The sequence below is a fragment of the Neorhizobium galegae bv. orientalis str. HAMBI 540 genome, from assembly GCF_000731315.1.
In the GTDB taxonomy this organism is placed as follows: Bacteria; Pseudomonadota; Alphaproteobacteria; order Rhizobiales; family Rhizobiaceae; genus Neorhizobium; species Neorhizobium galegae.
Window position 1 is genome coordinate 110,544 of the sequence record NZ_HG938354.1, and the last position, 223,988, is coordinate 334,531.

General features: G+C 62.0%; 225 protein-coding genes, 1 tRNA gene and 1 riboswitch (2 of these 227 cut by a window edge). Of the genes, 112 read left to right on the forward strand and 114 right to left on the reverse strand.

The annotated features are described in order from the left end of the window. On the forward strand, positions 1–114 hold the end of the coding sequence (recX, locus tag RG540_RS23055) for a recombination regulator RecX (protein WP_041363859.1). Its footprint begins 441 nt before the window's first position; the window shows 114 of its 555 coding nt (coding positions 442–555); its start codon lies beyond the left edge, outside the window; its stop codon occupies positions 112–114. 21 nt (positions 115–135) lie between these two features. Here recX and RG540_RS23060 read toward each other — a convergent pair whose 3' ends face one another. After that, positions 136–603, reverse strand: coding sequence for a group III truncated hemoglobin (locus RG540_RS23060; protein ID WP_041363860.1), 468 nt, complete (start codon positions 601–603; stop codon positions 136–138). Positions 604–803: 200 nt separating this feature from the next. On the opposite strand from RG540_RS23060, the gene RG540_RS23065 reads away from it, so the two are divergent. Next, positions 804–1,883: a DUF7256 domain-containing protein gene (locus RG540_RS23065; protein ID WP_244446745.1), complete on the forward strand. Its 1,080-nt coding sequence runs from the start codon at positions 804–806 to the stop codon at positions 1,881–1,883. A 95-nt stretch (positions 1,884–1,978) separates the two neighbouring features. Here the strand turns inward: RG540_RS23065 and pcaF are convergent, their stop codons facing one another. Genes pcaF through RG540_RS23080 form a run of 3 tightly spaced genes read right to left on the reverse strand, consistent with a single transcriptional unit; the run spans position 1,979 to position 4,604 of the window. Next, positions 1,979–3,184 (reverse strand): 3-oxoadipyl-CoA thiolase, encoded by a 1,206-nt coding sequence (gene pcaF, locus RG540_RS23070; protein WP_041363861.1) that lies wholly within the window; start codon positions 3,182–3,184, stop codon positions 1,979–1,981. A gap of 11 nt (positions 3,185–3,195) precedes the next feature. Further along, positions 3,196–3,885, reverse strand: a complete 690-nt coding sequence (locus RG540_RS23075) for a CoA transferase subunit B (RefSeq protein ID WP_041363862.1) — start codon at positions 3,883–3,885, stop codon at positions 3,196–3,198. Continuing rightward, on the reverse strand, positions 3,882–4,604 hold the full coding sequence (locus tag RG540_RS23080) for a 3-oxoacid CoA-transferase subunit A (protein WP_041363863.1): 723 nt from the start codon (positions 4,602–4,604) through the stop codon (positions 3,882–3,884). Before RG540_RS23080 ends, RG540_RS23075 begins: the two co-directional genes overlap by 4 nt. Before the next feature lie 210 nt (positions 4,605–4,814). Here RG540_RS23080 and RG540_RS23085 point away from each other — a divergent pair, with 210 nt between their 5' ends. Both RG540_RS23085 and RG540_RS23090 read left to right on the forward strand, forming a co-directional pair. Continuing rightward, positions 4,815–5,570: an IclR family transcriptional regulator gene (locus tag RG540_RS23085; RefSeq protein WP_041363865.1), complete on the forward strand. Its 756-nt coding sequence runs from the start codon at positions 4,815–4,817 to the stop codon at positions 5,568–5,570. An 85-nt stretch (positions 5,571–5,655) separates the two neighbouring features. Then, positions 5,656–5,904: a WGR domain-containing protein gene (locus tag RG540_RS23090; RefSeq protein ID WP_041363868.1), complete on the forward strand. Its 249-nt coding sequence runs from the start codon at positions 5,656–5,658 to the stop codon at positions 5,902–5,904. Between the two features lie 24 nt (positions 5,905–5,928). On the opposite strand, the gene RG540_RS23095 is transcribed toward RG540_RS23090, so the two are convergent. Beyond that, complete coding sequence (locus tag RG540_RS23095) at positions 5,929–6,192, reverse strand: sunset domain-containing protein (RefSeq protein WP_041363870.1); 264 nt, start codon at positions 6,190–6,192, stop codon at positions 5,929–5,931. 238 nt (positions 6,193–6,430) lie between these two features. Between RG540_RS23095 and RG540_RS23100 the strand changes: the two genes are divergently transcribed. The 4 genes from RG540_RS23100 (at position 6,431) to RG540_RS23115 (ending at position 11,605) form a co-directional block, all read left to right on the forward strand. Next, positions 6,431–7,186 (forward strand): CPBP family intramembrane glutamic endopeptidase, encoded by a 756-nt coding sequence (locus RG540_RS23100; protein ID WP_080725056.1) that lies wholly within the window; start codon positions 6,431–6,433, stop codon positions 7,184–7,186. A gap of 497 nt (positions 7,187–7,683) precedes the next feature. After that, a complete protein-coding gene (gene repA, locus RG540_RS23105; protein WP_244446794.1) occupies positions 7,684–8,889 on the forward strand; it encodes a plasmid partitioning protein RepA in 1,206 nt (401 codons plus the stop codon). 34 nt (positions 8,890–8,923) lie between these two features. Beyond that, the gene (gene repB / locus RG540_RS23110) at positions 8,924–9,994 is read left to right on the forward strand and encodes a plasmid partitioning protein RepB (protein WP_041366234.1); all 1,071 of its coding nucleotides are present in this window, start codon (positions 8,924–8,926) and stop codon (positions 9,992–9,994) included. 441 nt (positions 9,995–10,435) lie between these two features. Then, positions 10,436–11,605, forward strand: coding sequence for an ABC transporter substrate-binding protein (locus RG540_RS23115; protein WP_041363875.1), 1,170 nt, complete (start codon positions 10,436–10,438; stop codon positions 11,603–11,605). An 86-nt stretch (positions 11,606–11,691) separates the two neighbouring features. Here RG540_RS23115 and RG540_RS23120 read toward each other — a convergent pair whose 3' ends face one another. Then, complete coding sequence (locus RG540_RS23120) at positions 11,692–12,708, reverse strand: NADP-dependent oxidoreductase (protein ID WP_041363878.1); 1,017 nt, start codon at positions 12,706–12,708, stop codon at positions 11,692–11,694. A gap of 90 nt (positions 12,709–12,798) precedes the next feature. Between RG540_RS23120 and RG540_RS23125 the strand changes: the two genes are divergently transcribed. Continuing rightward, positions 12,799–13,365, forward strand: coding sequence for a TetR/AcrR family transcriptional regulator (locus tag RG540_RS23125; RefSeq protein WP_041363880.1), 567 nt, complete (start codon positions 12,799–12,801; stop codon positions 13,363–13,365). A gap of 119 nt (positions 13,366–13,484) precedes the next feature. Here RG540_RS23125 and RG540_RS23130 read toward each other — a convergent pair whose 3' ends face one another. Next, the gene (locus RG540_RS23130) at positions 13,485–14,138 is read right to left on the reverse strand and encodes a glutathione S-transferase family protein (RefSeq protein WP_041363883.1); all 654 of its coding nucleotides are present in this window, start codon (positions 14,136–14,138) and stop codon (positions 13,485–13,487) included. A gap of 221 nt (positions 14,139–14,359) precedes the next feature. Between RG540_RS23130 and greA the strand changes: the two genes are divergently transcribed. The 8 genes from greA (at position 14,360) to RG540_RS23170 (ending at position 22,230) form a co-directional block, all read left to right on the forward strand. Further along, on the forward strand, positions 14,360–14,842 hold the full coding sequence (gene greA / locus RG540_RS23135) for a transcription elongation factor GreA (protein ID WP_041363884.1): 483 nt from the start codon (positions 14,360–14,362) through the stop codon (positions 14,840–14,842). Between the two features lie 125 nt (positions 14,843–14,967). Next, positions 14,968–15,900 (forward strand): MYG1 family protein, encoded by a 933-nt coding sequence (locus RG540_RS23140; RefSeq protein WP_041366235.1) that lies wholly within the window; start codon positions 14,968–14,970, stop codon positions 15,898–15,900. Positions 15,901–15,995: 95 nt separating this feature from the next. After that, entirely contained in the window at positions 15,996–17,219 is a 1,224-nt protein-coding gene (locus tag RG540_RS23145) for a LysR family transcriptional regulator (protein WP_041363887.1), read from the forward strand. Positions 17,220–17,517: 298 nt separating this feature from the next. Next, a complete protein-coding gene (locus RG540_RS23150) occupies positions 17,518–18,696 on the forward strand; it encodes an ABC transporter substrate-binding protein (protein WP_041363889.1) in 1,179 nt (392 codons plus the stop codon). A 177-nt stretch (positions 18,697–18,873) separates the two neighbouring features. After that, positions 18,874–19,731 (forward strand): branched-chain amino acid ABC transporter permease, encoded by an 858-nt coding sequence (locus RG540_RS23155; RefSeq protein WP_041363891.1) that lies wholly within the window; start codon positions 18,874–18,876, stop codon positions 19,729–19,731. Then, positions 19,728–20,765: a branched-chain amino acid ABC transporter permease gene (locus RG540_RS23160; RefSeq protein WP_040124002.1), complete on the forward strand. Its 1,038-nt coding sequence runs from the start codon at positions 19,728–19,730 to the stop codon at positions 20,763–20,765. Before RG540_RS23155 ends, RG540_RS23160 begins: the two co-directional genes overlap by 4 nt. Then, positions 20,765–21,514, forward strand: coding sequence for an ABC transporter ATP-binding protein (locus tag RG540_RS23165; protein ID WP_041363893.1), 750 nt, complete (start codon positions 20,765–20,767; stop codon positions 21,512–21,514). The genes RG540_RS23160 and RG540_RS23165 overlap by 1 nt, the downstream gene beginning before the upstream one ends. Continuing rightward, complete coding sequence (locus RG540_RS23170; protein ID WP_041363895.1) at positions 21,511–22,230, forward strand: ABC transporter ATP-binding protein; 720 nt, start codon at positions 21,511–21,513, stop codon at positions 22,228–22,230. Before RG540_RS23165 ends, RG540_RS23170 begins: the two co-directional genes overlap by 4 nt. 104 nt (positions 22,231–22,334) lie before the next feature. Here RG540_RS23170 and RG540_RS23175 read toward each other — a convergent pair whose 3' ends face one another. Genes RG540_RS23175 through RG540_RS23185 form a run of 3 tightly spaced genes read right to left on the reverse strand, consistent with a single transcriptional unit; the run spans position 22,335 to position 25,294 of the window. Further along, a complete protein-coding gene (locus RG540_RS23175) occupies positions 22,335–23,087 on the reverse strand; it encodes an ABC transporter ATP-binding protein (RefSeq protein WP_041363897.1) in 753 nt (250 codons plus the stop codon). Beyond that, a complete protein-coding gene (locus RG540_RS23180) occupies positions 23,081–24,151 on the reverse strand; it encodes a FecCD family ABC transporter permease (protein WP_041363900.1) in 1,071 nt (356 codons plus the stop codon). Before RG540_RS23180 ends, RG540_RS23175 begins: the two co-directional genes overlap by 7 nt. A 6-nt stretch (positions 24,152–24,157) precedes the next feature. Then, positions 24,158–25,294, reverse strand: a complete 1,137-nt coding sequence (locus tag RG540_RS23185; protein WP_041363901.1) for an ABC transporter substrate-binding protein — start codon at positions 25,292–25,294, stop codon at positions 24,158–24,160. Between the two features lie 114 nt (positions 25,295–25,408). Here RG540_RS23185 and RG540_RS23190 point away from each other — a divergent pair, with 114 nt between their 5' ends. The 8 genes from RG540_RS23190 (at position 25,409) to RG540_RS23225 (ending at position 32,606) form a co-directional block, all read left to right on the forward strand. Next, complete coding sequence (locus RG540_RS23190; protein WP_041363904.1) at positions 25,409–26,194, forward strand: class I SAM-dependent methyltransferase; 786 nt, start codon at positions 25,409–25,411, stop codon at positions 26,192–26,194. Positions 26,195–26,502: 308 nt separating this feature from the next. Further along, a complete protein-coding gene (locus RG540_RS23195) occupies positions 26,503–27,018 on the forward strand; it encodes an invasion associated locus B family protein (RefSeq protein ID WP_041366236.1) in 516 nt (171 codons plus the stop codon). Positions 27,019–27,084: 66 nt separating this feature from the next. Next, positions 27,085–27,327: a type II toxin-antitoxin system VapB family antitoxin gene (locus RG540_RS23200; RefSeq protein ID WP_041366237.1), complete on the forward strand. Its 243-nt coding sequence runs from the start codon at positions 27,085–27,087 to the stop codon at positions 27,325–27,327. Then, a complete protein-coding gene (locus tag RG540_RS23205) occupies positions 27,327–27,719 on the forward strand; it encodes a type II toxin-antitoxin system VapC family toxin (protein ID WP_041363905.1) in 393 nt (130 codons plus the stop codon). The genes RG540_RS23200 and RG540_RS23205 overlap by 1 nt, the downstream gene beginning before the upstream one ends. A 671-nt stretch (positions 27,720–28,390) precedes the next feature. Continuing rightward, positions 28,391–30,967 (forward strand): response regulator, encoded by a 2,577-nt coding sequence (locus RG540_RS23210; protein WP_369418027.1) that lies wholly within the window; start codon positions 28,391–28,393, stop codon positions 30,965–30,967. Positions 30,968–31,069: 102 nt separating this feature from the next. Beyond that, a complete protein-coding gene (locus RG540_RS23215) occupies positions 31,070–31,696 on the forward strand; it encodes a hypothetical protein (protein ID WP_051909711.1) in 627 nt (208 codons plus the stop codon). Between the two features lie 82 nt (positions 31,697–31,778). Beyond that, on the forward strand, positions 31,779–32,111 hold the full coding sequence (locus RG540_RS23220; RefSeq protein ID WP_244446746.1) for a type II toxin-antitoxin system PrlF family antitoxin: 333 nt from the start codon (positions 31,779–31,781) through the stop codon (positions 32,109–32,111). Between the two features lie 3 nt (positions 32,112–32,114). Next, positions 32,115–32,606: a type II toxin-antitoxin system YhaV family toxin gene (locus RG540_RS23225; protein WP_041363909.1), complete on the forward strand. Its 492-nt coding sequence runs from the start codon at positions 32,115–32,117 to the stop codon at positions 32,604–32,606. A gap of 8 nt (positions 32,607–32,614) precedes the next feature. Here the strand turns inward: RG540_RS23225 and thiD are convergent, their stop codons facing one another. The 3 genes from thiD to thiM are packed head-to-tail and all read right to left on the reverse strand — an operon-like array spanning position 32,615 to position 34,871. Then, the gene (gene thiD / locus RG540_RS23230; RefSeq protein WP_041363912.1) at positions 32,615–33,418 is read right to left on the reverse strand and encodes a bifunctional hydroxymethylpyrimidine kinase/phosphomethylpyrimidine kinase; all 804 of its coding nucleotides are present in this window, start codon (positions 33,416–33,418) and stop codon (positions 32,615–32,617) included. Then, positions 33,415–34,053: a thiamine phosphate synthase gene (gene thiE, locus RG540_RS23235; RefSeq protein WP_041363915.1), complete on the reverse strand. Its 639-nt coding sequence runs from the start codon at positions 34,051–34,053 to the stop codon at positions 33,415–33,417. The genes thiD and thiE overlap by 4 nt, the downstream gene beginning before the upstream one ends. Continuing rightward, positions 34,050–34,871, reverse strand: coding sequence for a hydroxyethylthiazole kinase (gene thiM, locus RG540_RS23240; RefSeq protein WP_080725057.1), 822 nt, complete (start codon positions 34,869–34,871; stop codon positions 34,050–34,052). The genes thiE and thiM overlap by 4 nt, the downstream gene beginning before the upstream one ends. Positions 34,872–34,909: 38 nt before the next feature. After that, positions 34,910–35,005, reverse strand: a riboswitch (TPP riboswitch). A gap of 113 nt (positions 35,006–35,118) precedes the next feature. Between thiM and RG540_RS23245 the strand changes: the two genes are divergently transcribed. The 3 genes from RG540_RS23245 (at position 35,119) to RG540_RS33215 (ending at position 37,939) form a co-directional block, all read left to right on the forward strand. Continuing rightward, complete coding sequence (locus RG540_RS23245; RefSeq protein ID WP_041363917.1) at positions 35,119–37,407, forward strand: heavy metal translocating P-type ATPase; 2,289 nt, start codon at positions 35,119–35,121, stop codon at positions 37,405–37,407. A 72-nt stretch (positions 37,408–37,479) separates the two neighbouring features. After that, positions 37,480–37,755, forward strand: a complete 276-nt coding sequence (locus RG540_RS23250; protein ID WP_041363919.1) for a type II toxin-antitoxin system ParD family antitoxin — start codon at positions 37,480–37,482, stop codon at positions 37,753–37,755. Further along, positions 37,718–37,939, forward strand: a complete 222-nt coding sequence (locus RG540_RS33215; RefSeq protein ID WP_244446747.1) for a type II toxin-antitoxin system RelE/ParE family toxin — start codon at positions 37,718–37,720, stop codon at positions 37,937–37,939. The genes RG540_RS23250 and RG540_RS33215 overlap by 38 nt, the downstream gene beginning before the upstream one ends. Before the next feature lie 122 nt (positions 37,940–38,061). Here the strand turns inward: RG540_RS33215 and RG540_RS23255 are convergent, their stop codons facing one another. Further along, positions 38,062–39,756, reverse strand: coding sequence for a glycoside hydrolase family 13 protein (locus tag RG540_RS23255; RefSeq protein WP_046599313.1), 1,695 nt, complete (start codon positions 39,754–39,756; stop codon positions 38,062–38,064). Between the two features lie 146 nt (positions 39,757–39,902). Here RG540_RS23255 and RG540_RS23260 point away from each other — a divergent pair, with 146 nt between their 5' ends. Both RG540_RS23260 and RG540_RS23265 read left to right on the forward strand, forming a co-directional pair. Beyond that, positions 39,903–40,085 (forward strand): hypothetical protein, encoded by a 183-nt coding sequence (locus tag RG540_RS23260; RefSeq protein WP_041363921.1) that lies wholly within the window; start codon positions 39,903–39,905, stop codon positions 40,083–40,085. 10 nt (positions 40,086–40,095) lie between these two features. Then, the gene (locus tag RG540_RS23265) at positions 40,096–40,323 is read left to right on the forward strand and encodes a hypothetical protein (protein ID WP_041363923.1); all 228 of its coding nucleotides are present in this window, start codon (positions 40,096–40,098) and stop codon (positions 40,321–40,323) included. Positions 40,324–40,401: 78 nt separating this feature from the next. On the opposite strand, the gene RG540_RS23270 is transcribed toward RG540_RS23265, so the two are convergent. The 7 genes from RG540_RS23270 to RG540_RS23300 form a co-directional block, all read right to left on the reverse strand. After that, positions 40,402–41,208, reverse strand: a complete 807-nt coding sequence (locus RG540_RS23270; RefSeq protein ID WP_041366243.1) for a class I SAM-dependent methyltransferase — start codon at positions 41,206–41,208, stop codon at positions 40,402–40,404. 207 nt (positions 41,209–41,415) lie between these two features. Next, positions 41,416–42,165 carry a DUF6683 family protein gene (locus RG540_RS23275; protein ID WP_157884671.1) on the reverse strand — a complete coding sequence of 250 codons (750 nt, stop codon included), beginning with the start codon at positions 42,163–42,165 and terminating at the stop codon, positions 41,416–41,418. Positions 42,166–42,235: 70 nt separating this feature from the next. Then, entirely contained in the window at positions 42,236–43,006 is a 771-nt protein-coding gene (locus RG540_RS23280; protein ID WP_041363928.1) for a gamma-glutamyl-gamma-aminobutyrate hydrolase family protein, read from the reverse strand. A gap of 91 nt (positions 43,007–43,097) precedes the next feature. Continuing rightward, positions 43,098–43,427, reverse strand: coding sequence for a DUF6665 family protein (locus RG540_RS23285; RefSeq protein ID WP_041363931.1), 330 nt, complete (start codon positions 43,425–43,427; stop codon positions 43,098–43,100). 429 nt (positions 43,428–43,856) lie between these two features. After that, a complete protein-coding gene (locus RG540_RS23290; protein WP_041363933.1) occupies positions 43,857–44,927 on the reverse strand; it encodes an HlyD family secretion protein in 1,071 nt (356 codons plus the stop codon). A 54-nt stretch (positions 44,928–44,981) separates the two neighbouring features. Further along, positions 44,982–46,703: an efflux MFS transporter permease gene (locus RG540_RS23295; protein ID WP_051909712.1), complete on the reverse strand. Its 1,722-nt coding sequence runs from the start codon at positions 46,701–46,703 to the stop codon at positions 44,982–44,984. Beyond that, positions 46,690–47,145: a MarR family winged helix-turn-helix transcriptional regulator gene (locus tag RG540_RS23300; protein WP_041363935.1), complete on the reverse strand. Its 456-nt coding sequence runs from the start codon at positions 47,143–47,145 to the stop codon at positions 46,690–46,692. The genes RG540_RS23295 and RG540_RS23300 overlap by 14 nt, the downstream gene beginning before the upstream one ends. A 222-nt stretch (positions 47,146–47,367) precedes the next feature. On the opposite strand from RG540_RS23300, the gene RG540_RS23305 reads away from it, so the two are divergent. After that, complete coding sequence (locus tag RG540_RS23305; protein ID WP_155414591.1) at positions 47,368–47,571, forward strand: hypothetical protein; 204 nt, start codon at positions 47,368–47,370, stop codon at positions 47,569–47,571. 222 nt (positions 47,572–47,793) lie between these two features. On the opposite strand, the gene RG540_RS23310 is transcribed toward RG540_RS23305, so the two are convergent. After that, positions 47,794–49,215, reverse strand: a complete 1,422-nt coding sequence (locus RG540_RS23310; RefSeq protein WP_041363940.1) for a DHA2 family efflux MFS transporter permease subunit — start codon at positions 49,213–49,215, stop codon at positions 47,794–47,796. 249 nt (positions 49,216–49,464) lie between these two features. On the opposite strand from RG540_RS23310, the gene RG540_RS23315 reads away from it, so the two are divergent. The 4 genes from RG540_RS23315 to RG540_RS23330 all read left to right on the forward strand — a co-directional run bounded on the left by RG540_RS23315 (position 49,465) and on the right by RG540_RS23330 (position 54,174). Then, positions 49,465–50,286: an IclR family transcriptional regulator gene (locus RG540_RS23315; protein WP_041363942.1), complete on the forward strand. Its 822-nt coding sequence runs from the start codon at positions 49,465–49,467 to the stop codon at positions 50,284–50,286. Positions 50,287–50,434: 148 nt separating this feature from the next. Continuing rightward, a complete protein-coding gene (locus tag RG540_RS23320; RefSeq protein ID WP_041363945.1) occupies positions 50,435–51,187 on the forward strand; it encodes a gluconate 2-dehydrogenase subunit 3 family protein in 753 nt (250 codons plus the stop codon). A gap of 12 nt (positions 51,188–51,199) precedes the next feature. After that, entirely contained in the window at positions 51,200–52,966 is a 1,767-nt protein-coding gene (locus RG540_RS23325; protein WP_041363948.1) for a GMC family oxidoreductase, read from the forward strand. Beyond that, positions 52,963–54,174, forward strand: a complete 1,212-nt coding sequence (locus tag RG540_RS23330; RefSeq protein WP_041363951.1) for a c-type cytochrome — start codon at positions 52,963–52,965, stop codon at positions 54,172–54,174. The genes RG540_RS23325 and RG540_RS23330 overlap by 4 nt, the downstream gene beginning before the upstream one ends. 87 nt (positions 54,175–54,261) lie before the next feature. Here the strand turns inward: RG540_RS23330 and RG540_RS23335 are convergent, their stop codons facing one another. After that, the gene (locus RG540_RS23335; protein WP_041363953.1) at positions 54,262–54,519 is read right to left on the reverse strand and encodes a hypothetical protein; all 258 of its coding nucleotides are present in this window, start codon (positions 54,517–54,519) and stop codon (positions 54,262–54,264) included. 121 nt (positions 54,520–54,640) lie between these two features. Here RG540_RS23335 and pepT point away from each other — a divergent pair, with 121 nt between their 5' ends. From pepT to RG540_RS23350, 3 genes are all read left to right on the forward strand, one after another. Next, entirely contained in the window at positions 54,641–55,876 is a 1,236-nt protein-coding gene (pepT, locus tag RG540_RS23340) for a peptidase T (protein ID WP_041363956.1), read from the forward strand. Positions 55,877–55,970: 94 nt separating this feature from the next. Beyond that, the gene (locus RG540_RS23345) at positions 55,971–57,338 is read left to right on the forward strand and encodes an MFS transporter (protein WP_041363958.1); all 1,368 of its coding nucleotides are present in this window, start codon (positions 55,971–55,973) and stop codon (positions 57,336–57,338) included. A 141-nt stretch (positions 57,339–57,479) separates the two neighbouring features. Next, the gene (locus RG540_RS23350) at positions 57,480–59,057 is read left to right on the forward strand and encodes an ABC-F family ATP-binding cassette domain-containing protein (protein WP_041363961.1); all 1,578 of its coding nucleotides are present in this window, start codon (positions 57,480–57,482) and stop codon (positions 59,055–59,057) included. 6 nt (positions 59,058–59,063) lie between these two features. Here the strand turns inward: RG540_RS23350 and RG540_RS23355 are convergent, their stop codons facing one another. From RG540_RS23355 to mazE, 7 genes are all read right to left on the reverse strand, one after another. Beyond that, complete coding sequence (locus RG540_RS23355; protein ID WP_041366245.1) at positions 59,064–59,621, reverse strand: isochorismatase family protein; 558 nt, start codon at positions 59,619–59,621, stop codon at positions 59,064–59,066. Between the two features lie 223 nt (positions 59,622–59,844). After that, positions 59,845–60,078, reverse strand: coding sequence for a hypothetical protein (locus RG540_RS23360; RefSeq protein WP_041363963.1), 234 nt, complete (start codon positions 60,076–60,078; stop codon positions 59,845–59,847). A 159-nt stretch (positions 60,079–60,237) separates the two neighbouring features. Continuing rightward, positions 60,238–61,020, reverse strand: coding sequence for an SDR family oxidoreductase (locus tag RG540_RS23365; protein ID WP_041363966.1), 783 nt, complete (start codon positions 61,018–61,020; stop codon positions 60,238–60,240). Between the two features lie 90 nt (positions 61,021–61,110). Beyond that, complete coding sequence (locus RG540_RS23370) at positions 61,111–61,530, reverse strand: HD domain-containing protein (protein ID WP_041363967.1); 420 nt, start codon at positions 61,528–61,530, stop codon at positions 61,111–61,113. 59 nt (positions 61,531–61,589) lie between these two features. Then, positions 61,590–61,964, reverse strand: coding sequence for a GFA family protein (locus RG540_RS23375; protein WP_041363969.1), 375 nt, complete (start codon positions 61,962–61,964; stop codon positions 61,590–61,592). 65 nt (positions 61,965–62,029) lie between these two features. Beyond that, positions 62,030–62,401, reverse strand: coding sequence for a type II toxin-antitoxin system toxin MazF (gene mazF / locus RG540_RS23380; protein WP_041363971.1), 372 nt, complete (start codon positions 62,399–62,401; stop codon positions 62,030–62,032). Further along, complete coding sequence (mazE, locus tag RG540_RS23385; RefSeq protein ID WP_041363973.1) at positions 62,401–62,664, reverse strand: type II toxin-antitoxin system antitoxin MazE; 264 nt, start codon at positions 62,662–62,664, stop codon at positions 62,401–62,403. Before mazE ends, mazF begins: the two co-directional genes overlap by 1 nt. 166 nt (positions 62,665–62,830) lie before the next feature. On the opposite strand from mazE, the gene RG540_RS23390 reads away from it, so the two are divergent. Continuing rightward, positions 62,831–63,334, forward strand: coding sequence for a hypothetical protein (locus tag RG540_RS23390; protein ID WP_041366246.1), 504 nt, complete (start codon positions 62,831–62,833; stop codon positions 63,332–63,334). A 23-nt stretch (positions 63,335–63,357) separates the two neighbouring features. Here RG540_RS23390 and RG540_RS23395 read toward each other — a convergent pair whose 3' ends face one another. The 6 genes from RG540_RS23395 to RG540_RS23420 form a co-directional block, all read right to left on the reverse strand. After that, positions 63,358–64,734: an FAD-binding oxidoreductase gene (locus RG540_RS23395; protein ID WP_041363976.1), complete on the reverse strand. Its 1,377-nt coding sequence runs from the start codon at positions 64,732–64,734 to the stop codon at positions 63,358–63,360. Beyond that, positions 64,731–66,386 carry a thiamine pyrophosphate-requiring protein gene (locus RG540_RS23400; RefSeq protein ID WP_041363978.1) on the reverse strand — a complete coding sequence of 552 codons (1,656 nt, stop codon included), beginning with the start codon at positions 66,384–66,386 and terminating at the stop codon, positions 64,731–64,733. The genes RG540_RS23395 and RG540_RS23400 overlap by 4 nt, the downstream gene beginning before the upstream one ends. Positions 66,387–66,415: 29 nt before the next feature. Then, the gene (locus RG540_RS23405) at positions 66,416–67,648 is read right to left on the reverse strand and encodes an alpha-hydroxy acid oxidase (RefSeq protein ID WP_041363981.1); all 1,233 of its coding nucleotides are present in this window, start codon (positions 67,646–67,648) and stop codon (positions 66,416–66,418) included. A 14-nt stretch (positions 67,649–67,662) separates the two neighbouring features. After that, entirely contained in the window at positions 67,663–69,363 is a 1,701-nt protein-coding gene (locus tag RG540_RS23410) for a thiamine pyrophosphate-requiring protein (RefSeq protein WP_041363984.1), read from the reverse strand. Positions 69,364–69,411: 48 nt separating this feature from the next. Further along, positions 69,412–70,875 (reverse strand): NAD-dependent succinate-semialdehyde dehydrogenase, encoded by a 1,464-nt coding sequence (locus tag RG540_RS23415; protein ID WP_046599405.1) that lies wholly within the window; start codon positions 70,873–70,875, stop codon positions 69,412–69,414. Between the two features lie 139 nt (positions 70,876–71,014). Beyond that, complete coding sequence (locus RG540_RS23420; RefSeq protein WP_041363986.1) at positions 71,015–71,806, reverse strand: SDR family NAD(P)-dependent oxidoreductase; 792 nt, start codon at positions 71,804–71,806, stop codon at positions 71,015–71,017. 225 nt (positions 71,807–72,031) lie between these two features. On the opposite strand from RG540_RS23420, the gene RG540_RS23425 reads away from it, so the two are divergent. The 4 genes from RG540_RS23425 to RG540_RS23435 all read left to right on the forward strand — a co-directional run bounded on the left by RG540_RS23425 (position 72,032) and on the right by RG540_RS23435 (position 75,348). Further along, the gene (locus RG540_RS23425; protein WP_041363987.1) at positions 72,032–72,817 is read left to right on the forward strand and encodes an alpha/beta fold hydrolase; all 786 of its coding nucleotides are present in this window, start codon (positions 72,032–72,034) and stop codon (positions 72,815–72,817) included. After that, positions 72,814–73,974, forward strand: coding sequence for an LLM class flavin-dependent oxidoreductase (locus RG540_RS23430; protein WP_041363989.1), 1,161 nt, complete (start codon positions 72,814–72,816; stop codon positions 73,972–73,974). Before RG540_RS23425 ends, RG540_RS23430 begins: the two co-directional genes overlap by 4 nt. A 406-nt stretch (positions 73,975–74,380) precedes the next feature. Beyond that, entirely contained in the window at positions 74,381–74,542 is a 162-nt protein-coding gene (locus tag RG540_RS32460) for a hypothetical protein (RefSeq protein WP_155414593.1), read from the forward strand. A 134-nt stretch (positions 74,543–74,676) separates the two neighbouring features. After that, entirely contained in the window at positions 74,677–75,348 is a 672-nt protein-coding gene (locus tag RG540_RS23435) for a spermidine synthase (RefSeq protein ID WP_041366248.1), read from the forward strand. 12 nt (positions 75,349–75,360) lie between these two features. Here RG540_RS23435 and RG540_RS23440 read toward each other — a convergent pair whose 3' ends face one another. Next, a complete protein-coding gene (locus tag RG540_RS23440; protein ID WP_041363991.1) occupies positions 75,361–76,068 on the reverse strand; it encodes a GntR family transcriptional regulator in 708 nt (235 codons plus the stop codon). A 193-nt stretch (positions 76,069–76,261) separates the two neighbouring features. Between RG540_RS23440 and RG540_RS23445 the strand changes: the two genes are divergently transcribed. The 6 genes from RG540_RS23445 (at position 76,262) to RG540_RS23470 (ending at position 83,607) form a co-directional block, all read left to right on the forward strand. After that, a complete protein-coding gene (locus RG540_RS23445) occupies positions 76,262–76,873 on the forward strand; it encodes an NADPH-dependent FMN reductase (RefSeq protein ID WP_041363994.1) in 612 nt (203 codons plus the stop codon). A 66-nt stretch (positions 76,874–76,939) separates the two neighbouring features. Beyond that, positions 76,940–78,064 carry an LLM class flavin-dependent oxidoreductase gene (locus RG540_RS23450; protein WP_041363996.1) on the forward strand — a complete coding sequence of 375 codons (1,125 nt, stop codon included), beginning with the start codon at positions 76,940–76,942 and terminating at the stop codon, positions 78,062–78,064. A 14-nt stretch (positions 78,065–78,078) separates the two neighbouring features. After that, the gene (locus tag RG540_RS23455; RefSeq protein WP_041363998.1) at positions 78,079–78,858 is read left to right on the forward strand and encodes an alpha/beta fold hydrolase; all 780 of its coding nucleotides are present in this window, start codon (positions 78,079–78,081) and stop codon (positions 78,856–78,858) included. A gap of 387 nt (positions 78,859–79,245) precedes the next feature. After that, positions 79,246–81,597: a xanthine dehydrogenase family protein molybdopterin-binding subunit gene (locus RG540_RS23460; RefSeq protein WP_041364001.1), complete on the forward strand. Its 2,352-nt coding sequence runs from the start codon at positions 79,246–79,248 to the stop codon at positions 81,595–81,597. Positions 81,598–81,607: 10 nt separating this feature from the next. Then, a complete protein-coding gene (locus RG540_RS23465) occupies positions 81,608–82,330 on the forward strand; it encodes an enoyl-CoA hydratase/isomerase family protein (RefSeq protein ID WP_051909714.1) in 723 nt (240 codons plus the stop codon). 215 nt (positions 82,331–82,545) lie between these two features. Further along, positions 82,546–83,607, forward strand: a complete 1,062-nt coding sequence (locus RG540_RS23470) for a class I SAM-dependent methyltransferase (RefSeq protein ID WP_041364002.1) — start codon at positions 82,546–82,548, stop codon at positions 83,605–83,607. A 161-nt stretch (positions 83,608–83,768) separates the two neighbouring features. On the opposite strand, the gene RG540_RS23475 is transcribed toward RG540_RS23470, so the two are convergent. The 15 genes from RG540_RS23475 to speB all read right to left on the reverse strand — a co-directional run bounded on the left by RG540_RS23475 (position 83,769) and on the right by speB (position 98,476). Next, entirely contained in the window at positions 83,769–84,755 is a 987-nt protein-coding gene (locus RG540_RS23475) for an AraC family transcriptional regulator (RefSeq protein WP_041364005.1), read from the reverse strand. A gap of 77 nt (positions 84,756–84,832) precedes the next feature. Further along, positions 84,833–85,648: an SDR family oxidoreductase gene (locus RG540_RS23480; RefSeq protein WP_041366250.1), complete on the reverse strand. Its 816-nt coding sequence runs from the start codon at positions 85,646–85,648 to the stop codon at positions 84,833–84,835. Between the two features lie 106 nt (positions 85,649–85,754). Further along, positions 85,755–86,717: an acyl-ACP thioesterase gene (locus tag RG540_RS23485; protein ID WP_051909715.1), complete on the reverse strand. Its 963-nt coding sequence runs from the start codon at positions 86,715–86,717 to the stop codon at positions 85,755–85,757. After that, a complete protein-coding gene (locus RG540_RS23490; RefSeq protein ID WP_041364008.1) occupies positions 86,714–87,772 on the reverse strand; it encodes an alcohol dehydrogenase in 1,059 nt (352 codons plus the stop codon). The genes RG540_RS23485 and RG540_RS23490 overlap by 4 nt, the downstream gene beginning before the upstream one ends. Positions 87,773–87,865: 93 nt before the next feature. Beyond that, positions 87,866–88,381, reverse strand: a complete 516-nt coding sequence (locus tag RG540_RS23495) for a MarR family winged helix-turn-helix transcriptional regulator (RefSeq protein ID WP_041364010.1) — start codon at positions 88,379–88,381, stop codon at positions 87,866–87,868. Next, positions 88,378–89,247: a fumarylacetoacetate hydrolase family protein gene (locus RG540_RS23500; protein ID WP_041364012.1), complete on the reverse strand. Its 870-nt coding sequence runs from the start codon at positions 89,245–89,247 to the stop codon at positions 88,378–88,380. The genes RG540_RS23495 and RG540_RS23500 overlap by 4 nt, the downstream gene beginning before the upstream one ends. A 25-nt stretch (positions 89,248–89,272) precedes the next feature. After that, positions 89,273–90,322 carry a gentisate 1,2-dioxygenase gene (gene gtdA / locus RG540_RS23505; protein ID WP_080725059.1) on the reverse strand — a complete coding sequence of 350 codons (1,050 nt, stop codon included), beginning with the start codon at positions 90,320–90,322 and terminating at the stop codon, positions 89,273–89,275. Positions 90,323–90,449: 127 nt separating this feature from the next. Continuing rightward, positions 90,450–91,352 carry an IclR family transcriptional regulator gene (locus RG540_RS23510; RefSeq protein ID WP_041364015.1) on the reverse strand — a complete coding sequence of 301 codons (903 nt, stop codon included), beginning with the start codon at positions 91,350–91,352 and terminating at the stop codon, positions 90,450–90,452. A gap of 59 nt (positions 91,353–91,411) precedes the next feature. Continuing rightward, the gene (locus RG540_RS23515) at positions 91,412–92,491 is read right to left on the reverse strand and encodes an iron-containing alcohol dehydrogenase (protein ID WP_051909716.1); all 1,080 of its coding nucleotides are present in this window, start codon (positions 92,489–92,491) and stop codon (positions 91,412–91,414) included. 112 nt (positions 92,492–92,603) lie between these two features. Beyond that, entirely contained in the window at positions 92,604–93,374 is a 771-nt protein-coding gene (locus RG540_RS23520; RefSeq protein ID WP_041364017.1) for a carbon-nitrogen hydrolase family protein, read from the reverse strand. A gap of 12 nt (positions 93,375–93,386) precedes the next feature. After that, positions 93,387–94,181, reverse strand: coding sequence for an ABC transporter permease (locus tag RG540_RS23525; protein ID WP_041364019.1), 795 nt, complete (start codon positions 94,179–94,181; stop codon positions 93,387–93,389). Next, positions 94,178–95,032, reverse strand: a complete 855-nt coding sequence (locus RG540_RS23530; RefSeq protein WP_041364022.1) for an ABC transporter permease — start codon at positions 95,030–95,032, stop codon at positions 94,178–94,180. The genes RG540_RS23525 and RG540_RS23530 overlap by 4 nt, the downstream gene beginning before the upstream one ends. Further along, a complete protein-coding gene (locus RG540_RS23535; protein ID WP_041364023.1) occupies positions 95,029–96,066 on the reverse strand; it encodes an ABC transporter ATP-binding protein in 1,038 nt (345 codons plus the stop codon). The genes RG540_RS23530 and RG540_RS23535 overlap by 4 nt, the downstream gene beginning before the upstream one ends. Before the next feature lie 188 nt (positions 96,067–96,254). Then, positions 96,255–97,343 (reverse strand): ABC transporter substrate-binding protein, encoded by a 1,089-nt coding sequence (locus RG540_RS23540; RefSeq protein ID WP_041364026.1) that lies wholly within the window; start codon positions 97,341–97,343, stop codon positions 96,255–96,257. A 74-nt stretch (positions 97,344–97,417) separates the two neighbouring features. Further along, entirely contained in the window at positions 97,418–98,476 is a 1,059-nt protein-coding gene (speB, locus tag RG540_RS23545; protein WP_041366254.1) for an agmatinase, read from the reverse strand. A gap of 171 nt (positions 98,477–98,647) precedes the next feature. Here speB and RG540_RS23550 point away from each other — a divergent pair, with 171 nt between their 5' ends. The 3 genes from RG540_RS23550 (at position 98,648) to RG540_RS23560 (ending at position 102,157) form a co-directional block, all read left to right on the forward strand. Next, positions 98,648–99,589, forward strand: a complete 942-nt coding sequence (locus RG540_RS23550) for a LysR substrate-binding domain-containing protein (RefSeq protein WP_041364027.1) — start codon at positions 98,648–98,650, stop codon at positions 99,587–99,589. Between the two features lie 123 nt (positions 99,590–99,712). Continuing rightward, positions 99,713–101,431, forward strand: a complete 1,719-nt coding sequence (locus RG540_RS23555; RefSeq protein WP_041364029.1) for an ABC transporter ATP-binding protein — start codon at positions 99,713–99,715, stop codon at positions 101,429–101,431. Positions 101,432–101,467: 36 nt separating this feature from the next. Then, positions 101,468–102,157, forward strand: coding sequence for a DUF2161 domain-containing phosphodiesterase (locus RG540_RS23560; RefSeq protein WP_041364031.1), 690 nt, complete (start codon positions 101,468–101,470; stop codon positions 102,155–102,157). Between the two features lie 111 nt (positions 102,158–102,268). On the opposite strand, the gene RG540_RS23565 is transcribed toward RG540_RS23560, so the two are convergent. Together RG540_RS23565 and RG540_RS23570 are read right to left on the reverse strand one after the other, a co-directional pair. Continuing rightward, entirely contained in the window at positions 102,269–102,592 is a 324-nt protein-coding gene (locus tag RG540_RS23565; RefSeq protein ID WP_041364034.1) for a hypothetical protein, read from the reverse strand. A gap of 88 nt (positions 102,593–102,680) precedes the next feature. Next, the gene (locus RG540_RS23570) at positions 102,681–103,544 is read right to left on the reverse strand and encodes a DMT family transporter (RefSeq protein ID WP_041364037.1); all 864 of its coding nucleotides are present in this window, start codon (positions 103,542–103,544) and stop codon (positions 102,681–102,683) included. Between the two features lie 215 nt (positions 103,545–103,759). Between RG540_RS23570 and RG540_RS23575 the strand changes: the two genes are divergently transcribed. Next, on the forward strand, positions 103,760–105,112 hold the full coding sequence (locus RG540_RS23575; protein ID WP_046599408.1) for an aminotransferase-like domain-containing protein: 1,353 nt from the start codon (positions 103,760–103,762) through the stop codon (positions 105,110–105,112). Positions 105,113–105,165: 53 nt separating this feature from the next. On the opposite strand, the gene RG540_RS23580 is transcribed toward RG540_RS23575, so the two are convergent. From RG540_RS23580 to RG540_RS23590, 3 genes are all read right to left on the reverse strand, one after another. Then, complete coding sequence (locus RG540_RS23580) at positions 105,166–106,236, reverse strand: glycoside hydrolase family 25 protein (RefSeq protein WP_041366255.1); 1,071 nt, start codon at positions 106,234–106,236, stop codon at positions 105,166–105,168. Between the two features lie 128 nt (positions 106,237–106,364). Next, positions 106,365–106,919 carry a sugar O-acetyltransferase gene (locus RG540_RS23585; protein WP_041364042.1) on the reverse strand — a complete coding sequence of 185 codons (555 nt, stop codon included), beginning with the start codon at positions 106,917–106,919 and terminating at the stop codon, positions 106,365–106,367. Positions 106,920–106,969: 50 nt separating this feature from the next. Then, entirely contained in the window at positions 106,970–107,455 is a 486-nt protein-coding gene (locus RG540_RS23590) for a GFA family protein (RefSeq protein WP_041364044.1), read from the reverse strand. A gap of 137 nt (positions 107,456–107,592) precedes the next feature. Here RG540_RS23590 and RG540_RS23595 point away from each other — a divergent pair, with 137 nt between their 5' ends. Then, the gene (locus tag RG540_RS23595) at positions 107,593–108,462 is read left to right on the forward strand and encodes an NAD(P)-dependent oxidoreductase (RefSeq protein ID WP_041364047.1); all 870 of its coding nucleotides are present in this window, start codon (positions 107,593–107,595) and stop codon (positions 108,460–108,462) included. A gap of 30 nt (positions 108,463–108,492) precedes the next feature. Here the strand turns inward: RG540_RS23595 and RG540_RS23600 are convergent, their stop codons facing one another. Next, entirely contained in the window at positions 108,493–108,942 is a 450-nt protein-coding gene (locus RG540_RS23600; protein ID WP_041364049.1) for a DoxX family protein, read from the reverse strand. Between the two features lie 152 nt (positions 108,943–109,094). Between RG540_RS23600 and RG540_RS23605 the strand changes: the two genes are divergently transcribed. The 4 genes from RG540_RS23605 to RG540_RS23615 all read left to right on the forward strand — a co-directional run bounded on the left by RG540_RS23605 (position 109,095) and on the right by RG540_RS23615 (position 110,773). Further along, entirely contained in the window at positions 109,095–109,397 is a 303-nt protein-coding gene (locus tag RG540_RS23605) for a SelT/SelW/SelH family protein (protein WP_041364050.1), read from the forward strand. A gap of 102 nt (positions 109,398–109,499) precedes the next feature. Continuing rightward, positions 109,500–109,586: transfer RNA gene (locus RG540_RS23610), tRNA-Leu, on the forward strand. Between the two features lie 219 nt (positions 109,587–109,805). Continuing rightward, positions 109,806–110,276, forward strand: coding sequence for a DUF6538 domain-containing protein (locus RG540_RS32465; protein ID WP_155414594.1), 471 nt, complete (start codon positions 109,806–109,808; stop codon positions 110,274–110,276). Between the two features lie 242 nt (positions 110,277–110,518). Then, positions 110,519–110,773 (forward strand): DUF6894 family protein, encoded by a 255-nt coding sequence (locus tag RG540_RS23615; protein WP_041364052.1) that lies wholly within the window; start codon positions 110,519–110,521, stop codon positions 110,771–110,773. Between the two features lie 22 nt (positions 110,774–110,795). On the opposite strand, the gene RG540_RS23620 is transcribed toward RG540_RS23615, so the two are convergent. Both RG540_RS23620 and RG540_RS23625 read right to left on the reverse strand, forming a co-directional pair. Further along, positions 110,796–111,044 (reverse strand): hypothetical protein, encoded by a 249-nt coding sequence (locus RG540_RS23620; RefSeq protein WP_155414595.1) that lies wholly within the window; start codon positions 111,042–111,044, stop codon positions 110,796–110,798. Positions 111,045–111,517: 473 nt separating this feature from the next. Further along, the gene (locus tag RG540_RS23625) at positions 111,518–111,772 is read right to left on the reverse strand and encodes a DUF982 domain-containing protein (protein WP_041364057.1); all 255 of its coding nucleotides are present in this window, start codon (positions 111,770–111,772) and stop codon (positions 111,518–111,520) included. A 530-nt stretch (positions 111,773–112,302) separates the two neighbouring features. Here RG540_RS23625 and RG540_RS33615 point away from each other — a divergent pair. Further along, the gene (locus RG540_RS33615) at positions 112,303–112,593 is read left to right on the forward strand and encodes an ABC transporter permease subunit (RefSeq protein WP_051909717.1); all 291 of its coding nucleotides are present in this window, start codon (positions 112,303–112,305) and stop codon (positions 112,591–112,593) included. Between the two features lie 93 nt (positions 112,594–112,686). Here RG540_RS33615 and RG540_RS23635 read toward each other — a convergent pair whose 3' ends face one another. From RG540_RS23635 to RG540_RS23660, 6 genes are all read right to left on the reverse strand, one after another. Beyond that, positions 112,687–113,820 (reverse strand): ABC transporter ATP-binding protein, encoded by a 1,134-nt coding sequence (locus RG540_RS23635; protein WP_046599321.1) that lies wholly within the window; start codon positions 113,818–113,820, stop codon positions 112,687–112,689. Beyond that, entirely contained in the window at positions 113,813–115,741 is a 1,929-nt protein-coding gene (locus tag RG540_RS23640) for a glycoside hydrolase family 127 protein (protein WP_041364060.1), read from the reverse strand. The genes RG540_RS23635 and RG540_RS23640 overlap by 8 nt, the downstream gene beginning before the upstream one ends. Positions 115,742–115,762: 21 nt before the next feature. Beyond that, positions 115,763–116,641: a carbohydrate ABC transporter permease gene (locus tag RG540_RS23645; RefSeq protein ID WP_041364062.1), complete on the reverse strand. Its 879-nt coding sequence runs from the start codon at positions 116,639–116,641 to the stop codon at positions 115,763–115,765. Then, positions 116,638–117,555: a carbohydrate ABC transporter permease gene (locus RG540_RS23650; RefSeq protein ID WP_041364064.1), complete on the reverse strand. Its 918-nt coding sequence runs from the start codon at positions 117,553–117,555 to the stop codon at positions 116,638–116,640. The genes RG540_RS23645 and RG540_RS23650 overlap by 4 nt, the downstream gene beginning before the upstream one ends. A 78-nt stretch (positions 117,556–117,633) precedes the next feature. Continuing rightward, entirely contained in the window at positions 117,634–118,872 is a 1,239-nt protein-coding gene (locus tag RG540_RS23655) for an ABC transporter substrate-binding protein (RefSeq protein ID WP_041364066.1), read from the reverse strand. 41 nt (positions 118,873–118,913) lie between these two features. Next, positions 118,914–119,933 (reverse strand): LacI family DNA-binding transcriptional regulator, encoded by a 1,020-nt coding sequence (locus tag RG540_RS23660; protein ID WP_065814448.1) that lies wholly within the window; start codon positions 119,931–119,933, stop codon positions 118,914–118,916. Positions 119,934–120,054: 121 nt separating this feature from the next. On the opposite strand from RG540_RS23660, the gene RG540_RS32470 reads away from it, so the two are divergent. The 8 genes from RG540_RS32470 to RG540_RS23695 all read left to right on the forward strand — a co-directional run bounded on the left by RG540_RS32470 (position 120,055) and on the right by RG540_RS23695 (position 126,378). Continuing rightward, positions 120,055–120,204, forward strand: a complete 150-nt coding sequence (locus RG540_RS32470) for a hypothetical protein (protein ID WP_157884672.1) — start codon at positions 120,055–120,057, stop codon at positions 120,202–120,204. A 175-nt stretch (positions 120,205–120,379) separates the two neighbouring features. Beyond that, positions 120,380–120,823 carry an acetyl-CoA carboxylase biotin carboxyl carrier protein gene (locus tag RG540_RS23665; RefSeq protein ID WP_041366257.1) on the forward strand — a complete coding sequence of 148 codons (444 nt, stop codon included), beginning with the start codon at positions 120,380–120,382 and terminating at the stop codon, positions 120,821–120,823. Next, entirely contained in the window at positions 120,823–122,214 is a 1,392-nt protein-coding gene (locus RG540_RS23670; RefSeq protein ID WP_041364068.1) for an acetyl-CoA carboxylase biotin carboxylase subunit, read from the forward strand. The genes RG540_RS23665 and RG540_RS23670 overlap by 1 nt, the downstream gene beginning before the upstream one ends. After that, positions 122,211–122,633 carry an acetyl-CoA carboxylase gene (locus RG540_RS23675; RefSeq protein WP_041364070.1) on the forward strand — a complete coding sequence of 141 codons (423 nt, stop codon included), beginning with the start codon at positions 122,211–122,213 and terminating at the stop codon, positions 122,631–122,633. Before RG540_RS23670 ends, RG540_RS23675 begins: the two co-directional genes overlap by 4 nt. Further along, positions 122,630–123,337 carry a 5-oxoprolinase subunit PxpB gene (gene pxpB, locus RG540_RS23680; protein ID WP_041364071.1) on the forward strand — a complete coding sequence of 236 codons (708 nt, stop codon included), beginning with the start codon at positions 122,630–122,632 and terminating at the stop codon, positions 123,335–123,337. The genes RG540_RS23675 and pxpB overlap by 4 nt, the downstream gene beginning before the upstream one ends. Beyond that, positions 123,334–124,329: a 5-oxoprolinase subunit C family protein gene (locus RG540_RS23685; RefSeq protein ID WP_041364072.1), complete on the forward strand. Its 996-nt coding sequence runs from the start codon at positions 123,334–123,336 to the stop codon at positions 124,327–124,329. Before pxpB ends, RG540_RS23685 begins: the two co-directional genes overlap by 4 nt. A gap of 28 nt (positions 124,330–124,357) precedes the next feature. Next, the gene (locus RG540_RS23690) at positions 124,358–125,125 is read left to right on the forward strand and encodes a 5-oxoprolinase subunit PxpA (RefSeq protein ID WP_041364074.1); all 768 of its coding nucleotides are present in this window, start codon (positions 124,358–124,360) and stop codon (positions 125,123–125,125) included. Between the two features lie 47 nt (positions 125,126–125,172). Continuing rightward, complete coding sequence (locus RG540_RS23695) at positions 125,173–126,378, forward strand: pyridoxal phosphate-dependent aminotransferase (RefSeq protein ID WP_041364075.1); 1,206 nt, start codon at positions 125,173–125,175, stop codon at positions 126,376–126,378. Positions 126,379–126,414: 36 nt separating this feature from the next. On the opposite strand, the gene nac is transcribed toward RG540_RS23695, so the two are convergent. Next, complete coding sequence (nac, locus tag RG540_RS23700; RefSeq protein WP_040124260.1) at positions 126,415–127,320, reverse strand: nitrogen assimilation transcriptional regulator NAC; 906 nt, start codon at positions 127,318–127,320, stop codon at positions 126,415–126,417. Positions 127,321–127,552: 232 nt separating this feature from the next. Between nac and RG540_RS23705 the strand changes: the two genes are divergently transcribed. The 9 genes from RG540_RS23705 (at position 127,553) to RG540_RS23745 (ending at position 135,208) form a co-directional block, all read left to right on the forward strand. Beyond that, positions 127,553–128,332, forward strand: coding sequence for an SDR family oxidoreductase (locus tag RG540_RS23705; protein ID WP_041364078.1), 780 nt, complete (start codon positions 127,553–127,555; stop codon positions 128,330–128,332). After that, the gene (locus tag RG540_RS23710; RefSeq protein ID WP_041364080.1) at positions 128,329–129,036 is read left to right on the forward strand and encodes an amino acid ABC transporter permease; all 708 of its coding nucleotides are present in this window, start codon (positions 128,329–128,331) and stop codon (positions 129,034–129,036) included. Before RG540_RS23705 ends, RG540_RS23710 begins: the two co-directional genes overlap by 4 nt. Further along, complete coding sequence (locus RG540_RS23715; RefSeq protein ID WP_041364082.1) at positions 129,033–129,794, forward strand: amino acid ABC transporter permease; 762 nt, start codon at positions 129,033–129,035, stop codon at positions 129,792–129,794. Before RG540_RS23710 ends, RG540_RS23715 begins: the two co-directional genes overlap by 4 nt. Further along, positions 129,791–130,558, forward strand: a complete 768-nt coding sequence (locus tag RG540_RS23720; RefSeq protein ID WP_041364083.1) for an amino acid ABC transporter ATP-binding protein — start codon at positions 129,791–129,793, stop codon at positions 130,556–130,558. The genes RG540_RS23715 and RG540_RS23720 overlap by 4 nt, the downstream gene beginning before the upstream one ends. A gap of 32 nt (positions 130,559–130,590) precedes the next feature. Then, on the forward strand, positions 130,591–131,427 hold the full coding sequence (locus RG540_RS23725) for an ABC transporter substrate-binding protein (RefSeq protein ID WP_041364086.1): 837 nt from the start codon (positions 130,591–130,593) through the stop codon (positions 131,425–131,427). A 100-nt stretch (positions 131,428–131,527) separates the two neighbouring features. Continuing rightward, on the forward strand, positions 131,528–132,202 hold the full coding sequence (locus RG540_RS23730) for a 4-carboxy-4-hydroxy-2-oxoadipate aldolase/oxaloacetate decarboxylase (RefSeq protein ID WP_040124272.1): 675 nt from the start codon (positions 131,528–131,530) through the stop codon (positions 132,200–132,202). 53 nt (positions 132,203–132,255) lie between these two features. Further along, entirely contained in the window at positions 132,256–133,023 is a 768-nt protein-coding gene (locus RG540_RS23735) for an SDR family oxidoreductase (protein ID WP_041364088.1), read from the forward strand. A 195-nt stretch (positions 133,024–133,218) separates the two neighbouring features. Then, positions 133,219–134,166: a 2-hydroxyacid dehydrogenase gene (locus RG540_RS23740; protein WP_041364091.1), complete on the forward strand. Its 948-nt coding sequence runs from the start codon at positions 133,219–133,221 to the stop codon at positions 134,164–134,166. 10 nt (positions 134,167–134,176) lie between these two features. Further along, positions 134,177–135,208: an L-idonate 5-dehydrogenase gene (locus tag RG540_RS23745; RefSeq protein WP_041364093.1), complete on the forward strand. Its 1,032-nt coding sequence runs from the start codon at positions 134,177–134,179 to the stop codon at positions 135,206–135,208. Between the two features lie 88 nt (positions 135,209–135,296). Here the strand turns inward: RG540_RS23745 and RG540_RS23750 are convergent, their stop codons facing one another. From RG540_RS23750 to RG540_RS23770, 5 genes are read right to left on the reverse strand one after another with little or no spacing between them, the layout of a single operon-like run. Then, positions 135,297–136,274: an ABC transporter ATP-binding protein gene (locus RG540_RS23750; RefSeq protein ID WP_041364096.1), complete on the reverse strand. Its 978-nt coding sequence runs from the start codon at positions 136,272–136,274 to the stop codon at positions 135,297–135,299. After that, positions 136,271–137,242, reverse strand: a complete 972-nt coding sequence (locus RG540_RS23755) for an ABC transporter ATP-binding protein (RefSeq protein ID WP_046599322.1) — start codon at positions 137,240–137,242, stop codon at positions 136,271–136,273. The genes RG540_RS23750 and RG540_RS23755 overlap by 4 nt, the downstream gene beginning before the upstream one ends. Continuing rightward, positions 137,242–138,159, reverse strand: coding sequence for an ABC transporter permease (locus tag RG540_RS23760; protein ID WP_041364099.1), 918 nt, complete (start codon positions 138,157–138,159; stop codon positions 137,242–137,244). Before RG540_RS23760 ends, RG540_RS23755 begins: the two co-directional genes overlap by 1 nt. Further along, positions 138,156–139,076, reverse strand: coding sequence for an ABC transporter permease (locus RG540_RS23765; RefSeq protein ID WP_041364102.1), 921 nt, complete (start codon positions 139,074–139,076; stop codon positions 138,156–138,158). The genes RG540_RS23760 and RG540_RS23765 overlap by 4 nt, the downstream gene beginning before the upstream one ends. A gap of 41 nt (positions 139,077–139,117) precedes the next feature. Next, on the reverse strand, positions 139,118–140,638 hold the full coding sequence (locus RG540_RS23770; protein ID WP_041364103.1) for an ABC transporter substrate-binding protein: 1,521 nt from the start codon (positions 140,636–140,638) through the stop codon (positions 139,118–139,120). Between RG540_RS23770 and RG540_RS23775 the strand changes: the two genes are divergently transcribed. Continuing rightward, positions 140,625–141,635, forward strand: a complete 1,011-nt coding sequence (locus RG540_RS23775; RefSeq protein ID WP_407668966.1) for an IclR family transcriptional regulator — start codon at positions 140,625–140,627, stop codon at positions 141,633–141,635. The two genes, RG540_RS23770 and RG540_RS23775, sit on opposite strands and share 14 nt — an antisense overlap. A 72-nt stretch (positions 141,636–141,707) precedes the next feature. Beyond that, on the forward strand, positions 141,708–142,430 hold the full coding sequence (locus RG540_RS23780) for a ribonuclease activity regulator RraA (RefSeq protein WP_041364107.1): 723 nt from the start codon (positions 141,708–141,710) through the stop codon (positions 142,428–142,430). A gap of 340 nt (positions 142,431–142,770) precedes the next feature. Here RG540_RS23780 and RG540_RS23785 read toward each other — a convergent pair whose 3' ends face one another. From RG540_RS23785 to RG540_RS23795, 3 genes are all read right to left on the reverse strand, one after another. Beyond that, entirely contained in the window at positions 142,771–143,193 is a 423-nt protein-coding gene (locus tag RG540_RS23785) for a type II toxin-antitoxin system VapC family toxin (protein WP_041364108.1), read from the reverse strand. Beyond that, positions 143,190–143,456, reverse strand: a complete 267-nt coding sequence (locus RG540_RS23790) for a type II toxin-antitoxin system Phd/YefM family antitoxin (protein ID WP_041364111.1) — start codon at positions 143,454–143,456, stop codon at positions 143,190–143,192. The genes RG540_RS23785 and RG540_RS23790 overlap by 4 nt, the downstream gene beginning before the upstream one ends. Positions 143,457–143,544: 88 nt before the next feature. Next, positions 143,545–143,985, reverse strand: a complete 441-nt coding sequence (locus RG540_RS23795; RefSeq protein ID WP_041364114.1) for an RbsD/FucU family protein — start codon at positions 143,983–143,985, stop codon at positions 143,545–143,547. Positions 143,986–144,349: 364 nt separating this feature from the next. On the opposite strand from RG540_RS23795, the gene RG540_RS23800 reads away from it, so the two are divergent. From RG540_RS23800 to RG540_RS23885, 18 genes are all read left to right on the forward strand, one after another. Then, entirely contained in the window at positions 144,350–145,411 is a 1,062-nt protein-coding gene (locus tag RG540_RS23800) for an ABC transporter ATP-binding protein (RefSeq protein ID WP_041364117.1), read from the forward strand. 76 nt (positions 145,412–145,487) lie between these two features. Beyond that, complete coding sequence (locus tag RG540_RS23805; RefSeq protein WP_041364118.1) at positions 145,488–147,149, forward strand: ABC transporter substrate-binding protein; 1,662 nt, start codon at positions 145,488–145,490, stop codon at positions 147,147–147,149. A gap of 110 nt (positions 147,150–147,259) precedes the next feature. Next, entirely contained in the window at positions 147,260–148,369 is a 1,110-nt protein-coding gene (locus RG540_RS23810) for a carbohydrate ABC transporter permease (protein ID WP_041364121.1), read from the forward strand. Positions 148,370–148,379: 10 nt separating this feature from the next. Beyond that, entirely contained in the window at positions 148,380–149,303 is a 924-nt protein-coding gene (locus RG540_RS23815; RefSeq protein ID WP_041364123.1) for a carbohydrate ABC transporter permease, read from the forward strand. A 20-nt stretch (positions 149,304–149,323) separates the two neighbouring features. Beyond that, positions 149,324–149,779 carry an RbsD/FucU family protein gene (locus RG540_RS23820; protein ID WP_041364124.1) on the forward strand — a complete coding sequence of 152 codons (456 nt, stop codon included), beginning with the start codon at positions 149,324–149,326 and terminating at the stop codon, positions 149,777–149,779. Between the two features lie 9 nt (positions 149,780–149,788). Continuing rightward, positions 149,789–150,709, forward strand: coding sequence for a ribokinase (gene rbsK, locus RG540_RS23825; protein ID WP_041364126.1), 921 nt, complete (start codon positions 149,789–149,791; stop codon positions 150,707–150,709). Positions 150,710–150,949: 240 nt separating this feature from the next. Beyond that, positions 150,950–151,930 carry a sugar phosphate isomerase/epimerase family protein gene (locus tag RG540_RS23830; protein WP_041364129.1) on the forward strand — a complete coding sequence of 327 codons (981 nt, stop codon included), beginning with the start codon at positions 150,950–150,952 and terminating at the stop codon, positions 151,928–151,930. Between the two features lie 92 nt (positions 151,931–152,022). Then, positions 152,023–153,087: a sugar ABC transporter substrate-binding protein gene (locus RG540_RS23835; RefSeq protein ID WP_041366259.1), complete on the forward strand. Its 1,065-nt coding sequence runs from the start codon at positions 152,023–152,025 to the stop codon at positions 153,085–153,087. A 63-nt stretch (positions 153,088–153,150) separates the two neighbouring features. Continuing rightward, complete coding sequence (locus tag RG540_RS23840) at positions 153,151–154,677, forward strand: sugar ABC transporter ATP-binding protein (RefSeq protein WP_041366260.1); 1,527 nt, start codon at positions 153,151–153,153, stop codon at positions 154,675–154,677. 32 nt (positions 154,678–154,709) lie between these two features. Further along, positions 154,710–155,684, forward strand: a complete 975-nt coding sequence (locus RG540_RS23845) for an ABC transporter permease (protein WP_041364132.1) — start codon at positions 154,710–154,712, stop codon at positions 155,682–155,684. After that, positions 155,681–156,556: a MurR/RpiR family transcriptional regulator gene (locus RG540_RS23850; RefSeq protein ID WP_041364133.1), complete on the forward strand. Its 876-nt coding sequence runs from the start codon at positions 155,681–155,683 to the stop codon at positions 156,554–156,556. The genes RG540_RS23845 and RG540_RS23850 overlap by 4 nt, the downstream gene beginning before the upstream one ends. Then, the gene (locus RG540_RS23855) at positions 156,553–157,443 is read left to right on the forward strand and encodes a ribokinase (protein WP_041364136.1); all 891 of its coding nucleotides are present in this window, start codon (positions 156,553–156,555) and stop codon (positions 157,441–157,443) included. The genes RG540_RS23850 and RG540_RS23855 overlap by 4 nt, the downstream gene beginning before the upstream one ends. A 427-nt stretch (positions 157,444–157,870) precedes the next feature. Then, entirely contained in the window at positions 157,871–159,229 is a 1,359-nt protein-coding gene (locus tag RG540_RS23860) for an NAD(P)H-dependent oxidoreductase (RefSeq protein WP_041364137.1), read from the forward strand. A 14-nt stretch (positions 159,230–159,243) separates the two neighbouring features. Beyond that, complete coding sequence (locus RG540_RS23865) at positions 159,244–159,549, forward strand: putative quinol monooxygenase (protein ID WP_041364140.1); 306 nt, start codon at positions 159,244–159,246, stop codon at positions 159,547–159,549. Positions 159,550–159,566: 17 nt separating this feature from the next. After that, positions 159,567–160,457 carry an NAD(P)-dependent oxidoreductase gene (locus RG540_RS23870; protein WP_041364143.1) on the forward strand — a complete coding sequence of 297 codons (891 nt, stop codon included), beginning with the start codon at positions 159,567–159,569 and terminating at the stop codon, positions 160,455–160,457. Between the two features lie 44 nt (positions 160,458–160,501). After that, positions 160,502–161,497 (forward strand): DctP family TRAP transporter solute-binding subunit, encoded by a 996-nt coding sequence (locus RG540_RS23875; protein WP_041364146.1) that lies wholly within the window; start codon positions 160,502–160,504, stop codon positions 161,495–161,497. A 96-nt stretch (positions 161,498–161,593) separates the two neighbouring features. Then, positions 161,594–162,109 carry a TRAP transporter small permease gene (locus RG540_RS23880; RefSeq protein WP_244446748.1) on the forward strand — a complete coding sequence of 172 codons (516 nt, stop codon included), beginning with the start codon at positions 161,594–161,596 and terminating at the stop codon, positions 162,107–162,109. Further along, complete coding sequence (locus RG540_RS23885) at positions 162,106–163,386, forward strand: TRAP transporter large permease (RefSeq protein ID WP_041364151.1); 1,281 nt, start codon at positions 162,106–162,108, stop codon at positions 163,384–163,386. Before RG540_RS23880 ends, RG540_RS23885 begins: the two co-directional genes overlap by 4 nt. A gap of 57 nt (positions 163,387–163,443) precedes the next feature. Here the strand turns inward: RG540_RS23885 and RG540_RS23890 are convergent, their stop codons facing one another. Then, positions 163,444–164,349 (reverse strand): LysR substrate-binding domain-containing protein, encoded by a 906-nt coding sequence (locus tag RG540_RS23890; protein ID WP_041364154.1) that lies wholly within the window; start codon positions 164,347–164,349, stop codon positions 163,444–163,446. Positions 164,350–164,573: 224 nt separating this feature from the next. Here RG540_RS23890 and RG540_RS32475 point away from each other — a divergent pair, with 224 nt between their 5' ends. Beyond that, the gene (locus tag RG540_RS32475) at positions 164,574–164,909 is read left to right on the forward strand and encodes an ATP-binding protein (RefSeq protein ID WP_155414597.1); all 336 of its coding nucleotides are present in this window, start codon (positions 164,574–164,576) and stop codon (positions 164,907–164,909) included. 16 nt (positions 164,910–164,925) lie between these two features. Here the strand turns inward: RG540_RS32475 and RG540_RS23900 are convergent, their stop codons facing one another. Beyond that, complete coding sequence (locus RG540_RS23900) at positions 164,926–165,528, reverse strand: mobile mystery protein B (RefSeq protein WP_041364160.1); 603 nt, start codon at positions 165,526–165,528, stop codon at positions 164,926–164,928. Further along, positions 165,525–165,983: a mobile mystery protein A gene (locus tag RG540_RS23905; RefSeq protein WP_041364162.1), complete on the reverse strand. Its 459-nt coding sequence runs from the start codon at positions 165,981–165,983 to the stop codon at positions 165,525–165,527. The genes RG540_RS23900 and RG540_RS23905 overlap by 4 nt, the downstream gene beginning before the upstream one ends. A gap of 846 nt (positions 165,984–166,829) precedes the next feature. Between RG540_RS23905 and RG540_RS31225 the strand changes: the two genes are divergently transcribed. The 3 genes from RG540_RS31225 to RG540_RS23925 all read left to right on the forward strand — a co-directional run bounded on the left by RG540_RS31225 (position 166,830) and on the right by RG540_RS23925 (position 168,236). Next, positions 166,830–167,375 (forward strand): GNAT family N-acetyltransferase, encoded by a 546-nt coding sequence (locus RG540_RS31225; RefSeq protein ID WP_051909719.1) that lies wholly within the window; start codon positions 166,830–166,832, stop codon positions 167,373–167,375. Between the two features lie 97 nt (positions 167,376–167,472). Next, a complete protein-coding gene (locus tag RG540_RS23920; protein ID WP_041364166.1) occupies positions 167,473–167,805 on the forward strand; it encodes a YciI family protein in 333 nt (110 codons plus the stop codon). 35 nt (positions 167,806–167,840) lie between these two features. Beyond that, a complete protein-coding gene (locus RG540_RS23925) occupies positions 167,841–168,236 on the forward strand; it encodes a YybH family protein (RefSeq protein ID WP_041364167.1) in 396 nt (131 codons plus the stop codon). A 49-nt stretch (positions 168,237–168,285) separates the two neighbouring features. Here the strand turns inward: RG540_RS23925 and RG540_RS23930 are convergent, their stop codons facing one another. From RG540_RS23930 to RG540_RS23945, 4 genes are all read right to left on the reverse strand, one after another. Continuing rightward, complete coding sequence (locus RG540_RS23930; RefSeq protein ID WP_041364170.1) at positions 168,286–168,816, reverse strand: imm11 family protein; 531 nt, start codon at positions 168,814–168,816, stop codon at positions 168,286–168,288. Positions 168,817–168,842: 26 nt separating this feature from the next. Next, a complete protein-coding gene (locus RG540_RS23935; RefSeq protein ID WP_255762286.1) occupies positions 168,843–169,841 on the reverse strand; it encodes a GlxA family transcriptional regulator in 999 nt (332 codons plus the stop codon). An 80-nt stretch (positions 169,842–169,921) separates the two neighbouring features. Continuing rightward, positions 169,922–170,596, reverse strand: a complete 675-nt coding sequence (locus tag RG540_RS23940) for a hypothetical protein (RefSeq protein WP_041364173.1) — start codon at positions 170,594–170,596, stop codon at positions 169,922–169,924. A gap of 34 nt (positions 170,597–170,630) precedes the next feature. Next, entirely contained in the window at positions 170,631–171,320 is a 690-nt protein-coding gene (locus tag RG540_RS23945) for a hypothetical protein (RefSeq protein WP_197995202.1), read from the reverse strand. Between the two features lie 163 nt (positions 171,321–171,483). Between RG540_RS23945 and RG540_RS23950 the strand changes: the two genes are divergently transcribed. Further along, positions 171,484–172,143 carry a TetR/AcrR family transcriptional regulator gene (locus RG540_RS23950; RefSeq protein WP_046599326.1) on the forward strand — a complete coding sequence of 220 codons (660 nt, stop codon included), beginning with the start codon at positions 171,484–171,486 and terminating at the stop codon, positions 172,141–172,143. Positions 172,144–172,228: 85 nt separating this feature from the next. Here the strand turns inward: RG540_RS23950 and RG540_RS23955 are convergent, their stop codons facing one another. After that, positions 172,229–173,794, reverse strand: coding sequence for a sensor domain-containing diguanylate cyclase (locus tag RG540_RS23955; RefSeq protein WP_041364174.1), 1,566 nt, complete (start codon positions 173,792–173,794; stop codon positions 172,229–172,231). Positions 173,795–174,251: 457 nt separating this feature from the next. Between RG540_RS23955 and RG540_RS31230 the strand changes: the two genes are divergently transcribed. The 7 genes from RG540_RS31230 (at position 174,252) to RG540_RS23990 (ending at position 182,078) form a co-directional block, all read left to right on the forward strand. Continuing rightward, a complete protein-coding gene (locus RG540_RS31230; protein ID WP_155414598.1) occupies positions 174,252–175,064 on the forward strand; it encodes a hypothetical protein in 813 nt (270 codons plus the stop codon). 454 nt (positions 175,065–175,518) lie between these two features. Continuing rightward, positions 175,519–176,529 carry a LacI family DNA-binding transcriptional regulator gene (locus tag RG540_RS23965; protein WP_041364177.1) on the forward strand — a complete coding sequence of 337 codons (1,011 nt, stop codon included), beginning with the start codon at positions 175,519–175,521 and terminating at the stop codon, positions 176,527–176,529. A 41-nt stretch (positions 176,530–176,570) separates the two neighbouring features. Continuing rightward, positions 176,571–177,845 carry an ABC transporter substrate-binding protein gene (locus RG540_RS23970; RefSeq protein ID WP_041364179.1) on the forward strand — a complete coding sequence of 425 codons (1,275 nt, stop codon included), beginning with the start codon at positions 176,571–176,573 and terminating at the stop codon, positions 177,843–177,845. A gap of 179 nt (positions 177,846–178,024) precedes the next feature. Continuing rightward, the gene (locus tag RG540_RS23975; protein ID WP_041364180.1) at positions 178,025–178,876 is read left to right on the forward strand and encodes a carbohydrate ABC transporter permease; all 852 of its coding nucleotides are present in this window, start codon (positions 178,025–178,027) and stop codon (positions 178,874–178,876) included. Continuing rightward, positions 178,873–179,730: a carbohydrate ABC transporter permease gene (locus RG540_RS23980; protein ID WP_041364183.1), complete on the forward strand. Its 858-nt coding sequence runs from the start codon at positions 178,873–178,875 to the stop codon at positions 179,728–179,730. Before RG540_RS23975 ends, RG540_RS23980 begins: the two co-directional genes overlap by 4 nt. A gap of 13 nt (positions 179,731–179,743) precedes the next feature. Further along, positions 179,744–180,802: an ABC transporter ATP-binding protein gene (locus RG540_RS23985; protein ID WP_041364185.1), complete on the forward strand. Its 1,059-nt coding sequence runs from the start codon at positions 179,744–179,746 to the stop codon at positions 180,800–180,802. Positions 180,803–180,821: 19 nt separating this feature from the next. Then, the gene (locus tag RG540_RS23990) at positions 180,822–182,078 is read left to right on the forward strand and encodes an MGH1-like glycoside hydrolase domain-containing protein (RefSeq protein WP_041364187.1); all 1,257 of its coding nucleotides are present in this window, start codon (positions 180,822–180,824) and stop codon (positions 182,076–182,078) included. 427 nt (positions 182,079–182,505) lie between these two features. Here the strand turns inward: RG540_RS23990 and RG540_RS24000 are convergent, their stop codons facing one another. Beyond that, positions 182,506–183,444, reverse strand: a complete 939-nt coding sequence (locus tag RG540_RS24000; protein WP_244446749.1) for an acyltransferase family protein — start codon at positions 183,442–183,444, stop codon at positions 182,506–182,508. Between the two features lie 318 nt (positions 183,445–183,762). After that, entirely contained in the window at positions 183,763–184,680 is a 918-nt protein-coding gene (locus RG540_RS24005; protein ID WP_041364192.1) for a hydrogen peroxide-inducible genes activator, read from the reverse strand. A gap of 208 nt (positions 184,681–184,888) precedes the next feature. On the opposite strand from RG540_RS24005, the gene katG reads away from it, so the two are divergent. Continuing rightward, a complete protein-coding gene (katG, locus tag RG540_RS24010) occupies positions 184,889–187,072 on the forward strand; it encodes a catalase/peroxidase HPI (RefSeq protein ID WP_041364195.1) in 2,184 nt (727 codons plus the stop codon). A 74-nt stretch (positions 187,073–187,146) separates the two neighbouring features. Here the strand turns inward: katG and RG540_RS24015 are convergent, their stop codons facing one another. The 6 genes from RG540_RS24015 to cyoA all read right to left on the reverse strand — a co-directional run bounded on the left by RG540_RS24015 (position 187,147) and on the right by cyoA (position 192,802). Continuing rightward, a complete protein-coding gene (locus RG540_RS24015; RefSeq protein WP_041364197.1) occupies positions 187,147–187,602 on the reverse strand; it encodes a hypothetical protein in 456 nt (151 codons plus the stop codon). A gap of 128 nt (positions 187,603–187,730) precedes the next feature. Further along, positions 187,731–188,402 carry an SURF1 family protein gene (locus tag RG540_RS24020; protein WP_080725157.1) on the reverse strand — a complete coding sequence of 224 codons (672 nt, stop codon included), beginning with the start codon at positions 188,400–188,402 and terminating at the stop codon, positions 187,731–187,733. 112 nt (positions 188,403–188,514) lie between these two features. Further along, a complete protein-coding gene (cyoD, locus tag RG540_RS24025; RefSeq protein ID WP_040124287.1) occupies positions 188,515–188,931 on the reverse strand; it encodes a cytochrome o ubiquinol oxidase subunit IV in 417 nt (138 codons plus the stop codon). Beyond that, positions 188,928–189,572: a cytochrome o ubiquinol oxidase subunit III gene (gene cyoC / locus RG540_RS24030; RefSeq protein WP_041364201.1), complete on the reverse strand. Its 645-nt coding sequence runs from the start codon at positions 189,570–189,572 to the stop codon at positions 188,928–188,930. Before cyoC ends, cyoD begins: the two co-directional genes overlap by 4 nt. A 4-nt stretch (positions 189,573–189,576) precedes the next feature. Next, entirely contained in the window at positions 189,577–191,580 is a 2,004-nt protein-coding gene (gene cyoB, locus RG540_RS24035) for a cytochrome o ubiquinol oxidase subunit I (RefSeq protein ID WP_041364203.1), read from the reverse strand. A gap of 31 nt (positions 191,581–191,611) precedes the next feature. Continuing rightward, the gene (gene cyoA, locus RG540_RS24040) at positions 191,612–192,802 is read right to left on the reverse strand and encodes a ubiquinol oxidase subunit II (protein ID WP_041364206.1); all 1,191 of its coding nucleotides are present in this window, start codon (positions 192,800–192,802) and stop codon (positions 191,612–191,614) included. 332 nt (positions 192,803–193,134) lie between these two features. Between cyoA and RG540_RS24045 the strand changes: the two genes are divergently transcribed. Beyond that, entirely contained in the window at positions 193,135–194,493 is a 1,359-nt protein-coding gene (locus RG540_RS24045) for an MFS transporter (protein ID WP_041364209.1), read from the forward strand. A gap of 71 nt (positions 194,494–194,564) precedes the next feature. On the opposite strand, the gene RG540_RS24050 is transcribed toward RG540_RS24045, so the two are convergent. The 12 genes from RG540_RS24050 to RG540_RS24105 all read right to left on the reverse strand — a co-directional run bounded on the left by RG540_RS24050 (position 194,565) and on the right by RG540_RS24105 (position 211,505). Beyond that, positions 194,565–195,476, reverse strand: a complete 912-nt coding sequence (locus RG540_RS24050) for a dihydrodipicolinate synthase family protein (protein WP_041364211.1) — start codon at positions 195,474–195,476, stop codon at positions 194,565–194,567. A 55-nt stretch (positions 195,477–195,531) separates the two neighbouring features. Then, positions 195,532–196,674 carry a M24 family metallopeptidase gene (locus RG540_RS24055; RefSeq protein ID WP_041364213.1) on the reverse strand — a complete coding sequence of 381 codons (1,143 nt, stop codon included), beginning with the start codon at positions 196,672–196,674 and terminating at the stop codon, positions 195,532–195,534. 104 nt (positions 196,675–196,778) lie between these two features. Further along, positions 196,779–198,029 carry an NAD(P)/FAD-dependent oxidoreductase gene (locus RG540_RS24060; RefSeq protein WP_041364215.1) on the reverse strand — a complete coding sequence of 417 codons (1,251 nt, stop codon included), beginning with the start codon at positions 198,027–198,029 and terminating at the stop codon, positions 196,779–196,781. 34 nt (positions 198,030–198,063) lie between these two features. Next, positions 198,064–198,780, reverse strand: coding sequence for a GntR family transcriptional regulator (locus tag RG540_RS24065; protein WP_041364217.1), 717 nt, complete (start codon positions 198,778–198,780; stop codon positions 198,064–198,066). Between the two features lie 141 nt (positions 198,781–198,921). Further along, the gene (locus tag RG540_RS24070) at positions 198,922–200,217 is read right to left on the reverse strand and encodes a flavin monoamine oxidase family protein (RefSeq protein WP_041364219.1); all 1,296 of its coding nucleotides are present in this window, start codon (positions 200,215–200,217) and stop codon (positions 198,922–198,924) included. A gap of 129 nt (positions 200,218–200,346) precedes the next feature. After that, complete coding sequence (locus RG540_RS24075) at positions 200,347–202,455, reverse strand: beta-galactosidase (protein WP_041364221.1); 2,109 nt, start codon at positions 202,453–202,455, stop codon at positions 200,347–200,349. Positions 202,456–202,564: 109 nt separating this feature from the next. After that, positions 202,565–203,356, reverse strand: a complete 792-nt coding sequence (gene otnI / locus RG540_RS24080) for a 2-oxo-tetronate isomerase (RefSeq protein WP_041364223.1) — start codon at positions 203,354–203,356, stop codon at positions 202,565–202,567. A 12-nt stretch (positions 203,357–203,368) separates the two neighbouring features. Continuing rightward, positions 203,369–205,075 (reverse strand): ABC transporter ATP-binding protein, encoded by a 1,707-nt coding sequence (locus RG540_RS24085; RefSeq protein WP_041364224.1) that lies wholly within the window; start codon positions 205,073–205,075, stop codon positions 203,369–203,371. A gap of 10 nt (positions 205,076–205,085) precedes the next feature. Next, entirely contained in the window at positions 205,086–206,276 is a 1,191-nt protein-coding gene (locus RG540_RS24090; RefSeq protein ID WP_041364225.1) for an ABC transporter permease, read from the reverse strand. A 10-nt stretch (positions 206,277–206,286) separates the two neighbouring features. Further along, the gene (locus RG540_RS24095) at positions 206,287–207,273 is read right to left on the reverse strand and encodes an ABC transporter permease (RefSeq protein WP_041364227.1); all 987 of its coding nucleotides are present in this window, start codon (positions 207,271–207,273) and stop codon (positions 206,287–206,289) included. Between the two features lie 109 nt (positions 207,274–207,382). Then, on the reverse strand, positions 207,383–209,491 hold the full coding sequence (locus tag RG540_RS24100) for an alpha-amylase family protein (RefSeq protein ID WP_041364230.1): 2,109 nt from the start codon (positions 209,489–209,491) through the stop codon (positions 207,383–207,385). 88 nt (positions 209,492–209,579) lie between these two features. Further along, a complete protein-coding gene (locus RG540_RS24105; protein ID WP_041364232.1) occupies positions 209,580–211,505 on the reverse strand; it encodes an ABC transporter substrate-binding protein in 1,926 nt (641 codons plus the stop codon). A gap of 171 nt (positions 211,506–211,676) precedes the next feature. On the opposite strand from RG540_RS24105, the gene RG540_RS24110 reads away from it, so the two are divergent. Beyond that, positions 211,677–212,726, forward strand: a complete 1,050-nt coding sequence (locus RG540_RS24110; RefSeq protein WP_041364233.1) for a LacI family DNA-binding transcriptional regulator — start codon at positions 211,677–211,679, stop codon at positions 212,724–212,726. Positions 212,727–212,767: 41 nt separating this feature from the next. Here RG540_RS24110 and kduI read toward each other — a convergent pair whose 3' ends face one another. From kduI to RG540_RS24155, 9 genes are all read right to left on the reverse strand, one after another. Further along, entirely contained in the window at positions 212,768–213,616 is an 849-nt protein-coding gene (gene kduI, locus RG540_RS24115) for a 5-dehydro-4-deoxy-D-glucuronate isomerase (RefSeq protein WP_041364235.1), read from the reverse strand. Positions 213,617–213,770: 154 nt separating this feature from the next. Continuing rightward, positions 213,771–214,400 carry a class I SAM-dependent methyltransferase gene (locus RG540_RS24120; protein ID WP_041364238.1) on the reverse strand — a complete coding sequence of 210 codons (630 nt, stop codon included), beginning with the start codon at positions 214,398–214,400 and terminating at the stop codon, positions 213,771–213,773. Between the two features lie 144 nt (positions 214,401–214,544). Beyond that, complete coding sequence (locus tag RG540_RS24125; protein WP_041364241.1) at positions 214,545–215,690, reverse strand: glycoside hydrolase family 88/105 protein; 1,146 nt, start codon at positions 215,688–215,690, stop codon at positions 214,545–214,547. Positions 215,691–215,696: 6 nt separating this feature from the next. Beyond that, entirely contained in the window at positions 215,697–217,211 is a 1,515-nt protein-coding gene (gene pglA, locus RG540_RS24130) for a polygalacturonase PglA (RefSeq protein ID WP_041364242.1), read from the reverse strand. A 4-nt stretch (positions 217,212–217,215) separates the two neighbouring features. After that, positions 217,216–218,472 (reverse strand): ABC transporter substrate-binding protein, encoded by a 1,257-nt coding sequence (locus RG540_RS24135; protein WP_041364245.1) that lies wholly within the window; start codon positions 218,470–218,472, stop codon positions 217,216–217,218. Positions 218,473–218,504: 32 nt separating this feature from the next. Next, positions 218,505–219,614 carry an ABC transporter ATP-binding protein gene (locus RG540_RS24140; RefSeq protein ID WP_041364247.1) on the reverse strand — a complete coding sequence of 370 codons (1,110 nt, stop codon included), beginning with the start codon at positions 219,612–219,614 and terminating at the stop codon, positions 218,505–218,507. A 4-nt stretch (positions 219,615–219,618) separates the two neighbouring features. After that, entirely contained in the window at positions 219,619–220,524 is a 906-nt protein-coding gene (locus RG540_RS24145; protein WP_041364250.1) for a carbohydrate ABC transporter permease, read from the reverse strand. 2 nt (positions 220,525–220,526) lie between these two features. Further along, positions 220,527–221,411 carry a carbohydrate ABC transporter permease gene (locus RG540_RS24150; RefSeq protein WP_041364252.1) on the reverse strand — a complete coding sequence of 295 codons (885 nt, stop codon included), beginning with the start codon at positions 221,409–221,411 and terminating at the stop codon, positions 220,527–220,529. Beyond that, complete coding sequence (locus RG540_RS24155) at positions 221,408–221,581, reverse strand: hypothetical protein (protein ID WP_157884673.1); 174 nt, start codon at positions 221,579–221,581, stop codon at positions 221,408–221,410. Before RG540_RS24155 ends, RG540_RS24150 begins: the two co-directional genes overlap by 4 nt. 165 nt (positions 221,582–221,746) lie before the next feature. Here RG540_RS24155 and RG540_RS24160 point away from each other — a divergent pair, with 165 nt between their 5' ends. After that, positions 221,747–222,655: a helix-turn-helix domain-containing protein gene (locus tag RG540_RS24160; RefSeq protein ID WP_041364256.1), complete on the forward strand. Its 909-nt coding sequence runs from the start codon at positions 221,747–221,749 to the stop codon at positions 222,653–222,655. 135 nt (positions 222,656–222,790) lie between these two features. Here RG540_RS24160 and RG540_RS24165 read toward each other — a convergent pair whose 3' ends face one another. Both RG540_RS24165 and RG540_RS24170 read right to left on the reverse strand, forming a co-directional pair. Further along, a complete protein-coding gene (locus RG540_RS24165; protein WP_046599332.1) occupies positions 222,791–223,672 on the reverse strand; it encodes an ABC transporter permease in 882 nt (293 codons plus the stop codon). 2 nt (positions 223,673–223,674) lie between these two features. Next, a protein-coding gene (locus RG540_RS24170; protein ID WP_041364260.1) for an ABC transporter permease crosses the window boundary here: on the reverse strand, positions 223,675–223,988 show its 3' end. The gene runs 628 nt beyond the window's last position; only the last 314 of its 942 coding nucleotides appear in the window; its start codon lies off the right edge, out of view; it ends in the stop codon at positions 223,675–223,677.

A 223,988-nucleotide genomic window follows, 5' to 3' on the forward strand; every position in this document is an offset into this window, starting at 1 on the left:
AAGGAGTTCTCCACCTTCGCCAGGGCAGGTTTCAGCTTCGATATCGGCAGGAGAATCTTCGAGATGTCGCTCGATGAGGCCGAGGAAGCGCTGGATGCGGGCCGCCACCTCTAGGCGCTAGGGCGCCGCCGGCCGTCAGGCCTGCTTGAGCGCCGGGTCGTCCAGCGCCGGATTGTAGAAGAGCGACAGCGTCAGGCTTTTTGCGATGCGCTCGGCCGTTGCCATGAACCAGGCTTTCGCCTCGGGGCTCGGAGCCATGTCGTCCAGCGTCGCGGCAAACAGCTCCAGCCATTTTGGGAAAAGCTCTGCCGTCATGTTGGCGACGCCTGCATGCGCCTGGACCGGCTTTCCGCCATAGGCACCGTTGCGGAAGGCGACGGAGGACCAGAAGCTCTTCATTTTCGCCATGTGCTCCGGCCAGCGTCCGGAAAGCCGCGCGTCGAATACGGGTCCCAGTTCCGGATGCGCCAGTATGCGGCCATAAAAGGTGTCGACCAGCGTGTCGATGAAGGCATCATCGACGCCGATCGCCTTCATTTCCGCTTCCGCTCGTTCCCGGATCGCCGCGATATGCGCCGCGCGCCCCTGCAATTCGTCGCTCATCTCAAAACCTTGGGTTCCACCGCATTTGCAGCCCGCCTTATATAGGCTCAGCGGATGCGGGACCCAAGGCCTGATGCCCGGTTGCGACGATGTGTCAGAGAGCGGCGTGCGGGTACTTCGAAGACGTTGAAATTCAGCCGCGCCGCAGCATATCCCTTTTGCCGCGAGCGGCTATGGGTTCATGGATGGAGACGGGGATCATGCGGAAGCGTGAATTTCTGATCGGCGGGGCTGCGCTGGCTCTGTGGGCGACAGCGGGAGGTCAAGGCATGGCGGCGTCGAGTAAACCGGTTGATGCCGCAGCGCTTGCGGCTCTACGACCTGGCATGCCGATGTCGGCCGTCGAGAAGGCGATGGGGTCTGCCTGGCGCGCGCCGCCGCCCCACAAGGGCGGCCTGATCGACATTCTCGAGAATACGTATGGCGTCATCGTGCGGATCGATCGGAAGGGACTGATCGGCAGCGTTAATTTCAACTCCCGCTTCGAGCATACGATTGCCGGCGTTCCCATGGGTATTTCGCTTGCCGATCTTCGCACCACTGTGCCCGATATGCAGATCGGCGAGGAAAGCAAGGTACGGCGCGCTACCCGTTTCGGCAGGAAGCAATTGCAGGAAGGCGAGCTTTCCGCCCGCATCACCTATGACACGGTCTACGAGATCAACATTTCCAATCCCGATGCCGAATATAGGGAGCCGACCGCACCGCCCTACCCGGCCGCAAGCGGCGATCCCGGCGCGCCTTTCTCGGATGTTAACCTGAAGCTGGCGGTGCTCTCTGCCCTTATGCGTTCCAAGGCGATTGATCTCGGCACGCCGGAAGAGCTTGCGAGCCATGTGCTGGGCCGCCCGGTCGACCTGGAAAAGGAGGGTTACGAGCGCATTCCGGAAGCGCTGGATTATCTCTCCCGCTATCCTTTGACCGACGAACTCCTGGCTTCCGTCGACTGGATCGAATTCGACGGAGGCGCTGCGATCTACCCCTATGTCTGGTATTTCTGGGGCGGCGAAGAAAACGCGTTCGATATCAAGGACCTGTCAGGTATCCGCTTCTGCCCGAACCTGAAATTCATCTCCGTGATCTCGATGATCGACAAGGTTGATATTCGCGACCTAGCGCCGCTTACGAAACTGGAACGGGTCAGCATCAACGTTCCGTCCGAAAACATCGAAGCATTGCTCGATCTGCCGTCGCTCAGACAAGCGGGCCGTTTTTCCGGGGCGCCGGCCGCACGCGGAGTTTTGGAAACGTTGAAGCAGCGCGGCGTGCAGGTAAACTAGATCTGGGACGCCCCGCCGACGTCAAACCTGCCTTCGGCCATGTTTCGGGAAAAGGGGGAACTCCCTTCCCGTTCAGGGCAGGGAGTAGCTTTGGATCACACGCGTTCCAGAGCGACCGCGATCCCCTGCCCCACGCCGATGCACATCGTCGCAAGCGCGTAACGGCCCTTGCGGAGCGACAGTTCGAGCGCTGCGGTGCCGGAAATGCGGGCGCCGGACATGCCGAGCGGGTGGCCAAGTGCGATCGCGCCGCCGTTCGGGTTAATATGTTCGGCGTCTTCCTGCAGGCCGAGTTCGCGAAGAACCGCGATGCCCTGGCTCGCAAAGGCTTCGTTGAGTTCGATCACGTCGAAATCCTTCGGCGAGATGCCGAGACGGGCGCAAAGCTTCTGGGTGGCCGGCGCCGGGCCGATGCCCATGATGCGCGGCGGAACGCCGGCGGTGGCGCCGCCCATGATGCGGGCGATCGGGGTCAAGCCGTATTTCTTCGCCGCCGCTTCCGAGGCGATGATCAGGGCCGCTGCGCCGTCGTTGACGCCCGACGCGTTGCCGGCGGTCACCGTAGCACCCTCGATCTTGTTCAACACCCTGAGCTTGGCAAGCGCTTCCATGCTGGTCGCGCGGGGATGTTCGTCCTTCGAAACGATCACCGGATCGCCCTTCCGCTGCGGGATGGTCACCGAGGTGATTTCCTTGGCGAGACGGCCGTTCTCCTGAGCTGCCGAGGCCTTCGCCTGGCTGCGGACCGCAAACGCGTCCTGGTCTTCGCGGGAAATCTTGTAATCGATCGCCACGTTGTCGCCGGTTTCCGGCATGGAATCGACGCCATACTGCTTCTTCATCAGCGGGTTGACGAAGCGCCAGCCGATCGTGGTGTCAAAGATCTCGGCATTGCGCGAGAACGCGGTATCGGCCTTGGGCATCACGAAGGGCGCTCTGGACATGCTTTCGACGCCGCCAGCGATCATCAGTTCGGCCTCGCCCGCCTTGATGGCGCGGGCGGCGGTGATGACCGCATCCATGCCCGAACCGCAGAGGCGGTTCATGGTGGTGCCGCCGAGCGAGACCGGCAGTCCGGCAAGCAGCGCCGACATGCGGGCGACGTTGCGATTGTCTTCGCCGGCCTGGTTGGCGCAGCCGTAGATGACATCGGCAACCGCTTCCCAATCGACGGAAGCGTTACGTTCCATCAACGCTTTCAGAGGGATAGCGCCAAGGTCGTCGGCACGAACGGCGGAGAGCGAGCCGCCGAAACGGCCGATCGGAGTGCGGATATAATCGCAGATATAGGCTTCGGTCATGATCTTCTCTCTCACAGTTTCGGCACGACGAGATCGGCAACCGGTCCATCGATATGGAGGCGCGCGCCGGTCATGGCCTGCAGTTCCTCGACTGTCATGCCGGCGAGCTTTTCGCGCAGGACGAAATGCTTCTCGACGATGTCGACGACGGCGTGGCTCGTATAGACCCGAGTGATACAGGCAACGCCGGTCAGCGGAAAGGTGCAAGCTTCAACTAATTTCGGGTCGCCGTTCTTGGTGACGTGTTCGGTGATGACGCAGACCTGCTTGGCGCCGTGCACGAGGTCCATGGCGCCACCGACGGCCGGCACGCCCTTTGAGCCGACCCGCCAGTTGGCGAGGTCGCCGTTCTGGGCCACCTGCAGCGCGCCCAATATGGCGACGTCGAGATGTCCGCCGCGCACCATGGCAAAGCTGTCGGCGTGGTGGAAGAAGGCAGCGCCCGGCTTCAGCGTCACGGCCTTCTTGCCGGCGTTGATCAGGTCCCAGTCCTCCTCGCCTTCGGCCGGCGCTTCGCCGAAGTTGAGGATGCCGTTTTCGGTGTGGAAGATCGCCTCGCGGCCCGGCGGCTGGTAGCGGGCGACCATTTCCGGAAAACCGATGCCGAGGTTCACATAGGCGCCGTCCTTTATGTCCTGGGCGGCGCGCCAGGCGATCTGGGCGTTGGAAAGCTTGATGTCTTCTCGGGTGTTGAGGGTCATACCTGTGCTCCTGGGGCGTAAGCCACTCCGGCGCGAATGAGGATTTCTTCCTGCTGGGGGTTGGGCACTTCGACGACGCGGTCGATGAAGATGCCGGGCGTCACGACATGCTCGGGATCGATGCCGCCTGGGGGCACGATCTTCGACACCTGCACGATCGTCTTGGCGGCGGCCATGCACATCAGCGGATTAAAGTTGCGGCCGGCCTTGTTGTAGGTGAGGTTGCCCAATGGATCGCCGAGCTGCGCCTTGACGATGGCGAAATCCGCCTTCAGCCAGCGCTCCTGGACATAATGGCGGCCGTCGAACTCGGCGATCACCTTGCCGTTGGCAAGTTCGGTTCCGTAGGCGGTCGGGGTGTAGAAGGCCGGGATGCCAGCGCCGCCGGCGCGGATACGCTCGGCAAGCGTGCCCTGGGGCACGAGTTCAAGCTCGATCTGGCCCGCGAGATAACGGTCGGTAAAGGCGCGCGGATCCGACGACTTCGGAAACGAGCAGATCATCTTCCTGACCATGCCCGCGTCGATCATCGCGGCAATTCCGATACGACCATTGCCGGCATTGTTGTTGATAACGGTTAAGTCCTTGATACCCTTGTCGATCAGGGAGTGGATCAGTTCGATCGGCGCCCCCGATCCGCCAAAACCGCCGATCATGATGGTCGCGCCATCACCGATCTCGGAGACGGCTTCCGCCGTGCTCCCGATTGTCTTGTCCATACGGGATATCTCCTTCGCTATACCCGGCGAACGTGCCCGCCGTGCCTCCGCGAAAACAGATAGATCAGCATGGGAAAGACAGCAAGAAATATGTGCGATAATTGACTTTTGTTCATATATCGCACATATTGTGCGAACTGGCGATGCGGAGCCTGCACATCCTCGCGGCTTCACATTGCGTCGACAAAGGGCGAGACACAGGGAGAAACCATGCAGGAAACGGATTTCGTCAGCGGTTTCGCGCGAGGCCTGAAGGTCATCGAGGCATTCGGTGAGACGACGCCGCGGCTGGCGATCGCCGATGTGGCGAAGGCGACCGGGCTCGACCGGGCGACGGCCCGCCGCTGCCTGCTGACCCTGGCCGAACTCGGTTATGCCGACTATGACGGAAAATTCTTCGTGCTGACGCCGAAGATCTTGCGGCTCGGCCATGCCTATCTCTCCGCCACCCCCCTGCCCCACATCGTCCAGCCTTTTCTCGACAAGCTCGCCGAGGAGGTTCACCAGAGCGCGTCCGCAAGCGTGCTCGACGGCACCGAGGTCGTTTATATCGCCCGCGCCTCGCAGAAGCGGGTGATGTCGATCAACCTGATGCCCGGCAGCCGCCTCCCCGCCTATTGCGCCTCGATGGGCCGCGTCCTGCTGGCGGCCATGCCCGACAACGAGAGCCTGGCGCTCCTGAAACAGAGCAATCTCAAATCCTTCACGCCCCGCACGCTCACCGACCCCATCCGGCTGATGGAGGAGCTTGCCCGCGTCCGCGAGCAGGGTTTTGCCGTCATCGACCAGGAACTGGAACTCGGCCTCTGTTCGATCGCGGTGCCGCTGGAAAACGATCGCGGCCGGGTGGTCGCCGCAATCAATATCGGCGCGCCGGCGGCAAGCGTCCCCGCCGCCGAAATGGCGGACCGGTATCTGGAGCCGCTGAAGAGCGTTGCAAGGCTTCTGAAATCGCTGCTGCGCTGAACCCATCAGCGCCGTGAATCGATGAGGCCGGATCGATTCAATCATGTCGTTGGACGGCAGAATCGGGACTTGCGATTCTGCCGGCATGACCAGCGGACCGCTTCCCCTCACCCGCCGCGACCCCGCCCGCAACATGGCCCGCTTCTACGTGCTTAGCGTCGAACCCGATCTTTTCGAGGGAGCGGCGCTCACCCGCAACTGGGGCCGTATCGGTACCAAGGGCCGTTTCCGCATCGATCTGTTCGGCTCGCGGCTGGAGGCGGAACGCCGGCTGGTGGCGCTTGTCCGCAGCAAGGTGAAGCGCGGTTATCGGCGACCGGCGGAGGCAGGTTGACAGCTGTCAACTCAAGTCCACCCTTTAGCGGGTAGCCTTGCGCCAGCCCGCAGACTGTGCCTCATCTTCGCTGCAGAACGATCGCTCTCCGTATTGCCTGCTGATAATAGTGGCATTGTAATCCAGCTGCCCGAGAACATGAAAGATTCGTTCCCGGGAACTGATGGAGACATTGCCTTTGATGTTGCAGGCGGGGTCGTACCACTCGCGCGGCGCAATTGCGTAGCCGCCAGTCGTGGTGAAAGCGGCGAGTGAGGCGGCGAATACCAGAAGCGGAAATTTGCTCATGGCCGAATATAGCGGCCCGGTTCTTATATCCTGTTTCCCTGGTCGCTCGAGTTTTAGCAATTGAGGGCTGAGACGTGACGTCGCATCTCGACAGACTTCCTCGAGCAACGGGCAGGTTGACAGCTGTCAACTCGATCGCGCGCATCATCCCTGGGGATGGCGGGGCGCCTCTATGGTCGTTGCAGGCGATTGATGGTCTAACCGAAGCGTCAGGCAACGCCTGTGCTGGGGAGGGATCATGAAGCGCATAACCGGTAATCGATTGGGGCTGTCGCTTTTGATCCTGCTCGGCTGGGCACTGATCGGGTGGCTTGCAGGTCCGCTTCTGGCGCTTGTCGGTGAGCCTTCCATCGATCTTGGCGGCATTTCCATTCCCAAGGCATTGCTCTTCGCGGTTATTTTCCTGATCAGCATGTCGGCTCTGTTCGACAGCCGGGAAGTCGGCCTTGCCGCGCCGAGTTCCGGGCGTTCGCTGCTGCTGGCATGGCTGCCCGGTCTTTATGCCGTCTGGTTCCTGCTGCTGGCGGTCTGGTCCGGCCTTCCGTCGATCGCGCTGGCATCCTCGCTGCTTGTCTCGACGGCGCTCGGAGCGGCCTCGCAGGAACTGATGTTCCGGGGCATCCTGTTTGCGGGGTTGCGATCCCGCTATTCGGACCTCAAGACGACGTGGATATCGAGCATTCTTGCCGGCATCGCCTGGCTTCCCGTCTGGATCTGGTACGGCGCCTGGGAACAAGGGGTTGGCGATATGATGCTCGGCTTCCTCCTGAGCATTTTGTTTTCGGCAATCCGCGTCAGAACCGGCTCGCTTTATCCCTGCATCCTGCTGCATGCCGTTTGGAGCTATTGCCTCACGCTGCTGAGGGTGAGCGGGGAGGGCGTGTTCTGGAGCCAACTGCTCTTCATCGCCCTCGTCATTCCCCTTCCGATCTACGGGCTGTTCCTGTTGCGGAAGAAGGCTCTTGTCGGCATGCCGGCCGTGGCAGCTGGTTGACGGACGGCCACAAAATATCCGAAGGCTATCGGCGGTTGACAGCTGTCAACTTGATGATGGTTGAGAACACATCCCTGATGTTATTGCCCTGGATTTTTAGAGCACGGGCGACAAAATAGTTTCATCCCCTTCCGTTTCCGGCAGGTTATGCTTGCATGCAGCAAATGCCGGGGAAAACGACTGATAGCCATGCTTAATGTCTTGTTAACCAAAAAATCCTTGACGCGAATCGCCGTGTCGCCCAGGTTGGTAACGGCAGGAGACGAAGAATTTCCGTTTTGGCGTAACCGGTCGCTCTGCCTGTTAGTACGGCAGCTTGCCGTATAAATCGGTAAAAGAATGGTGTCCGGTCAACCCGGCTTCACATCGGAGGCCTATCCTGTTTCCGGTGGTTCAAAAAGGAGCAGGGCATGGTCGGCACGAATGAGGAAGAACCCATGGCTGTATCGGCGAAAAAATCGGGTGCTCTGAGCGCGGATGTCACGGCCCAGCCGCGGATGCTCGCCGACGAGGCGATCGCCAGGGATGCGCGGGCACTGTCCGAACAGCTGAAGGCGATGCGCGAGCGGCTTTTCCCACCGGCCTCGATGAAAACGCTGAGAGCCTTTTCGTCCGGCGAGGCCGCCAAGCTGATCGGTGTCTCCGACGGTTACCTGCGCCAGCTTTCGCTGGCAGGGGAGGGGCCTCAGCCGGAAACCGGTGCCGGCGGGCGGCGCTTCTATTCGCTCGCCGACATCAACGCGCTCCGCCACTACCTCGCCGACCAGGCGCTCGCCAAAGGCAACCACGCCAAGGCGCGTTCCTACCTGCCGCATCGCGACGGCGCCCGCGGCGAACATCTGCAGGTCATCTCGGTCACCAATTTCAAGGGCGGTTCCGGCAAGACCACGTCCGCCGTGCATCTGGCGCAATATCTCGGGCTTACCGGCCACCGGGTGCTGGCGATCGATCTCGATCCGCAGGCTTCGCTCTCTGCACTGTTCGGTTATCAGCCGGAGCTGGATCTCACCGGCAACGACACGCTTTACGGCGCAATCCGCTACGATGCCGAGCAGCGGCCGCTCTCGGATATCATCCGCGGCACCTATTTCCCGGGCGTCGATATCATCCCCGGCAATATCGAGCTGCAGGAATTCGAACATGTGACGCCGCAGGCGCTGGCGCGCCGGCAGGAAGGCCAGGATGCCGGGCCGCTGTTCTTTGCCCGCATCCAGGCCGCCATCCAGACGGTCGAGGCCGATTACGACGTGGTGGTGATCGACTGCCCGCCGCAGCTCGGTTACCTGACGCTGTCGGCGCTCTGCGCCTCCACCTCGGTCGTCGTCACCGTGCATCCGCAGATGCTCGACGTCGCGTCGATGAACCAGTTCCTGTTCATGACCTCCGACCTACTGTCGGTGGTGCGCGAGGCGGGCGGCACGCTTAATTTCGATTTCCTGCGCTATCTCGTCACCCGGTTTGAACCGAACGACGGGCCGCAGGCGCAGATTGTCGGCTTCATGCGTTCGCTGTTCGGTGAGCGAGTGCTGACCGCGCCGATGCTGAAATCGACGGCGGTATCGGATGCCGGCCTCACCAAGCAGACGCTCTACGAGGTCGGCCGCGAGAACTTCACTCGCACCACTTATGACCGGGCCGTCGAAGCAATGAATGCCGTCAACGGCGAGGTCGAGGCGCTGATCCACTCCGCCTGGGGATGGTGAGGCGCAAGCAGGACATCAAGAGAAGGCGATGACGATGGCTGGAAGCCGCAAGAACGAGTTGAGGGCGCTATTTGCGGGAGGACTTGCACCGAGCGAGCCAGCCCGTGCGCCTGAAACCAAATCCATGCCCGAAGCCGAAACCGGCCCGGTTGCTGCGGGGGAGGGCGCGCCGCCGCCCCGCAGCGCATCCGGCGCTGTCAAGGCGATGGGCCTGTCGCTTGGCACCATGACCCGCGATGCGGATGAGGCGCGGGCGCTGCGCCAGGCGCTCAGTGACGGCGAACGCGTCGTCAACGTCCATCCGGAGAAGATCGATTCCTCCTTCATCGAGGATCGGCTGCGGCTCGACGATCGCGACGACGAGGATTTCGCAGCCCTGATCGACAGCATCCGCGAGAGCGGACAGCAGGTGCCGGTGCTGCTGCGCCCGCATCCGGACAAAAGCGGCCGTTACCAGACCGCCTACGGCCACCGCCGCGTGCGTGCCGCCGCTCGCCTGGGGATCGAGGTCAAGGCCATCATCCGGCCGCTGTCCGACGACGAGCTGGTGCTGGCGCAGGGCAAGGAAAATGCCGAACGCCGCAACCTCACCTTCATCGAGCGCGGATTGTTTGCCAAAAACCTCGCAAGCCGGGGTTTCGACCGCAAGGTGATCGGCGATGCGCTCGCGGTGCAGAAGAGCGAATTGTCGCGCCTGATGCAGGTGGTGGACGGCATTCCGGAAAATTTCATCCGCATCATCGGCCCGGCACCAAAGGCCGGCCGTGACCGGTGGATGAAGCTCGGCGCAATGCTGCAATCGGGCGCTGCCCAGAACGCCGCCCATGACGAGATTCATTTCCAGCGGTTCCAGTCGGCCGGCAGCGATCAGCGCTTCCAGTTCCTCTTCGACCGGCTGTTGCGCCGGATCAAACCGGAGGCGCCGAAGCCGAAAGAGCTCAAGGACAGCAGCGGCAAGGTTTTCGCCCGCATCAGGCGCGACGGCAGGGGTCGGCGTATCGAGTTTTCGCCGGATGTCGATGCCGCGTTCATCGACGAGGCGGCGGCATTGCTGGCTGAACGTTACGAACAGTTCATCGCGGATCGTTCTGCCGACAAGGCCTGACACCTCGTCACGCTAAAGGCTAATATTGACAGGCAATGTATACAGACCTATTGCTAGTATAAGGGTATGGAGGAAATAGGGCTGGCCGGCGGCTTTCCTGGCCGCACAGGGAATTCCTTTTTCAATGGGTTTTCTTTAGGCGCGCGAATTTTGATCGACGCCGGTCGATTTGAGGAGCCGTTTTCCGCGAGAAACGCTGTTAAAGGCGAAATTGTATACATGAATCCGTAAAGTAACCCTGGAATACGGCTGGAATGTCTGGCCGGGTTGTCGGTTAACGAAAACGGAAGCAAGTGGGATTTGAGGCTATCGTCACCCGTTGACTGTTGGTTCCAATGTCCCCGATATATCCCACAGGCTGTGATGGGCTGGGGGCCGCAAGGAGGACGCGGTCTGTCACGAGGAGCTTTGAGAACAGGTCGTCTTAGAGGAGGAAAGAAAATGATTACCAGAAGAACATTGATGGCTGCGGCAGGTCTCGCCATGGGCGGTCTCGTTGCCATTCCGGCATCCGCGCAGGAAACGGTCAAGATCGGCCTCATCCTGCCGATGACCGGCCCGTTCGCGTCCACCGGCCGCCAGGTCGAAGCGGGCGTCAAGGCCTATATGGCGCTGAACGGCGATACGGTCGCCGGCAAAAAGATCGAAGTCGTGCTGCGCGACGACGGCGGTGTCGCCGACCAGACCCGCCGCATCGCCCAGGAACTCGTTGTCAATGACGGCGCCAAGATGCTGATGGGTTTTGGCCTGACGCCGCTTGCCATGTCGGTCGCGCCGGTTCTCAACCAGGCGAAGATCCCGGCGATCATCACCTCGGCAACGACCTCGGCGATCATGCCGCAGTCGCAGTATTACGCCCGCACCTCGATGGGCGGCCCGCAGTCCGCCGTTCCGGTGGCCACCTGGGCGGTGCAGAACAATCTGAAGAAGGTCGTGACGCTGGTCTCCGATTACGGTCCGGGTATCGATATCGAGCAGGGTTTCACCAACCAGTTCAAGAAGGAAGGCGGCACGATCGTCGAAGCGATCCGCGTTCCGCTGGCGAACCCGGATTTCGCCCCCTTCCTGCAGCGCGTCCGTGACGCCAAGCCTGACGCGGTGTTTGCCTTCGTGCCGGCCGGCATCGGCGCGCAGTTCATGAAGCAGTATGTCGACCGCGGTCTGGCCGACGCCGGCATCAAGCTGATCGCCACCGGCGACGTCACTGACGACGACCTGCTGAACGGTATGGGTCCGGCCGCCAAGGGCGTGATCACCGGCCATTTCTACTCGACCCTGCATGACAGCCCGGAAAACAAGGCTTTCGTCGCCCAGGTGAAGAAGGCCAACAACAACATGCGCCCGAACTTCATGGGCGTCGGCGGGTATGACGCCATGACGCTCGCCTATATGGCGCTGAAGAAGACCAATGGCGATACCGACGGCACCAAGCTGATCGAAGCCATGAAGGGTGCCACCTGGATAAGCCCGCGCGGCCCGATCGCTATCGATCCGGCCACCCGCGACATCGTCCAGGACATCTACATGCGCGAAGTCAAGGAAGTGAACGGCGAACTCTACAACGTCGAATTCGCAACCTTCCCGAAGATCAAGGACCCGAACGCCAAGTAAGGCGGATTGATCTCCCTGAGACAGGAATGGCGGGCTTCGGTCCGCCATTTTCGTTTGGAATATGGGATGCGTTTACGGTTTCGCACTCACGCGCCGACCGTGAGCACGATCTTGCCCTGGATATGCCCCCTGGCGGCTCGTTCATGGGCCTTGCGAGTGTCGGCGAGCGGATAGGTGCTATCGAGGACGACGCGGATCGTCCCGTCGTCGAGCAAGCGCGCGATTTCTGCCAGCTGGGCTCCGCTCGAACGGACCTGGGTGGTCGAGACGGTGACGCCGAGCTTTTCGGCCTCCTCGGCACCCGAAAAGCCTAGTGGGTAGACCGGGAACAAGGCGCCGCCGCGCTTCAGTGTGCGCAGGAAACGGCCGGTGGTCGGCCCGCCGAGGGCGTCGACGACAAGATCGATGTCATGCGCAACCTCTTCGGGCGGCGTTTTTGTGTAATCGATGAATTCGTCGGCACCGAGTTCCCGTAACAGCGCCTCATGCTTGCCGGATGCCACGGCGATGACATGCGCACCTTTCAATCTCGCGATCTGCACCGCGAAGTGCCCGACGCCCCCTGCCGCGCCGTTGACGAGGACGGTCTTGCCTTCCAGCGGCACGGGCTGATGTTTATGCGGCTGAAGCGGGTTCGGTTCATCGTGCCCCAGCGAGATCATGAACTGCCACGCTGTCAGCAGCGACATCGGCGCTCCGGCGGCATGCGCATGATCGATGCCGGCGGGCTTGAGCGCAAGTTCCGACGCCGGCACGCTGACATATTCGGCATAGGCCCTGCTTTCCCCGACGCTGAAAAAGCGGACCATGGAGTAGACGTCGTCTCCGACGGAAAAACCCCTGACGTCATCAGCCACCGCCTCGACAACGCCGGACACATCCGTGCCCAGGATGATCGGGAAAGGCACCTGCGGCCGCCATTCCGGAGGAAGCGCCTTGTAGCCATCGCGCAGATACCAGTCGGGCGGGTTGATCCCTATGGCATGGACGCGAACGAGGACTTCCCCCGGCTTCAATTCCGGTTTCGGCGCATCCTCGTAGCGCAGCACTTCAGGGCCGCCGTATTCGTAAATCCGGATGGCTTTCATTGTTTCGGTCGACATCGCTTTCTCCGTCGCGGCAGGTGTGCTAACTAATGCGGAGCACTGTTCCGCTTTATATCCGGAGCACTGTTCCGATTGTCAAGGGGTGCGATGCGAGCCGACGCCAAAAAGAACTACGAGCAGCTACTCGCCGTCGCTCGTCACGTTGTCACGGAACAGGGCGCCGACGCGTCGTTGCGCGACGTTGCTCGCAAGGCGGGCGTAGGGCTTGGCACGCTTTATCGCCACTTCCCGACCCGGGAAGCGCTGCTTGAGGCCTTGCTTCGCACGAAGTTCGACGAGTCGGCGCAAAGGGCGAGTGAGCTTGAAACGTGGGACAATGCCGGAAACGCCCTCGTGACATGGCTGCGAGAGGCCATCGCGATGACCCACACCTATAGGGGCGCCATTGCGCCGATGGTTGCGGCAATCGTTGATGAAGGCTCCGCGCTCCACGCCTCATGCGTCAGCTTGCGCGCAGCCGGCACGCGGCTTCTTGTCCGTGCCCAGGCGGACGGCGTGGCGAGAGGCGACATGGATGGCAATGACCTGTTCGCGCTGATCAGCGCCCTGGCGTGGCTCGCCGACCAGCCTCCGCTTGTGCCGCGCGCGGATCATCTTTTCCACGTTATATCGAGCGCGATCCTGACGGATCGACAAGAGCCCGCTATTCCTTGAGAGCGAATACGCCATCGGAACGCATGAATGTGACGATGTGCGCGCGCCATCGACCAGGCCGATGCCGGGTTTCAATGGGACGCCGGCGATTGGTGCTTGCGACCGAAAGCAGCCCGTTGTCAGACGGCTGATGCTGCTTTGAACACCGCCAGCTGGGCCTCGAAAGCCCGTTTGTAGGCGGGCCGTGCTTCGGCGCGGGCGATATAGGCGGTGAGGTTTGGGTAGTCGTCCAGCATATCCGACGATGCTTTCAACCTCAGCAGCACCGTCACTATCAGGAGGTCGCCGGCGCTGAACGCACCATCGAGCCAGTCGGCGTCGCCAAGGTGGCGGGAAAGGTCGGCCAGCCGGTTCCGGATGGTGCCGTCGAGGGCGCGCAAACGCTGCTCGTACCAGGGCTCGTCACGCTCGAGGATCCGGACGAGGCTGCGGTCAAAGATCGGTGGCTCCACCGTGTTGAGCGCGGCAAACATCCATGCGATCGCCCGCGCCCGGGCATTCGCATCGTCCGGCAGCAGGCCCCCATGCCGCTCGGCGATATGGAACGCGATCGCCCCGGATTCGAACAGGACGAGATCGCCGTCTTCATAGGTCGGAATCTGCCCGAAAGGCTGAAGCGCCAGATGCGCGGGTTCCTTCATTGCCTTGAACGACAGAAGACGAACGTCGTAAGGCTGGCCCGCTTCTTCGAGCGCCCAGCGAACGCGCATGTCGCGCGCCAGCCCTTTGCCGCGATCGGGCGACTGTTCAAAGGCGGTAATGGTAATCGTCATCGGTGCTCTCCGTAGCTTGTTTGTCTTGAAGACGGTCGGCTAAACGGGATTCCGACACCCTTTGCCCAAGATAATCCTTGCAGTCGGTCCAAATACAGATCCGCAGAACATGGATCGAGTTTGGCGGTTCGTCCATTGTCGTCGTATGCATGGTTCTGACAAAGAGGTGGGCGACCGCTCATCGATCGCAGGAGGCCCTGCAAACAGACGGAGTTTTAAGATTGAGCGTTGCCTTCACCAAGGAAGAGAGTTCCGAAACCGCTTCGGAAACCCTGCTGCCGGATCGTCCGATTTCGCCGCATCCGAACCTTGTGACGGAAGCGGGGCTGAAGGCGCTGGAACTGCAGCTCGCGCAGGCACGCGAGGCCTATGGCGCGGCGAGCGCGATCGAGGACATCAATGAACGGCGGCGTCAGCAGGCAAATCCGTTGCGCGACGCGCGCTATTTTGCAGCAAGGGTGTACACGGCCCAGCTCGTCCCGGATCCGACTTCAATCGACAATGTCGCCTTTGGCAGCACCGTGACCTTCAGCCGCGACGATGGGCGCGTCCAGACCTACCGGATCGTCGGAGAGGATGAAGCGGACCCCAAGGCCGGATCGATTTCCTTCGTTTCACCGGTCGCAAGGCTGCTGATGGGCAAGGCTGTCGGAGATGTCGTCGAGGCCGGCGGTCAGGAGTTGGAGATCCTTGCAATCTCCTGAAATGCTCATATAGCCGCTGTATACGTGTTCAAACGGGCGAATGACGGGTTGAGCAGGCGTTCGGCAATGGCTATCAGGTGCTGACCGCAAACGAACCTTCCGCGAACCACAAGGCGCATCCCGGCATGACCCCAGATTTCCTCGTCACCCATTCGGGTGGCTTCCATGCCGACGAACTGCTGTCGAGCGTCGTCCTGAGCCGGCTTTTCCCAAAGGCTCGGATCGTTCGCAGCCGGGCGCCGGAATGGATCACGCCTGGTGCCGACCGCATCATCTATGACGTCGGCGGCGCCTATGACGCTGCGGCGCAGGTCTTCGATCATCACCAGCGCGGTGCGCCGTTGCGCGGGGACGGCCAGCCCTACAGCTCGTTCGGACTGGTCTGGAAACATTACGGCCGCGATTACCTCGCCGCCCTCAGCCTTCCGCAGGCCCATATCGAGGCTCTGCACGCCTCTTTCGATGCGAACTTCGTGTTGCCGATCGATCTGATGGACAATGGTGCGCTCAGCCCCTCCATTGCGGGGCCGCTGGCCGGGCTCACTCTGCCATCTCTCCTGGAAACCCTGAAACCCGTGTTCGACGAAAAAGACCCGGAAGCGGAAAACGGCAGTTTCCATGCGGCACTTGCCATTGCCCGCAGTTTCGTCGAGGCAAGGATTGCCCAGAGCGCTGCCAAACTGCGGGCCGAGGCGCTCGTGCATCAGGCCATCGTGGATACGGGCGAGGGGCGCATTCTCGAATTGCCGACGGGAATGCCGTTCCGCCCGGCGATCATCAAGGCGGGCGCAAATCATTTGTTGTTCGTCGTTCACCCGCGCGACAAGGATTGGTGCCTCACGACCATCCGCCGTGCGGATGAAGGTTTCGAGGTGCGCGCCGATCTGCCGGCAGCCTGGGCCGGCCTGACCGATCGCGATCTCGAGGCAGCCTGCGGCGTCGAGGGCGCGAGCTTTTGCCATAATGGCCGGTTTATTGCGGCTGCCAGGACCCGCGAGGCGGCGCTCGCCATGGCCGAGTTGGCGGTCCGGGAAGCCGTTTCCAACGGGGCCAGCTAAGGGCGACAAGGGACGGGCGGCAGCCGAGGAAGCTCCCTCGAGGGAGGGCGGGCTTCCGCTTCCGGCATCAGCCAGATGTGCTAGAACAGTCCATCATGAGTTCCTCGCGGCCCGCTTCGTCATCGACGATCCTGCATCACAGCCTCAGGCATCTGAGGGCGTTCCTCGCGGTCGTCGATACCGGCTCGGTGACAAAGGCGGCGGAGCTCTGCTTCGTCTCCCAGCCGGCGGTCACCCAGGCGTTGTCGAAGATCGAAAAAACCGCCGGCCTGCCGCTGTTTTCCCGCACGCCGCAGCGGATCTTTGCCAATGGCGCTGGTGAAATCCTGGCGCTGCGCATCAAGCGCGCCTTCGCATACCTCGATCCCGCGCTGTCGGAACTGTCGCCGAGACTGCGGGTGACGGCGACGACCGCGCAGCTGAAATCGCTGATCGCGGTCCGCGAAACCGAGAATTTTACGCTTGCGGCGGCCCGCCTTGGCCTCAGCCAGCCGGCGGTCTATCGCGCAGTCAGCCAGCTCGAAGAGGAGGCGGCGCGTTCGCTGTTCGAACGGACGTCCTACGGCATCGTCGCGACGCGCGCGGCTCATGCTCTTGCCCAGGCGGCAAGGCTTGCCTTCATCGAGCTGGAACAGGCGGATGCGGATCTTGCTGAACTGACGGCGGCCGAGATCGGCCAGATCGTCATCGGCGCCACCCCGCTTGCCAAATCCTATGTGCTGCCGAAGGCGATCGCCGGTTTCCGCAAGATCCGCCCGAACTTGCCGATCCAGATCCAGGAGGGGCCTTACCCAGACCTGCTGGGTGCGCTTCGCCGCGGCGAGGTGGATTTCATGCTCGGCGCGCTTCGGGTGCCGGCGCCGATCGGCGATGTGGAGCAGAAGGTGCTGTTTCACGACACGGTGGTCATGGTTTCGGGCCAGGCGCATCCGCTGGCCGGCCGGGAGGAACTGACCGTCGAGGAGCTTGCGGCCTTCCCCTGGGTCGTCAACCAAAGCGGCACACCGATGCGCCGGTATTTCGACAGCGTTTTTACCGGTTCTCCAAGCGGGCCGCCGAAGAGCATCGTCGAAACCGGTTCGCTGATCCTGATGCGCGAGCTTCTGGATTCCAGCGACCATCTCGGCTGCACCTCCCGTCTTCAGGCGGAAGCGGAGATCGCCCGCGGGCTGATGCGGGCGTTGCCGTTCGATCTCAGCCACACGTCGCGACCAATCGGGGTGACGACGAGAAGGGACTGGCTGCCGACGGCAGCGCAGCAGGCGTTTCTGGAACTTCTGCCGACCTGGTCCGAGCGCCCGGCCGATCGATCGCTATAACCAGAACTTATAAGTCCGGCAGATGAACTGATTAAGCCTGAAGACGCAGACGGGCTAATGTGCAAATGCGCCAGATGGGTGGAGAGATTGGCGTTTGGGGCGGGCATCGCGATGTTCCGCCCTCTGGAGGTTAACGAAAAGTTGAAAACCGCGGGACGCCAAAGCATCCTGACCCGTTGACTGACATATCGACCGCCTACGATATAGGCTACCGGTTATGACAGGCCCGGGCTGAAGCCCGGATGCTGTCCGGCAAGACGTCTATAAGAAAATTTAGCGCTCTGAGGAGGAGGGAAGCATGCTCAATAGAAGAACGCTCATCGCAGCGGCAGGCGTGGCGCTCAGCTGCCTGGCTGCCATTCCGGCCGCCGCCCAGGAAACCATCAAGATCGGCCTCATCCTGCCGATGACCGGTCCGTTCGCATCGACCGGCCGCCAGGTTTCGGCCGGCGCCAAGACCTTCATGGCGATGAAGGGCGACACCGTCGCCGGCAAGAAGATCGAACTCGTCATCCGCGACGACGCCGGCACGGCCGACCAGACCCGCCGCATCGCCCAGGAACTGGTCGTCAACGACAGCGCCAAGGTTCTGGCCGGTTTCGGCCTGACGCCGCTTGCCATGGCGGTTGCGCCGGTCGCCACCCAGGCGAAGATCCCGTCGGTGGTCATGGCAGCCGGCACGGCTTCGATCACCAAGGCGTCGGAATACATCACCCGCACCTCCGGCACCCTGCCGCAATATTCGCTGCCGGTCGGCACCTGGGCTGCCGCCAACAAGATCAAGAAGGTGGTGACGCTTGTTTCCGACTACGGCCCGGGCATCGACGCCGAAAAATGGTTCACCAAGGAATTCAAGGCCAAGGGTGGTGAGATCGTCGAGGCCGTGCGCGTGCCGCTCGCCAATCCCGATTTCGCACCCTTCCTGCAGCGCGTCCGTGACGCCAAGCCCGATGCGGTCTTCGTGTTCCTGCCGTCGGGTGCCGGTTCGCTGTTCATGAAGCAGTTTGCCGACCGCGGCCTCGCCGATGCCGGCATCAAGCTGATCGCGACAGGCGACGTGACCGACGACGATATCCTCAACTCGATGGGCAAGCCGGCAATCGGCACCATTACCGGCCATTTCTATGCGACCGCGCATGACAGCCCGGAAAACAAGGCCTATGTCGCTGCCTTCAAGAAGGCCAATGCCGACATGCGCCCGAACTTCATGTCTGTCGGCGGTTTCGACGGCATGGCGCTGATTTACGCAGCGCTCGAAAAGACCAAGGGCGATGTCACCGGCCCAGCCTTCATGGCAGCCGTCAAGGGCCTTTCCTGGACGAGCCCGCGTGGTCCCGTCTCGATCGACCCAGAAACGCGCGACATCATCCAGAACATCTACATTCGCGAGGTCAAGGACGTGAACGGCGAGCTGCAGAACGTCGAGTTCCAGACGTTCAAGGATCTCAAGGATCCGGAAAAGGCCGACGCGAAGTAAGGGCGCTTTGCAAACGGACGGCGGTAGACAGCTTCCGCCGCTTCCGGTGCAAAAAATCCTGGCATCCTTGTTCTTGACCGCAGTCTCCTGAGTGGGAATGTTAGGATCTGTTGATCAGTAAACGGGCGCGCGGCCGCGGGCGGAAAAACCCGGCGGTCGCTCTCAAAGAAGAGCCAAATGCTTACAATCCTGTTCGACGGCATCGCCTATGGGATGCTGCTTTTCATTCTGGCCTGCGGGCTGACGGTGACGCTCGGTCTGATGAACTTCATCAACCTGGCGCATGGCGCGTTTGCCATGGCCGGCGGCTACGTGACCGTGGTGATGATGAACCGCTACGGCATCTCCTTCTATTGGTGTCTGCCGGCGGCTTTCATCGTTTCGGCGCTGATCGGCCTCGTGCTGGAACGGACGCTCTACCAGTGGCTCTACCAGGCAAGCCATCTGGACCAGGTGCTCTTCTCGATCGGCATCGTCTTCATGGCGATCGCCGCGACCGACTACTTCATGGGCGGCCAGCAGCAGCTGATCAACCTGCCGCCGGAGCTCTCCGGCCGCATGGATGTGTTCGGCGTCGGCGTCGGTCGTTACCGGCTCTTCACCATTATCGTCTGCGCGGCACTAGCGCTTGCGCTGCAGCTCATCCTCTCGAAGACCCGCTTCGGCAGCCGGCTGCGCGCAGCCGTCGATGACCGGCGCGTCGCCATGGGCCTCGGCATCAACGTGCCGCTCGTCTTTGCGTTGACCTTCGCCTTCGGTTCGGGCCTTGCCGGTCTCGGTGGGGCGATGGGCGCGGAAATCCTCGGGCTCGATCCGAACTTCCCGCTGAAATTCATGATCTACTTCCTCATTGTCGTCTCGGTCGGCGGCACGTCCACCGTCTCCGGTCCGTTCCTCGCCGCCCTGCTGCTCGGCATTGCCGACGTGGCCGGCAAATATTACGTGCCGGCGATCGGTCCCTTCGTCATCTACGCGCTGATGATCGTCATGCTGATCGTGCGGCCGAACGGCCTGTTCTCAAGGGGTGGCCGATGAGCGTTCTTCCGCAGGAAACCACCGTGTCCGCAAATTCCTCCACCGCTGCAGCGGAAACCCGTGCTGCCAAGCTGATGAAGCGCCGGAGCCGCATCCGCTTCTACGAGATCATCGTCTGGATCGCCGCGATCGCCGCTTATTTCCTGCTGCCGTCGAAGATGCTGATCCTCACCGAGATCGCCATCCTGGCGCTGTTTGCGGTGTCGCTCGACCTGGTGCTCGGGTTTGCCGGCATCGTCTCGCTCGGCCATACCGCCTTCTTCGGCCTCGGCGCCTATGTGGCGGGCCTGATGGCGCAGCATTATTTCGCCGAACCGGTGACCGGGTTGATCGTCGCGGGCGTTGCCTCCGGCGTGCTCGGCCTGCTCACCAGCTTCCTGATCCTGCGCGGCTCCGACCTCACCCGCCTGATGACCACGCTCGGCATCGGCCTGATGATGGCGGAAGTCGCCAACCAGATGGCCTGGCTGACGGGCGGCGCCGACGGCCTTTCCGGTTTCTCGCCCGGTCCGATCCTCGGCATGTTCGAGTTCGATCTGTTCGGCAAGGTCGGTTATCTCTATTGTGTCGGCGTGCTCTTCATCGGCACGATGATCATGCGCCGCATTGCCTTTTCGCCGTTCGGCCTGTCGCTGAAGGCGATCAAGGGTAACTCGATGCGCTCCGCGATGGTCGCCGTGCCGGCGCGCAAGCGCATTGTCACCGCCTATACGGTCGCGGCCGTGTTTGCCGGCATGGCGGGGGCGCTGCTCACCCAGACGACCGCTTTCGTCTCGCCTGACGTGCTTGCCTTCCATCGCTCGGCCGACGTCCTGCTGGTGCTCGTCATCGGCGGTACCGGCTATCTCTATGGCGGTATCTTCGGGGCGATCCTGTTCACCCTGGTCAAGGACTGGCTGTCGGTGATCACCCCGCAATACTGGATGTTCTATATCGGCATGCTGCTCGTCATCCTGGTGCTGGTCGGCCGTGACCGGCTGTCGCGCTGGGTCGAATACCTGCCCGAGCGCCTCTCGAAAAAGGAGGACCGCTGATGAGCGAGATCGTTCTCGAAACCAGGCACCTGGTGCGCCGCTTCGGCGCCTTCCTTGCCACCAATGACGTCAGCCTGAAGGTGGAGCGCGGCGCCCGCCATGCGCTGATCGGCCCGAACGGCGCCGGCAAGACGACGCTGATCAACCTCCTGACCGGCGTGCTGCCGCCCTCGGAAGGCCAGGTCTTCCTCGAAGGCGAGGACATCACCTCGATGGCCTCGTTCCGGCGGGTCAAGCGCGGGCTTACCCGCACCTTCCAGATCAACCAGCTGTTCAACGAGTTCACGCCGCTCGAAACCGTGGCGCTGGCAATCGCCGAGCGCGAGGGCGTCGGCCACAATCTGTGGCGGTCGATTGCCGGTTGCGGCAAGGTCGTCGACGAGGCGGCAGCCCTTTTGGCGCGCTTCGGGCTTGCCTCGGTGATGGGCGAGCGCACCGTGATCCTGCCCTATGGCAAGCAACGCCTGCTCGAGATCGCGCTGGCTTTTGCGTCGAAGCCCCGTGTCCTGCTGCTCGATGAACCGGCGGCCGGCGTGCCCGAAGACGAACGGCACGAAGTGCTGCAGATCGTCTCCGATCTTCCCGCCGACGTGACGGTGCTGCTGATCGAGCACGACATGGATCTGGTGTTCTCGTTCGCCAACCGGATTTCGGTTCTGGTGGCGGGCGCCGTCTTCGTCGAAGGAACGGTTGCGGAAATCTCCACCGATCCGCGCGTCAAAGCGGTCTATCTCGGAGAAAATGCATGAGTGCCCCGGTTCTGGTCACCGAAAAGCTGGTCGCGGGTTATGGCGAGGCGAGCGTGCTTGCCGGCATCAGCCTGACGATCCGGGAAGGCCGCACCCTGGCGCTGCTCGGCCGCAACGGCACGGGCAAGACGACTTTCGTCAATACGCTCGCCGGCGTCACCACCCATCATTCGGGGTCGATCCACCTGATGGGGCGCGACGTCACCAAACTGCGCGCCGACCGACGTGCGGCGGCGGGAATCGGCTGGGTGCCGCAGGAGCGCAACATCTTCAAGTCGCTGACCGTCGAGGAAAACATGACGGCGATCGCGCGCCCCGGCGTCTGGACGCTGGAGCGGGTCTATACGATGTTCCCGCGTCTCAAGGAGCGCCGCAAGAACCTCGGCAACCAGCTCTCCGGCGGCGAGCAGCAGATGCTGGCGGTCGGGCGGGCGCTGATGGTCAATCCGAAACTGCTTCTCCTCGATGAGCCGACCGAGGGCCTGGCGCCGATCATAGTCGACGAACTGCTCGCGGCGATCCAGCGGATCACGCAAGGCGAGGGCATGTCGGCTATCATCATCGAGCAGAAGGCCCGTAAGGTGCTGCCGCTCTCCGACGATGCCGTCATCCTCGATCGTGGCGCGATCGTCTACCAGGGCACCAGCGCCGACCTGCTCGCCAATGACGAGATTCTCGGTCGGCATCTGACCGTGGAAAAGGGTGTCCGGCACTAGTTCGGGAAGCGCTAGCGGCTTTTTATCGCCGACGTGCTGTGCGGTTTGGGCGCCTGATCGCGCTCAAGCCGCACGCAGCGCCAGGCAGCACATTCAGCGGCTGCCTAATGCGCCGTCCCGTCGACGATCACGTGGTCGTGGTCCATCGAGCATTTCTCGATGCGGGCATGCACCCTGTAGACGTCCCGCAGCATGTCGACCGTGACGACGTCGCGCGGGTAACCGCAGGCGCGCATGCGGCCGTTGGCGATCACCAGAACCTTGTCGGCAAAGCGGAGCGCCTGGTTGAGGTCGTGGATGGCGATCATCACGACCATGCCCTTCGAGCGCGCCCGGCGCTGCATGAAATCGAGCACTTCGACCTGCCGGTGAAGATCGAGCGCGCTGGTCGGCTCGTCCATCAGCATGATTTCCGGTTCGCGGACGAGTGCCTGGGCGATCGACACCAGCTGGCGCTGACCGCCGGAGAGCGCACCGAGATCCCGAAACGCGATGGCGGTGATGTTGAGCGCCCGCATGATTTCGTCGATGAACGAGAGGTCGCTGTCGCTGACGCTCCAGGACTGGCCCTGCTTGCGGGCGAGAAGAATGGATTCGTAGACGGTCAGCACCGCATTGGCCGAAGTGTCCTGCGGCATGTAGGTGATGGCGTTCTTGGTCCTGGCGCCGTCGATGACGATATTGCCCGGCCCCTTCAGGAGGCCCGTGATGCGCTTGAACAGCGTCGACTTGCCGGCAGCGTTGGGGCCGATGACGGCGATCAGCTCGCCGGCCTTCATGACTGGCGTCGTCACGTCTTCCACGAACAGCTTGCGGCCGTGATAAGCGCCGACCGATTGCAGTTGCATCGCTACCATGACCGGCTCCGATTCGAGAGGATGAGCGAGAAGAAGAATGGAACACCGACCAGCGCCGTGATGATGCCGATCGGAAAAACGACGCCCGGAATGATCGACTTCGAGACGATCGAGGTGAGCGACAGCAAAAGTGCTCCCGACAGGATCGAGCCCGGCAGGAAAAAGCGCTGGTCTTCGCCGAGGATCATGCGGGCGATATGCGGGCCGACCAGGCCGACGAAACCGATCGTGCCGACGAAGCTGACCGGCACGGCTGCGAGCAGCGAGATGATCAGCATGGTTTCGAGCCGGATGCGCCGGACATTGACGCCGAAGCTCGCCGCCTTGTCCTCACCGAGCCGGATGGCGGTCAGCGCCCAGGCGTGGCGGGCAAACAGCGGCAGCGCGATCAGCAGGACGGCGAGCGTGATGCCGATCTTCGGCCAGGTTGCCTTGGTGAGGCTGCCCATGGTCCAGAAGACGACGGCCGACAGCGCCTGCTCGGAGGCGAGATATTGCAGGAAGGCGAGCAGCGCGTTGAAGGTGAAGACCAGCGCGATGCCGAGGAGGACGACCGTCTGCACCGAGACGCCGCGCATCTGCGAGATGAAATGGATGAACAGCGTGGCGATCAGCGCCATGATGAAGGCATTGACCGGCACGAGCAGGGTGGCCGCAACCGGCAGGATGGAGACGCTGGTGACGATTGCCAGCGCTGCGCCGAAGCTGGCGGCGGCCGAGATGCCGAGCGTGAACGGGCTGGCGAGCGGGTTGGCAAGAATGGTCTGCATCTGGGCACCGGCAACCGACAGCGCGGCGCCGACGACGATCGCCATGACGGCGACCGGCATGCGGATATCCCAGACCACGGCACGGATCTGGGCCGAGACGGAGGAGGGGTTGATCAGCGCGGCGACGACTTCGCCGAGGCTGTAGCGGGCTGGCCCCCAGGCGAGATCGACGGCGAACGACAGACAAAGGGCGGCTGTCATGGCAGCGAGGATCACAAGCTTGCGGCGGGCGAGGGCGCGATAGCGCTCCCGCCCGGCTTCAGCTTCGATCGGCAATGCGGCGATCTCGGCCATATCGGGTTACTTTGCCGCCCTGGCGTCGACCCAGTAGCCCGGCTGATACGGAACCGGCAGGAATTTCTCGTGGAATTCCTTGAAGGTCGCATCCGGGTCGAGATCGGCGAACAGCTCCGGGTGGAACCATTTTGCCATCCGCTGTACGGCCACGAACTGATAGGGGCTCGTGTAGAACTGATGCCAGATGGCGTGGACATTGCCTCCTGCGACAGCCCTGGAGCCGGTGAAGGCCGCATTCTGCATCAGGGCGTCCAGCGCCTTGCGGCTGCCGTCGAACGCGGGGGCCGCGTTCGGGCCGACATTCACAAAATCCTTGGCGTCCTTGGTCTGGCTCCAGTTCGAGCCGGTGACGACGACGACATCCGGATTGGAAGCGACGACCTGCTCGGCATTGATCGAGCCGGTATAGCCCGGAAGGAAGTCCGAACCGAGGTTATGGCCGCCGGCCCAATCCACCATCAAGCCGAAATTGTCGGGACCGAAGGTGCCGCAGCACTCGACCAGACCGGCCGCCCGATACATGAAGACATTCGGCTTCTTCGGGTTGGCGGCCTTCAGCTTGTCGGTAACGCGGGCCATCTGCTGCTTCCAGTAGGCGGCGACGGCTGCGGCGCGATCCTCGTGGCCGAAGATCTGGCCGAGAACCTTGAGGCTCGGCTCGGTATTGTCGAGGATGTGTTCGCGGAAGTCGATATAGACGATCTTCACGCCGATCTTGTTCAGCATGTCCTCGAGCTTCACCTCGTCTGCGGCCTTCTTGTTGCCGATCGGCAGCAGCATGACGTCCGGGTTCAGCTTGACGACGGTCTCGGTCTGCAGCGTGCCGTCGGTCAGGTTGCCGAGGAACGGCAGTTCCTTGCCCTTCGGGAATTTCGCGAGATAGGTGTCGTAGCCATCCTTGTCGGTGGTCAGCAGGTCGTTGCGCCAGCCGACGATCCTGGCGAAAGGATCTTCCTTTTCGATCGGGGCGACCGAATAGAGCATCCGGCCTTCACCGAGAATAACGCGCTCGACCGGCTTGTCGAACTTCACCTCACGGCCAGCGACGTCCTTGACGGTGAACGACTGCGCCAGCACGGAAAACGGTAGAAGGCTTGCAAGCACAACCGTTGATGTTGCAAGCATTTTCGCGAAATTCATCTGGAAACTCCCCCGATGTCTGATAATGTCCGCATGCATATGAAATATGACTTTTGGAATCAAGTTCTATGTTTTAGAGCTTTTCCAAAGTAGTCTGACTATCGGGGCGCCTAAATGAATTCGATGAACTCCAACTATTCCATCCGTGACGAAATCCGCGACTTCTGGTCGGAGAGGGCGGCGACGTTCGACGAGAGCGTCGGCCACGAAATCTTCTCCGAGGAAGAACGCAAGGGCTGGCAGCGGCTGATCCGCAAGCATCTGGGCGATGGCACTGGCCGCGCCGCTCTGGATCTTGCCTGCGGCACCGCCGTCATCTCGCATCTGATGAACGACGTCGGTTTCAAGGTCACCGGGCTTGACTGGTCGGATGCGATGCTGGGCCAGGCGCGCGCCAAGGCGAAGAAACGCGGTGCCGATATCCGTTTCGTGTCCGGCGACGCGGAAAATACGATGGAGCCGAAGAACAGCTACGATGTCATCACCAATCGGCATCTGGTCTGGACGCTGGTCGATCCGCCAGCCGCTTTCGCCGAATGGTTCTCCGTCCTGAAGCCGGGGGGTAAAGTGCTGATCCTTGATGGCAACATGGGCAAGGAGACCTGGGTCAAGGGCCTGCAGAAACTCTGGTCCAGGGTGACCGGCAAGCCGGCCGCAAGCCACATGACGCCGGCCATGGCGGCACGTCACCAGAACATCCGCTCGCGCGTCTATTTCTCGGACGCAATGCCGGCGGAAGCGGTGGTCGATCTTTTGACCAAGGCCGGTTTCGTCAACATCGTGGTCGACCGCAAGCTGTCCGACATTCATTGGGCCCAGGCCCGCAAGATGCCGTTCCTGCGCGGCCTGGAGCGCATGGTGCAGGAACGCTTCGCGATCTGCGCGACGAAGCCGGAATAACCTGCCGATATGAGGTGGCCCTGGCGGCCACCTTTCAATCTACCGCAAATATGCACAGCATTTATGGTCGCCTGACATGATTGTGACCGGGCTGTGACCGCGGGCATTAACCTTTGACCGCTTTCCCCGAAACCCGGGGGAAGCGCAAAGCAACGCGGATCACGATCCGGCCTCATCCGGGCCTCGCGAGTGCCTCGTTTCGGGACGTGCGCCCGATGCAATTAACCTTGTGATAACCGATCGATTTTTGAATGGGCTATCTTCTGCGCGCGGCCATCGCCGCCGCGGCTCCCTCGCCATTTCCGACCATGGAGACAAGATTGTCCATCAAGCTTTTCGCCCTTTCCGCACTCGCTCTTTCCACAATCGCAGCACCCGTCCTTGCCCAGCCCATCCCGAGCATGGTGAAAAAATTCGACGCCTGGGGCCTCTATTCCTACAAGGGCGACGGCGGCACGACCTGCTACGTGCTGACCACGCCGACGCAGATGCAGCCCGCCAATGTCGATCACGGCGACAACTTTTTCCTCGTCGCGCCAAAGCCTTCCGGATCCGGCTTCTATCCGCAGGCGATCATGGGTTACGACCTCAAGGGCGGATCGCAGATGACGGTCACCGTAGACGGCCGAACCTTTGCCCTGGAGCCGAAGGGCAATTCCGGCTGGACGAAACAGGAGAGCGCCGATGCCGCTCTTGTCGCGGCGATGAAATCGGGAAGCAGCATGACGCTCGAAGCGGTCTCCCAGCGTGGCACGCAGACCAGCTACACGTTCTCGCTTTCCGGCGTGAGCGCGGCATTGACCCAGGCGGGGCGCTGCGGCTGACAGGGTTTCGCTCGCGTTGTCATGGCGGATGTGCTATCTGTCATGACAACGATTGGAGCGATTGCCATGAACCTGCAGATACGGGATCCTCGTGCCCGAGAACTCGCGGAGCGGCTTGCCAAAAAACGTAAGGTTAGCATGACCGAGGCGGTGATCGAGGCGCTTGAGGAGAAGCTTTCAAGAGAGGAGCAGGCGGAAGCGCCCCTTCAGGAACGTGTGATGAAAATCGTCGATCGCCTTCACGCCATCAAGGGTGGAGAGGGGCGGGATATGACCAAGGAAGAAATCGACGAGATGTGGGGTCACTAGTGTTCGTCGATACCTCCGTCATCGTCGCGATCTTTTCCAAGGAGGAGGATGCGCCAACTTGGATAAGCAAGATCGAAGCGGCGGAGAACCTCTGCACCAGTGCTTTGGTCGTGCTTGAGGCTGCCATGAGGCTGTCGACGAAGCTCGATGAGGATCCCCTCGTCATTGAGCACGGCCTATCTGATTTCTTCAAAGAGACGAAAATAAAGATCGTCCCTATCGAGGAAGCCGATGGCGAGCTGGCGATCCGGGCTTTCCGGGATTACGGCAAGGGCAGGGGACATCCGGCACAGCTCAATCTGGCCGACTGTCTCTCTTATGCCTGCGCCAAAAACCGAGGCCTGTCGCTGCTCTACAAGGGCGCCGATTTCGCACGTACGGACCTTGCCTGAAGTCCTTCGGACTACGTCGAAAATAGGCCTCGGCGCCCATGGCTTTTTCGTGGCAATGCCCTAATTGACGATTGTCAAAAAGGCTGTCTCAGGTGATCGTTGTCATGTAAGACGGCAGCATAGCGCCGATCGCCGCCGAAAGCCCGATGATGAATCATTCGACTGCCGAGACAGCCTTTCTTTCCCACAGCGGCAAAATGGCCCGTCTTATTTCGGCTTTCAATTGGGCAGGCACTTCGCTCGGGCCGATCGCCACCTGGCCGCAGAGCCTCAAGACCACGATTTCCCTCATGCTTCGTTCGCCGGTCCCGATCGTCACGTTGTGGAACGAGGACGGCGTGATGATCTATAACGACGCCTATTCCGATTTTGCCGGAAGGCGCCATCCCGGCATCCTCGGATGCAAGGTGCGCGAGGGCTGGCCTGAAGTTGCGGACTTCAATGACAACGTCATGAAGGTCTGTTTCGCAGGCGGCACGCTTGCCTATTCCGACCAGGAAATGGTCCTCGACCGCTCCGGCACGCCGGCCTCCGCCTTCATGAACCTCTACTATTCTCCAGTCTATGACGAGGCCGGCAAGCCTTTCGGCGTGGTGGCGATCGTCGTTGAGAATACGGCCAAGGTGCGCGCCGAGCGGCGGCTTCTGGGCGAAGGCGAGCGTCTGCGTCTGATGTTCGATCAGGCTCCGGGCTTCATGGCCATGGTGACCGGACCGGACCATGTTTTCGAAATGGCGAACGGCGCCTATATGCGCCTCGTCGGCGGTCGGGACCTGCTTGGGCGCCCCATCCGCGAAGCCCTGCCGGAAGTGGCCGAACAGGGTTTTTCCGACCTGCTCGATGAGGTCCGCAGAAGCGGCCGTCCCCATCTCGGCCAGGGTGTGAGCGTGATGCTGGCGCGCCGGCCCGGTCTGCCGCCGGAAGAGCGTTTCGTGGACTTCGTCTATCAGCCGATCGTCGACGATGCCGGCCACCCGGCCGGGATCTTCATCCAGGGCAGCGATGTCACCGATCAGAAGAAGGCGGAGATCGCGCTTCTCAAGGAAACCCGGCATCTGGAGGTGCTGAACCGGCTCGGCGCAGAACTTTCCGCCGAACTTGACCTCGAAAAGGTGGTGCAGATGACCACCGACGCCGGCGTCGAACTGACTGGCGCGCAGTTCGGAGCCTTCTTCTACAACGTGGTCAACGACCGCGGCGAAAGCTATATGCTCTATGCGCTGTCCGGCGTTCCCCGGTCGGCATTCGAAAATTTTCCGATGCCGCGCAACACGGCCGTTTTCGCGCCGACATTCAGCGGCGAGGGCGTCATTCGCTCCGACGATATCATGGCGGATCCGCGCTACGGCCGGAACGATCCGTATTTCGGCATGCCGAAGGACCATCTGCCGGTGCGCAGCTATCTGACGGTTCCGGTGATCTCGCGCTCCGGCGAGGTGATCGGCGGCCTGTTCTTCGGACATGCCGAGCCGGCTCAGTTCCGCGAAGAGCATGAGCGGCTGGTGGTGGGGGCCGCCGGCCAGGTGGCGATCGCCATCGACAATGCGCGGCTTTTCCGCGCCGCGGAACGCGACCTCGCCGAACGCCAGCGCGCCGAAGAGGCGCTACAGGTGCTGAATGCCAGCCTCGAACAGAAGATCGCCTCCGAAATCTCCGAGCGCATGAAGATGGAAGAGGCGCTGCGCCAGAGCCAGAAGATGGAAGCGCTCGGCCAGTTGACAGGCGGTGTCGCGCACGATTTCAACAACCTGCTGCAGGTGATCTCCGGCAATCTTCAGCTTCTCGCCAAGGACGTCGCCGGCAACCAGCGGGCCGGCCGCCGGGTGGAAAATGCGCTTGCCGGCGTGCAACGCGGTTCCAAGCTCGCCAGCCAGCTGCTCGCCTTCGGCCGCCGCCAGCCGCTGGAACCGAAGGTCGTCAATATCGGCCGGTTCCTGACCGGCATGGAAGAACTGCTGCGCCGCACGCTCGGGGAGGATATCGAGGTCGAGACGATCCGATCCGGCGGCCTCTGGAACGTGCTGGTCGACCCGACCCAGATCGAGAATGCGCTCCTCAACCTCGCGATCAATGCGCGCGACGCGATGGAAGGCGGTGGCAAGCTGACGATCGAGGCGGGCAACGCCTTCCTCGATGACAATTACGTGCGCCAGCATGCGGACGTGCCGGCCGGCCAATATGTGATGATGGCGGTGACCGACACCGGCACCGGCATGACGCCGGAGGTGATGGAACAGGTGTTCGAGCCGTTCTTCTCCACCAAACCTATCGGCAAGGGCACGGGGCTTGGCCTTTCCATGGTCTACGGTTTCGTCAAGCAGTCCGGCGGGCACGTCAAGATCTACAGCGAACTCGGCCAGGGAACGACCGTCAAGATCTATTTCCCGCGCATCCAGCGCAGTGAGGATCTGGTGACCGACGCCGATTTCGGCCCGGTGACCGGCGGCACGGAAACCATTCTGGTGGCGGAGGACGACGAGCAGGTGCGCGCCACGGTCATCGAGCTGCTCGGCGATCTCGGTTATGCGGTGCTGAAGGCCAAGGACGCGGCGGGCGCGCTGAGTATCATCGAAAGCGGCGTGCCGGTCGATCTTCTGTTCACCGACGTGGTGATGCCGGGGCCACTGAAGAGCACCGAGCTTGCCAGGCACGCCCGCGAGCGGATGCCGGATATCGCCGTGCTGTTCACCTCGGGTTATACGGAAAACTCGATCGTGCACGGCGGCCGGCTCGATTCCGGCGTCGAGCTGCTGTCGAAACCCTATACCCGCGAAGCCTTGGCGCGGAAGATACGCCATGTGCTGAACGGCCAGCAGCATCGCAACCGGGTGAGGGCGTCGTTCGCGGCCAAACCTGCCGCCCCGGTGATCGGGCAACAACCGGTCAAGCCGCATTATTCCGTGCTGCTGGTCGAGGACGATTTCCTGATCCGCATGAGCACGGCCGATCTTCTGACCGAGCTGGGCCACGAAGTTTCCGAAGCCTCGACGGCGGAGGAGGCGATCATCATGATAGAGGAGCGCAGCTTCGACGTGGTGGTCACCGATCTCGGGCTGCCGGGTCTCTCCGGCGGCGAGTTCGCGCAACGGGCGCGCAAGTTATCTCCCGATGTCGGCATCGTGTTCGCGACCGGCAACGACCGCATTCCCGACGAGGCGGCAGTAGAGGGCGCAGTGCTTCTGAAGAAGCCTTACGGCAGCCAGGAGATCGCCGTCGCCTTCGAGAAGATCACCACCCAGAAGGGTTGAAGGTTCACCGAACTACACGAAGGGATCGAGAAGCGTCAATTTTCATTGATTGGCCGAGTGTGGCTCCCCCGGCCTAACATCGCGGCAAATGGAGATAGACACATGTCCCGACGTCGCCTGCCGAAAATCGCCGCACTGCTTGCCCTCGGACTATCCGCTTTCCTCGCCACCATCTCGGTTGTCGATGCCCAGAGCGCGCGCGTTCGCGTCCGCGGAACGATCGTCTCGCTGGACGGCTCGGTCCTCAACGTCAAGACCCGCGAAGGGACCATGGCCGCCGTCACGCTCAATTCCGGCCTGATGGTTTCCACCGTCGTCAATGCCTCACTCGACGACATCAAGCCCGGCGACTATGTGGGCGTTGCCTCCGTGCCAAAGGCCGATGGTGGCGACGGCGCATTGGAAGTTCTGGTCTTCCCGGCGGCGATGAAGGGAACCGGCGAGGGAAGCTTCGCCTACGACCTGAAGCCCAACAGCACGATGACCAATGCGACGGTTTCGAATGCCGTAAAGGCCGTGGAGGGACGCGAACTGACCCTCACCTACAACGGGCAGGAAAAGAAGATGGCGGTCCCGGCCGGCACGCCGGTGGTGACCATCGCCTCTGCCACCTCTGCCGACCTCGTCGCCGGCGCACCCGTCATCATCAATTCCGACAAGGCCGCCGACGGCTCCCTTTCGACCGCCCGCGTCATAGTCGACACCAAGGGCGTCGTGCCGCCGATGTGACCGGCGGCGGCTACAGGAGCGCCGAAAGCTTCCCTTCTTGACGAAGTAAGGATTTTTCCTTACTTTCGAGGGATAGGAGTTAATGATGGCGACTGTATTCAAGGAAGTCAGCACGATCACCGCCAAGGGCCAGACCACGGTTCCCAAATCCGTCCGTCAGGCGATGGGTCTGGATTACGGGGATCGGATCGTCTTCCAGGTCGATGACGAGCACGGCGTTTCGATTGTCCGGGAAGCGGCGGATCAGCCCGACCCGGTGGTCGACAGTTTTCTCGCCTTCCTGGCCCGCGACATGGAAACCCGGCCGGAGGCGCTTTCGACGCTGCCACCGGCTTTGGTTGATCGCATGACTGCCCTGACCAAGGGCATGAAGATGGACCTAGATGCGCCGATCGACGGCGAAGTCGATCTCTAGCCTATGCTGGTGATCAACGGCTGGACCATCCTCGCGCATCCGCTCTTCCTCGATCAGCTGGAAAAGCTGACGCTCGCCGTCGAGCGATCAAGGGACAAGGATCCCGAACACTATCAGGCTACCGCCAATGCCAAGCTGCTTGCCGCCTTGTCGGATCTGGTTTTCAAGATCATTCCGGCCGACCCAACGCTGGCGGCCTATCGCCAGGGTGGCACTCTCGGCGAAGGCCGGAAACACTGGTTTCGGGCGAAGTTCGGGGGCCAGCGTTTCCGTCTGTTCTTCCGCTGCAGCAGCGAAGCGAGGATCATCATCTTCGCCTGGGTGAATGATGAAAACACGCCGCGCACCTATGGCGCAAAGACCGATGCCTATGGGGTGTTCCGGAAAATGCTGTCCGGCGGCAACCCGCCCGACGATTGGGCCGCTTTGCTGAAGGCGGCCTCCGCAGAAGATGCAAAGGCGCGTTTCACCGCGGCGGAGAAGACTGCCGAATAGCTGCCGTCTCACCACCACTCGTAAAAATGCGATACCGGCCCGTGGCCGGTGCCGACCGTGAGGGTGTCGGCGGCGGCGATCGCGCCGGCGAGATAGGTCTTGGCGATCGCAACCGCTTCTGCCGGGAAAGCGCCCTTGGCGAGTTCGGCGGCAATTGCGCTCGAGAGCGTGCAGCCGGTGCCGTGGGTGTTGCTGGTCGCGGTGCGTCTGCCCTCGAACCAGTGGATGCCGGTGGCGTCTGCCAGCACATCCGGGCTGTCCTCGCTGTCCAAATGACCGCCCTTCACCAGGACTGCCTTGGGCCCGATCTTCAGCAGCCGCTCAGCCTGGGCCGCCATCTCTTCGCGGGTCGTGGCGATCGTTTCGCCGAGCAGCGCTGCGGCTTCCGGCAGGTTGGGGGTGACGACGGTGGCGAGCGGCATCAGCTTGTAGGTGACGGCGTCCACCGCATCGAGTGCCAGCAGCGGCGAGCCGCCCTTGGCGATCATGACGGGATCGAGCACGATCGGCACGGTATCGCGATAGAGGCGCAGCACGTCGGCAACTGCCTCGGCGATTTCGGCATTGGCGATCATGCCGATCTTCACCGCGTCGACCCGCACGTCGAGAAAGATGGTGCGGATCTGGTTTGCGACGAAGGCGGCGGGCACCGCATGCACCCCGGTGACCCCTTGGGTATTCTGGGCGGTCAGCGCGGTCAGCGCCGCCATGCCATAGGTGCCGCGGGCCGCAAAAGTTTTCAGGTCCGCCTGGATGCCGGCGCCGCCGGAAGGGTCCGAACCGGCGATCGACAGGACGTTTTTGATGCTCATGTGCGTGCCCTTTCGATTTCCGCGGCAATTCGGCGGGCGGCGGCTTCCGGATCGGGCTGGCCGCAGATGGCGGACACAACGGCGATGCCCTTTGCGCCGGCGGCGAGTGCGGGGCCGGCATGTTCCGCCTTGATGCCGCCGATCGCGACCGCCGGAACCGGCGCCATGGCGACAATGCGCGCGAGGCCGTCAAAACCGATCGGTTGCTTGTGGTCGGGCTTCGTATTGGTCGCAAACACCGGACCGATGCCGACATAATCGACGATCGATGGGTCCACCCGCCGCGCCAGGTCCTCGGTTTCGACCGAGAGGCCGAGGATCATGCCATGGCCGGCACGCTGCCGGGCCATCACTGCCGCCATGTCGCTCTGGCCGACATGCAGGCCCTCGGCGCCGATCGCGATTGCTGCCTCCACGTCGTCGTTGATGATCAGGGGCACGCCGGTGCCGGAAAGTACCGCCTTCAGCGCCCGGCCGGTTTCGATCAATTTTGCCGTATCCGCCTGCTTGTCGCGCAGCTGGATCATGGTGACGCCGCCGGCGACGGCCAGCCTTGTCGTCTCGATCATGCCGATCTCGCGGCAGAGATCGGGATCGAGGACGAGGTAGACGGAAAGGTCGAAGATCTTTTTCATGCTGCGACGATCCTTGCCTTTGCATCGAGCGTCTCGCCAGTCAGCGCCGCGAGACGGTCGAGGAAGATCGGCGAGAAGAAGCCGGGACCGGAGGCGGTGAAGGCCGCTTCCTCGCCCGCGACCGCGAACATCGCGAGTGCGGCGAGTGTCGCCTCGAAGGGGTCGTCCGTGGTCGCAGCAAAGGCGCCGACCAGGCAGGTGAGCGAGCAGCCGAGCGCGGTGACGCGCGGCATCAGGGCAGAGCCGCCGAGGATGCGGACCGAACGTCGGCCGTCGGTGACGAAATCCACCTCGCCGGTAACAGCCACCACGCAAGCCTTCTGCTGGGAAATGGTGATTGCCGAGTCTTCCGCTGCCGAGACGCTGTCGCCGCTGTCGACGCCATGGCCGCTCGACTGGCTGCCGGCCAGCGCGATGATTTCCGAGGCGTTGCCGCGGATGATAGTGGGCCGCAGTTCCATCAGCTCTGCAAGCGCCGCGCGACGATAGGCGGTGGCGTAATGGGCGACGGGGTCGAGCACCCATGGCCTGCCAGCTTCTGCGGCGGCCGAAGCTGCCGCCTTCATGCCGGCCAGGAAATCCGGCGACAGCGTGCCGATATTGATCGTCAGAGCCGCCGCGATGCGGGCGAACTCGCCGGCTTCTTCCTTGGTGTGCACCATGGCGGGCGAGGCGCCGGCCGCAAGCATCACGTTGGCGGCAATGTTCATCGCCACGAAATTGGTGATGTTCTGAACGAGTGGGTTTTTCGCGCGCATCGCGGTCAGCAACAGGCCGGGGGTTTGTCCAAGGAGCCCAAGGGGCATTGTCGTCTGCATGTCTGCCTCGTTCGGCGGGGCAGGCGCGGGGCGCAATGTTGAACGCCCGGACGACTCCCTCCGCCAGCATGATCTGGTTCAGGTTCTAAGGGTGCTTCTCAGCCCGGTTTTGCCGGACGCCCCTGTCTTCACCATGGCTTACAGCAAAGATAATGCGCTTCGCCAGTGATTTTTTCTGATTTTGGGCCTTGCAGCTCTAGTCGCTAGAGGTTGTAGAGACGGGGCTCGATCCAATGGGAAAGACACGATGAACGCGACGACACAGGCACGATACAAGGTTGGGGGCATGGATTGCGCCAGCTGCGCGACGAAGATCGACACCGCGGTGCGCCGCATGCCGGGCGTCGAGGACGTGTCCGTTTCGGTCGCGTCGGGCACGATGACTGTGAAGCATGACGGGACCGGCGATCTGGGTGCGATCGAGAAGAAGGTCGTAGGGCTTGGGTATTCGCTCAGGGCGCTGGGTCAGAAGGCCGGTGAGGATGCGCGGCGGCGCGGTGTCGAGGGGTTACCCCCCTCTGCCCTGCCGGGCATCTCCCCCTCAAGGGGGGAGATCGGCAAGACGCACGACCACCATCATCATCATGACCATGACGGCGGGCAAGATCATTCCCACCACGACCACAGAACAACAGAAATCGAAGACCTGCACGGCCATGATCACGGGCCGATGGACGGGCCGTGGTGGAAATCGGCCAAGGGCCGCCTGACCATCCTGGTCGGCATTGCGTTGGCGGTGGCTTACGGGATCGGCCATCTGGTGCCGGCCTATGACGCCTATATCTTCACCGCCGCGATGCTGATCGGCCTCGTGCCGATTGCCCGGCGCGCCATCATGGCAGCACTTGCCGGCACGCCGTTTTCGATCGAGATGCTGATGACGATTGCCGCCGTCGGCGCTGTTGTCATCAATGCGTCGGAAGAGGCCGCCGCCGTGGTCTTCCTTTTCCTGATCGGCGAATTGCTGGAAGGGGTGGCGGCCGGCAAGGCGCGGCAGAGCATCCAGAGCCTGACGGCGCTGGTGCCGAAAAACGCGCTGCTCGAAGAAAACGGCCAGACCCGCGAAGTACCGGCCGATCGCCTTGCCGTCGGCGCGATCATCCTCGTTCGTCCCGGCGACCGCATTTCGGCGGACGGCGTCATCATCGCGGGCGAAAGCGCGATCGACGAAGCGCCGGTGACGGGCGAAAGCACGCCGGTCTCCAAGGGCATCGACGACACGGTTTTTGCCGGCACGATCAACGGCGATGCCGCCTTGCGGGTTCGCGTGACGGCCGCCGCCGAGGACAATACGATTGCCCGCGTGGTGCGGCTGGTCGAGGAGGCGCAGGAGAGCAAGGCCCCGACCGAACGCTTTATCGACCGGTTCTCGCGGTATTACACGCCGGGTGTCGTCGCAGTGGCGGCGCTGGTCGCCATCCTGCCACCGCTTGTCGGCGGTGCGTCCTGGAGCGAGTGGGTCTACAAGGGCCTGGCGATCCTGCTGATCGGCTGCCCCTGTGCGCTGGTCATCTCGACGCCTGCCGCAATCGCCGCATCGCTGTCGTCAGGTGCCCGCCGCGGCCTGCTGATGAAGGGTGGCGCGGTACTCGAAACGCTCGGCAAGATCACCGCCGTCGCGCTCGACAAGACCGGCACGTTGACGGCCGGCAGGCCCCAGGTGACCGATGTCATCGCCTTCGGCCGCAATGCGGAAGACGTGCTGCGCTTTGCCGCCGCGCTCGAAACCGGCTCCAGCCATCCGCTCGCCGTCGCCATCCTTGCCAAGGCTGCCGATGACGAGGTCGAGATTCCGGCCGCGACGGATGCCAGGGCGCTCGGCGGCAAGGGCGTCACGGCGATGGTCGAAGGCCAGGAGGTGTTTTTCGGTTCGCCCAAGGCAGCGGCCGAGCGGGTTTCGCTGCCGATGGCGCATGGCCGCCGGATCACCGGCCTCAATGACGAGGGCAAGACCGTCTCGGTGCTGGTCGTCGGCGGGGTCCTTGCCGGTGCCATCGCCATGCGCGACGAACCGCGTCCCGACGCCAGGGCCGGCCTGAAGGCGCTGACCGATGCCGGCATCAGGACCGTGATGCTGACCGGCGACAATGCTCGCACCGCGACCGCGATCGGCAAGGATCTCGGCATCGAGGTACGTGCCGAGCTGATGCCGGAAGACAAGAGCCGCATCGTCGGTGAGCTGAAAAGCGAGGGTTACGTGGTCGGCAAGGTCGGCGACGGCATCAACGACGCCCCGGCACTCGCAGCCGCCGATGTCGGCATCGCGATGGGCGGAGGCACCGACGTGGCGCTCGAAACTGCCGATGCCGCAGCGCTGCACGGCCGGGTCGGCGACATCGCGGCGATGATCGCGCTGTCGAAGCGGACGATGCGCAACATCTACCAGAACATCTCGATCGCGCTCGGCCTGAAGGCGGTCTTCCTGGTCACGACCATCCTGGGGATCACTGGACTGTGGCCGGCGATCCTTGCGGACACCGGGGCGACGGTGCTGGTGACGATCAATGCGCTGCGGCTGCTGCGGGTGAGGAACTAGGCACAGCCCGCGGGAGATTGCGCAAGACACTGTCGTGTTGCAAGATAGGGCAGCGTAAAAGGATAGGCTGACATGCGCACCAACAAATCCATCACCCTGACACTCGGTAAACAGCAGAAAGTTCTCGATGCCATGGTGGAATCGGGGGACTATGACTCCGCCAGCGAGGCGGTGCGCGCTGCTCTGCGCGCACTCGAGCGGGAAAGGGAAGCCCTGGACGAAATCATGCGCCTGAAGGTTCAGGAAGCCATGGACGATCCGCGCCCCAGTATTCCGGCCGCCAAAGTATTCGCGGAACTTCGCGAATTCCATGCCAGCCAGGCGAAAGCCGACAAGCGTGGATCATAATGTCGAGTTTCGACCGGCAGCCGTCACTGACCTCCGGCGGATCTACCTGAGAATTGCCCAAGAGGCAGGGTATGAGCGCGCTGGAAACTATATCGATCGAATTGAAGCGGCCTGCATGAGCCTCTCGGCATTTCCCCACCGCGGACCTGTTCGGGCCATATCCACCCTGGCTTACGCGTCATAGGATTTGAACGCAGTGCCGCCATAGCGTTCGTCGTCGAGAAGGACAGGGTCAATATCCTGCGTATTCTTCCGCGGGGCATGGATTTTCCCTCTGACTGGTCCGCAGATGAGTGACGCGTCTTTTCAAAGCGTTCGCGCCAGAACCGCAAAAGCCTCATAGGGTTTCAGCGTCAGGTTCTCGCCAAGCGCATCCACCAATTCGTAGTTCGAAATCAGGCCTTGCCCCGACAGCCGCAATTCCCCGGGCAGCTCGACGGTCAGGTCCCTCGCCGTGAAATTTGCCGCCACCACCAACCGCTCCCCGTCGAGCGTTCGTGAATAAACGAACACGTCCGGATGGCTGTCGAGCCAGCTCTGGTAGGTGCCGTAGACGATCACCTCGTGGGTTTTGCGGAGTGCGATCAGCTTGCGGTAATGGTTCCAGATCGACGTCTCGTCGGTCATTTCCGCTTCCGCATTGATCTTCGGGTAATTGGGATTGACCTCGATCCACGGCACGCCGGTCGAGAAGCCGCCATAGGGCGCAGCGCTCCATTGCATCGGAGTGCGGGCGTTGTCACGGGCGTTTTCGTTGGCGCCCTTGATGAATTCCTCGGGCGACAGGCCGGCCTCGATATGGAGGCGGTGCATGTTGAGCGTCTCGATGTCGCGATACTGCTCGATCGTCGTGAACGGCACGTTGGTCATGCCGATCTCCTCGCCTTGGTAGATGAAGGGCGTGCCCTTCATCAGGTGCAGCACGGTCGCCAGCATCTTGGCCGATTCCACCGGATAACCGGTCGCATCGCCATATTTGGAGACGGCCCGGGGCAGGTCGTGATTACCCCAGAACAGCGAATTCCAGCCGTCATCCGATAGCGCGTATTGCCATTTTCCAAGCACCGATTTCAGCTTCACCAGGTCGAACGGTTTCGAGCGCCATTTGCCGAACACCTCGTCCCATTGCTGGGTGACGTGCTCGAACTGGAAGACCATCGACAGTTCGTGGCGGTTGCGGCCGGAATAGAGGAGAGCCGAACCGGGCGTCGCGCTCCAGGTCTCTCCGACGGTCAGGATATCGCGATTGCCGAATGTTTTGCGGTTCATTTCCTGCAGGTAGTCGTGCAGGTGCGGGCCGTCGTGGACGATCTCATGGTCCACCTGCTTGCCGATATAGTCGATGACATCCATGCGGAAACCGGCAATGCCGCGCTCCAGCCACCAGTTCATCATCTTGTAGATCTCGGCTCGGACCGCGGGGTTTTCCCAGTTGAGATCCGGCTGGCGGGTCGAAAACAGATGCAGGTAATATTCGCCGCTCAAGGTATCGAGCGTCCAGGCCGGCCCGCCGAAGGAGGATTTGAGGCTGTTCGGCGGCCCGCCATCCGCAGCGGGTTTGCGCCAGATGTAGAAATCGCGGAACGGATTGCCCGGGCCCTTGCGGCTCTCGACGAACCACGGATGTTCGTCCGACGTGTGGTTGACGACGAGATCGAGGACGATGCCGATGCCCCGGTTCCGCGCCTCCGATACCAGCCTGTCGAAATCGGCAAGCGTGCCGAATTCCGGGGCGATGTCCTGGTAATCGGAAATGTCGTAGCCGTTGTCGTCCATCGGCGACTTGTAGATCGGCGACAGCCAGATCACGTCGATACCGAGGGATTTCAGATAGTCGAGCTTGGAGGTGATGCCGGGAATATCGCCGACGCCATCGCCGTTGAGATCGCAGAAACTGCGCGGATAGACCTGGTAGACGGTGGCGGTGTGCCACCATTTGCGTTCTATCGGCAATGCAGCCTGGTTGATCGCGGCGGCAAGCTGATCCTGAAAGTCGTTCATCGATGCCCTCCCGGCCTCTTTAACCTGTTCGAACGCGAGAGCGCGGCGGGGGTTCCTCAACCCCGGCGGCAACAACGCGTCGGATGGAACATCGTGACTCGCTGCGGGTTAGACCAGTGGGAAACCGCAAGAAAAGGAGACCCTTCATGAGCAGCAAACTTCCCCCGACGCCCCCGGAAAACCTGAGCCACAAGGGCTCCGGCGAACAGGCCCATCCGTCCGATATCAAGCCCGGCAAGCTCCAGGCGGCGAACGATCCCGGCAAGCAGGGCCAGCAAGGCAATACCAAGGTCAACACAACCCATCAGGGTTATCAGCAGGACCGATAGGGAGTTCATCATGTCGACATCGCAGAAGACACCCGCAAGCATCCGCCAGGGCGGGCCAGGCGCGTCCCATGAAAATGCCCCCAACGCGAAAAAGGGTGTGCCGCTGGAAGTGAAGAAGCCGCCGGCCGATGACGATCTGCGCTCCACCAGCCGCGTTTCGGGCGGCGGCGGCGAACGCGACAGCCACCATACCCATGATGCGAAGAAGAAGGGTGGTCAGGCGAACACGACGCATTGATTGGTCGAACCGGATTGGATGACGAACGCCCTCCCGGCGGAAATGCGGGGAGGGCGCTGTGCTTTCAGTGTCAGACGATCAGGCTGAGGGAACCACACCCCGACAGGCCCAGGCGACGGAGACGAACGAACGCGGACCGTCCGGCCTGCCCGCCTCGTAGGCGGCCCTGACCGCGGCGTCGGTTTTCGCCCGAAGCGCCGGGTCGAGCGAGGCCACATATTTGCCGAGCGGTCCTTCGCCGGCGGCGATCGGCGCCCAGTAGTCGTCGAAGGACTGAAAATCCATCCGGATCATCAGCGAGACTTCCGCCACGTCGACGAGGCCCTGACGGATGAAGCTGTCCTTCATCTCGCCCGGCTGCATCATCGGCTGGAAGAAATGATGGCTTCGCACCTGCCGGGCTTGGTCGTCCAGCATCGAGACCGTGTCCCACATCATCCGCATGGCGGGCATGCCGCCGAGATGATCCCAGACGGTGGCCGCCACCACCCCGCCCGGCCGCACCACGCGCCGCATTTCGGCGACGGCCTTGTCCGCTTCCGGTACGAAATGCAGGACGAGAAGCGCCATCGCCCGGTCGAAATAACCGTCCTCGAATGGCAGCGCACAGGCATCCGCCTGGCTGATCCTGATCCTCGGATCGGTGTTGCGGCGGATCGCCTCTTCGACGAAGACGGGCGAATAGTCGATCGCTGCGATCTCGGAAAGATTGGCTGCCTTCGGCAGCGCGAATGTCAGGCTTCCCGTGCCGCAGCCGACGTCGAGAACCCTTTCCCCGTCTTCAAGACCGGCGAAATCGATCAGCTGGGGTGCCAGCCTCTGGCTCCAGCGCCCCATCAGTTGCTCGTAACCGCCCGCGTTGCGGACATTGAAACTCGATGTCATGTCGCCCTCCAAACTTCCGGAACCAAGGCTATTCCTGGTTTCTCCGCTTGCCAAGACGGCTGAACGGGGTACGCGAGTTAAAGGATGGCGCGGCCCGCCGCGCCATTAAGACTTTGTTGACACCTGTCAACTCGCCGACGAGGGCTCCACCGTATCGAGCCCGGCGCAGATCATCGGGGCATCGAAGCCCGCCACGACCGGGCCGGTTCAGTCCGCCGGCTTGAAACCTTCGTCGGTCAGCGTCATCGAGGCGAGGTCGAGCCCCATGCCGCGTGCACCTTCGGCGGCGGCACGGCCGATCGCCTTGGTCTGAGCGGCGTTGTCCTTGGCCTGTTCCAGCCCGACGCCGAGCAGCAGCGCCTGCATGAACAGGGCTTCCGACATGGACTGCTTCAGGCTGTCATTGGCGTTGGCGAATTCGGGAACCGAAGCCATGGTGCGCATCACCTGCTGCTTGACGGCAGCCGTTGCCGCCTGGCTCGGATCGTCGGTCGAACCGCGCGTCGCCTGCCAGGCGCCGATCCACCAGACCGTATAGGCGTCGGCCAGGTTGTCGATCCGCAACCCATATTTGGCGAGCGGCGTCCGCATTTCCTCGATGATGTCGCGGGAGGCGACCAGCTTGGCGAGGTCGTCCGCACCCTTCGGATCGGCAGCCCGGCTCTTGGCGACGAAGCCGGCGAGATTGGCCGTGCGGCGGGCTTTCGAGGGGACGTAGCGGAAACTGTCCGGCCGCACCGGCCGGGCGGTCTCTGGGGTGGCGGATGCCGGGGCCTGGTTGCCCTTGCGCTGCATCTGCCGGCACAGCGTCTCGGCGATCGGCCCCATGTTCAGCGTCGCTTCGAAGGCGCCGGGGCTGAGCGGGCCTGAAAAATCGGCGCGTGCCGGGACGTTTCCGGCACCAAGGACGGTAAGGCCCGCCAACAGAATTGCCAGATACCTTGCGTTTGCCCGCATCGCCGAATCCCCCAAAATACGATGGGCACTATATGCGCCGCGGTCGGATCGGCAAGTTGAATGGCAGATATCAGCCGGCGTACTTGCGTGCCCGGACGGCTTCGCCAAAGGCCTCGAACAGGGCGCGGTTGATGGGATTGATCTGCGGGTCGTATTCCGCATGCCACTGGACGCCCAGCGCAAACCCTTCCGCCTCCTTGAACCGGATCGCCTCGATCGTGCCGTCTTCCGCCACGCCTTCGACGATGATGCGGTTTCCCAGCTCGTCGATCCCCTGGCCGTGGAGGGAATTGACCCGGATCATCTCGCGGCCGAGCAGGCGTGCGAACGTACCGTCCGGGGTCAGCCGGACGTCGTGCCTGTCGGCAAAGACGACGGTCAGGTCCGGGTGGATCTCGCCGTTTTCCAGCCGCGGCATGCGGTGGTTCATGCGGCCGGGCAGCTCGCGGATCTCCGGGTGCAGAGAGCCGCCGGCCGCGACGTTCATTTCCTGAAAGCCGCGACAGATGCCGAAGACAGGTATGCCGGCGGCAACGCAGGCGCTGATCAGCGGCAGGGCGACCGCATCCCGGTTCTGGTCATAGGGTTCGTGGCGAGCATGCGGCTCGGTGTTGAAGTGGCTCGGATGGACATTCGCCCGGCCTCCGGTCAAGAGGATGCCGTCGACGGTGTCGAGCAAAGTCGGAATGTCGGTGATATTAGGGTTGCCGGCAAACATCAGCGGCAGGGCGCCGGTAACGTCCGCGATCGCCCTGAGGTTCTGCTCACCGACGAGCTGCGCGGAAAAGCGGTTTTCGACACTATGGGTATTGCCGATCACGCCGATCACCGGTCTGGACATTGCTCAAATCCATCATTCAGCCGCAGCGCTTCGATCAGCGGCCTGCGGGCAATTTCATGTTTCACTTCGAATTTCACCTGGGGAACGGATTTCACTTGCGGACCGCCCCCACCCTCGCAAGCACCTCGCTCGGGATCGCATACCGCTTGATGATGTCGCGATTGTTCCGAAGACCGCAGATTTCGCGCTGGATGAACAGCCCCCAGACGGCATCCGCCGCTTCGTCGCGAAGCCTCTCTCGCAGCACCTCGCTGTCGCGTTCCGGGTTCCAGGCATTCAACGCTCCGAGCGCTTCCTCCACCTTCAGCCCCTGCCGCCCCAGCGCTGCCGCGCGCTCGGACATCAGCTCGTATTCGAGGAGGTTGAAGCCGGTATTGGCGAATCCTGGCTGATGGAACGACTGGGGAGGGCGGACGCTCATGGGAAATACCTGGAGTTTCCACCAATGTTAGCCGATTGCTGCGGCGCGTCAAATGAGGAATGGGTGGGTGGTGTGGATGGTGCACCGGAGGACGCCTTCCAGGGACACGGACGAACACGCGGGTCTTTTCGGCGTGGTCCCCTGCGACGCCGGTTTCTCGCGCCGCAGAGCTTCGATGGGCTTGAAATTCGTGACTATTGCGACGCCCGGCGGCGATGCGTGCGGTGCCAACAATGGCGACATGTTGGAGCCCCGTAACATGAGGTCCGAAGTATTACAGGCCGAAAACGAGTGGCGACCACCCATTTCATGCGCGCCGGCGCACAGATCCAGCCGGCCGACAACAAAGCGCTCCGCAAGAATACCGAACAGGCGCGGGGCGTTGTCCGTCGGATCGTCAGAGGCGAGTTCCTGATCGCCGGTTGGCGATCAGTCGAGCTTGGCCTCGGCCACCGCCCCGCCATCTTGGGCGAGGTCTACGCTTGCGACCGCCGACATGCCAGGGACGAGCCTGTCGGTGAGTTTCTGTCGCGGCTCAATGGCGATCCGGACCGGGATGCGCTGGGCAACCTTGGTGAAGTTGCCGGTGGCGTTGTCGGCCTTGATGACCGAGAATTCCGAACCCGTGGCCGGCGCGAAACGCTCGATCCGGCCGGTAAATTTTTCATACCCCAGGGCATCGACGGTGAAGGTCACCTTCTGGCCGGCAGTCATGCCGCCGAGCTGAGTTTCCTTGAAATTGGCGACCACCCAGACTTTGGTAGGCACGACTGAGCCGATCTGGGTGCCGATCGAGACATACTGGCCGATGCGACCGGCGACCTCGCCGAGCGTACCGTCCTGCGGGGCGGTGATGCGGGTATTGGCAAGGTCGATCTCGGCAAGCTTCACCGCCGCCTTGGCGCTTTCGACGTTAGCCTCCAGCGACTTGCGGCTGACGACGATTGTGTTGAGGTCCTGCTCGGTGACGAGTTCGGCGGCTTCGGCCTGGTGGACGGCGGCCTGCGCCTGGTTGAAGGCGGCGCGGTTCTTTTCGGCCTCGCTCTGGGTGGCGATGTTCTTTTCGAGCAGGCTCTGGGTGCGGTCGTAGGTGGTTCTTGCGGCATCGAAGGCGGCGTTGGCGCTTTCCACGGCGGCCTTGGCGGACTGGATCTTGGCTTCGGCCGACTTGCGGCTCTGTTCGGAATTGGAGAGCGAAGCTTCTGCTGTTGCGAGCGCCGCTTTGGCCTGTTCCAGCTTCTGGGCGTAGATGCGGTCGTCGATCCTGGCGATCAGGTCGCCTCGGCTGACCCGCTGGTAGTCCTGCACCGGCACTTCGGTGAGGTAACCGGCAAGCTGCGGGCTGAGGATGGTCACCTGGCCGCGCACATAGGCGTCGTTGGTCGTCTCGATCGTGCCGTGGAAGGGCGGCAGGTTCCAGGCATAAAGCACCACGACGATGCCGGCGGCGCCGATGGCAAGTGCCACATAGGTGGCGATGAAGCGGAAGATCTTGGACATGGCAGTTTCGTTTCTTGTTCTTCGGTTCTTGTTCTGGGAGGCCCGCTCGGGGCTTCAGGCAGCGGCGGGCGTCGGGGTCTTGATTGGCAAAAGCCGGTGGTAGTTGCGCCAGGCGAGGTGAAGGAGAAGGAAGGCAAGCGCTGCGAGCGAGGCCCAAGCGGTCAGCAGAAAGGAGTCGTTGTAGGCGAGCGCATAGGCCTGCTGCTGCACCTGCCTGGCGAGGAGGGCGGCGCCTTGCACCACCTGCTGGTTGGGGTCTGTCAGCACCTTGCCATAGGCGCCGCCGAGCTGAATCAGCCGGGTTGCCACGAGCGGATCGGTCGAGGCGAGCTCGGAGACCAGCCGGAAGGAATGGAACTGCTCGCGCCACTGCACGAAGGTGCCGTAGAGGGCGCTGCCCAGATAACCGCCGACCTTTTGGGTGGCGAGGAAAACGACGATGAAGGAGAGGATGTAGCTCGGGCCGCGTTTCATCGCAGCGCCCATGCCGATCATCAACGCTGGCGGCAGGAAGAGGCCGCTCGCGAAGCTCACCAGGAACTGGCTGAGATACATTTGTTCCGGCCGGGTGAGGATGGTCGACTGGCTATCCATGTAGCTGCCGACCGCCACCAGCAGCAGCGAGACGGCGTGGATCGCCGAGGCGCGGCCGGGCTTCATGATCATGGCGCAGACGACGCCTGAAGCGACGGCACCGGCGAGGATGACCCAGTAGAGCCCGGCCATCTGCTCGTTCAGCATGCCGGCATTGCGCAGAAAATTGATCGCGCCGCTGGTCTGTTCGGAAAACACGAGGCGAGACACCATCAGAGCGCCGGTGAAATGCAGGATCTCTCGGGAGGTGAGCCAGCGGATATCGACCAGATGGTTCTTCCGGTTGAGCTCGATCGCCGCAAAGATCGCGGAGGCGGCGATGCCGGCGATGATCATCCAGGCGAGCCAGTCGACCGCCGTCCACCAATAGAGCCGGCCAACGGTGAACACTACGGCAAAACAGCCGAGCCCGATGGCGAGGAAGACGTAGCTGATGACATCGAGGCTGCTGATCACTTTCGCACGCGGCGGCGAGGCGAGCGGCAGCACGTAAACGAGGCCGAGCGAGACCATGGCGAGCCCCATCTCGACGAGATAGAGCGCATGGTAGCCGCCGATATCCAGGAGATACGGCGAGATGAGGCCGGTCACCGGCGAGGGGAGGGCCAGCGCCGTCAGCGAGGCGCAGAGGCCTATGCTCATCTTCTTTGCCGGGGAGATCGGCTCGAGAATATAGAGGAAACCAAGCGAGGTCATCGGCGCCGCGGCGACGCCTGCAAAGAAACGCAGTGCCAGCGCGCTCTCGTAACTGTCCGTCCAGAAATGCGCCAGGCAGACGAGCACATAGACGACGATCGCCACCTCGGCGAAGTTCCGGAGGCCGTATTGGGCCCGCACTTTGAAGAGCAGCAGCGTCAGGCTGGCATTCGGGAAGAGATAGGCCGCCATCAGCCAGGTGGCTTCGGTCTGGGTCAGATCCATCGGGCCGGCGATCTGCTGCAGGTTGGTGGAGATGAAGCTCATGCCGAGTCCCTGCGTCAGGGCGATCAGCGTGCCGGCCAGCATATAGGCGGCAACCATCATGCAGGATTTGGGCACGAACGCGGGCGCAGGCGAAGAGGCGGCGGGCTCCGGCGCCGATTCGATAGCCGCAACGGTTTCGGCCGGCTCCGCGTTTCTGCGGAAATCCGGCCGTATGATGGTCGCGTCTTCCTGCCTTGCTGCTGTCTCACGCGAGGACATCGATATCCTCCAGCTCGCCGATATTGGCCGAGATCCGGTCGAACAGCGTCATAGCGATCTGCATTTGGTCGGCGTCGATATTCTGAAAGATCTGCTCGCGCATACGGTCGCCGATCGAGCGGACGAGGTCTGCCTGTTCCTGGCCATGAGCCGTCAGGAACAGAAGCTTGACGCGGCGGTCGTTCGGATCCGGCCGGCGTTCGATCAGGCCGTTTTCTTCCATACGATCCAGAAGGCGCACCATGGTGGCCTGTTCGAGCTCCAGCTCGCAGGCCAGCTCGCTCTGGTTCATGTTCTGCTTCTTGGCGAGGCGGAACAGGGCGCGGGCGCGGGGATAGGTCAGCCCATGCGCCGTCACCTGCTGGTTGAAGGCAGTACGGATCTTGCGGCTGACCTTGGTCAACGCTTCGAAGAATTCGGATGCGATCGGATCAGGTTTCATCGTGAGCTTAATGTTAGTGTGCTAAGTTTCTTGTGCTGTAACTAGCATGTCAGCTGATGTGTTTCAAGGGTCAGAGCGTAAGGTGTGAGTTTCGGAGGCGGATGGTCAAGGAAGCGGCACTTTTGGCACGGGGTCTCCCAGGATTAACGTCGCGTTAACCATGGCTCGCTTAGAAATGTCGGTGCGCGAATGACCTGCGCGCCTAACCTCTATGGGATCAACATGTACGTTGTATCGGTGCTCGACAATGGCGACCAAAGGACATTCGTGTCCGAAAGCCTGAAAATATTAGACCGGATCGTCTACGCCACCATTTGCGGTTCTCCGAAGCAGTTCCTGCTCTCCGAGGTAGTCGATATCGTCCCGGTCGACGCAAACCCGACCAAAGCTCCAACGACACGAAACGCCGCTTCCCTCGTCCAATAGTCCGCTCGCGGACTGAAGGATCGAAGAGAGGAAACGATCGCGTTTCCGCGAACCGCCCGCCCGCGCGTCCGTAGCTGGACTGCCCGGCCGATGGCTCGTTCGCGCGTCTGCTCACGTCGGCTGCAACCGATCACAAAACGGGGTCGCAGCCGCGGAGGGCTCGCCGGCATAAGTCGGCGAGCTTTAACACAAGCCATGTCCGCTTCACGCCGGCGGCCGCCCTTACTCCGCCGCGTCGGCCTGTTCGGCGACGATCGGTTCTTCCTTCATCTTCTTGTTCCGGCCCGAAAGCACGTCGCCGGCCGTCTCGGACAGGCGGAAGAACGAGAAGCATGAAGATGCGGAAATGATCGCGATGATGACGAAGGACATCGCGAAGGCGAAATTGGTGAGCGTCCCGGAGCCGCCGGAAAAATAATGCAAGAGCATGGCCGACATCGCGACGCCGGTACTCTGGGCGATGCGTTGCGCCATCTGCGACAGGGACGTCGCGTGGCTCATCTCGGAATCTTCCGCCTCTGCAAATGTCAGCGTGTTCAGCGATGTGAACTGCAAGGCCCTGAAAAAGCCGCCGAGCAGGATGATGGCGACCATGATGGCCGGTGCCGTGGCGGGCGTGAAAGTGGCCAGCAGCGCCATCGACACGCTGGCGATCAGCGCGTTCCACAAGAGCACGTTACGGAAGCCGAAACGGCGCAGGATACGTCTCGTCATGGTTCGCATGCCGAAGGCGCCGATCGTCGACACGAAGGTGATCGCGCCGGATTGCAGCGGCGTGTAGCGGAAAACCTCCTGCATCAGCAGCGGCAGCATGAACGGCAGGGCGCCCATGCTGATCCTGAACAGCGAACCGCCGGTGACGCTGGAGCGGAATGTCGGATACCGGAAGAGTTTCAGGTCGAGGATCGCGTTCGGCGTGTTGCGCGCATGGCGGATGTAAAGGCCGAGCATCGAGAAGCCGACCACTGCCAGGACCAGCGCACTCGAATTCATGCCGCGGGCGAAGGAATCGAAGCCGAAGATGACCGCGCCGATGCCGGCGCCGGTGAGGACGAAGCCCGGAAAATCGAAGGAGGTGCGTTCGGTTGGCGGGATCTTCTCGATCAGCGCGAGCGTCAGGATGATCGCAACGATGCCGACCGGCAGGTTGATCCAGAAGATCCAGTGCCATGAGCTGACGCCGGTGATGAAGCCGCCGAGCAGCGGCCCGATCGCCGGGCCGACCACCGCCGGCATGCTCATCAGCACCATGGCGGACACCAGTTCCTCGCGCGGTACCGAACGCACCAGGATCAGCCGCGCCGTCGGCAGCATCAGCGCACCGCCGAAACCCTGCAGGGCGCGGGCGGCGATCAGCATGGTGAGGCTGGTCGAAGCGGCGCAGAGCAGCGAGGCGAGGGTGAACAGCGCGATCGCCGAGCAGAACACCCGCCGGGCGCCGAAACGATCGGCAAGCCAGCCGCTCAAGGGCAGGAACACGCCGAGCGACAGCACGTAGACGGTGATCGTCGAATGCAGCGCCAGCGGCGGTTCGCCGAGCGCGTCGGCAATCGTCGGCAGAGCCGTGGCGATCGCCGTCGAATCGATCTGCTGCATGATGAGGGCCGATGCGACGATCAGCGGCACGGTCTTGCGGGTATCCAATTTGGCAGTCTTTCGGTTCAAGCCCTTGTTCGGTAAGCCCGGTTCCTGGCGGGCCACCGAACCGCGCGGCCACCGATGGTGTTTCTGCTTGCTTCAGTCGTCGTCATGTGTTCTTCTATATGGAACGCCGGTCCAAAACAGATTATTCCCTTGGATATCGGGCTGTCAACGGCGCTTTTGTGATTGCCGCGTTGACCGCGCGCGTTGTCCGGATGCGTGCCGGCTGCTTGCACGGGAGCGACAACTGAAATGAAGACCACGAGGGACATGGGCGCGCAGGACGAGGACCAGCAAAAGGGCCGCCTCTCTTCGGTCTCGATGGCGATCCGCATCCTCAAGGCCTTCGAGGGCGACGATGCGGAGATCGGCGTCACCGAACTCGCCCGCCGTCTCGGCATTGCCAAGAGCACCGTCCATCGCCTGGTGGTGACGCTGATGGCCGAAGATTTTCTCGAACAGAATCGCGAGACCGGTCGCTACCGGCTAGGGCTCGAGCTTTTCGGGCTCGGTTCGCTGGTGCGCAACCGCATGGACCTTTCCACCGAAGCGCGCACGCTGTTGATGGACCTGCGCAGCGAGACCGACGAGACGGTGCTGCTCGGCGTGCCGGCCGGGCCGGAGATCATGTATGTCCGCGTCCAGCCTTCCCGGCAGGCGGTGCGCATCAGCGCCGAGATCGGCATGCGCGCGCCTTATCATTCGACGGCGGCCGGCCGCGCAATTCTCGCCTTCCAGCCGGAAAGCCGCATTGCTGCCCTTGTCGGGGCGCCCCTGCCGCTCCGAACCCCGAAAACCGTCACCGATCCCGACAAGCTGCGGAAACTGCTCGGCAATATTCGTCGCCTCGGTTACGCGGTGGAAGACGAGGAGAACGAACTCGGCATGCGCGCCATCGCCGCACCCATCCATGACGCCCAGTCGGACGTGGTCGGCGCCGTCGCGATCGCCGGTCCCGTTCAGCGCCTGGCGCTGAAAAATTTGAACGGTTTTGCCGAAGCGTTGCTCGTCGCGGCACGGGCGATTTCCGCTCGCCTCGGGCATCGCGGCTCGCGCGGAGCCGGCGATTTCTGACGAGCGGCAGCCGTGACGATTTAATGTTCCAGAAGGGTTGCCGCGGATTGGACGCGCTCTAGGTGAATCGTTGAACCGCTCGGTTCGATCTCATCGGCGCACGTCGTTCTGGCGCGTCACCGACCTTTTCTCTCCGGGGAGGTCCTCTATGGAAACCCACTGTCTTAAGCGCCCCACGCGGCGCCAATTCCTTTCTTCCGTTGCTTTTACCATTCTCGCCGGCGGGGCCGCGCCGGTCATGGCGCGCAGCATTTCCGGCAGACTTCCCTGGGAGGCGCGCTCCGCCGATCCGCCGGTACAGGTCAAGCCCGGGGGCTGGCTGTTCTTCACACTCGAAGAGGCGCAGACGATGGAAGCGGTCGCCGATCGGCTGGTGCCCGCGGACGAGCTTTCGCTCGGCGGCAAGGATGCCGGCTGCGTTCTCTATCTCGACCGGCAGCTCGTGGGATCCTATGGCACGTCGAGCCGGCTCTATACCAAGGGCCCGTTCATGCCCGGCCTGCCGACGCAAGGGTACCAGGCACCTGACACGCCGGCTCAGCGGTATCGTACCGGCATTGCCGCGTTCAACGCGTTCACCCGCGAAACCAAGGGCGGCAAGCGCTTCGCCGAGCTCGCCCCTGATGAGCAGGACGCCGTGCTGAAGGATCTCGAAGCCGGAAAGATCACCCTGCCGAACAAGGTGGATGCCAAGTCCTTCTTCAACCTAATGCTCGCCAACGTGATGGAAGGCTTCTTCGCCGACCCGATCTATGGCGGCAACAAGGACATGGCCTCGTGGAAGATGCTGGGCTTTCCCGGCGCGCGATACGACTACCGCGACCACGTTTCCAAACACAACCAACCCTATCCCCTGCCTCCGGTTTCGATCGCAGGCTCGATGGAATGGATGACCAGGTAGGGACTGAAAAATATGACCACTATTCTACCTCGCAAGGACGCCGTGATTGTCGGCCTTGGCTGGACAGGCGCGATCCTCGCCCATGAACTGACCGAGGACGGGCTCGACGTCGTGGCGATCGAACGCGGTCCGTGGCGCGATACGGCCACCGATTTCAACATCGGTTATGCCCAGGACGAGCTTCGTTACGGCATCCGCCGTGACCTCTTCCTGCAGCCGGCCGTCGAAGCGATGACGATGCGCAACAACACCTCGCAGACGGCGCTGCCGATGCGGGACTACGGATCCTTCCTGCCCGGCAACGGGGTGGGCGGTGCCGGCGTTCATTGGAACGGCCATACCTGGCGGTTCTGGGACAGCGACTTCCAGATCGCCGATCACCTGAGGGATCGTTACGGCGCAGCGCGGATCCAGGACCTGCAATTGCAGAACTGGGGCGTGACCGGCGCCGAGATGGAAAAATCCTTCGACCGCTTCGAATATCTCGCCGGCATTTCCGGCAAGGCGGGCAATATCAACGGCCAGATCCAGGAGGGCGGCAATCCGTTCGAGGATCCGCGCTCGCGCGATTATCCGCTGCCGCCGCTGCAGATGACCTATGCGCCGACGCTGTTTGCGCAGGTGACCAAGTCGTTGAACCTGCACCCGTTCCCGACGCCGGCCGCCAACCTTTCCAAGGACTATATCAACCCGCTCGGCATCGCCATGGGCCAATGTACCATGTGCGGTTTCTGCGAGCGGTTCGGCTGCGCCAACTATTCGAAATCCTCGGCGCAGACGACCATTCTGCCGGTGCTAATGAAAAAGAAGAATTTCGAGGTCCGCACGGAGTCGGAAGTCCTGCATGTGGATCTCGACGCCTCGAAGAAACACGCCCGCGGCGTTACCTATGTGAACACCTCGGGCGAAGAGTTCTTCCAGCCGGCCGATATCGTGCTGCTCTGCGCCTATGGTCTCCACAACGTCCGACTGATGATGCTCTCCGGCATCGGCGCGATCTACGATCCGAATACCGGCGAGGGGACCGTCGGGCGGAACTACTGCTACCAGACCAATGCCGGCGCGCAGGTGTTCTTCGACGACAAGAACTTCAATCCGTTCGTCGCCGCCGGCGCGCTCGGCCAGACGGTGGACGACTTTAACGGTGATGCCTTCGACCACGGGCCGCTCGATTTCGTCGGCGGGGCGGGCATCAACTGTATTCCGTCGAATGGCCGGCCGATCCAGACCCGCCCGACCCCGCCCGGCACGCCGCGCTGGGGCAGCGACTGGAAGAAGGCGACCGTCAAATCCTACAAGTCGACGCTCGGCTTTTCCTCGCAAGGATCGAGCTATCCGACCCGCGGCAACTATCTTGATCTCGACCCGACCTATACGGACCGGTTCGGGCGACCCCTGCTGCGCTTCACCTTCGATTTCCCGGACAACGACATCCGCATGTCGAACTGGGTCTCGGACCGGATGGAGGAGATCGCCAAGGCCTTCGGCGGCCGGCAATACACCAATACCCGCCGCAAGAAGGGCTGGGATTCGGTGCCCTACCAGAGCACCCACAATACCGGCGGGGCGATCATGGGCACGGACCCCAAGATCAGCGCCGTCAACAAATACCTGCAGAGCTGGGACGTCGCCAACGTCTTCGTCATCGGCGCTTCCGCCTTCGCCCACAATGCCGGCAAGAACCCGACCGGCACCGTCGGGGCGCTCGCCTATCACGCGGCGGATGCCATCCGCCAGCAATATCTCCGCAACCCCGGCCAACCTCTGGTGTCGGCATGAGCAGGATCGTCTTTTCCCTCGCCCTTGCCGCAACGGCCCTCTCTGCAGGCCTGGCGCTCGCCCAGGCTCCCGACCAGGCGGACGAGATCATCCGCGGTCGTTATCAGGCGATCCTCGGCGATTGCTCCGCCTGTCACACCGCGCCGGGAGCAAAACCGCTCTCCGGCGGGCTGCCGCTCGAAACGCCCTTCGGCCAGATCATTCCGCCGAACATCACGCCCGACAAGGCGACGGGCATCGGCAACTGGACGGAGGCGGATTTCCGCAGCGCATTGAAAACCGGCATCGGCCATGACGGCAAGCGGCTCTACCCCGCCATGCCCTATCCGGCCTATACCAGGATGACCGACAGGGACATCGGCAACCTCTGGTCCTATCTCCGGACCGTCGATCCGGTCTTCAACCCGGTCGAATCCAACCAGCTGCCGTTCCCGTTCAACATCCGGCTGTCGATGATGGGCTGGAACATGCTGAACTTCACGCCGGGCGAATTCCAGCCCGATCCGTCGAAATCGGCGGATTGGAACCGCGGCGCCTATATCGTCCAGGGGCCGGGCCATTGCGGCACCTGCCATTCGCCGAAAACCGCGCTCGGCGCCGACAAGACCAGCGAGGCGTTGCAGGGTGGTTCGCTGCAGGGATGGTATGCACCCAACATCACTGGCAACAGCTATATCGGCATTGGCAGCTGGAGCGAGGACGAGATCGTCCGGTACCTGAAGACCGGCACCAACGGGCATACGCTCGCGTCGGGCCCGATGGCGGAGGCGATCCAGGCCTCGACCTCGCTGATGGCCGACGAGGATGTCAAGGCGATCGCCACTTATCTGAAGAGCACTGAAGGCGGTTCGACGCAGAAACCGCAGCCGATCCCGGCGAGCGATGCGCGCATGAAGGCGGGGGCGGCGATCTATCACGACACCTGTTCCGCCTGCCATGGCGGCGACGGCAAGGGGGCGAGCCAGCTCTTCCCGGCCCTGGCCGGAAGCTCGATCGTCCAGCAGCCAAGCGCGGAGACGCTGACGCGGCTCGTGTTGCAGGGCAGCCAGGCGGTGCATACGCCCGCGGCGAAAACGACACCCGCCATGCCTTCGCTCGGCTGGAAGCTGTCGGATGAGCAGGTCGCCGCCGTGCTCACCTATGTCCGCAACAGCTGGGGCAATGCCGCACCCTCGGTCGGGGCGTCGGATATCGGGGCGCAGAGGTAAGAGGACACGTGTCGCGAGATGACAGCAGGCGCCCACGTGGCGCCTGTTCTTGTCCAAAGCATAGGTTTGTGTGGCGGTTGGCGGGATTCAGTATTTCTCGCGCGTGTCCTGCCCTGCGCGAATTTCCTGGTCGATGATTTCATTCAGAATATCTTCGTCTTCGATTGTCTCATGTCCGACAAAACGTGATATCCAGACGCGATCGTCCTCGAAGACCGTTATCTCAATGCGCTGTCCGACGACCGTCGCTGTGATATCGACAGTATCCGGTTGATACCTCTCGATGAAATAGTGGATGTTCGCATCGTCGAGCCGACGCAATATCTTGAATAATGGCGATGTCATCGCCCTTCCTCCTTTACCCACGGTATCTCGGCAATTTGCTATCTCATTTCACCGCTTCCCGCGACCGCATTGCCTCGCTACAACTCAAATCATTGCTGTTTTCAATTGTGGATCCCAAGCCATGGCCGATAGCGTTACCGATCGTTTCCTCCGTTATGTCGTCTTCGATACCCAGTCGGACGCCAAGTCTCCCTCCCAGCCGTCGACGATGAAGCAGAAGGATCTCGGTCGGCTGCTGGTCGAGGAAATGCTGGCGATCGGCATTACCGACGCGCATCTCGACGAGCATGGCTATATCTACGGGACGATCCCGGCGACGACGTCGAAGAACAACGTGCCGGTCATCTGCTTCTGCGCCCATATGGATACCGCGCCGGATTTCTCCGGCACCAACGTCAAGCCGCAGATCGTCAAAAACTATCAGGGTGGCGACATCCAGCTCACCGGCGACAAAAGCCAGGTGATCCGGGTGTCCGAACATCCGGTGCTGAAAGACCAGATCGGCAACGACATCATCACCTCCGACGGCACCACGCTTTTGGGCGCCGACGACAAGGCGGGCATTGCCGAGATCATGTCGGCCGCCGAATTCTTCATCAACAACCCGGACGTCAGGCACGGCGCGATCCGCATCCTCTTCACCACCGACGAGGAGATCGGCCGCGGTGTCGACAAGGTGGACCTTGCAAAGCTCGGCGCAGATTTCGGCTATACCCTGGACGGCGAGACGGCCGGCACGATCGAGGACGAGACGTTTTCGGCCGATGCAGTGGAGATCGCCATCAAGGGCGTCGCCATGCATCCGGGCTTCGCCTATGGCAAGATGGAAAACGCCATCAAGATCGCCGGCGGCATCGTCGCCAGATTGCCGAAGGAGATGACGCCCGAGACCACCAAGGGCCGCGACGGCTTCATCCACCCGACCGGCATGACCGGCGTGATGGAAAAGGCGAACCTCTCCTTCATCATCCGCGATTTCACCGAAGAGGGCCTGAAGACCAAGGAGACGCTGCTCGAGGAGATCACCAGGCAGGTGATCGCCGACTATCCGGGCTCGACCTACACCTTCACCGTCAAGGAACAGTATCGCAACATGAAGGTGGTGCTCGACCAGCATCCGGGCATCGTCGATTATGCCGTCGAGGCGATCAGCCGGGCCGGCATGACCCCGGTGCGCGGCAGCATCCGCGGCGGCACGGACGGTTCGCGCCTCTCCTTCATGGGCCTGCCCTGCGCCAACCTCTTCGCCGGCGGCCACGCCTTCCACTCGCCCCTGGAATTCGTCAGCAGCCAGGACATGGAACTGGCGGTGAAAACGGTGGTGGAGCTTGCCAAACTGTGGGAGGAGCGGGCCTGAGGAACCGCTGAAACACGGCACGGCACTATTGTCCTCGACGGATGGAAGACCATTTTCCGCCAGACTGGTGTAATCAAGTCGGCGTGGAACTCCCATGGATCGCCCCTCGAAAACATCGCAAGCGCGAGCCCGGCAGCCCCACGCTGCGCTCGCGACACTTTGCCTTGCCGTGATCACGGCGCAATTGGATACGTCTGTCGTCAATCTCGCCCTGGATCCGATCGGCAAAGATCTGGATGCCACGGTGTCTCAACTGCAATGGGTAGTCGACGCCTATAATCTGGTCTACGCGGTCCTGCTGCTGACCGGCGGGCTGCTGGCCGATCTCGCTGGCCGCCGCAGGATCCTGATCTCCGGCGCCTTGGTATTCGGCATCGCCAGTATAGGATGCGCGATCGCTCCCACGGCTCCGGTATTGATCGCCGCACGCGCACTGACGGGCGTCGGCGCCGCCCTCTTGCTTCCCGCCTCGCTTTCGATCATTCGGGTGATCTATCCAGATCAGCAGGCCAGACAGCGGGCGCTCGGCATATGGGCCGGGTGCAATGGACTGGCGCTCGCCATCGGACCGACGCTCGGCGGGCTGCTGATCCATGCCTTCGGTTGGCGTTCCGTCTTTTATGTCGTCGTACCGTTTTCGCTTGTCGGCGCTGTCAGTGCGCGCGCGACGATCGAGGAAAGCGCCGATCCGGCAGGTCGATCTTTCGACATCACCGGCCAGGTGCTGGCGATCCTGTCGCTGGCGGCGGTGACACTCGCCGCGATCGAATCGCCGCATTCCACCATTTCGCTCACCGCTGCTTTCGGGGTTACGGGTTTCGTGTTGTTTGGCCTGTTTCTCGCGGTCGAGCATAGGCAAGGGCAGGCGGCGCTCGTGCCGCTGACAATGTTCCGTTCGAGATCCTTTGCCGGCGCCATGGCAGGCACGACGGCCATGACTTTCGGCATGTACGGGACGCTGTTTCTGTTTCCACTCGCGACGCAATCGCTCGGTCGGCTCGATGCTACCTCGACCGGACTGGCGCTACTGCCCATGGCGCTGAGCTTCGTGCTGGTCTCGCCCTTTTCAGACGCCGTGGTGCAGCGTTTCGGACAGCGCATGACGATTGCTCTCGGATTGGGAACGATTGGAATCGGCAATGGCATCCTGAGTGTTGCCTTCTTGCTCGACCTCTTCATGATGAGTGAAATCGGGTTGTTGCTGACCGGGATCGGCATGGGACTTGCGACCGGGCCGCTGACCGCAGTCGCCGTGTCGGCGGTCGGGAGCAATCGCGGCGGAACGGCGGGTGCCCTCATCAACGTCGCGCGCATGGTGGGTGCGACGATCGGCGTTGCGGCACTCGGGGCGATCTTTGCGGCGGTGGCCGGCGCGGAAAACGGCTTTTTCGCCGCGATGATCGTTGGCGCGCTTGTGCAGGTGATGGGCGCTGCCGTGGCACTGTCGACGATCGGCCGATGATCGATGAGCCGGGATTGCCAGTCTTGAACGCGCCGCATTTTCCGCCTAGAAAACCGCCATCTGCAGCACCAACAGGACGGTGACCCATGGACCTCAGCCGAAACGCAACGCCGCTTTGCCTTGCCATTCGGGGAACCGTCCATGCCTTCCATTACGCTTGCCAATCTTTCGTGGTCCACGCCTGATGGCCGGCCGCTTTTTTCCAATCTGAACCTCAGCTTCGGGCCTGAACGCGCCGGCCTTGTCGGGCGCAACGGCGTCGGCAAGACGACGCTTTTGAAGCTGATCGCCGGCGAGTTGACGCCCGCATCCGGCACGGTCTCGATCTCCGGCAGCCTCGGCGTGTTGCGCCAGAGCGTGCAGGTCGCGCCCGGTGATACGATCGCCGACCTTTTTGGCACGCGCGAGGCGCTGGCCGTTCTTGCCCGCGCGGAGGCGGGCGAGGCCTCTGCCGATGAACTGGCCAATGCCGACTGGATGCTGGAGGCGCGCATGGCGGAAGCGCTGGCGCGGGCAGGCCTCGACGCGGATGTGCACACGCCGCTCGAAACGCTGTCGGGCGGCCAGCGCACCCGCGCGGGGCTGGCCGCGCTGATCTTTGCCAAGCCGGATTTCCTGATCCTCGACGAGCCCACCAACAATCTCGACCGCGACGGCCGCCAGGCGGTGATCGACCTGCCCGCCGGCTGGCGGGGTGGGGCGATCATCGTCAGCCACGACCGCGAACTGCTCGAAACCGTCGATGCGATCGTCGAGCTGACCTCGCTCGGTGCCACCCGTTATGGCGGCAACTGGAGCCGCTACCTTGAGCGCAAGGCGCTGGAACTGGCCGCCGCCGAGCACGATCTCACTGATGCACAAAAGCGGGTGACGGAGGTCAACCGCACGGCGCAGGAAACCAGTGAGCGCAAGGCGCGCAAGGACAGCGTTGGCAAGAAGAAGGCCGCGTGGGGCGGCATGCCGCGCATCGTCGCTGGCGGCATGAAGCGGCGGGCGGAAAACACCAGCGGTGACAATGCCCGGCTTGCCGAGCGGCTGCGGACCCAGGCGGCCGAAGACATCTCCGCCGCGCGTGAAAAGATCGAGATCCTGCAGCCGCTCTCCGTGACGCTGCCGCCGACCGGCCTGCCGGCGAGCCGGGCCGTGCTCCGCATCGACAACGTCACCGCCGGTTACGAGGTTGGAAAACCGGTCCTGCGCGATCTTTCCTTCGAGATTACCGGTCCGGAACGGACCGCCGTCACCGGTCCGAACGGCTCGGGAAAAACGACGCTGCTGTCGCTGATTTCCGGCAGCCTGTTGCCCTTCTCGGGCACGGTGCGGGTGCCCGTCAGATCGGCGATGCTCGACCAGCGGGTAAGCCTGCTCGATCCCGCGCTCTCGATCCGCGACAATTTCCGGCGGCTCAATCCGCAGGCGGACGAAAATGCCGGCCGTGCGGCGCTCGCCCGCTTCATGTTCCGCGCCGATGCCGCGCTGCAGGTGGTCGGCACGCTGTCGGGCGGGCAGATGCTGCGGGCGGGGCTTGCCTGCGTGCTCGGCGGGCTGGCGCCGCCGTCGCTGCTCATCCTCGACGAGCCGACCAACCATCTGGATATCGATTCCATCGCGGCGGTCGAGGCCGGATTGCGCGCCTATGACGGCGCGCTGCTGGTGGTGAGCCACGACGAGGTATTTCTCGAGGCGATCGGCATCACCCGCCGGCTGGCGCTGGGTTAGAGCCGGTCAGGCGGCCGGCGAGCCGGTCAGCGCCTCGGTCGTCACCAGTTTGACGCCGGCCTCGGCAAATTGGGCATTGTAGCGGCGGATGATGGCGGCGGCGCTCTCCTGCGGCTGATCGAGCGTGCTGTGGGCGTCGGCAACCACCGTTACCTTCAGCCCGGCCGCGATCGCCCCCTGCACCGTGCCGGCGACGCAGAAATCCGTCTGGGCGCCGAGGATCACCACCTCGGGCGCACCCTGGTTCTCGATCCATTGGCCGAGTTCCGGATTGCTGAACGAGTCCCGGACGGTCTTCGAGAAGGTCGGCTCGTCGTCCCGCTGGCCGAGCGCCGGCCAGACGGGCCAGCCCGGCTCTCCCGGCGCCAGCGGATCGCCCTCCGGCCCGTCATGGCGCACAAAGGCAATCGCCCGGCCTTCGCGCCGCGCCCAGTCGATCACTTTGCGGGCGCGGTCGGTGAGGAGATCCGCATCATGGAGAGGCGGCTCGACAAGGCCGTCGAACATGTTGGTCTGCAGGTCGATGACGATGACCGGCGCTTTTTCCGCTGGTGTGCTGGACATGGGCTTGCCTCCATTCAGGACAGCGAAATTGCCGGATTCCTGTGCCATTGCAACGGAATTTTACGGTTATCCGCACGATCATCGCAGGCATATTGAGATCTGTCGACCGGGGCGGCGGCCGAGAAAGGCGATCCCAAACCTGCGGTACTCGCCCGATCGGTTTTCCCGAAAGAGAGGGCGCCGGCCCGATCGCCGCCGCCCTCTCCTGTTTGCGATCTGGCGATCAGCGGCAGACGCGGGTGGTCCTGACGACGACCCGGCCGTGGTAGCGGGTCTTCACCTTCTTGACCATGCAGTCGCGATGGCGGGGACGATACGGACGGTAGACTTCGCGGACGGTGTGACGCGGGGCGACCCGCTCATGGGTGGTGATGGTGACACTCGCGGCGTCGGACGGGCCGGCGACCGAGAGAATGGAAGAAATGGCCAGGGCCGATGCGATAAGCAGGTTCTTCATTGGGTGTTTCCTCAATCTTTTGCGCGACATAAACGCGGATTGACGGTCCGGGTTCCACGAAAGGGATTGGGACTGAAGTCCTATGCCCGCCGTTCAACTGGCCGGTTTCCCTATTCCACTGCGCAACTTCGCCGGCTCCTAGCAAACCGGAAAACAATCCTACCTCAGCAGTCCCTGGCCGCCGTCCACGTAGATCGGGGTGCCGGTCACGTGCCGGGAGCGGTCGGAGGCGAGGAAGGCGATGACTTCGGCGACGTCCTCGCTTTTTCCCGGCTTGCCGTCGCTGATCGGAACCTGGCCCTCCGGCCATTCCACCGGGATTGCGGTTTCCTGCTCGTGGCGGAGCCTGGTATTGTCGTGGATATTGGTCTCGATTTCGCCGGGGCAGACGGCGTTGACGCGGATGTGGTGTTTGCCGAGTTCCAGCGCCAGCTGCTGCACCATCGCCACCTGGGCGGCCTTGGTTGCGGTATAGGCGGTGGCGCCGGGTGTCGTGAAGGTGCGGTTGCCGTTGATCGACGAGACGACGATGATCGAGCCGGCACCCTGCGCCTTCAGATGCGGCACGGTAAGGTGAAGCGTCAGATAGGTGCCGCGCAGGTTGACGGCGATCGTCCTGTCGAATTCTTCCGGCTTCAGGTCGTCGATCGGCGCCCAAACGCCGTTGATGCCGGCATTGGCGACGACGATGTCGAGCCGCCCGAATTTTTCCGCAAGCCGGCCGATCGCCGCGCGCATCCGGTTTTCGTCGGAGACGTCGGCTTCCAGCACCAGGGCCTCTCCGCCGGCCTTCTCTATCTCGTGGGCAGTCTTTTCGATCTCGGTTCTCGTATGGCCGAGCAGCCCGACCTTTGCGCCTTCGGCCGCGAGTTTCATCGCCGCCGCCTTGCCGATGCCCGAGCCTGACCCCGTTACCAGAGCCACCTGGTTCTTAAGTTCCATGAGTTCATCCTGTCGCTGGATCGCGGCTTCTGCCACGCGAAAACGAACGGCAAGGGATGGCGCAAGGTTCCGCCTGTCAGGTTGGATATCTCAGGATGGATATCGCTCGTCGAGGATACGCAGGCCTTCGGCGAATTTCGAACCGTCGCCGCCCATCTGGCGCATCTGGGCAAGATTGTCGGTGAGGTCGGCGCGCTTGACCGGTCGGGCGAGCGGGTTTTCGATCGAGCGGCGGACGAAGGCGAAATATTCCTCGCCGTCGCGCTTGCTCATCGCGTCGACGGCATTGACGACCGCTTTGGAAAAGCCTTCTTCGCGCAGTCGCTCGAACGTCCAGCCGGCCCCTTTTTCGACCACGTCATGCAGCCAGGCGACCTGTTTTTCATCCTCGCCGGCGACGTTTTCGGCGACGCGCCGGACATGGTCGATGAACGGACCGCCGGTTTTCGACGACTGTCCTTGATGCGCCTCGGTCGCGATGACAATTGCCTTGTCGATCAGTTCCGACATCTGTCTGTCTCCCGTCCGCTCGGCGGCACTTTATAGTGTCCGCGCCTGACGACAATGCGTCAATTGCGATCTTCTTCGAACTGAGGGACGGCAAGCGGGCTCAGCCAGTTCTCCCGCCGCTTCACCCATATTTCGTAGACCGGTTCCAAGTCGGTCGGCGCCATGTCGAGCGATCCGACCCGGATCTCGATCTCGTCGCCGTCGCTCTCGTTGAAGACGCGTGAGCCGCATTCGGGGCAGAAACCGCGGCCATGGAAATACTTGACCTCGCCTGTGCTTTCAAAGCCATGCCGCGGCCAGATGCCGAACGTGACGAAGCTCGAGCCGCTTTCCTTGCGGCAATCGGCGCAATGGCAAAGCCCGATCCTGACCGGCGCATCCTTCACCGAATACCGCACGTTGCCGCAAAGGCAGCTTCCAGACCGGATGATCATCCTTTGTCCTCCTTCTTCCTCGCCCGGAAAACGCAGTTAGGGCAGGGGAGGATGAAGGGAAGAGATCAGGCGGGTTCAGGTGCAGGGTCGATGGCGCTGACCACGCGCGAGACGATTTCATTCATGGTCGCCTCGTCCAGCGTCTCGATATATTGCGCGGTTTTCTGCTGGATGCGGGCGGGAATGTCGAAGCTGCGGACCTGGTTGCAAACGGCGACACCGGTCGTGTCGTGCCCGGAAATCGCCACCGCAAGACCGACATCGCGGATAAAAGCCCCACCGGTGGTGATGGGCACCGTCATGCTGACTCCCAGCCTGTTGATCTCGATCGGCGTGATGACGACGAAACGATGCCGGTTCTTCATTTCCCGGCCGGCGACCGGGTTTGGGTCGATCCAGTAGACATCGCCGCGCCTCGGCACGTTGCTGTGGATCATCAGATCTCGTGCCCTATCGGATCGCCTTCCTGCGCATCGGCGACCGCGGCATTCAGCATCGCCATGGCATCGCTTCCCTTCAGCAATTCGCTAAGGGTATAGCGCTTGCGGCCGCTCTCGACGGGACGGGCGATCAATTCACCGTTGGCGACGTCGAGTGTGAGTTGATCGCCGACTTCGGTATGCATCAGCTTCAACAGGGCCGGCGGGATGGTAATCACCGCAGCACCGCCTTGGCGTCGGATTTTGGTGGTGACCGGCATGGCTCGCTCCTGAAAGTGCTACATATGTAGCATGTTCGCGCGTGGCAGCAAGGTTGATTTGCGGTTTGACGCGCGTCATTGAGCCGGTCGATGGCGACTTGGGGTGCCGGATGGAACGGAATGGCTCAACCGGCGTTCGATGCGAGCGTTCAGATGGATCGTCGCCATGCGCTCATTTCTCGCCGCTGCCGCGTTTATCGCCTTCGCTTCTTCGCCAGGCTTCGTTTTGGCCGCCGAAAGCGATTTCCTGAAAACACTTGCCGGCAACTGGAGCGGCAAGGGCACGGTTCTGACCCGGATCGGGGCAACGCCCATCAATGTCACCTGCAGCTTCACCTCCACGGCCGGGGCAACCACCCTGTCGATGCAGGGAACCTGCCGCGGCCTTTTGGTCATCCGGCGCAGCATATCGGCCGATCTCCAGGCTTCGGATCGCGGCTATAGCGGTACCTATCTCGGCCCCTCCGGCCAGCCTTCGATGCTTTCCGGCAACCGCCGCGGCAATGCGATCAATCTCGGCGTCCGCTGGGCGAGGGTGATCAACGGGGATCGCGTCGCCAATATGACGATCGAGAAGATCGGCAATGACCGCCTCCGGCTTCAAACGGTCGACAAGGATCTTTCGAGCGGCAAATCGGTGGTGACCAGCCGCATCGATCTCAGCCGATAATCATCCGAGGTCGGCGGATTCGTTTATTCCACCTGGCCGAGCTTGCCGGGGTTCATGATGCCCTTCGGGTCGATCGCCGCCTTGATGGCGTTCATCATGTCGACGGCGTCGCCATGTTCGCGGCGGAGATATTTCAGCTTCGAGATGCCGATGCCGTGTTCGCCGCTGAACGTGCCGCCCATGTCCATGGCGCGCTGGTAGAGCCGTTCGGCAAGGCGCTCGGCCTCGGCCAGTTCTTCGGGGATTTCCGGCTTGATCAGGTAACCGACATGGAAATTGCCGTCGCCCACATGGCCGATGATCTTGCCCGTCACGAAGGAATTGTCGATGTCCTCGCGGGCGGCGAGCACCGCTTCGGCGAGCCGCGAGATCGGCACGCAGACGTCCGTCGTAAACGCCTTGCAACCGGGGCGCAGCGTCTGGTTGGAATAGATCGTCTCGTGACGCGCCTTCCACAGCCGCTCGCGGTCCTCGGTGCGGGTCGACCATTCGAAGTCCGAGCCGCCGAACTCGTTGGCGATCTCGCGCACGGTGTTCGATTGCTCTTCCACCCAGCGCGGACTGCCATGGAATTCCAGGAACAGGGTCGGCGCCAGCTTCAGCGTCAGGCCGGCATGCCGGTTGGCGGCTTCGACCGCCACTTCGTCGAGGAATTCGATGCGCGCGACCGGGATGCCGCTCTGGATGGTGGCAACGACGGTTTCGACCGCGCCGCGCATGGTCTCGAAGGCGCAGACGGCAGACGCGATCGTTTCCGGGATCGGGTGCAGCCTGACGGTGACCTCGGTGATGACGCCGAGCGTGCCTTCGGCGCCGACATAAAGCTTGGTCAGGTCGTAGCCGGTGGAAGACTTCTTCGTCCGCCGGCCGGTGGTGATGATCTTGCCCTGCGGCGTGACGACGCGCAGCGCCAGCACGTTTTCGCGCATCGTGCCGTAGCGCACCGCCGTGGTGCCGGAGGCGCGCGTCGAGGCCATGCCGCCGAGCGAGGCGTCGGCGCCGGGGTCGATGGGGAAAAACAGGCCGGTATCGCGGATATGGGCGTTGAGCTGTTTGCGGGTGACGCCCGCCTCGACCTGCACGTCGAAATCCTCGTGGTTGACCTGGACTATTCTGTTCATGCGGGTGAGATCGAGCGAGATCCCGCCCTTCAGCGGGATCGTGTGACCCTCCATCGAGGAGCCTGCCGCAAACGGGGTTACCGGTATGCCCGCCTCGAAACAGGCCGAGACGACGCGCGCCACCTCGTCCTCGTTTTCGGCATAGACCACTGCGTCCGGCAGCCTTGTGGGCTGGCGGGACATGTCGTGGCCGTGATGTTCGCGCACCGCTTCGGTGGTCGAAAGCCGGTCGCCGAAATGGAGCTTCAGGGCGTCGAGGGTGGATTGCAGAGAGGTCATTTCTTCTCACCCGTCAGCATGCGGTGGTAGCGCGAGCGGGCGATTTCCTGCGTTGTGATGAATTCGAGGAGGACCGGCACGCCCTTTTGCGTCTGCTCGATGCCGCGCTTGATCGCCGGGATGATTTCGGCCGGGTCGGTGACCCGTTCGCCGTAACCGCCCAGCGCGCGGGCAAAGGCGGCGTAATCGCCGGAAATGTCGGTCGAGCGGTATTTTTCCGTCGACACCTTCATGATCGGCAGTTCCATCGCCATCGAGAAATTGTTGAGCAGGATCGACAGGATCGGCAGGCGCTCGCGCACCGCGGTTTCGAAATCCATGCCGGTAAAGCCGATCGCCGCATCGCCCCAGACGTTGATGCAGAGCTTGTCCGGATGCATCAGCTTGGCGCCCATGGCAAGGCCCAGGCCATACCCGAGCTGGGTCGTCTTGCCCCAGCCGATATAGGTGAGCGGCTTTACCGACTTCCAGAACGGCGAAAGCTGGTCGCGCGGACTGCCGGCGTCATGGGTGATGATGGTATTTTCGATATCGACCGTGTGCTGCAGATCCCAGAGCACGCGGTAGGGCGACAGCGGTTTGCTGTCGGAGGTGAGCTTCGGCATCCATTCCGCCAGCCACTCGGCTTGGACCTTGGCAATTTCGGCGGCGATGTCGGTATGGTCGCGCGGAGAAACCTTGCGGGCTTCGAGCTCGGCAAGCACCGCGTCGAGCGTCAGCGCCGCATCGCCGACAAGCGCCACCTTGGCCTCGATATCCTTGTTGACGTGGTCGGGATCGAGCGTCGCGTGGATGACTGTCTTGTCGAGCGGCATCTGCACGCCGAAGGCGGTCTCGGTGAACGAGCAGCCGATGCCGAAGATCAGGTCGGAACTGTCGAGGAAATGGCGCAGCGTCTTGGAAATTGCCGCCCCGCCGGCGCCGACCGACAGCGGATGGGTTTCCGGAAACGCGCTCTTGCCTTCAAGGCTGGTCGAAACCGGGATCGCCAGCAGTTCGGCGAGCTGTTTCAGCTGCGGCCAGGCCTGCGCGTAATGGACGCCCTGGCCGGCATAGAGGATCGGCCGCTTGGCGGCGAGCAGCAGGTCGACGGCGTCGCGCACGGCGATCGGGTCCGGCCCGTAGCGGGTGGAAAGAACCGGCCGATAGTTCAGCGGCTCCGGCACCTCGTCCTGCCACATGTCGTTCGGGATCTCGACCAGAACCGGGCCGCCGCGGCCATTGCGCAATTTGGAGAAAGCGCGTCGAAAAATATTCGGGATCTCGGCAGCCGAGGTGATCGGCTCGGCGGACTTGGTGATGTCGCGCATCGAGCGGGTGGCATTGTAGTTCGGATCGACATGCGCGACGCGGCGCTCATAGCCCATTGGCAGCACGAGGATCGGCACGGATTCCGAATAGGCCTGGGCGATGCCGCCATAGGCATTCTCCGTGCCCGGCCCGAGCTGCATGGCGAAGACGCCGATCGTCTTGCCGGACGAGAGGCGCGACATGGCGTCGGCCATATGCAGGCCGTGGCGCTCCTGGCGCACGATGATCGGGCGGATATCGCCCATGGCCGCGTGTTCGAGAACGTGGTTCACGGGGTAACCGCAGATGACCTCGATCCCCTCGCGCTTCAGAATTTCCACGATGGCGTCGGCAACTTTCATGGGTTTCTCCTCCCCGGAGATGTGGTCGATTAGAGGTGAGGTTCGAAGTCTTGTCGTGTCCAGGCGCCGGGATGACGCACGGGCGCGCGGCGGACCTGGTCCGTATTCAGCAGCCCGCTCTGGCCGAGCGTGATGCGATATTCCTCGATGAAGGCCTGCGCCATATGGGCGGCGCCATGGTCTCCGAGTGCGGCAAGGCCGAGCATGAAGGCGCGGCCGGCAAACGACGAATGGGCGCCGCAGGCAATTGCGCGCACCATGTCGACGCCGGAGACGACGCCGCTGTCGAACAGCACCGTACCACGGGTGCCCACCGTGCGGGCAATTTCCGGCAGGACGTCGATCGTCGCGGGCGCCGCATCGAACTGGCGGCCACCATGGTTGGAGACGACCACGCCGTTCAGGCCGAGTTCCAGCGCCTTTTCCGCATCCGCCGGGTGCATGACGCCTTTGACCATCATCGGCCCCGGCCATCTGTCGCGCAGGCGGGCGATCTGCTCCCAGGGGAAGCCGCCGCCGATATGTTTTTGCACGAAGGCGGAGGTGGTGACGCGGTCAGGGGCGCCGGCGAAACCGGCCATGTTGGCGAAGGTCGGCATTCCCTTGCGGCGGATCGCGTCCAGCCAGAAGGGGGCCATCGCAGCCGCCATCATCGTCTTCGGCGTCAGCTTGAAGGGCATGGTGAGGCCGTTGCGAAGATCGCGCGGGCGCTTGGCGCGCACGGGCACGTCGAGTGTCGCGACCAGAACCTTGGCACCGGCGACATGGGCGCGATCAGTCATTTCGAGACTGTATTGATGGTTGTTCGGCGCCATCGGGTAGAGCTGGAACCAGGTGACGTCGGGCGCCCATTCCACCACCTTCTCGATCGCCGCGCAGGCAAGCGTGCCGACCAGATAGGGGATGTTGTAGGCCTGGGCGGCCTTGGCGAACTGCTCGGTGGCGCCCGGCCACATCATGCCGTCGAAGCCGATCGGCGAGATGCCGATCGGGGCGGCGTAACGATGGCCGAAAAGCTCCACCGAGGTGTCGACCTTGGATACGTCCATGCCATAACGCGGCACCACTTCTACCGCCTGCAGCGCTGTCCGGTTTCGGTCGAGGCCAGTCTCGTCGCCGGCGCCGCCCTGGAGGAACTCATAGGCGAAACGCGGAATACGCCATTTCGCCCGTTTTTCCAGGTCGCCGACCATCGGATAACGCCGGCGGAGTTCCGCCAGCGTCTCGATCGTCTTCGGGTTGTCAGCTGGTCCTCCTCCCATGACCGCCAATCCCTTTAGTACGAAACCATGACTTCGATCATGGCCTGCTGGCCGCTCTTGGTCGCGGCCAGTGCCCGCTGCAGTGCCGCCGGCAGATCGGCGCCGGTTTCGATGCGCTCGGCATGGGCGCCATGGGCGCGAGCGACGGCGGCATAGTCCGGAGCCGGGTCGAGCGCGGTGATCGGCATGGTGTTGGCGGTCGCCGCGCTGCCGTCCGGATACATGTAGAGCGTCGAGCGGCGCACGGCGTTCCAGATGCCGTTGTTGAAGACGACCGTGAGCAGCGGCAGTTTCAGCGCAGTTGCCGTCTGGTGACAAGCGACAGGGTTGGCGAACATGTAGGAACCGTCGCCGATCGTTGCGATCACCTGGCGGCTGCGGTCGCCGAGCTGGGCGCCGAGCGCTGCGGTCAGGCCGAAGCCGAGACCGCCGGACAGCGGGGTCGAGAAGTAGGATTTCGGATATTTGAAGCTCATCACCGACGGATCGATGCCGAGTTCGTTCACCACAGTCGTCCTGTCGTCCAGAATATCGGAGATGCAGCGGCTGACATAGGCCGGCGTCATCGGCGAACCGTTGCCCATGGCGGCGCGCTTGTCGGCGGCCTCGGCCTGGGCCGCCTTGATCGTCGCCCACTTTTCGCGACGCTCGGAGAAGGTTTCGGATGCCGGCACGCGCTCGGCCATCGCAGCGGCAAGCGCTGCGATCGTCTTGTTGATGCCGCCGGCAAGCGCGATGTCGATTGGAAAACTGCGGATCGGTACGCGGCTATGCTGCGGGTCCGGGCCGATGGCGATGACCCTGGCGCCTTCGGCCATGTCCGTATGGTCCGAAATCCACGGAACCGCGGCATTGATCACGACCACGACGTCGGCGTCCTTCAGGACCTGGGTGGAGTCGCGGCCAATCATCATCGGATGGTCGCTCGGCAGTGCCAGGCGGGTTGCCCACATTTCGATTGTCGGCAGCGCGAACTTTTCGACGAAGCCGGCGAGCGGCTCGAAATCCGGTGCGAGCTCCGGGCTCTGGGTGATGATCAGCGGATTTTTTGCCTTGGCGAGCAGGTCGGCAGCCTGGGCGACCAGGTCCGGATCGGCCGGGCCGTAGGTGGTCGGGGTGACTGTCGAGCGGTGGCTGATCTCGACCTCCGCACCCTCGGCCAGCGCCTCGCGCGGCAGGCTCAGATAGACCGGGCCGCGCGGCTCGCTCATGGCGATGCTCATGGCGCGGTCGATGACGATGCCCGCCTGTTCCGGGTAGCGCAGCTCGTAATCCCACTTGACCACTTCGCGGACCATGCCGCCCTGGTCGAACATTTCCTGGCCCCAGTGGATCGGCGAGGAACGCGAGCCGAAACGGCCGTGTTCGGTGATCGGCGTGCGGCCGGAGAACATCATCACCGGCACATTTTCCGACCGGGCGTTGATCAGGCCCATGACCGAGTTGGCAAGCCCGACATTGACGTGGACGATGACCCCGGCGGGTTTTGAGGTCATCAGGTAATAGCCGTGCGCCATGCCGACCGCGACACCCTCATGCGGGATGACCAGAGCTTCCGGCATTTTCAGGCCGGTTTCGGACTGGCGGGCAAACGCCTCGATGATCGACGGGAAGTCGGTGCCACCATTGGCGAACAGGACATCGATGCCTGCGGCCTTCATGTGGGTCAGCACAGCTTCGGCGGCGAACGTGCCGGTGGGTTTTTCGTGTTTCATGCTGCAATCCTCTTGGAAACTTTTAAGAACCCGCCAGAAATTCGTCCGTCAGGTGATGCTGACCGTCTTGGTGACCATATAGGCGTCGACGCCCTCGATCCCGACTTCGGACCCGTGGCCGCTCGCTTTCACCCCGCCGAACGGCGTTTCCGGCATGGAGATGTTGAAGGAATTGATGCCGACCATGCCCGCTTCCAGCGCGTCGGAAAGTTTTGCGATGGTCTTGTGCGAATTGGAGAAGGCATAGGCCGCAAGGCCGTAGGGCAGTTCGTTCGCCTTGGTGACCGCATCGTCGAAATCTGAGAAGCGATTGAGCACGGCGACCGGGCCGAACGGCTCCTCGCTCATGATCCGCGCATCGCTCGGCACGTCGGCGAGAACGGTCGGGGCATAGAAAAAGCCTTCGTTGTAAACTCGATGGCCGCCGGCGAGCAGCTTGGCGCCCTTGGAGGTGGCGTCCTGCACCAGCGCCTCGATCGCATCGCGGCGGCGGCCGTGGACCAGCGGTCCCATGCCGGTCGCCGGATCGAGGCCGTCGCCGAGTTTGATCTTGGAAGCGCGCTCGGCAAAACCGGCGCAGAAGGCGTCGTACGACTTGTCCTGCACGTAGAAGCGGGTCGGCGAGACGCAGACCTGGCCGCCATTGCGGTATTTGCGCTGCACCGACATGTCGAGCGCTGCGGTCTGGTCGGCATCGTCGAAGACGAGCACCGGCGCATGGCCGCCGAGCTCCATCGTGGTGCGCTTCAAGGTTTCCGAGGCAAGCCGGATGAGGTGCTGACCGACGGCGACCGAGCCGGTAAACGAGATCTTGCGGATGATCGGCGAGGCGAGCAGGTGGCGCGAGATGAAATCCGGCACGCCGTAGACGACGGCGATGACGCCCGCCGGAACGCCTGCATCCAAAAGGCATTGGGCGACGGCCGCGGCAGACGCCGGGGCCTCTTCGCCGGGTTTGTAGATCATCGTGCAACCGGCGGCGAGCGCCGAGCCCATCTTGCGGGCGGCATTGCCGACCGGGAAGTTCCACGCCGAAAAACCGGCGGTCGGGCCGACCGGTTCCTTGACCACCTGGAAGCGGGTTTCGCCGATCCGGCCGGGAATGACGCGGCCATAGGTGCGGCGGCCTTCCTCGGCGAACCACTCCATTTCTTCCGTGGCGAAATGGGTCTCCAGCCGCGCTTCGGCGATCGGCTTGCCCATTTCGAGCGTCGCGAGTCTGGCGATCTCTTCCTGCCGGTCGTGCATCAACTGGGCTGCGCGCTTCAGGATGCGGCCACGCTCGCGCGGGCTCGTCGCACGCCATAGCGGAAAGGCTCGGCTTGCGGCTTCGAGCGCCCGGTCGAGATCCTGCGCCGTCGCATGCGGCACCACGCCGATCGCTTTTTCAGTGGCCGGGTTGATCAGCGGCTGCGTCTTGCGGTCGCCATTCTCCAGCCAGATACCGTCGATCAGGAGACGCGCGGACTGGTAACCGTCGGACGAGTGGGCTGGATTGGTCGCGATGTTCATGGTCGTCTCCTCCGTTTTCATCAGACGAGTGCGTCTGGCATTCGTCGATTTCGGGCTTTTCTCGAACCCGGCTTCCTCGTCCACTTCAAGGGGATAAAGCAGGGAGCCTGATATTGTCAATTCCGACGTTCACGTCGGCTCAAATAGCGACCGTACCGCCGTCGATCGGGATCACCGCGCCGGTCATGAAACTCGAGGCCTTCGATGCCAAAAGCAGGGCGAGGCCCATGATCTCCTCCGTCTCGGCAATGCGGCCGAGTGGCACGGTGTCGGCAAAGGCCTTTTCCACCTCCGGTTCGCGAATGCGGCCGCCGGCGATATTGGTGCGGAAGGGGCCGGGCGCGATGCCGTTGACGAGAACGTTATAGGGCGCCAGCTCCCACGAGGCCTGCTTGACGAGATTAACGACGGCGCCCTTGCTGGATGCATAGGCGTAACCGGTCATCGGATCGCCGCGCATGCCGGCGATCGAGGCGATCGCGACGATACGGCCTTGTCTCTGTTTCTTCATATGCTTGGCGGCGGACTGGATGGCAACGAAAGTGGCGGTGAGGTTCACGTCCACCACCCGGTTCCACAGCTCGTCGCTGACATTCTCGATGGCGCCCGCCTCGGTGCGGGAATTCGGGCCGCCGCTGATGCCGGCGTTGGCGACGAGGATATCGAGATGCCCGTGTTTTTCGGCAATGCCATCGATGGTGTTGCGCAGGCTCGCGCTGTCGGAGACATCGACCTGATGGCTTTCGGCGGAAAAGCCCTGGCCGTTCAGCCATTGGTAAGCGGCGGCAAGCGTCTCGGCGTCGAGATCGAGCAGCGCCACATGCGCGCCATTGGCCGCCAGCGTCTTGGTGATGGCAAGGCCAAGGCCGCTCGCCGCACCGGTGACGACGGCGATTTGGCCTTTGAGATCGAATAGTTTTTCGGCCTGCATTTTTCTCCTCCCTGAGAGCCGGGCGAGCATGACCCTCCCCACCCAAGCGGCTCCAACCTTGTATGCAATTCGCCAAGATGCAAGTTAGAAATTTGCTATTATCAATCAAAATTTGACAGAGTCATATTGACCCTCCCCGAAAGGTTATACAGATTGCCGCCATTCGCGGGAGCCGAGGAGCGCCTGCCTTAACGGTCGTCAGGTCCCGGGGAGGGTAAAACACCGATGAGCTTTACCGAAAGCTATGAAACCGTCACCGGCACGAAGATCCGGCTCATGCGGGGAGGCAAGGGCGCTCCGCTGCTTTTCCTGCACGGTGCGAGCGGCGCCTCGCGCTGGCTGCCCTTCATGGAGAAGCTCTCCGAAACCCACGAGGTGATCGTGCCGGAACATCCAGGTTTCGGCGGCTCCGACAATCCGGAATGGCTCGACAATATTTCCGACCTCGCCTTTTTTTATCTGGACGTCCTCGACCATCTCGGCCTCGACAAAGTCAACCTGGTCGGCCAGTCGATCGGCGGATGGCTGGCGGCGGAGATCGCCGTCCGCAATGCGACGAAACTCGGCACCCTGACCGTCGTGGCGCCGGCCGGCATACGCGTCAAGGGCCTGCCCAAAGGAGACGTCTTCATGTGGAGCCCGGAGGAGACCGCCCGCAACCTCTTCCACGACCAGGCGTTTGCGGAAGCGATGCTGGCGGCCCCGCCGCCGTCGAAGGAAGGGATGGAAATCCTTCTCAGGAACAAGCTCACTTCGGCCAAGCTCGCCTGGGAGCCGCGTTTCCTCAATCCGCACCTGCACAAGTGGCTGCATCGGATCCCGGTGCCGACACTGATCGTCTGGGGGGACGACGACAAGGCGATGCCAGTCGGTTACGCTCCGGCCTGGCGCGACCTCATTCCCAATTCGCGGCTTGAGATCATCGAGAATTGCGGACACGTGCCGCAGATCGAAAAGGCCGACCGTTTCGTCGAACTGGTCAATGGCTTCATCGGGGAGGTTACGCGATGAAATTCTACTTCATGCACCTGATGCCCTATGCGGATCTCGATCTGTCCTATGACGAGAAGCACAATTCCGCCTGGGTCACCCTGCCGAACACCTATTACGATCCGAAGAAGGGCCACCAGCTCTACAACCGTTACCTGGACGAGCTCGAATATGCCGACCAGCTGGGGTTCGACGGCATCTGCGTCAACGAGCACCATTCGAACGCCTATGGCCTGATGCCGATCCCGGGCGTCATGGCCGGCGCGCTCGCCCGCCGCACCAAGAACGTCAAGATCGCCATTCTCGGCCGGGCGCTGCCGCTCCTCAACAACCCACTGACCGTGGCGGAAGAATTCGCGATGGTCGACAACATTACCGGCGGCCGCCTGATTGCCGGCATGGTGCGCGGCATAGGTGCCGAATACCATTCCTGGGGCGTCAACCCGGCCTTTTCACACGAGCGGTTCCAGGAGGCCCATGACCTGATCCTGCAGGCCTGGACCCAACCCGGCCCGAGCGTCTTCGAAGGCAAGCACTATAATTTCGAATACGTGAACGTCTGGCCGCGGGTCTACCAGGACAATCCGCATCCGCCGATCTGGATCCCGAGCCAGGGTTCCAGCGAGACGATCGAATGGGCCGCTCATCCGGACCGCAAATATACCTATCTCCAAACCTTCGCCTCGGTCTCAACCGTCGCCCGCTACATGAAGATGTATAAGGACGTTGCGGCCGGTTACGGCTACGAGGCGACCGAAGATCAGCTCGGCTGGTCGCTGCCGCTTTATGTCGCGGAGACCGACGAGATCGCCCGCCGCGAAGCCAAGGAGCATATCGAGGCCTTCCTGCAGAAGTTCCTGCGCATGCCGATGGAGATGCTGCTGCCGCCCGGCTACACTTCGGTGAAGTCGATGGTCGGGGCGATGTCGGCCAAGGCCGGCCATGCGATGAAGCAGACGATCGACAGCGTCATCGAAGAAGGCAAATTCATCTGCGGCAGCCCGGCGACGGTGCGCGAGAAGCTGGAAGAGTACCAGGCCCAGATCGGCTTCGGTCATCTCTTGACGCTTCTGCAGTTCGGCACCCTACCGGCCGAGCTAACCCGTAAGAACATGGAGATCTATTCCAAGGAGGTCATGCCGTATCTGCGCAACGCGACATCCAGGACCGCGGCTTGAGGGGCCGTCGATTTGATGAGTTTGGTAACGCTATGAAGCCTTTGGGCGTAGCCATATCACCCAAGGTTCAGCTTGATGTGCGGTTGTGAATGCCGTCATTTGAGGCGTAGGACCGCGCAATTGTCACCCCCCAGTCGATGCGGTCTCAGCGGCCGGCGCCCCAAAAAAGCCGGCCGCTACCCCTCGGGGCTATACCCCTTGTGCTAGGTCTTTTGGACGAATTGAGGACTTTGCAGTCGGGAGTACAATGACTGCATCCTAAGCCGAGCGTAGAAGAGGTACCGGCTTAGGAGAGGCCCGCGCAGGGGGAAAAAGGCGCGGGCCTTTTTATTTTTGCAGTACGGCATCGAAAAGGTGATGCCATTTGCCAAATTTCAGGCATGTTCGCCGCGGGCTGGGGCGAGACATGAATCCAAAAAACGACGACGCGTGCTCGGATGATCTTCCGAACGGAGACGGTTACCCGGAGCTTACCGATGACGAACTTGAAAAGTTCGTCCCCGTGCTGATCGAGGCACTTACATTTCCATCTCTGCCGATCGGCTGGAAGCCGGGCGACGGAGGCTGAACGACCTCCCTTCAAAGTGTCCATAGGCTCGATCTCCCTTTGGCTATGCATTCGACGATGACCGAATGCGTAGCTGTGTTTTTCGCATGAGGTCTGTGTTAGGAGGCGTCGACACAAGACAATGAGACATGCCGATGCTTCCCTGGATCCAGCTTGACCGTGCAACCATTCCCGGCGAGGGCGGCGAATTGCGCCTCAAGCAGCGCGGAGCCGAATTTTCGATCATGCTCGGCTCGACGGAGTTGATGAACAGCCGGTTGAGCGGTTCGGAAGAGGCGCTGGCGACGCTCTCCTGCGAGCGGATTTCCGGGCGGAAGGATGCCCGGATGCTGATCGGCGGCCTCGGCATGGGATTTACCCTGCGGGCGGCCTTGGGCGCTTTGCCGGAGGATGCCAGGGTTACCGTCGCGGAACTGGTGCCGGCCGTGGTCGACTGGGCGCGCGGGCCGATGGCGGAATTTCACAAGGGCACGCTCGATGATCTGCGTGTCGATATTCATGTCGGCGATGTCGGAGCGCTGATCCACTCGCGCAATGCCACTTACGATGCGATCCTGCTCGATGTCGACAACGGCCCCGACGGGCTGACGCGGGCTTCCAACGACAGCCTCTATAACCACGCGGGGCTCCGGGCCGCCAAGGCGGCGCTGCGCGAAAACGGCGTCTTGGCCGTCTGGTCGTCGGCGCCGGATGCCGCCTTTACCCGCCGGCTGCGGGATGCGGGATTTACCGCCGAGGAAATCTTCGTGCGCGCCAACGGCAAGCGCGGCGGCCGCCACGTCCTGTGGATGGCCACCAACCGGTAGCAGGTACCGCACTCATTTCGCCCCGTCTTCATGCTCCAGTGAGCCCGAAGCGGTCGGCAAGAGCGAAAAGAGGTGGGCGTTCATTGCCGCCTGTGCCCATTCGGGATTGCGGGCCTTGAGTGCTGCGAGGATTTCCCGGTGCTGGGCATGGGTGCGGCGGGTGCGCACCTCGACCGGCTCTGAATACCGGTTGAAGATCGAGGCCGGCAGCTCCAGCGAAGAGGCCAGGATCTTTTCGAGCCGCGGGCTTTCGGCGGCGGCGGCGATCACCGCATGGAATTCGGTGTTGAGCCTGTCGAAACCTTCGAGGTGCTCGTTCCAGCCGAGTTCCTCGAACTGGGTCTCCATCACCCGTTCCAGCTCCTGCAGCCGCTGCAGGTCGGCTTCCGAAATGCGAGTGGCGGCGCGGCTGGTCGCATGGCCTTCGAGAATGGCACGCAGCCGAAAGATCTCGATCGCGTCGTCGAGCGAGAAATCTGCGACGATCCCCCGCCGGTAGCGTTCCAGCACCACCAGGCCCTCGGCGCTCAGCCGGTTCAACGCCTCGCGGATCGGTGTGCGGGACACGCCGATCGCGACGGCGAGCTGGTTCTCCAGGAGTTTGTCGCCGGAGCGCATTTCGCCGGTGAGGATCAGATGCCGGATACGGTGATAGGCGGTTTCGACAGCGCTCTGCGTTGTCCCGTCCTTGGCATCGTCTCTGGTTGTCTCGTTGGTCAAGCGGCCACCTTTCCTTGTCGTGATGATGATGCGGGAAAATATGACGATCGTCTATCGTCAAAAAGTGTATACCAGATTAGCGCGACAAGCTCTTCCATGGTGGTTATGCCTTGACTTCCGCATGAAAGGTATACAAGGATATCTTCAGGAGGCCTGATAAGGCAATCGGCCACGGTCGAGGGAGGAGACCACCATGACTCAAACCCGCAAACCTTTTATCGTCGGTATTGGCGGAACCCAGCGCCCCGGCTCGAGCTCCGAGCTCGCCCTGCGCCATTGCCTCGCCGCGGCCGAAAAGGCCGGCGCGGAAACCGACCTCATCTGCGGCACGGCGCTCGAACTGCCGCTCTTCGATCCAGGTGTGACGGACCGCACGCCGGCCGCCCTTCGTCTGCTTCAGTCCCTTCGTCGCGCCGACGGCATCGTCATCGCAACGCCGAGCTATCACGGCGGCATGTCCGGCATGATCAAGAACGCCATCGACTATACGGAAGATATGCGCGAGGACGCCCGTTCCTATTTCGAAGGCCGTGCCATCGGCTGCATTATCTGCGCTGCCGGCGATCAGGCGCTCGGCTCGACGCTGATCGGGCTGCGCTCGATCGTGCATGCGCTGCGCGGTTGGCCGACCCCTTACGCGGCGACCATCAAATCCAATGAGAAACCTTTCGTCGACGGTAAACCAGCCCGCCGCGAGGTCGCCCAGCCGCTCGAAATCGTCGCCTCGCAGGTCGTCAGCTTCGCCGAAATGATGATGGCAAGCTGCGTCGAAGATGCCGCGCCGCGCCTCGTCGCCAGCAACTGATCCAATTTCAATCACCATCGTCGGATCCGTTGCCCTCATCCGGCCGCGGTCCCAGCGGAGCTTTCCATGAAGTTCAATTTCTTCCACCTGATGCCTTATCCCGATTATGACAAGCTGCCGCATGAATGGCCGGTCAGTACCCACGGGATCGACAGCACCCGCATCCAGGCGCTCTACAACGAATATATCGACGAGATGGTCGATGCCGAGAATTACGGTTTCGACTGGGTGGGCTGCAACGAGCACCATTTCAGCCCCTACGGCCTGATGTCGAACCCGAACCTGATCGCCGGCGCGCTTGCCCGCCAGACGTCCAAGGCGAAGATCGCCATCGTCGGCAACCTGCTGCCGCTCCTGAACCCGGTCCGCGTCGCCGAAGAATATGCGATGATCGACGTGATGTCGGGCGGGCGCCTCGTCGCCGGCTTCCTGCGCGGCATCCCGCACGAATACATCGCCTACAACATCCCCCCGAGCGAATCCCGCAGCCGGCTGCGGGAGGCGACCGAGCTGATCATCAAGTGCTGGACCGAGGACGAACCCTTCGGCTGGGAAGGCGAGCACTATCAGTTCCCGGCTATCTCGATCTGGCCAAAGCCGATCCAGAAGCCGCATCCGCGCATCCTGATGTCCGCCAGCAACGCGGAATCGGCTGAGTTCGTCGCCAAGATGCGCGCCATCATGGGCATCACGCTGATCCAGGACCTGTCGATCGCCAAGGCTGCCGTCGAGAATTTCAAGAAGACCGCGCGTTCCTATGGCTGGGAGCCGACGCCGGACGATATCCTGGTCGGCCAGCAGATTTGCATTGCCGATACGGACGAGGAGGCCAGGCACCACATGGCCGCCGCCCAGACCTATTTCCACCAGACGCTGATGCGCCCGCAGCGCTCCGCCCAGCAGCTCGTTCTCGGACAGAGCCGGTACTACACCGAGGCCGATGCCGGCGAAAACTTTCAGAAGCGCCTCGCAACGCTGCGCGGCCGCACGGTGGAAGAACAGATCGAAGCCGGTTCGATCATCTGCGGCAGCCCCCAATCGGTCATCCGGCAGATCAAGCGCCTGCGTCAGGAACTCGATTGCGGCCTGCTGAACCTGACGATCAAGGTCGGCAACATGCCGGGCAGCGTCGTTCGCCGCGGCATGGAACTGTTCCGCGACCGCGTCGCCCCGGAAGTTGCTGGTCTGTAAGAGGAGTTTGATCCATGAGCTTTGAATTGAAGACGATCGAGCTTTCCCGCGGCAGGCTCTCCTACCATGTCGGCGGCACCGGGCAGCCGGTTGTCTACCTGCATGCCGCCGGTGGCGTAATGCTGACCGAGCCGCTGAAGGCGCTCACCGCGAACCACACGGTCTATGCGCCGATTTGCCCGGGCTTCGACGGTACCGAAGGCAACGAAAGCCTGAAGACGGTGCGGGACTGGGCGGCCATGGTCGCCGAGTTCGCCGAAAAGCTGGTCGGCCCGCGGTTCGACGTGATCGGTTCCTCCTTCGGCAGCTGGTCGGCTTTGTGGCTTGCCGCGGAGCACCCGAAAATGGTCGACCACCTGGTCCTCGGCGTCCCGGCCGGGTTCCGGTTCGAGGGCAAGGGCGGTTTGCCTGCCGATCCGGAAGAGCGTTTCAAGGCGCTCTATGCCCATCCGCAGAAGATCAAGTCGACGCCGAAATCGCCTGATGTCATGGCCAACAACGGCAAAACCTACGAGCGCCTCGCCAATAACATTCAGGTTGACGAGGCACTCAGTGAGCGCCTGCCCTCGATCGAGGCGGTCACGCTGATCCTGCTCGGCACCGAAGACAAGGTCGTGCCGGCGGAGGCCGGCGCGCACCTGAAGCGCAACATCCCGACGTCGCAGCGTGCCTTCATCTTCGACGCCGCTCATTCGATCGAGGTCGACCAGCCGGAACGTACGCTGCGGCTCTGGACCGACTTCCTGAAGCGCGGCCCCGGCTACGTACTCAACCAGGGGCCTGATGCCGCCTGATGCGCGATACCCTTCCCAGGGGAAGCTTGGCCCAGACCTCGGTCTGGGCCTTTTTTCCTTGGGCGCAGGCATATTCTCCCTCATTCCTGTGCCTGTCACAGGAATCCAGCCACGCGAAGTCTTTCGCGTGAGAAGAGTCTTTCGCATTCAATGACTTGAATGCGCTGGATCCCTGTGACGAGCACAGGGATGAGGATGGTGGAGGTTTTGCGGGCCGTCAAACAGCCGTCGTCGTCGCCAAATTCCGCAAATCGCACATTTTCAACATTGACGGATATAATGTGTCTATTATGAATTGATTTGCGTTTCGCTTCAGGAAGGCCCAAGAGCCGCATGCGGAACGCCATCGCCCGGGATATGTGGGACGATGTGAATGGGAGGAATGGCATGATCGGTGAAGACGTCAGACGCAAGGAAGACAACCGGTTGATCACCGGCAAGGGCCAGTATGCCGACGATCTCAAATTCGATAACACGGCCTATGCCTCCTTCGTGCGTTCGCCGCATGCCCATGCGTTCATCCGCAGCATCGACACGTCAGCCGCCCGCGACATGCCGGGCGTCCTCGCCGTGCTGACCGGCGAGGATATTGTCGCTGCCGGCATTACGCCGATCCCGCATGCCATCGGCAGTTCGCAGTTCGGCTCCGACATCCGCATCAAGAACCATGACGGCACCGAGCGCGCTCGCACCCAGCACCAGGCGCTGCCGACCGACCGTGCCCGCTTCGTCGGCGAGGCGGTGGCCATGGTGATCGCCGAGAGCACCAATCTCGCCAAGGATGCCGCCGAAGCCATCGAGATCGACTGGGAGGAGCTGCCCGCGGTCGTGCGCGGCATCGACGCGCTGGAAGAAGGCGCGCCGCAGCTCTGGGACCATGTTCCGGGCAACAAGGCGATGGACGGTGAGGTCGGCGACAGGGCCGGCACCGCAGAGGCATTCGCCAAGGCCGCTCATGTCCTCGAATTTACGAGCTGGGCGCAGCGCGTCACCGGCGTCCACATGGAGCCGCGTTCCTCCGCTGCCGAATACGACCCGGAGACCGGCAAATTCACCATCCACGCCTCCGGCGGCCATGGCGTCGTGATGATGCGCGAGCAGATCGCTGCGTCTCTCGGCGTCGACATGGCCTTCGTGCGGGTCGTCGCGCCCCGCGATGTCGGCGGCAATTTCGGCACCCGCAACGCCACCTATCCGGAATTCGTGCTGTTGCCATACGCCGCCAAGCTCACCGGCCGGCCGGTCAAGCACCAGGCGGAGCGCATCGAGGCCTTCCTGTCGGATTTCCAGGGCCGCGACCTGCATGTGAAGGCAAAGCTTGCGCTCGACGAAAACGGCAAGTTCCTCGCTTTCCACTCGGTCAATACCAGCAATATCGGCGCCCATACGGTGTCCTACACGCCCCTCAACAAGGGCATCCAGCTGATGACCAGCCTTTACCGCGTGCCGGTCGCGCATGTGGAATTCCGCGCGGCGATGTCGAATACCGTGCCGACCATCCCCTATCGCAGCGCCGGCCGTCCGGAAGCCATGTACATCATCGAGCGGATGATCGACCTTGCCGCCCGCAAGTTCGGTTTCGACCGGGTGGAGCTGCGCCGCATCAACATGATCCCGGAAGAGGCCTCGCCCTATTCGAACCCGATGGGCGTCATCTATGACAATGGCGACTATATCGGCTGCATGGACAAGGTGCTCGACATGGCCGACTGGAGGGGTTTCGAGGCGCGCCGCGCAGAAGCCCGCAAACGCGGCATGTATCGCGGTATCGGCCTTTCCAATTATATCGAGGGCACCAGCGGCGTGCCGCGCGAACGCGCCGAAATCATGGTCGATCCGACTGCCGGCATCGTCGATGTCGTCATCGGCACCCAGAATACGGGGCAGGGGCACGAGACGGCGTTTGCCCAGCTGGTTGGCTCCTTCCTTGGCATTTCCCATGAAGTCGTGCAGATCCGCGCCAGCGATACGGATTTCGTCTCGGCCGGCGGCGGTTCGCATTCCGGACGCTCGCTGCGTTTCGCGAGCATCGTCATGCACAAGGCGACTGCCGAGATCATCGAGCGCGGCCGCAGGATCGCGGCGTTCATGCTGAACGTCGCGCCGGAAGAGATCGACTTCGCCGACGGCCATTTTCGCGCCCGCGGATCGAACGGCGTCGTCAGCCTGTTCGAGGCAGCGCAGGCTGCGGAAAACGATCTCGGCCTGCCGGACGAGCTGCGGGGCACGCTTGCGGCGATCTCCGACGAGACCACCCACGGGCTCGCCTATCCCTACGGTGCCGCGGTCTGCGAGATCGAGATCGATCCGGAAACCGGGTTCTTCCATATTCCGCGTTATTCGACCGTCGATGACGTCGGCAAGGCGTTGAACCCGATGATCGTCGATGGCCAGACCCATGGCGGGATCGTCCAGGGCGCCGGCCAGGCGCTGTTCGAATGGTCGAATTACGACCAGGAGACCGGCCAGAACCTGTCGGCTACCTTCATGGACTATCAGGTGGCGCGTGCTTCCGATTTCCCGAGCTTCGACACCCATATCAGCGAAGTGCCGGCCAAAAGCCATCCGCTCGGTTTCCGTCCGGGCGGCGAGGGTGGTACGACACCGTCGCTCGGCGTGACGATCAACTCCATCACCGATGCGCTCGCCGATCTCGGCGTGACCCATATCGAAATGCCGGCAACGCCCTCCCGTATCTGGGAAGCGATCCGGGCGGCAAAAGCCAAACAAGAAGCGTGAGGAGAAAACATTGTCCGACGTCCTGATCAATACCCGGGGGAACGTCCTCGAGATCACTCTCAACCGTCCCGACAAGGGCAATGCGCTGACGCCGGAGATGGCGCAGGCGATCACCGCCGCGCTGAAATCGCTGTCGCCGGAAACCCGCGTCGTGCTGATGAACGCCAAGGGCGGCGATTTCTGCACCGGACGCAGCGCCGCCATGCCGGCAGCCGGTTCTCGTGCCACCGCGCTCGACCTGCGCACTGCGATCTCCGATCCGGTCCTCGATTTTTATGAAGTGCTGCGCGAAATCCCGATTCCGTTCATCACCGCCATCCGCGGCAGGGCCGCCGGCGTCGGCTGCGCCATCGCTGCGCTTGCGGACGTCGCGATCGCCGCCGAAAGCGCCACGTTCCAGGTGCCGGAAATGAACCACGACATCGCCCCGACGCTGGTGCTCAATGCGCTCGCCGACCGGGTTTCCCGCGCCACGCTCGCCCGCATGGTGCTCACCCGCGACGTGATCCCCGCGACCGAAGCCAAGACGCTCGGCATTGTCGGCATCACGGTCGCCGACGCCGGCATCGACGCCGAAGTCGAACGTGTCGTCGGCCAGCTAGAAAAGAACTCGGTGCCGACCGTTCGCGGCATCAAAGCATTTCTCTCGATGAGCCCGGAAACTTCGTTCGCCTCCCGCAAGGAACTGGCCGCACTGATCAACTGCGTGGCAACGGCGGAAAAGTTCCGCTGACATGGATCCGTAGCCAGGATCCTCCTTCATCGACATACCGGCACCTTCTCCCGTTGGGGAGAAGGGATGCGGAACAATGCCCGCGACGCCTCGGGGAGTTAAGCCTTCTGATTGGCCGCCTAGTCCGAATGCTTCATTGACCGGGTGCGGCCCCGGCGTAGGATCGCCTTGGGTAAAACCCATTGGGCTGGGCTGGCGTATCTATGGAGGGTGCCATGCAGGAACCTGATATGCAGAAACTCGATGCACTTGTCGGTCGGCTGGTGGGCGATCTCGGCGCTGGCGTGTCCGGCGTTCTCGTCGTGCTTGGCGACCATCTCGGCCTGTTCCGGGCGATGATGGACGGACGGCTGCGATCCTCGATGGAGATCGCGGAAACGACGGGGCTGACCGAACGCAATGTGCGTGAATGGCTCGCCGCCATGGCTGCGGCCGATTACATTTCCTATGATGAAGCCTCGAGCAAGTTTGCCATGACGCCCGAGCAGGCGATGGTTTTTTCCAATGAGGATAGCCCGGCCTTTTTCGGAGGCGCTTTCGAAATCGTCCAGTCGATGTGGATGGACGAGCCGAAGGTGGAGGAAGCCTTTCGCACCGGTCGCGGGCTCGGCTGGCACGAACACAGCACCTGCCTCTTCCGGGGCACCGAGCGCTTCTTCCGGCCCGGCTACAACAGCCATCTGGTCGATGAATGGATCCCGGCGCTTCAAGGCGTCAGGGAAAAGCTGGAACGGGGGGCGGAGGTCGCCGATGTCGGCTGCGGCCATGGCGCTTCGACGATCCTCATGGCCAAGGCCTTTCCGAAGTCGCATTTTCACGGGTTCGACTACCACGCCCCTTCCATTGAGCGGGCGAAGCGCGCAGCGCAGGAGGCCGGCGTCGACGACCGGGTGACGTTCCGCCAAGCTTCGGCGAAGGAGTTTCCAGCGGGCAACTACGATCTCGTCGCCATGTTCGATTGCCTGCACGATATGGGCGATCCGGTCGGAGCGGGCCGTCATATCCGCGAGACGATGGCGAAGGGTGGCACCTGGATGATCGTCGAACCCTTCGCGCATGACGGTTTGAAGGATAATCTCAACCCCGTCGGGCGCGTTTATTACGGCGCCTCGACGATGATCTGCACTCCCGCCTCCATGGCCCAGGAGGTAGGTCTCGGCCTTGGAGCGCAGGCGGGCGAGATGAAGCTCCGCAAGGTGGCGCTCGACGCCGGCTACTCGCACTTCCGACGGTCGAGCGAAACTCCCTTCAACATGATCTTCGAAGTACGGGCCTGAACTGGCTTTGGGTTTACGTTCCGGACGCACAAGCCGGGCTGAAGCCCTGACGCCAAGAATTATCGGCGGTGTCAGGGCTGGCTAGCCGATTCATACACACGCCCGTCGCTCAAACACCCAAAGACGATGTCTCCGGTGCCCCAACTCCGGTGATCGCGAAATCAGGCATGCTGCCTGATGCTGTCGGGGGTTTTTCCCGTCCAGCTCCTGAAGGCCCGATAAAAGGAGTTGGGCTCGTTGAAGCCCAGGAGGAATGAAATCTCCGACGCCGGAAGCGCCGTTTTTTCCAGATAATGGCGTGCCAGTGCTTCCCGCGTTTCCTTCAGAATCTGCTGAAAGCTGGTACCCTCGGCTTCAATGCGGCGCTGGAGCGTGCGCTTACTCACAGCCAGTTTGCGGGCGATGGCTTCCATGGTGGTCAGGCCGCTCGGGATGGCTTCGTGAAGTGCTGCCCGGACCCGTTTGGCGATGCTCACCGATGCGTCGAGATCTGCCAGACGCTGGCGGAGATCAGGCTCGAACGCGGCCCAAAGAGGCTCGTTTGACGTCAGGAACGGGCGGATTGCATCGGATTTTGCAAACCGGATCAGATGACGAGGACCACGGCTGAGACGAGCGCCCAGGAAATCCTCATAGGGAGCGAGCGGCGACGGCAAGACTGTCGTCGTTACGTCGACGGGAGAGATGGCCTCCCGGGTGCCAATTCGCGCAAGCGTGGCCCAAAAGAGCAGCTCCATCGTTACCAGCGACACGGGTGGCGGCGGCCCGTCGTGCCAGGCGAACTCGATGGTCAGCATGTCGCGGTCGTCATGCGCCTCCATCTGCATCGGGCCGATGAGTTTCTTGTATTTGGCGACACGCTGCGCCGCCACGACCAGATTGGGACTGCATAGAGCCGCGAACAGGGGCGGCGAGAAGGATTCGGCGCGGACGGCTTCGCAGACCCGAATAGGAAACAGCGGGTCGCCCTTCTCCTGTTCGACGCTTTCCCAGAGACGATAATAGTCCTCCGGTTCAAGCCGCACCGAAGGTTGGTGCAACAAATCGTCCGGAAGGCCGGCACGACGCAGCACATTCGCCGAAGCGACGCCGAGGTCCGCGAGCAAGGTGCGCCAGGTCGTGTCGAGTGCATAGGTCAGCGTCTGCATGAGGAACCTTAGAGCCGGTTGGAGCCAATTGTCTATCGCTCCGTGTCAGGGAATGGCGCGGAGCGACAGGAGGATAGTCAAAGCCCGAACTGCGCTTTCATGCCGCCGAAGAAGGTCGCGTCGTCGGCCGCAGCCCGGCTTCCGAGGATCTGGACGGCGTCGGCACCTGCCGGGTAGCGAAGCTGGTCGGTGCCGTCCGTGGCAGCGCCGTAGATGACTTCGGCCACAAGCTCAGGCTCGGAGGCATTCTCCATCATCGGGCCGAAGAAGCCGAATAGCGACTGCACGAGCGGCTGGTATTCGACAAGGCTCTCATCGTTGCTCATGTCGAAGGAACGACCACCGAAGTCGGTCTTGATGCCGCCCGGTTCGATCACCTTGACCGCGATCCCCAGCGGCGCGAGTTCGTACTGCATCGACTCCGACAGGCCTTCCACGGCGAACTTGGTGCCGTGGTAGAGCGTGCCCAGCGGAAAGGCCATGCGGCCACCGATCGACGAGATGTTGACGATGGTCCCGCTGCGGTTGGCGCGGAAGTGAGGAAGCACGGCCTGGGTCGTCGCTAGCATACCGAGGACGTTGACGTCGAACTGACGACGGATCTTGTCGATGGGCGTGGCCTCCAGCGGGCCATATGCGCCGTAGCCCGCATTGTTCACCAGCGCGTCGATGCGCCCGAACCTGGCGAGGCCCGCATCGATTGCCGTGCGGATGGAGGGAGCGTCCTGAACGTCGAGACGCGTGACCAGCACATTGTCAAGCCGCGTCAGTTCAGTCTCCCGCTCGGGCGTTCGCATCGTGGCGATGACGTTCCAGCCGTTCTGGTGGAAAAGCTTGGCGGTGGCGCGTCCGAGGCCGCTGGAGGTGCCGGTGATGAGGATGGTCTTGGTCATGGGGTTCTCCTTCATGTTGATGATCACAAAGGTATCGGCCGGCCGCGCCATGCGCACTGGCGAGAGATGCCAATCGGCTATCCGATTGCGCCACAGGGGCTGCCGGCTATAGCGCCAGACCTTCGGTCACCAGCGGAGCCAGCGCCTCCGTGGCCGCCGGCGAGATCTGCACGATCGCCCGCGCATCGAGATCGAACACGACGGCGACCGACTGCATCGTACCGAACACTCGGCCGGTGAAGGGATCGACCATCCAGAAAATCAGCGACATGACGCGCTGGTCGGTCTTCTTCAGCCCGCCCCAGATCTCGAAACAGTCGCCGAGGCGCGGCGTTTCGCCATAAAGGATGCGGAATTCCAGCACCGCGCCGCCGACCTTGCCGGGCGGCGTTTCGGCATGTTTGCTGACGAGTTCGCGGATCGGGCCGGTGAGCTGTTTCACCCCGCCGCCGACCGCGCCGATGAATTTCTGGGGGCCGAGGCGGTTGAATGCGTCGCAGGCCTCCGGTTCGATCAGGCTCATGGCCGTGCGCTTCAGGCCAAGCGTGATTGCCCGGTCGCGCGAGGCGCTGATCGTCACCGGCTCATTGCCGGTGCCGCGGGCGAGCGCCTCCTTGGGCGCGTCGACCAGCGAGGCGGAAGCCTTTTCGCGGAAGGTCGTTGGCCAGGAAAGGGGCGTCTTGAGGTCGGCCGCATCCACATGGGTCAGCCGCACCCTGAAGCTCGCGGCCAACTGGCCGGAATGGCTGTTGTAAAGCATCAGCACCGCAAACGCCGTCGTCTCGCCGATCTCGAGGAAACCGCCTGTCATATGCAGCGACGTGCCGGCATGCGCTTCGCGATGGAAACGGATGTGATGTTCGTTATAGGCGATCGTCGTTGGGGATATGGGCGAGAACAGGCCCGTCAGGCCGTTGAGGCCGAACAGAACCGCGAGGCTCTCATTGGCGCGGGCGACGTAATACTGGGTGTTCCAGTGGGAGTTTTCGTCCACTTCCCATTGGCGCACGCTGCCGCGCCAGACCTCGATCATCGGGGCTTCGGTCATTTCGCCTTGCTGCGTGCTCACGCCGGCTCCTCCTGCAGAACGATACGTCCCTTGACCGCGCCTTTGGAGAGCCGGCTCATCGCGTCGTTGATCGATGATTTCGGGATGGCTTCGTAGGGAATGGCGTCGAGTTTTCCGCTTTTGGCGAGTTCCACCAGATCCCGCAATTCCTGCAGCGAGCCGGTGATGCTGCCGATCAGGCTCAGGCTCCCCTGCGCCATGCGCATGGTCGGGATGGTGAGCTGGCCACCGAACATGCCGACCATGATGATGCGGCCGCCGCGCGCCAGCGCCGGGAAACAAAAGGCCGCCGTCTGGCTGTTGTTGACGAAATCGATGATGGTGCGCACCGGCCGGCCGACCGTATCGACGATCCTCTTCGTCACGTCGTCGCCGGTCGAAAGCACGGTTTTGTGGGCGCCGGCATCCGTGGCGATCTTCAGCTTCTCTTCGGAAACGTCGACCACCACGATGTTGTGGTGTCCGAGCGCCTTGAGGATGACGATGCCGCTGAGGCCGAGCCCACCGGCGCCGACCACGACGATCGCCTCGTCTGGGTGAACCGGCGTCGCCTTGCGGATGGCGGAATAGGCGGTGAGGCCGGAGCAGGCATAGGTGGCGGCAAGCGCCGGGTCGAGGTCGCCGGTATCGATCAGGTAGCGGCTATGCGGCACCACCACATGGCTGCCGAAACCGCCGGGCCTGCGCATGCCGAGCGGCCGGCCCTGCATGCAGAGGTTCTCCTGTCCGGCGCGGCAAGTTTCGCACTCGCCGCAACCGAGCCACGGATAAACGAGCCTGACATCGCCGACCTTGACGTCCGTCGCATTGGGGCCAATGGCGGTGACGGTGCCGAGGATTTCATGGCCGAGGGTGAGCGGGCGCTTCATCCCGATACTGTCGATCGACACTTTTTTGTCGCCCATGTCGAAAATGCCCTTCCACAGGGTCAGGTCCGAATGGCAAAGCCCGCAATGAGACACCGAAACGACGACCTCCGAGCCCACCGGCTGCGGGTTCGCCTCCTCGACCTCCCGGAGCACTTCCGATGCTTCAAATACCTGCCATGACCGCATGATCCAGCTCCTCCCAGATGTGCGAAACGTATCAGGCTGCCTGTTATGTGGCAATTGGGAAATGGGCCCGGTTATGCGGTTGGATGACGATGGTTAGCGCGGAGACTGCTGCTCCACGTTTTCCTGCGCCTCGATCGCCGCCTCAGCGCCTGCAATCGCCTTGTCGAGCAGTTCCAGAAATGCCTGCCGCTCCTCTGCAGACAGAAACCGCAGCACATCTGCCTCGTGCTGCGGCAGCGAGGTTTCCACCAGTGCGGCGGCTTCGAGCCCCGCCTTGGTGAGCCGCAGTTCATAGACGCGGCCGTCATCGGCGGCGCGGTCGCGTTCGACGAGTTTGTGTTTGATGAGCGGCCCGAGCGTCTGGATCAGCGTCGGCGGTTCGATGCGCAACCGCCTGGCGAGCGCGATCTGGCTGATGCCGGGGTAACGGCGGATCAAGAGCAGCACGCCGCCCTGGACCGGGGTGACCGCAAGCGAGCGGGCGCGGAACCAGTTCTGCCAGTGGCTGCCGAACAGCGACTGCAGGCGGCGGATGCGGATGCCGACGACGCCGTCGAGAAGGACGGCATGGCCATCCCTCTCTGCCGGCGCACTCGGCTCCAAACTCATGTCTTGTCCCAATTGCCGTAGACCTTCACGTCCATCGAACCGATGCCTTCGAACGTGCCGTGCAGCACGTCGCCGGGAGCGATCGGGGCGACGCCTTCCGGCGTGCCGGTCATGATGATGTCGCCGGGATAAAGCGTGTAGGCCTTGCTGGCGAATTCGATCAGCTTCTGGACATTGAAGATCAGCATGCTGGTGTTCGATTTCTGCCGGCTCTCGCCACCGATCGTCAGTTCGAAATCGAGATTGTTAGGGTTCGGGATCTCGTCTGCGGTGACCACATAAGGTCCGAGCACGCTGAACGTGTCGAGCGACTTGCGGTAGCTGCGCTCTTCCGGGCCGCGGATGGTGATGTCGTAACAGATCGCGTAACCGGCGACGTAATCCAGCGCATCGGCTTCCGACACGCGAAAACCTTTTTTGCCGATGATGACGGCAAGCTCGATCTCGTGGTCGGTGCGGCGGTCCGCCCAATCGACCACGACGCCTTCCGACGGACCGACCAGCGAGCTCACCGCCTTCAGGAACACGCCCGCCTCGGCGATCGGCTTGATCTTCATACCGTGATGCAGCTGGTCGCTGTCGAGCACTTCGTCGAGATGGAGCCGGTAGTTGACCGGGGCGCCGACGATCTTGCCCGGATTGGCGATCGGGCTCAGCAGCGCGACCTCGGACAGCAGCTTCGACGGCGCGGTCTTCGCCATCTCCTCCATGACGGGGCGTAGGTCCGCGAAATGGGCCATGAACTGGTCGCCATAGGGGAAGGGGTAACGGTAGTTCGGCAGGCGATCGAGGACGCTGGTGACATCCTTCACTTGATCGCCGACGACCACGCCGAGACGATTATCGTCATAGCGACAAAAACGCATGATTTCTCTCCCTGATCTCGTTCGCTCAGACGCGGGTGCGGTCTTCGCGGAAATAGCCGAGCTTCTCCTGCGCCACGCGGTCGGAGAAGCAGAATACGACGATGTCCTCGTTGGCCTTGAACGAGCGCCACGACCAGCCGGGCACGACGATCACGTCCTTGGGGCCGAAATCGAAGGTTTTGGCTCCAATCGTGATCGAGCCGGTGCCCTCGGCGATGCACATGACGATGTGATCGGTCGAACGGATTTTTGCCGTTTCCATGCCCTTCGGGAAATGGCTGAGCCAGGCCGACATGGTCGGCATCGTCCAGCCTCCGTCGAGCGGGTTGGAGTATCGCAGCGTCGTGCCGATATGGGCATCGATTTCTTCGCCACGTGAGGCGCGGTAAAGTGCTTCGCGGCTGCGCTCATAGGGATAGTTGAAGATCGGAGTCGTCTGGCCATAGGGGCTGGCGCCGCCGATCGGCAGCATGCCGGAGCCGAACCGGGCAAGCGAGTCGCCTTCCGGCCGGAGCAGCTCCTGTTCGGTGTCGTCGGAATCCTCGCGGAATACCGCTTCGAAAAAGGCGATCATCGGCACGTCGAGACCGTCCAGCCAGGCGGCCGGGTCGGAACCGTCATTGCCGTGGTCGTGCCAGGCCCAGACGGGCGTGATAACGAAATCGCCAAACGCCATGCGGGTGCGCTCGCCGCCGACGGTCGTATAGGCGCCCGAACCTTCCAGCATGAAGCGCAGCGCCGACGGCGTGTGGCGGTGCGCCGGCGCCACTTCGCCCGGCATGATGATCTGGATGCCGGCATAAAGCGTCGAAGTGGCGCGCGACTGGGCCGGGAAGGCGGGGTTTTCGAGGATCAGCACCCGGCGCTCCGCCTCTTCGGCGGTCAGCAGACTGCCGGATTCGAGGATCAGCGGGCGGATGTCATCGTAACGCCAGCGATGCGCCTGTGCCTTGGAGGTCGGCTCCGGCGGCAGCATGCCCTTCATCACTTCCCAGAGGGGCGCCATGTTGTGCGGCTTGAGCCGCGCATAAAATTCTTCCCGCTTCGCAACGGTCGCTGCACCAATCTCGTGCATGAAATCCTCCTCCTTGGCTCCTCCAGCCAAGATCGTAAGGTATACTAAGTAATTTGATGGCGTCAATTGCGATGGATGAGGATGCCGCGGGCTCTACCTGATCTCTTCCCTTTGTGGGGAGATCAGCCTATCGCCCCGCGCTGCTCTTCGCCCGGGTCGGCTTCGGCGGCGCGGGCGGCTTGATTTTGTCCTCGCCCTTTGCCCCGCGGCCGGGCGCGCCGAGCCGTTCGGAAAGCCGGTGGGCGGCGGCCATCAGGGCGTCGATCGTCGGTTTCTTGCGCGGGCCGGCGAGCTGTTTGTCGGAGCCGAGCACGGTCATGGTCGCGACGATCCGGCCGCTATAATCGAAGACCGGCGTGGCGATGGCGGCGAAGCTCGAATTGATGCTGTTGACCGTCATCGCATAACCTTGGTGGCGCACGGTCTCGATGATCTTCTGGATATCCTTGGTGCTGGTGACGCGCGGCGAGAGCGAGGCTGCGTCATCCGACGAATCCCGCTTGGCCGCAGCAATTTCGTCCTGCCGCACCGCCATCGTCTCGCTCTCGTCGAGGTAGGTGAGGAAGACCTGGCCGGTCGCCGAGGTCAGGAGCGGCAGCACGTAGCCGAGGCGCACGGCAAGCGATCCCTGCCGTTCGCCATCCACCTTGGAAACGATGCCCGGGCCGCGATCGCCCCAGAGCGAAAGATAGGTGGCGAAACCGGCGGTGCGCTGCAGCGCTGCGAGCTCCTCACGGGCGAATTCCACCACGTCGAGCTGGCGGATGGCCGACAGGCCGAGCTGGATCGCGAAACGGCCAAGCCCGTAATGCCCGGTGACCGGATCCTGGAAGGCGACGCCCTCCTTGACGAAGCTGACGAGGTAGAGATGCGCCTTGCTGGGTGGCATGCCGGCAGCGGCGGCGATATCGCGCAGCGGCAGCGGGCCGTTCGCCGCCTCCATGGCGCGAATGACCTGGAAGCCGACCTCGATCGATTGAATGCGGCGCTGGGTCCATTCCACCGGCGCCTTTGTCTTATCTGACGGCATCCTAAATCCCCTGTGTTCCCAGTTGATTATATTTATATCTGTAGCAGGTCGAGCCCGCTTTAAACGTAGTTTTCCACAGCACGGAAGGCGGCGACCAGATCATTGGCATCGAGCATCCGCTCCTGGTTGACCAGGAACGGGCTTTTTGCGCAGGCCGTCGCAAGATTTTCGATCGTCGTATCGCTGATATCAGGCATGCCGAGGTCGACAAGCCGTCGCGGCATGCCGATCTCGTCGTAGAAATCGAACAGCGTTGTCAGTTCGTCCTCGGGGCGGCCTTCCGCCATTGCCTGCACCAGCGTGCCGTAGGCGGCATGCTCGCCGTGCAGGGAGTGTTTTCGCACCGGCTCGATCGCGCCGAGTTCGGTCGCGACCGCATGGGCAATGGAGAGGCCGGTGTTTTCGAAGGCGACGGCGCTGAGCCAGAGGATGGCCTCGACGACGGCTTCGAAATCTGGCGTCACCTCGCCGGTGCCGGCCACCCGCATGGCACCCGGTCCGTGTTCGAGCAGCATCCGGTAACAGATATCGCCGAGCATCACGCCGGTCTTCAAGGGCCGCGTGCCCTGCTTGGAAAGGCCGGTGCCCTTCCAGGCGCCTTCCGTCTCGAACTTTGCGGTCAGCGCATCGCCGATGCCGCCGAGCAGCAGCCGGGCAGGAGCCTTGGCGATGATCGCGGTATCGACGATCACGAAGGCCGGGTTCTGGTTCATCTGCTCGACGGCGATCATCCTGTGGTCATCGTCATAGATGACGATGCCGCGGGTCGAGGGCGCGTCGGTGGAAGCGACCGTCGGCACGCTGACGAAGGGCAGCCCGGTGCGGCGAGAAACACCCTTGGCGACATCGAGCGTGCGCCCGCCGCCGATGCCGACCACCACTTCGCCGCGCTTTGCCTGTACCAAATCGGCCAGGCGGTCCATTTCCCGATGGGTGACATCCGCGTCGAAGGGGATGACGGTTGGCGTGATATCCTGACGGTTCAGGGTTTCGGTGAGATCCGCCTCGATATGTGGAAGCACGACGGCGTCGCAGATCGCCACGACCGAACGGCCAAGCGTCGCCGCCTTTTCGCCAAGCTGGCTCAGGGCTCCCGGACCTTGGATATAAAAAGCCGGCGCCCGGAATATACGTGTCATGCCTCCCCCCGGAATGCTGTAACGCCGAATGCTATACAACATTATCAAAGGAAATGGGAGCTTGGCTAAGGTCGTATTGACCTGGGGGCGATTGCTCCGGTCGGCCTGGAGTTCACACGAGATCGGCGAGGTAGGTGTTTTCCGCCCGCGACTGGGCGTAGGCCGCCGGATCGACCTCGGCGATGATCAGGGCTTCGCCCTCGGCGGGTGCTTCGGCAATCAGCTTGCCGTCCGGTGCCGCGATCCGCGACAGGCCGGCATAGGCGAACAGATCGTCTGAACCAGAGTGGTTGATATAGGCGACAAAAACCTGGTTCTCGAAGGCGCGGACCTGGATCATGTGTTCGGCGATGAATTCCCCAGACCAGCCGGTCGGCAGCGCCGTCGGCACGACCACGAGATCTGCGCCGCCCTTCGCCAGCTGGCGAACGTTTTCCGGAAACTCGACATCGTAGCAGATCAGGAAACCGAGCCTGATGCCGCCGAGCGTCACTAGAACCTGGCGGCGGTCCTCCTGGGCGAACCATTTGCGCTCATAGGGGCCGTAGAGATTGCATTTGCGGTAGACCGCCGTCTGCCCCATGCCGTCGGTGAAGAAGGCGCTGTTGAAGGTGTTTTCGAAGGTCTTTTCGGCAAAACCCGCGACGATCGCCAGGCCATGTCTTTCGGCGATTTCCGAAAGCCTGGCGGTGACCGGTCCATGCGCGGGCGTGGCGAGATCGGGAAACAGGTCTGCCGCGCCATACCCGGTCAGCGCCAGCTCCGGTGCGATCAGGAGTTCGGCGCCTTCGGTCGCTGCCTCGTCTGCCGCCGCTTCGATCTTGGCGAGGTTTGCCTCGATGTCACCGACGACGGGCTGCATCTGGAAACCGGCGATCTTCATGGGCTTTTCCCTTTAGCGTTCGTCCGACATGGCGCCGAGCAGTTTCGGCAGGTCGCCGAACCGGGCCACCAGACCGAAGACGACTGCCGCGATGACCAGGAACAGCACCGTCACGGCGGCCATGGTCGGCGTGTAGCCGTAGCGCAGCGCGTTGAAGATCTTGATCGGCAGGGTTTCCATGGTGAAACCGACGGTCATGTAGGCGACGATATATTCGTTCAGCGACAGAACGAAGGCGAAGGCGTAACCGGAGACGAGATAGGGCAGGATCAGCGACAGCACGACGGTGCGAAAGATCTTGCCGTCGTCGGCGCCCATGGTGGCGGCCGCTTCCACCAGCGAACGGTCGATCGCCGAAAAACCGAGCGACAGGGTCACCAGCGGCAGGGTGACGAAAAAGATGCCGTGGCTGATCACCGCCGTCCAGGCCTGGCCGTAGAAGCCGGTGGTAGCCCAGAAAGTGAGCAGGCCAAGCGCGGTGATGACCGGCGGCAGGGTGAAGGGCGCGACACCCAAAAGCTGGAAGATGTTGGCCCAGGGAGCCACGCGCCGCCACAGGAACCAGGCAAGCGGCAGGGCGATCAGCAGCGCCAGCAAAGCCGAGGAGGCGGCAAGCGTCAGCGAGGCGATCAGCGCATTGCGCCATTCGGCATTGGTAAAGATCTGGCCGTACCAGGAGAGCGAAAAGCCCTGTGGCGGAAAGGCGAGCGTTTGGCGCGCATTGACCGAGACGCCGGCAACGACGATCAGCGGCAGAGCCAGGAACAGGCCGACGACGAAGAAGAACAGGCGGCGGAGTATGGTCATTTCGCTTGCCTTTGCTGTCCGGCGTAAAGCGAGAGGCCTACCAGCGCCAGCGACACGAGCACAAGGAAAACGGCCATGGCGGCGGCAAACGGCATGTTCGACTGGTAGACCGCCTGGTCGGTGATCAGCACCGACAGCGTCCAGTGCTGCGGCCTTCCGAGCAGCTGCGGCAGCAGGTAGCAGCCGAGTGCGAAGATGAAGACCATGATCAGCGTCGCCAGAATGGTATTGCGCAGCGCCGGCACCACGACGGTGAAGAAGGCCTTGACCGGTGAGGCGCCGAGCGTGCGCGCGGCTTCGGTCAGTGTCGGGTCGAGGCGGACCAGCGCCGGATAGAGGACCAGGACCGTATAGGGGAAGGCCTGATAGGTCATGGCGGTCATGACGGCGCCGAAACTCGGGGTCAGCGCCTGCGGTTGCGCCATCAACCCCAGCCAGACGAACAGGTTGGTGACGCCGGCGGTGCGCGAAAACAGCGTCGACCAGGCAAAGCCGATCATCACTTCCGAGAGCGACAGGATGGACAAGAGCGCCACCAGCCAGACGACCTGGATTTTTCGCGCCGACCGGGAGAGCAGATAGGTGAAGGGAATGCCGATCACCACGCAGGTTATCGCCACCGCGACGGCGAGAAACAGCGAGAAACCCAGAACCTTGCCGAAGAACAGGCTGAGGAAACGGGCGTAGTTGTCGAACACGAAGGCGGGCGTATAGAACCCGCCCTGTTCGCGCTGGAAAAAGGACACGGCGATCATCGTGGCGAACGGCACCACGAAGAACACGGTCAGCATGCCCGCCGGGAAAAAGAGCGGCCCGTAATCGGCAAGACGCTGCGGCTCATCGCGTCTCATCGGGCGAGCACCACGCTGGTGGCGGGATCGAGCCTTATGCCGACGCTCTGGCCGACCGAGACGTCCGGCCGGTTGCGTGGCGAGGAGACCGCGATCACCTGGGTGCCGCCCGCTTCCACGAAGGTTTCGATGGCGCCGCCGAGATCGCGGATGAACGTGACGGTGCCGGCAATCGCGCCGTGGCCGGGGGCGGTGAGCTGCACGTCTTCCGGCCGCACCGACAGCATGCCTTTTGTCGCACCGGCGGGGAGCGCGATGCCTTCGACCAGTTCGCCGAGCACGCTGGCGCGGCCGGCACTATCGGCCGCCACGGGCAGGAGGTTGGTCTGGCCGATGAAATCGGCGACGAAACTGTCGGCCGGGCGGCGGTAGATATCAACCGGGGCGGCCGCCTGGCGGATCTCGCCGCCGTTCATGACGACGACCGTGTCGGCCATGGTCATCGCCTCGCGCTGGTCATGGGTGACGACGATGGTGGTGATGCCGAGGCGCTGCTGCAGCTGGCGCAGTTCCACCTGCATCGCCTCTCGCAGTTTTGCGTCGAGCGCCGACAGCGGCTCATCGAGCAGGAAAAGCTTTGGCGAGATGGCGAGCGCTCTGGCGATCGCCACGCGCTGCCTTTGGCCGCCGGAGAGTTTTGCCACGGAACGGTCGGCGAAGCCCGGCAGATGGATCATCGCGAGCAGTTCGTCGACGCGTTTCTTCTGCACGTCCTTGGGCGTGCCGCGGATGCGCAGCGAATAGGCGATGTTCTCGCCGACCGTCAGGTGCGGGAAAAGCGCCAGCGACTGGAAGACCATGCCGAGGTCGCGCTTGTGGGTCGGCACGGCGGTGATATCGGCGCCGCCGAGCTCGATCGAGCCATTGGTCGGAAGATCCAGGCCGGCGATCATCCGCATCAGCGTGGTCTTGCCGCAGCCGGACGGCCCGAGCAGGCAGACGAACGTGCCGTCCGGAACCGAAAGGCTCACGTCGTTGACGGCCGTGAAGTTGCCGAACTGCTTCGTCACATGGCTGAGGTTCAATCCGGACATTCGGTCTCCGTGTGTCTTAACGGGCTAGTGCCCTCATCCGGCTGCCGCCACCTTCTCCCCGCTCGCGGGGAGAAGGAATATGCCGCACCGTGTCGGCTATCGCAAACTTGAGCGTTGGGCACGTCCCCTCTCCCCGCAAGCGGGGAGAGGGCTAGAGTGAGAGGCGGCCTTGGAGCGCGAGGCTGTGATCAACCCGCGATCATCTCCGTCCACTTCTGGTTCAGGAAGTCGGACTTGGTCTGGTAGAGATCGTAACGCGGGATGATCGGCTCGATATCGGAGGAGACCGAGGCGAATTCGGCGGCGGTGAGGTCGAGCAGGTCGCGCTTGACGGTCGGCGAGGTGCCGACTTTGCGCGACAGGGTCGCCTGGATGGCCGGCTGGCACATGTAGTTGATGAACGTGTGGGCTTCCTCGGTCTTCTTCGAGGCACGCGACAGCGCCCAGCAGCCACTGTCCTGGATGCCGCCTTCCTTGGGGAAGGTCGAGCGGACCGGGCTCCCTTGCGAGGCGGCAAGACCGGTGACGTCGTGGTAATACTGGCCCATCGGGATTTCGCCCGACTTCAGCGCCTGTTCGAACTGCGCCTCGTCGCGATACCAGAGGCGGACGTTCGGCTTCACTTCCGAGAGCTTTTCGAGCGCCTTGAGGATGCCTTCGTCGGTATCGAGCGCCTTGGTTCCGCCCATGAAGGTTTTTGCGGTCACTTCAAGCAGGAAGGAGTTGGAAACGAGTGCCAGGAGGCCGAGCTTGTCGGCATTCGCCTTGTCCCACAGGGCAGCCCAGGAAGTCGGGGCTTCCTTGTAGGCCTGTGTATTGGTCACCAGCGTGATGTACCAGGAGACGGCGCCGATGCCGGCGATCTTGCCGTCCGGATATTTGTTGACGAAGTTCTCAATGAGGTTCTTGGAGTTCGGCAGCTTGGCGGCGTCGAGCGGCGCCCAGAGTTTGGTCGTCTGGCCCTTCAGCATCGCCACCTGCGACATCATCGAGACGTCGGCCGGAGCGGCACCCGCCTTGGCGGCCTGTTCGAGCTGAACCAGCCAGGCTTCGCCGGTCGGCTCGGCGACGGATTCAATCGCGATGCCGGTCGCCTTGGTGAAGTCCGGAAAGATGTTCTTGTCGAACGAATCCTTGAAGAAGCCGCCATAGACGCCGACCTTCAGCGACTTGTCCTGGGCGCGCAGCACCGAGGGCATGGCCAGCATGGAGGCGCCGGCGAGACCGGCACCGAGCACGCTACGGCGTCCGAGTTTGGCGTTCAGAATGTCACGCATGATGTTCTCCTTTGTTTTTTAGGCCTGCCGGTGCTTTGCCGGCTGGCGAGTTCCCTTGTTGTCTGCAGTTTATGTCAGGCGCGGCCCTTCACGGAAGGGCTGAAGACCATCAGGCTCAGAATTTCGAACAATATCTGAGCGCCCGCATGGGCAGTGTTGTTGGTCGCGTCATATTGCGGCGCCACCTCGACCACATCGCCGCCGACGATGTTGATGCCCTTGAGACCGCGGACCAGTTCCAGCACTTCCCGAGTGGTGAGCCCACCGATCTCCGGCGTGCCGGTGCCGGGCGCAAAGCTCGGATCGAGGCTGTCGATATCGAAGGAAACATAGGTCGGGCCATCGCCGACGATTGTCTTGGCCTTTTCGATGATCGCCGGCAGCCCCATGCCGGTCACTTCCTCTGCGTGGATGACGGTCATGCCGGATTCGTAGGAGAACTCCCAGAGATATTCGGCCGCACCGCGGATGCCGATCTGGATCGTCCGGGTCGGATCAAGCGCGCCGTCGAGCACCGCGTTGCGGAACGGGCCGCCGTGGTGGAACTTGGTCTCGTCGAAAAAGCCGCTGGTGTCGCAATGGGCATCGATATGGATCATGCCGACCGGCGCCTTTTTGCCGACCGCCTTCAGGATCGGATGGGTGATCGAATGGTCGCCGCCGACCGAGAGCGGCAGCACGCCGGCATCGACGATCTGGCCCACCCGCTTTTCGATGTCGTCATGGCTCATTTCCAGCCGGTAGCGGCTGCGGAAGGCCACGTCGCCGATATCCGCGACATTCAGTTCATAGATCGGAGCGCATTCCAGCACGTGGTTATAGGGTCCGACGCGCTCGATCGTGCGCAACGCCCGAGGCCCGAAGCGCGAGCCCGGCCGGTTGGTGACGCCGAGATCCATCGGCATGCCGACCATCGCCACCTGCAGGTCGCCGAAATCCGGGTTCTCCGCATCGAGCGGCCTGTAGGGCGCATCGAGAAGCGTGGGAATACCCGCATAGGGCGCGACGCGAGTGCCGGCCTTGTCGAAGATCTTCTCTCCGACCTTTTTGAATTTCGGGTCGAAGATCTCGCCACCCCGGCTGTCGAGGTATTTTGCGCGCAATTCGCCGAGCTTCTTCGCGTCGAATGTCATGATCGCCTCGCCTGTCTGCCAGCCGCTTGTACGCAGCCTAATTTTTGTTCCACCGGGCTTGCCGCCCTTGTTTTCATCATTATCCGTCAGGTGCGGGTGGAAAAGCAATTGAGATTGTTCTAGCAGTCAGTGTGAGAAAAACTAACACTTAGGTTCAATCCGGGGAATGAAATGACCAACCGGCTGCCGCCCCTTAACCCGCTTCGCGCCTTCGAGGCAACGGCCCGCCGCGGTTCGGTCTCGGCGGCGGCCCGCGAGCTCAACGTCACCCACGGCGCGGTCAGCCATCAGATCAAGGCGCTGGAAAGCTCGCTACAGGTCTCGTTGTTCGAACGCGGCGCCAAGCGTCTGAAGCTCACCTCGGAGGGCGCGCTGCTGCTGCCCGCTGTCAGCCAGGCGTTCGGCGAGATCGCCGCCGCGACCGCGCTGATGAAGCGGCCGGCGACATCAGGCGAGCTGTCGATCACCTGCGTGCCGGCGCTGCTGTCCTTCTGGATCGTGCCGCGCCTCAATTCCTTCACGGAGCAGTTTCCGGGCGTCAGGCTGAAGCTTGCCGCCTCCAACGACCCGGCCGTGCTGCATTCTTCGGATGTCGACGTCGCCGTCCTTTATGGCGACGGCAACTGGCCGGATGCCTGGACGCGGCTGTGGAGCAACCTGCAGCTCTTCCCGGTCGCCAGCCCGACCCTGCTCAACAGCCGGCCGCTACGCTCGATGCGCGATCTGGAAGATCATGTCCTGCTGCATGGCGATGCGGACGGGCGTGAGTGGAACACCTGGCTTTCCGCCGCTGATGCCGTCGACCTGCCGCGCCGGCAGCAGTATTTCATGGGCGATGCCCGGTTTTCGACGGAGGCGGCGCTGCACGGCCAGGGGATTGCGCTCGGCGACACGATCACCGCCAGCAAGCTGATTGCCCGCGGCGAACTGGTCGTACCTTTTGATTTGAGCGTTCCGGCCAACGACGCCTTCTACGTCGCCTGCCGGCCGGCCATGCGTTCGGCGCCGATCGTGCGGGTCTTCATCGACTGGCTGTTCGCCTCGCTGGAGGCAGATCAGCTTGCCGAACCGCATACCTCGGCCCGCACGCTGTTGCGCAGCCGCCGCGCGTGATATCTATCCCACGTCTATTGTCCGGGCGATCAGGACAGCGGAGGTTTACCTCGTCGGCGAACCCGGCTAAGCGGGTTCCAAAAACTTGCCCCTGTTGCTCATCTATCGATTTCAGAGTGTCCGATGCTTCGCCGTTTTTTCTCATATTACCGGCCCTATCGCGGCCTTTTCATCCTCGATTTCGGCTGTGCGATCATTTCCGGCGTGCTGGAACTGGGCTTCCCGATGGCGGTAAAGCTGTTCGTCGACCGGCTTCTTCTCAGCCAGGAATGGCTGCTGATCCTGCTCGCCTCGGCGGCGCTGCTGGTGATCTATGCGATCAATACCGGCCTGATGGCGATCGTCACCTATTGGGGCCACATGCTCGGCATCAATATCGAGACCGACATGCGCCGCGCCGCCTTCAATCACCTGCAGAAACTCTCGTTCAGCTATTTCGACAACCAGAAGACCGGCCATATCGTCGGGCGCCTCACCAAGGATCTCGAAGAGATCGGCGAGGTCGCCCATCACGGGCCGGAAGACCTGTTCATCGCCATCATGACCTTTGCCGGGGCTCTCGCGCTGATGTTCTCGGTCAACCCGCAGCTGGCGACGATCACCGCTTTCGTCGTGCCGCTGACCGCCTGGGTCACCAGCCATTTCGGCGGCCGCATGACCCATAATTTCCGCCGGCTGTTTCAACGTGTGGGTGATTTCAATGCCCGCATCGAGGAGAATGTCGGCGGCATCCGCGTGGTGCAGGCCTTCGCCAACGAGCAACACGAGCGGAAACTGTTCGAACAGGACAACCAGAACTACCGGCGCGTCAAGCTCGATGCCTACAAGCTGATGGCGGCGAGCAGCTCGCTTAGCTACATGAGCATGCGGCTCACCCAGATGGTGGTGATGATCGCCGGCGCCTATTTCGTGCTGTCGGGCGAACTGACCGCTGGCGGCTTCATCGGCTTCCTGCTGCTGGTCGGCGTATTCTTCCGGCCGGTCGAGAAGATCAATTCGGTGATCGAGACCTATCCGAAGGGCATTGCCGGTTTCCGCCGCTTCACCGAACTGATCGATACCGAACCGGATATTGCCGATGCGCCCGATGCGGTCGATGTCGACCATCTCAGGGGCGAAATCGCCTATCAGAACGTCTCCTTCGGTTACAGCCCGGACAAGCCGGTGCTCGAAAACGTCAATCTTTCGATCCGCGCCGGCGAGACGATCGCCTTCGTCGGTCCCTCGGGCGCCGGCAAGACGACGATCTGTTCGCTGCTACCGCGTTTCTACGAGATTGGCGGCGGCAGCATCACCATCGACGGCATGGACATCCGCGCGATGACGAAAGTATCGCTGCGCCAGCAGATCGGCATCGTCCAGCAGGACGTCTTCCTGTTCGGCGGGACGATCCGCGAGAACATTGCCTATGGCCGCCTCGGCGCCAGCGAAGCTGATATTATCGAGGCGGCACGGCAGGCGCGGCTGGAAGAAATGCTCGCGGGCCTGCCGCAGGGGCTCGACACGGTGATCGGCGAGCGCGGCGTGAAACTCTCGGGCGGCCAGAAGCAGCGCGTCGCGATCGCCCGCATGTTCTTGAAAAACCCGCCGATCCTGATCCTCGACGAGGCCACCTCGGCGCTCGACACGGAGACGGAGCGCGCCATCCAGCGCTCGCTCGCTGAGCTCTCGCAAGGCCGCACGACGCTTATCATCGCCCACCGCCTTGCCACCATCCAGGGCGCCGACCGCATCGTCGTCATCGACGGCAACGGCATCCTCGAACAGGGCACCCACCAGGACCTGATCGCCAAGCGTGGTGCTTATACCCGGCTGCATGCGGCGCAGGTGGGGATGATATGATACTGTCCGCCGACTGATTCACCACCGCCGGACCGCATGGAAACTTCGCTTTATCTTCCCGTCAAAACCTTTCTCGAAAGCTTCGGATACGAGGTGAAGGGGGAGGTTGGCGGTTGCGATCTGGTGGGGTTGAGCGAGACGGATCCGCCGGTTGTGGTGATCTGCGAGCTGAAGCTCACCTTCAATCTCGAACTGATCCTGCAGGCGGTCGACCGGGCAGGTGTTTCGGACGAGGTGTGGATCGCTGCGCGGGTTTCCGCCAAGGGCCGGGGCCGGGAGGCGGACAAACGGTACCGTGATCTCTGCCGCCGGCTGGGCATCGGCATGCTCGGGGTTTCGGATACGGGCGAGGTCAGCGTGCTGGTCAGTTCGGTGTCGCCGATGCCGCGCACCAATCCGAAACGGCGCACACGGCTTGTCAAGGAACATCGCAAGCGCCGCGGCGATCCGGCCGTGGGCGGCAGTACCAAGATCCCGGTGATGACCGCCTATCGCCAACAGGCGCTCGCCTGCGCTTCGGCACTGAGCGGCGGGCCGCTCCGGCCGCGCGACCTGAAGACAGCGGCATCCACGGCCGGCGCGATCCTGCGCGCCAATTATTACGGCTGGTTCGAACGCATCGATAAGGGCGTCTACGGGCTGACGGAGGTCGGGCGGCAGGCGCTGCAGCGGTGGCCGCAGGCGATGCCGGGTGAGACCGAGCAGGCCGCGCCGCCGGGCGAATAGGCTGAGAACCGCCGGCATATCTAGAGGAACCGCGTCACCCATTCCTTCGCCCAACAAAAAAGCCGCCCGCTTCGAATGCGGGCGGCTTTGATAATCTCTCGGGCGGGAGGCTTAAGGCTGCGTGCCGGTGCCGCCCGTTGCGCCGCCAGCCGGCGGAGTTGCCGGAGTGGCATTGTTAGCCGGCGGGGCTGCCGGGGTCATCGGAGCTGGTGCGGGAGACGACTTGGAGTTGTCGGTTACCGGCGGGGTGGTCGAAGACGTGGTCTGCTGGTCGGTCGAGGAACCGCCCATCTGCGACCATACGAATGCGCCGACCAGAATGACGGCGATCACCGCCACCCACGGTACCCACGAAGAGGTGCTGCTCCGGACTTCAGTGGTCCGGAGGTCCGGATCACGGGTCTCGAACTTTCTGTCATTGGGATCATAAGTCATGCTTGCTTCCTCCTTCTGCAGCCGGATAATGCCCCGATACGCCTTTGGTTCCCGATTTCGTGAACCGGGAAATCCAGGCTGTGCCGAATTAACGCGCAAATCTCTTGGCGCCTGCCACGCAGGCAACCACCGCAAGCGTCGCCGCGAACATGCCGAGATTGACCTTTTCGTCGAGGAGTGCGGCGGCCAGGACCAGGCCGAAAAAGGGTTGCAGAAGTTGCAACTGGCTCACTCCGGCAATGCCGCCGAGCGCCAGGCCGCGATACCAGAAGATGAATCCGATCAGCATGCTGAACAGCGACACATAGGCAAGACCGAACCAGGACGTGCTGTCGAGATCGGGCAAGGAGACCGGCATCACCGCAATCGACAGGGCCAGCATCACAGGCAGGGAAAGCGCCAGCGCCCAGGATATGACCTGCCAGCCGCCGAGCTTGCGCGACAGGCTGGCGCCTTCCGCATAACCGAGCCCGCAGGCAAGGATCGCTCCGAGCATCAGGAGATCGCCGACTGAGGAGGCTGACTCTTCCTGAAACAGCGCAAAACCGGCGACGATGGCGCTGCCGAGGCAGGAGAACAACCAGAAGACGGCCTTCGGGCGTTCGCCGCCCCTCAGCACCCCGAAGATCGCCGTCGACAGCGGCAGCAGGCCGACGAACACGATGGAGTGGGCCGAGGTGATGTGCTTCAGCGCCAGCGCCGTCAGCAGCGGAAAACCGATGACGACGCCCAACGAGACAATGGCGAGCGGCAGGAGATCGGAGCGCGCCGGGCGTCTTTCGCGAAAGGCCAGCAGCAGGCATATGGCGAGCAGCCCGGCGATCGTGGCGCGGGCCACGGTCAGGAACAGCGGATCGAAATCCGCAACAGCAATGCGGGTAGCGGGAAGCGACCCGCTGAAGATCAGAACGCCAACGAAACCGCTGATCCAGCCGCTTGTCGTGTTGTTCATCGAAAGTCTCCTGTATTGGCGAAGCATCGCCCCTGAACGTCTCCCTTGGACGTTCTTCGCAGACATTCCTTGGGTATTTCCCCGCTATCGGCCGGAAGCCATGGCAGCGCCAGAGACAATGCGATACAATTTCCGGAAACTGTTATGGTTTGTGGAGCAGTACGGTGGATGCGAGGGCGGATCAGAAGGGCGGCGGCCAGCGTATCGGGGCCGTCATGGCGGAGATCCGCAGTCGCATCGCCGGGCGCGGACTGGTGCCCGGCGCGCGGCTGCCTTCGGTGCGGGCTTTCGCCAAGGCGATGCATGTCTCCGCCTCGACGGTGGTGGAGGCCTATGAGCGGCTGGCCGCCGAGGGGCTGATCCGCTCGCGACCGGGATCGGGTTTCTATGTGTCGACCCCGCTGGCGCCACTGTCGCTCTCCGAGATCGGCCCGAAGCTCGATAGGGCGGTCGATCCGTTCTGGGTGTCACGCCAGGCGCTGGAGGAGGGCGACCTGTTGAAGCCCGGCTGCGGCTGGCTGCCGTCCTCCTGGATGCCGGAGGCGGCGATCCGGAGGGCTCTGCGCAGCCTGTCGCGCAGCGAGGACCGGGTCCTGTCCGACTACGGCACGCCGCTCGGCTCGCCGCAATTGCGGCAGCTCCTCTCCCGGCGAATGGGCGAGCACGGTATACCGGCTGCTCCGGACCAGATCATCCTCACTGAATCCGGCACCCAGGCGATCGATCTTCTCTGCCGTTTCCTGATCGAGCCGGGCGATGCGGTTCTGGTCGACGATCCCTGCTATTTCAACTTCCACGCCCTGCTGCGTGCCCATCGCGCAAAGGTCGTCGGCGTGCCGATGACGCCGGCCGGGCCGGATATCGAGGCTTTCGGAAACGCGATCGAGGAGCACAAGCCGCGGCTCTACATCACCAATTCGGCGATCCACAATCCGACCGGCGCCACACTTTCGCCGGTCGCGGCGCACCGGCTGCTGAAACTCGCCGACCGCGCCGGCCTGACGATCATCGAGGACGATATCTTCGCCGACCTGGAACATGAACCTGCGCCGCGGCTCGCCGCCTTCGACGGCCTTGACCGCGTCGTGCATATCGGCAGCTTTTCGAAGACCCTGTCGGCTTCGGTGCGTTGCGGCTTTATCGCCGCCAGACCGGAATGGATCGAGGGTCTCGTCGATCTGAAGATCGCCACGAGCTTCGCGGCGGGCAGGCTGTCTTCGGAGCTCGTATTGCTGCTGCTGACCGACGGCAGCTACCGGAAACATCTGGAAGAACTGCGCGTCCGGCTGTCGCGGGCAATGGACGCGACGACGGGCCGGCTCGCAGCACTCGGCATCACCCCTTGGCTTCAGCCGCGTGCCGGCCTGTTTCTCTGGTGCAGGCTTCCGAACGGGATAGAGGCGGCGGAGGTGGCGCGCGCCTGCCTTGCCGACAATATCGTGCTGGCCCCCGGCAACGCATTCAGCCTCTCCCAGAGCGCCGGAAGCTTCCTGCGCTTCAACGTCGCGCAGTCGGAGGACGCGAGGATATTCCGGAGCCTCGAAAGGGCGCTCAGCCGTTGTGGTTAACAATGAGTTGACAGCTGTCAACCGGGCTCAGGAATGGCCGCCCGTCGTCGTGCTCAATTCTGCGCCAGCGTCGTGCGCGGCCCGATCCAGCTGTGCCACTGCTCTTCCGAGCCATGGAAGACGTTGAGGTCGATCTTGCCGGCGACGCCGTGCGACAGGCCGGAGCCGGAATATTGCCAGAACAGCCATTTGCGGCCCGGATAGACCTTGGAGGGATGCTGCGCGACGGCACGCAGCCAGAAGGGATAGTCGAGAAGCTCGCCCGACAGGTTGTCCTCGTAGAAATCCGGCGCCGTATAGATGATCGGCCGCTGGCCGTAATAGCGCTCCAGCTTGTCCATGAAGACCTGCATCTTATCGAGCACCCGGGCGCGCGAAAGTTTTGCCTTGCAGTTCGACTCGCCATTCCATTCGACGTCGATGACCGGCGGCAGCGCGTCTGGATCGCGCGGCACGTTTCGGATGAACCAGTCGGCCTGTTCGCCGGCGGTGCGGCACCAGTAGAAGAAGTGGTATGCACCGCGCTTGATGCCGGCTTCCTTGGCTCCGCGCCAATTGGTCTTGAACATCGGATCGAGATGGTCGCCGCCGTCGGTCGCCTTGATATAGGCGAAGTTGGCCCCTTGCGTCCTTAGCTTCGCCCAGTCGATATCGCCCTGCCAGCGCGACACGTCGACGCCGTGGACGGCATAACTTCTCGGCGACACTCTGCCGAAATTGATCGGCTTGGCATCGCGGAACTGGCGGCTGTAGATCTGCGTGCGCCCGCGGCGAGGGGCGGGTTCCGCCTCCGGGCTGTCGGGCATCAGCATGGCGACCGGTCGCTCGGCGGGAAGCGGCATGCCGACCGTCGTTTCCCGCACGAAGGCTTGTGGCTCCGGCATCGGACCGGTCCAGGCGATATCCTGCTCTGGCGGCGCCTGCCGCTGGGGCGTTTGCTGTGCGCCGATCCGGGAGGTCTTGCCGACACCGACCGATGGAACGGGGGCGGCGGGCAGGTCGACGGAGCCCGTCTTCTCCTGCGTCGCGACGCCGGCCACCAGCTCTTCCGGTCCGGATGTCGAGGCGCAGCCCGCCAAGGCGAAGCAGGTGACGAGGAGTGCTGGCACAGCCGATAAACGCATTTGAAAACCCATACGCAAAACAACAAAGACGGCTGCCCCTTGCCGTCGAGAACCCCTGACAGGAATTGCTAACGGAAAATTACCAAAAAAAGCTGAATCCAATCTTTACGCGCGGCGATGTTCTGAAATCAGACGCGCGGCGTGATCAACCGGGCCGGATTTCCCGCAACCGTGGCGCCGGTCGGCACGTCCCGCGTCACCACCGAGCCGGCGCCAACGATCGCCCCGTCGCCGATCGCGATGCCGCCGAGGATGATCGCGCCGCCGCCGATCCACACGTCGGCGCCGATGTCGATCGGGCGGGCAATCTCGTGGCCCTCGGCGCGCAGGACGGGGTCGCGGTGGTGATCGGCGCAATAGAGCTGCACGCCAGGTCCCAGCATCGAGCGGTCACCGATCCTGACCGGCGCGGTATCGAGGATCGTGCAGCCGGCATTCAGATAGACGCCTTGCCCAAGAAAGATGTTGAAGCCATAGGCGCAGTGGAAGGGAGCCTCCAGAAAGGCGTCCGGGGCTGCGCCGAACAACGCCCGCAGGGCAGGCGCCATCGCGCCGCGCTCGGTGGGCGGCATGGTGTTATGCGCATGGACGGCAATGCGGGCCTTGTTTCTCAACCCATCGAGTTCCGGGTCGAGGCAGCAATACCATTCGCCGGCCGCCATCTTTTCGCGTTCGCTCGCCATGTCGTCTCCTCCGGCTGCCTTCTCGTCTCCTCCGGCTGCCTTCTCGTCTTTCAGCGGTCCGCGCCGGCCTTGATCCGGGCCGTCTCACGCCGCGCGACGCTTTCCGCCGGCCACATCGCCGTGGAACTGTAATAGTTCTCGAACACATTGGCGCCTTCCGGCAGACCCACCCAGGCGACTTTCGAGCGCGTGAAGATATGCACGTCCGGTGAGAATTCGCCACGCCTTTCGAGCGTCTGGACCCGGATGAACAGCATCCATTTGCGCCGGCCGTAATCGCTCCAGACGGCTGTCTGGCACTCTAGGCAGCGGTAGATGTCGTGGGGCAGGCCGCTGGCGGTCTTCATGGCGATCGCGATCGGCTCCGTGCCTGTCACCTCCACCCGATCGGCTTCGATGAGGGCATTGATCGCAAAGGCGCCGCCCGTCTGCTGCTGGCAGTCGGTGCAATGGCAGCAATGGATGAACATCGGCCGCCCATGCATGCGATAACGCACTTGGCCGCAGAAGCAGCCGCCTTCGAATATTTCGCTCATCTTCCGTCCGGGCTCCCTCAGATTACGCATGCCGAATATGAAATATTCCCCAACCCTCCCGCAATGCAAAATGAAGAAGACGAGGCCGGCATGTTCTGCTTTAACTCCGGCAGCAACGACATGAGCAGGATCAACGCATGACGAAAGAGCGGGTTGGTATCGTCGGCCTCGGCCGGATGGGCAGTGCCATGGCCGAGCGCCTTCAGAAGCAGGGCTTCGCGGTGACGGGCTGGACACGCAGCGGGCTTTCCGAGGAAAAGGCCTCGGCACTCGGGATTGCCGCCTCGGCCGGCCTGGCGGCGCTTTTCGACGCTTCGGATATCGTCATCCTTGCTCTTCTCGACGATGCCGCCGTGCATGCCGTGCTTGATGAACTCGCCGCCGCCGCGCCGGCTGGCAAGCTGGTCGTCGATACCAGCACCGTCAGTCCCGAGACGCTGCGCGTCCATCAAGATGCGATGGGCAAGGTGGGTGCGGCACTTCTCGACGCACCAATTTCCGGCGGGCCGGAAATGCTGCTGGCAGGCACGGCCGGTCTTTACATCGGGGGCGCGGAAAAGGACTTTCAGCGTTTCCTGCCGGTGGCCGAGGCGCTTTCGAACCGTATTCATCACGTCGGCGGACTGGGCGACGGGGCGGCGGCGAAACTCGTCAACAACATGATGCTGATGGGGCTGTGGCAGATCATGAAGGAAGCCATCGAGCTTGGCGGCAAGGCCGGGCTCGGGCGCGGCAAGATGATCGAGATCCTGTCCGGCAGTCCGGCTGCAAGCCCGGCCATGCGGTCGCGGCTTCCGGTCATCCTCGGCGAGACCGAGGCGGTCGGGTTTCCGGTCTCCGGCGTGCTGAAGGATATGGGCGTGGTTCTTGATCTTGCCCGCGGTCTTGGTGTCGCGACGCCGGCCATCGAGGCGGCGCGCGCCAGTTTCGAGAATGCCGCGGCGCTCGGATATGGCGAAGCAGATCTCGCCACCGTGGTTCGGCTGGCACTCGAACGAAAAGGCTGAGCCCGGGAGCGGCCCAGCCTTTCCTAAAGTTCAGAGTGTCCGGTCGAGGCGGGCGTCGACCGAGTGGCTATTGCCGCCGCGCAGGGCGAAGAACAGGAAGATCGCTGCCCAGAGGATAGACTTTTCCGCGCCGGCGAGACCCTGGTTCTGGGCGATGCCGTGGAAATAGACGGTGACCAGAAGCACGATCATCGCCGCGAAGGAGGCGGGACGGGTGAAGAGGCCGATGGTGACGAGAATGCCGCCGAAGAATTCGGTGGCGGAAAGCAGTGGCGACCAGAAGACGCCCGGATAGAAACCGAGGCTTTCGACCATGCCGACCGCGCCGAACGGGTTGGTGATCTTGCCGAAACCGTGGGTGACCAGCAGCGCGCCGGCTGCGACGCGCAGGATCGTCTCGACGATCTCATGGCCGGAGGTATAGACAGGGGCGAGTGCCGGAATGATCAGCCGGGAGCGGGTGGTGGATTGAAGAGCCATGGGACCTCTTTCTTTGAAAACGACGCGACCATCGTCGCAGAAGCTCCAAATTGACGTTCGTGCCCTTTCTGTCGAGGTCCGCGCGTTCAAAAACTTGACCGTTCCGGTTGACAATATCGTGAGACCGAATTGACTAGGGTAGAAGGCGAAACATCATGGAAAAACCGCGCATTACGATTCTTTATTGCACCCAGTGCAACTGGCTGCTCCGGGCCGGCTGGATGGCGCAGGAGCTTTTACAGACCTTTGGCGATGCGCTCGGCGAGGTGGCGCTGATCCCCGGCACCGGCGGCAATTTCGAGATCCAGGTGAACGGGACGCTCATCTGGGAGCGCAAGCGCGACGGAGGCTTCCCTGGCCCCAAGGAGTTGAAGCAGCGGGTGCGCGACATGATCGACCCGGACCGCGACCTCGGCCACGTGGACCGCAAGGCGACCGAGGACGGCGGGAGCTGAGAGCGCCCGTGACAGATCCGTGAAGGTTTTTTGGCGACGGGCGCGGAAACTTCAAAAAGTCAGTTGACAGGGGAAGGTCACCCCCGTACATGGCTCTCCGTCGCCCAGATGGCGGAATTGGTAGACGCGCCAGCTTCAGGTGCTGGTACCCGAAAGGGTGTGGAGGTTCGAGTCCTCTTCTGGGCACCATTCCGATTTGATCCCTACCAAGATCAAATACTTAACGCCTTTCCAAACAATTGCGCATTGGATACCTTGTAACAAAGGTCTGTAACAATGCGCTAAAGGCTTGTCCGCCCGATGGTTGCGAAAGGCTCATCTACACCGCATTTCGTAAAGCGGATTCCGTCAGACATCCGAGAAGTTCTCGTCGGCCGAAAGCTTGTCATTTCGGTGGGCGAGGAGGTTGTGGAATTCGCGGTTACCCAGAGCACCCAAAGCATTCGTTTCTCTCTGCGAACATCTGACCCCACCGTTGCAAAAGTGAGGCTGGCAGAGGCGATCTCGTATCTGGAGCAATATTTTGAAGCGCTTAGATCCCATCGGCCCGTGGAGCTATCGCATCGCCAGCTTCATGCTCTAGCTGGAGACTTCTATCGAGCATGGTCGCAAGGCCCTGATGGGATGAAGTCGCTTACGGTGGTTCCATCAACCGGTGAGGTCATTGAGGGGCCATGGGCCGATGACGACGAGCTTCTCGCTGCAGTAAGCCAGCAGCTTGCTGACAAGGCGGAGCAAGGCGGCACGGAATACCGTCGCAGAACCTATGGGCCAGTTGTTGACCGCATCCTCGCTCAACGGAATGTGCCGAGCGTGACGCCCAGTTGCCGAGAGCGATTGATAGACACGTTCAGCGCGCTGAACGCATCGCGCCGGTGATCCAACCGACGGATTGTCATCCGGGCGGTAGACACTCTTGTATAGTTCCCTGGGCAGGATTTGGCGACGACAAAGCACCGGGGCGACGCCTTCCCGCTGTTTAGTGCGGTGAGGTCGGTCGTCCGAAATTGATTGGACAACGCCACCAATAAGGCGCAGCGTTTTGTGGCGATGACAGTTGCCACGGGCGCCGTCGCAGTAAGCCTGAAAAGCTTCCGCCCGATTGTGGACGGAGAAGGCTAATGTCCAGATATTTTTTTCATGTGAAAGACGGGCGAATAGCGGTCGATCATGTCGGACTCGTTTTCGACAACGACGATGAAGCCCGAAGCGAAGCTATGCGTGGTGCCAGCGAAACCTTGCTGGACAATGATATGAACCTCTGGCTGGGCAACGATTGGGTGATGACTGTTGCGAATGAAGAGGGATACGTCCTCTTCAATCTTCATTTTTCCATCGAGCAGCCGAAGCGAAACACGCCTGTTATTCTGCAATGATGGAAGGGCGTTGGTTCACCGGCTAATGCGGATCCCCAGCTTGCGGAAGCAACACTTGGCGCTCACCATCCTTTCGTGCTTCTAACCATTCGTCTGCCCGTGGAATGTTCTTGCTCTCCCATTCCCCCAATGCTGCGACGAATATTCGTGCGGTGGGCGGGACAGCCTTCATTAGCAGCGTTTTAAACTCCGTTGCATTGCCAGGAACGTCGACGAATAATAGGTGGCCTTGAGAAGTGAGATCGAAGTGTTCAAGCAGGTCCTTTTTCACCTGATTGAATTCCGAGATTAGGTCCGTTTGCAGTGATAAGATGAAAATCATTTGCTTGCGCTTCCGTTATCTATGGACTTAATGCACGAGCTTTCACAAACGACCATCTTGCACCATTGTCATCTTCATGAGGACGGCCCGACCCGACGCAAGTACTCTGTTCGGCAGGAACTTGATCACAGTTGGACGCTCCACGACATCGCCTCAAGCAGGCGCGCAACGCCCTCGACTTTTTGTTTGGATGATTGATGCAGCATGTCACGCATCGAGATCGGCTGGGGTTTCCGCTTTCTTGAGATAAGAGGACGCTTGGGTGCTTTTACCCGTTGGAGCTATGGACGCCCCAAGCCGACAGGTGACCCAATGAATATCCAACGGACTGTTTTGGAGGCCCAGGCGGAAAAAACGTCTGGGCCTTCTTTTTTGCAGCTGAGAGACTGGCAACTTCCCCCGCGAAACTTTTCCAGGTCTCGCTAAGCTAGGACGTACGCCTCGATCGCTGCAGAAATGAAGATTTCTCTGGCCTCTTCCGCAGACGTGGCAAGGTTTATCGCTGTTCCGCATCGCCGGACAGCCATTTCGAAATACAGCCCTGTATCGGCAGGCCATCGATGCTGAAGATAGTGAGCCGCTTCCGCCGGCCCTCGAATTAGCTCCGATGACCCGTAGCCGATCCTGACGGCGACTGGCTGACTCCAACGCCTGCTGTAGGCGGCTGTGGTTTCCATAGTATCTCTCCCACCAGGGTATCCCAGCGACCAACACCATATCCGGTCGGCATGTGTTCCACCACCTAAGTGCACTTACGTCTAAAGTGGTGGGGCTATGAGAAGGGTGCGTCCCAGGACCAGGCGTCGGTTGCGGCGATGTGGATACCCTGTGACATAAGCCGATGCGTCGCGGCACGACCTATGCCGCAACCGCGCCCGAGATAATCCGGATAACCAAAGATGTGCCTGCTGCGGTATTGACGAGGACGATGTCGCAAGGTTGGAGAGTATGGCCCGTGGCCTCGCTATCAGTCTCCAGCGAATTGCCATTGGCATGCTTCTGGGTGCGATACCCAGGGTGATCATTGGCTTGGCAATGGGTCTGTTGCGCCCGGTTCATGCGTCACTGAACCCGCTTTTCGCTGCTCTGTTTCCAGTTCCGAAAATTGCACTTCTGGCGCTGCTTTTACTGATATTCGGCATAGGCGAGACATCGAAATATCTGGTGATTGCCATCAACGTCTTCTTTCTGATGACGCTGAACACCTATGCCGGTGTTGGAGGTATTCCGCGTAGCTATTTTCGAGGTGGCACGAAACCCCAACGCGTCGCGCCTGACGACCTATCTGACCGTGGCGCTTCCGGGTGCATTCCCCGGTATTTTCACCGGGTTGAAAATCTGCCTGGGAACGGCGCTGATATTGCTTGTTGCCGTGGAGTTTTCGACGGCGGATTCAGGCGTTGGCTTTCTGGTGATTTCGCTGCTGGGCCTTCTTTTCTCTTATGCTGTGGACTCCTGTGAGAGACTTTTGGTGCCTTGGCGGCAGACATTTCGCTGATCAAAGCTATTCATCCGCGTCATTGATTGCCTCGAAGCGTCGCGACGCCATCGCAGATCTTCAAAATCAGCTCTCAATCCTACTTTGGAATCCTTAACCCGTTAAATTGTCACTAGGAGCCAGCGTATCCACCAGTGCGGTTGGTTCGATCCGCATCCCAGCGCTATCGAAAAAGCGCAGATGCGGGCCGTCCCACGAAAAATGGACGGTATCGCCTGCGTCTACAGGAACCGGCGACCGGTGTTCTGCGATGATGGCCTGCCCTTCGTCGGTCTGGCAGTATAGAAATTGGGTCCCGCCTAGATATTCTGAGAAATCCACCCTGGCCTGCAGCATCGCTTCGCCGGCGGTCGACACGAACAGATGTTCGGGGCGAATGCCCAGCGTGATCTTTTCGCCCGGCGACAATGCCTGTGCGTCCAGTGATACCGGAATCCGGCTGCCGCCGAGCAATACCGATCCCTCTTCCGCCCATTTCGCTTCCAGAAGGTTCATGCGCGGCGAGCCGATGAACCCGGCAACAAAAATGTTGGCCGGTTTTTCGTAGACCTCGCGCGGGCTGCCGGTCTGCTCTATCCGCCCGTCGCGAAGGACCACTATCTTGTCGGCCAGCGTCATCGCTTCCGTCTGGTCGTGGGTGACGTAGATCATCGTATTGCGCAGTTCGCGGTGCAGCCTTGCGATCTCTATTCGCATCGACACCCGCAATTCAGCATCGAGATTGGACAGCGGCTCGTCGAAGAGAAACACCTCGGGTTTGCGCACGATTGCGCGGCCGATCGCCACCCGCTGGCGTTGGCCGCCGGACAGCTGGCCGGGGCGGCGATCCAGCAGCGGATCGATTTTCAGGATCGCGGAGGCTGCCCTGACCCGCGCTTCGATTTCCACTTTCGGCGTCCGCGCCATTTTCAGACCGAACCCCAGATTGTCGCGCACGCTCATATGCGGGTACAGCGCATAGGACTGGAACACCATAGCGATGCCGCGCTCGGACGGATCGAGATCGGTGACATCGCGTCCCTTGATCTCGATTTCGCCGTCAGTGACCTCCTCGAGCCCGGCGATCATCCGCAGCAGCGTCGATTTTCCGCAGCCGGACGGACCGACGAAGACGACAAAGGATCCTTCGGTGATCTTGAGGTTGATGCCATGAATGACCTCCAGGTTGCCGAAACTCTTGCGGATATCGGTGAGCACGACCCCGGTTCTGGCTATCTCATCACGCATCGTTGCGTTCGCCCGCTCTGACCCAGACCAGCATTTCACCTGGCGACCTGTTGTCCCAGAAAGGATAAGGTACGAACCGTACCGTCGCCTCCTCCGTCTCAGGCGGCTTGGTGCGATAGAGCGCGTCACCCCAATCAGCCTTGTCGCGGCTTGCGGGAACATCGAGCGCCACGGCGCCGCCGAGATCTTTCAATTCGGCCATCGTCGTCTGCGAAACGCCGCTTGTGAGCCTGATGCCGTTCAAGCCGTCGCCATTGTCGGTCGCCTCGACGCAATAGACCATCGGCCCGCGCATCAGCGCCGTGCGGCCGGCATCGTGCCGCACCAGCGGATTGGCAAACAGCGCGCGCGGCGCCAAGGGAATATCGAGATCGATATGATCGCCGCTCGTCCAGTCCCGATCGATGCGGGCATAGCCGTCGATCGTGACCGAGGCAAGATCGATCGTTTCGCCATTGACCTTCAGCGTTACGCCATCCGCCCATTCGGGGATGCGCAGTGAGATCGCAAAGCGTGTCGTCCTGTCCGTCGTCACATCGAATCCGATCGCGCCGTCCCAGGGATAATGCGTCTTCTCGGCCAGCCGCACCTTGGCTCCACCGATATCGAATCGGGCCTGGCTTTCGCCGTAAAGATGGACGGCGATCTCGTCGTCCGACACCGCGTACATATACGAGCCGATCGACGCGAGCAGACGGGCGATATTGGGTGGACAGCAGGGGCAGGGATGCCAGATCCAGCGGTGATGATTGCCGGCGCTTTCTAGAGGATTTTCATAGAAGAAGGTCTTACCGTCGAGCGACAGGCCGGACATGGCGCCATTGTAGAGCGCCTGTTCCATAATGTCGGCATAGCGCCGGTTCGGACCGCGCCCGAGCATGCGGCTCGCCCAGAAGACGAGGCCGACGGAAGCGCAGGTTTCGGCATAGGCGCTTTCGTTCGGCAGGTCGTAATAGTCGGTGAACCCTTCGTTGGAGACGGCAGGCCCGATGCCGCCGGTGAGATACATCTGCTTGGTGATCAGATCGTCCCAAAGCGTATCGAGCGCCGCCGTCAGGCTGTCATCATTGTATTCGGTGGCGATATCGGCCATGCCGCAATAGAGATACATGGCGCGCACGGCATGGCCGACGACCTTTCTCTGTTCGCGCACCGGCTGATGCGACTGGCTGTATTCATAGGTTTTCTGGATGAAATTGGCGGGATCGCGGCCGTCGCGGATCGCTTCCTCCGTGAAATAATGCGGTTCGGTGCCGCGCTCGTCGATGAAGAATTTGCAGAGGTGGAGATATTTCTTTTGTCCCGTTACACGCGCCAGCTTCACTAGTGCCAGCTCGATTTCCTCATGGCCGCAATAGCCGCGCAGTTGACCCTCGCCACGGCCGAAGGTCTTGATCAGGTAATCGGCATAACGGCTCACAATGTCGAGAAGCTTGCGCTTGCCGGTTGCCTGAAAATAAGCGACCGCTCCTTCAATCAAATGCCCGGCGCAATAGAGTTCGTGGTGGTCGCGCAGGTTGGTCCATCGGCGATCCGGCTGGACGCGCTGGAACCAGGCGTTCAGGTAACCGTCCTCGTCCTGCATCTTCCCGTACATGTCGATGATCTCGTCGACACGGGCTTCGAGCTCCGGATTCTTCCGCCGATAGAGCGAATAGGCCACCGTCTCGATCGACTTGCCGAGATCCGAGTCCCAGAACATCTGCGTGGTGCCGCCCCAGGGTTGGATCGGGATGACGATGCCGGGGCTCGGCTTGCTGGTGTCGATGGCATCAAGCATGCCAGCCTCGACGCAGCGGTCGAGCAGCATCTCGGCCGTGGTGTCGCAGATCGCTTCCTGGCGGTCGCCGAATAGGCCGTGGATATCGACGCTGGGTACGGGCAGGGGGCGGAACTGGCGGTCCCTTTTCATGGTGTTCATGGCTTCATCCGTTTCTTGAGATCATTTCACCGCGCCGGCCATCAGCCCGCGCATGTAGTAGCGTTGCAAAAGCAGGAAGACGATCAGGCAGGGGATCGTCATGACCGCGACGCCGGCCTGTACCGCGCCCCAGTTGACCGCGCCGAGACGGCCGGCGCGCACTGCCATCATCAGGACGGGCAGGGTGAATTTCTCGTTGCTGGCCAGGAGGATCAGGGCTGCGAGAAATTCGTTCCAGGCATTGAGGAAGGCGAAGATCGCCACCGTTGCGACGCCCGGCAGCACCAGTGGCAGCAGGACGCGCACCAGCAATCGCAGGTCCCGCGCGCCGTCGATGCGCGCTGCCTCCTCGATCTCCTTCGGCACGGCGTCGAAGGCGTTTCGCATCATGAAGACCGAGAAGGGCAGTTGCAGCGTGACGTAGATAAGTGTCAGCCCGAACAGCGAGTTGTTCAGCCCGAGCTTTGCAAGGATGATGAACAGCGGGGTCAGGATCGATTGGAACGGGATCATCAGCGTGGCAATGATCAAAACGAACAGCACGTTCTTTAGCGGAAACCGGTAGCGGGAGAATCCGTAACCAGCAAGTAGGCTGACCGCTACGGTCAGCACAACGGTTGCGAGCGACACCAGCAGCGAATTGATCGTGTGCCGCCAGATCCCGGCGCCGAAACCGTCCAGCGATCCATATGCATCGAGGCTGAAACCATTGGTCGGCCAAGGCGGCAGAGGCGGCAGGCGAGCTTCCGCGCCATGGCGAAACGAGGCCAGAAACGCAATGGCGAAGGGCGCCAAGAAGAACAGCGAAATGGCGATGCCGGTGGCATGATAGGCGCCGTTTGATCGGACGGCCTTGCGCGCACGGCGCTGCTTGGCGGGTGTCGTATTTACAGGTGTCACGGTTTTCCCTCCCGGACGCGAAGCAGCCAGAGTTGGATGATGCTGATGGCAACCAGAATGGCGAGAAGTGCTATCGACAGAGCTGCGCCATAGCCGAGATTGAAGGACACGAAGGATTGGTTGAAGATGTAGTAGACCACCGAGATCATCCGGTTCTGCGGCCCGCCCGACGTCATGATGTAGAACTGGTCGAAGGCGAGGATCGAGCCGGTCACGGAGATGATCAGCGCCAGGGCGATGGTTTTGCGCATCAAGGGCAGCGTCAGGTGCCGGAAACGCTGCCAGCGGCCTGCGCCATCGATTCGGGCGGCCTCCGTCAGTTCGGCCGGAATGGCCTGCAGGCCGGTCAAGAGAATGATCATCGTAAAACCGGCGATCTTCCAGACGACCATGACAATAATAGTGAGGAAGGCGCTGTCGAAACTTGCGAGCAGGTTCGGGCTTTTGTCCACCCATCCGAGCGCCCTCAGGGCCGGACCGATGAAGCCACTGTCGACATTGGCAAGCCACACCCAGAGCAGCGAAGCCGTGGCAAGACCAACGACAACCGGCAGGAAGATGATGGTGCGGTAGGCGCTGACGAAGCGCCGCTGCTTCTCGACGAAGATCGCCAGCGGAAAGGCGACGGCGAAGATCGCGATCGTGACGATGACGGTATAGTAGGCCGTGAACTGCAGCGCCGACATGAAGCGGGCGTCGTGGAACATGCGGACATAGTTCCTGAAACCGATCCAGCGCGTGCCACCCATCAATGGCCAGTTGTGCAGGCTCATCCAGCCGGTAAAGATCACCGGGATGACGAAGAAGGCGATGACCAGCGCCATCGCCGGCGCGATATAAACCAGCCCGCGCAAGCCCGTCCTGCGGGCGCGCCGGCGTCTGGGCAACAGGGTCTTTGAGCCGGAAATGGTCATCCAGGTGCTCCGCAGAGACGGTGGAAAGGTGACCGGAAGGCGGGCTTTCGCCTTCCGGTCATAGCTGCCTTGGGGAGGTTACTGGCCGCTGTCGATGATCGACTGCATTTCGCTTTGCGCGTTGGCAAAGGCGCTATCGACGTCGTCACCGAAAATGGCGGCGTTGGTGAAGCTCGCCCAGGGGCCGTTCGCGCTGTTGATCAGGTCGTTGAATTGCAGCGTGTAGGGGGTCTTTGCGACCGCGATCGCGTCTATGCCAACCTGCAGCCGGGGGTCGAGACCTGCCAGCACCTTGTCGGCGATATCGCCGCGCGTCGGCAGGCTGCCATACTTCGCCATGATCTTCTGGCCGTCCTGGGAGTAGATGTATTCGAGAAATTCCTTGACCGCGGCGATCTTTGGCGTGCCCTTGGTGACGACGAAATTGTCACCCCCGGCAAAGGAGGATGTTCCACCTGTGGCGCCGGGGATCAGCGAGACGCCGAAGTTGATATCCGGATGCTCGGTCACCAGCGAGCCGATGGCAAAGGCACCAAGGCTCTGCTGGCCGATCTTGCCGTTGGTGAAGGAGAGGAAGTTCGCGCCATTGTCGCTGGCAGCTCCTGCGGGCACGAGATCCTTCTTGACCATGTTGCGGTAGATATCGATCGCCTGGCGCATTTGCGGCGTATCGAGTGTCGCCGCCTTGCTGTCGGCCGACAGAATGTCGGCGCCTGAACCCCAGACCAGAGGCGTGAAGGTGAAGATCATGCAGCCGCCGCAACCGCCGCCGGAGAAATAGAAGCCGTAGGTATCGTCACCCAGCGCCCGGATCTTCTCGGCATTGGCGGTGATTTCATCCCAGCTTGCCGGTGCCTTTTCCGGATCGAGGCCGGCCTTCTTGTAGAGGTCTTTGTTCCAGGCAAAGACCGACGTTTCGACCGAAAGCGGCAGACCGTAGATCTTGTCCTGATAAGTGCCGAGCTTGACATGCGAAGGCGACAGCGAATTGAAGTAGGGCAGGGACTTTGCCCAGTCCGTCAGATCCTCGAGCTGGCCGGCGGCTGCAAACGCCGGATTGTAGATCAGGTCCATCGACAGCGCGTCGGGTGCCTGTCCGCCGGCAATCGCGGTTGCATACTTTTGCACCAGTTCCGAGAACGGCACCTCGGTCATCGCGACCTGGTTCTCGTGGCTGGAATTATAGGCCTCGACCGTTTTCTTGAAGGCATCACCGATGCCGGTGCGAACCCACATCTCGACCTTTTCGGCTGCAGAAGCCGACGATGCGAGGCACAGAACCGAGATACTGGCCGCTGTTAAAAGACGCTTGATCATGACACTCCTCCGAAATCGGGCGCTCTCCTCAGCGCCCTTGCTCATTCTTTCGAGGGTTCCCCCCCGCACGACTGCCGGACAACCAACCGGCATGGCAGTTTTCGCACACCCGGCTCGACGGGCCGTCCTTCCGCGAGCGCCAGGACGGTCAATCCCGCCTGACGCCCGAGTTCTTTCAATTCCATATCCACCGTCGTCAGCGGGGGCCGTGTCTGGGCCGCGACAATCTCCCAATTGTCGAAGCCGATCACCGAAACGTCCTCAGGCACCTTGATGCCGCGTTCGCGCAGGGCATCCACCGTGCCGCGGGCGATCTGGTCGTTGCCGCAGAACAAGGCATCCGGCTTGTCGCCGGCGCGCTCCCAGAGCAGGCCGACCGCCTCGTGGCCCCAGCTTTCCGACCAGACGCCATAAAGAACCTGTTGGCATTCGCCCGCTGCGATGCTGTAGGCATCGGCGCGTTCGCGCACCGAGAAAAAGTCCTTCGGGCCGGTGACATGGACGATCCAGCGCCGCCCGATCGACTGCAGCCACTCGACCGCAAGGGCTGCGCCATGCGCATCGTCCGACCGGAAGATAACGCTGTTCGGCGTCCCTTCGGTGAAGGCATAGACGACCGGAACCGACAGGTTCGAGAGATCGACCGGCAAACTCCTGTCCATCCGCTTGCCGGTGGCGATGATGCCGTCCACCTGCTTGTCGAGCATGGCTTCGACATGGATCTGCCCAAGCGCCGGGTCGTCTTCGATGGCGCAAAGGAAAACCGAAACGCCGTGATCGACCAGTGCCTCCGATACGCCAGCCATTACCGGCAAGGTGAATCGGCCGTAGGTGTCGTTGGTGAGAAGCCCGATCGTGAAGCTGCGCTTGCTGAGCAGGCCACGCGCAAGCGCGTTCGGACGAAAACCGATATCAGTGGCCACCCGTTTGACCCGTTCCCGTGTCTTGTCTCCCATGCGGCCGGTGTTGTTCAGAGCTTTCGACGCCGTCGAAATGCTGACGGCCGCTGCGGCTGCAACGTCATGAATCGTAACGCGTTTCTTATTCCTCCCCGTATCCAGACTATTGTCCTCCTGCTATGGTGAGAAAACCTTTTACCAGGTAAATTGTCAAGTGAGAAAAGGTTTTCTCAAAGCTTGTAGCGTGAACGCTGCCAGAGCCACTAAGGTTCAACTGGAGGACTTGATCGGGTTCGACGATTTTGCCGACGTTCAGGCGGTGATGGCAATGAGCGGGACCAACACCATTGTTGATTTCGGCAATGGCGATGTCCTGCAGTTCGTAAATGTGGCTTCTTCATCATTGACGGCCGTGGACTTCATCTTCGCCTGAGGCAAGCTGCTCGTAAGAACAGCAGACCACGGTCGGCGCAGCTCGTGGGCTCCAATTGACGGTCATTGAAACTTCTTCTGACCCCATCTCGCGATCGGCATGTTACGCAATGGCTGCCGATCCCGATCCGATTTCCGTGGATTGCGATCGGTATTCCGAAATGCCGAGCACACTGATGGACCTGTCGAAAATAAAGACGCTGATCGATTTTGTCGGACGATCGAATGTGACCGAGTTGTCGGTCACGGAAAAGGACGTCACGGTCCGGATCTTCCGTAATGCGGGCCATGCTGCAATCGACGTTCCGGTTTCGGATCCGGACGAAACAGTCGCTGCGGCAGCGAAGCCTGTTTCCGGCTCGTCGCCTGCGGCCTCGGCAAAACAGGCTTTTCAGCTGAAGGCACCGGTCTTCGGCATATTGCATCGGGCATCCGCCCCCGGACAGGAGCCGTTCGTCAGGATCGGCGACCTCGTGGAAGAGGGGCAGACGCTTTTCATCATCGAGGCCATGAAGGTTTTCAATACGGTCGCTGCGCCGCTTGCGGGTCGCGTTGCGTGGCTGACCGAGATCGATGGTGTGGAAGTTGAAGTCGGCGACGTGCTCGCGGAGATCGCGTAATGGGCGAACCTCCCAAAAACGCCGCCTCGGCCAATCGCCGCTTCGATACCGTCCTGATTGCCAACCGGGGAGAAATCGCCCTTCGCATTCAGCGCGCCTGCCGCGAGCTTGGTCTGAAAGCCGTAACGATCTGCTCGGAGGCCGACCGGCAGGCGCCATTTGGCAAGACGGCCGACAGCGTTCTGTGTATCGGCCCGGCGAATGCCGCGAAAAGTTACCTGAACAAGGATGCCATCATCCTCGCGGCAGAGCTGACCGGTGCCGGCGCAATTCATCCCGGCTACGGTTTCCTGTCGGAAAGCGCGGCCTTCTCGGAGGCAGTCGAAAAGGCCGGTCTTGTCTTCATCGGGCCGGACGCTTCGTCGATCTCGACGATGGGCGACAAGATATCGGCAAAGCGGGCGATGATCGCTGCGGGCGTTCCCTGCGTGCCCGGCCCCCAGACGGCGCTGCCCGACGAGCCGGCGAGCATCGAGCGGACCGCGCAAGAGATCGGTTATCCCGTCATCATCAAGGCTGCCGGCGGCGGCGGCGGCCGCGGCATGCGTGTCGTGTCCGAGGCCGGCGCACTGCATGAGGCAATCGCGCTGACCCGCGAGGAAGCGCGTCAGGCCTTCGATTCTCCCGCGCTCTACATGGAGAAATTCCTTCAGCATCCCCGGCATATCGAAATCCAGGTCCTGTGCGACGTCCACGGCAATGCCATCTGGCTGGGGCACCGGGATTGCTCGATGCAGCGGCGCCACCAGAAGGTGGTCGAGGAGGCCCCGGCGCCCGGCATCGCGCCCGATCTGATCGGGCCGGTTGGCCTGGCCTGTGTGAAGGCCTGCCGGCAGATCGGCTATCGCGGCGTCGGAACGTTCGAGTTCCTCTATGAAGACCGCGAGTTCTATTTCATCGAGATGAACACGCGCCTTCAGGTCGAGCATCCGGTCACGGAAATGACCAGCGGCATCGACATCGTCCATGCGCAGATCAACGCCGCCCAGGGTATTCCGCTCGAGTTGCGGCAGGACGATATCCGCTGCAGCGGCCATTCGTTCGAGTGCCGCATCAATGCCGAGGCTCCGGAAAGCTTCCTGCCGTCGGCCGGAACCATCACCGAGCTTGCGCTTCCCGAAGCGCCGGGCGTACGGGTGGACACCCATATTCACGCCGGCTATCGGGTCTCTCCCTATTACGATTCCCTCATCGCCAAGCTGATCGTGCACGCTCCGACGCGGGCCGAGGCAATGGCAAGGATGCGCGAGGCGCTTGCCGGAACGAGGGTGGAGGGGATTTCCACCAACCTGCCATTCCTGCGGGCGCTCTTCGAGGACGAAGCCTTTGCTCGGGGCGAAACGGACATCCACTACCTGGAGAAATGGCTCAAGCAGCGGAGAGCCGCATGAGCACGATCGATTTCAGCGATCCGGCAACAATCGCCGCGCTGACGGAAGCGCTGACGGCGGCCGGTGTCGACGGCCTCGAGATTTCCGGTCCGGGTGGGCAACTTCGCCTCGTCATCTCGAAGGGCGAGGGGCCGCACATCCGTTTGACAGGCGGCATCGGGGCGAACCCGGCCAATGCGGCGATCGTCAAGGCGCCGATTGCGGGATGCTTCTGCGCCATCCATCCTTCGGTTTCCGAGGAAACCGAGACACTGCCGCGCAGGGTTTCCGACAAGGATGTCGTCGGCTTTATCCGCATCGGATCGGTGCTGCTTCCCGTTCTGGCGGGCCGATCCGGCTTGTTGGCGCGGCGGCTGGCGGAGCCCGGCGCGCTGGTCGGATTTGGCGATCCCCTGTTTGAAATCGAGCCCCAGCCATGATCGCTACGTTAAAGCCCTTTGCGTCCTCTCACCAGATCGTCACGGCGACGAAAGGCAGGGCGCGCGTCTCCTTCATTGGAGGGCGCTCCTTCCTGCTCGAAGCGGCGGGTGAATTCGATCTGCCGGCACAGCGTTTCATCTGGGCACTATCCCATGTGGTCAGGGATTGGGCGGATGTCGCGGAAGTGATACCGGGCATGACAAACCTGCTGGCGATCTTCACGGCAACGCCCGAGGATCCCGAGTTCATCGTCGGCAGGCTTCTGGAGGCCTGGGACAGCGTCCCCAGCCTTGATCTCTCCGGAAAGACGATCGAGATCTCCGTCCACTATGGTGGTGCCTATGCGACTGATCTTGCGGCGGTCTGTGATTTTTCCGGTCTGAGCGACCGGGAGGTGGTGCGCCTCCATCACGATGCGACCTATCGGGTTTTTGCGCTCGGAAGCGCTCCGGGCTTCGGTTACCTGCATGGCCTCGACGCCCGTATCTATATGCCCCGCAAGACGGTTCCGTCGCTCAAGATGGAAAAGGGCTGCGTGACGATCGGCGGAATGCAGACGGGCGTCGCGATGCTGACCGGCCCGAACGGGTGGAATTCCATCGGCTATGCCGATCTGCAGATGTTCGACCCGACGTCTTCCACGCCGGCCCTCCTGGCGCCGGGCGACACGGTGCGCTTCGTGCCGGACAGGATCGAGCTATGATCGAAATCGTCGAGACCGGTCCCTTCAATACGGTGCAGGATCTCGGCCGCCCCGGCTATCGCGATATTGGCGTCTCCGCCGGCGGCGCCATGGATCCGCTCGCGGTCAGGATCGGCAACATCCTCGTCGGCAACCCGCAGGATGCGGCTGCCATCGAGATACAGATGTTTCCCTTTACGCTGCGTTTCAAGGTTCCTACCGCGTTTGCCGTCACGGGCATCGATGGTCAGCCGCTGCTCGATGGCCGGGAATTGCTGCCGTGGTGCGCGTATCGGGCCGAGGCCGGGGAGATCCTCGAGCTGAAACAGCCGCCGAAGCTTGCACGCGCCTATATCGTGCTCGGCGGCGGGATCGACGTTCCCGTTCTCATGGGCTCGCGAAGCACGGCGCTGCGCGGTGGGTTCGGCGGCAATGCCGGCCGGCCGCTCATGAAGGGAGACCGGATCGAGGTCTGTGCCCTTCCCCAACCTCTTCCGCTCCCGGCGGGCGGTATCGCCGCGGTGGCGCCGGCGACCGCGTTGCGTGACGCATTCCCCGTAGCAGACGATGGCACGCTGCTCATCCGCGCCATTCCCGCCGGAGAACATGAGCTTTTCGCCGATGACGGCGAGGCTTTCTGGAGCCAGGTCTGGAGGATTTCGTCGCGCAGCGACCGCACGGGTTACCGTCTTTCCGGCGCACCGATCAAGCCGGTGAAGACGGTCGAAATGCGCTCGCATGGCGTGGTGCCCGGCGTGGTTCAGGTGCCGCCGGGCGGGGAGCCCATCATCCAGATGAGCGACGCCAATACGGCGGGCGGTTATCCGAAGATCGCCGGCGTGATCGAAGCCGATCTGTGGCGGCTCGGGCAGGCGCGTGCCGGCAGCCGGCTGCGGTTCATGCGCTCGACACATGCCGAGGCCCGCGCGGTCGAACAGATTGTCTCCCGGTATATCGAGGACATCGAGCGGACATCACAAATGGTCAAGCGCGCCTTGAAGGCGATGACCTGATGCCATTCGCGATCAGATGGAGGACGCGATGAAGATTGATCTGAATTCCGACATGGGCGAAGGTTTCGGCCCCTATCGCCTGTGCGACGACGAGGCGATGATGCAGGTCGTATCGTCGGCCAATATCGCCTGCGGTTTTCACGGCGGGGACCCCGAAACCATGGCGCGCATGGTGCGCCTTGCCAAGCAGAACGGCGTCGGCATCGGCGCACATCCGGGCCTGCCGGACCGAACCGGCTTCGGCCGGCGCGAGATACCCTACCAGCCGGACGAATTGCGCCAGCAGATGCTGTACCAACTCGGCGCCCTGACGGCGATCGCCAAGGCCGAAAATATGACCGTCGGCCATTTCAGCTTTCACGCGGCCATGGGCAACATGGCCAATCGGGACCCCGCGCTGGCCGACCTGATGATGAGCGCCATTTCGAGCGTCGATCCGAACCTCGTGGTGTTCGTGACGCCGGACAGCGAAATCGAGAGGGCCGCGAAGCGCGCCAAGCTGAAGACGCTGGCGCTTTTCTTGGCCGACCGCGCCTATGACGCCGGCGGCAAGCTCGTCGCCCGCGGATTGCCGGGTGCGCTGGTCAAGGAGGAGGCGGCGGTTCGTGCACGGGTGCGCCGGTTCCTGACCGATGCGACCGTCGAAGCGATCGACGGGACGATCATCGCCATGCCGGCTCGCTCCATTCTCGTGCACAGCGATACGCCCGGCTCGCTCGAGCTTGCCCGGGTCGTCCGCAGCGAAATCGAGGCGTCCGGCGCGACGCTCGCGCCTGCGGCCGAACTCGCGTCCTGAACGGCCGCCCGCCGTCACAATTTCCGTTTCACCGAGAGACCAAGTCAATGCCGTCCATCGCCGACCGCCTGAAGAACGTTTCCATCCCTGCATCCGCCGCCATGACCCAGCGTGCCCGGGAACTGGCCGCCAAGGGCATCAAGGTCGTCAGCCTTTCCTCCGGGGAACCGGACTTCCCGACGCCAGCCCATGCGATCGAGGCCGCTCACGCTGCGGGACTGGGTGGCGATACGAAATATCCGCCGATCGATGGTACGTCGGAGCTGAAGGCCGCGATCGCCAGGAAGTTCAAGCGGGACAACAATCTCGTCTATGATGCCAGCCAGATCGTTGCGTCGGCTGGCGGCAAGCAGACCATTTTCAACGCCATGCTCGCAACCCTGAATCCGGGCGACGAGGTGGTCATTCCGACCCCTTCCTGGGTAAGCTACGCGGATATCGTCCATTTCGCCGGCGGAACGCCCGTCGCAGTTCCCTGCTTCGAGCAGACCGGGTTCAAACTGCGTCCGGAGGATCTGGACGCGGCGATCACGCCACGCACAAAATGGCTCATCCTGAATTTCCCGAACAACCCCACGGGTGCGGCTTGCTCGCGAGCCGAGATGGCGGCGATCGCGCAGGTCATGCTGCGGCACCCGAATGTCTGGATCCTGACCGACGACATCTATGAGCATCTGGTCTATGACGATTTCGAATTCTGCACCATCGCCGAGGCCGAACCCAGGCTCTACGACCGCGTCCTGACGATGAACGGCGTCTCGAAAGCCTATGCCATGACCGGCTGGCGGCTGGGCTTCTGCGCCAGCGGCTCCAAGGAATTGATCGCGGCAATCAGCAAGGTCAATTCCCAGAACGCCGGCGGCATCACGACGGTCACGCAGGCCGCCGCCATCGCTGCCCTCGACGGCCCGCAGGATCTGCTTAAGGAGCGTGCGGCGATCTACCGGGAACGGCGCGACTTCGTCGTCGGAAGGCTCTCGGAAATCGAAGGCCTGCGCTGCCACAAGCCGGAAGGAGCGTTTTACCTCTATCCCAACATGTCGGGCCTGATCGGAAAGACCACGAAGGGCGGGCGGAAGATCGAGACCGACGTCGATTTCGTCATGGGCCTGATAGAGGAACACCATGTCGCGACCGTCCAGGGTGCGGCCTATGGCATGAGCCCGTATTTCCGCATTTCCTATGCGACTAGCATGGAGATGCTGAACGAGGGTTGTGCGCGCATTGCCGAGTTCTGCAAATCGATGCACTGAGATGAAGTGCCGACTTCCGCCTCGGAAATAGCTTACTCAGAGTTTCAACCGCTCGGTCAGTTCCACGAGAATGTCCCGGACGGCGAATGCCGGTTCCGACAACGAGTTCTGGTCGGACGTGCAGAGCGAAAGCGTTTCCTCTATCCGGGGCGATACGACCCGGCAGACGAGCGGTTCGCTCGACTCGGAAACGATGCGGTCGGCAATGGCCTTTGGCATGATCGTCGCCCCGAGCCCATTTCCGACCGCGCGGGCGAGGGTGCGCACGATTTCCACTTCCGCCACGACCTTGAGATTGATCCTGCTGCGGGTGAAAGCGGTATCGATGGCGCGGCGCACGAAATTATAGGCCGGCGGCAGCAGCATCGGCATTCCATCCAGGGCGCCGAGCGGCACGGGTTTCGAATCCGCCTCGATCGCGAAGTTGCGATGCGCGACGAGATAAAATTCCTCGCTCAGGATCGGTTCGAAACGCACGCCCTTGATCGGCCCGATGCCATGGATCAGCGCCATTTCCAGCCGTCCGTTCATGATCATCTGGCTATAGGTCTGGCCGACGCTTTCGGTCAGGTGCAGCAGAATGCCCGGATGCCGCTTGCGCGTTTCCGCCAAGAGATCGACCGAGAGCGTGGCGGCACTGCTGAACGGCACGAGGCCCACCGAGACCCGGCCCGCCAGTGAATTGCCGGCGGCTGCGGCATCAGCCTGCGCCTGCTCCATCTGCCGCAGGATGATCTGCGCGTGCCTGTACACCGCATGTCCCGCATCGGTCATGCTGACGCCCTGCTGGCTGCGGATCAGCAGTTTCTGGCCGAAATGCTCCTCGAGCGCCGCAAGCTGCTGGCTGAGCGCCGGCTGTGCGAGGTGAAGGATATCGGCGGCGCGGGTGATACTGCCGCTGTCGACAATGACGATGAAGGATTTGAGGCGCCTAATATCCATGGGGTCGGGTGATGCTCTGTTCCGCAGGCCTATGTTTTGCAGACATGCCCGCCTTTGGCAATGCGGCTCTAAAGGATGGCCGCCTACTCCGCATAAGGAATTCAAGGCCTTGGGGCTGGGCGCTTGCCATCCGGCAAGCTCCATAAAACTTGCTTATTACTCCAGAAATAATCGGTCTTAGGCAAGCCGTGAAAGCTTCGATACTGTCCACGCCAACAACAAGGGGATCAGAATGTCATTCTCCGATTACAGGACCGCACTGGTTACCGGCGCATCGTCCGGCATCGGCGCTGCCGTCGTCGAGCGTCTCCGCGCCGAGAATATCGAAGTACACGCGATCGCTCGTAGTGCTGACGCCCTCAATGAACTCGCCGAGCGTACGGGCTGTATCGCGCATGTCATCGACGTCACCGACCGTGCCGCGATCGCTGAACTTGCCGGCAGCGTCCAGTTCGACATTCTGATCAACAATGCCGGCGTCGACCGGCCGAAGAAGTTTCTGCAGGCGGATGCCGAAGACATCGATCTGCTGGTCGACGTCAATCTGCGCGCCGTCCTGCATATCTGCCGCCTGATCGTTCCCGGCATGGTCGAGCGTGACCGCGGCCATGTCGTCAACATTTCCTCGATCGCCGGCAACTACAATTTCGGCGGCAATTCCATCTATCATGCGGTCAAATCCGGCGTCGCCATGCTGTCCAATCAGCTCAGGATCGACGCATTCGGCAAACGCGTCCGCGTGACGGAAATCTGCCCGGGGCGTGTCGCGACGGATATCTTCAACCACGTGCACGGCAACGATCCGAGCGTGCACGAACGTTTCATCGACGGGTTCGAGCTGCCGCAGGCATCCGACATCGCCGACGCGATCGCCTTTGCGATCGCCGCACCGGTTGCCGTCAATATCGGCCATATGGAGATCACCCCGACATTGCAGGTAATGGGCGGGCTGCAGACTGCCAGGCCCGAAACCTCCGCAGCCGTCTACGAAGCTGAAGGCGCGAAGCGGTGACCGGCTTTGATCTATCCGCGATCCTGACCAATTCCGACTATCGCGCGATGCTGCTGCACGGCATCGAGACGACCTTCGCCATCTATGTCGGTTCGTGGCTGCTGGCGATGACGCTTGCGATCCTGCTGCTGGCGTTCCGCATGTCACCGGTCAGGATCGGCGAGCCCATCGTCAAGGCCTACATCTCCTACCACCGCAACGTGCCGACCCTGGTGCAACTGATGCTGTGGTATTTCGGGATCTTCACGCTGCTGCCGCAGGGCCTGACGAATTGGCTGACGGATCACAATGCGGAGGCGATCTTCGCGATCATCGGCCTTGGACTGTGCCAGGCAGCCTATTTCAGCGAGGACCTGCGGTCCGGCTTACGCTCCGTCAGCCCGGGCCAGATGGAAGCCGCCAAGGCCCTCGGTCACGGCTATATCTCGGCCCTGCGCTTCGTGGTCATGCCGCAAGGCGTGCGCAATGCCTTGCCGCCGCTGATCAATCACAGCGTTTCGCTGTTCAAGAACAGCAGTCTGGCGATTGTCGTCGGCGCTTCGGAGCTGACGCACGCGGTCAAGGAGATTGAAAACCTCAGCTTCCGGACTTTCGAAATCTACCTGGTCGGCACGGTCCTCTACCTGTTCTTCTCGCTCATCATCATGGGGGCCGGTGCTTATCTGTCGATGCGCGCAGATCCGGCTCGGAGAGCGCGCGCATGATCCAGGACATCATCACCATCATCCATGACTATTGGCTGCTCCTTCTGATCGGGCAATATCCCAACGGGCCGCTGGGCGGGCTCGCCAATACGATCATCCTCTCCCTGCTGGCGATCCTGCTTGCCTTTCCTGTCAGCATTCTTCTCGCCCTGGCACGCCTTTCAAAATGGCGGGCGTTGAGATGGCCGGTGACGGGCCTCGTCTATGTCACCCGCGGCGTGCCGCTGCTGATGCTCATTCTGTGGTGCTATTTCCTGGTTCCGCTCTGGACCGGTGCCGACGTACCAAGCTTCCTGATCATGCTTGTGACGCTGGTCGTCTACGAGGGGGCGTTCCTGAGCGAAGTGGTGCGGGCTGGCATCGTCTCGTTGGGCCAGGGCCAGATGGATGCGGCAAGGGCGCTCGGCCACAGCCATCTCAGCGCAATGCGCTTCGTAATCCTGCCGCAGGCGCTCTACAACATGATCCCGAGCATGATCTCGACATTCGTCTCGACGATCAAGGACACGACCCTCGGTTACGTGATCAACGTGCCGGACCTGACCTTCGCGGCAAGCCAGGTGAACAACCAGCTGTTCACCCAGCCCTTCCAGGTCTTCATCATCCTGGCTGCCGTCTACTACGCGCTCTGCTGGAGCCTGACCTATGTGGCCAACAGCCTCGAGCGGCGCATTGCACGCCGCCGCGCAGGTCCGCGTCGCAACGCTCGCCTTGCCACCGAGGCCGTCCCCCTCAAAACACTTGTGGAGCAGCCATGACGATGCCAGTTTCCCAGCTGCAGGATGGCCAGGCCATCCGCCTTTCGGATGTCTGCAAGAGCTACGGCGACTATCCGGTCCTGCGCAACATCAACGCCGAGGTCGGCCGCGGCGAGGTCGTTGTGATCTGCGGGCCATCCGGTTCCGGCAAGTCCACGCTGATCCGCACCGTCAACCGGCTGGAGGAAATCAATAGCGGATCGATCAACTTCGAGGGCCAGAATATTCATGCCCCGATGCGCGGACGCGAACTGAACCGGCTGCGCAGCAGGATCGGGTTTGTGTTTCAGAGCTTCAACCTCTTTCCGCATCTCTCGGCGGTCGAGAACGTCTCTATGTCGCCGATCCGGGTGAAGGGTGTTTCTGCGGACGTCGCTCGCGACAAAGCCATCAAGCTGCTCGATCGTGTCGGGCTTGCCGACAAAGCGAATTCCTATCCAGGCCAGCTATCCGGCGGGCAGCAGCAGCGCGTGGCGATTGCCCGGGCACTTGCTATGGAACCACCGGTCATGCTCTTCGACGAGCCGACCAGCGCGCTCGACCCGGAAATGGTGGGCGAGGTGCTGAGCGTCATGAAGAGCCTGGCTGCCGAGGGTATGACCATGCTCTGCGTCACCCACGAGATGGGCTTTGCCCGCGATGTCGCAGACCGCATCTGGTTCATCGATGCGGGCGAGATCCTCGAAATGGCGCCGCCCAAGGATTTCTTCCAGAACCCTCGTCATCCCCGCGCCCAACGGTTCCTGTCCGATCTGCGCCATTGACCAATCAAGACATCATAACAAGGAGAACAGCAATGAACTGGAAATGCCTGACACTAACCATCGCATTGGCAGCGGCCGGTGCCGCTTCGCCGGCGGTCGCGGACCAACTCGACACGATCCTGGCCAGCAAGACGTTGCGCTGCGCTACGTTTGCCGACGTTCCGCCATTCGCCGCTCCGGATGTGAAGACGCGCGAGATGGTCGGGTTCGACGTCGATCTCTGCAATGCCATCGCCAAGGAACTCGGCGTCAAGGCTGAAGTGAAGCCGGTTTCGGTCGAAGCCCGCGTGCCGGAAGTCAAACTTGGCCGCGTCGACATCACGGTTGCCAATCTTGCCTATACCCAGGGCCGCGCCGAGCAGATCCAATTCAGCGATCCCTATTATCTCGCCAAGGAAATGCTGATCGTTCCAGTCGACGATGCCGGCAAGAAGAAGTCCGACTACGAAGGCCAGCGCGTCGCCTCCACCAAGGGTTCGACATCGGAAATGTCGATCAAGCTCAACAAGTCCGATCCGCTGACCTTCCAGGACACCGGCTCCGCCTATCTCGCCGTCCAGCAGGGCAAGGCACGCGGCATGGTCGCCAACACCATGACCACGACCAAGCTGGTGAACGAATCCAAGACAAAGGGCAAGCCGATGCGGATGATCGAGGAGCCGATGCTCTTCCAGCCAATCGGTATCGGCATGGCCAAGGACAATCCCGCCCTGACCGCCAAGGTCAACGAAATCCTGCGCAAGCTCGACACGTCCGGCGATCTCAACAAGATCTGGGACAAGTGGCTTGGCCAAGACACCGAATACAAGATGACCCGCACCGACAAGGTAGTGCCGCTTTCCGAACTGAAGTTCGACCCAATCCCGTAATCGTCTCTCGCTCGGCTCTGCCTGAACTCAATCGCAAATCAACGAAGGCTGCAGGTGGCGGGACGTGCCCGCCGCCGGTCTTGCCATGGGAGATTTTTTCATGATCCATATCAAAGACATCGCAGAACGGCCAAGCAAGGCCGATATCGAAGCGGTCGCCAAATTCTCGCCGGCCACGATCCATGAAGCGCAGGGGCGCAGGGGCGCGCTTTCCTCACGCCTCAAGCCGGTCGACTATCGCATGAAGCTGTGCGGCCCGGCCTTTACTGTCAAATGTGCACCGCGCGACAACATCATGTTGCAGCTTGCCATCAACTACGCCAAACCGGGCGATATCATCGTCGTGTCTGCGGGCGAGTTTGAAGAGGCCGGCTCTTTCGGCGATGTTCTTGCCAATGCCTGCCTTGCAAAGGGCATCGGCGGCCTGGTGACCGATACCGGGGTCCGTGACACGTTGCAACTCCGGGAGCTTGGCTTCCCGGTCTTTTCGCTCAGCGTCTGCATCAAGGGCACCGTCAAGGAAACCATCGCTGCCGTCAACGATCCGGTTATCGTCGGCGGAGAGATCATCAATCCGGGCGATATCATCGTCGGCGATGCTGATGGCCTCGTTGTCGTGCGCCGCGCCGAGGCGCAAGAGGCAGCGCGTCTGTCGCAGGCCCGCGAAGATGCGGAAGCCGGTTATATCGAAGCCTACAAACAGGGAAAGTCGGTCATCGAGGTCAGCAAGCTGGAACCGGTGTTGAAAGCCAAGGGACTTGTCGTCGATATCTGAGCAGGCGCTCCAGATGTCGCAGCATTTTTCCTGCTCAAGGAACGAGGTATCCGATGAGCTATTCCCTGTTTGATCTGACCGGTTTGCGAGCCTTGGTGACGGGTTCGTCGCAGGGTATCGGCTTTGCGCTTGCCAGAGGCCTCGCGGAACACGGAGCTTCCATCGTCCTGAACGGCCGTGACAGGGCCAAGCTCGAGACCGCTGCAGGACAGCTCAAGGAAACTGGTGTGACGGTTTCGGTATCTGACTTCGACGTTACGGACGCCGAGGCCGTGAAGCGCGGGGTCGATGCGATCGAGGCCGAAGTCGGTGCGATCGACATCCTGGTCAACAATGCCGGGATGCAGTTCCGCAGCCCGCTCGAGGATTTCCCCATCGACCGCTGGGAGCAGTTGCTGAAGACCAACGTCTCCAGTGTCTTCTACGTTGGCCAGGCGGTGGCCAAGCACATGATCGGCCGCGGACGTGGCAAGATCATCAACATCGCTTCGGTGCAGAGCGAACTCGCGCGCCCCGGCATCGCTCCCTATACGGCGACGAAAGGGGCGGTGAAGAACCTGACGCGCGGCATGTGCACCGACTGGGCCAAGCACGGCCTGCAGATCAATGCGCTCGCGCCCGGCTACTTTAAGACGCCGTTGAACCAGGCACTGGTCGACAGCCAGGAATTCTCGTCCTGGCTTGAGAAACGCACGCCCGCCGGACGCTGGGGCGATGTCGAGGAACTGGTCGGTGCGGCCGTCTTCCTGTCAAGCAAGGCCTCTTCCTTCGTCAACGGACACACGCTCTATGTCGATGGCGGCATCACCACCAGCCTCTGAGGCAGGAGCCTTCGGGCCGATCGTCGTGATGGGCGTCTCGGGCTGCGGCAAGTGCGACGCTCGAGCTTCCGACTACGGAGCCGGACGTTGCGACCATCGATATCAACAGTCACTGGACTCCATCATTGCGATGGCCGTGACGCTACTGGCCGCCCGCAAGGGGCGCGCAAGCTGAACAGGACTTCTGGAGGAAACATGAGCAAGCCCGATATTCTTCTGATCGGCCCATATCCGGAATGGGATCTGGTCGAACTGGAAGTGCAGTACAATGTCTTGAAGCTTTACGAGGCCGTCGACCGCGATGCCTTCGTGAGCGAACACGCCGCCGATATCCGCGCCATCGCCACGCGCGGGGAGCTCGGCGCTTCCGCCGACCTGATCGGCAAGCTGCCGAAGCTCGAGCTCGTCTCGGTCTATGGGGTCGGTTACGATGCGGTCAACCTGGACGCCTGCCGGCAACGGGGCATCAATGTCACCAATACGCCCGATGTGCTGACCAATGACGTGGCCGATCTCGGCGTGGCGATGATGCTGGTCCAGTCGCGCGGCATGATCGGCGCCGAGGCCTGGGTCCGGGACGGAAGCTGGGAGACACAAGGCCTCTATCCCCTGAAGCGCCGGGTCTGGGGCCGCAAGGCGGGGGTTCTTGGCCTTGGCCGTATCGGTTTCGAAGTCGCCAAGCGCCTTAAGGGCTTCGACATGGACATCGCCTATAGCGACGTGTCAGCCAAGCCGTATGCGGAAGACATGACCTTCATCTCTGATCCAGTGGAACTGGCCCGGCGTTCCGACTTCCTGTTCGTGACGCTGGCCGCGTCGGCGGCCACGCGTCATATCGTTTCGAAGAACGTGATCGCCGCCCTCGGTCCGGAAGGCATGCTGATCAACATCTCGCGCGCCTCCAATATCGATGAGGAAGCGCTGCTCGCCGCACTCGAAGGCGGAGCGCTCGGATCTGCGGCACTCGACGTGTTCGAAGGCGAGCCGAAGCTCAATCCGCGTTTCCTCGAACTCGGCAACGTGCTGGTGCAACCGCATCACGCATCCGGCACGATCGAGACCCGCAAGGCGATGGGCAAGCTGGTGCGCGACAACCTTGCCGCCCACTTCGCCGGCGCCGCCCTGCCGACACCCGTTCTCTGAGGATAAGTCCATGAAAGCCGTCGTCATTCATGCCGCCAAGGATCTGCGCATCGAGGAACGGGAGGTCGAGGCGCTCGGCCCCGGGCAGGTGGAGGTCGCCATCGAGGCAGGCGGCATCTGCGGTTCCGACCTGCATTATTATAACCACGGCGGCTTCGGCACCGTGCGCGTCCGCGAGCCGATGATCCTCGGCCACGAGGTTGCAGGAACGATCAAGGCATTGGGGGCAGGCGTATCCGACCTTGCCGTCGGCGACCGGGTGGCGGTGTCGCCCAGCCGCCCCTGCAATGCCTGCGACTACTGCCTCAAGGGCCAGCAGAACCATTGCCTCAACATGCGCTTCTACGGCTCCGCCATGCCGATGCCGCACATCCAGGGGGCCTTCCGCGAGCGGCTGGTTGCCGAACAGTGGCAATGCCACAAGGTCGCCGATGGTGCCTCCATCCACGAAGCCGCGATGGCCGAACCTTTCGCTGTGGCGCTCCACGCCGTCGTCCGCGCTGGCGGGCTCGCCGACAAGCGGGTTCTTGTGACCGGCTGCGGCCCGATCGGTGCGCTGGCGATCATCGCGGCACGCGCCCATGGTGCCCGTGAGATCATAGCCACCGACGTGATGACCCCTGTACTCGAGACGGCGCTCCAGGTTGGTGCCGACCGGGTGATCAACGTCGCGAACCAGCCCGAGGAACTGGCCTCCCACTCGGCCAACAAGGGTTATTTCGACGTTCAGTTCGAGGCATCGGGAAACCAGAGCGCATTGCGTTCGGGGCTGGAGGTGCTGAAGCCGCGCGGCATCCTCGTCCAACTCGGGCTCGGCGGCGACGTGTCGATCCCGCAGAACATGGTGGTGGCCAAGGAGATCGAGATGAAGGGCACTTTCCGCTTCCACGACGAGTTCGGCCTGGCGGTCGACCTGATTGGAAGGAAAAGGGTCGACCTGAAGCCGCTGCTCACCGGAACCTATCCCCTCGAAGACGCCGTCAAGGCATTCGAGGCGGCCGGTGACCGGACGCGATCGATGAAGGTGCAACTCGCGTTTTGACAGTGCGTAGTCAGCAACGAAACCATGAGTTCGAAGAAACCGTCCGGTTGGGCGATTGGTTGGTAATTGGCCACGCCAACCACCGTAATCAACGTGCGGTTCCGGCCTCTGCATGGTGGCAGGCAGTCAGCAATCCCGGGGCAGCCGTCCTTGCCGTCAGTCCGGGCTCCTGTTCCGCGCAGATCGAAGTGGCCTTCCAGCAACGCGTCCGAAATCGGCATCCGCTCGGGGGATTGGCAGGGCTTGGAAGATCACCTTGCAGCACGATGCGCTTGCGATGACCACGAAGTCTTGGGTCCGGTGTCGGAACGGCCGACATCAGGGCCTGCGTATAGGGATGTGCCGGCGCGCTGAAGATCGATTGCTTCGGCCCGGTCTCGATGATTTTGCCGAGATACATGACCATCACACGGTCCGCGACGTGCCGCACGACGGCAAGGTCGTGCGCGACGAAAAGCATCGCCAGATTGCGCTCGCGCCTCAGCCTGGCGAGCAGATTGACGACCTGTGCCTGAACCGAGACGTCGAGGGCGGAGACCGGTTCGTCGCAGACGAGGAGTGTCGGGTTGAGTGTCAGGGCGCGCGCAATTCCAAGCCGCTGCCGCTGGCCGCCTGAAAATTCCGAAGGATAGCGGTCCGCATGTTCCGCACGCAGCCCCACGGATTCAAGCAGCTTGACCGTCTCTTCCCGCCAGCGGGCCTTTGGCATGGCGCCGGGATGCAGCGCCCACGGTTCGGAGATCAGCCGGTCGACCCGCATGCGCGGATTAAGTGACTGGTATGGGTCCTGGAAGACGACCTGCATCTTGCGGCGCAATTCATGCAGCTCCCTTCCGCTCGCTTTTGTGATTTCCACGCCATCGAGAACGGCGCTGCCGCTGGTCGCCGGCCCGAGCTTCAGGAGCGTCCTGACCAGGGAAGTCTTGCCGCAACCGCTTTCGCCGACAAGGCCGAGCGTCTCTCCGCGGGCGATCTCGAAGCTGACGTCGTCGACCGCGCGCACGGGCGTCGCGCCGCTGCCGAAGTGCCGGGAAAGGTTTTCGACTTTGAGAAGAGGCTGGTTCATGCTGGCGATACCGGGAAATGGCAGGCGGCCTGGCGACCCGGCCCCACGGTTTCAAGAGGAGGGACGACCTCGGCGCAGAGCCCTTCGGCACGCGGACAGCGCGTCCTGAACGCGCAGCCTGAAGGAAGGGCGACGGGATTGGGCGCCGAGCCGGGGATCGGCACCAGTTCGTCGTCATCGGTATCCAGGCGCGGCTGCGAGGCGAGCAGGCCGACGCTGTAGGGATGTCGTGCATCCTCGAAAAGTTCGAAGACATTTGCGGTCTCGACGATCCGGCCGGCATACATGACGGCCACGCGGTCAGCGAGTTCGGCTACCACACCCAGATCGTGGGTGATGAAGATCATTCCGGCATCGCTGCGTTTACGGATCGTGGCCAGAAGATCAACCACCTGCGCCTGGATCGTGACGTCGAGCGCCGTCGTCGGCTCGTCGGCGATGATGACATCCGGTTCGAGTGCTACGGCCATGGCGATCATGATGCGCTGGCGCATGCCACCGGAAAGCTCGTGCGGATATTGCCGCGCCCGACGTTCAGGATCGGGAATGCCGATTGCCGTCAGGAGGTCGATCACAGCCTTCTCGACGCCGCCTTCGGGGCTGCGGCTGTGGATGCGGTACATCTCCGCGATCTGCCAGCCGACAGGATAGACGGGATTGAGCGCCGCAAGCGCATCCTGAAAGATGAGGGCGATCCGGCTGCCGCACAGATCTCGCCGTTCGTTGCGCGAAAGCTTCAACAGTTCCGTCCCGTCGAAGCGGATCGACCCCCGGTCGATAGCGCCCGGAGGATTGGGAACGAGGTCCATGATGGCAGATGCGGTCACAGACTTGCCGGAGCCGCTTTCGCCAAGAAGGGCCAGGACTTCACCGCGTTCCAGCGAGAAGGAGACGCCATTGAGTGCGAATATGCGGCCGGACGCCGTGTCAAAACTGACTTGCAGATCCTCGACTTCGAGAAGGGCCATCAGCGCCTCCGGCTTACAAGACGCCAGTGCTGCGACGGATCGTTGACGATCCGGAACCAGTTGGCGAGCAGGTTGAAGGACATGGTGGTGAGCATGACGGCGAGGCCGGGGAAAAAGCCGAGCCACCAGGCGGACGACAAATAGCCCTGGCCCTGGGCGACCATCAGACCCCAGCTCACCGAAGGTGGCTGGATGCCGAGGCCGAGATAGCTGAGGCCGGATTCGAACAACATGACCATGGCGAGATTGACCGAGGCGAGCGTCAGCATGGTGGGCGCGACGCTGGGGAGGATGTGGGTGCGCAGGATCCAGGTCGGTCCGCCACCGAAGACGCGCGCCGCATCGACGAAAAGTCGTTCGCGGACCTCCAGCGTTTCGGCTCTTGCGACGCGGATATAGGCCGGCATGCGGGTGATGGCGAGCACGATCACGAGGTTGCCGACGCTCGGACCGAACAGGTAGAGGCCGAAGAGTGCCACCAGCAGCGTCGGGAAACCGAGGATGATATCGCAGATCCGCATGATGACGTTTCCGACGATGCCGCCGAAATACCCGGCGATCACGCCCAGAAGCGTTCCGCCGATCAGGCTTGTCAGCACGGTCACCACGGCGATGCCGATCGTCGTCGAAGCCGCCTGAATGAGGCGGACGAGGAGTGGCCGTCCGAGTGCGTCGGCACCCAGCCACAAGGTCCAGGACTGGCCGAAGTCGAACGGCGGCAGGTTGCGCGCCTTCAGCGAAATGCGATTGTCGCCGAGGAGCGACAGGGAATCGGTCAGGATGGCGAGCACGACGATCAGCAGCCAGATCGCCGCGGCGACGGCCATCGGGTCACCCGCGAGCGCACGCAGGAGCCAGAGGATGCGGCGGCTGCGGCGCTCGCGGGCCGGGAAGAATTCGGCGGACGTGTCTGTCATTCGACCCTCACGCGCGGGTCGATCGAGGCATAAAGCATGTCGACCAGGATATTGATGACGAAGATCACGACCGCGACGGCAAAGATCGATGCCTGGACGATCGCGAAGTCGCGTTTCAGAATGCCGTCGATCAGGAGTTTGCCGATGCCGGGAAACCCGAAGACCACCTCGACGACGCCGCCACCGCCGGCGAATTGGGCGGCAAGGTCGCCGGTCACCGTGACCGCCGGCAGGAGAGCATTACGAAGCGCGTGCACGAAGGTGACCCGTCCGTCACGCGCGCCCTTGGCCCGCGCCGTGCGGACGAATGTCGCATTCAGCGCTTCAATCATCGAGCCGCGGACGATCTGCACCAGAGTTCCGAAAGGTCGGGCAAACAGGCAGGCGACGGGTAGCACCCAGTAAATCGGGCCGCCGAAGCCTGACGTCGGCAGAATGCGGAAGGTGACCGCAAACAGAAGCACGCCCATCAGGCCGAGCCAGAAATCCGGCACGCTTGCGGCTGCCTGCGACAGGACATTGACGCCCCGGTCGATCCAGCCACCGGCGTTCACGGCAGCAATGGATCCCATGACGATCGCGGCGGTGAAAGCCAGAGCCAACGCGATGGCGCCAAGTGCCAGCGTGTTCGGCAGCGCCTCGAGTACCACGTCCATGGCCGGGCGATTGTGCCAGAGAGACATTCCGAAATCGAGGCTGAGAATATCCCAAGCCCAATCGAAGAACTGGGCCAGGAGCGAGCGATCGAGCCCAAGACGGATGCGCATGGCTTCGCGCGCCGCATCCGAAGCGTCGACGGGCAGGTAGAGATTGACGGGATCGCCCGTCAGCCGCACGAGGAAGAAAGCGGATGTCATCAGCGCCGCAAGCGCGAGCGCCGCGAAGGCCGCACGTTTCAGGAAATAGGTGAAGGACATCCGCTCTCCTCAAGCGACATTCAAGCCGTCGGCCGGGCAGATCAACGGTAGCTGATCGACTTCAGCTTGATCTCGTTGCCTGCCTGTACATCGGGCGTATAGTTCACGTTCTTGGCGACACGGGCGATCGTGACCATGTGAAAGAGCGGTGCGATGTTGACCGTATCGACGGCGATGTACTTGAAGGCCTGCTGGAACAGCTTCTTGCGCTCGTCACCGGTCGCCTTCGAGGCATCGGCGATCAGCTTGTCGAGACCGGCGTCCGTGATGGTCGACTGGTTGCCATCCGTGGTAAAGCGGTTCGGCAGCGTGAACACGGCATCGCCCTCGGCATTGTCGATCTGCGTCTGCAGGATCGAGGGCGGGCGATCCTTGTTCCACGGTTTCAGCAGCCGCTTCAGCCACGGGCTTGTCTCGAGCATTTCAAGCCGAGCGTTGAAACCGGCATCCGCCAACATGGCCTGAATAGCCTCCAGGCTTTCGGACGAGTTCGGATAGATGCCGATGCGGCCGTAGATGACGATCTCCTTTTCGACCGGCACGCCATCCGCCTTGGCGGCCGCAAGCAGGGACTTCGCCTTTTCCGGATCGTAGTTCCAAACGGGAATGTCAGGATTGAAGCCGAAGACCGACGGTGGCACGACCTGCATCGCCTTTTGAGCGTCCTTGTGGAAGATCGTTCCGATGAGGCCATCCCTGTCGATCGCGAGGTTGAGTGCTTCGCGAACGCGCTTGTCGTTGAGGGGTGCAATCTGCGCATCGATCCTCAACAGCGAGGTTTCGGCGTTTGGGAAAGCATGATCCTGTCCGGTGGTGCCGTCCTGGGGTGCGATTTCATAGGCGATCTGCGCTTCGCCGGTGTCGACCATCGCCGCCCGCACCGCGGACTCGGAGCGCCAGATGATCGTCGCTTTGGGAATTGCAGGCTTGTCGCCCCAATAGCCTTCATAGGCCGCGAGACCGACCGACTGACCGGGCGTCCACGCGACCAGCTTGTAAGGTCCGGTTCCAGCTGGGTTGCGCGTCTTGGCGTCGCCCGGGGTTGCCGGCGAACCGATGTCCAGGGCGGACAGCTTGTTTGGGAGGATTGGCTCGACGACGTCCGTCTTTATGAGGAGCGTCGTCGGGTTCACGGCTTCTGCATTGAGTTTGAGGCCCTTTAGCGTGGCTTGTCCCACTTCGCAGGCGAGCGCCGGATCCTGAGCCCGCTTCAGAGCCGCGATAACCGCATTGGCATCGAACGCCTTGCCGTCGTGGAAGGCCACGCCTTGGCGCAGCTTGAACTCCCAGTTCAGGCTATCGACCTGCCGCCAGCTGGTGGCGAGGCTCGGGACGACAGAACCATCCTTGGGGCTGAGATTGACAAGCGCTTCGGTGATGTTGTTGTGCAGAATGCGTGAATTGCCCGAGAGGTCCGTATCGCAGGGATCGAGCGATTTCGGTTCATCTGTCACCACGACCGTCAGCTTGTCCGGGGCCGCCCGAGCGGGAATTGCGGCGCTTGCCGCCAGCGACATTGCAAGCCCCATGCTCAACGCATGGATACCCATGATCTTTTTCATAAAAGCCCTCCTCCAAATCCAATCGAACCGCATACGGCGCCTCGGTGATCTCTTCCTCAAAGTCATCCGGCTCCGCGGGGACAACCCGCGCTCAAATGGCTTTACTTCCTCCTGCAAGTGCGTAGTGTCAAATATGACACTTGCGACCCCAACATGCTCGTTCGATCTCAAGAAGTCAAGGCAAGCAATCCGCATATGGAATTTGAAGTTCATGATTGAACCAAAGCATGGGTCTCCGGTGGTGGAAAAGACGGCGCATCTACTGGAGGCGGTCGCCGATGCGAGGACCGGAATTTCGCTCGGCGCATTGGTCGATCAGCTCGGAGTGCCTCGTTCGACCGTGTACCGCATCCTCAATTCACTGACCGCACATGGGCTTGTGGCTCGGGTGAATGGCGGAGCTTCCTACGAGCTGGGGCCGAAATTCGTGCAGCTCGCGCGGCGTATTTCGCCCGGCGCGGATAGGGTGACGCTGATCGAGGCGGCGAGGCCGATCCTGGCGGCCGCGGCCGACAGGATCTACGAATCCTTCAGGCTGGCGGCACCCGAAGGTAATGAAATGATGACGATATTTGCGGCTTCCAGCCCTGGCGACTACGCCCTGTTCATCAAGGTCGGCGGGCGTTCGCGCAAGCATGTCGGTGCAGCCGGCAAGCTTGCTCTGGCCTATTCCGACTACAACGAGATCGAGGTCTACTGCGCCGGCGGGCTGGAGGCCCGGACGCCGTATACGATCACCGATCCTGAGACGTTGAAGGAAGCGCTCGCGGAAATTCGCCGCAGCGGAAGTGCGGAAGACAATCAGGAATCGAACCTTGGCTTGCGGGCTTTCGCCGCTCCAATATTCGATTCAGCAAGTCGCCTGGTCGCCACCGTCAGCGTGCCGTTCATCGGCGAGGCGACGCCGGAGCGCGCTCGATCAATCAAGCGCGAGGTCCTCGACGCCGCCACCATGGTGATGAAGGCTATCAATGGCATTCATCCGATGTCCAAATAAGAAACTATAAATTCTTTATTGAACTATCGTGTCGTTATGCTAGACCTCGCAGCCGGACAAACGGAGGTTATCATGACGGCTTTGGACCCATTGGTTTACGCAAAACTTTTGCGGACAAATTCGGCGACCCTGAGTAGCTTGCTGTTGAAGCGTGGGCTCAGGAACACCGCGGTTCGCGGCGTGCGACCGCTCGCAGCCGCCGACATGCCGATGATCGGCCCGGCCGTGACCGTTCGCTACATTCCAGCCAGGGAAGACATCGACGGTTCGACCTACAGTTCCGATCCGTCCAACCAGCAGCGCAAGGCGATCGACACGATGCCCGAGGGGCACGTCCTCGTGTTCGATTGCCGCTCGCTGGCGGAGATTGCCGGGATTGGCGCGATGCTGGCTCGGCGCCTTGTCTACCGCGGATGCGCTGGCCTTGTGCTGGATGGCGGCGTTCGCGACACGGCCGATATCGCCCAGCTTGGGCTCCCGACCTATTGCATGGGCCCGGCGGCGCCGGCCAATCTGGTTGCCCACCACGCTTCCGATATGAACCAGCCGATCGCCTGCGGCGGTGTAGCGGTTTATCCCGACGATATCATCTTCGGCGACACCGAGGCTGTCATTGTCATCCCTCGGGAATATGTAAACGAGATCGCTGACGAGGCCGTTGCAATGGAGGAGCAGGAGGAGTTCCTGAAGCTGGAGATCGAGTCTGGCAAATCGACACTTGGCGTATATCCGCCAAACAAGGAAACGCTCGATCGGTTCGAGGTTTGGCGTAGGGCTCGTGTTGACGCCGTTTGACGCCTACAACCGCCAGTCCGGCTGGTTCAGTCTGGTAACTTGCTGAGCGGTGATGTCAGGTTAACTGCAGCTGAAAGATTTTGCGGCTATCTCGCCGTCATGAGCCAGAGTCCTGTCAAGCTTGCGGCGTAAGCCGCCAAGCCTGAGCGACATCTGGCATCTGGACGAGGTGGTCGTGACGATCAGCGTCATCTGGCACTTCTTAATCGCAGGAATGCGGCGCTGGCGTGCGAGCCTCTTGCAATAAGATGGAGCGACCACGGGCGAGAATGACGCGGGGGCTGCGGGCACTGATAGCAGTTCGCCGATCAGGAGCCCGTTTTGCGCCGGCGTGGCCTTCCTAGCCGTTCCACGGATTGATCATATCAATCCCGAAACCTTCAAAATCTTTGGTGTTGCGCGTCGCGAGGGTGAGATGGTGTGCTATCGCAGTGGCGGCGATTAATCCGTCCATTGAAGCCAGTCCGCGACCACTCTGCTTGGCAAGTGCCATGAGATCGCCCCACGACAGGGCGACAGGCTCTTCCACCGGAATCACCCGCCCCTCGAAACGTTGCGGCAGGTCATGCGAAAGCCATTCCGCCAGAGTGTCGCGTTTTTGCCCACTATCCATCAAAGCGACGCCTCGGCGGATTTCTGCGATTGATATGACGCTGATATAGGCGCGGTCTTCGTCGAGCCCGCCAAGCCATTCCAAAACGCGTGCGTCGGGACGGGGCTTTGTTACTTCGGGCAGAACGTTGGTGTCGATGAGCAGTCTCACAGCGGCAGATCGCGTGGCTCATCGCGTTCACGATCCAGATCCAAGCCGGCGCCGCGGAGCGGCGAGTCCATGAGGAATTCCGCAAGTGATCCTTTGCGTGCTGTTTTCCGCTGCCATTCTTCCGCCGAAACGACAACCACGCTTGGTTTTCCGTTCCGTGTGATTGTCTGGGGCACTGATTGTGCTCGCTCGATGACCTCGGAGAGTTTTGCTTTGGCGCCGGCGACCGTCCAGATCCTATCATCGTGTGCTGATGGCCGCATTGCTCGATCCTGACTATAATGACCATCATGACTATCTGGGACGACGGGCTCGAGCGCAAGCCTCTCCCCAATTCGTTCGCTGAAAAAGCTAGATAACGCCTTTGCTGAAAATGAAGCATCCATAGGGGCCCGGATCGGAGGTTCTTACGATCGCAAACGATTTTTTTGCTTCTTCATAAAATGTGAAACGCTCCAATGCCTCCATTTGGACGGATCGCCCTTCAGCTTGATCTATGGCCTTCTGTATTGTCGCGAAGATGGGCACCTGGCCAGCGACGTTGCCGACAACTTGCATCCGTTTCACCGGCGCGTCGACAAAGGTATCAAGAGGAAAGAGCTTCAGAACAGCTTCCGTAAGACGCTCGAGGCCGCAGCCGGAAACGTCGATGAGACGGCTGTAGGTTGTATGTCGGGCGATTGTCTGTGCGGGATGATTGATGTCGCACAAGACCAGTTGGTCGCCGTGCCCCATCAGCATCAAAGCATGCATCAGTTCCGCATTTAAGACTGGATCGATTCCCCTCAGCACCTTGTTATCCTCCCTTTGGATGAGGCCAATTCTTTACTAATTAAATCATGTCCGTAATGTTCGCGATTACGACGCTGTCCGCTGCAAAATTTTTTCTCCATTATCCCTCGCGTTCTGGGCGGATTATGGCCATCCAGGGCTCTGCGAAGCCGTTGAGAGAATGCGCCGGCAGATACCAAAGAAATCTCGACCGAGAGACTTTACAATATTTTGTCTCTATGTGAAGTCTATGGGGCGGATGACGTCTTCCCAGGATAAGCCGGATGGCGACAGGTCTAGCTGACGGCTTTACCTGTCGCCGCCCTCCGGGAGGATCGATCAAACGGCGCGAGGAGTGCGCGACGCCGTAGGAGGAGGACAGCTTTTGGCATCGATGAATATCGTCAATGTCGGAAAGGCCTATGGAAGCCTGACGGTGATCCATGGTGTTTCCGTCGAAATTCCCGACGGCGAATTCGTCGTTCTGGTGGGGCCGTCCGGTTGCGGAAAATCGACACTGTTGCGCATGGTCGCCGGTCTCGAGCCGATAACTTTCGGGGACATTCGCATCGACGGCAAGGTGGTCAACGACCTGCCGCCGAAGGACCGCGATATCGCCATGGTATTTCAAAGCTATGCGCTCTATCCGCACAAAACGGTGGCCGAGAACATGGGTTTCGCCCTGAAGATGCGCGGCGAGACCAGGGCGGATATTGACGAGCGCGTGCGCAAGGCTGCCGAGATACTCGACCTGATGCCGTATCTTGCGCGCTATCCCCGCCAGCTTTCCGGGGGGCAGCGCCAGCGTGTGGCGATGGGAAGGGCGATCGTGCGCGATCCCAAGGTGTTCCTGTTCGATGAGCCGCTCTCCAACCTCGACGCCAAGCTGCGCGTACAGATGCGCGCCGAGATCAAGGAACTGCAGCGGCGGCTGGCGACGACCATGATCTATGTGACGCACGATCAGGTGGAGGCCATGACCATGGCCGACCGGATCGTGGTGCTGCGCGACGGACGCGTCGAGCAGATCGGTACGCCGCGGACGCTCTACGATACGCCGGCAAACACCTTCGTTGCCGGTTTCATCGGCTCCCCGTCGATGAATCTGATCAAGGGGCATATCCGCGCCGCCGCGGAGCCGTTCTTCGAGACCGATGACGGCATTCGACTGCCGCTCGACCGCGCGCCTGCGGGCTCGGACGGGCGGCCGGCCTTTTACGGCATCCGGCCGGAGCATTTCACGCTCGGCGGCGCGGTCAGCGCCCACGTGACGGTCGTGGAATCGACCGGATCGGAAACGCAGGTCTTTGCAAGGCTCGGGCAGCAGAAGATCATCGGCGTTTTTCGCGACCGCATCGAGGAACCTTCGGACCGTGTGATCGCGATGACACCGAACGCAAACCTCGTCCATCTGTTCGATGCCGAGAGCGGATTGAGGCTCGACTGAGAGCCTGGCCGGCGCTTCGAGGAGGAGGCGCCGGCAGCCACGAACGGTGGCGTTCTATCAAAGGGAGGAGACCCACATGAAAGTCAGTGATTTCGAGAGAATGATGGCGATCGGCCTCAGCCGGCGCGCCATTCTGAAGACGAGTGCAAGCCTCGGTGCCGTGGCTGCAACGAGCGGCATGCTCGGTTCGCCTGGAACGGCCTTTGCGCAGGATGCGTCGCTGCGCAGCCAGATCCTGCAGGTGCCGGGCGTCGGCAAAGGGTCTCCAACCGACGCCGATTGGCAGAAGGTCGGTGGGATGTGCCTGGAAGCGACGAAGAAGAGCGTGAAACAGGGCGAGTTCGCTGGCATCCAGCTGTCTTTCATGGGGCTGAACAACCAGAACCTGCATAACGTCCTGTTCCGGGGCTTCCTCAAGCCTTGGGAAGACTATACCGGCGCCAGGATCACGTGGATCGACCTCGCGCAAGCCGACTACAGTCCACGCCTGCAGCAGGCGATCGCCACGGGTACGGTCGATTTCGACCTGCTCGAAATGGGCGCGCCGTTCGAGGGCGATGTCTGCGGCAAGGGGCTGGCGTCGGAGATGCCGGACTGGGTCAAGGCCCAGATCGACATGGACGACTATGTCGATTACCTCAAGGCGCCGGTTGGCACCTGGGACGGCAAGACCTACCGCGTCTCGGTCGATGGCGATTGCCACAACTTCAACTACCGCACCGACTACTTCACCGATGCCGGCCTCGCGAAAGCCTGGAAGGACGAAGGCCACCAGGGTGAGTGGGGCGTTCCGAAGACCTGGCAGAAGGTTCAGGAGGTCACCAAGTTCCTCAAGGGCAAGACCGTCGGCGGTATGGAAGCTGTCGGCTATCTCGACGCGCCCAAGGCTTGGGGCGGTTTCGGCTTCTACTTCCTCGGCAGCCGCGCCACCGCCTATGCCAAGCATCCCAATGACAAGGCCTGGCTGTTCGACACCGATACGATGAAGCCGCGGATCAACAACCCGGCATGGGTCCGCGCGATTCAGGACATCATCGACGCCCTGCCATCGGAAGCGGGCGATCAGCTCAATGCCGACCCGGGCACGACAGCCTTCCAGCAATTCCTGGCCGGCACCGGTTCCATGGTCTCCTGGTGGGGGGATGTGGGCGCAAGCGCGCGCACCAGCGACAGCTCCGTCGTCGGCGAGACCATCGGTTTCGATATTCTTCCGGGATCGGACGATGTCTACAATGCCAAGACCGGTAAATGGGAAAAACTCGCAAGCGGGCCGAACCATGCGCCGAACATGGCCTATCTCGGATGGGGCGTCTATGTGATGGCTCGGGTCGATAGAGACGAGAAAAAGAAGAAGGCGGCATGGAGTGCGGCCGCCCATCTTGGCGGCAAGGACCTGGCGCTCTGGACGGCCGCTTATCCATCCGGCTTCCAGTGCTATCGTAAAAGCCAGTTCGACATCAAGGAATGGGTGTCGGCCGGTTACGACGAGGCGTTCATCTCGGGCTATCTCGCTTCGCAGTCGAATTCCTACAACCACCCGAACGCTGCAATCGAGCCGCGCATTCCGGGCATCTTCCAGTATTACAGCGTCGCGGAAGACGAACTGGCCAAGGTATTCGCTGGACGGGCGACCGCTCAGGCCGGTGCCGATGCGATTGCTGCGGCGTGGGAGAAGATCACCGATCAGCTCGGCCGCGACAAACAACTCGCGCTCTACAAGGCCTCGCTCGGGGCCTGACACCCGCGGGGCAGTTTCGGCTGTCTCCTCAATGATCTCAGGCGGCGCAGAGTCGTGGCGCCTGAGCCTCTGCCCGCTTCAGCACGCCTTCTGCCCCAAGGGTCTTGCTTATGTCGCATACGGTTACGCCAGCCATCAGCCCCGTGGAGCGGACGACGGTCCAGCACACCGCCGCCCGACGCGGCCGGCTTTTGATCATTGCCGCGAGCATCCTGTTATTCGCCGTCCTCATTCTTCAGATCCTCGAGGCGGGCGGGGTTACGGCGCTCGGGCTCGTAAGCTGGCGATCGCTGCTGTTTGCCTATATCTTCTGGGCGGTGGCTTTGTGTGCGAGCCAAGTGATGATCCGCGGAGAGGCAGGGCAGCGCGCCGTTTTCGTCCTTCCAGCCATTCTCTTCACCGTCGCCATGGTGGTTTTCCCGACCGTCTTCGGGCTTTATATCGCCTTCACGGACTGGAATCTGAGCGCGGCTGCCGGCCGACGCTTCAACGGGCTGGACAATCTACGCGCGCTGTTTGCGGACGTGTATTTCTGGAACGCGCTTCTGAACATGGTCTACTACGTTCTCTCGGTACTCGTTCAATATGCCATCGCCTTCGGGCTGGCGCTCTTGCTCAACACAGAGATCAAGGCCCGAAAATTCTTCCGTGTCGCTTTTCTCCTGCCGCTGATGCTGAGCCCGGTGGCGGTCAGCTGGATGATCGGCAAGTCGCTGATGGAGTACCGGTTCGGCCCGGCCGCGACGCTTGCGCGCCATCTCGGCTGGGACAACCCGGCCTTTTTCTCGACGCCCTGGCTTGCACGCACCGCGATCATGGCGATGGATGCCTGGGTATCGATCCCGTTCATGATGATCCTGCTGCTTGCCGGCCTTCAGGCACTTCCTTCCGAAATCAAGGAGGCGGCAAAAGTCGACGGTGCGTCCGGCTGGCAGAGTTTCAAGGAAATTACCTTTCCGCTGATGCTTCCGGTCAGCATGACGGCGATCATCCTGCGCATTATCTTCCAGCTGAAGCTCGCCGATATCGTCATCAACGTCACCGCCGGCGGACCGGGCGGGGCGACGGATACCGTGTCGAGCTTCATCTTCCGGGAATATCGTGACCGTTCCAATGTCGGCTACGGGACCATGCTTGCGGAATTCTATCTCGTCATCATCATCATCTTCGTCGCGCTCATCCTCAAAGGGGCGAGCCGATGGATGCAACGTGAAAATTGAGGCGAAGCCCATGGCGATCACCGCTGAAACATCCGATAAGCCGGGAAGCCTTTGGTCGCGGCGCCCGCAATTCCTGACCACCAGCCTGCTGATCTATGCGGCTTTGGTCTTTTGGGCCTTCGTCTCGCTCTTTCCGATCTACTGGACGATCACGACCTCGTTCAAGACAGCCGTCAACGTCACGCAGGGGCATCTGATCCCGTTCGTGGACTTCACGCCGGACTGGAGAGGCTGGCGTTCGCTCGGCCTCTCGCCGGATACGATCCTTGCGCCATCAACCGTGCGGGACGAGTTCCTCCGCCGGTTTTTCAACAGTATCGTGGCGTCCGCCGGGGCCTCGTTCCTGGCGGTGCTCATTGGGTCGCTGGCGGCCTATGGGCTCAGCCGGTTCTCCTACAAGTTCCTTTGGATGGCGAACAAGGACATTTCCTTCTTCTTCCTGTCGCAGTTGATCCTGCCGCCCGTCGTGCTCGCCATGCCGTTCCTGGTTCTCTACAAAAACCTGCTGCTGCTCGATACACTGATCGGTCTGATCCTCGTCTATACGCTCATGGTACTGCCAATCGTGATCTGGATCATGCGCGACCAGTTCGACACGATTCCGGTCGAGCTGGAACAGGCGGCACTGGTGGATGGCTGTTCGATCTGGGGCGCTTATCTGCGGATCGTTCTGCCGATCGCGCTGCCCGGCATGGTGGCAGCTTTCATCCTTTCGGTCATTCTGTGCTGGAACGAATATTTCTTTGCTGCGCTGCTGACGAGTTCGAATGCCAAGACACTGCCGGTGATGGTGGCCAGCCAGACGGGGTCGCAGGGGATCAACTGGTGGTCGATGGCCGCCATCGCCACGGCAGCGATCATGCCGCTGGTCCTCGTCGGAATCTTTCTGGAGCGCTATATCGTCAAGGGGCTGACGGCGGGCGCCGTCAAATAAATCGTATTGAGGAGGACATTTTGCTCAAGAATATTCATCCGGCGCTGAACGCCGACGTGCTGCACGCGCTTCGCTCCATGGGGCATGGCGACACGCTGGTCGTCTCCGACACCAACTTCCCGAGCGACAGCGTCGCCCGACAGACGGTCGTCGGCCGGCCGCTCAGCATTGCCAATCTCTCGGCTCGTGACGCGATCCGCGCCATTCTCTCGGTGCTGCCGCTCGACACGCCGCTCCAGAATTCTGCCGGTCGCATGGAAGTCATGGGCGCGCCGGACGAAATTCCGACCGTGCAAGGCGAAGTGCAGGCGGAGATCGACCGGGCGGAAGGCAGGCCTTCGCCCATGTACGGCATAGAGCGCTTCGCTTTCTACGATCTGGCCAAGAAGGCCTATTGCGTGATCTCGACCGGTGAAACGCGCTTCTATGGCTGCTTCCTGTTCACCAAGGGTGTCATCCCACCTGCAGGCGTGTGAGGTTTCGGCATGGGAACCGGAATCTCCATTCTCGGTATTTTCGTCGCCGACACGGCCTATCTCGCGCCGCGCATGCCGGCCGTGGGTGAGACCATCGCCGGCAGCGGCTTTTCCGTCGGGCCGGGCGGCAAGGGATCCAACCAGGCGGTGGCTGCCGCGCGGGCAGGGGCCGACGTTTCCTTCATCTCGAAGATCGGCCGCGACACATTCGGTGATCTGGCGCTCAAGACCTATGAGCAGGCCGGCGTGACGGCGAAGCTGACTGTCATGGACGACCATCCGACCGGCGCTGCCTTCATCTATGTCAACGACCGTACCGGCGACAACGCGATCATCGTTTATGCCGGAGCGGCCGGCACGATCGGCGTCGAGGATGTCGAGGCAGCGCGGAGTACTATCGAGCTATCCGCCGTGTTCATCACCCAGCTAGAACAGCCCGCACCGGCAGCCCATCGGGCGCTCGAAATCGCAAGGCAGGCCGGTGTTACCACGATCTTCAACCCCGCACCCGCGGGCGTCTTTCCAGCGGAGATCTACGGGCTCTGCGACTATATCATCCCCAACGAGACAGAAGCCGCAGCGTTGGTCGGATTTCCGCTCGAAACCCTGGAGGATGCAAAGCGCGCGGGCGATGTGCTTTTGTCGCATGGTGTCGGTACGGCGGTCATCACGCTCGGCGGGCAGGGCGTCTTGTTCCGCAATGCTGGGCAATCCACTCATGTGCCCGCCGTCTCCTGCGGCCCGGTCATTGATACGACCGGTGCCGGCGATGCCTTCGTCGGCGGCTTTGCTGCAGCGCTTGCGCGGGGCGCGGCACCGCTCGATGCTGTCCGCTTCGGCTGCACCACCGCCGGCATCGCCGTCACCAGACGCGGAACGGCCCCCGCAATGCCCACGCTTGCCGAGATCGAGGCGGTGATGGCGGGCTGACGCCGAAGTCCTGCCGGTGCAGCCGACTGAAACTTTCCAAGGCCGGTTTCGAGGTTCGGCCAGCCATGGCTGCCGATCCCGGCTGGCCGCTTACGCGCGTTCGTACATCACGGGAAAGGCCGAAAACAGGTCTCTGGAGCGTTCGCCATACGAATTGGTGCGCCGCACAACAATTATAACTTTACAAATAATAATAATCTTGTGAAGTTGTATCTGTAGTGATTGAAGTGAGCCAGACCCGTGCCAGAACCGAGATTTGCGACCCGACTGAATTCCTTCGCCTCGAAGCCGAAGGCCGAATGGCCTGATCTTTCGGGCAAGCCGACCATGATGCAGATGGCGACGCGCGCAGCCAAGGTCGAAGGTCTGACTGATCTCGATCTCAACTATCCCGACCATGTTGCCGACGATCCGTCGCTTCTGGCCGGGATGATTGGCGATCTCGGCCTGGCGATCAACGGCTTCGCCATGCGTTATTATACCAATCCGGCCTTCAAGATCGGCGCCTTCACCAACCCTGATCCGGCGGTTCGCCGCGAGGCGATCGACTTGACGAAGAAAGGCATCGACGCGGCGCGCGCCGCCGGCAGCAACCTGATGACGCTCTGGCTCGGGCAGGATGGCTTCGATTATGCCTTTCAGGCGAACTATCATATGTTATGGCAACACGAAGTGGATGGAATTCGTGAAGTTTGCGCCCATGATCCCGACTGCCAGATCAGCATCGAATACAAACCGAACGAGCCACGCTCCTACAGCCTGATGCCCGATTGCGCGACCACGCTTCTTGCGATCAAGGACGTCGATATGCCTAATCTGGGCGTGACGCTGGATTTCGCCCATGTGCTCTATGCCGACGAGCAGCCGGCCTTTGCCGCAGCTCTCATCGCCCGATACAGCCGGCTCCTCGGCGTTCATCTCAACGACGGCTATGCCAAGCGCGACGACGGCCTGATGGTCGGCGCGGTGCATGCCCAGCAGACGATCGAGCTTCTGCGTCAGATCCGTAAGGACGGCTATGACGGCGCGATCTATTTCGACACGTTTCCCGATATGACCGGTCTCGATCCGGTCCACGAATGCGAGGTAAACATCCAGACCGTCAAGCGGATGCTGACGGTGGTGGATCGCCTCGAGCAGGACAACCGCCTTTCCGGGGCGATTGACCGACAGGATGCCGTATCTGCGCAGGCCGTTGTCCAGGAGTTGATGCTCGGCTGAGCCGCCCGAACGCTGAAATTCTTGAAACCTTAAGAACCTTGAACCCAAGGCATGCCGAAGGCGTGCCGATCGACACCATCCGGGAGGAACCGATGAAGACCTTTATGAAGACGACCCTTGCTGCCGGCGTCGCCGCCAGCTTCCTGTTCAGCGCAGCCGTTGCGCAGGATCTCGCGCCGCTGAATTCCGATACCGAAAAGAATCGCATGGACTGGTCGGAGCTTGAAGCCAAGCTCGGCCCATTCCCCAAGCTGCCCGAGGGCACCAAGGCCGGAGCCGTTTCCAAGACGCTGACAAACGAATACTGGCGGTCGCTCGGCGAAGGTTATGCGTCCTTCGGCAAGAAGGTCCACGTGCCCGTCGTCTATCAAGCCGCCCAGAGCGAGGGCGACCAGCTCGGCCAGCTGACGATCGCCGAAGGTATGATCACGCAAGGCTATAACGTCCTGCTGGTCTCACCGCAGACGGACGCCAACCTGCAGCCGGTGATCGAGCAGGCCAAGGCCGCCAAGATTCCGGTCGTCAACGTCAACGACGCGGTCATCCCGCAAGCCGAGCACTATGTCGGCAACGTCCAGCGCGATAATGGCGTCCGCGTCGCCAAGTGGTTCATAAAAAACCGTCCCCAGGGCGGCAAGGTGGCGATTGTCGAAGGTCAGGCCGGTGTCTACGCTGCCGTCCAGCGCACCGACGGCTTCAAGTCGACCATCAGCGAAGGCGGCAAGTTCAAGGTCGTCGCCAGCGTTCCCGGAAACTGGGACCGTCAGACGTCCTACGATGCCGCTACCAACATTCTCAACCAGCACCCAGATCTCGTCGGTTTCTATGCCAACAATGACGGCATGGCGCTCGGCATCGTGGAAGCCGTCAAGGCCGCCGGCCTTGCCGGCAAGGTCGCTGTGTTCGGCACCGACGGAATTTCCGATGCCTATTCCTCGATCAAGGCAGGTGAGCTGACCGGCACGGTCGACAGCTTTCCGGTCTTAACTGGCGAAGTCGCGCTCGAAACCGCGCTCCGCCTTGTCGCCGGCCAGAAGCTGCCCCGCGTCGTTGCCACGCCGCAAGCCCTCATCACTGCCGACAATCTCAGCCGCTACCAGGGAGCGAACGTCGATGTCCGCGCGGTGCTGATGGAAGATGCCAAGGCGGCCAAGTAACGAACGTCGAATGGATGCCGGCCGTCAAGGCCGGCATCCAAGTTTAGTGAACGAGGTGGAATGATGATCCCCCGACTGAGATTCGAGACGATCTCCAAGAGCTTTCCCGGTGTGAACGCCCTGACCGACGTGTCGTTCGACGTTGCACCCGGCGAGATCCACGGGCTCCTTGGTGAAAACGGCGCCGGCAAATCCACCCTTCTGCGGATACTCTCTGGCGTGTTTCGGCCGACCTCGGGAACGGTCTTGATCGATGGCCAAGCCGTTGCCTTCAAGAAGCCGATGGATGCCCGCGGGGCCGGCATCGCCATGATTCACCAGGAACTGCAGCAGGTGCCGCATCTGAGCGTCGCCCAGAATATGTTTCTCGGTCATTCGCTGACCCGCATGGCGGGCCTGTTCGTCTCACGCCGCGAGCAGGAGGCGCGCGCCGCTGAAGCGCTATCGATGATCGACAGGAGCATCGATCCTGCCGCTCCCATCTCCTCCCTTAAGGTGGCGCAGCGCCAGATTGTCGAGATCGGCCGTGCGCTGCTGGACAATGCGAGGGTCGTCGCCATGGACGAGCCGACCTCCAGCTTGACGCCGACCGAGTTCGACCGCCTGGCGGAGGTGATCGCCAGCCTCTCGGCGAGAGGCGTCTCGATCATCTATGTCTCCCACAAGATGGACGAGGTTTTCCGCATCTGCCAACGCGCCAGCGTCATGCGCGACGGCAAGCTAGTCGGCAGGGTCGATCTCAAGAGCGCGTCGGAAAAGGACGTCATCGCGATGATGGTCGGTCGTCAATTGATGCAGGAGGAACACAATTCCTTCGTGACCGATACGGTCAAGCTCGAGGCGAAGAACCTCTCGTCGGCAACGAAGATCCGCGATGTATCCTTCACGCTATTCAAGGGCGAAGTGCTCGGCATTGCCGGGCTCGTGGGCTCAGGCCGAACGGAACTGCTGCGGCTTTTGGCCGGCGCCGACCGGCTGAGCGCCGGATCGATCACCATCGACGGCAAGGCAGTGCGCTTCGCCACGCCACGCGAGGCGATTGCAGCCGGCATCGGTCTTCTGCCGGAAGAACGCAAGCGGGAAGGGATCATTCCTCTGCGTCCCGTGAGCACCAACATGGCGCTCGCTTCGCTCTCGAACTTGTCCGCGGGCGGCATGATCAGCACGGGCAAGCTGCGTGCGATCGCGCAGGATTTGTTGAAGCGCGTCAATCTGAGACCGTTCCAACTGGATCGGCCGATCGGGCTATTCAGCGGAGGCAACCAGCAGAAGGCGATCATCGCCCGATGGCTGGCGGCCAAATCGCAGATCCTGCTGTTCGACGAGCCCACGCGCGGCATCGATGTCGGCGCGAAGTCCGAGATCTATCACCTGATCGAGGATCTCGCCCGCGAAGGCCATTCGATCATCGTCGTGTCCTCGGAATTGCCGGAGATTATCCGGCTCTCCGACCGCGTGCTGGTCATGCGGGAAGGTCGGGTCGCTGCCGGTATTCCACGCGACCAGCTGACAGAAAGCGCGATCGTTGCGCACGCCATTCCGGGGGCGAATGCCGGTGCGGCGGACACACGTGCCGCCCAGACCGCGTGAACCAGATAGGACATACCCAGATAGGACATACAATGACCAGTTCGTCGAACGCCGCAGAATCAATTCCAGCCTTCCGCCGCTTCTCGTTTTCGCTGCGCGACGCGGGAACGCTGATCGGCCTCATCGTCATCATGGCGGTATTCGCAGCACTCGTCCCGGGGTTCCTGTCCGAGCGAAACCTCGTCAACATTCTTCAGCAGTCGAGCATCAATGCGTGCCTGGCGCTTGGGATGACGCTGGTGATCATTTCGGGGGGGATCGATCTGTCGGTCGGTCCGATGGCAGCGATCTCCGCCGTCATCACCGCGACCCTGCTGCTCGCCGGCACCCCGATACCCCTGGCGATCCTCGCGGGTCTCGGCGTGGGCATCGTCTGCGGCTTCATCAACGGCGCGCTCGTCGCCTATGTCGGCCTGCAGCCGTTCATCGTCACACTCGGCACGCTCAGTACCTACCGGGCCATCGCGCTCATCTATACCGGCGGCAATCCCGTCCTCGGCATTCCCTCGGGCTTGCGCTCGCTCTTCAACGGCAATCTCTTCGGCGTTCCGACGCCGGTCATTATCGTCGCTGTCGTGGCGATTGCCGCCTGGATCCTGCTCAAGAAGACACCGATCGGCGAATATCTGATGGCTGTCGGTGGCAATGAAGAGGCAGCTTATGTGGCCGGCGTTCCGATTGCGCGCACTAAGATCACAGCCTATGTCATTTCGGGCGGGCTGGCAGCGCTGGCTTCGCTGATCCTGATCGGGCGTCTGGGAGCTGCCGAGCCTATCCTCGGCAATCTATGGGAACTCGACGCGATTGCGGCTGCGGCCATCGGCGGCGCTTCCCTGATGGGCGGCAAGGGAAGCATTCTCGGCACGATACTCGGCGCGATCATCCTTGGGGCGATGCGCAACGGTTTGACCCTGATGAATGTCCAAGCCTTCTATCAACTGCTCGCCACCGGCCTTATAATCCTCGCCGCAATGATAATCGATCGCGCGACAAGGGGACGGGGATGAACGGTGAAAGCTTCGACATGAAGGCCGTGGGACCACGCATCCGCATGATGATGCCGCTCTTGACGCCGCTCGAAGCAAAGGTCGTCGATACCGTTTTCGCCATGCGGGATTTCAGCGACGAGACGTCGCTCAAGCAGATCGCGGAGAACGCCGGCGTTTCCGAAGCCATGGTGGTCAAGATAACCAAGAAGCTCGGCTTCTCCGGCTTTCGCGACTTCCGCTCTGCCGTTAGCCAGTACAACCGGCAGCCGACGGCGGAGATGCACCAGGAACTGTCCGTGGACGATACCTCGCTCGAAATCGTCCAGAAGGTGTTTCGCACCTCGATCCACGCGCTCGAGGAAACGCTCGCGATTCTCGATATGGCAGCATTCGACCGGGCGGCGGATCTGATCCATAAGGCAGCAACGCGCGATTTCTACGGCGTCGGCGGGTCGGCGCAGATTGCCCGCGACGTGGCCCACAAGTTCTTGAGGATCGGCGTGCGCGCCAGCGTGTTCGACGATTCGCACATGATGCTGATGTCGGCCTCGCTGCTGGCGGAGGGCGATATCGCCATCGGCTTCTCCCATTCCGGCAACACGATCGCGGTGATCGAGGCGATCCAGCTCGCGCGCAGGAACGGCGCGCGCACCATTGCCATCACCAATTACGGTTCTTCGGCGCTCGCCCAGTCCGCCGATGTGGTTCTGTGTTCCACCGCGCAAGGGTCGCCGCTGATGGGCGAAAATGCTGCGGCACGCATTGCTCAGCTCAACATCCTTGACGCTATCTTCGTCGCCGTCGCCCAGCGTGACTATCAGGCAGCCGAACGCAATCTTGAACGCACCATGTCCGCCGTAACGTCCAAACGAAAAGATCGCCTCCTATGACACCTTCGCCTGTTGTCACCGTCTTCGGCAGCCTTCACTACGATATCGCCGTTTTCGGCCCGGCGCGGCCCCGCAAGGGTGAGACAGTAACGGGAACATCCTGGCATCCGAAAAGCGGTGGCAAGGGTGGCAATCAGGCGGTTTCGGCTGCGCGTACAGGGATTGCGACCTCCATGATCGGGGCGGTCGCCGATGACGACTTCGGGCGATTTCTCATCTCGAATCTCGACCGTCGGAATGTCGATCACACATTCGTTCGGCGCGACGCCTCGCAATCGACCGGCATGAGTGTCGCTATTTTCGACGACGAGGGCGACTATGGTGCGGTTATCGTGTCGGGCAGCAACCTGACGCTTGGCGACCATGATGTCCTGGCGGCTCGCGATCTGCTCAGCAAAACAACAGTTCTCGTTCTGCAAAATGAGATTCCCGATGCCGCCAACGTCGCGGCGGCAAGGGCCGTCAAGCAGGCGGGCGGGTGCGTGTTGATCAATGCAGCCCCGGCACGCGCTTTGTCGAACGAGCTGCAACCCCTCATCGATATCATCGTCGTCAATGCCATCGAGGCCGAAATGCTGGCCGGCGCCCCGGTCGTTGAAACACTCGACGGCGCTCTTGAGGCCGCACGGAAACTTGTGCGGCTCTTTCCCGAGGTGGTCGTCACCGCTGGAGGTTCGGGTGTCGCCTACGCGAACCGCGATGGAAAGGAGATCGTCATTGCGGCTGTCAGGGTGAACGTTGAAAGCACGCATGGGGCGGGAGACGAATTTATCGGCGTCCTTGCGGCGGAAATCGCGTCCGGCAAAACGATGAACGACGCGCTTCAAAAGGCGAACATGAACGCGGCAAAACTGGTTGGCACACCTGAAGCGGACCGTCTTGGGTAAAGTCGGCAGGTGAAGGCCTCCGACACCATCCAAGCTTGCCTGTCGTACGGCTCGATGATCGCCCACTGCTTCAAGCGACGCTTTGCACCCGCAATCCCAAGAAACACATGGCCGCGCGGTGTTTGTGAGCTGGTACGCGACCTGAACTTGGCTCGCTTGGGAATGCTTAGAAAATCTAATGCATATTCCTGATCTTCTAAATTGAGCTAACCGCTTTTCACTCCTACTGTCTGGGTACAAGCCGTTTGTGGGAGGCGGCCGAGAGGGGCGCAGGCAGGTTGCCGCGTTCTCCGGGAGGAGACTTTATCATCGCTGGAACCGCATTCGCCGGAGGGGCAGCCATGCCCGCAATCCGGGAGCGGTTGTTATCGATCGGGTCTCCGGCCGGGCTCTGTGCAAAAGATATTCCCCAGCCGAGGATGTTGAAATGAATCTGTATTCACTGCTTTCGCTTCGTGCCGCCGATGGACGTCCGGTCAGGGTCGGCCTGATCGGCGCCGGCAAGTTCGGGTCGATGGTGCTCGCCCAGGCCCAGCGCATTGGCGGCCTGCACATGGTTGCCGTGGCCGATCTCGATGTCGGCAAGGCGAAGGAATCCATGCAGCGGGTTGGCTGGGCCAAGGAGCGCTACAGCGCGACCAGCGCCGGCGATGCCGTCAAGAACGGCACGACCTTCATCACCGACGATGTCAACGCGCTGTTCGAATGCGGCGAAATCGAATGCATCATCGAGGCAACAGGCCATCCGATCGCCGGCACCCGCCATGCGCTGGGCGCGATCGAGCACAACAAGCATGTGGTGATGGTCAATGTCGAGGCCGACGTCATGGTCGGGCCGATCCTGGCCGAGAAGGCCCGCGCCAAGGGGCTCATTTATTCCATGGCCTACGGCGATCAGCCGGCGCTGATCTGCGAACTGGTCGACTGGGCACGCGCCACCGGCTTTGAGATTACCGCCGCCGGCAAGGGCATGAATTTCGAGCCGCGCTACCGTTATTCCACACCGGATACCGTCTGGGGTCTGTTCGGCTGGACCGAGGAACAGGTCGCCGCGGACAACCTCAACCCGAAGCTCTACAATTCCTTCACCGACGGCACCAAGGCCGCGATCGAAATGGCTGCGGTGGCCAATGGCACGGGCCTGGATTGCCCGGATGACGGCCTGGCCTTCCCGCCCGCGGGCCTCCACGATCTCGCTCGCGTCTTCCGCCCGGCATCCGACGGTGGCCGCATGGAGCGTTCGGGCCTGGTCGACATTGCCGCCAGCCAGGAGCCGGATGGTCGCGAAGTGTTCAACAACATCCGCTACGGCGTGTTCGTCACCTTCAAGGCGCATAACGAATATGCCCGGTCCTGCTTCAAGCAATATGGCCTGCTGACCGATCCCTCGGGCTGGTACGCCTCGATGTGGCGTCCGTTCCACATCATCGGCCTGGAGACGTCGATCAGCGTCCTGTCCGCCGTGCTGCGCAACGAGCCGACCGGTTGCTCCAAGGAGTTTCGTGGCGACGCGGTCGCGACCGCCAAGAAGGACATGCAGCCCGGCGAAATGCTGGATGGCGAGGGCGGTTATGCCGTCTGGGCCAATGCCATTCCGGCAACCCGCAGCCTTGATCTCAAGGCCCTGCCGATCGGCCTTGCCCACAACGTCAAGCTCAAGCGGCCGATCAAGAAGGATCAGATCGTCTCGTTCGACGACGTCGAGATCGTCAATGACCTCGACGTGGTGAAGCTGCGCCAGGAAATGGAAGGCAGCTTCCGCCCGGCCAAGAGCGCGGCAGCGTGAGCACGGGTGACCAGATGAGCGCGCCAGCCTTTGTCGTGATCGCCGAATTCCAGGTGAAGCCCGGCAAGATGCCGGCTTTCCTGGAAGCTGCGCGGGATGACGCCAGGCACTCTACCGCAGATGAGCCTGGTTGCCGGCAGTTCGACGTGATCTGCCCCGAAGGATCGGAAGATACCGTGGTGTTCTACGAGGTCTATGATAGCAGGGCCGCCTTCGACGCTCATCTGGAAACGCCGCATCTGGAGCGTTTCCGGCAGGCTTTCCCGCCGCTGATCGTCGAGGAGCGGCCGGTCCGCTTTTCACGCCGGGACTATCCGTGATGGCGGGAGACGGACAAATGACCGAGAGCATACAGCGCATTGCCGTCATCGGTACCGGTATCATGGGCGGTCCCATGGCCGGGCGTCTGGCCGAGGCAGGTTTTGCTGTTTCGGGCTGGAACCGGACGCCGGAAAAGGCGGCGGCATTGAGCGACCGCGGCGTGGTCACGGCACCTGATGCCGTCGCTGCCGCAGCGGACGCCGACGTTGTGATCTGCATGCTGAGTTCCGGCCCCGTCTGCGAAACGGTGCTGATGGGCGAGCATGGCGTCATCTTCGCCATGCGGCCGGGAGCGATCCTGGCCGTCATGAGCTCCATTCCGGTGGAGACCGCCGTGGCGCTGGCCAAGGCGGCCGCCGATCACGGTGTGGCTTGTGTCGATGCGCCGGTTTCGGGTGGCGAGAAGGGTGCCAGTGAAGGAGCGCTTGCGATCATGGCCGGCGGGGATGCCGCCGTCGTCGATCGGCTGCATCCAGTCTTCGCTCCTCTCGGGCGGGTGACCCATGTCGGCCCGGCGGGCAGCGGCGCGCTGACCAAGCTTGCCAATCAGTTGATCGTCGCCTCGACCATCTGCGCGGTGGCCGAAGCGCTGACGCTCGCCAAGCGTGGCGGCGCCGATCCGGCCAAGGTGCGCGAGGCTCTGCTCGGCGGGTTCGCCGACTCCACTGTGTTCCGCCAGCACGGCCTGCGCATGGTGGAAGGCAACTTCCAGCCCGGTGGGCCCGCGAAATATCAGGTGAAGGACACATCGACGGCGCTGGCCTTTGCGCGCAGCCTTGGATTGACGCTACCGGTCAGCGAGGAGGTTGATCGGCTTTTTCAAGCCATGGTGGATGATGGTGACGGCGATCTCGATCACAGCGGCGTCATTCTTCAATTGCAACGCATGAACCGGGGCGGAGGCTAGTCCGCCTGACATCCAGTTGAGACTATCAAAAGGGAGGAATGAAAATGAAACACTTCGCACTTCGCAGCCTGTTGGCCGCGGCTACCATGTTGACCGCCTCGATCGTCCAGGCAGCGACGCTGACCTTGTCGACGCCCGATCCAGACAATTCCGAAATCACCGTTGCCGCCAACAAATTCGCTGAACTCGTGGCCGCCAAGACCAACGGCCAACTGACCGTCAAAGTCTTCCCGAACGGCACGCTCTATGGCGGCGATCCCTCCGGCGCCGTAAAGCAGCTGGCCGGCGGTTCGCTCGATATGCTGCTGCTCGCCACATCGCTCTATGCCAACTTCAATCCGAAGTTCTCGGCGATCTCCATCCCCTACGTCTTCGACAATGAGGCGCAGCTGCGCAGCTACCTCTCGGGCGCACCGGGCCAGGAGCTGATCACTGATCTCGAAAAGATCGGCATCAAGGGCATCAATCTCTGGCCGCGTCCGTTCCGCCAGATGACCAATTCCAAGCTTGCGATCACGAAGCCTCAGGATCTGTCAGGGCTGAAGTTCCGCGTGCCGAACAATCCGCTCTGGGTCGAATTCTTCAAGAAGATGGGTGCAGCGCCGACGCCCCTTGCTTTCGCGGAGGTTTACAACGCCCTGCAGCTGAAGGTCGTCGACGGCCAGGAAAACCCGATCAACGTACCGCTCAGCGCCAAGTTCTACGAGGTGCAGAAATATGCTTCGATCACCAATCACATGGGTGACGGCTGGGTGCTGGGCATCAATCCGGCGAAATTCGAAGGACTGAGCGACGCGCATAAGAAGGCGCTCGGGGAGGCGGGCAAGGAAGCCGAGGCCTGGAAGGTCGCAAACGACGCTGCGACGGCGGAAACCACCATCGCGGAGTTGCAGAAGCACGGTATGGAAATCAACCGCCTGACGCCCGAGCAGCAAAAGGCGTTCGTCGCGATCTCGAAGGGCCTTTACCCGGTCTTTGCCGGACTGGTGAAAGACCAGGCCTTCTTCGACAAGACCATCGCCTTCGTCGGAAAGAACTGATCCTTCGTTCCAAGCCGGACCGGTCCTGCACCGGTCCGGACAGGAGAATAAGCCATGGTTAAAAACAGTTCTCTCTTAAACAAGATCATCAAGGGCATGACCGATGTCGTCGCCGGTGTCGCCGTGTTCGGCGTGCTGGTGGTTGTCCTTCTCCAGGTCGCAAGCCGTCTTCTCGGCGTGCCGGTCTCGTGGACCGAGGAGGCCACGCGTTATCTTTTCGTGTGGATGATCTTCCTGGGACTGGCAGCGGGCTTTCGCACGGTGGAAACCGCGCGGGTGGTTGTCTTTCTGGCGATGCTGCCGCGCGCGGTCCAGCGGCTCTCGGTGCCGATCTATGTGACGACATCGGTCATCTTCTTCGTCCTGACCGGCTGGACGGGTTACCAGCTGGTCAAGCAGCAGTTCATGATGAACGAGACCGCGGCCACGCTGATCGTGCCCATGTGGGTGATCGGCATCATCATGCCTCTTAGCTCCGTCTTGGCAGTACTTGCCATCTTCGAATCCCTACGGACACGCCGCGACCTCATTGAAATTTCCGATTCCGCTCAGGGCATGCCGGAGATCACTCTCGCCGAAACTGTATTGCCCAAGCCGGAGAAGCAGCCATGAGCCTCGTTCTTCTTGTCCTTTTCCTGGTGATGAGTGCGTTTGGCGTTCCGCTTGCCGTTGCTCTAGGCCTCGCCAGCGTGCTGGCCATCGTGTTCTTTACCTCGACCCCGATCGATCTTCTGGCGCAGAGCATGTTCTCGGCGATGAATTCGTTCCTGCTGGTCGCGGTGCCGCTGTTCATTCTGGTCGGGGTGCTGATGGAGCGCGGCCACGTTGCCGAAAAGCTCTTCGACTTTGCTGAAGCTATCGTCGGCTGGCTGCCGGGCGGACTCGGCCACGTGAACGTGGCATCGTCCGTCATTTTCGGCGGCGTGTCCGGGTCGTCTGTTGCCGATATTGCTTCCATCGGCGCAATCGAGATCAAGGCGATGGAGCGCCATGGATTTCCCAAGGGTTATGCCGTGGGGATGACGCTCTGTACCTCCACCCTTTCGTCGATCATTCCGCCGTCAATCCTGATTGTGATTGCGGGATCGATCGCCAATGCGTCCATCGGCACGCTGCTGGTCGCGGGCCTCATACCCGGCCTGTTTATCGCGCTGATGTTCATGGTGTTCAACCATTTTTACGCGGTACGATACGGCTACAACCCATCCAAGCCGTTCAACATGCGCCTGGTGGTGACGACGGGCATCGCGGCCATCCTACCGATGCTGACGCCCGTCATTCTGCTGATCGGTATCGTCGATGGCTATTTCACGCCAACGGAAGCAGCCGGTATCGCCGTGCTCTATACCCTGTTTCTATCGGTCATCCTTTACCGCACAATTTCGCTACGGGAACTGCCCACGATCTTCATCGAGACGGCGCGGACCTCGGGCACGATCCTCTTCATTGCCGCCACCGCCAAGCTGGCCGCCTGGGTCTTCACTTTTGACGGTCTGCCGGCACAGGTGGCGACGTTCCTGGCCGCGATCAGCACCGGTCCGACCATGGTTCTTGTCCTGATCTTCCTGTTCCTGATCGTCGTCGGCATGTTCATGGATGCCATCGCCGCCATGTTCATCCTGATCCCGGTGCTGATGCCGTCGGCCGTCTCTCTCGGGGTCGATCCGATTCACTTCCTGATCGTCATGGTCATCACCCTGACGCTTGGGCTGGTGACGCCGCCGGTCGGGGTTTGCCTGTTTGCCGTGGCGCAAGTGGCGAAGATGTCGATCGAGGATGTGATCAAGGGCTCGCTTGCGCCAATGTCCATCCTGGTCGGGGCCATTCTCGCACTGGTGCTGTTCCCGCAGCTGACGCTGACGCCCATCCGGCTGCTGGGCCTCTATTGAAGCGGCAGCGAAATACGAGCGATCCCGTGGCGGCCCTCGGCCTCGCGGGATCTGCCGTCAGGAGACCGCTTCGTGCTGGGCAGCCTGCCAGACATCCCGCTCGGCGCGCAGCCAATCGAGAAAGATCCGCACTTTCTTCTGACGCAGGTGGTCCCGCGGGCAGACGATCCATTGCGTGACAATGCGGATTTCCGGTGGCGCCGCGACCGGGCAGACCAGCCGCCCGCTCTTCAATTCGTCGCCCATCATCAGCGTGCTCTCCAGCGCAATGCCCATGCCGCGTATGGCGGCGTCGATCGCCATATGGCTGCGGTCAAAAAGAATCCTTGACCAGCGCTCCTGTGGCGCAACCTCGGTCAGCTGAAACCAGGTCGTCCATTGCGCCTGTGACTTGACCGAATGGATCAGGCGGTGATCGAGCAGGTCCTGCGGCTGGAGGCTGCCTGCTGCGGCATAATCGGGCGAGCAGACCGGCATGAACTGTTCGTCGGCGATACCTTCCACGAACAGTCCCGGCCAGCGCCCATTGCCGTGGCGAAGCTCAATGTCCACCAGTTCCTGGTTAAAGTCGGTAGGCTCATTGGTGCCGTCAAGGCGAATTTCGAGATCGGGGTGCTGGTCGAGCAGCTTGCCGAGCCGTGGCAGCAGCCACTTGTTGGACAGGGTGGGGGTAGCGCGAACAGTCAGCGTCGTGACCGAGCGAAACCCTTGGATCGTGCCGGTTGCTTCCTCGATGCGCTCGATCTGCTCGGAGATCATCGAGAAATAACGTTCGCCGGCCTCCGTCAACACGACGCCTCGGCCGGCTTTGCCAAGCAGGGAGATGCCAAGTTGAACCTCCAGCAACTGGATCTGCTGGCTGACCGCCGATGGCGTCACGCTCAGCTCTGCGGCTGCGCGTGAAATGCTGCCGGCACGAGCTGCGGCGTGAAAAACCAGGATGGCCTTGATCGGAAGCTGCATTTTCTACCTGCGCTGACGACGGCGCTGAGACGGTGTTCGTCGTTCAGAGAATGCTGTGATCACGAATGGCCTTAATTTCGTTGAGCAAATGGACAATAAGAAGAAGGCGACGTCAAGCCGGCTTTTCCTATTGTCATCGCATCGCGCCGGCCAACGCGGGAGCCAAAGCACCAGGTCCGGGGCATAGGTGATCAGGAACTAGCCACCAGCGGTGCCAGCGGGGAATGCTCAAGAATGCCGGATTGCTCGCCCCGGCTTATGAACTGGTCCACAATGTCCCGCCCGCTGTCGAAGCAGCGATCCGGATCGGCTTTCCGGTGATCGTCAAGCCGGTGGTCGGAAGTGGAAGCACCGGCGTGCGTCTTTGTCTGGACGGTCGAGATGTTGGAGAGCAGGTGCCCCATCTGCTGTGGAGCGGCGGCGAGGGAACGGCCCGGGATATTTTGATCGAGGAGTTCATCGTGGGATTTGGAATATTCCGTCGAGACAGTTGGAGATGTCGTGCACGGCATCACCAGGAAGCCTGTCATCGCCCGGCGACCGCCTTGGCGTCGACGTGAAATGCGTCGCAGGAAGTCAAGAGACCCCGGGCGCCACAAAAGCCAGCAGCGGTTCCAAATCGTAATTATCTGCCGCTTTCAGCGCCGCGATATAGGCGGCGCGTCTCTCGCTCATCTTTTGAAGATTGGAGCCCGACGTCCAGTCGATAGGTTCGGCCCCATATATCTTTTCAAGAACGACATCCGCCATGATGCGCGCATGCCGGCCATTACCGTTCGGAAACGGATGAATGAATACCAGCTTATGATGTAGCCGGACAGCCACCTCGATCGCAGAGTACGTGTTGTTATCAGCCCAATACCGGGCATCATCCATGAGCCCCCGCAGTTGGACTCCTATCTGCACGGGATCGATACCAATGTTTTTCCCCGTTTTGCGAAATGCGCCCGCCCAATCCCAAACATCGCCAAAAAGGCGCCGATGAAGCTCGACTGCAAAGTCATCGGTCAGAATATCTTTTCGGCGCATACGAGAAATCCAGCGCAGTCCAGAAGCGATGTTCGCCTGTTCAAGCTCGTCCAGCTCACTCTGCGTTTTAAGATGCTTAAATTTCAGCCCGCCGATTTCGTTTGGGTCGAGAGGGGTCGCACCATCGGGATATTCGAACTCAAAGCTCACTTATCCTCCCATAAATCGGAGGGCATCTGGTACATCAGCTCATTCATCAGGCGAGCGACTTCCTGCTGGGTCAGGCTGTGCGAAACAGTTTGGTCTTCCAACGCCATATGCTTTGCGGCCCTACCGACGATCGCTTGTGCTTTTTTCCTGGCCTGGGCGATAATGACATTTTCGATCGTCTGAGGTGGGACAAAGGCGTAGACGAAGCGGCAACCCATCGCTTCTGCGATCGCCTCCATGGACTTCAAGGTCACACCGCCATCAAGCTCGGCTTTTTCGGCCTGCGCGATGCGCGAGCGCGTGACGCCCATTTTCCTGGCGAGTTGCGCGCCCGACATGCCCAAAGCTCTGCGCACCGTTCGGATCCAGCCTTCAGCGGGTATCTCGATATCGTTTCCATGCGCCGTATCTACAATCGCCTGATACTGCCGACGTACGGTTTGCTTCACGCCCATTGGATACTCGTATGTTGACGGATTAAATCATTTCGTCAATAAAAAGATATACAATCTGTCGCAAAATGTCAATATGTCTATTGACGCTCTTGGCGCGTCGCTTATGAGTGCCTTCACTAGAGGCGGCCAAGCTGTTCTTCCTCGTTGGCAATCGCCGCGTCTCGCTGCTGACCTGCGAGGCGATCGTCGAATTGAACGAGGCTTTTCCAAGCTGACGCGGATCGGAAAAGGAGATCCTGTTGGATCAATGGCTCGTGCTCTTGAGCGTCTCGCTTGCCACCGGTGCGCTCAACGGACTGGTCGGCACGGGTTGCCAGCCTTCTTCTCCTGCCGGTTATGGTACCCATGTTAGGCGCGTTCGAAGCGATCGCGATTATGGCGGTGGCGGCCTTCCTGGCGAATTTTTCGCTTGCGTGGTGGCGATCGAGCGCCTGGCGAGCTGTGCTTGCCTATCCGGACGCTTCGGAATTCTGCGGCGCCGGCTGTCCCAGGCATGACTGCCTCCCTCGCGACCGGCGTTGCCGCTATCTGATGAAGAGCAGAATGCCATGGGGCGGGTTATCAGGCCGATCATCATATTGAAGAGACAATGACGGTAACGTCACGCATTGGCAGAAAATGCGATCTTTTTGTCATTTTCGCCACAAGACTCGCTCGATATCTTGGCGATGGCTGCAATGCAGATCGGAGCGTCGGACGTTGACGCGCTATCTTCTCATCATAGTCGTGCGCGATTATGCAAGCCTGGCCGGCTTTGCTCCGGACTATGGCAGGTCGCCGAAGGTTGAGTGCCGTGAGCCTTGAGGGAAAGCGGTCGTTTTCCTTCACCTTGGAGGAGGACACGGAATGATCGACACTGAATGTAGGGTACGCCTTGCAGAGCCTCGGGAACTTGACGCCACGGCCGCTCTCGTCACGGACGCTTTCGCGCAATATCGCGGAGTTTTGCCCACCCACATCTTCGATCCCTATTTGAGAGACTCACGCGACTTCACGAGCCGATGGGGGCAGGCGGATATTGCGGTGCTCGAGACGCAAGGGCGGCTCGTTGGAACGGTCACTTATTACACAGAGGCGTCGCGCGAGGGAATGGGGTGGCCTTCCGGTGTTGCGGGGCTTCGAACATTGGCCGTTGCGCCCTTCGCTCAAGGACATGGCTACGGTCGGGCACTTTGTTTGTGGTGTATAGGACGCGCCCAACAAGATGGAGCACGTGCTCTCACGCTGCACACCGCCGAGTTCATGATGGCGGCGTGCAAACTGTATGAGGGCCTTGGTTTTCGCAGGCGCCCTTCGCACGATCTGGCAGCGTCGAATGTTCTCGGGTTCAGTCCCGGTCTGACCGATCAGAAGATCATAGCGTACGCCCTGCCACTCGAGGACGCCGGATAGGCGCCTGGCTATTGGCCGGATCAGACGGTCTGCAGCCGCCCCTGACGCCGTTGTGGCCGGCCCGTCGCATACCACTGAAAGGAAAGGAGACGAGACCATGCCGAAGTTTATCACAATCGGATATGGCGACCCGGCTGGCTACGATCGCACGCCCGGTCCCGTCAAAGACGCCGCACATGCCCAGGACGCAAAGCTGCGGTCCGAAGGCGCCGTGATCGGGATCGCCGGCACACCGGTGCAGGTCCGCAATCCGGAGGCGCGCGGGGTGGAAACCCGCGATGGACCGTTCATGTCGTCAGCCCTGCCGATTGCGGGATTTGCCGTCATCGAGGCCACCGACCTGGCCGACGCCATAGAAAAGGTTTCACACGTACCGTGCGCGATTGCACACGGCGTCGTTGAAGTTTGGCCCCTGAAAGAAGTGTCCTGATCAGAGCTCATTATTCAAGATACAGGAGATTGGATATGTCGAACCTCGAACGGCAGCAGATCGAGAAAATCGTACTGGATTGGGCGAAAGCGGTTGGTGCAGGTGACCGCGATAGCATACTCGCCCATCACGCACGTGATCTTTTGATGTTCGACTTCCCGAATACGATCAGAGGAATCGAAGCGTATAACAAGACCTGGGATTTCTTTTTCGACAAGCCCAAGGGACCGATCACTTACGCACCGACGAATCTGGCTATCACGGCGGGACAGGACGTGGCCTTTGTCACCTGCGAGGTTCATTGCTATGGCACGTCGGCTGGACCGCTTGATTTCCGATTGACCATCGGTCTTGAACGGCAGGATGGAGAATGGGTCATCACGCACGAACACCATTCCATGCCGACGACCGAAGAGCGCTTCATCGAATAATGAGGCCGGATGGCAGATTTACGGGCTCAGCCAGCCCGGCGCGGCCTGCTCATTTCTCTGCTGACGTCCACACGCGGATGAACGAGACACCGCGAAGTCCAGCGCTGCTGACCTGTTCCACGAAACTGTCGGTGACATAGATGGCCGAAGCCCGCATCGGCAGTTTGAAGAGCTGTGCGGCTCCAATTTTCTCCCTCCGGAAGATATGACGCTCGATATCGAGAATGTCTCCGTTGTCGAAATAGACGATGCGTGACTGTTCATGATCGAGGGCGTCGAGGACCGTCGTGGTGTTGAATAGCCAAACCTCTTCCCCCTTTATGGGCAGAAGCTGCCCATGCTCGACGAGAACCGGCGCCAGTGCGTCGACTGCGGGTCTTTTCAGGATCGGCGCGTGCTCGCCTAGCCAGGGGAAGTCGGAATAGGTCCGGTCCGCCGCGTCCAGTTTCATGACGGGAGCGATCCAATCCTGAATGACGCGCCCATCCATTGCAGAGAAGGTCTCATAGTCGTCGTCATCGGCCGGAAATATCCACTCCTGACCTTCGATGACCTCGAACTTGTAGACTGTCAGCGGCATCGCGGGTTTCTCCTGGCGGTCAATGGTCAGAACTCCGCGTGCATTTCGCGAAACAGCCGTGGGGCGATGCCGAAGCGGCGTTCGAAGGCTTCGGAGAAGCGTGTCGCCGGCGAAAGGCCGACCTGGGTTGCGACCGATTTCAGCGCAAGCCCGCGGCACAGCAGCATGCGGGCGGCATCAAGGCGCGCCGTCTCGACGAACCGGGCCGGCGTTTCGCCGATGGCCGCCACGAACTTGCGATGAAATGTCCGCTCGCTCAGGCCGGCGCGATCGGCCAATACGGTAACATCCAGGGGTGAAGCGAGGTTTTCCAGTATCCAGGCGATCAACTCGGCGAAAGGGCTATCAGCTTTCACCTGCGCTTGAAGCAATGGGCTGAACTGGGATTGGTAACCGGGGCGTCGCGCGTAAAGCACGAGCCGTTTGGCGACCTCGCCGGCAATGTCGGCGGACAGATCGTGCGCGACCATGGCGAGCGTCATGTCGATGCCGGTGGTCACCCCAGCCGAGGTCCACAGCCGGCCATCGACCACGTAGAGCGAATCCTCGTCGACGGTGACCGACGGATAGGCCGCGGCGAGCGGCGTGCAGGCATCCCAATGGGTGGCGACGCGATGCCCGTCCAGCAGTCCGAGCCTTGCAAGGACGATCACGCCGGAACAGACGGAGCCGAACCGTTGCCCCTTGCTCGCCATCTTCGGAAGCCATGCTGGCCAGGCCGGATCCGCAAGGACCGGCAACAGGTGCTCGCGCTCGGCGCCGGCGACAAGGAGCGTATCGACCGCCTCGTGGGCGCGTTCTTTCAGGCTTTGCGTCTCGACGGTGACCCCGCCGCTGCTCGTCACCGGCCCGCCCGCCGCCGATACAAGGTCGATGGCATAAAACGGCGGTTTCTCACGCAACCCCAGAGATCGATTGGCGCTGGTGAAGACCGAAACCGGCCCCGACATGTCGAGAAGCTCGAAGCCGGGATAAACGACGAAAGCGACATGGTGCATTGGCGGAAAATGCCATTTATTTGTCATTTCCGCCAGAGATGCGTCTCAATCTTTCCGAAGGCTGGCGCGACCAATGTCGAAGGTCGTGCACGGGCGTGCAGCGCGGCTTAGGAGCTCGCAAACCGGGTTAGGGAAGTTTCGCCCACCCAATCCAGTTCTCGCGGCTCATAGCGGACAGTGCGGATCGCAAAGGAAAGAGGGTTTAGTCCGTAGCACGTCGAGAAGGTATCTCCCGGCGCGATGACTTCATCACTCGTATGGGACGCCCTGTAAACGATCGACTTGCGTTGCTTGGCAACTAGGCTGAATGAGACAGTCTGAAGGGCCGTGTCCGCATGATTGGTAATCCGGACCGAGATCGGCATATCCGGATTTGGACACAACTGAGGATCGGGGTTCGCATTGATAGAGACGGATTGGTTCGAGGGCTCCTGCTCGCTTTTACGATCCGTGACGAGCCAAAGTCCGACCCAGGCAACGGCGAGCGAAGCGACCACAACGGCGCCGGCTCTGCGCGAAAACAAGAAAGTTATCAAAACTATCGCGCCGCCGATCAGCCAACCCATTATGGCCTCTGCACGTTGTGGCTGATGATTGTCTTCATCGCCCCTACGTAGGCTTGAAGCAGATGCAACGCAATGGAAGGAATTGACGCATTTGAGGAAGGCGGTCGCGAAAGCATGTCCGGAGGGCGACGAGCACGCTTTCGCGGGGAAGGTCGGCAGGATGGAGGAGAACAGCGCGCCGATCGCCAGGGCGATAAACGCAGCGCCGTGCCACATTCATAAGCCAATCGCTTCGGTGAACTCACAGAGGCTACACTTCGTAGGCAGGCTGGGCGAATGTGCTTGCGCGCGTCCATAGCCACATCGAAAGACAAATCAACGCGGCTGCCAGGCCTGCCAGGCCGAGGTCAAGCGCTAGTTCCGGTACGAAAGCGCGAAGTGCAATCGGCATCGCACTTAGGAAATAGAGCGCAAGTGGAATCCGGGGTACGTCCTTTGCGATCACAAGCGAGATTACAAACGCAAATGTCCCGAAGAGAAACAGCAATGAACTCGCCACGAGGACCAGCCCGAGGGGTCCCGCCTGAAGCTCAACGACGGTTGCCATTGGAAGTTTGGAAAATACCAGATTGATGACGACTTCCACACCTTCCAGGCTCGCAAGGGCCGCGAAGTTGAGAACGAAGGCAATCAGCCCAAACAGGCCGGTACGGCGGCCGACGGATAGAAACAAACCGACGATCAGTCCAAGCGCCAGAATTTCGGCAAGGGGTGCGAGAATTTGGGTGAAATTGGTGGTCGCGATCAATCCGCTACGCTTGGCCGCATTGATCAGCAGTATGATTGCACTTCCTACTCCACAGACAGCTGCGACGCGGTAAAGGATACCGTCTGAGGCGCCGGACATCGCCGAAAATGGCCGGAACCTTGTGGTGGAGCTGGAGACTGCGAGGTTGCTGGATGGCGTAGCCGATAAAGCAGGGGCGTTTTTCGCGAGCATGATGTTTCCTCCATCCGGGAAAGTAGAGAGTTGCGAGGATCGCAAGGTGTTCCAATTCCCGTTTGTAATCACTGCTTACATTCATTTGTGAAGAGTGTAAACAGCGATTACATTTCTCATGCCGTTGTGATACCGAATGCCATCCAACCGAACGGAAACACCCATGAGCGAAGACCAGGGCAAAGATCGCCCAAGCTATCATCACGGAAATCTCCGGCAGGCGCTGATCGATGCGGCTGTTCAACTTGTCGAGGAGGACGGCCCCGCCAACGTAAGTGTTCGAGAAGTAGCAAAACGGGCTGGCGTTTCCCCAGGTGCCCCTTTCCGGCACTTCAGCAACAAGACCGCTTTGATGACAGCTGTTGCTGAGCAGGCGATGGCGCGTTTTAGGCTGGAGATCGTCAGCGCGGTGGAGGCAGTTATCACTGACGATCCGGTTGATCGGTTTGCAGCGGTGGGAGTGGCCTATCTGCGATGGGCTATTCGAAACCCGACACACTTCCAGATCATCTCGACGCGGAGCCTGATTGATTGGGAAAATTCTGAATCTCTACGCCGGGACAACGACGCCGTGCGTCTGCTTGTCGAGGGAGCGATGCTGGAGGCCAGGCGGCGAAATTTGCTTCAGTCAAACGACATCATGGAAACACAAATTGCCGCAAGGGCGCTCGTTTACGGGCTTGCCCGTATGTACATCGATGGTCATTTCGCGCAGTGGGCAATGCCTGGACAGACGGCAGAAGATACTGTCCAGACGGTCCTAAAGAACTATATTTCGTCAATCAGGAGCGGCCCAATCACACTGCCAGAGGAGACGATCTGATCGCCGACCGGCCATGGTGGTGGCCGTGGATGCGCAACCGCGAAGGAGCCATGGCGGTATCGCCACCTGACCGACAATGCAAGACTCACGACGCGGCGGCGTAGCGGCTGCGGCCGGTCTTTTTTGCCTCATAAAGAGCAAGATCGGCTCGGCGCATCAAAGCGTCTGTCGACTTCGCGTCATGGGGGTATCTTGCCAGACCGATAGAAATCCCGACCTCCAGCATTTGGCCGTCAACGACAATCGGATTGACCATTGCCTTCAACAGGCTTTCAGCCGCGCTGGCGGGATCGCGTTGTCTTGATGAGTGCTTGAACAGAACGACAAACTCATCTCCACCGACACGCGCAAGCAAATGCTGCTCGTCCAGAACCGAGCGGAAGCGTTGCGCCACCGCGTGGAGAAGAGCATCTCCGATCGCATGCCCATGCGTGTCGTTAATCTCCTTGAAACGATCGAGATCGACCCACAGTAGCCCAAACTCCTGATTGGACAGCGCCTCTTTTCGCAGCTCGGCATTTAACAGCCTGCGATTCGGAAGTCCCGTCAACTCGTCATGGTTGGCGAGGTAGTCCAAGCGATCACGAGCACGTTTATGATCGCCAATATCGCGAACTTCGACGAGATGTCGCAACGTGTCTCCGGACAGGATCGGTGTTGTGTTGAGCGCAACGTCCACCCGCACCCCATTGGCCGTCCTTAGTTGCCCCTCGGTCTCGTAAAGGCGAGGTATCTGAGGATTGACGCATGCCGGGAGTTCAAAAAAGTCGGCAACGGCACGACCTTCGATACTCGACCCTTCACAGCCCACGAGCCGCTCGAATGCCTTGTTTGCCGAGATGATCTCATCATCCTGACAAACAAGGATGCCGATCTGTGCGGCCTCAAGAATGCATCGCATCTGTTGGGCATCGGCGGTCGCGTCGTGAGCACGTCGATCAAACATAACCGTCACCAGACTGAAGACCACGATCAATGTTGTGACCACGGCAACGGAGAGCCCGAGGAGAAATTCCGACAGGTTCCCATCCGCAACGCGAAGAGACGGGTCTGTCTTAAGAAGGGCGGCACTCATCGCGGTGAAATGCAGTGTGCAGATAGCTGCACCGAATAAGGTTCCCGCGGCAAGGCGAGATCCGACCGAGACACGTCGACGCCCAACGAATGTCGCAGCGATCACCAGCAGGCTGCCCGCGCAGAGCGAAAGCGCAACGAGAGGCAAATGCCACTCGAAAGTGCCGGCAAATAGCAGAGCCCTCATGCCGATGAAGTGCATGGTGCCAATTGCGGCGCTGAGAAGAAGACCGCCCGCGAGAGCGTTGACAAGACTAGGCGACAGTAACAGGGGGGTTGCAGCTGCGGCAAAGGCAATTGCAAAAAAGGCCGACATTGCTGTGAGACCTACATCGTAGCTCACAAACGCAGCAGGTTGAAAACCCAGCATGGCGATGAAGTGCGTCGACCAAATTCCGCCACCCGCCGCGAAGGCAGCCACAAATACCCAAATGGTCTTCATACGTCCATGTCGCGCTCTGGCATGGTCGAGGATGGTGAACAGTGCAAAACCCGAAAAGAGCGCGACGACAATCGCCAGGACGACAAGCGTCGGATTATGATCGGTGCTGATGCAATCGAGTACACGAATGAACATGTGAAACTCCGCTACTGGCTGAAATCGACTGCTGAGCGGGAGCCATGTCTCACTCGAGATAGAAGGCACTCACGATCGGGGAATATGGCTACGCCGGGCAAACACTGTCGACCCAACGATCGGCGCGGCCCTTAATATTGCTTTAAGTTTATAGAGAGGTTTCTATCCATCTGGACGTAAGAGCCTGAAAAAATGGAGACACTCTTGCTCCAAACGGATCAGTATATCCTGTGGAGAAAGCCGGCCGCCTGCTGGTGTTGAGTTCCGGCGTCGCGTGACTCCTTTTCCGTTTGCAGCATTCCAGTTTCACTTGCGTCCAAGGCGCTCCCACAGCTTGATTGATCGGCACTGCGCGTGTTGTTCTGCCGCCGGGGCGGGCCGTCGGACTGTGCATAGACAGGGCGGGAAAGCTGGAGTATGGCGGGCGCAGGAGCCTTGTGAGCTGAAAGAAAAGACCGTGACAGACCTGAATCAAGTCTTGCCTGACCGGAAAATACGGATTCGCAAGACGGGGGTATGGCCGGGTGTGTTTTTCTATCTCGGGGGGCTGATGATCCTGGCGGTGGCGGGGTTTATCGGGGTGTGGCAGGCGCCGGGCGTGGTCAATGACTGGCTGGTGGCAAGCGATCCAGTGGCGGTGCCCGACGCGACGATCACCGATGGGGAATGCCGTGCGCGGCGGGTGGTGTTCGTCGAGTGCTCAGCCCATATCACCTATGAAATCGAGGGCAAGAGCCTGGAACACGATATCGAATTGATGTTCGTGGATTTCAACACGGGCGACTACGAAGTCGACGTGGTGCGTTCGGCATCGCAGCCCAATCGAGCGGCGCTGTCGCTGGGGCTGGACATGCTGTGGAACCGTACGCTCGTGGACAGTACCCTGGTGCTGGCGATCGCGGCAGGAGGGATCGCCCTGTTCGCGGGGGGCATCAAGAGCGATCGCAGTCGCCGGTTAGCGCGACGGGAATCGAAGCTGGATCTTCGGGAAGTCAAAGTGGCCCAAATAAGCCCTGTCTTGGGCGGCAAATATGTTCAGTTCCAATATGGCGTTGACCGCAAGGGCGGGCCGCTGCTGGCGATGTCGCGCTTTGGTGGGAAGGAAGAGCCCTATTGGATCGACGGGCAGCGCGGGATGGCGCTGGCGGCGCTGCCGGAAGGGGCGAGCGTGCCCGTATTGCTCGACGCGGAACTCAAGCGGCTCGACGCCTCGCCGCCGGAGATTGCGACGATTGCGGTGCGGTTGAAGCGAATAATGGCTGGGGCTTGAGGAGAACCCTTCTCCGTGCGCATCACGTCCGGTTCAAGATGTTGAGCCGACGCCCAAAGATTATGGTCTCGACGCGCTCGAGGGAGGTCCGTCTCGACATCGTTCCGGCGGAAGGCTCCGGTTGCATCGACGTGGAGACATCGCGAATATATTCGGACCTGGAATAGTCGACTGTTTCGTCTGTGACAAAGCTCTCACCCATGGCCCAGCGGGAATGGGATGTCGTGCATCTGGTTGGGCATCAGCTGGTTGATCTGTCAGGGGCGTTGGTGAGCGCGGGGCGGCGTTTCCACTGCCGCGCGGCCTGCGGCGCTATATCGGTTTCGCAGTTCTAGTATAGCCCTGTTACCATTCTGCGGTTGGAAGAGGCCAGGCACCGGATTGATCTCCAAAACGTTTTGGTTGACTCCCAAAACGTTTTGGGGAATGTTTATTTCAATTCGGGAGGAAGATCTTGGCCAATCTGAAACAGCTGGCACATTCGCTCGGACTGTCGATTACCACGGTGTCCCGAGCACTTGATGGTTATTCCGACGTGTCCGCGGCCACCCGTGAGCGGGTTCGCGAGGCAGCAGAGGCTGCAGGTTATCGGCCGAATGCCTCCGCTCGGCGGTTGCGCAAGCAGCGCGCTGAACTGGTCGCCGTGACGCTGCCGAGTGATCCTGGCCACGTCGGCCCCCCTCATTTCCTCGACATGTTGTCGGGCTGCGCCGAACATCTCGCCGCGGCCGGTCTCAATCTCGTCATCGCGCCTGTGCCGCGGGGTGTCAGCGAACTTGAAATATGCCAGCGCTTCGTCGATGGGCGCCGCGTCGACGCCATGCTGCTGGTCCGCACCAAACGCAAGGACGAGCGCGTCGAATACCTCCAGTCGCGGGGCATTCCCTTCGTCACCAACGGCCGCACCGAAAGCTTGATCCCCCATCCGTTCATCGACGGCGATGGTTTTGCCGGGTTCCGCGCCGCAACGCTGCGCTTCCATGCAGCGGGGCATCGGCGCATCGGCCATATCGCCGGGCCGCAGGAATATTACTTCGCGCATGTCCGTCGCCGCGGTTGGCAGGCGGCGATGGAGGAATGCGGGCTTGCGATTGATCTCTGCGCCGAAGGGGCGCCGCTCGAACAGGGCGGTTATCTCGCAGCCCTGGAACTGCTGCGCCAGCCGTCGCGTCCAACCGCCCTCGTCTGCGCCACCGACGAAATGGCGATCGGAGCGTTGCGGGCGCTGCGCGAGGTCGACGGCGGCAACCAGATCAGCATCGTCGGGCATGACGACCTGTCGATGGGCGCCTTCACCAGCCCACCGCTCTCGACCATGCGCATGACCGGCGAGAACCTCGGCGCGACCTTCGCCTCGCTGCTCCTGCGCGCTATCGCCGGAGAGCCCGCCGAAGACCTTCAGGAGCTTCACGCGATCGAATTCGTCGACCGCGACAGCCACCGCCGCCCGCCCGTGGCCGCATAGACAGCAGTGCATTCACGACAAAGAAAATGAAGGAGGAGAAGATGAAACATATCGTGTCACTTACAATTCTGGCCTCGACGGTGCTGGCGTTTGCCTCGCCGGTGCTTGCCCAGACGGTTTTCGTATCCACCCAGCTTCGCCCGATCGAGGAGGCGACCGTGGTCCGGCAGGATCTTTTGAAGGATGCCGGCAAGGTCGACTACGTGGTCGAGGAGCCGCCGCAGTTTGCGGTGCGCATGCAGGCCGAAGCGCAGGCCGGCAAGCACACCGTCAGCCTCGTAGGCGCGCTGCATGGCGAGCTTTCGCCGCTCGCCGACAAGGGCCAGCTGGAACCGCTCGACGAACTTGCCAAGAAGCTCGCCGCCGGCGGCATGCCGCAATCGGTTCTTGATCTCGGCAAGCTCGGCAAGCCCACGCAGCAGTATATTCCGTGGATGCAGGCGACCTATGTCATGGCCGCCAAGAAGGAAGCCCTGCAATACCTGCCGAAAGGTGCGGATATCAATGCGCTGACCTACGACCAGCTGATCGAGTGGGGCAAGAACATGCAAGCTGCCACCGGCCAGCCGCAGATCGGTTTCCCGGCTGGTCCGAAGGGCCTGATGGCGCGTTATTTCCAGGGCTATTTCTATCCGTCCTTCACCGGCGGCGTAGTGCGCACCTTCAAGAATGCAGATGCTGCAGCCGGCTGGGAGAAGCTGAAGGCGCTCTGGGCCTATGTCACCCCGAACTCCACCAATTACGACTTCATGCAGGAGCCGCTGGCCTCGGGCGAAGTCATGGTCGCCTGGGACCATGTCGCCCGCCTGAAGAGCGCCATCTCGGCCGCGCCGGATGACTATGTCGTCTTCCCGGCACCGGCCGGCCCCAAGGGCCGCGGCTACATGCCGGTTCTGGCCGGGCTTGCGATCCCCAAGGGCGCACCGGACACGGCAGGGGCCACGAAGGTCATCGAAATGCTGACGACGCAGAAGACCCAGCTGCTGACGGCTTCGAAGGTCGGCTTCTTCCCGACCCTCAACGTCCAGCTGCCGCCGGACCTCGACAAGGGCGTGGCGCTTCTCGCCGGTGCGGTCACCAAGACGCAGGCTTCCAAGGACGCCGTGATCTCGCTTCTCCCGGTCGGCCTCGGCGACAAGGGCGGCGAATTCAACAAGGTCTACATGGACGCCTTCCAGCGCATCGTGCTGCAGAACGAGCCCGTCGCCGACGTGCTCGCCAAGCAGGGCGCCACCATGGCCAAGCTGATGACCGACGCCAAGGCGCCCTGCTGGGCTCCGGACGCCAAGAGCGACGGCGCCTGCCCGGTTCAATAGGCACCATCCGACAAGCCTCCCAAGGCTGATGGCATCCGGGCGCGAATGCCCGGATGCCAAATCCGAAGGAGCGGGAGCAGCGGACTGCAAGATGCCTGGATTCCGTTCCGATACGGTGGCGGAGAGAGGAACAAGTCGATGTATGATCAATTCTCAAAGCCCCCTTGCGAGGGCAATCGATGACCCAGAACCGACCCTGGATCCCCTATCTGCTGATCCTGCCGTCAGTCGCATTTCTGGCTCTGCTCTTCGTCGTGCCGCTGGTGCAGACGATCTGGCTGGCTCTCTCGGACAATGGCGCGCCTTCGCCGGCGAATGCCGAGCGCATGGTGACCGATATCAATTTCACCCGTTCGGTCAGGAATACCTTTCTGCTGACGATCGTCGTCGTGCCCGTGCAGATCGCCATCGCGCTTGCCATGGGCACCATGGTCGCCAAGGTCGGCCGTGGCCGCGAGACCATTCTCTGGATCTGGACCATCCCGCTTGGCATTTCCGACCTCGCCGCCGGCCTCGTCTGGCTGTCGATCCTGCAGAATACCGGCTATTTCAACTCGCTCCTCTTCAGCCTCGGTGTGATCGGCCGGCAGGCGAGCTGGTTGTCCTACCAGACGCCGGTCGCGCTTTTCATCGCCATCGCAGTTGCGGAAATCTGGCGCGGCACGGCGATCGTCATGGTCATCATCGTCGCCGGCCTCAACCAGGTGCCGAAGGAGTTCAAGGAAGCCGCCGAGATCTTCGGCGCCGGCCCATGGACGCGCTTCTGGCGCATCACCCTGCCGCTGATCCGGCCGGCCCTGCAATCGGCGCTGATCCTACGCACCGTACTCGCCTTCGAGGTGTTCGCAGTGGTCTACGCGCTCGGCGGGCGCAATTTCCCGGTCCTCGTCGGCGAGGCCTATAATTGGCAGAACCAGAACCAGAACTACAGCGTCGCGGCGGTCTACGCGGTGCTGATTATGATCATCTCGCTTGCCGCGACTCTGATCTATCTGAAGGCCCTGAAAGTCGATCCGGAGCGCCTGCCATGAGTTCGGAAACCATGAGCACGACGGAGACCGCTTCCCGTCCCGCAAGCTTCGTCTCCTCCCGCCGCTGGCTCCTCTGGAGCGGCATTGCAGCGCTCTGCGCCTGGGTTCTGGTGCCGATCTATCTGGTGGCGCTCGGGGCGCTCGGCGGTCGCCAAGGCGTCTATATCTGGCCGAAGACAGGCTTGCCGACCGGGATTTCGCTCGAACCCTTCATTCTGTTCCTGAAAACCGAAGGCGTCGTCCAGTCGTTTCTCAACTCACTGGGGGCAGCCGGCATCACGGTGGCGCTTTCCATACTGCTGGGCGCGCCGGCCGGCTATGCACTGGCCCGCTACGATTTCCGGGGCAAGGACAGCTACCGGCTTCTGGTCCTGCTGACCCGCGCCTTTCCCTTAGCGATCCTGGCGCTGCCGCTCACCGTCTCCTTCATCCGGCTCGGGCTCTATGACACGATCATCGGCGTCGGCCTGATCCACACGGTGCTGGCGCTGCCCTTTGCGGCGCTTGTCACCCAAGGCATATTCCTTGGCGTGCCGAAGGAACTCGAAGAGGCCGCCTGGGTGTTCGGCTGCACCCGCGTCCAGGCCTTTTTCAAGGTGGTCGCGCCGCTGGCTTTGCCCGGCATCGTCGCCACGGCCGTGTTCGCCTTCGTCATCTCCTGGAACGAGGTGTTTGCCGCCTCGGTGCTGACGGTGCGCAACCGCACGCTCACGGCCTATCTGCTGACGGTGCTGTCGGAAAGTCCGATGCATTACCGCTTTGCCGGCGGCTTGATGCTCATTCTCCCTTCCGTTGTCTTCATCTTCGCGGTCAGGCGTTACCTGTTCGCGATCTGGGGCATTTCCTCCAAATAACGGGACCATCGACATGGCCAATATTGTCATCGACCGCATCCGCAAGAGTTTCGGCGCTTTCCAGGCGCTGAAGGAGGTCTCGCTGACGATCAACGATGGCGAGTTCGTGTCGCTGCTCGGACCGTCGGGCTGCGGCAAGACTACGCTCCTGCGCATCATCGCCGGTCTCGAAACCTCGACCTCGGGCGATGTCCGCATCGGCGACCGGTCGATCATAGGGCTGGCGCCCAAGGATCGCGGGCTGGCGATGGTCTTCCAGAACTATGCGGTCTTCCCGCATATGACGGTCTACGAAAACGTCGCCTTCGGCCTGCGCATGCAGAAGGCGGACGATGCGCGGGTGAAGGCGCAGGTGGAAAAGGCGGCCGGCCTGCTGCATATCGAGCCGTATCTCGACCGTTATCCGAACAAGCTTTCGGGCGGCCAGCGCCAGCGTGTGGCGGTCGCCCGCGCGCTGGCCGTCGAGCCGAAGGTGCTGCTGATGGACGAACCGCTCTCCAATCTCGACGCCCTGCTGCGGCTTGAAATGCGCACCGAACTGAAAACCGTGCTGCAATCGGCGGGTACGACGACGATCTATGTCACTCACGACCAGACCGAGGCGATGGGCCTGTCGGATCGTATCGCGGTCATGCACAACGGCGTCGTCGAGCAGGTCGGTCATCCGGTCGAGATCTATAATCATCCGGCGACACGTTTCGTCGGCGGTTTCATCGGCAATCCTCCGATGAACTTCATCAAGGTGTCGGTCTCGAACGGCCACGTGGCGGCGGGTGCTGAACAGCTCGCGGTGCCGGAAGATGTCGGCAATGAAATCGTGCTTGGGCTGCGTGGCGAGGCGGTCGAACTGGCGCCGCTGCCGCAGGGGATCGAGATGAAGGTACGGGTCGCCGAGCCGATGGGGTCGCACCTCTTGCTGACCGGCTCGATCCACGACCAGCCGGTGCGGGTTATCCTGCCTGCGTCCGAAACCGTGAGGAGCGGCGACACGATCGGCCTGAAGCTCGACCGCAAGCGCATCATCTGGCTTTCGCCCGAAAGCGGCAAGTCCCTTCCAGCCGTTTCGGCCTGAGCATACCGGAGTACCCGACATGAACGTGCATATCACCGAGGCGAAGCGCATCCTCGTCGCCAACGACCGCGGCGGCTATACGGTGCCAACCGACAGGCTCTACCCGTTCCAGTGGAACTGGGACTCCGCCTTCGTCGCCATGGGTTTCGCGCTTTACGATACCGACCGTGCCTATCGCGAGCTGGAACGGTTGATCGAGGGCCAGTGGGCGGACGGCATGATCCCGCATATCGTCTTCCACCAGCCGAGCGACACCTATTTCCCGGGTCCGAACGTCTGGCGCACCCGTCACACGATCCCGACCTCCGGCATCACCCAGCCGCCGGTCTTTGCGATCGCGCTGCGCAAGGTCTTCGAGGCGGCCGGCAGCGGCGCAGAGGCCCGCACCCTGCCGCTCTACGAGGCCGCGCTGAAATGGCATCGCTGGTGGTATTCCGCACGCGATCCGGAAGGCACCGGCCTGGTCGCCCTGCTGCATCCTTGGGAAAGCGGCAGCGACAACTCGCCGGCCTGGGACATCGCGCTCGCGCGCGTGCCGACCACCACCGACACGCCGGTCGTGCGCAAGGACACCGGCCATGTGAACGCCTCGATGCGTCCGCGCGACGAGGACTATAACCGCTTCATCCACCTGGTCGACACCTATGCCGCCTGCGGCTGGGATCCCGCAATGCAATGGGGAAAGGCACCGTTCAAGGTGGCCGAGATCCAGACCACCGCTATCCTGCTGAAGGCCGGCGAGGACCTCGAACATCTCGCCCGCGAATTCGGCCGGACGGAGGACGCCGCCGAGATCGCCGCCTTCAACGACCTCACCCGCAAGGCGATACTCGCGCAGTGGCGCCCGGCCCTGTCACGCTTCGTCTCCCGCGACCTGATCTCCGGCGAGGATGTCGAAGCCGCGACACAGGCAGGCTTCATCCCCCTTCTGTCGCTCGATCTTGAAAAGAACATCGCCGATGCGCTGGTCGATGAGATGAAGGCCTGGTCGAAGGGCCTCAAGGTCGCCTTTCCGACCACCAAACCGGGCATCGCAGGCTGGGAACCGAAACGCTACTGGCGCGGCCCGGCCTGGGCGATCATCAACTGGCTGCTGATCGACGGCTTCAAGCGCAACGGTCATCCGGAAGCGGCGGAAGAGCTGCGCAGATCGACGGTCGCGGCGATCGAGGCGGAAGGTTTTGCCGAATATTTCGACCCGGTAACGGGCGAAGGCTGCGGCGGTCTCGGCTTTTCCTGGACGGCCGCCGCTTATATGTGGCTTGCTTGGACGTAAGGTTCACAGGCGTGGCCTGCCGCGCCATCAGGCGGAACTGGCCCGGGTTCCCGACACCTGATCTTGCTAACCGGCTGCGGTGTACGGTTGTGCTTTAGGAAGTGTGGACTCTTGGGTTTCCAAGGCTGAGCAAATCAGATTCATGACTGTCTTTTGGAGACAGTCATGGGTGTTTTGGATCGTGTAATCCCTCGGGACGAGCAGCGGGAGCGGATATCGCTCCGCATCGTTGGTGACGGGCGCCGCCGCCTTCATCTTCAACATCGATAGCGACCAGGACACGATTGCCGATTTCGGTGCCGTGACGGACAAGGTTCAACTTGGAGGACTTGATGAGCCGATGTGCAGGACGGATTTAAAGCCACGGGCTTTCTGCCGTGCAGATCGGCGCGTTCCTCCTTGCGGGTTCCAAACTCTGAAGCAGCGCTTAAAGCGCCGTAGGCTGAGACGAGCGCTTTCTGCCCAAGCTCCTGGACAGATCGTGCGCTGGCTTTTCCACATAACGATAGAAGGGATAGACCATCGCAAGCGCCAAGCCGGTGACCAGCAGAGGGTTTCTGAGACCTCGATGTTCAAGTTCGAATGCGGCAATCGCATGTATCAGATAGATGGAAAAGCAGGCCTTCCCGATCTTTTCCATTGCCTGTATTGCATGACCACGCTCGGCGCTGGACGCTTCAGCCAGCATCCATCCCCCCGCCAAAGCGGCGAAAGGCGTCATCGTCAGGTAGTATCCGGCTGGTGTGTTTATAGTTGCCCAATATAAGACTGATGCCGTGAAGGCAGTGCCGGCTCGCCAGAGCCAGATGCTCCCAAGGTTCATCCCGCTGCGATAGTGCTGGGCAATAAAGCAGCCAATCAACCAGGCAGGCAGGCCCACAAGCCAGTTCAGGCCGGCGCCGTAAATGTGAGCGTTTCCGTATTCGTCAGAACCTAGCGCCAACACGATGACGTAAGAGACAACAACGGACGCCAGGATCATCTTCGGCCAGCCAATCTTTCGGGAAAGCGGGAGAAAGATCGGGTAGAGCGAATAATAGATCATCTCGCACACCACCGACCACAGGATATAGCCGTCGATCGGGTTGTAGGCGCGGATGCCCGCCAATTGAGCCCAGATAAACGCGGCTAGCGTGGGAAGGCCTATCCGAACAAAGCGCCTCTTGAGGAACGTCGTCGCGACAAGGTCAGCGTCTCGGAACGGGAAATGAATGCAGAACCCCGAGATGACAAAAAACGCTATGACCGCGGGGTGGCCGGTAAAGATGTATTTCGTCAGGCCGGGCATGCTAGGGCTCAGCAAATGAGCGAAGACCACTGACAGGGCCGCCAACGCGCGGGCGGTGTCAATCCCAGAGATATGCATTCGTTGTCGGCGGGGTAGCATGAGAGTCCACTAGCAGAAGTTCTCTCTGAATGGAACGGTACGCTCGCAGTTCATATCTTGAGACACAACTTATAAATTTAGACGGCAGCACAGCATGTTTTGGCTCACTGTGGCGGTCGACGCAAAAAGCATGATGACTTTGGTGATAGTGAAACTGCCTCACGTGGCTGTATAGCTTCCAGTCACCTCTTCTGGGCACCATTCCGATTTGATCCCTACCAAGATCAAATACTTAACGCCTTTCCACACAAGTGCGCGTGGCCCGCCGGCTCCCTTCGGGAGCGGCTTCGCTGCGTCTCAAGGCCGCATTGCATACTGTTCGCGCACCGTATCGGCTGAGCGGCGCACTACTTCGGAAATCTGCAGGAGTTGGGTGACGAGAGGCGTCGAATGGCGCCAGATCATTCCGATCGTGCGGGACGGCCGGGGCGTCTGGAAGCGCGAGATCGAAACCTGCGCCGAGCGCGTTTCCAAAGGCACTGCCATTTCCGGGATCAGGGTGATGCCGATGCCGGCGCTGACCATCTGGACCAGGGTGGACAAAGAGCTGCCTTCCATGACTTCCCGGGCGCGGGTCGATCCTATCTTGCAGAACGATAGGGCCTGATCGCGAAAACAGTGGCCTTCCTCCAGCAGCAGCAGGCGCATTTCGCGTAGTGCCTCTCGTTCGGGGACGGGCTTGCCTTCGTCCTCGCGTCGCCGGACCAGCACGAACTCCTCGTCGAACAGTTTGAGCTCGGTCAGGAACGGTTCCGATACGGGCAGGGCGACGATTGCCAGATCCAGTTCGCCCTGTGCCAGTTCCTGGACCAGTTTTGCCGTCTGCGTCTCGCGCACCTGCAATTCGATCCCGTCGAACGTCCTGTTCAGGTCGTTGATGATCGCCGGCAGCAGATAGGGCGCGATCGTCGGGATGATGCCGATGCGCAGGCGCGCCAGGAACGGATCGCGCGACGCGCGGGCGAGGTCCGCCAGTTCGTCCACCGCCCGCAGGATATCGCGAACCCGCAGCGCAAATGTCTGACCAAAGGCGGTGAGTTTCACTTCGCGCGCATTCCGCTCGAAGAGATCGCCGCCCAATTCCTGTTCGAGTTCCTTGATCTGCATCGACAAAGCCGGCTGGGAAATCGCGCAGGCATCGGCGGCGCGGCGGAAGCGGCCGTCCCGCGCCAGGGCCTCGAAATAACGGAGCTGTTTCAGTGTGACGTTCTTCATAACCTCAACTTATCGCGGCGATCAGTAAATCCAACTTAAATTTATGAGGCGCTTCCGATAAGAAGGATCCAAGGGAGGGTGCGCGTGACCATGATCCTTGCTCGAAAGGCGGGGACGATAGTCTGAAACAGCGCAGCCGGACCGGACGGTTCGGCAGAAACAGCCTCTTTTTGCACGACAGATAATTAAAGAAATCAAGGAGATAGTCATGGATGCGAAATCTAGCGAAAACGCCGGCAAATGTCCGGTCGCGCACACGCCTCGCGGCCGATCGAACCGCGAGTGGTGGCCTAACCAGCTGAACGTCCAGATTCTTCACGGGCACTCCGTTCGCTCCGACCCGATGGGTGAGGCGTTCAATTACGCCGAAGAGTTCAAGACGCTCGATCTCGACGCCCTGAAGAAAGACCTTCAGGCCCTGATGACGGATTCGCAGGAGTGGTGGCCGGCCGATTTCGGTCACTACGGCGGCCTGTTCATCCGCATGGCCTGGCACAGCGCCGGCACCTACCGCATCACCGACGGCCGCGGTGGCGCAGGCCAGGGGCAGCAGCGTTTCGCGCCGCTCAACAGCTGGCCGGACAACGTCAACCTCGACAAGGCCCGCCGCCTGCTCTGGCCGATCAAGCAGAAATACGGCAACAAGATCTCCTGGGCGGATCTGATGATCCTCACCGGCAATGTCGCTCTTGAATCGATGGGCTTCAAGACGTTCGGTTTTGCCGGCGGCCGCGCCGACGTCTGGGAGCCGGAAGAGCTCTACTGGGGTCCGGAAGGAACCTGGCTCGGGGATGAGCGCTATAGCGGCGAACGTCAGCTGGCAGAACCGCTCGGCGCCGTGCAGATGGGCCTCATCTACGTCAATCCGGAAGGCCCGAACGGCACTCCCGATGCGCTCGCTTCGGCACTCGACATCCGCGAAACCTTCGCCCGCATGGCGATGAACGACGAAGAAACCGTGGCGCTGATCGCCGGCGGTCACACGTTCGGCAAGACTCACGGCGCCGGCGATCCGTCGTTTGTCGGTATCGACCCGGAGGGCGGCGAGCTCGAAGCCCAGGGCCTCGGCTGGTCGAGCAAGTTCAACACTGGCGTTGGTCGCGATGCAATCGGCAGCGGCCTGGAAGTCACCTGGACGCAGACGCCGACCCAGTGGAGCAACTACTTCTTCGAAAACCTGTTCGGCTTCGAATGGGAGCTGACCACGAGCCCCGCCGGCGCCAAGCAGTGGGTGGCGAAGAATGCCGAGGCTTCCATTCCGGACGCCTTCGACCCGTCGAAGAAGCAGCTGCCGACCATGCTGACCAGCGACCTGGCACTGCGCTTCGACCCGATCTACGAGAAGATTTCGCGCCGGTTCCTGGAAAACCCGGCCGAATTCGCCGATGCCTTCGCCCGCGCCTGGTTCAAGCTGACCCATCGCGACATGGGGCCGAAGGTTCGTTATCTCGGCCCGGAAGTTCCGGCTGAAGACCTGATCTGGCAGGATGTGATCCCGGCCGTCGACCACCCGCTCGTCGACGACAAGGATGTCGCCGAGCTGAAGGCGAAGGTTCTGGCGACCGGCCTGACGGTACAGGAACTGGTTTCCACCGCCTGGGCTTCCGCCTCGACCTTCCGCGGTTCCGACAAGCGCGGCGGTGCCAACGGCGCGCGGATCCGGCTTGCTCCGCAGAAGGACTGGGAAGCCAACCAGCCGGCGCAGCTCGCCAAGGTCTTGGGCGTTCTCGAAGGCATCCAGAAGGACTTCAACGCTGCCCAGGCAGGGGCTAAGAAGATCTCGCTGGCCGACCTGATCGTGCTTGCCGGTGCAGCCGGCGTCGAAAAGGCTGCCAAGGCCGGCGGCCAGGACATCATCGTGCCCTTCACGCCGGGCCGTATGGATGCCTCCGAGGCTCAGACCGACGCGGCTTCCTTTGCCGCGCTGGAACCCCGCGCCGACGCCTTCCGCAACTATGTCAACAGCGGCAAGACGCAGTTCATGAAGGCTGAAGAGGCCCTCCTGGACCGCGCCCAGCTTCTGACGCTGACAGCACCGGAAATGACCGTTCTTCTCGGTGGCCTGCGCGTGCTGAAGGCCGGCCAGCCTGAACACGGCGTCTTCACGTCCCAACCGGAAACGCTGACGAACGACTTCTTCGTCAACCTGCTCGACATGGGCACCGAATGGTCGCCCGTCGCCGGCAAGGATGGTGTTTACGAAGGTCATGACCGCAGGACGAAGGCGCCCAAGTGGACCGGCACCCGCGTCGACCTGATCTTCGGTTCGCATTCGCAGCTTCGTGCGATCGCGGAAGTCTATGGCCAGTCCGACGCCAAGGCGAAGTTCGTCAAGGACTTCGTGGCGGCCTGGACCAAGGTCATGAACGCCGACCGCTTCGATCTCGTCTGATCGATAAAAATCGCCCGGACGTGGCTCAGCTACGTCCGGGCATCTTTTTCAATGCTGATTTAACCCCGGGTTTTTCAGGTCGGCACGAAGGCCGAGGCGATCGCCAGCACGAATCCGAGGATCGTGGCGCAGACGGACAAGGCCTCGCGCGTCTTTTCGGAACTGACGCTCCACCCCTCGCTGGTCAGATACCGCGCGATCAGGCCCAGCGAAAGCAGGCCGACGCAACCGAGGAAAGCGAAGAAATAAATTCCGTATTGCATGTTGGAGATCTTCTTGGTCAGCAATTCGGTGATCCCGACCAGTGTCGAAAGCGACAACAACAGGCTGCCGATGATCAGGTATTCCGCGTGTCGCGACCTGACCGCCGAATAGAGCGACAGGATCGTGAACAGGAATCCCACCAGAACAATCGCGATATAATTGCCGCTGACATGGCCCGTCGCGGAGATCGACATGAACACCGATGTCAGGACGAACAGCGCGGCCGTGAAAAGGATCTTGTATTTCGAGTTGAAAAACTGGCGCATAAAATCAAATCCGCTCTTAGCCGGCCCGCCCGCGGCGCTGGCAAATGCCGTTTATCGAGTATGAGAAATTCGGCGCGCGATGAACAGGTTGCGGACCTGCTATTCCGTGGAAATCCACGCCTCAAGTTTCAGGCGAGCCGCCGGCGCTGGATCGCATAGGCGGCCGCGGCGCTCATCAACGCCAGCAGATACCAGGTCGCGGCATAGACGAGGTGGCTGTTGCGGAAGCGGATCACCGTCAGTCCGCCGACGGGCAGGCCGCCGGGGATCGGCGTCGCGTCGGCATCGATGAAATAGGGTGCGACCCTTTCGAGGCCGTTGGCGGCGGCAATCGCGGCCACGTCGCGGGAGTACCAGCGGCCGTTCGCGGGATCGTTGGAGCGCAGGAAGGCGCCCTCCGGCTCGCTGATGCGGATGAGGCCGGTGATCTTCACAGGACCTGCGAGCTGCCCATCCGGCCGCAAAGCCGGGTCACGGCGGTTGGCGGGCACGAAGCCGCGATTGATGAGGACGGTGGTCCCGTCCTTCTGTTCCAGGGGTGTCAGGATCCAGAAGCCGGGACCGAGATCGGTGACCGCCTGGACCAGCGTTTCCGCGTCATGGCGGAAGGTGCCGTTGGCCGTGACGCGCCGATACTCGTCATCTTCGGCGTTGATGGTGGGCCAGGCTGGCGATGAGGGGGCGGGCACCGGGGTTGCCGTGACCCGGGCATCGACGCGGGCGATCAGGTCGAGCTTCCAGAAGAGCCGCTGCACCTGCCAGGTGCCGAGCCCGAGGAAGACGACGGTCAGCAACAGCATCGCGGCGGCGAAGACCAGCCTGGAACGAGCCGGTTCCACGTCCGCTGGTTCTCCGGTCAAAGGATGGTCGAGAGCCACGCGTCTATCCCTTCCCAGCTTGTCCCCGAGGGGATTACGGCATGTTTTTCATCATCTCCGGCGACATCGGCATCATGTTGGTGTTGAGATGGTGCATGACCCAGAGCGATCCGGCAAGCGTGATGCCGACCAGAACCAGGGTGAAGAGCAGCGCCATCATCGTCCAGCCGCCTTCGGAGCGCGGGTTCATGTGCAGGAAATAGACCATGTGCACGACGATCTGGATGACGCCGAGCCCCATCACGAGAAAGGCGGTGAACAGCTTGCTGTCGATGGCGCCGCTCATCACCAGCCAGAACGGGATGGCGGTCAGGATGACCGACAGGCTGAAGCCGATCAGGTAACCTTTCAGCGTGCCGTGGCCAGCCTGATGGCCGTTGCTGTGGCCGTGATGGGCCTCTGAGGCACTTTCGTGAGCGGGGGCGTGCGGGGCTTGGCCGTGCGAGCTCATCCGAGGACTCCCATGAGATAGACGAAGGAAAAGACGCCGATCCAGACGACGTCGAGGAAATGCCAGAACATCGACAGGCACATCAGGCGGCGCTTGTTTGCCTCGATCAGTCCGTGTCTGCCGACCTGCACCATCAGCGTGATCAGCCAGATGATGCCGAAGGTGACGTGCAGCCCGTGGGTGCCGACCAGGGTGAAGAATGAGGAGAGGAAGGCAGAGCGGGTCGGGCCTGCGCCCTCATGGATCAGGTGGTTGAACTCGTAGAGTTCTAGGCCGAGGAAGACCGCTCCGAACACGCCGGTCACGCCGAGCCAGAACAGCGTCTCGGTCTTGGCGCCGCGTTCCATCTGCAACATCGCAAAACCGTAGGTGATCGACGAGAACAGCAGCATAGCGGTGTTGAGGGCAACGATCGGCAGGTCGAACAGGTCGGCGGGCGAGGGGCCTGCCGCATAATTTCGGCCGAGCACGCCGTGGGTGGCGAAAAGCACCGCGAAGACCAGGCAGTCGCTCATCAGGTACAGCCAGAAGCCCAGCATGGTGCTGCCTTCCGGATGATGCTCTTCCGTGACGTAGAACCGCGGCTTGTCGGTTTCCTGATTGCCCGAGGGGCCGTGGGTCTGAACTTGCGTCTGGCTCATGGTCTCAGGTCCGTTCCGCGAGCAGCTTCGAGCGCGCGTCCTCTGTTGCGGTCACGGTTTCGGCTGGAATGTGGAAATCCCGATTGTAGTTGAAGGTATGGCCGATCGCGACGGCGATCATGGCGACGAAGGCGACGATTGCCAGCCACCAGATGTACCAGATCATCGCGAGGGCGAAGACGACGCTGATTGCGGCAAGGATGACGCCCGTGCCGGTATTTTTCGGCATGTGGATCGGCTTGAAGCCGCCGAGCGGGCGCTCATAGCCGCGGCTCTTCATGTCGTACCAGCTGTCATGGTCGTGCACGACCGGCGTGAAGGCGAAATTGTAGTCCGGCGGCGGCGAGGCGGTCGACCATTCGAGCGTGCGGCCGTCCCAGGGGTCACCGGAGGTCTCGCGCAGCTGGTCGCGCCTCAGGTAGCTGACGACGATCTGGATGATGAAGGCGCCGATGCCGCAGGCGATGATCACCGCGCCGAATGCGGCGATGATGAACCAGATCTGCAGCGACGGGTCCTCGAACTGGGAGACGCGGCGGGTGACGCCCATCAGGCCGAGCACATAAAGCGGCATGAAGGCGACGTAGAAGCCGATCAGCCAGCACCAGAAGCTGATCTTGCCCCAGAACGTGTCGAGCTTGTAGCCGAAAGCCTTCGGCCACCAGTAGACGACGCCCGCCATCAGTCCGAAAACCACGCCGCCAATGATGACGTTGTGGAAATGGGCGATCAGGAAGAGCGAATTGTGGAGCACGAAATCGGCCGGCGGAATTGCCAGCATCACCCCGGTCATCCCACCGATGGTGAAGGTGACCATGAAGCCGATCGTCCACATCATCGGCAGTTCGTAGCGGATGCGGCCGCGATACATGGTGAACAGCCAGTTGAAGAGTTTGGCGCCTGTTGGGATCGAGATGATCATCGTGGTGATGCCGAAGAAGGCGTTGACCGAGGCACCGGACCCCATCGTGAAGAAATGGTGCAGCCAGACGATATAGGAGAGGATCATGATCACGCAGGTGGCATAAACCATCGAGGCGTAACCGAAGAGCCGCTTGCCGCAGAAGGTGGCGACCACTTCGGAAAAGATGCCGAACGCCGGCAGGACGAGGATATAGACCTCCGGATGGCCCCAGATCCAGATGAGGTTCACATACATCATCGGGTTGCCGCCGAGGTCGTTGGTGAAGAAGTTCGTGCCGGCATAGCGGTCGAGCGAGAGCAGAACGAGGGTGGCGGTGAGGATCGGGAAGGAGGCGACGATCAGCACGTTGGTGCAGAGCGAGGTCCAGGTGAAGATCGGCATCTTCATGAAGGTCATGCCCGGCGCGCGCATCTTGACGATCGTGGCGATCAGGTTGATGCCCGATAGGGTCGTGCCGATGCCGGCCACCTGCAGGCCCCAGATGTAATAATCGACGCCGACGCCCGGACTGTAGTCGGCGCCCGAGAGCGGCGGATAGGCGAGCCAACCGGTGCGGGCGAATTCGCCGACGAACAGCGACATCATGATGATGATCGCCCCGGCCGTCGTCATCCAGAACGAGAAGTTGTTGAGGAACGGGAAGGAGACGTCGCGGGCACCAATCTGCAGCGGCACGACGTAGTTCATCAGCCCGGTGACGAAAGGCATGGCCATGAAGAAGATCATGATCACGCCATGCGCGGTGAATATCTGGTCGTAGTGGTGCGGGTTGAGATAACCCTCATTGCCGTTGAACGCGAGCGCCTGCTGGATGCGCATCATGATCGCATCGGCAAAGCCGCGCAGCAGCATGACGATCGCCAGCACCACATACATGATGCCGATTTTCTTGTGATCGACGCTGGTGAACCACTCGCTCCACAGATAACCCCAGAGCCGATATCGCGTGACGAGTCCGAGAATGGCGATGCCGAGCAGCGCCACGACGATGAAGGTCACGACGAGGATAGGCTCGTGATAGGGGATGGCTTCAAGGGTGAGCCGTCCGAAAAGGAATTGCGTCAGGGTGGTGTTACCGAACATGGGTCTCTACCAGATCTGTTGAAACGCGGCCTTACGGCTGCGCCGGGGCATTGTTGTTGAGCTGCGCCGGCGCTACGCCGCCCGGATCGCCTCCGGGCATCGTGTGGCCTTGCATGTCGTGGTTCGTCGATGGCGCCTGCGATTGCGGCTGTCCGGAATTCTGGTCGACGCCCTCGGCCGGCTGGTCGCTGCGGGCCGGGTTGCCCGTCGCCGGGAAGGTCGCGGCAGGTGCCGCATGGCCCGCTTCGCCGGCATGGCGGTTGTCATGCTCCAGCCTGGCACGGTTCTCGTGGCTCTCGATTCCGCCGCCGCCCGTCATGTCGATATGCATCATCTCATCCATGCACATCTTGCCGGGCGTGGCGCACATGTTGAGCACGGTCCTGTAGAGCCCGTCCTCGACATTGGCATAATAGCGCACCGGTTCCTTGGTGCTCGGCTTTTCGAGCTTCAGATAGGCATCGCGATTGAGTGCCGTACCGTTCTGCTTGACGCGGGTGATCCACTGGTCGAAGCCTGCCCGGTCGACGCCATGGAACTTGAAGCGCATATGCGAGAAGCCGTCGCCGCTGTAGTTCGATGAAATGCCTTCGTATTCCCCCGCCTTGTTGATGACGGCGTGCAGCTTGGTTTCCATGCCAGGCATCGCATAGATCATGCCCGCAAGCGCCGGCACATAGAAGGAGTTCATTACCGAGGAGGCGGTGATCTTGAAGTTGATCGGCACGTCGACGGGGGCCGCCATCTCGTTGACGGTGGCGATGCCATAGTCCGGATAGAAGAACAGCCATTTCCAGTCGAGAGCCACGACTTCCACGGTGATAGGCTTCACCTCGGCAGGCACGGCGCGCTGGGCATCGATCCGGTCGAGCGGCCTGTAGGGGTCGAGCTTGTGAGTACTCATCCAGGTGACGGCGCCGAGCGCGATGATGATGGCGAGCGGTGCCGACCAGATGATGACTTCGAGCCGCGTCGAATGGTGCCATTCGGGATCATAGGGCGCATTGGTGTTCGAGCCGCGATAACGCCAGGCGAAGAACAGCGTGAGGAAGATCACCGGCACGATGATGATCAGCATCAGCACCGTGGCGACGATGATCAGATTAGCCTGCTGTCGGGCGATATCGCCGGAAGGCGACATCACGACCAGGTTACATCCGGAAAGCCCTAAAAGGGTGAAGAGAGCGAACAACCGTGCGACGATTTTCAACTGGGGGGTCATCTCGGGCTCGAATTTGTGTTTTGTCTAGTTCGGAATAGTCAGGTTCCTGCATGGGCTGGAATGAGGTCGTTCGTCGCAGTGCAGCAATCTGTCGCAGTGCAGCATAAAACCGCATGGTCTTCCGAACCGTTTTGCTGCACCAACCTGCACGCTCAGTTTCCGCATTCGCCCATCGGAAATCTAGGACAGCCTGAGGGGGTGACCAGAGGGTGTGGATGAGAAGACGGTGCGGTCCGTCGCATATGTCAGGTTTTTTTAGTCTTGTTCCTTGATCTCGACGGCATGTTGATCAACATTTCGAGGACGAGGCGAACTATCGCCAGGAGGAATTCATGACCACGGTCGTCAATCCCGCGTCAACGGGCCCGACATCGTCCGGCCTCGAAAGGGACGCCCGCCGCATTCATGACGACGGGCCGATCTCGCCGGGCAGCATTGCGCTTGGTGTGATCATCGGTCGCATGTCGGAATTCTTCGACTTCTTCGTTTACGGGCTGGGTTCCGTCCTCGTTTTTCCGAAGCTGATCTTTCCGTTCGCGCCGACCCCGGTCGCCGCGACCCTGATGTCGTTCGCGATCTTCCCGCTCGCCTTCATGGCGCGGCCAGTCGGGTCGTTCGTGTTCATGTGGATCGACCGTAATTATGGGCGCGGCACCAAGCTGACGATCGCGCTGTTCCTGCTCGGCGGATCGACGGCTTCGATCGCCTTCCTGCCCGGCTACGACACGATCGGCTACTGGGCCGTGGCATTGCTGGCGCTGTTCCGCATGGGGCAGGGTTTTGCGCTCGGCGGCGCCTGGGACGGGCTCGCCTCGCTCCTGAACCTCAATGCGCCGCCCAACCGGCGCGGCTGGTATGCGATGATCCCGCAGCTCGGCGCGCCGATCGGCTTTGCGCTGGCGAGCATCCTGTTCGGTTATTTCGTCGCCAATCTCTCGGAAGCGGATTTCATTGCCTGGGGTTGGCGTTATCCGTTCTTCGTGGCCTTTGCGATCAACGTCGTGGCGCTGTTTGCCCGCCTGCGCATCGTCGCCAGCAAGGAATTCGGCTCGGCGCTCGAAGCCAACGAGCTGCAGGCCCGGCCGATCTTCGAAATGCTGAGCAAGCACGCCCATGACGTCGTGCTCGGCGCGTTTGTGCCGCTGGCCAGCTTCGCCATGTTCCACCTGGTGACAATCTTCCCGTTGAGCTGGGTGACGCTTTATGGCGGGCAGTCTGCGGCGGAATTCCTGTTCGTGCAGGTGATCGGCGCTGCCGTCGGCATCGTCGGCATCATCCTGTCCGGCCTGATCGCCGACCGCATCGGCCGCCGCAGCCAACTGATGATCGGCGCGGTGATCATCGCGATCTTCTCGTTCTCGGCACCCTTCCTGCTCGATGCGGGCGGCAAGGGACAGGATGCCTTCATCATCATCGGCTTCGGGATCCTCGGTCTCTCGTTCGGCCAGGCCTCCGGCGCCGTCTCCTCGCGCTTCGGGCAATATTATCGTTATACCGGCGCGGCACTCACCTCCGACCTCGCGTGGCTGATCGGTGCCGGCTTCGCACCGCTGGTGGCCCTCGGCCTCGCCAGCAGTTTCGGCATCATCTTCATCGGCGGATATCTGATCTCCGGCGCGATCTGCACGATCGCAGCGCTCAGCCTCAGCCGGGTCCTGGACCAGAGCGGCGAGCCAGGCGGTCAGCGGTAAAAGAGAAACAAAAAAAGCCAGGCGCGAGCCCGGCTTTTTTGCATGCGTATACTGCGGGATCCGTCCCGCTATCAAGCTGCCTTCTTGGCAAGCGTCGGCCGCGTCGCAGCGGCCTTTTCCACCATCGCAGTCACTTCTGCACGGCGCGCACCCGTCAGCAGCATGCGCGGCATGCGGACGCGCTCAGAACCGCGGCCCATGATCTGTTCGGCGAGCTTGATCGACTGGACGAGGTCGTGCTCGGCATCGAGATGCAACAACGGCATGAACCAGCGATAGATGGCGCGGGCTTCGACCCAGTCGCCGCGGGCGGCTGCGGCCACCAAGGCTACAGATTCCTGCGGGAAGGCGCTGGTGAGGCCGGAGACCCAGCCCTTGGCGCCAAGCATCAGGCCTTCGAGCGCCACGTCGTCCAGGCCGGCGAAGATGTCGAAGCGGTCACCGAAGGTGTTGATCAGGTCGGTGAAGCGGCGCGGATCCGGCGCGCTTTCCTTGACGGCCTTGATGTTCGGCACGTCTTCGAGCTGGCGCAGCACGTCGGCGCCGATGTTGACGCGGTAGGCCGGCGGATTGTTGTATAGCATGATCGGCAGCGAGGTGGCCGCGGCGACCGTCTTGAAATGGGCGACCAGTTCTTCCGGCTTCGGCACATAGACCATGGCCGGCAGCAGCATCAGGCCATCGGCGCCGAGCTTTTCGGCATCGCGGGCATAGGCGACGGCGCGGCGGGTGTCGAATTCGGAAACGCCGGTTACGACCGGTACGCGGCCGTTCACCACTTCGACGGCGGCCTTGAGGATGGTGCGCTTTTCTTCCGGATCGAGCGAGTTGTTCTCGCCGCAGGTGCCCATGACGATCAGGCCGTTGACGCCGTCATTGACGAGCGCGTCCTGCACCCCTTGGGTGGCCCTGAGGTCGATCGAGAAGTCTTCGTTGAATTGTGTGGTCACTGCGGGGAAAACGCCGCTCCAGCCTGTGGTCATGAAATGCACTCCTCTGGTTGATGGGTGATAATATGCGCGGTCGCGCCGATATCTGTCACGCGAAGGGCTCAGTCGGACCCTTGCCTGGCTCCGTGAACCATTGCGGCCCGGTTTCGGTCATGTGGATATGGTCTTCGAGGCGGATCCCGAAACGGTCCGGGAAAACGATCATCGGTTCGTTGGAGAAACACATGCCCGGTTCGAGCACGGTCGCATTGCCGCGCACGATATAGGGTTCCTCGTGGATCTCGAGGCCGAGCCCGTGGCCGGCGCGATGCGGCAGGCCAGGGAGGATGTAGTCCGGGCCGAGCCCGTGTTTCGCCAGCACCTTGCGGGCGGCGTCATCGAGGCTGCCGCAGGTGGCGCCGGGGCGGGCGGCCTCGAAGACGGCCTGTTCCGCTTCCCGCTCGATCGCCCAGGCCCTGGCGAATTCCGGGGCCGGCTCTTCCAGTACATAGGTACGGGTGAGATCGGAATGATAACCGTCGAGCCGGCAGCCGGTATCGACCAGTATCACGTCGCCGGGGCCATAGACCTGGTCGCCGTCGGCGCCGTGGGGGAGGGAGGTCGCGACCCCGAAGGAGACGATGCAGAAGCTCGACCCGCTTGTTGCCCCAAGCGCACGATGCTGTTCGTCGATATGGCGCATCACGTCCGAGGCAAGCACGCCCGGCTTGATGAAGACATGGGCGCGGCGATGCACTTCCAGCGTCAGGTTCATCGCATGCTGGATAAGGTCGATCTCGGCCTTCGACTTCCGGAGCCTGAGATCGCGGATCAATCGGCCGCCATCGGTGAGGCGGTCGGCGCCGAAAACGGCGGCAAGCTGGTGGTAGATGAACAGCGGCAGCGCGTCGTCGAGCGCAAGCTTCACATTGGAAGGCAGAAGCGAAGAGACCAGCGCGGCGCTCGCTTCATCCTCCTGCCAGGCGACGATCTCGCCCGGCAAGTGGGACAGGCTCTCGACGCGGCTCTGTTCGAAACCCGGCACGATATAGGTCACCGATTTCGGCGTCACCAGCGCGCCGAGAAGGCGTTCGCTCTGGTGCCAGACGAGGCCGGTGAAATAACGCAGACTCTCGCTGGCGCCGAGCAGGATGCCGCCGAGCCCCTTTTCCTCCAGCGACGCCTGGAGCCGGACAAGCCGTTGCAGCCGTTCTTCGTCAGTAATCTTCGGGACGGGGTGAGACCAGGCCATGTACGCTTCCTTGCTATGTCGCTGCGGTTATACCGCGCTGTAGTCAGTTTGTCGACAGAGATATTCGGCACGTGTAGCCGAGCTGCATTCGGCCGTCGCCGATGTCAGCGAAACCGGCTGATGCTGTAGGGTTCGATATCGAGGGCAGGCTTTCGGCGGGCGGCGATATCGGCGACCAACCGGCCGGTCGCGGCCGACTGGGTGAGGCCGAGATGCCCGTGGCCGAAGGCATAGACGATCGCCGGCGTCGCGCTCGACGGGCCGATCACCGGCAGGCAGTCCGGCATGGACGGGCGAAAACCCATCCACTGGCGGCCGCCCTCGGTTTTCAGGTCGGGCAGGAAGCTTTTTGCCTTCTTCAGCATCGCTTCGGAGCGCTTGTAATTCGGGGCCAGCTTCAGCCCGCCGAGCTCGACTGCGCCGCCGACGCGGATGCCGGTGGAAAGCGGCGTCACCACGAAGCCGTGGTCGTTGAAATAAAGCTGGCGATGAAGCGGGAAGGCGCCTTGCGGCAGCGTCGTATTATAGCCGCGCTCGGTTTCGAGCGGCGCATGGTCGCCGAGGCCGGTGACGATTTTCTTCGACCAGGCGCCGCCTGCCAGCACGACGGTCTTCGCCTCGAAGATGGCGCCATCCGCCAGAATGACCCTGGCGCCATCGTTTACGGGCTCGATGCGAATAACTTCACCGATCCTGAGCGATGCGCCACGGGACATGGCGTTGCTGAAGAGGGCTTGGGTGAATTCCAGCGGATCGGAAACCTGCAGGCCGGACGGTGTGAAGATGCCATGCCGGAACTGCGGCGCAAGGCCCGGCTGCAGCGAGTCGATCTCGCCGCGGCCAACTCTCTGGAATTCGAAACCCGCCTTGCGTTTCGCCTGCCAGTCGTCAGCCGCGGCATTGAGGCTCGCCTCGCTGTCATAGAGGTCGAGCGTGCCCGTCTGCTTCACCATCGCCCGAAGGCCCGTGCGTTCGACGGTGCGCAGCATCTCGCTGCGCGCCATCGGCATCATCCTGGCATGTACGCCGACCGTGCGCTCATAGGCCGGGCGGGCGCTGGCCCGCCACAGTCGCCACAGCCACGGCACCATGTTGAGTGCATAGGACGGCGGCAGGCTGAGGGGACCGAGCGGATCGAGCAGCCATTTCGGCGCCTTCCACATCATGCCGGGTGCGGCGATCGGGATGATTTCCGGAAAGGCGAGAATGCCGGCATTGCCGCTGCTTGCACCCCGGGCCACCTCGCCGCGCTCGATGATCAGCACCGAGCGGCCGTCTTCCAGCAGGTAATGCGCCGACATCGCGCCGATTATGCCCGAGCCGATGACGACGGCGTCGACCGAAGAGGAATTCATGATTTCTGGTCCTGTGAAGCGAATGCGGAAGGGGTCAGGAGACGGCAAGATCGATCGGATTGCCGAGATCGCGGGCGATATAATCCTGGATCTGCCGGACGATCTGTTCCGCATGCTTGATGGCGAGCCTGTCGGAGCGCTCGACGTCACGGGCTTCGATCGCGGCAATCATCTCCTCGTGTTCGTCGACATACTGGCGTGGCAGCCGATCATCGAACGTCCGGTAATAGAGGCGCAGGATGCGGCGTCCCTCGTCGAGCAGCCGGGCGAAGAAGGTGGTGTAATAGGTGTTGCCGGCGAGTTCGGCGATGGCGACGTGGAATTCCCGGTTCGCCTCGATCATCGCGAAGGCGTCGTGGGCGGCAACCGCTGAGGCGAACTCCGCCTGCCGCTTGCGGATCTCGCCCATCGCCTGCGGCGTCGCGCGCATGGCGGCACCGCGGGTGGTGATGCGGTACATCAGCGTCAGGGCATCGAAATAGGGAGGCAGAGAGGCGAAATCGATCGTCGCGACGATGGTGTTGCGGTTCGGCAGCGTGGTGACGAGGCCATCGCCGGAAAGCCGCAACAATGCTTCGCGGATCGGGGTGCGCGACATTCCGAAACGCTCCGACAGCCGGACCTCGTCGAGCGGGCTGCCGGGGGCCAGGGTCATCGCGAGAATTTCCCCGCGCAGGACCGTATAGACGCTCTGCGTCCCGGAGCCACGGGTGCGGGGGATATCGGTTTCTGCAGGTTCGTTCTTCGCCATCGTTCACCGTTCTGCGTCGCAAGCCAATGCGGCAGGACAATTGCACACGTATTGTCGACAGGAAAGCCCGCAGGGCAACAGAACGGATTTGGTGCAATTTGATCGGATCGACGCCCTGAATAGGAAATGCCTATCGAAGCCTCAATCGCCGCCGGCCTCGGACTGGCTGCGCGGCGTCGCGGCGATGATCCGCGCTGCGGCCAGCCTGCCCGCGACGATCGCGCCGTCGACATAACCCGGGTAGGACGGGGAGAGTTCCGACGACGCGAAATGGACAGGGGGCACGCCTTCGTTGATGATGTCTTCCGCATAACGGGCATCGAGATCGACGACGACGTCGCTATAGGCGCCGCCGCTCCAGGGGTCGTCGACCCAGTCCCGGACATGGATGTCGCGCGGATCGCCGCCTTGTGGGCCGAAGGCTGCGCTTAGCTGCTCGCGGATGAAAGTGGTGAGCTCCTCGCGCGGCCGTCTGTGCCATCGCTGCGCTTCCGGCCCGCCGACAAAGACGATCAGGCCGGCATAATCGTCGTGGCTGGCATCGCAGGCATAGAGGCCCTGGGGCTCGTGCCACATGACGGCGCCGGAAAGCCCCCGTTCCCGCCAGAAGGGCTTGTCATAGGTCACCTGCAGCTTGATCGACAGGCCGGGCGCCCAGGCGGAAAGCGCCTTCTGCAGCCGCTCGGGAAGAGCGGGCGAAAACGGAAGTCGGCGGATCATCACCGGCGGCAGCGCCAGGATGACGCGTTTCGCGAAGAACCGCTCATCGCCGGCGATGACGGTGACGCTGGTGTCGGAATATTCTATCCCGGTCGCCGGGGTGCCGAGGCGCAGCCGGTCGCCGAGCCTGGCCGCCAGCTGGTCGGCCAGCGCATGCAGCGTGCCGGGCAGGAACATTTCCATTTCCGAATAGGTATTGGTGATGCGCCGGTCGTTCGAGGCGAGCCAGGTGAAGGCGACCTCCTCCGGCGCGCGGCACCAGAGCCCCTTGATCAGCCGCAGGAAGCTTTTCCGCACGTCGGCCGGCACGTCGTCCTGCCGGGCCACCCAGTCGGCCACCGTCAGTTTTGCCAGTTCCGGATCGTCCGGATCGGTGGCGATCATCCGGTCGCGGAGCGCGTCGACCCCCTGCCAGCGCGCGAAACCCTGCTGCGGCGGGACCGGCGGCCGATAGATGGCCTCGCCATCATAGTGGGTCATGACCGGGGTCTTGCCGTTTTCCGCGATGAGCGCCATCAGCTCGCTCATGTCACGGCAGAAGAATTGCCCGCCGGTGTCGATCCGGGTGCCGTCCGGCAGCGTCTCGGACTCGACCTTGCCGCCGACCCTGTCGCGCGCTTCGAGCAGCAGCACGTCGAGCCCTGCACCGACAAGCTCCAGCGCGGCGCTCAGGCCCGTGAACCCCGCGCCGACGACGATGGCATCCCGCTCAGGCATTCTTTTCTCCGACGATCTTCCTGCCTTTGCCATTACCGCAAGCGCCTCGGAACGTCTACGAGGATGCAGGTGAATGATCGGAATCCAGGCCGCCCTCGGGCATCGATGACTGAGGGCGGCAAATTGGTGTCAGGTGAGCGGCAGGATCAGCACGTCTCGGGCCGGCACCTCGATCTTGCCGCCATCATGGGCGTTTCCGACCGGCCAGACCGCCTTGCCGGCGGCGAGACGGCCATGCCCTTCGGCGAGCTTCGCCTCGGTCGCCTGCGGCGAGCGAGTCGGGTTGACGAGCCAGAGGAAGCTGCCTTTTTCGCCCTTGTGGATCCGCGCGAACAGCGCCTTGTTCGACAGGGCCGCATGCGGCGTGCAGCCGCTCCAGCGCAGCAATTCGGCGAAAAAGGCGCCGTTCGCCTTGCCCTGCGACTTGTAATAGGCGACCGACGGATTGGTGCCGATCAGCAGCGTTCGGCCCTTGCCATAAGTGTTCTCGACCACGGCAAGGCGCCCGTCGTCGAAATTGCCGCGCGCGGTGCCGCCGGCCAGCACATAGGACTGCAGGAAACCGCCGCCATCGACCGTTGCTCCGTCCAGCTTGAAATGGATGCGGTCTCCGATGTCCGGCATGAACTCGACCTGGTCCTCGCGGGCGCCAAAAACCTTGTCGAGGCCCAAGTTCGGCTGCACCTGGCCGACATGGCCGCGGTTGCCGAAATAACCGGGGCAGGCTTCGGCGATCAGCGTACCGCCCTTTTCCACCCAGATGGCGAGGCGTTTTGCCTGCTCGGCAGTGAACATGATCGGGTACGGGAAATAGAGGCGATCATAGGCGTCGATATCGTCGATATGCACCCAGTCCGGCTGGACGCCGTTTTCGAGGAAGGCGCGATAGGCGCCCCACATGGCCTCCGGATAGGGCTTTTCTTTGCGGTCGTAGTTCAGGAGGTAATCCCATTCCTGCGTCTCGGGAACGACGAGGATGCCGATTTCGCCGCGCACCGGCTTTGCCTCCCAGAGAGCGGCCTGTGCCGGGTCGTTTGCCCATTTCGCCATGTCGCTCTGCAGCTTCGAGCGCGGCGTGCGGGCGCCGTCCATGCCGTAGGCGCCGAAAGCGCCGAAGAGCGGGCCGTCGAGCAGTGGCCGCCAGCGCAGGTTCAGCACCCCGCGGGCGCCGCCCGCAAACGACGTCATGCTCCACAGGCGGATATCCTCGGGCTCGGCGACGCGGCCGTCATCCTTGTCGCGGCCGATCACCTGCGGCTGCAGCCACAGCGGTCCGCCCTGGCGCTCTGCGTGCCAGAAGGGTTTTCCACGGGCGGCTGCGCGGTTGATATCGACGCCGTACCAGTTCTTCCAGGCTTCCGTACCCTTGCGCGCCTGGATCCAGGTGAATCCGTATATCTCGACCTTGGAGGCGGCCAGCCAGTCGTCGCAGCCGTTCGCCGCCATGTTGGGGATGGCGCCGGAAATGCCGTGGGCGGCGATGGTGTTCTTCGGATCGACGGCGCGGATGGTGTCGATGCGCCATTGCATCTGGTCGTAGAAATTGTCGCGCTTGAACTGCAGCCAGTCAATGCATTCGGGATAGGGCGCCATATGGACCGGCGGCTCGACATCCTCCCATTCCGCATAGCTGTAGCGGTGCCAGGCCTTGGCGAGCACTTTCAGCGTGCCGTATTTCTTCTCCAGCCATGTGCGAAAGGCGGACTTGGCATAGCTGCTGTAATCGACATCGGCCGAATAATTGCACTCGTTCCAGACGTCGTAGCCGTAGATCGCCGGGTGGTCCTTGTAGCGGGTGGCGAGGGCGGTCAGGAACTTGCCGGCCGCCTCCTTCACTTCCGGGCAGTTGAGCGTCAGAGCTCCAGCACCGCCGCCATTGTTGGAAAAGCCGCCGGTCGCCGCCGAGACGCCCATATAGGAACCGAGCTTGGTGCCGTCGGCATTGACCTGCAGCGCATCGGCATATTTGCGGACCGCCCAGTCGGGCACGGCATGGATGAGCTCGGCGATGACCGTCTTGATGCCGTTTTGGGCAGCTAAATCCATCTGCCGGTCGTATTCCTCCCAGTCGTAGACGCCGGGCGCGGTTTCGATCGCGCTCCACATGAACCAGTGGCGGAAGATGTTGAGGCCGTCCTCTCCCGCCGTCGTATAATCGCGCTGCCAGTCTTCGCGGGGCGGATTGGACTTGCGGAAATAGACGGCGCCGTAGGGGAATTGGATATCGGTTCTGAGCATGGTCCTGTCCTTCTTCATCGATGTTCGGACATGGCTCCGCCTTCCGGAGAAGGGCTCCGGTCTGGAAGTGGCGTCGATGGTGTCCGGTTAGTTCCGAAAAGCGTTGATCTTAGCGTGGCCCTCCGCCGAGATGGGGCTTCATCCAGCCGAGACCTTCGCTGGTGCCGGCCTTTGACCTGTATTCGCAGCCAACCCAGCCGTCGTAACCGAGGCGGTCCAGTTCGCGGAGTATGAAATCGTAGTTGATCTCGCCGGTGCCGGGCTCGTTGCGGCCGGGATTGTCGGCGATCTGCACATGGGCGATCCTCTCCTTCAGGCGGGTGAAAGTCGGGATCAGGTCGCCCTGCATGACCTGCATGTGGTAGAAATCGTACTGGATGTAGAGATTGTCGGAGCCGACCTTGTCGAGGACGCGTTCCGCATGATCGGTCGTCGATAGGAAGAAGCCGGGAATGTCGCGCAGGTTGATCGGCTCGATCAGTAGCCTGACGCCGGCATCGGCACAGCGCGGTGCGGCATATTTCAGGTTGTCGACCAGTACCTTTTCCAGAGCATCGACATCGGCACCCTTCGCCACGAGGCCGGAGATGACGTTGACTTGGCCGCAGCCGAGCGCCTTGGCATAGTCGAGCGCCAGAGCGACGCCGTCGCGGAATTCCTGGACGCGGTCCGGCAGGCAGGCGATGCCGCGCTCGCCGCCGGCCCAGTCGCCCGAAGGCACGTTGAAGAGCGCCTGGACGAGGCCGCTCGCCTTCAGCGCATCGACAACCTTTTCCTTTGGCTCGGCATAGGGGCCGAGATATTCGAGCCCGCCGAAACCGTCCTTCGCGGCCGCGGCAAAACGATCGAGGAAGGGCAGGTCCTGGTAGAGGAAGGAGAGATTGGCGGAAAATTTCGGCACTGGCACTGTCCTTTAGAGAACGGGTGCGACGAAGCGGTGCCGGTGCAGCATGCGCTTGTCGCGGGGATCAGGATTGGGAACGGCGGAGATCAGGCTCTTGGTATAGGCCTCCTGTGGGGCGGTGCAAATCTGCTCGGCCTCGCCGAGCTCCACTATCTTGCCGCGATGCATGACTGCAACGCGGTCGCAGAAATAACGCACCACCGAAATGTCGTGCGAGATGAAGATGAAGCTGAGGTTCAGCCGTTGGCGGATATCCAGCAGCAGGTCGAGGATCTGGCTGCGGATCGACACGTCGAGCGCCGAGGTCGCCTCGTCGGCGATGATGATGCGTGGATCGAGCGCCAGCGCCCGGGCAATGCCGATGCGTTGCCGCTGGCCGCCGGAAAATGCGTGCGGATAACGTTCCATGCCCATCGGATCGAGCCCGACGAGGCGCATCAGTTCGGCGACGCGTTCCTCGAGCGCCTTGCCCTTGGCGAGGCCATTGATGATCAGCGGGTCGCCGATCACTTCCTTGACCGTCATGCGTGGATTGAGCGAGGCGAAGGGATCCTGGAAGACGAGGCGGACTTCCCGGTGGAAGCCACGAAGCTCCTTCTTGGTCAAGCTGGTAACCTCGACCTCGCGGCCATCCTTGTTGCGGTAGACCACGCTGCCCGTCGTCGGCTCGACGGTGCGCAGGATCAACCGGCCGAGCGTCGTCTTGCCCGAGCCGCTTTCGCCGACGATACCGAGGTTTTCTCCGGGATAGAGATCGAAATTGGCGTCATCGACCGCCCGCAGCGAATTGGTTTTGCCGTGCCAGCCGAACGTCTTGCCGAGATTGCGGACCGAAAGGATCGGCCGCAGTGGCTGCGATGAGGCGGCCACCGCCGGCACCCTGCCTTCGATATGGCGGGTGAGCTTCACCGTCGAGGCGAGAAGCTGCCGCGTATAGGGATGCTGGGCGTCATGGTAGATCGCATCGACCGGGCCGCGCTCGACGATATGGCCGAAGCGCATGACGGCGACGTCGTCCGCCACTTCGGCGACGATGCCCATGTCGTGGGTGATCAGCAGCATCGCCATGCCGCGCTCTACCTGCAGGCGTTTGATCAGATCGAGGATTTCGGCCTGGGTGGTGACGTCCAGCGCCGTGGTCGGCTCGTCGGCAATGAGGATATCGGGATTGCCGGCAAGCGCCATGGCAATCATCGCCCGCTGCCGCATGCCGCCGGAAAATTCGAACGTGTAGCGGTCGGCCATCTGTTCCGGATTGGGGATTTCCACCTGGCGCAGCAGTTCGACTGTTTTCGCCCGCGCGGCGCGCTTGTCGAGATCGCTGTGCAGGCGCACGGCTTCGATGATCTGCGAGCCGATCGTATGGACCGGCGACAGCGAGCTCATCGGTTCCTGGAAGATCAAACCGATCCTGCGGCCGCGGATGGCGCGCATGGTCTGGCCATCCGGATCGAGCCTGGCGATGTCAGTGACCGCGCCGGCGTTGCGGAGCAGGATGCGCCCGCCGACGATGCTGCCGGGCCGGTCGACGATCTGCAGCAGCGAGCGGGCGGTGACGCTCTTGCCCGAGCCGCTCTCGCCGACGAGGCAGAGCGTCTGGCCGCGCTTCAGCTCGAAGCTGACGTTCTCGACGGCATGCAGGATATGGGTTCTCAACCGGAAATCGATCGAGAGGTTTTCGACGGAGAGGACGGTGTCTTCGGCAGGATCGGTCATGGTTTCCTCCTCAATTGTCATAGGGGTCAGCGGCATCGCGAAGGCCGTCGCCGAAGAAATTGAAGGACAGCACGGCGACGATCACCGCAAGCGAGGGCCAGATCAGCAGCCATGGTGCGGTCGCCACCGTGCGGATGTTCTGGGCGTCCTGCAGCAGCACGCCCCAGCTGACGACGGGCGGTTTCAGGCCGATGCCGAGAAAGGAAAGCGAGGTTTCGGCAACGATCATGGTCGGCACGGCAAGCGTCACGACGGCGAGGATATGGCTGGTCAGGGACGGCAGGATATGGCGGAAGATCAGCCGCTTCTCGCTCGATCCGTCGAGCATGGCGGCAGTGACGAAATCCTCGCTGCGAAGGGCGAGGAAACGGCCGCGCACCTCGCGCGCAAGACTGGTCCAGCCGAGCAGCGAGACGATGATGGTGATGACGAAATAGACGTTGACCGGTGACCATGTCAGCGGGATCGCCGCCGCAAGGCCGAGCCATAGTGGGATGGTCGGCATGGCGCTGACCACCTCGATCATGCGCTGGATCACCGTATCGACCCAGCCGCCGTAAAAGCCCGATATCGAGCCGAGCACGACGCCCAGCACAAGCGACATGACGACGCCGACGAGGCCGATCGACATGGAAATGCGCGTGCCGTAGACCAGCCGCGAAAAGACGTCGCGACCGAGGCGGTCGGCGCCGAGCAGGTACATCGGGTCGTTCGGATTGATCGGGCCGATCAGGTGGCGATCCATCGGGATCAGGCCCCAGAGTTCATAGCGCGGGCCTTTGACGAACAGGCCGACCGGCACGACCTTGGTGTCGTCGACGACGAAGGTTCGGCGCAGCGCCACCTTTTCGATCTCGACCTTGTAGCCCTTCACATGGAAATTGAACTCCGAACTGCCGTCCGGCTTGGTGACGAAGAAGCTCAAGCCCTGCGGTGGCGCATAGGTATATTGCGGCCGAGAGGTCGAGGGCAGGCTGGGCGCCAGGAATTCGGCAAGCAGGCCGATCAGATAAAGGATCAGGATGACGATGCCGGCGAACATCGCCACCTTCTGGCGGACCAGCTTGCCGGCGATCAGCTTCCAGGGGCCGACGGTTGCGGTCGAAACGGTCTTGCCGGCTTTGAGCGGACTGATCGAAGGGCCGTCGGCGACGGTGTGGACGGGGCCGGAATAGGTTCCGAATGTTTCGTGCGTGCTCATGCCGCCTCCCTCAATTGAACCGGATGCGCGGATCGAGCAGCGCCAGCAGCAGATCCGATAGCAGCATGCCGACAAGGGTGAGGGCACTCAAAAGCAGGATGAAACTGCCGGCGAGATACATGTCCTGCGACACCAGTGCCCTGAATAGCAGCGGGCCGGCGGTCGGCAGGTTGAGCACGATGGCGGTGATCGTCACGCCGGAGACCAGATGCGGCAGCACCCAGCCGATCGCCGAGACGAACGGGTTGAGGGCGATCCGCACCGGATATTTGAGGATGACCTTGTATTCCGGCAGGCCCTTGGCGCGGGCGGTGATCACATAGGGCTTGTGCAGTTCGTCGGTCAGGTTGGCGCGCAGGATGCGGATCAGCGCCGCCGTTCCCGAGGCGCCGATGATGATGATCGGGATCCACAGATGGGCGAGGAAATCGCCGATCTTGGCAAGGCTCCAGGGGGCCTCGGCAAATTCGGGAGAGTTGAGGCCGCCGACGCTCTGGCCGAGATAGCGGTAGGCGAAATACATCAGCACCAGCGCCAGGATGAAGTTCGGCACGGCAAGCCCGATGAAGCCGAAGAATGTGAAGACGTGGTCGCTGATCGAATGGCGGCGGACGGCGGAATAGATGCCGATCGGCAGTGCGACGATCCACACGAACAGCAGGCTCAAAAGCGAGATGACCAGCGTCGAACCCATCCGGCCCCAGATCAGGCCGGAGACGGGTTGGTTCCATTCGAACGAGTAGCCGAAGTCGCCGCGGCTGACGATGCCCCAGATCCATTTGAGATACTGGATGTAGAAGGGGTCGTCGAAGCCGTAGATTTCCTTCAGCCGCTCGATCTGGGCCGGATCGACCGCCTGGCCGCTGTCGCTCATCGTCGCGATCATCGACGTCAGGTAGTCGCCCGGCGGCAGCTGGATGATCAGGAACGATATCAGCGACATGCCGAACAGGGTCGGGATCATGTAGAGCACGCGCTTGAAGATGTAGCCAAGCATCGGAATAGTTCTCCTCCCGTTGAAGACGCCGCGCAGGCGCCACCTTCGGATCTCCATCCGCTACCGGCCCTTTGAGGCCGGCAACGCTCCTCCATTTTAGTCTCCCACCCTATTTCCAGGTGAGATGCAGTACCTCCAGCCGCTCTATTCCCGGCACCTCCACTTCTGCGCGTCCATCCTTCACGCTGAAGCTTGCCGCCCGGTCTGCAACCACGAGCCAGGCTTTCGCCACCGCCTTGCCTTCTGGAACTTCCACCGAAACGGTCTGGGCCGCCAGGGGGTAATTTTCGCGTATCGGCCCTTTCATCATCATCGGGTTGGTGAGGTTGAAGAGGCTAAGGGCGATACCTTCTGCATTTTCCCTGAGCGCGAGGTCGATGACGCCCGGGCCTTTGACGGTGATGCGCGGGGTCTTGCCGAGCGCCCAGTGGACGGCGTTGGACAGAAGACGGGCGTGATCGACGGCAAACACTTCCCAGAAGATTTCGCCGATATTCCAGGGAATATAGACCGTGCGGCCGCCCCTTCCGGTTTCGCGGGCGACGACGGCCGCCCCTTCCGGGTCTTTACGCGGATAGACTTCCTCCATCGGCAGATCCGGGAAGTCGGGCACGTAAAGGAAGGGTGTCTGAGCGCCCGCAGCCGGCTCGACATGGATCAGCCTTGTGCCGCCCATGATCCGCTCGGCGCCATCAAAACCCTTGTTGACCGGGTGGTCGCCGGACAGCGCCACATAGGTGTTCTTGACGATGCCCCGCGGCCCGGAGACGAATTTCGCCCCGAGCACATCCGAGAGGCCGAATTCGGGCCGCGTCTTGCCGAATTCGTCGCGAAGCGAGGTCTCGTAGGAGGCAACGACGCTACCGCCGCGCGCCACATAGGCGCGGATCGCCTCATTCTGCGCATCCGAAAGGCAGGAGGCATTGGCAAGGATGATCACCTTGAAGCGGTCGAGATTATCCCTGGTGAGCACCTGATCGGACAGCAGCTCGAAGGGCAGGCGTGCCTCGACCAGCGCGTGGTAGACGCCAAGGTCGTGTTTCTCTGCCGCGTGACGTTCTTCCGGTGCCCAATGGCGCAAGGTCGTCGACGGGTCGATCACGGCGATTTCCGCGGTCGGCGTCATGCTTTCAAGCACCGGCTCGACGGCCGACTGCAGCACGAAAGCCTCGGCGACCGGATCCACCCAGCGCTTGTCGGGCACCACGCCGTTGAATTTCGTGAACCAGGCGAAAAGCCCGTGGGCCGTGCCGTTGTTGATCCACAGCTGCATTTCCTCGCCGGAGGTCACCGCATCCTTCCAGCGATACTCCTCCTCCGGACCGATCGAGGTGATCAGCACCACGGGGCGATCGGCGAAGGTGGCGCGGATGCGCTTGCCGTTGCGGCCGGCCGACCAGCCGAGCTCCAGCCCCTTGCGACCCTGGTGGTCGACGACGAGGAAGGGGCAATGTTTGGTGATGACGGAGAGATCGAACTCCATCAGCGACGCGCCGCTCATGTTGGGGATGAAGCTCGCATGCGGGCGGATCGCTTTGACCGCGTCGTCCCACTGGGCGATCATATCGGTCAGTACGCGGCGGCGCCATTGCAGCCATGCCTGCCAGGCGGGGTCTTCGGCATCCGCCTTCCTGGGCAGGGCGTAGCCGGACATGTCCTTGAAACGGCGGGCACTGTCTTCGCTATAGTCGACGCCGTGGCCCTGCCAGCGATTGGCGAAGATCGCGTCGATATCGTATTCGCGGACGATCTCCTTCACCACCTCCGGCATGAACACCGAATTGTAGTCGCCATAGGCATTGGCGACCCAGACATCCGGATAGGCCCAGTGGCGGCGCGGCGTGCCGTCGGCATTGATCATCACCCATTCCGGATGGGCCTTGGCCGCATCGTCGTGGATGGCATGCGGATCGACGCGGGCCATGACATGCATGTCGAGCTTGCGGGCCGCATCGACCAGCGCCCCGAAGATGTCCTTGTCGCCCAGATACTGGCTGACGTAGTGATAAGGGACCTTGCTTGGATAGTAGGCGATGTAACCGCCGGCGCTGAGGCAGACTGCGTTGGATTTCGTGCGCTTGAAGACGTCGATCCAGAAGGCGGGGTCGTATTTGTCCGGATCGTCCTCAACGAAGGTCAGCTGGGTCCAGCGCGTCGCGGTCCTGAACCAGCCCGGTGTTCGCAAGGTGTCGGTGTTCTGTCGTCTCGCCTCAAGCATGATAGCATCCAATCATCGGAAAAAGGGGTGCCCTCGGCGCCGGCCGGTCGAGACCGGCGCCCGGAAAACATCGGAGTTTGCGAGGCCATCAGACCTTGTAGAACTGCTCCGGCATGGTCGGGGCAGGGGTCGGCCAGCCGAACGAATTCGGCATGGTCTTGGTGATGTTCTTCATGTTGTTCTTGACGATGCCATAGCCGTCCGGCGGCTGCGAAATGCCGAACACGTAGAAGGTTTCCGCAGCTCCCTGCAGGAGCTGTTTCATGATCTCGCGCTGGCCCGCCTGGTCCGAGGTCGCCTTCAGCTTGTCGTAGAGCGCAAGCTGCTTCTTGGTGTCTTCCGGCGGTTCCTCGGCATTGGCGTTCTTCGGATCGAGATACCAGAGCTGCCAGGCCGGGGCATACATCGCGTTGCTATCGGTCGGCACGTAGTAGCGTGGATCGAGCATCGCCGCGACGCCGCCATTGGCGCCGAACTGGTGCGCGGTGGCATCGAAGTCGCGACCCTGGCGAACGCGGGTTTCCCAGAGGGAACGGTCCATGGTGCGCATCTGCGCATCGATGCCGACCGCCTGGAACATCGGGATGACCAGCTGGAAGAGGTCGAGGAAGATCGGGCGCGCCTGGTCGATCTCGAAGATGATCGTCAGCCGCCGGCCCTTCTCGTCGAGACGGAAATTCTGGCTGTCGCGCTTGGGGATCAGCTCGTCGAGCATGGCATTGGCCTTGTCGACGCTGTATTCGGTGAACTGCTTGGCAAGCACCTCGTTGTAGAGCGGATCGCCTTCCTTGATCGACGGCTGGGCGGGGGCGCCCTGGCCGACCAGCACCGCGTCGATCAGCGTCTGGCGATCGAGCGCCGTCGACAGGGCCGCGCGGAACTTCTTGTTGCGGAAGAGCTTTCGCTTCGTCTCGTCATTGTGGTTCAGGTTGAAGATGAAGTTCATCACGTTGGCCTCGGTGGAGGTCAGCGTGTAGAAGTCATAGCCGCCCTGCTTGCGCGCGTCGTAGAGAACCGACTTGTTGTTCGGGGTGGCGATATACTGGTCCATCAGGTCGATTTCGCCCTGCATGCATTTCAACAGCAGCACCTGCGGATCGGCGACCATCTGGTAGACGATGCGGTCCATGTAAGGCAGCTGGTTGCCCTCGGTATCGACCTTCCAATAGTAGGGATTGCGCTCGGCCACCACGCGCTCGGTGTTTTCGCCCGGCGCGATCGTGAACATCCAGGCATTGAGGCAGGGCTTCTTCGACGAATTGAGGAAGAAGGCGTTGTCGTCCTGGAAGCCGGAGGCAGACTGGAATGCGGCGATCCAGCTCTGGAAACCGCGCTGCTTGGCAAGCTCGTCCGCTTTCGGATTGTAGTCGATATGGAACTGTTCGAGATAATGTTTGGGGCAGCGGGTGGTGTGGTCCAAGTTGGACCATGCGACCTGCAGCGGGAACATACCGTTAGGTTTCTCAAAGATGACCTTGAAGGTCTGCTCGTCGACCACTTCCAGCTTGGCGGGCTTGCCGGCGGTTTTCCAGTGGCCCTGGCTGGTGACGGCGACGCGCTTGTCGGTCAGTACGGTATCGTACCAAAATTTGACGTCGGCGGTGGTGTAGGGATGTCCATCAGACCACTTCATGCCCTTGCGCAGGCGGACGGTGTAGACGGTCGAGTCCGCATTGCCATCGAAGGCTTCCGCGACATTCAGCGTCACGCCCGACCAGTCCGGCGTATAACGCAGCAGCGGTTCATAGGCCTGGTAACGGAACAGCATCGAGAGCGAACCGCCGCCGACCAGCGCCAGCTTCCAGTCGCCTCCGTATTTCCCGACGCTTTCGACAGGCTTGATGACAAGCGGGTTGGCGGGCAGCCGATCCTTGACAGGGGGAAGGGCGCCGCTGGCGACCTTGTCCTTCAAGAGGCCTGCTTCCTTGTAGTCGACGGCTAAGGCCGGCAGGGCCGGCAAAATCAAAACGGCCGAAGTCCCGGCCAGAAACGCGCGACGTTTCAGCTTGATCATGAGTGTCTCCTCCACACAGTCCCCGCCGTTACCTATTATTTCCCTTGGGCGTGGATAACGAAAAGTTTGCATTAGAATACTGTTAGGTAAAGTGTTATGTAGCGTTGTTTGGCAAAATTGCGTTTTGCAGTGCGGCAGTGTAGCCACGCGGTAGCTGCAGGGGGATGGGTTATGAAGAGCAGGGGGCGGGTTACCTTACAGACCATCGCGCGCGAGGTCGGCCTTTCGAAATATGCGGTGTCCAGATCGTTATCGGGCAAGAGCGGCGTCAGCGAGGAAACCCGCGAGCGGATCCGCGAAACAGCCCTGCGTCTCGGCTATAGCAAGCCCGCCAGCCAGACCACGCCGGGCGACATCGCGGTGGTGTTTCACGACATCGATCCGGTCAATAGCGAGCTGCACATGCAGATCCAGAACGGGGTTCAGGCAGAGGCGCACAGGCTCGGCATGGCTCTCAGGATGTTGTGGACCCACAGCCAGGGGCAGCTTGAAGAACTGGCGCGCACCTGCGCCGGGCTGTTGCTGGTCGGACCGCACGACCGCGAGGCGATCCGTGCCGCGACGACGACCGGCACTCCGATCATCCGGTTCGGCTGGGTCGATCCGCTCGAGGATGCCGATCAGGTCTCCGGCACCGATCACGAGTCAGGGCAGGCGGTGATCCAATACCTGGTAGACCTCGGTCACCGTTCCATCGCCTATGTCCATGGCACACCCGGTTATCGCGGCCGCCGCGAGCGCTTTTATGGCGCGCGCGAAATCGCCGAGCGTCACCCGGATGTCACGTTGCATGTCCTGCAGTTTGAGGAGGAGAACGGTTTTGCAGAAACCTATCGCGCACTGAAGGAAGAAGGCGCTCGACCGACCGCCTTCTTCTGCGCGCATGACGGCTTGGCGCTCACCGTCGTTTCCGAACTCCTGGGCCAGGGCTATCGCATTCCCGACGATGTCTCGGTGGTCGGTTTTGGCGATTTTTCGCCGGCAAAGCAGATCTCGCCGGCGCTGACGACGGTGCGTATGGAAGGCCAGGAATGCGGAGCCGTCGGCCTGCGGCTCCTGCTCGAGCGGATCGAGAACCCGCGCCAGCCCGGAACCCCCGCCCGCAGGGTCCAGGTCGCATCTAGGATCATCGAGCGCCGCTCCACCGGGCCATGCAAGGACCCGGCCCATCCAAACGATCGCGCGGCACCTCGGCAGGAGCCGCGCATTGTGTCCGTCTAACGGAGCAGATCGGTGCTCTGGTAGCGAACGACTTTGAGGCCCTATTTGAGGCTCTTCATATCCACCATGTCCATGTCGGTGAAAGACTGGTTGTCACCGGCCATGCTCCAGATGAAGGCGTAGGCGCCGGTGCCGGCGCCGCAATGGATCGACCAGGGCGGCGAGAGCACGGCCTGTTCGTTGCGGATGATCAGATGGTTGGTCACCGCCGGCCGACCCATCAGGTGAACGACGAAGGCGTTTTCCGGGATCTCGAAATAGAGATAGGCTTCCATCCGCCGGTCATGCAGATGCGCCGGCATGGTGTTCCAGACGCTGCCGGTCTCCAGCCGGGTTAACCCCATCAGCAGCTGGCAGGTCGGCAGCACTTTTGGATGCAGGTACTGGTAGAGCTTGCGCTTGTTCGACGTGGCACTGTCGCCGAGATTGTTCTCGATCGCATCGGCGCTGCTGATGATCCGCGAAGGAAAGGTGGCGTGCGCCGGGGCGCTGTTAATATAGAATTTCGCGGGCGCAGCTGGGTTGTCGCTCTCGAACAAGATCTCCTTCGTTCCCATGCCGAGATAGAACCCGTCCATCGGCTGGAGCGCGTAAGCCCTGCCATCGGCAATGACGCGGCCCGATCCGCCGATATTGATGAGGCCAAGCTCGCGGCGTTCCAAGAGGTAATCCGCGCCGACAAGTTTCGCCAGTTCGCTGCCGATGCCGAGGCTTGTCTGTGTTGGCGTGACCCCTGCCACCAGCATGCGGTCGTAGTGGGTATAGACAGCCTGCAGCGTCCCCGCGACGAAGAGATCCTCGATCACGAAATTTTCGCGCAGCTCCGCGCTCGTCATGCGCTCCGACTGGCTGTAGTGAACGGCATGGCGCGTCCGGACATCGATCGTCATGGTCTGTTTTCTCCTGTTTCTCGGCGCGAGCGCTGGGTAGTGTCTCGGTTTGAACTTCGGCTTTCGACCCGGATCCGAAGTTCGATCTAACCGGGTTGGTGTCCCGTGCGGACGCGGCACGCCGCTTCTATCCGGGCCTGGAACTCTGTCTGCGTCATGCCCGAACCGCCCGAACGCTCAGCCACCGATCATCGGGCCTTCCGACGCACCGACGTACGTCGCTGACGATCCAGCCAGCCTTTGTGAGTGCGGATCGCAGGGCAGGCTCGCGCCACCAGTACGTTTCGACGTAGCGCCGAGGCGCTCCAGCGCTGCCGTGTGTGGACACATCCTCGCCATCACCCTCTCTAACCGAGGCGTGCAGCCGGCCACCGGTCCGGGTCGCCTCGGCAAGCCGTCCAAGCACCGTGCCGAAATCTTCGCGTGCGACGTGAATCAGGCAGGCACAGGCCCAGATGCCGTCATACGACGTGGTGGGACGCTGCGGGTCGGCCAGGTCTTCGGTCAGCGGGTCCAACAGGTCGGCCTCGAAGCCACTCTCGCGAAGCAGTTCGACGAAACCCTTCGAAATGTCGGTGCGCCGGACGCTAATCCCCCGCTTCTCAAGCTCAAGTGCATCTCGCCCGCCGCCGCTTCCGATCTCCAGTACCCTCCCCGAGCCACCCAGCACGGTCACGAACGCATCGATCTCTGTCGCGACCCACTCGGGCATCGCCGCGGCTTCAGCAGCGTACTCCGCCGCAACCGTATCATAGGACCGCACAGTGTCCCTGTCGGTGCTCATCGTAGCGCTCCTCCCTCGAGACAAAGACTCCCACAATGAGCGAGAGCCCGTTGCGCGCTTCACGCTTTCGGCAGTTGGTGACAACGCGGGCGTTTTGCTTCCCACCCATAACAGAAGTTCGGTCCGAGACACTACCCAGCGCTGCTATTGCTTGGCGGCGGCGCTGAGCTCGGCCCGACCCTCCGGCTGCGCAGACTGGGACATCATCGATTGCGTGTCCAGCAGCGTTTCCGCATAGGCCATCATCATCGGTCCGACACCCTTGATGTCGTCGGCACGGATTTCCTCGGAGAGGTAATAGCCGACGGTGCCGTCGCGATAGCGGCCGTTGAAGCCTCCGAGACCTGCGACGCAACAGATGTTATGGAGCCTCAACCGTCCATCCGCATCCTGGCGCATTTCATGTCCGACGAGCGATTGCAGGCTCGCTCTACCGGCCTCGGAAACACCGGCCGGCCCGCCGAGCCGCGCGAGCTTCTGGAGGAAATAGGAGAACATCGCCGTTGCCGAGCTTTCCGGGTAGTTCTGGGCCTCATCCGGCCGGTCGATGACCTGCAGCCAGCGGTGATCCGCCGTGCGAAGGGCAATGATCCGGGACGCCAGCGCCGTGGCGCGGTCGTTCAGCTCCCGCCGCGTAGCGCCGGCGGGCAGGTTTTCGATGATGTCCACGAAGGCCATCGCCAGCCAGCCGATCGATCTTGCCCAATGGGCCGGCGAAAGGCCGCTTTCGGCATCCGCCCAAGCCTGTTGCCGGGCCTCGTCGTAACCGTGGCGATAAAGCTCCGCCTGCCGGTCATAGGTGAGGTCGAGTGCCGTGGTGAACTGCCGAAGCGCCTCCTCGACCATCTGGGGCTCGGAAGCAGCACGGGCATATTCGACCTTGAAGGGCAGCGCCATGTAGAGCCCGTCCAGCCAGATCTGATGCGGGTAACGCAGCTTGTGCCAATAAACGTCGCTGCCGGTGCGCGGATGCGTTTCGAGTTGCCGCGCCAGCGGGGCGGCGGCGTCGAGCCAGCGGCGCTCTCCCGTCAGCCGATGGAGAAAGACGAGGGCCCGGCCGGGCAGGATGTTGTCGATGTTGAACTCGTCGATCTCGTAGCCGACAAGCCGGCCCTGTGCATCGATCTGGCCGCTCACCAGCCGGATGAGGTGATCGAGCCACGACCGTTGGCCGGTCGCCTCGTAAAGCGCGATCAGGCCGCGATAGAGGCAGCCGTCCTCGTAACACCAGGCGCCGCCTTTGTAATATTCATAATCGCGTACATAGGTCTCGAAATAGTCCTGAAGCATCGGATTTCAGTCTTGAGCTGGGTGAATCGAAACCGGAGAAAGTCGCGCAAGGCGGCTGAAAACGGCGTTTTCCGCAACGATTCCGGCGTGCCGGAGCGGCAGGAGGAGAGAGGCCATTTCCGGCACTTCGGCCTCGGCATCCGGCGCGAAGGAGACGGTGTAGTTTTCAAAGGCAATATCCCGGATTGCCGCCTCCGGCAGTCCGTAGAAGACGGCGGCGGCCGTTCGCGCGCCTGAAACGGTGACGTTCTTCACCGTGATCGAGCTGATGCTGGGCGTTTCCGTGGAGACCGGCAGCGGCGACCGGGACTGGACGTAATCGGACCGGCCGTCGGCATCGCAGAAGTAGAAGGAATTGACGGCGACCGGGGTCGCCACGTCCTCCATCAGGCTGTCGGTGAGCCGGATGTCGGCGACCGTGCCGCCACGCCCCCGGCGCGTCTTGATGCGCAGCCCGCGGTCGGTACCCCTGAAGTGGCAGTTCCGGATGGCGATGTCGCTGATGCCCGCGCTCATTTCGCTGCCGATGACGACCGCACCGTGGCCGCGTTCCATCAGGCAGTTCTCGACGAGCACATGCTCGGTCGGGCGGTCGGGTCCGCCGAGCGGGCTGCGTTTGCCGGCCTTCAGCGCGATGCAATCGTCGCCGACCGAGATGTGCAGGCCGACAAGATGGATATCGGAGCTGCTTTCAGGGTTGAATCCGTCGGTATTCGGGGAATCCGGATCGTTCTCGATGATGAGATCCGCCGCGATGAGCCCGTTGCAGAGGACCGGATGAACCGTCCATGACGGCGAGTTGCGGATCGTGAGGCCGGAAAGCGTGACGTTTTCGCAGGCCGAAAGGAAGACGGTGCGGGGGCGCCTGGCGCCCTGGCGGGTCTCCTTCGGCCATGACCACCAGTCGCCGCAATCACCGCCGCCGTCGATAATGCCGGTGCCCGCAAGATGCACGTCGTGGCAATCGATCGCGTTGATCAGGCTGGCGTAACAGGCCTCTGCCACGCCCTCCCAAGTGCCGAGAATGCGGCCATCCGCATGGCGCGCCGGCAGGATCGGGAAGTCTTGCCTGCTCGCGATTGCCGCGAACTCCGCGCCGTCCTCGACGAACAGAGTCATGCTGCTCTTGAGGAAGATCGGACCGCTCAGCCAGCGCCCGGCCGGTATTCTCAGCGTGCCTCCGGGAGCGAGCTCCGCGATGGCCCGTTGGATTGTCGGCGCATTGTCCAGTGCGTCGGTCGAGGCGCCAAAATCGCGGATGTCGATCAGGGCCGTTTCCTGCGGTGTGGTAAATTCGAGCCGGGCTTCGCCTGCATGCAGGTGATAGGCAGCTCCCGGCTCAAGGGAAGCGACCGTGAAGACGACCTTCGACGTCGTCCCCTCGGCCGCCAACGCGCCATCGAGCCTCTGGACCTGCCAGGCAAGCGCTTCCTCGCGCATGTGGAGATGCCTTTCGGCATCGACGCGGAAGGTCGCGCTGCGGGGGCCGGTGATCAGGAGTTCGATGGCGACGTCCGTCACGTCCTCAGATCCCCGTCAGCGCCTGGTTGATGCCAGCGATGATCTCGGTCGCGGCATCCTTGGAGGATTGCTGGCCGTAGGCGAAGGCTTCGAAATTGGTGTCGAAGACTTCGGTGACCCGCGGATGCTCGTTGAGCGGCGAGACGCCGGGGCTGGTCGGCTCCATCACCCGCTTGTAGGCTTCGATCTGCACTGGCTTGATCTTGCCCTCCTTGGTCAGCGTATCGAGCGCTATCTTGCTGGAGGGAATGCCGCGCGTGGCGCCCATGATCTTGACCGCTGCCGGATCGTTGAGCAGGCAGTTGAGCACCTGGGCCGCGCCCTTCGGGTCCTTGCTGTTCCTGGAGATCGAAAACAGCATGGAGGGCTTGCGATAGACGCCGTCGGTCTTGGCGCCCTCGATCGTCAACAGCTTGACGGGCACGAGCTCCTGGCCTTTTTCCATCGGCGTTGCGATCTTGCCGTAGGTGCTATCCCACTGATAGGTGCCCGCAATCTGGCCCTTGGCCCATTTCTGGTTTTCATGCAGCGGCGTGTTGCCGCCGGCCGCGACCTGTTTCCAGCTCTCGATGACGCCCTTGTCGACCAGCGTCTTGTAGAATTCCAGTCCTTCGACGAGTTCGGCTTCGCTCCAGGCGACCTTGTTGGTGGCCGGGTCGATCAGGTCCTTGCCGGTCTTCTGGGTGGTGCGCAGGATCACCATCAGGCGGGCGTCGAGGGCGGCACCTTCAAAGGGATAAAACTCCTTGCCGAGCTTTTCCTTCATCTTCGGCGCCGCGGCGATCAGCTCCTCCCAGGTCTTCGGGATCGGGATGCCGGCCTTGTCATAGGTGGTCTTGTTGAACATGAAGACCCGGCCGGTGGTGGAGACGGAAATGCCGTTCAGCTTGCCCTTGACGGTGCCGCTGTCGAGGTCCGGCTTCGACCACTGGCTGAGGTCGATGATGTCCTTGTACTGGTTGAGATCGGCAAAGCCGTCGCCGTTCTTGGTGAACAGCGGCAGCCAGGGCCAGTTCACCTGCATGATGTCGGCCTCGGTGCGGCCGGCGAGCTGGGTGGCGATCTTTTCCTGGTGCCCCTGAAAGCCGGTGAATTCAGGCGCTATCGTGTGGCCGAACTTGGCGCCGCAAAGTTTCAGGGCCTCCTGGGTTGCGATATGGCGGTCGTCGCTGCCCCACCAGGACATGCGCAGATCCGAAGCGAATGCGGTCGAAAGGCTGGTGGCGGCAAACAAAGCCGCCGTCATGAACATGGTTCTCATTTTGGCTCCTCCCAAGTTGGAACGATGAAGTTTCAAATCGCCAGGCTGATGTTTTCCCCGGACTGGCGGTCGAACAGATGGACGCCCTTCGGGTCGGCGCAGAGCCAGACCCAGTCGTCGCGAAGCGCGCCGCGGTCGTAGGACGCGGACGGCACGACGGCGATGAGGCGTTTCGGGCCGATGTCGACATAGAGGTAGACTTCGTGGCCCATGAACTCGATATGGGTAAGCTTGCCCTTGATGGTGCCGGGCGTTTCAGCCGCGGCGATGCGCAGATGCTGCGGGCGGATGCCGAGCGTGACGTGCTCGCTGCGTCCGGAAATCCGTTTGGTGAACTCGTCGCCGAGCGTGATCAGCTGTTCCGCCGCCCGCACGCTGTTGTCGCCCTCGAACGTGCCGTCGAGGAAATTCATTTCCGGACTGCCGATGAAGCCGGCGACGAAGGTGTTGGCCGGGCGGCTGTAGAGCGTCACCGGGTCGGCGACCTGCATGATGTGGCCGTCCTTCATGACGCAGATCCGGTCGCCCATGGTCATGGCCTCGGTCTGGTCGTGGGTGACGTAGATGACGGTCGCCTGCTGGTTTTCCGCCTTCAGCCGCTTGTGCAGGTCGGTGATGCGAACGCGCATCGAGGCGCGCAGCTTGGCATCGAGATTGGAGAGCGGTTCGTCGAACAGGAAGACCTGCGGTTTCTTGATCAGAGCCCGGCCGACCGCGACGCGCTGCGCCTGGCCGCCGGACAGCTGTTTTGGCAGCCGGTCGAGCAAGGGGGCGATCTCCAGCAGGCCGGCGACATGGTTCGTCGCCTGCTCGATCTCGGCACTGGGACGGCGCTTCAGCCGCATGCTGAAGGAGAGGTTCTTGCGCACCTTCATATGCGGATAGAGCGCGTAGTTCTGGAAGACCATGGAAATGCCGCGGTCGCCCGGCGTCTTGTCGTTGACCAGTTCGCCGCCGATGCGGATCTCGCCGCCGGTGATCCGTTCCAGCCCGGCGATCATCCGGAGCGTGGTGGACTTGGCGCAGCCGGAGGGGCCGACCAGCACCATGAACTCGCCGTCCTCGACATCGAGATTGATGCCATGCACGGCGCGGAAGGTGCCATAGTCTTTTTCGAGGTTTCTCAGCTGAAGACGCGCCATGTGACTATCCTTTGATCCCGCCGGAGGAGATGCCGTCGATGAAATATTTCTGGGCGAGGAAGAAGACCGCGAGCGCCGGCGCCAGCGACAGCACCGACATCGCCAGAACCCGGTTCCATTCGAAGGCTTCGGTCGTGTCGATCGACAGTTTCAGCGCCAGCGAGATCGGGTATTTTTCGACCGAAGAGATGTAGATCAGCGGGCCGAGGAAGTCGTTCATCGTCCACATGAACTGGAACAGGCAGACCGAGATCAACGCCGGCATCAGCAAAGGCACGACGATGAAGACCAGCGTCTGGATGGTATTGGCTCCGTCGACGCGGGCAGCCTCCTCCATGTCGCGCGGGATGGCGCGCAGGAACTGCACCAGCATGAAGACGAAGAAGGCATCACCCGCCAGCGCCGAAGGCACCCAGAGCGGCAGGTAGCTGTCGAGCCAGCCGAGATCGCGGAAGATCAGGTATTGCGGAATGCGGGTGACCACGTTCGGCAAAAGCAGCGTCGCGATCAGCGCGGAAAACAGCACTTTCTTGAACGGAAACTCGAAACGGGCAAAGCCGTAGGCGACCGCTGTGCAGGAAATCGCCGTGCCGATCACCTTCGGGATGACGATCCACAGCGTGTTGACGAAGAACGTGCCAAAGGAATAGGGCGTCGAGGTCTTCCAGCCCCTGATATAACCATCGAGCGTCGGGTGTTCCGGCCAGAAGCCGGGATTGGAGAAGATCTCCGAATTGGTCTTGAACGATGCGCCGATCAGCCAGATCAGCGGATAGAGCATCAAGAGCCCGACCAGGGTCAGCAGGGCGTAACGCAGCACGGCATTGAAGCGGTGGCGGCGTGTTTCGCGGCTGCGGACGACGTCGATGTCGCGGGCTGCTGGAGAATTGGAGAGGATGTGATCGGTCATGGTCAGCTCCTCTTGTCGCCGGCGTAATAGACCCAGTGGCGCGAAGACCAGAAGGCGATGAGAGTGAGGGCCATGATGATCAGGAACAGGACCCAGGCGATCGCCGAGGCATACCCCATGTCGAAGCGCTTGAAGGCCTCGTCATAGATATAGATCGGCAGGAGATAGGTGGATTTCAAAGGCCCCCCTTGGGTGATGATGTAGGGGCCGTTGAACTCCTGGAAGGCCTGAACCATCTGCATGATCAGGTTGAAGAAGATGACGGGCGTGATCAGCGGCAGGGTGATGTAGACGAAGCTCGTCCACTTGCCGGCGCCGTCGATCGAGGCCGCCTCGTAGAGCGTCTTGTCGATGCTCTGGAGGGCCGCGAGGAAGATCACCATGGCCGAGCCGAACTGCCAGAGGCGCAACAGCGTGATGGTGAAGAGCGCGTTGGTCGGATCGCCGAACCAGTTGACCGGCTCGAAGCCGATGAGCTGCAAGCCCATGTTGACGAGGCCGACATCGGCGAAGATGTAGCGCCACAGGACGGCGATGGCGATCGAACCGCCGAGGATCGAGGGCACGTAATAGGCCGTCCTGAAGACGTTGATGAATTTCAGCTTGTAATTGAGGATCACCGCCATGAAGAGCGCGAAGACGAGCTTCAGCGGCACCGTGGTGAACACGTAGACCAGCGTCACCCAGAGAGACTTGCGGAACGTCCGGTCGTTGGTGAACAGCCTTATATAGTTCTGCAGGCCGGTGAAGACCGGCTCGTTCATCAGGTTGTAGTTGGTGAAGCTCAGATAGAGCGACGCGAGGAAAGGGAGCGCCGTGAAGACCAGGAGCCCGATGATGAAGGGTGACAGATAGATAAGCCCAAGGAACTTGTTGTCGCCGCTCATGCCGCCTGCCCCAGTCTGGCCAGCGATTCCGGCAGGCGGTGCATCCGACCGGCATGTGCGGTGACGGCTCCGTCACAGGCAAGGTCGCCCGTGAGGTTCGTCGCGCAGTTGAGCGAACCGCCGCCGATAGAGGCGATGTTGAACGAAGAGACACTTGCTTTATTGTGCATCGCGACCTCTGGCTCTTCGGTCTGCGGACACGCCTGATCCATCAGGCTTCCACAATTGAAGCGCCATTTCCTCCCATTAATGTCTCAGGCGTGTTGAGTTCTTAGCTCCCGGGCTGATATTCTCACTTTGCCAGCGAGATCAAATCGACGAATTCGGGGAAAAGGATGGAGAAAATCGAAGGTAGCATTCTGTCTGCGATTCCGATGAATGCGATGGCGTTGACGCTGACGCGTTCAACCATAAGGATGCAGCACTCGCACACCTGGGGCGTCGACAAATCGAACAGCGTGCACGACCTGATCATCTGCCTGACGGGCTCGGCGCGTTACGAGGTCGAGGGCGAGACGATCGACATGGCACCGGGCAGGGCGATGCTCCTGCCTGCGAATACGTGGTTTTCCGGCCATTCGACCTCGATGGAGGCCTATACCGGCATCGCCCAGCATTTTACCCTCGATCTCTTCGGGCGGCTCGACCTGATCGCTCAGATGAACCTGAAACACGCCGTCACGCTCGCCCGGTGGGAGATGATGGAGCCGCTGACGCGCTACTACCACGACAACGCGCCGCCCTATTCGACGACGCTGCTCCAGCACCATCTTTTCATGTTCCTGTTGATCGAATTCATCGAGCAGGCCCATATCGGCTGGAAGGAGCAGTCGGTCGGCAATGTCAACAATCCGGATGCGCTGTCCTTTTCGGTCATGGTGGCCGCGAGCCAGATCGCCGCCGATCCGCTGGGCGAGGAGATCGTCGAAAGAACGATCAATTCGGCGCCCTATAATCCGGACTATTTCAAGCGGGAATTCAGGAAGCGGGTCGGCTGGACACCCGACAAGTTCCAGGAATTCAAGCGGATGGAGCGGGCCATGGGCCTGATGGCAGGCGGCTGCACGGTGAAGCGCGCCGCCGAGCTTTCCGGTTATACGGACGCCTATTATTTCTCCCGCATGTTCAAGCGCTATATCGGCATCAGCCCGCAGGGCTACCAGCAGTCCGAAAAGCGAAGCCGCGAGGGTGCATTTCCCCGAGGCGAAGAGGATGGGCAGCTGATCTATCCGCTGACGCGCTGACGATGGCCCAAACATAAATCAGTCATCTGCGAAAGTTTGACGATCGATTGCGACGGCGTTTTCCGCGGTGCGAAGCTTTGCCTCATCCCGAGGACTGAATTGGCTGGAGCTTTCGGAAGACGACTATCCTACTCCTTAACGGGAGCGCGGATCGAGAGCGTCGCGGAGACCGTCGCCGAGGAGGTTGAAGGACAGCACCGTCATGAAGATCGCCATGCCAGGCCAGAGCGCCATCCACGGTGCGTTGGTAAGGAAGCGCTGCGCCGAGTTGAGCATCGAACCCCAGGAGGGGGCCGGCGGCTGCAGGCCGAGGCCAAGGAAGGACATGCTGGCCTCCGCGATGATGGCGGATGCGATGGTCAGCGTCGCCTGAACCATCAGCTGTGGCAGGATGTTCGGCAGGATATGCCGGACAGCAATACGCCATTGCGGATTGCCGACGGCACTGGCCGCTTCCACATATTCCTCAGCCTTGATCGACAGAACCTGGCCACGCGTCAGGCGGATGAACAAGGGCATGGCCGTGATGCCGATCGCCAGCATCGCATTGGTGAGGCTTGGGCCGAGAAAGGCGGCGAATGCGATCGCCAGGATCAGGAACGGGCAGGCGAGCATGGCATCGGTGAAGCGGCTGATCAGCCCGTCGATGAGGCCGCCGAGGAAACCCGCGGCGAGCCCGAGCGGCACGCCGATCGCCATGGCGATGCCGACCGAGGTGAGGCCCGCCATCAGCGAGGCGCGGGCACCCCAGATGATGCGCGAAAGCATGTCTCGGCCGGCCTCGTCCGTGCCCATCCAGTGGAGGGCGGACGGCGCCTTGCGGACCGCCGTCCAGCTCTGGGCGGCCGGATCATAGGGTGCCAGAAGCGGCGCGAAGGCCGCCACGAACACCATGATCAGCACCACGACCAGGCCGACGAGGGCGCTCTTGCGCTTCGAGAGCCGCCGCCACAGCCGTCCCCGGAAGAAGGCCGAGACGAGATTGATCGATGTCTTGGGTTCGGAAATCGTCAGCACGGTCAGCTTCTCAGTCGGGGGTTGACGAGGATATATCCGATGTCAGCCAGGAGGTTGAGGATGATGTAGAAAATCGACGTGACCAGCACGACGCCCTGCACCACGGGATAATCGCGCGTGAAGACCGCATCGACGATGAGCTTGCCAAAGCCGGGGATCGTGAAGATCTGCTCGGTCAGCACCGCGCCGGAGAGGAGGGCGCCGAATTCCAGCGCGCCGAGCGTGATGATCGGCGTCAGCGCGTTGCGCATGGCATGTTTGAACACCACGACCCATTCGCTGAGACCCTTGGCGCGGGCGGTGCGGACGTAGTCGC

Excerpts from the sequence above, each read along its gene's own strand:
- RG540_RS23530 (WP_041364022.1), bottom strand. The coding sequence starts at position 95,032 with ATGAGACGCGATGAGCCGCAGCGTCTTGCCGATTACGGGCCGCTCTTT.
- RG540_RS23265 (WP_041363923.1), top strand. The coding sequence starts at position 40,096 with ATGTCGACATCGCAGAAGACACCCGCAAGCATCCGCCAGGGCGGGCCA.
- RG540_RS23945 (WP_197995202.1), bottom strand. The coding sequence starts at position 171,320 with ATGCTCGCGAAAAACGCCCCTGCTTTATCGGCTACGCCATCCAGCAAC.
- cyoD (WP_040124287.1), bottom strand. The coding sequence starts at position 188,931 with ATGAGCTCGCACGGCCAAGCCCCGCACGCCCCCGCTCACGAAAGTGCC.
- RG540_RS23095 (WP_041363870.1), bottom strand. The coding sequence starts at position 6,192 with ATGAGCAAATTTCCGCTTCTGGTATTCGCCGCCTCACTCGCCGCTTTC.
- RG540_RS23845 (WP_041364132.1), top strand. The coding sequence starts at position 154,710 with ATGACCAGTTCGTCGAACGCCGCAGAATCAATTCCAGCCTTCCGCCGC.
- RG540_RS23670 (WP_041364068.1), top strand. The coding sequence starts at position 120,823 with ATGGGCGAACCTCCCAAAAACGCCGCCTCGGCCAATCGCCGCTTCGAT.
- RG540_RS24095 (WP_041364227.1), bottom strand. The coding sequence starts at position 207,273 with ATGCTTGGCTACATCTTCAAGCGCGTGCTCTACATGATCCCGACCCTG.
- RG540_RS23375 (WP_041363969.1), bottom strand. The coding sequence starts at position 61,964 with ATGATCATCCGGTCTGGAAGCTGCCTTTGCGGCAACGTGCGGTATTCG.
- RG540_RS23525 (WP_041364019.1), bottom strand. The coding sequence starts at position 94,181 with ATGACCATACTCCGCCGCCTGTTCTTCTTCGTCGTCGGCCTGTTCCTG.
- RG540_RS23220 (WP_244446746.1), top strand. The coding sequence starts at position 31,779 with ATGATGGCGACTGTATTCAAGGAAGTCAGCACGATCACCGCCAAGGGC.
- RG540_RS23155 (WP_041363891.1), top strand. The coding sequence starts at position 18,874 with ATGCTTACAATCCTGTTCGACGGCATCGCCTATGGGATGCTGCTTTTC.
- RG540_RS23695 (WP_041364075.1), top strand. The coding sequence starts at position 125,173 with ATGCCGTCCATCGCCGACCGCCTGAAGAACGTTTCCATCCCTGCATCC.
- RG540_RS23250 (WP_041363919.1), top strand. The coding sequence starts at position 37,480 with ATGCGCACCAACAAATCCATCACCCTGACACTCGGTAAACAGCAGAAA.
- RG540_RS23570 (WP_041364037.1), bottom strand. The coding sequence starts at position 103,544 with ATGAACAACACGACAAGCGGCTGGATCAGCGGTTTCGTTGGCGTTCTG.
- RG540_RS24125 (WP_041364241.1), bottom strand. The coding sequence starts at position 215,690 with ATGCTTCAGGACTATTTCGAGACCTATGTACGCGATTATGAATATTAC.
- RG540_RS23320 (WP_041363945.1), top strand. The coding sequence starts at position 50,435 with ATGGAAACCCACTGTCTTAAGCGCCCCACGCGGCGCCAATTCCTTTCT.
- RG540_RS23870 (WP_041364143.1), top strand. The coding sequence starts at position 159,567 with ATGACCGAGAGCATACAGCGCATTGCCGTCATCGGTACCGGTATCATG.
- RG540_RS23540 (WP_041364026.1), bottom strand. The coding sequence starts at position 97,343 with ATGCGTGACATTCTGAACGCCAAACTCGGACGCCGTAGCGTGCTCGGT.
- RG540_RS23950 (WP_046599326.1), top strand. The coding sequence starts at position 171,484 with ATGAGCGAAGACCAGGGCAAAGATCGCCCAAGCTATCATCACGGAAAT.
- RG540_RS23935 (WP_255762286.1), bottom strand. The coding sequence starts at position 169,841 with ATGACAAATAAATGGCATTTTCCGCCAATGCACCATGTCGCTTTCGTC.
- RG540_RS23350 (WP_041363961.1), top strand. The coding sequence starts at position 57,480 with ATGCCTTCCATTACGCTTGCCAATCTTTCGTGGTCCACGCCTGATGGC.
- RG540_RS23360 (WP_041363963.1), bottom strand. The coding sequence starts at position 60,078 with ATGAAGAACCTGCTTATCGCATCGGCCCTGGCCATTTCTTCCATTCTC.
- RG540_RS23065 (WP_244446745.1), top strand. The coding sequence starts at position 804 with ATGCGGAAGCGTGAATTTCTGATCGGCGGGGCTGCGCTGGCTCTGTGG.
- RG540_RS23470 (WP_041364002.1), top strand. The coding sequence starts at position 82,546 with ATGCAGGAACCTGATATGCAGAAACTCGATGCACTTGTCGGTCGGCTG.
- RG540_RS23880 (WP_244446748.1), top strand. The coding sequence starts at position 161,594 with ATGACCGATGTCGTCGCCGGTGTCGCCGTGTTCGGCGTGCTGGTGGTT.
- cyoA (WP_041364206.1), bottom strand. The coding sequence starts at position 192,802 with ATGACCCCCCAGTTGAAAATCGTCGCACGGTTGTTCGCTCTCTTCACC.
- RG540_RS23210 (WP_369418027.1), top strand. The coding sequence starts at position 28,391 with ATGTTCGATCAGGCTCCGGGCTTCATGGCCATGGTGACCGGACCGGAC.
- RG540_RS24160 (WP_041364256.1), top strand. The coding sequence starts at position 221,747 with ATGGAGAAAATCGAAGGTAGCATTCTGTCTGCGATTCCGATGAATGCG.
- RG540_RS23125 (WP_041363880.1), top strand. The coding sequence starts at position 12,799 with ATGCGAGCCGACGCCAAAAAGAACTACGAGCAGCTACTCGCCGTCGCT.
- RG540_RS23410 (WP_041363984.1), bottom strand. The coding sequence starts at position 69,363 with ATGAAACACGAAAAACCCACCGGCACGTTCGCCGCCGAAGCTGTGCTG.
- RG540_RS23805 (WP_041364118.1), top strand. The coding sequence starts at position 145,488 with ATGAAAGTCAGTGATTTCGAGAGAATGATGGCGATCGGCCTCAGCCGG.
- RG540_RS23860 (WP_041364137.1), top strand. The coding sequence starts at position 157,871 with ATGAATCTGTATTCACTGCTTTCGCTTCGTGCCGCCGATGGACGTCCG.
- RG540_RS24070 (WP_041364219.1), bottom strand. The coding sequence starts at position 200,217 with ATGCCTGAGCGGGATGCCATCGTCGTCGGCGCGGGGTTCACGGGCCTG.
- RG540_RS23575 (WP_046599408.1), top strand. The coding sequence starts at position 103,760 with ATGGCGGAGATCCGCAGTCGCATCGCCGGGCGCGGACTGGTGCCCGGC.
- RG540_RS23075 (WP_041363862.1), bottom strand. The coding sequence starts at position 3,885 with ATGACCCTCAACACCCGAGAAGACATCAAGCTTTCCAACGCCCAGATC.
- RG540_RS23345 (WP_041363958.1), top strand. The coding sequence starts at position 55,971 with ATGGATCGCCCCTCGAAAACATCGCAAGCGCGAGCCCGGCAGCCCCAC.
- RG540_RS23510 (WP_041364015.1), bottom strand. The coding sequence starts at position 91,352 with ATGCCGTCAGATAAGACAAAGGCGCCGGTGGAATGGACCCAGCGCCGC.
- RG540_RS32475 (WP_155414597.1), top strand. The coding sequence starts at position 164,574 with ATGCTCAAGAATGCCGGATTGCTCGCCCCGGCTTATGAACTGGTCCAC.
- RG540_RS24110 (WP_041364233.1), top strand. The coding sequence starts at position 211,677 with ATGAAGAGCAGGGGGCGGGTTACCTTACAGACCATCGCGCGCGAGGTC.
- RG540_RS23535 (WP_041364023.1), bottom strand. The coding sequence starts at position 96,066 with ATGTCCGGATTGAACCTCAGCCATGTGACGAAGCAGTTCGGCAACTTC.
- RG540_RS24000 (WP_244446749.1), bottom strand. The coding sequence starts at position 183,444 with ATGCATATCTCTGGGATTGACACCGCCCGCGCGTTGGCGGCCCTGTCA.
- RG540_RS23175 (WP_041363897.1), bottom strand. The coding sequence starts at position 23,087 with ATGGTAGCGATGCAACTGCAATCGGTCGGCGCTTATCACGGCCGCAAG.
- RG540_RS23270 (WP_041366243.1), bottom strand. The coding sequence starts at position 41,208 with ATGACATCGAGTTTCAATGTCCGCAACGCGGGCGGTTACGAGCAACTG.
- RG540_RS23415 (WP_046599405.1), bottom strand. The coding sequence starts at position 70,875 with ATGAACATCGCGACCAATCCAGCCCACTCGTCCGACGGTTACCAGTCC.
- RG540_RS23060 (WP_041363860.1), bottom strand. The coding sequence starts at position 603 with ATGAGCGACGAATTGCAGGGGCGCGCGGCGCATATCGCGGCGATCCGG.
- RG540_RS23850 (WP_041364133.1), top strand. The coding sequence starts at position 155,681 with ATGAACGGTGAAAGCTTCGACATGAAGGCCGTGGGACCACGCATCCGC.
- RG540_RS23855 (WP_041364136.1), top strand. The coding sequence starts at position 156,553 with ATGACACCTTCGCCTGTTGTCACCGTCTTCGGCAGCCTTCACTACGAT.
- RG540_RS23215 (WP_051909711.1), top strand. The coding sequence starts at position 31,070 with ATGTCCCGACGTCGCCTGCCGAAAATCGCCGCACTGCTTGCCCTCGGA.
- RG540_RS23705 (WP_041364078.1), top strand. The coding sequence starts at position 127,553 with ATGTCATTCTCCGATTACAGGACCGCACTGGTTACCGGCGCATCGTCC.
- RG540_RS24065 (WP_041364217.1), bottom strand. The coding sequence starts at position 198,780 with ATGGCGAAGAACGAACCTGCAGAAACCGATATCCCCCGCACCCGTGGC.
- RG540_RS23305 (WP_155414591.1), top strand. The coding sequence starts at position 47,368 with ATGTACGTTGTATCGGTGCTCGACAATGGCGACCAAAGGACATTCGTG.
- RG540_RS23885 (WP_041364151.1), top strand. The coding sequence starts at position 162,106 with ATGAGCCTCGTTCTTCTTGTCCTTTTCCTGGTGATGAGTGCGTTTGGC.
- RG540_RS23750 (WP_041364096.1), bottom strand. The coding sequence starts at position 136,274 with ATGAACCAGCCTCTTCTCAAAGTCGAAAACCTTTCCCGGCACTTCGGC.
- RG540_RS23990 (WP_041364187.1), top strand. The coding sequence starts at position 180,822 with ATGAACGTGCATATCACCGAGGCGAAGCGCATCCTCGTCGCCAACGAC.
- RG540_RS23720 (WP_041364083.1), top strand. The coding sequence starts at position 129,791 with ATGACGATGCCAGTTTCCCAGCTGCAGGATGGCCAGGCCATCCGCCTT.
- RG540_RS23635 (WP_046599321.1), bottom strand. The coding sequence starts at position 113,820 with ATGCGTGATGAGATAGCCAGAACCGGGGTCGTGCTCACCGATATCCGC.
- RG540_RS23615 (WP_041364052.1), top strand. The coding sequence starts at position 110,519 with ATGTCCAGATATTTTTTTCATGTGAAAGACGGGCGAATAGCGGTCGAT.
- thiD (WP_041363912.1), bottom strand. The coding sequence starts at position 33,418 with ATGAGCATCAAAAACGTCCTGTCGATCGCCGGTTCGGACCCTTCCGGC.
- RG540_RS23675 (WP_041364070.1), top strand. The coding sequence starts at position 122,211 with ATGAGCACGATCGATTTCAGCGATCCGGCAACAATCGCCGCGCTGACG.
- RG540_RS23685 (WP_041364072.1), top strand. The coding sequence starts at position 123,334 with ATGATCGAAATCGTCGAGACCGGTCCCTTCAATACGGTGCAGGATCTC.
- RG540_RS23690 (WP_041364074.1), top strand. The coding sequence starts at position 124,358 with ATGAAGATTGATCTGAATTCCGACATGGGCGAAGGTTTCGGCCCCTAT.
- RG540_RS24120 (WP_041364238.1), bottom strand. The coding sequence starts at position 214,400 with ATGAGCACCGACAGGGACACTGTGCGGTCCTATGATACGGTTGCGGCG.
- RG540_RS23085 (WP_041363865.1), top strand. The coding sequence starts at position 4,815 with ATGCAGGAAACGGATTTCGTCAGCGGTTTCGCGCGAGGCCTGAAGGTC.
- RG540_RS33215 (WP_244446747.1), top strand. The coding sequence starts at position 37,718 with ATGCCAGCCAGGCGAAAGCCGACAAGCGTGGATCATAATGTCGAGTTT.
- RG540_RS23180 (WP_041363900.1), bottom strand. The coding sequence starts at position 24,151 with ATGGCCGAGATCGCCGCATTGCCGATCGAAGCTGAAGCCGGGCGGGAG.
- RG540_RS23890 (WP_041364154.1), bottom strand. The coding sequence starts at position 164,349 with ATGCAGCTTCCGATCAAGGCCATCCTGGTTTTTCACGCCGCAGCTCGT.
- repA (WP_244446794.1), top strand. The coding sequence starts at position 7,684 with ATGCTCGCCGACGAGGCGATCGCCAGGGATGCGCGGGCACTGTCCGAA.
- RG540_RS32460 (WP_155414593.1), top strand. The coding sequence starts at position 74,381 with ATGAATCCAAAAAACGACGACGCGTGCTCGGATGATCTTCCGAACGGA.
- pepT (WP_041363956.1), top strand. The coding sequence starts at position 54,641 with ATGGCCGATAGCGTTACCGATCGTTTCCTCCGTTATGTCGTCTTCGAT.
- RG540_RS23450 (WP_041363996.1), top strand. The coding sequence starts at position 76,940 with ATGAAGTTCAATTTCTTCCACCTGATGCCTTATCCCGATTATGACAAG.
- RG540_RS23875 (WP_041364146.1), top strand. The coding sequence starts at position 160,502 with ATGAAACACTTCGCACTTCGCAGCCTGTTGGCCGCGGCTACCATGTTG.
- RG540_RS23550 (WP_041364027.1), top strand. The coding sequence starts at position 98,648 with ATGACCAACCGGCTGCCGCCCCTTAACCCGCTTCGCGCCTTCGAGGCA.
- RG540_RS23790 (WP_041364111.1), bottom strand. The coding sequence starts at position 143,456 with ATGCGGCCATCAGCACACGATGATAGGATCTGGACGGTCGCCGGCGCC.
- RG540_RS23565 (WP_041364034.1), bottom strand. The coding sequence starts at position 102,592 with ATGACTTATGATCCCAATGACAGAAAGTTCGAGACCCGTGATCCGGAC.
- RG540_RS23325 (WP_041363948.1), top strand. The coding sequence starts at position 51,200 with ATGACCACTATTCTACCTCGCAAGGACGCCGTGATTGTCGGCCTTGGC.
- RG540_RS23585 (WP_041364042.1), bottom strand. The coding sequence starts at position 106,919 with ATGGCGAGCGAACGCGAAAAGATGGCGGCCGGCGAATGGTATTGCTGC.
- RG540_RS24075 (WP_041364221.1), bottom strand. The coding sequence starts at position 202,455 with ATGCTCAGAACCGATATCCAATTCCCCTACGGCGCCGTCTATTTCCGC.
- RG540_RS24015 (WP_041364197.1), bottom strand. The coding sequence starts at position 187,602 with ATGCGCCAGTTTTTCAACTCGAAATACAAGATCCTTTTCACGGCCGCG.
- RG540_RS23560 (WP_041364031.1), top strand. The coding sequence starts at position 101,468 with ATGGAAACTTCGCTTTATCTTCCCGTCAAAACCTTTCTCGAAAGCTTC.
- pcaF (WP_041363861.1), bottom strand. The coding sequence starts at position 3,184 with ATGACCGAAGCCTATATCTGCGATTATATCCGCACTCCGATCGGCCGT.
- RG540_RS23120 (WP_041363878.1), bottom strand. The coding sequence starts at position 12,708 with ATGTCGACCGAAACAATGAAAGCCATCCGGATTTACGAATACGGCGGC.
- RG540_RS24105 (WP_041364232.1), bottom strand. The coding sequence starts at position 211,505 with ATGATCAAGCTGAAACGTCGCGCGTTTCTGGCCGGGACTTCGGCCGTT.
- RG540_RS23715 (WP_041364082.1), top strand. The coding sequence starts at position 129,033 with ATGATCCAGGACATCATCACCATCATCCATGACTATTGGCTGCTCCTT.
- RG540_RS23765 (WP_041364102.1), bottom strand. The coding sequence starts at position 139,076 with ATGTCCTTCACCTATTTCCTGAAACGTGCGGCCTTCGCGGCGCTCGCG.
- RG540_RS23225 (WP_041363909.1), top strand. The coding sequence starts at position 32,115 with ATGCTGGTGATCAACGGCTGGACCATCCTCGCGCATCCGCTCTTCCTC.
- RG540_RS23100 (WP_080725056.1), top strand. The coding sequence starts at position 6,431 with ATGAAGCGCATAACCGGTAATCGATTGGGGCTGTCGCTTTTGATCCTG.
- RG540_RS23315 (WP_041363942.1), top strand. The coding sequence starts at position 49,465 with ATGAAGACCACGAGGGACATGGGCGCGCAGGACGAGGACCAGCAAAAG.
- RG540_RS23330 (WP_041363951.1), top strand. The coding sequence starts at position 52,963 with ATGAGCAGGATCGTCTTTTCCCTCGCCCTTGCCGCAACGGCCCTCTCT.
- RG540_RS23500 (WP_041364012.1), bottom strand. The coding sequence starts at position 89,247 with ATGCGTTTTTGTCGCTATGACGATAATCGTCTCGGCGTGGTCGTCGGC.
- RG540_RS23840 (WP_041366260.1), top strand. The coding sequence starts at position 153,151 with ATGATCCCCCGACTGAGATTCGAGACGATCTCCAAGAGCTTTCCCGGT.
- RG540_RS23735 (WP_041364088.1), top strand. The coding sequence starts at position 132,256 with ATGAGCTATTCCCTGTTTGATCTGACCGGTTTGCGAGCCTTGGTGACG.
- RG540_RS23730 (WP_040124272.1), top strand. The coding sequence starts at position 131,528 with ATGATCCATATCAAAGACATCGCAGAACGGCCAAGCAAGGCCGATATC.
- RG540_RS23640 (WP_041364060.1), bottom strand. The coding sequence starts at position 115,741 with ATGAACACCATGAAAAGGGACCGCCAGTTCCGCCCCCTGCCCGTACCC.
- RG540_RS23185 (WP_041363901.1), bottom strand. The coding sequence starts at position 25,294 with ATGAATTTCGCGAAAATGCTTGCAACATCAACGGTTGTGCTTGCAAGC.
- RG540_RS23260 (WP_041363921.1), top strand. The coding sequence starts at position 39,903 with ATGAGCAGCAAACTTCCCCCGACGCCCCCGGAAAACCTGAGCCACAAG.
- RG540_RS23975 (WP_041364180.1), top strand. The coding sequence starts at position 178,025 with ATGACCCAGAACCGACCCTGGATCCCCTATCTGCTGATCCTGCCGTCA.
- RG540_RS24050 (WP_041364211.1), bottom strand. The coding sequence starts at position 195,476 with ATGACCACAGGCTGGAGCGGCGTTTTCCCCGCAGTGACCACACAATTC.
- RG540_RS23920 (WP_041364166.1), top strand. The coding sequence starts at position 167,473 with ATGCCGAAGTTTATCACAATCGGATATGGCGACCCGGCTGGCTACGAT.
- RG540_RS23480 (WP_041366250.1), bottom strand. The coding sequence starts at position 85,648 with ATGACCAAGACCATCCTCATCACCGGCACCTCCAGCGGCCTCGGACGC.
- RG540_RS23395 (WP_041363976.1), bottom strand. The coding sequence starts at position 64,734 with ATGACCTCTCTGCAATCCACCCTCGACGCCCTGAAGCTCCATTTCGGC.
- RG540_RS23925 (WP_041364167.1), top strand. The coding sequence starts at position 167,841 with ATGTCGAACCTCGAACGGCAGCAGATCGAGAAAATCGTACTGGATTGG.
- cyoB (WP_041364203.1), bottom strand. The coding sequence starts at position 191,580 with ATGTTCGGTAACACCACCCTGACGCAATTCCTTTTCGGACGGCTCACC.
- RG540_RS23580 (WP_041366255.1), bottom strand. The coding sequence starts at position 106,236 with ATGCGTTTATCGGCTGTGCCAGCACTCCTCGTCACCTGCTTCGCCTTG.
- RG540_RS23165 (WP_041363893.1), top strand. The coding sequence starts at position 20,765 with ATGAGCGAGATCGTTCTCGAAACCAGGCACCTGGTGCGCCGCTTCGGC.
- RG540_RS24085 (WP_041364224.1), bottom strand. The coding sequence starts at position 205,075 with ATGACCGATCCTGCCGAAGACACCGTCCTCTCCGTCGAAAACCTCTCG.
- RG540_RS23405 (WP_041363981.1), bottom strand. The coding sequence starts at position 67,648 with ATGGGAGGAGGACCAGCTGACAACCCGAAGACGATCGAGACGCTGGCG.
- RG540_RS24150 (WP_041364252.1), bottom strand. The coding sequence starts at position 221,411 with ATGAGCGGCGACAACAAGTTCCTTGGGCTTATCTATCTGTCACCCTTC.
- RG540_RS23200 (WP_041366237.1), top strand. The coding sequence starts at position 27,085 with ATGAACCTGCAGATACGGGATCCTCGTGCCCGAGAACTCGCGGAGCGG.
- RG540_RS23985 (WP_041364185.1), top strand. The coding sequence starts at position 179,744 with ATGGCCAATATTGTCATCGACCGCATCCGCAAGAGTTTCGGCGCTTTC.
- nac (WP_040124260.1), bottom strand. The coding sequence starts at position 127,320 with ATGGATATTAGGCGCCTCAAATCCTTCATCGTCATTGTCGACAGCGGC.
- RG540_RS23650 (WP_041364064.1), bottom strand. The coding sequence starts at position 117,555 with ATGACCATTTCCGGCTCAAAGACCCTGTTGCCCAGACGCCGGCGCGCC.
- RG540_RS23390 (WP_041366246.1), top strand. The coding sequence starts at position 62,831 with ATGCGCTCATTTCTCGCCGCTGCCGCGTTTATCGCCTTCGCTTCTTCG.
- mazF (WP_041363971.1), bottom strand. The coding sequence starts at position 62,401 with ATGATCCACAGCAACGTGCCGAGGCGCGGCGATGTCTACTGGATCGAC.
- RG540_RS23160 (WP_040124002.1), top strand. The coding sequence starts at position 19,728 with ATGAGCGTTCTTCCGCAGGAAACCACCGTGTCCGCAAATTCCTCCACC.
- RG540_RS23115 (WP_041363875.1), top strand. The coding sequence starts at position 10,436 with ATGATTACCAGAAGAACATTGATGGCTGCGGCAGGTCTCGCCATGGGC.
- RG540_RS23740 (WP_041364091.1), top strand. The coding sequence starts at position 133,219 with ATGAGCAAGCCCGATATTCTTCTGATCGGCCCATATCCGGAATGGGAT.
- RG540_RS33615 (WP_051909717.1), top strand. The coding sequence starts at position 112,303 with ATGCCGGTGTTGGAGGTATTCCGCGTAGCTATTTTCGAGGTGGCACGA.
- RG540_RS23170 (WP_041363895.1), top strand. The coding sequence starts at position 21,511 with ATGAGTGCCCCGGTTCTGGTCACCGAAAAGCTGGTCGCGGGTTATGGC.
- RG540_RS23245 (WP_041363917.1), top strand. The coding sequence starts at position 35,119 with ATGAACGCGACGACACAGGCACGATACAAGGTTGGGGGCATGGATTGC.
- thiM (WP_080725057.1), bottom strand. The coding sequence starts at position 34,871 with ATGCAGACGACAATGCCCCTTGGGCTCCTTGGACAAACCCCCGGCCTG.
- RG540_RS23905 (WP_041364162.1), bottom strand. The coding sequence starts at position 165,983 with ATGGGCGTGAAGCAAACCGTACGTCGGCAGTATCAGGCGATTGTAGAT.
- RG540_RS23425 (WP_041363987.1), top strand. The coding sequence starts at position 72,032 with ATGAGCTTTACCGAAAGCTATGAAACCGTCACCGGCACGAAGATCCGG.
- RG540_RS23090 (WP_041363868.1), top strand. The coding sequence starts at position 5,656 with ATGACCAGCGGACCGCTTCCCCTCACCCGCCGCGACCCCGCCCGCAAC.
- RG540_RS23555 (WP_041364029.1), top strand. The coding sequence starts at position 99,713 with ATGCTTCGCCGTTTTTTCTCATATTACCGGCCCTATCGCGGCCTTTTC.
- RG540_RS23435 (WP_041366248.1), top strand. The coding sequence starts at position 74,677 with ATGCTTCCCTGGATCCAGCTTGACCGTGCAACCATTCCCGGCGAGGGC.
- RG540_RS24100 (WP_041364230.1), bottom strand. The coding sequence starts at position 209,491 with ATGCTTGAGGCGAGACGACAGAACACCGACACCTTGCGAACACCGGGC.
- RG540_RS23980 (WP_041364183.1), top strand. The coding sequence starts at position 178,873 with ATGAGTTCGGAAACCATGAGCACGACGGAGACCGCTTCCCGTCCCGCA.
- RG540_RS23445 (WP_041363994.1), top strand. The coding sequence starts at position 76,262 with ATGACTCAAACCCGCAAACCTTTTATCGTCGGTATTGGCGGAACCCAG.
- RG540_RS23930 (WP_041364170.1), bottom strand. The coding sequence starts at position 168,816 with ATGCCGCTGACAGTCTACAAGTTCGAGGTCATCGAAGGTCAGGAGTGG.
- katG (WP_041364195.1), top strand. The coding sequence starts at position 184,889 with ATGGATGCGAAATCTAGCGAAAACGCCGGCAAATGTCCGGTCGCGCAC.
- RG540_RS23285 (WP_041363931.1), bottom strand. The coding sequence starts at position 43,427 with ATGAGCGTCCGCCCTCCCCAGTCGTTCCATCAGCCAGGATTCGCCAAT.
- RG540_RS23865 (WP_041364140.1), top strand. The coding sequence starts at position 159,244 with ATGAGCGCGCCAGCCTTTGTCGTGATCGCCGAATTCCAGGTGAAGCCC.
- RG540_RS23725 (WP_041364086.1), top strand. The coding sequence starts at position 130,591 with ATGAACTGGAAATGCCTGACACTAACCATCGCATTGGCAGCGGCCGGT.
- RG540_RS23130 (WP_041363883.1), bottom strand. The coding sequence starts at position 14,138 with ATGACGATTACCATTACCGCCTTTGAACAGTCGCCCGATCGCGGCAAA.
- RG540_RS23190 (WP_041363904.1), top strand. The coding sequence starts at position 25,409 with ATGAATTCGATGAACTCCAACTATTCCATCCGTGACGAAATCCGCGAC.
- RG540_RS23665 (WP_041366257.1), top strand. The coding sequence starts at position 120,380 with ATGGACCTGTCGAAAATAAAGACGCTGATCGATTTTGTCGGACGATCG.
- mazE (WP_041363973.1), bottom strand. The coding sequence starts at position 62,664 with ATGCCGGTCACCACCAAAATCCGACGCCAAGGCGGTGCTGCGGTGATT.
- RG540_RS23835 (WP_041366259.1), top strand. The coding sequence starts at position 152,023 with ATGAAGACCTTTATGAAGACGACCCTTGCTGCCGGCGTCGCCGCCAGC.
- RG540_RS23400 (WP_041363978.1), bottom strand. The coding sequence starts at position 66,386 with ATGAAAGTTGCCGACGCCATCGTGGAAATTCTGAAGCGCGAGGGGATC.
- RG540_RS23460 (WP_041364001.1), top strand. The coding sequence starts at position 79,246 with ATGATCGGTGAAGACGTCAGACGCAAGGAAGACAACCGGTTGATCACC.
- RG540_RS23295 (WP_051909712.1), bottom strand. The coding sequence starts at position 46,703 with ATGTCCTCGCGTGAGACAGCAGCAAGGCAGGAAGACGCGACCATCATA.
- RG540_RS23955 (WP_041364174.1), bottom strand. The coding sequence starts at position 173,794 with ATGTTCATTCGTGTACTCGATTGCATCAGCACCGATCATAATCCGACG.
- RG540_RS24140 (WP_041364247.1), bottom strand. The coding sequence starts at position 219,614 with ATGGCGCGTCTTCAGCTGAGAAACCTCGAAAAAGACTATGGCACCTTC.
- RG540_RS24135 (WP_041364245.1), bottom strand. The coding sequence starts at position 218,472 with ATGAGAACCATGTTCATGACGGCGGCTTTGTTTGCCGCCACCAGCCTT.
- RG540_RS24060 (WP_041364215.1), bottom strand. The coding sequence starts at position 198,029 with ATGAATTCCTCTTCGGTCGACGCCGTCGTCATCGGCTCGGGCATAATC.
- gtdA (WP_080725059.1), bottom strand. The coding sequence starts at position 90,322 with ATGCACGAGATTGGTGCAGCGACCGTTGCGAAGCGGGAAGAATTTTAT.
- RG540_RS23140 (WP_041366235.1), top strand. The coding sequence starts at position 14,968 with ATGACCCCAGATTTCCTCGTCACCCATTCGGGTGGCTTCCATGCCGAC.
- RG540_RS23370 (WP_041363967.1), bottom strand. The coding sequence starts at position 61,530 with ATGTCGGAACTGATCGACAAGGCAATTGTCATCGCGACCGAGGCGCAT.
- RG540_RS24145 (WP_041364250.1), bottom strand. The coding sequence starts at position 220,524 with ATGACCGATCACATCCTCTCCAATTCTCCAGCAGCCCGCGACATCGAC.
- RG540_RS23970 (WP_041364179.1), top strand. The coding sequence starts at position 176,571 with ATGAAACATATCGTGTCACTTACAATTCTGGCCTCGACGGTGCTGGCG.
- RG540_RS23420 (WP_041363986.1), bottom strand. The coding sequence starts at position 71,806 with ATGCAGGCCGAAAAACTATTCGATCTCAAAGGCCAAATCGCCGTCGTC.
- RG540_RS23625 (WP_041364057.1), bottom strand. The coding sequence starts at position 111,772 with ATGGAAACCACAGCCGCCTACAGCAGGCGTTGGAGTCAGCCAGTCGCC.
- RG540_RS23080 (WP_041363863.1), bottom strand. The coding sequence starts at position 4,604 with ATGGACAAGACAATCGGGAGCACGGCGGAAGCCGTCTCCGAGATCGGT.
- RG540_RS23755 (WP_046599322.1), bottom strand. The coding sequence starts at position 137,242 with ATGGCCCTTCTCGAAGTCGAGGATCTGCAAGTCAGTTTTGACACGGCG.
- RG540_RS23430 (WP_041363989.1), top strand. The coding sequence starts at position 72,814 with ATGAAATTCTACTTCATGCACCTGATGCCCTATGCGGATCTCGATCTG.
- RG540_RS23515 (WP_051909716.1), bottom strand. The coding sequence starts at position 92,491 with ATGACACGTATATTCCGGGCGCCGGCTTTTTATATCCAAGGTCCGGGA.
- RG540_RS23355 (WP_041366245.1), bottom strand. The coding sequence starts at position 59,621 with ATGTCCAGCACACCAGCGGAAAAAGCGCCGGTCATCGTCATCGACCTG.
- RG540_RS23940 (WP_041364173.1), bottom strand. The coding sequence starts at position 170,596 with ATGTGGCACGGCGCTGCGTTTATCGCCCTGGCGATCGGCGCGCTGTTC.
- RG540_RS23475 (WP_041364005.1), bottom strand. The coding sequence starts at position 84,755 with ATGCAGACGCTGACCTATGCACTCGACACGACCTGGCGCACCTTGCTC.
- RG540_RS23275 (WP_157884671.1), bottom strand. The coding sequence starts at position 42,165 with ATGCGGGCAAACGCAAGGTATCTGGCAATTCTGTTGGCGGGCCTTACC.
- RG540_RS23810 (WP_041364121.1), top strand. The coding sequence starts at position 147,260 with ATGTCGCATACGGTTACGCCAGCCATCAGCCCCGTGGAGCGGACGACG.
- RG540_RS23150 (WP_041363889.1), top strand. The coding sequence starts at position 17,518 with ATGCTCAATAGAAGAACGCTCATCGCAGCGGCAGGCGTGGCGCTCAGC.
- RG540_RS24055 (WP_041364213.1), bottom strand. The coding sequence starts at position 196,674 with ATGGCCTGGTCTCACCCCGTCCCGAAGATTACTGACGAAGAACGGCTG.
- RG540_RS23490 (WP_041364008.1), bottom strand. The coding sequence starts at position 87,772 with ATGCGGTCATGGCAGGTATTTGAAGCATCGGAAGTGCTCCGGGAGGTC.
- RG540_RS23760 (WP_041364099.1), bottom strand. The coding sequence starts at position 138,159 with ATGACAGACACGTCCGCCGAATTCTTCCCGGCCCGCGAGCGCCGCAGC.
- RG540_RS23145 (WP_041363887.1), top strand. The coding sequence starts at position 15,996 with ATGAGTTCCTCGCGGCCCGCTTCGTCATCGACGATCCTGCATCACAGC.
- cyoC (WP_041364201.1), bottom strand. The coding sequence starts at position 189,572 with ATGAGCCAGACGCAAGTTCAGACCCACGGCCCCTCGGGCAATCAGGAA.
- RG540_RS31225 (WP_051909719.1), top strand. The coding sequence starts at position 166,830 with ATGATCGACACTGAATGTAGGGTACGCCTTGCAGAGCCTCGGGAACTT.
- RG540_RS23195 (WP_041366236.1), top strand. The coding sequence starts at position 26,503 with ATGGAGACAAGATTGTCCATCAAGCTTTTCGCCCTTTCCGCACTCGCT.
- RG540_RS23290 (WP_041363933.1), bottom strand. The coding sequence starts at position 44,927 with ATGTCCAAGATCTTCCGCTTCATCGCCACCTATGTGGCACTTGCCATC.
- RG540_RS24045 (WP_041364209.1), top strand. The coding sequence starts at position 193,135 with ATGACCACGGTCGTCAATCCCGCGTCAACGGGCCCGACATCGTCCGGC.
- RG540_RS23770 (WP_041364103.1), bottom strand. The coding sequence starts at position 140,638 with ATGAAAAAGATCATGGGTATCCATGCGTTGAGCATGGGGCTTGCAATG.
- RG540_RS23600 (WP_041364049.1), bottom strand. The coding sequence starts at position 108,942 with ATGGCTCTTCAATCCACCACCCGCTCCCGGCTGATCATTCCGGCACTC.
- RG540_RS23815 (WP_041364123.1), top strand. The coding sequence starts at position 148,380 with ATGGCGATCACCGCTGAAACATCCGATAAGCCGGGAAGCCTTTGGTCG.
- pxpB (WP_041364071.1), top strand. The coding sequence starts at position 122,630 with ATGATCGCTACGTTAAAGCCCTTTGCGTCCTCTCACCAGATCGTCACG.
- rbsK (WP_041364126.1), top strand. The coding sequence starts at position 149,789 with ATGGGAACCGGAATCTCCATTCTCGGTATTTTCGTCGCCGACACGGCC.
- RG540_RS23595 (WP_041364047.1), top strand. The coding sequence starts at position 107,593 with ATGACGAAAGAGCGGGTTGGTATCGTCGGCCTCGGCCGGATGGGCAGT.
- RG540_RS23590 (WP_041364044.1), bottom strand. The coding sequence starts at position 107,455 with ATGAGCGAAATATTCGAAGGCGGCTGCTTCTGCGGCCAAGTGCGTTAT.
- RG540_RS23455 (WP_041363998.1), top strand. The coding sequence starts at position 78,079 with ATGAGCTTTGAATTGAAGACGATCGAGCTTTCCCGCGGCAGGCTCTCC.
- RG540_RS23655 (WP_041364066.1), bottom strand. The coding sequence starts at position 118,872 with ATGATCAAGCGTCTTTTAACAGCGGCCAGTATCTCGGTTCTGTGCCTC.
- RG540_RS23255 (WP_046599313.1), bottom strand. The coding sequence starts at position 39,756 with ATGAACGACTTTCAGGATCAGCTTGCCGCCGCGATCAACCAGGCTGCA.
- RG540_RS23775 (WP_407668966.1), top strand. The coding sequence starts at position 140,625 with ATGATCTTTTTCATAAAAGCCCTCCTCCAAATCCAATCGAACCGCATA.
- RG540_RS23520 (WP_041364017.1), bottom strand. The coding sequence starts at position 93,374 with ATGAAGATCGCCGGTTTCCAGATGCAGCCCGTCGTCGGTGACATCGAG.
- RG540_RS23745 (WP_041364093.1), top strand. The coding sequence starts at position 134,177 with ATGAAAGCCGTCGTCATTCATGCCGCCAAGGATCTGCGCATCGAGGAA.
- RG540_RS23780 (WP_041364107.1), top strand. The coding sequence starts at position 141,708 with ATGACGGCTTTGGACCCATTGGTTTACGCAAAACTTTTGCGGACAAAT.
- RG540_RS23495 (WP_041364010.1), bottom strand. The coding sequence starts at position 88,381 with ATGAGTTTGGAGCCGAGTGCGCCGGCAGAGAGGGATGGCCATGCCGTC.
- thiE (WP_041363915.1), bottom strand. The coding sequence starts at position 34,053 with ATGAAAAAGATCTTCGACCTTTCCGTCTACCTCGTCCTCGATCCCGAT.
- RG540_RS24090 (WP_041364225.1), bottom strand. The coding sequence starts at position 206,276 with ATGAGCACGCACGAAACATTCGGAACCTATTCCGGCCCCGTCCACACC.
- RG540_RS23280 (WP_041363928.1), bottom strand. The coding sequence starts at position 43,006 with ATGTCCAGACCGGTGATCGGCGTGATCGGCAATACCCATAGTGTCGAA.
- RG540_RS24020 (WP_080725157.1), bottom strand. The coding sequence starts at position 188,402 with ATGCTGTTGCTGACCGTCGTCTTCCTCGGGCTCGGCACCTGGCAGGTG.
- RG540_RS23335 (WP_041363953.1), bottom strand. The coding sequence starts at position 54,519 with ATGACATCGCCATTATTCAAGATATTGCGTCGGCTCGACGATGCGAAC.
- RG540_RS23365 (WP_041363966.1), bottom strand. The coding sequence starts at position 61,020 with ATGGAACTTAAGAACCAGGTGGCTCTGGTAACGGGGTCAGGCTCGGGC.
- kduI (WP_041364235.1), bottom strand. The coding sequence starts at position 213,616 with ATGACGATCGATGTCCGGACGCGCCATGCCGTTCACTACAGCCAGTCG.
- RG540_RS24005 (WP_041364192.1), bottom strand. The coding sequence starts at position 184,680 with ATGAAGAACGTCACACTGAAACAGCTCCGTTATTTCGAGGCCCTGGCG.
- RG540_RS24155 (WP_157884673.1), bottom strand. The coding sequence starts at position 221,581 with ATGCACAATAAAGCAAGTGTCTCTTCGTTCAACATCGCCTCTATCGGC.
- repB (WP_041366234.1), top strand. The coding sequence starts at position 8,924 with ATGGCTGGAAGCCGCAAGAACGAGTTGAGGGCGCTATTTGCGGGAGGA.
- RG540_RS23300 (WP_041363935.1), bottom strand. The coding sequence starts at position 47,145 with ATGAAACCTGATCCGATCGCATCCGAATTCTTCGAAGCGTTGACCAAG.
- speB (WP_041366254.1), bottom strand. The coding sequence starts at position 98,476 with ATGACATTCGACGCGAAGAAGCTCGGCGAATTGCGCGCAAAATACCTC.